Consider the following 230,686-nt stretch of genomic DNA (forward strand, 5'->3'; position numbering starts at 1 on the left):
CGGGTGGTGCGGGTGGTGCGGGTGCTGGTGGCGCTGCCGGTGCAGGTGACGCTGCCGGTGCTGCGGGTGCCGCGGGCGCAGCCGGTGCGGTGCGAGCGATGCCTGCTGCGGTGGCGGGTTCGGGTCGGATGGTTGTCGAGGTGGTGGTGTGCATGGCTGTCCCCCGGATGTGTGCTGGTGTGTCCCTGGTGTATCCCTGGTCCCCGTCTCCCCCGAATTCCCCTGGGGAAGCGTTGTCCGTCAGCGTACCGGCCCGGTGAATGTTTGTCCCGGAAAGTGACCGGCGGGTGCGGAACTGTGGATGAATTGTCCACAGCACCACCGGTGACCTGGGGCGACGCTGAATGACAAGAATTGCTGGACGCCGACCTGGACGCTGACCCGGACGCTGACCCGGACGTCGACCCGGACGCTGGGCCTGATGTCGCGGCGTCGCATCCCCACCACCTCGACGCCCCGCCGGCAGGCCACTTGTCCGCCCGGCAGGTCATCTGCTCGGTCGGCAGACCACTTGTCCGCTCGGCAGGTCACTTGTTCATCCGGCAGGCCAAAAGTACGGCAACACCGCGGGTGAACGTTGTTTATGCCTGCCACTCTGACAGATCCGCTGCCATGGCCCGGCGGTGGCCCGGCGGTGGCTCGGCGGTGGCTCGGCGGTGGCCCGGCGGTGGCCCGGTGACCTGGTGACCGGGGCGCTACAGGGCCGGGGCAGGCACCGCTGTCGGGTCCCCGGTGCCCCGGGTGTTTCCGGCGCCCGCGGAGTCCGGCATGCCCTGCGCACCCGTCTCCGGTGTCCCCGGTGTCTCCGGTGTCGCTGTCGTCGACGACTGCTGCGACACCACCGGCGCACCGTGCACGGTGATCTCCCCGACGGTCGCGGCGTCCGGCAGCGGCAGGCCGGTGATCCACAGCAGCACCCGGTCGCCCGGCTCGGAGAGCAGCCGCCGGCTCCCCTTCTCGCCGTCCGCGGGGGCGCTGCCGTCGGTCTTCCCGTCGGCGGTGAGCGACATGTGGTCCGAACCCGCGGTGCCGGTGGCGACCACCCGGGTCTGGTCCAGCGAGGTCACGTCCCCGCTGCCGATCCGCAGCTCGACCGTCGTCCCGGGCTTCATGCCCGTCAGGTCGACCACCGACAGTGCCGTCGCCTGAGGCAGAGAGACGAGCAGGCCGATGCCCGTCTTCACGGCGTCCGTCCCGGGACCGAACTGTGCCTGGTACTGCGAGGTCTCCCACACGGTGGCCGGGTCGCCGTCGATCGTCAGACCGGCGAGATCCGGGTTGTCGGGCGTGCCCCGGCCGTCGGCCGGCGCCCACTCGGTCACGTCGGTCGGCCGGGTCACGGCGATCTCGCCGAGGCCGTCGTTGCCGCGGATGGAGTCCGTCGTCAGCGGGGAATCCTTGCGGCCACCACCGAGAACGGCGATGACGGTGGCGATGACCGCCACGACGAGCAGCACGCCGACGATCGTGGCCACACCGCCGATGAAGGCCCGCGACCGCTTCTCCGGGGCGGCGCCGAAACCGGGGCGGGTGGCGGGATCGGGGGCGACGTCGGCATCGGCGGCGATGAGGGTGTCGGGGGCGGTGACCGCACGCAGCCGGCCCGCCAGCTCGGCGGCGGTGATGGACTCGGCGGACTTGGCAGCCCGGGTCAGCAGCCGCAGATTGTCGGGGATTTCCTCGTCCGGTACCCCGGACAGCAGCAGGGACAGGGACACACCCAGCGCGTGCACGTCCTGCTGCGGCGAGCCGCCGGGCAGGATGCCGGGGAACGCCAGGACGGCGTGGCCGTCGGTGCTGATCCGCAGCCGGTTCCGGTGGTCGATGCCCAGGCTGGTCCCCGCGTCCTCGGCGGTGGCGGCGGCCTCGGCCAACCCGACCATCGCATAGCCGGCGGCGGTCGGGTCCGGGGTGGATTCGGCGACCCGGGTGAGGGCCGCACCGTCGGTCCAGTCCGCGACGACGGCGACCATGGTGTGGGCGTCGCAGATCTCGTGGACTCGCGCGATCGCCGGGGAATGGACGTCGGCGAGGCGGGCGTTGGCCGAGGTGAGCTCCGCGGAGGTCACGCCCGCCAGCTGCGGGTCGAGGACGGTGACCGCGACGAGCTCGCCGGTCGAGTTGTCCCGGGCCTGCCACAGCCGGGCGGCCGGGGACCCGCCGTGGTCGGCGAGCAGCCGGAAGCGGCCCTGCAGGATCGGTGCGCCGGGGACCAGGCGCGGACCGCGGACGCGGCCGGCGGACAGCGGCGGCAGGGTGCCGACCATGCCCGTCGGGGAGAAGACCGCACCGACATCGCCGAGATCGACGGCGGTGATCTTCGTCGACGGCAGCTCGTCCTCCGGACGCTCGGCGACGGCACGGGCCGCACCCCGGAACAGTCCGCCGATCAGCGGCAGGCGCGCCAGGGTGGCACCGATCGTCATGACCTCGGCCAGCTTCGACCGCGACAGGATCAGGGCGGCGAGGATCACGAAGACCACGCCGGTGACGAGCAACCGGACGATGAAGCCGATCGAGGAGGTGCCGGGGAACACGAAACGGGTGAGCAGGGCGTCCACCCGCCAGGCGATGAGCGCGGCGATGACGGACGCCCCGAACGCCCACAGCGCGGTGTGCGCGACACTGCGCATCCCGAGGTGGCCCAGGGAGCGTTTCAGCAGCCGGTGGCCGATGATCGCACCGGCGACGAAGCCCATGCCGTTCGCCGCACCCAGCAGCACGACGACCAGCCGGGGTTCGCTGGCGATGTGCGGCGCCAGATAGGCCAGCACGAGCTTTGTGACGGTGATGCCGCCGATGATGAACGTCGGCGTCCACGCCTCCTCACGGGCGTAGAACACGCGCAGGTGCAGCAGCACCAGCGAGTACGGGATGAGGGTGAACGCGGAGAAGCTGATCGTCCAGCCCAGCACGTTCGCCGCGTCGAGCGAGTAGTCCTTGTAGGCGAACAGGGCCGGGGCGATGACGGTGCCGAAGGCCGTCATGTAGACGATGACCGGCACCATCACCAGCATCGTCAGCCGGCCGGCCATCGACAGGTCCTTGACGACCGCCCGGTCGTCGCCTTCGGCGGCGTTGCGCGACAGCCGTGGCATCACCGCGGTGAGCAGGGTGACGCCCACGATGCCGTAGGGCATCTGGAGCAGCTGCCAGGCCTGCGTGTAGATCGTCGGGGCGCCGTCGTCGGCGCCGGAGGCGATGCGGTTGTTGAGGATGAAGCCGACCTGGGAGATCGCCACGTAGACGACGATGGCCAGCGCCATCCCGCCCATCTGCTTGATGCGGTCGTCGAGGCCCCACAGCGGGCGCAGGTCGATACCGGCCTTCTTCAGGTACGGCACCATGATCAGCGCCTGGGCGACCACACCGGCGGTGGTGCCGAGACCCAGCAGCAGGATGTGCGGGTCGGTGATGGTCACCGAGTCGGTCGGCTGCAGCTTCGAGTCCTGCGGCAGCAGCATGTAGAAACTCAGGATCGCCAGCGTGACCACGTTGTTGACCACCGGCGCCCAGGCCCCGGGTTTGAACACGCCCTTGGTGTTGAGCACACCCATCATCACCGAGAACATCGCGTAGAAGACGATCTGCGGCAGCACGAGATAGGCGAAGGACGTGGACATGCCGACGTTGACCTTGCCGTGGGCGTCCAGTGACATGCGGGTGAGCAGTGGGGCGGCGAACACCGACAGCACCGTCACCGTCATCATCAGGGTGAAGGTCAGGGTGAACAGCCGGCGGATGAAGGCCGCACCCCGGTCGGGGTCCTCCTTCTCCGCGCGGACGAGCAGCGGCACCACCAGGCTGGTGAGCACCGCGCCCATGACCAGCTCGGTGATGAGGTTCGGCAGGGTGTTCGCGGTGTTGAACGCCGAGGCGACCCCCACACCGAGCGCCGAGCCGATGAAGACAGTGCGCAGGAAGCCGGTGATCCGGCTCAGCAGCGTGGCGATCGCCATCGTGCCGGAAGCCCGGACGACGTCGGTGTCCGAGGCGTGCTGGGCATCGTGCGGGGCACTGTCGGCACTGCCGGCCCTGTCGGTACCGGCGCCGGACGCGTTCTCGGCCGCCCTGGTCGCGTCGACCGCCCGTCGGCCGTCGGTGTCGGCACGACCGGCCCGGCCGGCACGCTCGGCCACGTCGGCGGGGTCCTGCCGGGTCCGGGACGGTGACGACGCCGCGCGGAACCGGCCGCGTTGGCCGGACGGGTCCTGCCGGTCGCTGTCGGCCCCGGCGTCCTTTCCGGAGTCCTCTGGTGAATCAGTCACGCGCCCCATCATCCTGCACCCGGGCCCCGCTTGGCGAACCGCCGGCGCCGCCAGACGACCGTCGCGACGCCCGCGAGGGCCACCACGACGGCCGCCGCAACGGCCAGGACGATCGCGTTGACACCGTGCGCGGAGGTGACCCGGACCGTCACAGCATCGGAAATCTGCACGTCATCGGGGGTGGATAGCTGCATCGTCAGATCGGTGACGTCGAGGTCGTCGGGAATGTCCGTGGTCATCTGCAGTGTCACGCTGCCCTGCGCCGGAATCTGCTGCACCCCGGGCGTGTTGAGGGCGACTCCGGGTGCCGACGAGTAGTCGACCCGGACCTTCACCGGCAGCGGAAGCCCGTTGCGCGCCACGACCAGCAGGGGTGAGGAATCGCTCGCGCGGGCGAAGACATTGCCCGGCGGCAGGAGGGAGACCGAGGTCCGCAGGTCATGGACGAGCTGACCCACCCGGTCCATCCGGCCGGCCTCCGCCGACCGGGTCGCCGCCGACTCGTCCGCCACCCGCCGACGGGTGTCCGCCAGGGCCCGCAGCAGGTCGTCGAAGATCGGCCGGGTATAGGTCGTCCTGGTCAGCGCGATATTCGGGTCGTCGCTCATGATGTCGGCGAGATCGGTGATGTGACCGGCGAGCTGCGCGGCGTAGCGGATCTCACCGGCGTCGACCGGGGCAGGATCCGCGCCGGGGGCGGTCGCCGTTCCCGGACGGGACGCCCCGGTGAGTGCGTCGCCGAACGACTGCGGCCGTGCCGAGCCGTCGGACAGGTGCCGGGTGACGGCGGCGAGCCAGGTGCGGGCGTCGGCGCCGTCGACGGTCCATTCCGCCGGCGGCACCGCGAGAACCGACCCGGCGCCGGAATCATCACCGGACCCGCCGCCGCCCTCCCGGCGGGCCCGGTCGATCTCGAGATCGAGGACGGCGACGGCCGCCGCCATCCGGCCCGCGGGCCCGTCGTCGGAGAGGTGGCGGCGCATCCACGGATCCGAGTAGGCGACCGTCGACGGCGCGGTCCCGGTCGCCGCCAGTGCACTGCCGAGCGCCGCCGGGTACCGCAGGGCCCGGGCACCGTCGGGCAGGTCGACGACCGGGGTGGTGGTGGCGTCCCCGCCGCTGTCGGCGGTGGTCGTCGCGTCGTTGACCACGGTCGTCTGGCCGGGCAGCACCACGCCGGAGACGTCGGGGTCGATGTAGCCGGAGCCGGGGACGACCACGCCGCGGGCGGCCTGCACCCCCAGGACCTCCTCGATGGTCTGTGTTCCCCGGGTCATCGTCTCCCCGGTCAGCCGGGGATCCCCGGTTGCGGCGACGGCACTCGGGTCCGCGCCACCCCAGGGCAGCGGGACGACGCACCGCGCTGTGTCGTTGCTGTCGTTGCTGCCGTTGCTGTCGTTGCTGCCGCCGCTGACGGCGTCGGAGAGATCGCTGAGCCAGGACGCCGCGGCGTCCTTCCCGGCCCCGTCGGTGACCGGCCCGTCGTCGTCGTGGTGGGACCAGCGGTCGCGCAGCCGGGTCGGCTCCTTGACGGGGCTCGGTGCCTGGGCCGCCACCCGGTAGCCCCTGGTCATCCGCTGCACGGTCTGGAGCAGGGCGGGATCCACGGCGAGGCAGGTCGCCTCGTCGACCCGGTGGTCGGCGACGGCATCCCGGTAGGTGTCGAGCAGGTCGCGCAGCCGGCCGCCCTCGCCGAGCTCCCCGGCGAGGGAGTCGTCGGCGAGGTAGAGCGTCGCGGGGTCCGGGGCGTCGCCGACCTGGGCCGGGGTGACGGTGGTCCGGGCGGCCAGCGGCCAGAGCAGGGTGAACGGCGCGGCGGCACCGTCGGCACCGTCGGCACCGTCGTCACTGTCGGCACCGTCGGCACCGTCGGCACTGTCGTCACGGACGGTGAGTGTCGTGCGCGCACCCGACAGATAGGAGGAACCGTCGCCGCCGAGATCGCCGTTCAGGTTCACCAGCAGCGGGTACACGCCGGCCGTGCCGATGCCGAGGTCGGCGACCGGCAGGGACAACGGCACCTCCACCGTGTCCCCCGGGGCGAGCCGCGTCCCGGCGACCGGCGAGAACTCCCCGGTCCACGGGTACTCCCCCTCGTTCGCCAGCAGCGAGACGCCGACCTCCGGGGCCGACCCCAGCGCCTCCTGCCGCTGCGGACGCAGCTGCAGGTCGGTGAGCGTACGGTCCGAGGAATTCGTCACCTGCACCGTCAACTGCAGGGTGTCCCGCAGCGTCAGCGACTCGGGTGACTGCGACACCACCTGCGCCCGGATCCCCCGGTCCGGCTCCGTCGACCGGGACTGCGGGTTCTCCCACACCGCAGCCGTCCCGGTGCCCTCCGCCGGCTCCGCCACGGCGTCCTGCGCGGTGAAGTCTGTGCCGGCCTGGCCGACCTGGCCGACCTGGCCGACCTGTGCAGCGGCATCGGGCACCCCGGGGACGGCGACGGCGGCCCCCACGGCGACCGCCGCGGCCACACCGAGACCGCGCACCACCGGACGCAGGAGACCTGTCCGCACACCCACTCGCACCGTCACCCGCCTACCGCGGCGTACGCCGACCCGCCTTCGCCTCCGCACGGGCGAGGTCGGGCAGCCGGTCGTGGGCCTGACGGGCAAGTTTCCGCTCGTCGGCGTAGGCGAGACGCTCCACCAGGTGGCTCACCGGCAGCCATGCCACCTCGGTCACCTCCGGATCCTCGTCGTTGAGATCGCCGTCGACGAACCGCAGCAGGTGGTGGTGCACCGTCTTGTGGATGCGGGTGCCCTCCGAGACGAACCAGTAGTCGATCGTCCCGAGGTCGGCGAAGACCTCCCCGGAGATCCCGGTCTCCTCCCACACCTCCCGCTCGGCGGTGGTGTGCGCCTCCTCGTTCGGCTCGACATGCCCCTTCGGGATGGACCACAGGAGACGGCCGCGCCGGTCGAGGCGTCCGATGAGAGCGACGTACATCTTCGACAGGTCGACCGACCCGTCGCCGCGGACCGCCTCCGCCATCCCGGACAGCACCAGACCCCCCGCACTGGTCTCGATGGAGGTCGGCAGTTCACTGTGGTCGCGCTGGTGCACCGGGCGCGCCGGGGAACGGCGGGGATCCGGGCTGGTGCGGCGACGCCTCTGACTCATGGTGGACCAGCGTAGTGCCTGTATCTGTGAAAAGGGAGTCAGCGCTAAGATAGCCGGGATGGAACGCACGAGACTGCTCACCGCCGCCTGGGACGCGGTGCGGCGACACGACAGGACACTGACCACGCTGGCGGCCGCCTTCACCGCCCGCGGCCACTCCCTCTACCTCGTCGGCGGCTCCGTCCGCGACGCGCTGCTCGGTCGCCTCTCCCACGACCTCGACTTCACCACGGACGCCCGGCCGGACGCCGTGACGGCGATCCTCGACGACGTCGCCTCCACCGTGTGGGACACCGGCATCGCCTTCGGCACCGTCTCCGCCCTGCTCGACGGCATGACCGTGGAGATCACCACGTTCCGCGCCGACCAGTACGACGGCGAATCCCGCAATCCCGAGGTCACCTTCGGATCCTCCCTGGACGAGGACCTCGTGCGCCGCGACTTCCGCTGCAACGCCATCGCCCTGGAACTCGACGCCGCCGGCGACCACCGGCTCCGCGACCCGCAGAACGGCATCGACGACCTCGTCGCCGGCGTGCTGGACACCCCCGCCGCCCCCGAGCAGTCCTTCCACGACGACCCGCTGCGCATGCTCCGGGCCTGCCGGTTCGCCTCCCAGCTCGGCTTCACCGTCGCCCCACGGGTGCTGCAGGCGATGACGGAGATGGCCGACCAGATCACCCGCATCACGGTCGAACGGGACGCCGCCGAACTCGACAAGCTCATGCTCGGCGACCAGCCGTGGACCGGCCTGGACCTCATGGTGGAGACCGGGCTGGCCGACCACGTGCTGCCCGAACTGCCCGCACTGAAACTCACCCAGGACGAGCACCACCAGCACAAGGACGTCTACGCCCACTCCCTGCAGGTACTGCGCCAGGCCGTCGAACTGGAGCGGGAACTGACCGGCACCGACCGGGAACTCGACGACCACCAGCGGCTCGTGCTGCGCTGGGCCGCGGTGCTGCACGACATCGGCAAGCCGGACACGCGCGCGTTCACCGACTCGGGGGCCGTCACCTTCCACCACCACGAGGTCGTCGGCGCCCGACTGGCGCGCCGCCGGCTGCGCACCCTGAAATTCCCGAAGAAGACCATCGGGGAGATCGGTCAGCTCGTCTTCCTCCACATGCGTTTCCACGGCTACGGCGACGGGGCGTGGACCGATTCCGCCGTCCGCCGCTACGTCACCGACGCCGGTGACCTGCTGCCCGAGCTGCAGATCCTGGTCCGCGCCGACTGCACCACCCGCAACCGGAAGAAGGCCGCCCGGCTGCGCCGCATCTGCGACGACCTGGACGCCCGGATCGTGGACCTGAAGGAGAAGGAGGACCTCGCTGCCGTGCGTCCGGAACTCGACGGCAACGAGATCATGCAGATCCTCGGCATCTCCCCGGGGCCCGAGGTGGGGAAGGCCTGGGCGTTCCTCAAGGAGCTGCGGCTGGACCGTGGCCCGATGGAGCACGACGAGGCCGTCGCCGAGCTGACGGCATGGTGGGCCCGGGAGCACGGGGAGGACCCCGCACAGTCATGACCGCCGACAGCAGCGACGCCGCTGGCGCCGCAGGCGGGGGCACCGTCGGGGACACCGCCACGGCCGGCGACGGCACACGCACGGAGTTCACCGCAGGTGTGCGGGACGCCTGGACCGTCGCGCTCGGCCTGCTGCCCATGGGGCTGGCCTTCGGTCTGCTGATGAGCCAGACCGGCTTCGCCTGGTGGTGGACGCCCGTGTTCAGCATCGTCATCTACGCCGGATCCATGGAATTCCTCGCCGTGTCCCTGGTCACCGGCGGTATCGCCCCGTTGTCGGCGATGCTCTACGGCTTCCTGGTGAACTTCCGGCACATCTTCTACGGGCTGAGCTACCCGGTGCAGGCGGTGCATTCCCCGCTGGCACGGGCCTACGGCGTCTACGCGCTCACCGACGAGACCTACGCCATCCTCTCGTCGAAGCGGGGTGTGGCCTGGACGCAGTCGCGGGTGCTGGCGGTGCAGATCTTCTGCCAGCTGTCCTGGGTGGTCCCCGGGATCCTCGGGGCACTGCTCGGGTCGGCGCTGCCGTTCGAGATCGAGGGGCTGGATTTCGCCCTGACCGCCCTGTTCGTCGTGCTGGCCATCGAGGCGATGGACGCCAAGCGTGACCTGCTGCTGCCCGTCGTCGCCGTCGCCGCCGGTGTGGTGGGACTGCTCGTCGGCGGGGACCAGATGCTGCTGGTCGGCCTGTCGATCTACTTCGTCTTCCTCGTGGTGCGGTTCCTCGTCGACCAGCGGCGCGCCGGGGACGGTCGTGCCGGTGCCGGTCATGGTGGGGAGGTGGTCCGGTGAGCCCGGTGGACCCCGTGCTTCTCGCATCCGCCGGCCTGCCCGAGGGCGTGGACCTGCGGAACACCCTCCTCATCCTCGGCGGCGTGTGCCTGGTGACGGTGCTGCTGCGCGCCCTGCCCTTCGCCGCGATGCGCTTCTTCCGGGATTCCGCCCTGGTCGGGTGGTTGGGCGTCGCCATGCCGACCGGGGTGATGATCGTGCTGGTCATGTACACGATGGCGGACACCACCGGCAGCCCCGGAGGTGTCGGCGCAGCGCTCATCGCCCTGGCGGTCACCGTGGTCGTCCACCTGTGGAAACGCTCGTCGACCTGGTCGATCCTGCTGGGTACCGCGTGCTATGTGGTGCTCGTGAACTGGGTCTTCTGACCGGTTGACCGCGTCAGGGTGGTTCCACGGCGCAGAACCACCCTGACGCGGTCAACCCGGTGTCGCCGGGGCCACGCCAGGTGTGCGTCGGGAGGTTGGTCGGAATGCCGGATACCACCCGGTCGACGTACACCTGGGTGAGGGCACACCCGGGGCGGGCGACGGATGGTCCGGGGTCTGCCGGGGACCTGCGCCTACTTCGTGGCGTCCTCGAGCTTCGGGGTGAGCAGGTCGAGGGCGTGCAGCATGGCGGCCGGCGTCCCCAGCGAGATGGCGTTCGACAGCTCCTTGTCGGTGACGATCGCGTGGCCGTCCTTCACCGCGGTGAGGGTCTTCCACTGCGCATCGTCGGCGATCGAACCCACGTCACCGATCGGGAAGCCGATGACGACATCGGAATCCGCCTTCGTCAGGTTCTCCGCGGACAGGGAGACGTAGAACTCGCCCGGCTTCACCAGCTTGCTGATCTCCGCGTTCGGCTTGAATCCCAGGGCGGAGACCAGGTCGGCGCGGGCATCGCCCTTCACGTAGGCGCCCCACTCGACGGAGGTCTTGGCCAGCACGGTGGCGGACTTGTCGGCCCACTGCGGGTGGGCGTCCTTGACCTCGGTGATCCTGTCGTTGACCTGCGAGACGAGCTTGTCGCCCTTCGCCTTCTCGCCGAGAGCGGTGGAGATCATCTCCACCTGCTTGTCCCACGTCGTGGTGAACCCGTCGGCGTCCTCCGGCACGGAGACCGTCGGGGCGATCTCGGACAGCCGCTTGTTCGTGTCCCCGTCGCCGCTGTCGCGGACATCGAGGATGAGATCCGGGTCGAGCTTCGCGATCTTCTCGTAGTCGACGGTCTGCGTGTCGAGGATCTCCGGGGCCTTGTCGTACGTCGCGGTGGCCCACGGGCTCAGACCTTCGCCACCGAAGCCGAGCCAGTCGGTCGCCCCCACCGGCTGCACGCCGAGTTCGGTGGCGATTTCGGCGTCTCCCCAGCCCAGGGCGACGACCTTGGTGGGCTGCTCCTTGATCTCGACGTCGCCGAACTTGGTGGGCACGGAGACGGGGAACGAGTCGGTGGCGGAACTGGACGCCGGGGAACTGCCGGAGTTGTCGGAGTCGTCGGAGGAACAGGCCGCCAGGGACACGGCGGTGGCGAGGGTCAGTGCCGCGGCCGCGGTCCGGCGGGCACTCTTACGCAGGGAAACGTTCATGAGGTGAGCCTACACACCACTCCTGCTGCCGGATAGTCCCGACGGCGGGGCGTTAGAATCGCCACCATGGGTACCCCGCAGTTCATCACCGACCTCCGCACGCATATCGGCCACGCCCCGCTGTGGGTCCCCGGCGTCACCGCGATCGTCGTCCGGGACGTCGCGCCGGACGCCCCGGCCTTCGCCACCCCCGAGGTCCTCCTCGTCCAGCGGGCCGACAACGAGCAGTGGACGCCGGTCACCGGCATCGTCGATCCCGGCGAGGAACCCCACCACGCCGCGGTCCGGGAGGTCGCCGAGGAGACCGGCCTCACCGTCGAGGTCGAGGCCCTGATCGGCACGGGCGCGGTCGGCCCGGTCACCTACCCCAACGGCGACGTGTGCAGTTTCGTGGACACCGCCTTCCGGTGCGTCGTCATCGGCGACAGAGAGGAGGACTGGGAGCCGCACGTCAACGACGAGGAGTCCGTGCAGGTCGGCTGGTACCAGGTCGCCGCACTCCCGCCGATGCAGCCCCGGTTCCGGCTCATCATCGCGGACGCCGTCGCCCAGCTGAAGCATCCCGCCGGTTTCCGCCCGCGGACCGGGTACACCAAGCGTGACCGCCCGGCATGGATCAGGTAGGGCCGCCGGAGCCGGTCCGGCGCGCGCTGCCGACCGTCGTCGCGGACGCCCTGGAGCGCATCTGGGACGGCGCCACCGCCGATGACCTCGAGTCCGCCGTCCTCGACTTCAAGGAGGACCCGGCGCACACCCCGACGAAGAATCCGGACGCCAAGACCACCCAGACCCTCGTCTCGGCAGCCACCTGTTTCGCCAACGGGTCGGCCGGCCGCGGCTTCATCGTCTTCGGCATCGCCGACCGCACCCCCGGGCCGGCCGCGTTCAACGGCACCGGCCTCGCCCCGACCGACGTCGAACACCGCATCTTCGCCCACACCCGGCCCCACCTCAGTGTCGATGCCTGGGTCGAGACCGTCCACGGCGCACGCCTCATCGTCATCCACGTGCCCGCCGGCCTCGCGGTCCACACCGGCATCGACGGGGTGGTGCGCCACCGGGTCGGGGATTCCTGTCTCCCGCTCGCCGGTCCGGAACTCGATGCACTGACCCGGCTGCGGGCGAATCCGGACCAGACGGCGCGGGCGTCCGACATCCCGGTCACGCAGTACGACGAGGAGGCGCTCAGCACCGCGGCCGATGCCCTGCAGGCCGAGACCCCCGACCTGACGGCCCTGCTCACCGCACTCAACGTGCTCACCGGCGACGGCTCCCCCACCGTCGCCGCAGAGATCCTCTTCCACCGGCGTCCGGCGGGGCGTCCGCTGGCCCGGCATGTGGCCCGCCCGGCGTCCGACGGGACCGGCGGTGAGGTCCGCACCACCGAATTCCACGCCCCGCTCGCGGTGACGACGGGCCTGCTGCGTGACCTGGTGCGCGACGGGGTGGGCAACAGTGTGCCGGTCGATGCGCAGGACGAGGCGCTGACCAATGCGCTGCTGCACCGGGACTGGACGGGCCCTGACCCGGTCGTCGTCTACCAGTCCCACGCCCTGACCCGGGTGAGCTCCCCGGGTGGTCTGGCACCCGGGGCGCGGGCGGACCGGCTGCTGTCGGGGCCGTCGCAGCCGCGCAACCCCTGCCTGATGTCCGCGATGCAGGCGCTCGGGCTGGTGGAGTGGTCCTCGCGGGGTTTCGACCGGATGTGGCTGGCGATGCTGGCCGCCGGTTTCGAGCCGCCGGTGGTGGACGCGCGTCCGGACTCGGTCGACGTCACCCTCTTCGACGGGGAGGCGGACCTCGGGTTCACCCGGGCCCTGTCGGCGGTGCGCACCGAGTTCGGCCGTGGCATCACGCGGGACGCCGCCACGCTGGCCACCCTGCGCTACCTGCTCTCCCATGCGGACCTGGACCTCGACGGTGCGGCCCGGCTGCAGCAGTCCACCGAGGAGGACGCCCGCACTCTCATGACCTGGCTGACCCAGCGTGGTCTGCTGCACCGGACGGCGAAGCGGCGGAACCGGTGGCGGCTGTCGGACCGGACGCTGGCGGTGATGGAGGCGGCGTGAGCGGTCGCGCTACCAGGTGTTCTCCGGCTGCTCGCGCTCGTACTTCGCGGCGCGGACCGAGCACATCATCAGCTGCACCTGGTGGAAGATCATCAGCGGCACGATGAGCAGGCCCGCGCCGCCGCTGAACATGACCGTCGCCATCGGCAGGCCGGAGGCCAGCGACTTCTTCGTCCCGCAGAACTGGATCGCCACCTGGTCGCCGTAGTCGAAGCCGAGCTTCCGGGCGGTCCAGGAGGTGACGGTCAGCATGATCCACACCAGTACCACCGAGCCGATGCAGATCCCGACGATCGCCACCCAGCTCACCGAGCTCCACACGCCCATGACGATGCCCTCGGAGAATGCGGAGTACACCACCAGGCCGATGGAGATCTTGTCGACGTAGCTCGTCGGCTTCGCCTTGGCGAAGGTCTGCACGGCCGGGATGACCGCCCGGGCGATCTGGCCGATGATGAACGGGGCGAGCAGCTGCAGGGCGATGTCGAGGAAGACCGACGTGTCGATGTGCAGGCCGCCGTCGCCGCCGCTCATCAGCAGCAGGACCAGAATCGGGGTGGCGAACACGCCGATGAGGTTGGACGCCGAGGCGCTGATGATCGCGCCGGGCACGTTGCCCTTGGCGATCGAGGTGAAGTTCACCGAGGACTGCACCGTCGACGGCACCAGACAGAGGAAGAGGATGCCCTGGTAGAGGTCATCGCCGATGGCGTTCTTCAGGGGCATCAGCGCCAGGCCGATGAGCGGGAAGAGCACGAAGGTGAAGGCGAGGATGAGCAGGTGCAGCCGCCAGTGCATGAGCCCGTTGAGGGCTTCCCGGGTCGACAGGCGTGCGCCGTAGAGGAAGAACAGGACGCCGATGACGATCTTGACGATCCAGTCCATGACGTCGGCGAAGGCCCCGTCGGCGGGGAAGAGCAGGGCGAGGACGACACCGGCGATGATGAGGACGATGAGCAGGTCCGGCCGGTATCCCAGGATGCGGTCAATGATGTTCCTCATAGTGGGAAACTCTACCTGGTCAGCCCTGTTCCGCCGCCAGCGCCCGTACCGCGCGTCCGGTCGCATAGGAGGACGCCGCCCCCTGCGACTCCACCGCCAGGGATCCCGCCGCGACAGCAAGCTTCGCGGCGTCCCGCAGGCCCTTCCCCTGCGCGAGCGCCGCGGCGAGGGTGCCGCAGAAGGCGTCTCCCGCGCCGGTGGTGTCCACGACCTGCGCCGGCGTCGGCGACGGCACCGTGGTCCGACACGAGCTGTCGCCGTCGTCGCTATCACCGCTGTCGCCGCCGATGACCAGCGCACCGTGGGCGCCGAGCGTGACGACGGCCGAGCGCGCCAGCCCCCGCTCCACCACCGCGGTGGCGAGCGCGTCCAGGACCTCGTCCAGGCCGATGTCCCGCGGCAGCCCCAGCACGTCCGCCGCCTCCGACTCGTTGACCACCAGCGGATCGGCCGCGGCGAGCAGCGCCGGGTCGCGGGTGGTCACCGGCGCGAGGTTGAGCACGAGCCGGGCCCCCAGTCCGTCGGCGAGCCGGGGCAGCGCCGCGGAATGCTCCGGAGTCAGCTCCCCCTGCGCCAGCAGTACCCGCGCCCCGTCGGTCCCCGGATGCCCGAGGGAGGCCGCCGGATCGGTGACGGTGTTCGCCCCCGAGGTCACGACGATGATGTTCTCCCCCGCCCCGTCGTTCATGATGAACGCCGAGCCGGTCGGCAGCTCATCGGTGCGGGCCACGCCGGTGACGTCGACCCCGGCGTCCCGCAGTGCGGCCAGTGCTCCGTCACCCGGGGCGTCCTCCCCCACCGTCGCCAGCAGCAGCACCCCGGCCGGACCGTCCGCCAGGAACCGTGCCGCGGCGACCGCCTGGTTCGCCCCCTTGCCGCCCAGCCCCGGCGAACCGAGGGGCTCGGCGATGACGGTCTCCCCCGCTGCCGGGAACTGCCGGACGCCCACGAAGGTGTCCACATTGACGGTGCCGCAGACGACCACGGCCGGTGAGGTGCTCATGGTCCTCACGGTACGCGGGGCGCATGCGGCGGGGCAGACCCGTGGCCGGGACGTCGGAACACGGCCCGGCACATGAGAAGGGGGTCGTCGGGAGGATGGCGGCACCATCCCCTCGACGACCCCTGTCCGGTGCCGGGACACGCCCCGGCACCCCTCAGCCGGGTGTCACTTCCCGTCGCGGGAGGCCATGGCGCGCCGGGCGGCGTCCAGGTCCAGGGCCGGGGTGCTCAGGGCGGCATCCCCGTCCGACCCGCAGCTGGAGCAGTCCCCGCCGCAGGAACCACCGCACGAGTCCGCCTCCGCGGACGCGTTGCCTGAATTGCCGGAGGAGCAGCAGCCCGCGGCGGCACGACGCTCCTCGGCCTCCTTCGCCTTGAGGTGGTCGAGCCGGGCGGCGGTCGAGGCGGCGAGCGCCGCACCCATCCCGATGAGGAACAGGCCACCGACGACCAGCAGCGCGGCGACGATCCACAGCCAGCCGCCCTTCAGGCCGGCCAGCCCCGCACCGAGGAACGCGACCCCGGCACCGGTCCACGGCACACCCGCGATCTTGTGTGCCGTCACCCACATCTCCCTGCTCTTACGGACCTCCGGGATACGCAGCCCCACCCACGAGTTGCCCGGCAGCGTCCCGGTCGCCGCGAGGATGCCCGTGACCAGCACAGCAGCGGCCACGATGAACAGCAGGACAGACAGAACGATCATGGATCCAGTCTATTACAATCAGTGGTCATGACTAATTCCAGCGAGTCCCCCTCCTACCGCTACACCCCGCAGCTCGCCGGCGAGATCGAGAACCGCTGGCAGAACTACTGGCGGGACAACGGCACCTTCAACGCGCCGAACCCCGTCGGGGACCTCGCTGACCCGGCCCGTCCGCTGCCGGACGACAAACTGTTCGTGCAGGACATGTTCCCCTACCCCTCCGGGGTGGGGCTGCACGTCGGCCACCCGCTCGGCTACATCGCGACCGACGTCTTCGCCCGCTACAACCGCATGCTGGGCCGCAACGTCCTGCACACCCTCGGCTACGACGCCTTCGGCCTGCCCGCCGAGCAGTACGCCGTGCAGACCGGCACCCACCCGCGCACCACCACCCAGGCCAACATCGAGAACATGGAGCGCCAGCTGGGGCGCCTCGGCCTGGGCCACGACCGGCGCCGCGTGTTCGCCACCACCGACGTCGACTTCTACCGCTGGACGCAGTGGATCTTCCTGCAGATCTACAACTCCTGGTTCGACCGGGAGGCCGGCAGGGCCCGCCCCATCGCCGAGCTGGAGGCGAAGTACGCCGCCGAGGGTGTCGACGGCCGTGACTGGTCCGACCTGACCCCCGCCGAGCAGCAGGAGGCACTGGACGCCCACCGGCTGGTCTACCGCTCGAACTCGACCGTGAACTGGTGCCCCGGCCTGGGCACCGTGCTGGCCAACGAGGAGGTCACCGTCGAGGGACGCTCCGAGCGCGGCAACTTCCCCGTCTTCCGCAAGCGCCTGTCGCAGTGGATGATGCGCATCACCGCCTACGCCGACCGCCTCATCGACGACCTCGACGACCTGGACTGGCCGGAGAAGGTCAAGACCATGCAGCGCAACTGGATCGGCCGGTCCCGCGGTGCCGAGGTCGACTTCACCACCGAACTCGCCGCGCCCAAGTCCGAGGCCCGGATCCGCGTGTTCACCACCCGGCCGGACACGCTGTTCGGGGCGTCCTACATGGTTCTCGCCCCGGAGCACGAGCTGGTGGACGCCCTGGTCACCGACAACCCCTACGCCGAAGGCACCAACCCGCTGTGGACCAACGGGGAGGCCACCCCGGCCGCCGCCGTGGCGTCCTACCGGCGTGCCATCGCCGCGAAGTCCGACCTGGAGCGGCAGGAGAACAAGGAGAAGACCGGCGTCTTCACCGGCGCGTACGCCACCAACCCGGTCAACGGTGAGCAGATCCCCGTCTTCATCGCCGACTACGTCCTCACCGGCTACGGCACCGGCGCGATCATGGCCGTGCCCGCCCACGACGAGCGCGACCACGAGTTCGCGACCGTCTTCGGCCTGCCGATCCGCGAGGTCGTCTCCGGTGGCGACGACGTGCAGGCCGCCGCGTACACCGGCGACGGCGTGCTGGTGAACTCCGCCAACGACCGTGGCCTGGACCTCAACGGGACGACCAAGGCCGAGGCCATCGAGGCGACCATCGCCTGGCTGGACGGCCGGGGCCTCGGCGAGGAGAAGATCCAGTACAAACTGCGTGACTGGCTGTTCGCCCGCCAGCGCTACTGGGGCGAGCCCTTCCCCGTCGTCTACGACGAGGACGGTGTGGCCCACGCGCTGCCCGAATCCATGCTGCCCGTCGAACTGCCCGAGGTCGAGGACTACCGGCCCGTCAGCTTCGACCCGGACGACGCGGACTCCGAGCCGCACCCGCCGCTGGCGAAGGCGAAGGACTGGGTCGAGGTGCGCCTCGACCTCGGTGAAGGTGAGAAGACCTACTGGCGGGACACGAACGTCATGCCGCAGTGGGCGGGTTCCTCCTGGTACCAGCTGCGCTACATCGACCCGACGAACCAGGAGAAGTTCGTCGACATCGACAACGAGCGCTACTGGACCGGCCCGCGCGAGGGCATGCCGTCCGGCGGCGTGGACCTCTACGTCGGCGGTGTGGAGCACGCCGTGCTGCACCTGCTCTACAGCCGCTTCTGGCACAAGGTGCTGTTCGACCTGGGGCATGTGTCGTCCTACGAGCCGTACCACCGGCTCTACAACCAGGGCTACATCCAGGCCTACGCCTACACCGACGCCCGTGGCGTGTACGTCCCGGCCGCCGAGGTCGAGGAGAAGGACGGGAAGTTCTACTACGACGGCGAGGAGGTCCACCAGGAGTACGGCAAGATGGGCAAGTCCCTGAAGAACGCCGTCTCCCCCGACGAGATCTGCGACAACTACGGCGCGGACACGCTGCGCGTCTACGAGATGTCGATGGGCCCGCTGGACACCTCCCGCCCCTGGGCGACGAAGGATGTCGTCGGTGCGCAGCGCTTCCTGCAGCGCGCCTGGCGGCTGGCCGTCGACGAGGAGACCGGGGACGCCGCGGTGGCGGACACGGCGCTGACCGACGATGACAACCGTGCCCTGCACCGTACTGTCGCCGGCGTGCGTGACGACTACGCCCACCTGCGCGACAACACCGCCGTCGCCAAGCTCATCGAGTACGTCAACTACCTCACCAAGACCTACGCCGGCCAGGGCGGGGCCACCGCTGCCGCGCCGCGGGACGCCGTCGAGCCGCTGGTGCTCATGCTCGCCCCGGTCGCCCCGCACCTCGCCGAGGAGATGTGGGCCCGCCTGGGTCACGAGGGGTCGCTGGCCCACGCCGACTTCCCGACCTTCGAGGACAAGTGGCTGGTCGATGACTCGGTCGAGCTGCCGGTCCAGGTCATGGGCAAGGTCCGTGGCCGGATCCAGGTCGCGGTGGACGCCGCCCGGGAGGACATCGAGGCCGCGGCCCTGGCGGAGCCGAACGTCGCCGCGCATGTCGAGGGGAAGACGGTCGCGAAGATCATCGTCGTGCCGGGCAAGATGGTGAACATCGTCGCCAAGTAGGGCGCGTCCGGCCAGGGGTCCGGAGGGCTCCGGCCAGGGCGTCCGGCCGCACCTCTCCCCCGCTGACCCTGGCCGCGCCACCTGGCTTGCCTGCCGCGTCCCATTGTTCTCAATGACTCCACCGGCCCCTTCTGCCCCAGGGGTCCCGCAGGGCGTTCCACGACCGGTGCCTGCCTTCACTTCAGGTCGCCCGCCTTCAGTTAGTGTCGCCGCCGACCCGGTCACGCGACACTAACTGAAGGCAGCCGACCCGAAGTGAAGGCATCTGAAGGGGTGGCCGGGAGAATGTGCGCGATCATCACCGGCAGGTCCGGCGCCGTGCCATACTGGGCCGCATGAGTATCGGGGGATACGGCGGGGGAACCGGCCGCGACAACCAGCACACGACAGACCGCACCGGGCACACTGCCGGCAGCACTGACGGCACTGACGGTGCTGCCGGCAGAGACCGGGCTGGCACAGACCGGGGCGGCACAGCAAGCGCGGCCGGCAGAGACCGGGCCGGCACAGCAGGCGCCGGCAGGATCCGCGACAATGTGGCGGCGGACCTGCTGCGCCCGCTCACTCCGGAGTGCGTCCCCACCGACTGGTACCTGGCCCGGGTCCGCCGGAGACACCGGCACAGCGATCACAGTCACCTGCTGAGCACCGCACCGATGACCCGCGCCGAACTGCGGAAAGCCGGGGTCACCCGGGCGCGGCTCCGGAAGTACTTCCGGCGGATCGAACGTGGCGTGCACGTCCACGTGGATGCACTGCTGCCGGCCAGGACGGCGTCCGGATGGCTCCGGGAGCGCCGTATCCCGGCGGTGACCCTGGTCAGGGCGCACCTCCTCACCCACCCGGACCGTATCGCCACCGGCTTCGCCGCCGGGGCGGTCTACGGCATGCGGTACTTCGTCGACGAGGAACGGCTGGAATTCCTCGTACCCAACGGCGGACACACCGATACGCCGCCCCCGCACCTGCGGCTGTCCCGGACCCGGGCTCTCGCAGACCACCGCCGCAGGGCACGCTCCCCCGACCCCCGGTTCCGGTCGCACCTGTGCACCGGGCCGGTGACGACGCTCGCGCGGATGATCCTGGCGGTCATGGAACAGGACGCCGCCCGGGACCGTCGGTGGCCGGTGCCCGACCTGACCCCGGTCCGGCCGCACCTCTCCCCCGGTTTCATCAGGTGTGTCCAGGTCAGTGACCATTTGCACCAGGTGTTCGGGGCGGAGGCGACGGGTCCGGTGGGACGCCTCGCCGAGGCGGGGGTTCCGGCCGATCTCGCGGCGGCGGTGCTGGGTGCGACGGATGTGGGGGCGGAATCACCGCCGGAGACGGTGCTGCGTCTGGCGGTGGCGGATCTGGCACCGGGCCTGCGCAGCCAGATCCCGGTGTTCCGGGAGAACGGGACGCTGCTGACCTCGGTCGATCTGGGGTGGGAGGACCGGCGGGTCCACCTGTTCTACGACGGTGGACACCATCTGGAGGACGGGCAGCGCGACCATGATTCCGAGGTCCTGGCCGTTCTCCAGCAGGACGGTGGCCGGGTGTTCCGGGTGACGGCGGGCATGATCCGGGACGTCGGTGAGGTGCGGAAACTCAGGGAACGTGTCGCGGCGGCGCTCGCCGCGTGACCCGTCGGCGCAGCGGGGGCTCAGTCGGGGCCCAGGCGGGGGCCCGTCCGGGGGCTCAGTCGAGGATGAACCTGGGCAGGAATGTCGTGGCGATGAGCAGGAACCACGGGATGAGCGCCCACACCGCCCCCATCAGCGGAGCCCAGGCGTGGAGCCGGCTCCACCGGCGGCTCGTGTTCACGCACACGCCGACGGCGCCGAGGAAGGCGATGACGATGGGGGCGATCGAGGTCACCGCGGCGTCCGGCGCGATGAGGTGGAGGATGAACCAGACGACCAACGTCGTCACCGGGACGCCGATTCCCCAGGACCAGGCGAGGCGTACCGCACGTCGCCGGTCCTCGTCTTCGAGGTGCTGGATGGGATCTGAACTGTTCACCGACATGGTGCCACCCAGTCTACCCGGTTCACAGGGGTGGGTACCCTCCCGTGAACTGCGGTCAGACGGCGCTGATCAGGACGGGAGCCGGGGAGGTCCGCAGGATCTGGTTGGTGGAGGGGCCGATGAACACCCGGTTGAAGGATCCGAGGACGGACGACCCGACGACGAGCAGGTCCCCCTTCTTCCAGTGCAGTGCGTCGACGGCGTCCTGCCAGGTTGTCCCGGTCCCGGTCTCCGCGGTGACGGTGAGCTCGGGATGCCGTTCGAGGGCGCGGTGCACGCCGCGGTCGAGCAGTGCCGCGGCCTCGGCGAGCCAGGCCCGTGAGGCGGCCCGGACGCCGGCTGTGTCGGTGGCGCCGGCTGTCCCGGCTGCGTCGGCGCCCGGCAGCGGCTCGGTCGCGGGGTACATGGTGGCGGCGGCCGGGGTGAGGGCGACCAGTCGCAGCGGCACCTCCCAGCGTGCGGCCCGGTCCGCGGCGTGGCGCAGTGCCTGCCGGGACTGTTCGGTGTCGACGTACGCACAGGTCACACGGGTCACGCCGCGGCGGGACAGGACCGGCTCGTTGGGGGCCGTGAGGACGGGCAGTGGCGAGCAGTGCAGCAGGGCGTCGGCGGTCGCGCCGGTGCGGAAGTGCCCGGCCGGGGCGTCCTCCCGTGACCCGATGAGGATGAGGTCGGCGCCGAAGTCCTGGGCGGCATCGGTGAGGGCGGTCGTCTCGGAATGGCTGACGACGGGGTCGGTGCTGTCGGGGACGTCGATCATGTCGTCGGGGACGCCCGCCTCCCGCAGGGCGGTCACCGCCGAGCGGCGGGCCGCGGCGGATTCGCGGACGGCCCAGTCGTCGAAGGCGCGGCGGCCGGCGGCACGGCCGGCGTCAGAGGCGGTGTCCGGGCCGGTCCCGCCGTCCTCCGGCCACAGGCGCGGGATGACGGTCACCGGTCGGACGAGGACCGGCTGACTGCGGGCGAGCCAGGCGGCGACGGCGGCGGTGCCGGAGACCGGATGGCCGACGGTGGGGCGCCAGGCCAGGAGAATGCGCTGAGGACGCACAGTGTCAGTTCTCGTCGCTCTTCTTCTCGTCGGACTTCGTTTCCGTGCCGGTCCCCTTGACGTGCGGACCGAAGGTCTCGAGGATGCGGTCGAACAGCGGGAGGGCGCCCTCGACGGTGCTGAGCTCCTCCTGGTTCAGGCCGGCGAGGAGGGTCTCGATCTGGGCGTCCCGCTCCTTGCCGATCGCGGCGAGCTGGGTGGTGCCCTCTTCGGTGAGGCGGACGCGGACGCCGCGGCGGTCGCTGACGTCGCGCACGCGGGAGACCAGGCCGAGCTGCTCGAGGTGGTTCACCGCGTTGGACGCGGTGGGCATGCGGATCGCCTCGAGGTCGGCGATCTGGCTGATGCGCAGCGGGCCGTTGTCGGCGAGGTTCATCATGATGGAGAGCTGGGCCATGCTGATGCTCGACGAGGCTGTCTGCCGGAAATAGAGGAGGTACAGCCGGGTGAGCACGGGGCGCAGCCGCTGGGCGACATCGTGGATGGAGACGGTCATGTGCTTAAACTTACCCGTTCTTCCCCCAATTGGTTCACTCGAGGGGAATGTTCTGCGAAGATAGCCGTCCGCCCGCGACGGCGTGGTCGCGGGCGGGGCGTGGTGGAGGAGAGACCGGCGCAGCGTCGGAGAGGGGTCGACGCCGGCCGGGACAGGGCCGGGAGGGCCTACTCGCCGGCGATGAAGGCCTCGAGGTCGAGGCGGCCCTGGTCGTCGTTGACCTGGTGGCGCGGGGACTTCATGAGGTAGGTGGAGGCCGGGTCGACGGAGCCGCCGATGCCGCGGTCGAGGGCGATCTTCGCGGCGCGCACCGCGTCGATGATGACGCCCGCGGAGTTCGGGGAGTCCCAGACCTCGAGCTTGTACTCGAGGTTCAGCGGCACGTCGCCGAAGGCGCGGCCCTCGAGGCGGATGAAGGCCCACTTGCGGTCGTCGAGCCACTCGACGTGGTCGGACGGGCCGATGTGGACGTTGCGGTCGGAGATCTTGCCGGCCAGTTCACCGTGCAGGTTGGAGGTGACGGCCTGGGTCTTGGAGACCTTCTTGGACTCCAGGCGCTCGCGCTCGAGCATGTTCTTGAAGTCCATGTTGCCGCCGACGTTGAGCTGGTAGGTCCGGTCGACGGTCACGCCGCGGTCCTCGAAGAGCTTCGCGAGGACGCGGTGGGTGATGGTGGCGCCGACCTGGCTCTTGATGTCGTCGCCGACGATCGGGACGCCGGCGTCGGCGAACTTCTTCTCCCACTCGGGGTCGGAGGCGATGAAGACCGGCAGGGCGTTGACGAAGGCGACGCCGGCGTCGAGGGCGCACTGGGCGTAGAACTTGTCGGCCTCCTCGGAACCCACCGGGAGGTAGCAGACCAGGACGTCGGTGCCGGCGTCCTTCAGGGTCTTGACGATGTCGTCGTGGGTCGGCTCGGGGGCCGTGGACTCCTCGATGGTCTCGCGGTAGTACTTGCCCAGGCCGTCGAGGGTGACGCCGCGCTGGACGGTGACACCGGTCTCCGGCACGTCGCAGATCTTGATGGTGCAGTTCTGGCCGGACTCGGTCGCCTCGGCGACGTCCTTGCCGACCTTGTCCGCGTCCACGTCGAACGCGGCGACGAGGTTGACGTCGTGGACGTGGTAGCCGCCGAACCGGACATGCATGAGGCCGGGGACGGTGGCGTCGTCCGGGGTGTCCTTGTAGTACTCGAGTCCCTGGATAAGGGAGGTGGCGCAGTTGCCGATGCCGACGATGGCGAGGTTGATCTTCGAATCACTCATGGCTCAGCACACTAGCCCCGGAAATCGGAAAAACCCCACGTCGAAGGCGTGTTTTCGGGTACTTTACCGGTTAACCGGAGGGCTTGACCGATTCAGGACCGGGGCGGGCCGGGGTTAGAATCGTGGGCGTGTGCGCCGACCTCCAGCCCCTGCCGCCCGTGCCTGAACCGACCCGGTCGATCTCCCGTGAGCTCGACCGGCGCCGGGTCCTGCGGGCGGTGAGGTCCGGGGAAATCCCCCGTTCCAGGGTGTGTGACGCGGACCGCGCCGTCACGGCCAGTGCGGAGGTCCTCGGGACGCCGACCGGCCGGGACTGCCCGGTCTGCGGGGCGTCCGCGGCGTCCGGGGCACTGCGGACCACACAGTGGATCCACGGCTCAGCAATAGGTGAAAAGTCAGGGACGGCGCGTAGTCTGTCGGAGATACGGCACATCCTGGCCAGTCTGTCCCCGGGTGACGACATCACAGTCCACGTCGTCGAAGTCTGCCTGCACTGCAGGTGGAACTGCCTCCTGCGGGAAGACCGGTACGAGAACCAAACGGAAGACCAGCTAGGTGACTAACCAGACGAACAACACTGACGAGGCCGCGGACAACGGCAAGCGCACGGTGCGCACGCGCCGGCGCAAGCCGGTGTGGAAGCGACTGATCACGACGGTGCTCTCTGTCATCGCCGTCCTCATCATCGTTCCGCTCGTGGCCTTCTTCGCCGCGTACGCCGTGACCAAGGTCCCGGAACCGGATGAACTGGTGACCAACCAGATCTCCAACATCTACGCCCAGGACGGGAGCACGGAGATCGCACGGATCGTGCCGCCGGAGGGCAACCGCACGAACGTCAGCATCGACCAGATCCCGGAGTCCGTGCGCAAGGCGGTCATCTCCGCCGAGGACCGTGACTTCGACTCGAACAGCGGGTTCTCGGTGACCGGCTTCGGCCGTGCCGCGCTCGGCCAGCTGACCGGCAACTCCTCGGCCGGCGGTGGCTCGACGATCACCCAGCAGTACGTGAAGAACGCGGTCGTCGGTGACGAGCGCAGCCTGGTCCGCAAGGGCAAGGAGCTGGTCGTCTCCGCCAAGATGACCCGGGAGTGGTCGAAGGACGAGATCCTCGAGGCCTACCTCAACACCATCTACTTCGGGCGGAACGCCTACGGCATCAGTGCCGCGGCGAAGGCCTACTTCAGCAAGGCCCCGGGGGATCTGACCCCCGAGGAGGGCGCGGTGCTCGCCGCGGCGATCCAGCGGCCCAGCCAGCTGGACCCGTGGACGAACCGCCAGGAGGCGGAGCAGCGCTGGAACTACGTCATGGACGGCATGGTCGGCCTCGGCGTGTTCGACAAGGCACAGCGGGACGCCGCGGCGTACCCGGAGGTCGTCGACCCCGCCACCACGCAGGAGACGTCGGTGGCCGAGGGCACCAACGGCCTGATCAAGACGCAGGTGCTCAACGAACTCGCCTCGCAGGGCATCACCGAGGAGACGGTGAACACCAGCGGTCTGAAGATCACCACGACGATCGACCCGGCCGCCCAGCAGGAGGCCGTGGATGCGGTGACCCACAAGCTGGACGCCGCCGACGACGACGTCCGCGGTGCGCTGGTGTCCGTCGACCCCCGCAACGGCGGGGTGAAGTCCTACTACGGCGGTGACGACCCGAACGGGCTCGACTGGGCGAACGCCGGTCTGCAGACCGGTTCGACCTTCAAGATCTTCACCCTCACGGCCGCGGTGGAACAGGGCATCCCGACCAGTACGCTGTACGACTCGTCCCCGGTCACCACCGGCGGCACGCTGGTGCAGAATGACTCCGGTGAAACCTGCGGCACCTGTTCGCTGGCACAGGCGCTGAAGATGTCGCTCAACACGACCTTCATCCGGCTGACCCGTGACCTCAACGGTGGCGCGGAGGCGGTCGCCGACATGGCGCACCAGATGGGTGTGGCCAAGGAGCTCCCCGGTATCGGTGAGACCCTGAAGGAGAACGGCGGTGCCCCCTTCGAGGGCATCACCCTGGGTCAGTACCAGACCCGGCCGCTGGACATGGCGTCCGGTCTGGCGACCCTGGCGAACCGCGGCAAGTACTTCCCCGCGCACTTCGTCCAGAAGGTCGAGTCCGCCGGCGGTGAGGTTCTCATGGACAACGGCGACATGGAGGGCACCCAGGTGATCAAGCCGGAGACCGCGGACGCCGTGGTCTCCGCGATGCAGCCGATCGCCGGGTACTCGAACAACCACGATCTCGCCGGCCGCGTCTCGGCCGCGAAGACCGGTACCGCCCAGCTGGGCGACACCGGACAGAACAAGGACGCCTGGATGATCGGTGCGACCCCCCAGCTCGCCACGGCGGTCTGGCTGGGCAATGTCGACGGCCAGCCGCTGTACGACATGACCCGCGGCGGCTCGATGTACGGCTCGATGTCGCCCGCCGACATCTGGAAGTCCTACATGGACGCCGCACTGGTCAACGAGCCGGCCGAGCAGTTCGGTGAGGGCGGCTCGGGCGCCGCCGCCTCGGGTGGATCGGGCTACAGTGCCGGGACCGGTGCCGGCGCGGGGACCGGGGCCGGCACCGGCGCCGGAACGGGTGCGGCGACCGGTCAGGGCACCGGCTCGACCGAGGAGGACGCCACGGGTGGTGCCGGTACGACCGGCGGAACCGGTGGCGGCGCCGGCCAGCAGCCTGCGCCGGGCGGCGGGGCACCCGCCGGTGGACAGCCGGGACGTGGCGGCGATCTGCCGGACGTCGGCCAGATGCTCGACAACCTCCTCAACGGAGGCCGGTGACGGTGGACACCGGAGTGCTGGTCACGATGGCCAGCGTCTTCATCGGATTTCTCCTGTTCGGCGGTGCCTACGCGAGCTACGAGCACAAGCGGCCGCCGCGGGTGATCTGGGGGTTGTTCGCGGTCGCGGTCGTGTTCATCACGCTGGTGCCGCTGGGGATCGCGGTGTTCTGGGCGAGCTGAGATCGTGGCGGGGACCGGGGTCGGGGAGTCCGGGGTCGGTGCTCCCCGGTCGGGGTACCCGGGACCGGCCGTAGGGGGCGGTGTCCGGGGTTTGGGGGTATGACCTGCGGCGTGTATGCTGAGAGGGTTGCTGACGCAACGACCCTCCTGCCGCTCCCGATCCCGGGTGCGGCCGAAAACACAAGACCACAGGAGGTGATGAGGTCCGTGCGTCAATACGAGATGATGATCATCATCGACCCGTCCCAGGACGAGCGCACCGTTGGCTCGTCGCTCGATAAGTTCCTCGAGACGGTGCGCAAGGAAAACGGTACGGTCGACAATGTCGACATCTGGGGCAAGCGTCGCCTGGAGTACCCGATCAACAAGCAGGCCGAGGGCATCTACGCCGTCGTCGACCTGCACTGCGAGTCGGCCACCGTCCAGGAGCTCGACCGTCTGCTCAACCTGAACGACACGATCATGCGCACCAAGGTGCTGCGCAAGGACGCCAAGTAGCCCACCGGCTCCTCGGCGAGATCAGAAACGGACAGAGGGAGATAGCACATGGCACAGGGAGATACCCCGATCACCGTCGTCGGCAACCTCGTTGCTGACCCGGAGCTCCGGTACACGCCCAGTGGCGCGGCCGTCGCGAACTTCCGCGTCGCCTCCACGCCCCGACGGTTCGACTCACAGTCGAACCAGTGGGTCGACGGTGAAGCTCTCTTCCTCACCTGCAACGTCTGGCGCCAGGCCGCCGAGAACGTCGCGAACTCCCTGAACAAGGGAGACCGCGTGATCGTCTCCGGCCGCCTGCGCCAGCGGTCCTACGAAACCCGCGAGGGTGAGAAGCGCACCGTGTTCGAGGTAGAGGTCGACGAGGTTGGCCCGTCTCTCCGGTACGCCACCGCGCAGGTCGCCAAGACCCCCCGTCAGGGTGGTCAGGGCGGTTTCCAGGGAAACCAGGGGGGCTTCAACGCCCCGCAGGGTAACCAGGGCGGTTTCGGCGGACAGAATGCGTCGCAGGGTAACGGCGGCAACCAGGGTGGGTTCACCCGGAACGCTCCGCAGCAGGGGCGTCCGCAGAACAACCCGGGGAACCAGGGTGGTTTCGGTGGCGGCGGTGCCGCGGCCGACGACGACCCGTGGAACTCCGCCCCGCAGTCCGGTTTCGGCGACGGCGACGAGCCGCCGTTCTGATCTCGTGCCCCGACAAATCCCCAGAACAACGAAAGGCAACGGATCATGAAGCTGATCCTCACCGCCGCCGTTGACAACCTCGGTGTCCCGGGCGACATCGTCGAGGTCAAGGCGGGCTACGGCCGTAACTACCTGCTCCCGCGCGGGCTGGCCATCGTGGCGACGAAGGGTGCCGAGGCGCAGGTGGAGAACATCCGCCGCGCCCAGGCCGACAAGGTCATCCGCGATCTGGACCACGCCAACGAGGTCAAGGCAGAGATCGATCACCTCCAGGGTGTGACGGTCACCGTGCGTACCTCCGAGAAGGGCAAGCTCTTCGGCTCCATCAGTGCCGCCGACATCGCTGCCGCGGTCAAGGCCGCCGGCGGCCACGAGCTCGACAAGCGCACCATCCTGCTGAACCAGGGCGACGTCAAGGCGACCGGTTCCTACAACGTCGACGTGAAGCTGCACCCGCAGGTCACGGCGTCCCTCAACTTCAAGGTGGTCGCTGCGTAGCAGCCGATCCCCGCGACGCCCCACCGTTCCGGCCCAGACACCCGGGACGTATCCACCGTCGGCCCAGACACCCGGCGCCGCCCGTCCGTGCAGTACGGGCAGTGGACAACGGGGGCGTCCCCATGCATTCCACTGGACAACAGCACATCACGGACCCGTCCCCGCGGACTTTCGCGGGGGTCGGGTCCGTGGTGTATCTGCGGTGTCTCCGGCCGACCCGGCCGGAGTTGTCCCGAGCTGACCCGATTCTGCGTTTCCCGTCCGACCGAACTGACCGATCCGGGTCAACTCGGGTCAACTCGGCGACATCGCGCCACGGCCCTGGTCTGTCCGGGGCGCGGGGGCCGACCCGGACTGAAGGCAGGCGACACGTAGTGACGGCAGGCCGGGAACGTGGACGCTGGCGTAGGTCCGGGCCGGGGCCCGTGGTGTTGTCCGGGGTGTGGACAACGCGAACTCCCCGTACGTATGGCAACTGCATAATATGCGTAAATGCTGACCTGCGACTATACAAGGACAACAATATTCATCTTTTGGCCACCTGCGGAAACGGGCCCGACGGTGCCACCTGTTTATACATTGTCCCGGCGAAATAGCGCTCTGACCTGGGGGTACGCCGTATTTTCCGGATCGGTGACGATGTTGTCCACAACTTGTCCACAACCCGACCTGGGGATTTCCGCGATATGCACACGGTGTCCACAAGTTGTCCACAACCACCTGTGGACAACTGCGGAATCGCGGGGACGCGGAGCTGTCCGGTGGGGCAGCTAAGGTGGGGGACATGAGTGCACAGGAGCAGAGGGTGTCGGGCGGCGACGTGGTCCCGGAGGTCCCGCTTCCGTCCGAGCCCGAGTGGGAGGACGCCCCGGCGCCGCAGCAGGGCGGCTTCGACGGGGGTCGTGGCACCTCCGGTGGGCGGGGTGGCAGAGGCCGGAACAACCGGGGAGGCGACAGTCTGGGCGAACCGCTGCGCCAGATGCCGCAGAACGTGGAGGCGGAGCAGGGCGTGCTCGGCGGCATGATGCTGAGCAAGGACGCGATCGCCGACGTCGTCGAGCGGCTCCGCCCCGACGACTTCTACCGGCCCGCCCACCGGACGATCTACGAGACCATGCTCGAGCTGTACGGCGAGGGCATGGAGGTCGACCCGGTGATCCTGGGTGGGCGGCTCGACAACAACGGTCTCATCGACGAGATCGGCGGACTGCCGTATCTCCACGAACTGTCGAGCAAGGTCCCGACCGCCGCCAACGCCGGCTACTACGCGGATCTCGTCGCGGAGAAGGCGGTGCTGCGTCGGCTCGTCTCCGCCGGGACCCGGATCGTCCAGTACGGCTACTCCGGTCTCGAGGGTGCGGAGCTGGAGAGCGTCGTCGACCGGGCGCAGCAGGAGATGTTCACCATCACCAACGAGTCGGCGAGTGAGGACTACCAGGTGCTCGCCGACCTGCTGGCGCCGACGATGGACGAGATCGACGACCTGCACTCCACCGGCGGGGGCGTGGCCGGCGTGCTGTCCGGGTTCGCCGACCTCGACGAACTCACCAACGGGTTCCGCGGCGGCCAGATGATCATCGTGGCCGCCCGACCGGGTGTCGGTAAGTCGACGCTGGCGCTGGACTTCATGCGCAACATCTCGGTGAAGCAGGGGAAGGCGACCGTCCTGTTCTCCCTGGAGATGAGCAAGTCCGAGGTGATGATGCGCATCTTCTCGGCGGAGGCCGAGGTGCCGCTGTCGGCGATGCGCGGCGGCAAGATGGACGACAACCAGTGGGAGAAACTGACCCGCCGGGTGGGGCAGATCGAGGGTGCGCCGATCTTCATCGACGATTCGCCCAACCTCACGATGACCGAGATCCGTGCGAAGGCCCGCCGTCTGGCGCAGAAGCACGACCTCGGCCTGATCGTCGTCGACTACCTGCAGCTCATGAGCTCGGGCAAGAAGGTCGAGTCCCGCCAGCAGGAGGTCTCGGAGTTCTCCCGTCAGCTCAAGCTGCTGGCCAAGGAGGTCGACGTCCCCCTCGTCGCCATCTCCCAGCTGAACCGTGGTGTGGAGGCCCGTGGCGACGATGCACTGCCGCGGGTGTCCGACCTGCGTGAGTCCGGTTCGCTGGAGCAGGACGCCGACATCGTCATCCTCATCAACCGGCCGGACTCGCAGAACCGCGACCACGAGCGCGCCGGCGAGGCGGACCTGATCCTCGCCAAGCACCGTGGTGGTCCGATCGGGACGGTGCGCGTGGCGCACCAGCTGCACTACTCGAAGTTCTCCGAGCTCAGTCCGGGGGTCTGAGCCGGCGGTCAGCGTCCCCCCGGGGGAGGGACGGTCAGTTCTGCGGGTCGGACGCCGGGTCCTTGAACTGGGCGTTGACGGTGTGCAGGATGTCGGCGAGCTGCTCCTGCTGTTCGTCGCTGAGCACGTCGAAGAGCATGGTGCGGACCGCCGCCACATGACCGGGGGCGGCGTCCCGGATGACCTCGAAGCCGTCGTCGGTCAGGACGATGAAGGCGCCGCGGCCGTCGGAGGAGCAGGTCTCCCGGTCGAGGAGACCGCGGTTACGCATCCGGGTGATCTGGTGGGACAGCCGGGAGCGGTCCCACTGCAGCCGGTCGGCGAGAGCGGCGACGCGCATCCGGTGGTCGGGGGCCTCGGAGAGGTTCACCAGGACCATGTAGTCGGCCATGGAGATGGCGTTGTCCTGCTGCATCTGACGGGCCAGGCCGGCGTCGATGGAATGTCCCGCGGTCAGCCAGTTGCGCCAGAGGCACTGTTCACGGTCGGAAAGCCACCGGGTGGATTCCTCCGTAGCATGGGAACGGGTTGTCATGTGTCTCAGTATGACACATCACCGACCTAGTTGACACATCAACTACATTCCTCTACAGTGGATCCCATCACGGCGGGTCGACCGCCGCAGGGAGATCCGTTCCGCGGACCGCCCCCACTGACACCAGACAAGAAAGGCTTCACCACCATGAGCTCCGTCAACGACTACGCCGGCAACTACACCATCGACCCCGTCCACTCCGAGATCGGCTTCACCGCCCGCCACGCGATGGTCACCAAGGTGCGCGGTACCTTCGACACCTTCACCGGCACCGCCACCTCCGGCAAGAACCTCGAGGGTGCGGCCATCTCCGTCGACATCGACGCGGCCTCGATCAACACCCGCAATGAGGGCCGCGACGGCCACGTGAAGTCCGCCGACTTCTTCGACGTCGAGAACTTCCCGAAGATCACCTTCAAGTCCACCGAGGTCAAGGCCAAGGGTGATGACGAGCTCGAGGTCACCGGCGACCTGACCATCAAGGACGTCACCAAGTCCGTCACCATCGACTTCGAGTTCGAGGGCGAGGTCGTGGACTCCTTCGGCGCCACCCGCGCAGGCTTCGAGGGCGAGCTCGAGATCAACCGCACCGACTTCGGCCTGACCTGGAACGCCCCGCTGAAGACCGACGGCGTCCTGGTCTCCGAGAAGATCAAGCTGAACTTCGACATCTCGGCCACCAAGGACGGCGAGTAGTCGCCTCCGTCCGCGGGTGACCGGTACCGGCACCCGCACCCTGACGCGGAACACCGCACCTGTCCGGGGCTGTCCATGATGAGGCATGGGCACCCCGTCCGGGTGGGGCGTTCCGCGTTCTGCGTTCCGGGGGCGGTGTGCCGCGGTTAGGCTCGCGGAGGAACACACCACCATCCGAGACAGAGGGGTTCACCATGACCTTCGAAGGAAAGTCCGCGCTCGTCACCGGTGCCGGGTCCGGCATCGGGGAAGCCGTCGCCGTCGAACTGGCGTCCCGCGGCGCGTCCGTCGTCGTCGCCGACATCAACCTGGACGCCGCCCAGCGCGTCACCGACCGCATCGCGGACGCCGGGGGGAGCGCCGTCGCCGTCAAGGCGGACTCGGCCGTCCCCGACGACAGTCGGGCCGCCGTCGACTACGCGGTCACCACCTACGGGAAACTCAATTACGCCGTGAACAACGCGGGCATCTCGGGGGCGTCCGCCGCGGTCGGCGACCTGGACACCGCCGACTGGGACCGGGTGATCGGGATCAACCTCAACGGCGTGCTCTACGGCATGCGTGCCGAGATCCCGGCGATGCTCGAGGCCGGCGCCGGGGAGTGCGCGATCGTCAACATGGCGTCCATCCATGGTGCGGTCGCCGCCCCGGGCAATGCGGCGTACACCGCCGCCAAGCACGGCGTGGTCGGTCTGACCAAGAATGCCGCCGTGGAGTACGGGCCGGCGGGACTGCGGGTCAACTCGGTCGGTCCCGGCTACATCGACACCCCGCTGCTCGCGGGCCTGCCCGACGAGCAGAAGGCCGCCCTGGTCGACAAGCACCCGCTGGGCCGGCTGGGGCGTCCGGAGGAGATCGCGAAGCTGGTCGCCTTCCTGCTGTCGGAGGACGCCTCCTTCATCACCGGCTCCTACCACCTCATCGACGGCGGCTACACCGCGCAGTAGCGGGTCACTTCTTCTTCGCCGAGACCCAGACGTCGATCTCGGCGTGGACGGGCTCGTTGCCCGCATCGTCGAGCAGCTGGATGTCGACGGTGACGAGTTGTCCACCGGTCTCCCGGGTGACCTGCGCGAAGTCGGGGAAGTCCGCCGTGGCGGTGACGGTCAGACCACCGGTCGATTTCGTCGGGTAGTCGGCACGCATGCCGCGGGGGATCCAGCGGTGGGTCGTCGGCACGGAGACCTCGCAGAGGATGCCCATCGCGGCCTCCGCACCGTTGAGGGCGGCGATGACGTGGTACGTGCCGATGTGGTTCCGGATGCCCCACCAGTTCCCGATCCGTACGACCGCCCGGCCGGGGACAGCCTCGCGGATGCGGGGCAGGACGGTGCGGAAGTACGGTGCCTTGATGCAGAAACCCGCGGAAAAGAGCCCGCGTTTCAGGGCTGATCCGCGGAACTTCTTCCACAGCTCGGCGGTGCCGTTGGGGGAGGGGTTGATCTGGGTGTCTCCGGGCGTGGTCATATCCGAGACGCTAATAGATTCATCACTGCCGCGCCGCATAACAGAGCTTTCCCGGTAGGCTGGTCGCTGAATGCGCGTCCCCGCCGGACGCGTGCGGTGCCCCGCGGGCGTCCCCGCCCCGGAATACCGGCTCGCGCGACGACGTTGTAACCGGAAGAACCCGACGAAAGGACCCCAGCATGGCAACCCAGACCATCACCACCGAGAACTTCCAGGACACCATCCAGAAGGACGGCATCGTCCTCCTCGACTTCTGGGCCGACTGGTGCCAGCCCTGCAAGCGTTTCAGCCCGGTCTACGAGAAGGCCTCCGAGGAGCACCCGGACCACACCTTCGGCAAGGTGGATACCGAGGCCAACCAGGAGATCGCCGCCGCACTGCAGATCCAGTCCATCCCGACGCTCATGATCTTCCGCGACGGCATCCTCGTCTACCGCGATGCCGGCGCCCTGCCGCCGAAGGCCCTCAACGACCTTCTCACGCAGGTCGAGGGTCTCGACATGGACGACGTCCGCAAGAAGGTCGCCGAGCAGGCCGGGGACGCGAAGAACGCGGGAGAGTAACCGGTCATGGCCAACCCGTTCTCCAAAGGCTGGAAGTACCTGATGGCCTCCCTGGACACGAAGATCGACGAGAACGCCGATCCGAAGGTCCAGATCCAGCAGGCCACCGAGGCGGCCAGGAAGCAGCACCGCGAGATCACCGAGGCCGCGGCCCGGGTGATCGGTAACCGCAACCAGCTCGAGATGCAGCTTGACCGGCTGGTGAAGGAGCGGGAGACCCTCGAGGGCAACGCCCGCACCGCCATCCAGCAGGCGGACGCCGCCACGACCGCCGGGGATTCGGCGAAGGCCGGCGAGTACTCCGACACCGCGGAGGTCTTCGCGACCCAGCTCGTCACCGTGGAACAGCAGATCGAGGAGACCAAGCAGCTCCACACCCAGGCGGCGCAGGCGGCCGACCAGGCCACGGCCCAGCAGAAGCAGTCCGAGGCCAGGCTCACCGAGCAGCTCTCCCAGATCGACCAGCTGCGCGCCCAGGTCGACCAGGCGAAGATGCAGGAGACCTCCAACCAGGCGCTTGACGCGATGCAGGGGATCCAGGCCGATGATTCCGTGCCGACGCTCGACGGTGTGCGGTCGAAAATCGAGGCCCGCTACGCCAATGCGCTCGGTGCCCAGGAGCTCGCGGAGGACAGTGTCTCCGGCCGGATGGCCGAGATCGAGGAGGCGGGCCAGGACTTCAGGGCGTCCGCCCGCCTGGACCAGATCCGTGCCGAGATGAAGGGTGAACTGCCGGCCGGTGGTGCCGGAGACGGTGCCGCCGACAGCGACGGTGCTGCCGAGGGTGCCGCCGACGGGACCCATAAGTCGGAGTAACCGACATCTGGCCCGGCGTGGCGTCACGGGGGAGGGTGGCATGGCGTCATGTGCAGGTGAACCATTGTTTACCTGCGAAAAGATGATTTTGCTGATCGGGGCAGCGGGGGTATAGTGGATGCTCGTGCGTTCGCGTCCTCCCTCCGGTCCGGGGGACGTGGACGGAAGCCGGGGAGCCCACCGGACGTGCCGGTAACGGCCGTCGGGGGCTCCCCGCGTGCTCCCCACCTGATATGCCGCAGACACACGGCATCCACGACCGAAACGTGAGAAAGAGACGTGACCCCTGTGGCTGAACCCCACACCACCTCCGGCCCTGCCGTGCCGGAAAACCAGAAACCGGTCCGTGCCGGCCTGCTGATCGGCATCATCGTGCTGGCGGCATTCGTGATGATCCTCAACGAGACGACGCTGTCCAACGCGCTGCCCGACCTGATGAAGGAATTCACGGTCGAGCCCGATGTCGCCCAGTGGCTCACGACCGCCTTCATGCTGACCATGGCCGTCGTCATCCCGATGACCGGCTACCTGATGGCCCGGATTCCCGGCCGGCTGCTGTACATCATCGCCGTGGCCCTGTTCGTCGTCGGCAGCATCATCGCCACCTTCGCCCCGGCCTTCTGGGTGCTGCTCATCGCCCGTATCGTGCAGGCCGCCGGCACCGCGCTCATCATGCCGATGCTCATGACCACCATCATGGTGCTCGTGCCCGCCGAGCGCCGTGGCGCGATGATGGGTCTCGTCGGCATCGTCATGGCCGTCGGCCCCGCCGTCGGCCCGACCTACGCCGGTGTGGTCCTGCAGGTCGCGTCCTGGCGCTGGATCTTCGGCACGATGATCATCCTCGGTGCGATCGCCCTGGTCGTCGGTGGCTGGCAGATGCGCAGCTTCCAGCCGACGACCCGCCCGCCGTTCGACGTGTTCTCCGCTATCCTCTCCGCGATCGGTTTCGCCGCGGCGATCTACGGCCTGTCGAAGCTCTCCGACCTGGCGGACGGTTTCCCGACCCAGTCGGTCATCTTCCTCATCATCGGTGTGATCGTCCTCGCGGTCTTCTTCAGCCGGCAGAACCGGCTGATGGCCCGCGAGCAGGCCGGCGAGGCGGCCGTCCCGCTGATGAACACCACCCCGCTGAAGACCCGCGAGTACGTGTGGTCGCTGGCTCTGATGCTGCTGAGCTTCTGCACCCTGTTCGGGTTCATCATCCTCATGCCGATCTTCGCGCAGAACGTCCTCGGCCTGTCCCCGCTGCAGACCGGTCTGGTCACCCTGCCCGGCGGCATCGTCATGGGTGCGCTCGGCCCGGTCGCCGGCCGTATCTACGACGGTCGCGGTACCCGCCCGATGATCTCGGTCGGTGCGCTGCTGCTGCTGGTCGCGATGCTGCTGATGATGACGCTCAACGAGGACAAGAACGTGTGGTTCCTCATCGGTGCCGCGCTGGTGCTGAACATCGGCCTGTCGTTCCTCATGACGCCGCTGATGTCCAACGCTCTCGCCGCTGTCCCGGTGCAGCTGTCCGCGCACGGTTCCTCGATCCTCAACACGCTGCAGCAGCTCGCCGGTGCCGCCGGTACCGCACTGTTCGTCGCGGTGATGGGTATCGAGGCCTCCCACTCGAACTCCGCCCCGCCGTTCGGCCCGATGATCGACGGTGTGCGTGTCGCATTCCTCATGGGTGCTGTCATCGCCGCGGTCGTGCTGGTGCTGTCCGTCCTCGTGAAGATCGACGTCCCGCGCGGTCCGCGTGAGGTCACCGAGAGCGAGGAGCAGGGCGCCACGGTCTAGGAACCGGTCCCGCCAGTCTCTCCGCCATGTGCCGGGGTACCCCCTGATACCGGGGTGCCCCGGCACAGGTGTCTCTGCCGCCCCGCCGGCCGGTCAATGCTGTTCACCGACTGTTCAGGTGTCGTCTCCGTGATGCCCGCCCAGTGCTCACCGTGGCGTCAGCAGAGTTTCGTACCGTCGTCTCCGAGCCCCGCCGCCGCCCCGGCGGCCCGGGGGCAGACACCATGACGTGACCAGAGAAAGAGCACTGTGACCAGCACCCGTATTTCCCGACCCGGCCGTGCCGTGCGCACGGCCCTCGCCGTCGTCGGCGCTTCCGCCCTCGTGACCGTCACCGCCTGCGGCAGTGACAGTTCCGGTGACGCGCCGAGCACGAACACCGCCCATGAGGCGGGCGCCCTCGCCGACCGTGCCGCCGACGGCGACATCACGGCGAACGGCGGGGCCACCCGCCTCGACGGCGACCAGACCGGTTACATCCGGGACGCCCTGCGCGACGCCGGGGCGAAGAACGTCATCCTCCTCATCGGCGACGGCATGGGCGATTCGGAGATCACCGCCGCCCGGAACTACGCGGAGGGCGCCGCCGGTCAGTTTGCCGGGCTCGACGCCCTGCCGGTCTCCGGCCAGTACACCCACTATTCCCTGGACAAGGACGGGAAGCCGGACTACGTCACGGATTCCGCCGCCTCGGGGACCGCCTGGGCGACCGGCACGAAGTCCTACAACGGTGCGATCGGCGTGGACATCCACGGTGCGTCGCAGCAGAACCTCACCGAGAAGGCGAAGGAGGCCGGCCTGGCCACCGGTAACGTCTCCACCGCGGAGATCCAGGACGCCACCCCCGCCGTCCAGGCCGCCCACGTCAACCAACGCAAATGCTACGGCCCGGAGGACACGGAGAAGTGCGGTGAGGACCTGCGGGAACGCGGCGGCCGCGGTTCCATCTCCGAACAGATCCTGGACACCCGGGCGGATGTCACGCTCGGCGGCGGCGCGGAGAGCTTCGGGCAGACGGCGAAGGCGGGTGACTGGAAGGGCAGGACGCTGGCCGAGCAGGCGTCCGACCGCGGGTACCAGCTGCCGACGAACGCCGCGGAGCTCGATGCGGTCACCGCGGCCGACCAGGACAGCCCGGTCCTCGGCCTGTTCAGCAAGGGGAACATGCCGGTGCGCTGGGAGGGCGACAAGGCGGAGAAGGAGGGCTACCTGAAACCGGCGCAGACCTGCCGGGACAACGCGGCGCGCACCGACGATGTCCCGCGCCTGGCCGACATGACCGGGAAAGCCATCGACCTGCTCAAGGAGAACCCGGACGGCAAGGACAACGGCTTCTTCCTGCAGGTCGAAGGCGCCTCCATCGACAAGGAGGACCACGCGGCGAACCCGTGCGGCCAGATCGGTGAGACCGTCGACCTGGACGAGGCGGTGCAGAAGGCCCTCGATTTCGCACAGCAGGACGGCGAGACCCTCGTCCTCGTCACCGCCGATCACGCGCACACCAGCCAGATCGTCGCTCCGATGAGTGAGGACGACATCACGGAGATGGCGGCGGACGCCGGGATCAGTGTCGCGGAGGCACGGGCCAGCGTGTACCCGGGCCTGTCGAGCAACCTGACCACGAAGGACGGCACGGAAATGACCCTCGCCTACGCCACCTCGGACAACCAGGACACGACGGACCAGGGCCACACCGGTACCCAGCTGCGCATCGCCGGCTACGGGCCGGGCGCGGCGAACGTCACCGGCCTGACGGACCAGACCGACCTGCACTTCACGGTCGCGGACGCCCTGGGTCTGTGATCTGGGTCTGTGATCAGGCGCCGACGGCGCGCAGGCAGAACCGGGCGACCTGGTCGACCAGCTCGTCGTCGGTCACCTCCGGGGCAGCGGGGGAGTGCTGTGCCAGCAGGGACTCGGTCACCGCACCGATGACGGCACGGGCGGTGATGCCGGCATACTGCGCGGGGAGCTCACCGGTGTGTATCCCGTCGCTGACGATGGTGCTGACCAGTGCGTGGTAGCGGCGGCGGAACGTCAGGCGTTCGTGGTCGACCCGGGCGCTGACCGGTTCGAAGAGCAGGGCCTGGCTGGTGTGCCGGCCGGCGAGGGCCCGGCGGGTGAAGACGTCGACCGCGGCGGTGAGCCGGTCGGCGGCGGCCGTCGGGTCGGCGGTGGCCTCCTGGACGGCGGCGAGCTCCCGGGCGGCCAGGTGCCGGTACAGCTCGGCCTGGAGCTGCCCGGTACTGCCCACCTCGGCGTGGACGGCGCCGGTGGCCAGTCCGGTGAGCCCGGCGATGTTGCGGGGGGATGCCGCGGTGAAGCCGCCGTCGGCGACGAGATCGGCGGCGGCCCGCAGGATCCGGTCGCGTTTGTCGAAGGCCGGGTGGTGGGCGGCGGTGGCGTGCCGGGTGCTGCGGGTCGTGCGGGCGGGCCTGGTGGTGGTGAACGGGGCGGTGGTGGCGCCGGTGCGCGGCGAGGTCTGCTGAACGGGGGGTGCGGTGGTCACGGGGTGTCCTTCCCGGGGTGGGGTCTGTGGTGCAGGTCACTGTCGTGACCTTCTGGGGCAGACACTACATGTTCAACGAAAGAAGGGTAGCCAAAACAAAGAGAATGTTCTGCGGCCGCCTCCGCGCACGGGACGCAACCGCGGATGCCGGGCGACCCTGTCCTGCGACAGGGACGCCCGGCGGGAGCGGTCGGGGAGGGGTCAGGCCTCGCCCTCGCCCTCGACCGGGTCAACCGGGTCAACCGGGTCAACCGGATCGACCGGGTCGACGGGGTCGCCGTTCCCACCCTGGTCGAAGATGTCCTTGATGAAGTCGGCGATGCCGTCGAAGAAGGACCTGACGCTGCCGAAGATGTCCTTGAAGAGGTCGACGATGAAGTCGAAGCTGCCCATGTCTGCTCCTGGGAGTCGGGGAAGGGAATCGGTGGAACGCGCGGGGATCCGGCGCCACAGGTGCAGAATATGTGAAAACTATGAGGATCTTCAACAGGGGAGTCCACTGTCGGGGAGGTCGGGGGGTGGGCGCGCCGTCGCGGGCAACTCTATCGCCATGAACAGCATAGATGCTGTTTTCCGTCGGCACGTCGGTCGTGGCTTCCGGAATGCCGGGGGGTTCCCGCAGGTGCCACGACGTTCAGGTTAATTAAGAAATACACATGTTGAGTGGTGGATCGTGACGGCCCGCAACGACGGCGGCGACCCCGGAGCCGCAGGCCTATGCCGGACGGCGGGGGTGGCCCGCCCGGCACCGGCCGTGCCGGACGTCGCTACGCCCGCCCGACCAGGTACCCCAGATCCACGCCGGCCGACAGCGTGCCGTACTCGATGCCGCGGGTGGCGGGATCGACCCGACCGGCCAGGAAGGCCTCGGCGACCGGGGTCGGGGCGTTCGTCAGCAGGATCTGTGCCTGCAGACTCAGCGCCAGATTCTCGATGAGCTGCCGTGCCAGGGTCGGGGCACCCGCCGGGTCGGCGGCCGCGGACTGCAGCAGGGCGGTGGTGCGGGCCAGCTGGGCATCGTAGCGCGGGTCGGCCCCCGCGCTCTTCTGCAGCTCCGCGGTGAACGCCGCGACCGAGGCGGGCTGCTTCGCCATCGCGCGTAGCACGTCGAGGGCGATGACGTTGCCCGAGCCCTCCCAGACGGCGTTCACCGGCGCCTCGCGCAGGCGGCGGGCCATCGGGAACAGCTCCGTGTAGCCGTTGCCGCCGAGGCACTCCAGGGACTCGTAGGCGTGGTGGGTGCCCCGCTTGCACACCCAGTACTTGGCCACCGCGGTGGCCAGCCGCCGGAAGTCGGCCTCGGTGCTGTCGTCCGGGGCATCGTGGGCATCGGCGAGCCGCAGCGCCGTCCACGTCGCCGCCTCCGCCTCGAGCTGCAGGTCGGCGATGACATTGGCCATCGCCGGCTGGTCGATGAGCGTGGCCCCGAAGGCGGCGCGGTGCCGGGCGTGCCAGGCGGCCTCCGCCACCCCCTGGCGCAGGCCGGCGGCCGACCCGTAGATGCAGTCCAGCCGGGTACGGTTCACCATCTCGATGATGGTGCGCACCCCGCGGCCGGGCTCGCCGACCAGCCAGCCGACGGTGCCGTCGAGCTCGATCTCGGAGGAGGCGTTCGACTTGTTGCCGAGCTTGTCCTTGAGCCGCTGGATGAAGAACGGGTTGCGCTCCCCGCCCGGCAGGATGCGGGGGATCAGGAAGCAGGACAGGGCGTCCCCTCCGTCGCGGCCGGTGCCGTCGGTCTGGGCGAGCATGAGGAAGGCGTCCGACTGCGGTGCGGAACAGAACCACTTGTGGCCGGTGAGCGTCCACGTCCCGTCGGCGTTCGGTACCGCCCGGGTGGTGTTCGCCCGGACGTCCGAGCCGCCCTGCTTCTCGGTCATGGACATGCCGAAGATCACGCCGTCCTTGGTGGCCGCGTCCCGCAGCTCCGGATCGTAGCTGGTGGACAGCAGTTTCGGCTCCCAGAAGTCCGCGAGGTCGGGGGAGAGGCGCAGGGCGGGCACCACCGCGTGCGCCATGGAGACCGGGCAGCCGTGGCCGGGTTCGATCTGGCTGACCAGCATGAACCCGGCGGCGCGTTCGGCGTTCGCGCCGGGGCCGGGGTGCGCCCACGCGGAGGTGTGCAGCCCGTTGTTCACCGAGTAGCCCATGATGCGGTGGTAGGCGGGGTGGAACTCGACCTCGTCGACCCGGTTGCCCCACCGGTCGTGGCTGCGGTGGACCGGGGTGTACGTGTTCGCCAGCTCCGCGTCGTGCTGGTAGGACGCGGTGCCGACCTCGGCGCCGATCGCGGTGAGCTTGTCCGTGTCCGCCTGCGGGGCGAAGGTCGCCAGCGCCTCGACGAGGGCGGGGTTCGAGGTGAACTCGTTGATGTCCACCCGCGGGGCGGACTGGTTGAACACGGTGTGGGTGGCGTGGCCGGTGTGGCTGTTCTGGCCGGTGGCGGGGACTGTGGCGGTCATTGTGGCGCTCCTAACGCTCGGAGACAGAAGGTGGTGACGGTTGCGATGAGGCGGTCGGGGTCCGCCGGTGGCGCGGTGGCCGTGCCCTGGCCCGGTGGACTGAGCCGGCCCATGAGGGCTTCGGCGTTCGCCCCGATGACGGCGCGGGCGGTGACCGGGGCGTCCTGCGCGGGGATCTCCCCGGCCCGGACACCGCCGTCGATGATCCGCACCACCAGGTCGTGGTAGCGGCGGCGGAAGATGAGGCGTTCGGCCTCGACCAGGGGGTTGACCGGCTCGAACAGCAGCGCATCGGCGGTGCGCGGGGCCCGCAGGGCGCGCCGGGAGAATGTGTCGAGCAGAGCGCTGAGCCGGTCTGTGACATGCGGTTCGGCGGCGTCGACCGCCTGCTCGACGGCCGTGTACTCGTGGTCGGCGAGGGTGCGGAAGATCTCGGCGAGAAGCTCCTCGCGGGTGCCGAAGTAGCGGTAGACGGTGCCGGTGGCGATGCCCGAGGCGTCCGCGATGGGGCGGACCGCGGCGGCGGCGAACCCGCCGTCGGCGATGAGCGAGGTCGCGGCGGCGAGGATGGCCGCGCGCCGGGTTTCGGCGTTGGCGCGGGTGTTCTCGGTCGGCCGGTAGGGCATGTCGGTGCTTTCTGCGTCGAAGGCTTCCATGAAGATGTGAACTGTGGTTCACTGTGAGGCAGATTACATCACCGTGGGAAAGGAAGCCACCTGTGAACCTCTACGACGTCCTCGAATCCACCGTCCGCCGCCGCCCCGACCACCCCGCCGTGGAATGGGACACCGGGTCGCTGACCTACACCGAACTCCGGGACGCCGCCTGCCGCGCCGCCACCGTGTTCACCGACGGTGGCGTCCTGCCCGGGGACCGGGTCATGGTCATGACCCTCAACGACCCCGGGTTCCTCGTCGCCATGTACGGCCTGTGGCGCTGCGGCGCCGTGCTCGTCCCGGTGAACCACAAGATGACCCCGCCGGAACTCGCCCAGATCGCCGCCAACTCCCGCGCCGTCCTCGGCGTGGTCAGCGACCGGTTGGCGGAGACCGCGCAGGAGGGCGCCCCGGACATCCCCTGGCTGACCACCGGCCGGGAACCCGGCACCTTCGAGGACGCCGTGGCGGCCGCCGCGCCGTACCGGGGCGACCTCGCCGACGAGACCGACTACGCCCAGGTGCTCTACACGTCCGGCTCCACCGGCAACCCCAAGGGCTGCGTGATGACGCACCGGGCGGTCAGCGCCATCGCACCGAACATGGTCTCCAACATGCCCTTCACCCCGGACGAACGCATGCTGATGAGCATGCCGGTCTGGCACGCCTCGCCCCTGAACAACTGGCTGCTGACCACCCTGTTCGTCGGCGGAACCGTGGTGCTCATGCGCGAGTACGACCCGGCGCAGTTCCTGGCCGTGCTCGAGGAGCGGCGGATCACCGCCGTCTTCGGCGCACCCGTCGCCTTCATCGCCCCGGTGCAGCTGGCGCGGGCCGGCGTCGGGGAGGGCGTCCGGCAGCCGTCCGACTACGACCTGTCCGCGGTGAACATGCTGATCTACGGTGCCGCGCCACTCGGCGAGGAGATGGCCCGGATGCTCATCGACGCCTACGGCACCGACCGCTTCTACCAGGTCTACGGCATGACCGAGACCGGGCCGTCGGGCACTGTCCTGCATCCGGCCGACCAGGTGCGCAAGGCCGGGTCCATCGGCCGCGGCGGCATGCTCGGCGTGGACCTCAAGGTCGTCGCCGAGGACGGGTCGGAGGTCGTGGCCGACGGGGAGGGCGAGATCTGGATGCGGTGCGACTCGATGATGAGCGTCTACCTCTCGAACCCCGAGGCCACCGCCGAGGTGTTCCTCGACGGCTGGTACGTCACCGGGGACGTCGCGAAGGTGGACGCCGACGGGTACATCTACATCGCCGACCGGAAGAAGGACGTCATCATCACCGGCGGGGAGAACGTCTACTCCTCCGAGGTCGAGGAGGCGATCCGCGACATGCCCGAGGTCCGGGACGTCGCCGTGGTCGGCCGCGTGCACCCCGAGTGGGGCGAGACCGTCGTCGCGGTCGTGGTGACCGACGAAGGGCAGCTGCTCGGGGTGGACGAGGTCCGGGCCCACCTGGCCGGCAAGCTGGCGAAGTACAAGATCCCGCGGGAGGTCGTCGTCGCCCGCGGCCTGCCCCGCAACCCGTCGGGCAAACTGCTCAAGCACGTCATCCGTGCGGAGGTGAACGCGTAGGGACGGTACCGGCGGTGGGGGCTCAGCGGGTGCGCAGCGGGGTGATCAGCGGGTGGTCGAGGAACCGTAGGTCGGGGGATTGGCCTTGTCGTACTCGTCCTGCCCGGCACCGACCAGCGCCCCACCGACGATGCCGAGCAGCACGGTGGCGGCACCGACCACCTTCCAGTGGCGGGGGACCGGGGTCGGCCGCGGTGCGGGGGCGAGGCCGGCGGCGATGGCGGCGTCCTCCTCGGTGAGCAGGGCCGACAGTTCCCGGTTGCGGCGGACGTCCTCCTCCCACGCGGTCAGGGCCTTCCTGTCGATGTGTCGGCGGGACAGCGGCCAGGCGCAGGCCAGGGTGACTGCCGCACTGATGCACAGGCCGCCGAGGGCGTACGGCACCGAATCGCCGAACTCGGTGAAGGTGCCGAGGAAGGCGAGGACCCCGCAGACCGCGCCGATCCACAGCAGCACGGTGGAGATCAGGCCCGGGCGGGTCGCATGGACCTCCTGCAGCGCGGCGACGGTGGTGTTCGCGACGCGGGACGCCGTGGACGCGGCGGGGGCCGCCGGCGCCTGTTGCGGCTGGTACTGCGGCTGCGGTGCCGCGTAGGGGTTCGACGGCCCGGGTTGCCGGTCCTGCGGGACCGCGTACGGGTTCACCGGGCGGTTCCGGGGATCGGGGGTGGTGTGGTCGGTCATCGTGATCTGGCTCTTTCTGGTGCAGCTGCGCCCGGCGGATGCGGGACAGTCCACAGCGTAACCGGCCGGTAGGACAGGATCGTTACCGTGCAGAACGGATGTTCGGGGCGGTGTGCCCGGGCCACCATGTGGGGGCTCCGGATTATGCGCCGACATATCCGGCATTCTGTGGCAGCGGTCGACGGAAAAGTCGGCGCATATGCCGGGCGCGTGTGCCGCCGGCGGCCCGGATGTGTGGATGCCGGCGGAATTCCCGGGCTGCCACCCCCTGGTTCCCGCGTACCCTCGGCGTCACAGCGTCCTGACCAGCAGGGCGTCCGGAACTGCACGAGAACGGAGACCTCCGATGAGGGACGTCGAACTCAACCCCCTGTTCGCCCGCGCCGGGGAGGCGACGAGCTTCCCGCGCCACCGCATCCCGGAGAACGGCAGCCTGCCGGAGACCGCCTACCAGCTCATCCACGACGAGGCGATGCTCGACGGCAACGCCCGGATGAACCTCGCCACCTTCGTCGGGACGTGGATGGACGACCACGCCGACCGGCTGTACCGCGAGGCCTTCGACAAGAACATGATCGACAAGGACGAGTACCCGGCCACCGCGGAGATCGAGAACCGGTGCTGGAAGATGATCGCCGCCCTGTGGAACGCACCCGACCCGGAGCACACCATCGGCAGTTCCACGGTCGGCTCCTCGGAAGCCTGCATGCTCGGCGGGCTCGCGCTGAAGCGGCGCTGGCAGCACCGGCGGCGGGCGGCGGGGGAATCCACCGCCACGCCGAACATCGTGCTGTCCTCGGCGGTGCAGGTGTGCTGGGAGAAGTTCTGCAACTACTTCGACGTCGAACCCCGCTACGTCCCCGTCACCGCGGAGCACCGGGTGCTCGACGGGCATGACCTGGACAGTTACGTCGACGAGAACACCATCGGCGTGGTCGCGATCATGGGGGTGACCTACACGGGCATGTACGAGCCGGTGAAGGAGATCGCCGCCGCGCTCGACGACATCGAGGCCCGCCGCGGCCTGGACATCCGGATCCACGTGGACGCCGCCTCCGGCGGCATGATCGCCCCGTTCCTGCAGCCCGACCTCGAATGGGACTTCCGCCTGCCGCGGGTGGCCTCGATCAACGTCTCCGGGCACAAGTACGGACTGGTGTACCCGGGACTCGGCTGGATCGTGTGGCGTACGGCGGAGGATCTGCCCGATGACCTGGTCTTCCGGGTGAGCTACCTCGGCGGCGACATGCCGACGCTCGCCCTGAACTTCTCCCGCCCCGGCGCTCAGGTCCTGCTGCAGTACTACCTGTTCCTGCAGCTCGGGATGGACGGCTACCGGCGGGTGCAGGGCAACACGATGGAGGTCGCCGAGTACCTCGCCGGCGAGATCGGCCGGATGCCGGACTTCGAACTGTGGAACGCTGACCTGGACATCCCCGTGTTCGCGTGGCGTCTCGCCGACCGGCAGGACGCCGCTGCCACGTCTGGACGGCAGCGCCGGTGGACGCAGTACGACCTGTCCGAACGGCTGCGGATGCGCGGCTGGCAGGTCCCGACCTACCCGATGCCGGACGCCCTCTCCGACGTGACCGTGCAGCGCATCGTGGTCCGCAACGGGATGAGCCATGACCTCGCGACGCTGCTGGTCCGCGACATCCGGGCCTGCGTGCACTACCTCGACGGGCTGGACGCCCCGCTGCCCTCCAGCGCGGACGGGAACCGCAGCGGGTTCCACCACTGAACCCCGGCGCTGCGCTCGCGACGGCCCGGTCGACGCCCCGGTGACGGGCGGTTGACTTCCCCGGGAACCCGGCTATGGTCGAGCATGACGACATCATTTGTTCTGCGAAAACAGAGGGAATGGAAAAATGAGTATGCCGAGGTCAGGCGCCCGGCTCCTCCGGGTGGCGGCCATAGCCGGTGCACTGGTGCTCATCGGCCTCATCCTCTGGATCGACGTCACCACCGCAGTCTGGCAGGAGGTGGTGATCCTCTCCGGGCTCGCCGCCGGACTCGTGACCTTCCTGCTCACCGTCCTCGTCCTCGACAAGGTCATCGCCCGGTCGACGGCCCGTCGGTGGGATCCGGTGAACCGGCTGGCGCTCACCGAATTTCTCCATGCCATCGCCGATGACGACCGCAGTGAGATCTCCCGGGGTCACATCGTCGCCCGCGCCCTGCCGGGCATCGACCGCACCGAGGCTCTGCACCCCCAGCTCGTCGACCTGCGGGAACGGATCCTGGAGGAACGCGCCCTGCTCTCCGACGTGCTGAGCCGCTGGACCGATTTCCTGGCGTCCAGCGGAGACAACGAGGAGGTCCTCCGGCACGTCGCCGGAGTTGCCCTGCACCTTGACCGGGCGCGGGACGCCGCCCTGGTCGCCGAGCTCGACGCCTCCCCGGAGAACCTGACGGCGCTCGAGAGGGAGATCACGGACTGCAACGGGTACTTCACCGCGCTCGAGGAGGAGTTGCGGAGCAGGCTGGAGGTTGACCGGTCGCCGCGGCTCCGGCGCCCCGGAAGCTCCGGAAGCTCCGGGACTTCCCAGCGCCCTGCCGTGGCGTGAGCGGTGGCGGACGGGTCGACCTGCCGTTGACCCGGCGGCTCTCTACACCGCCGCCTCGATCGCCGCGACGACCGCCGGATCGTCCGGTGTGGTCTGCGGCCGGAAGCGGGCGAGCACCGTGCCGTCGGAACCGACGAGGAATTTCTCGAAGTTCCACTGGATGTCGCCGGCCTCGCCGTCGGCGTCCGGAACCTGGGTGAGCGCCCGGTAGAGCGGGTGCCGGTGATCCCCGTTGACCTCGGTCTTCTCCAGCAGGGGGAAGGTGACGCCGTAGGTGGTGGAGCAGAACGTGTCGATCTCCTCGGCGGTGCCGGGCTCCTGGCCGGCGAACTGGTTGCACGGCACGCCGACGACGGTGAGGCCGGCCGGATGGTCGGGGCCGCCGTAGGTCTGCTGGAGTTTCTCGAGTGCCGTGTACTGCGGGGTCAGTCCGCACTTCGAGGCGACGTTGACGATGAGCAGCGGTCCGCCGAACGACGCGAGGTCGAGTTCGGAGCCGTCGAGGGCACGGACGGGGCTGTCGGGGATGGTGATGGTGTCGGTGGTGTCTGCCATGGGGCCAGGGTAGGCCAGGGGCGGTCGCCCACGCAGGCTCCGGTTACGGCCCCGGCTACAGCCGGTGGCGGCCGGCGCGGTGCCGGGAACCGGGCCGCTCTGTCCCGGACAGGTCAGCACCGGTGGGGGAGGGCGTGGACAGGTCGGCGCCGTAGTGCGCTTCCTCGCGCTGTCGCGGGGACTGGTAGGCCGCGGCGGGATACCCGGTGAGGAAATCGACCGGATCGGGTTCGGGCGGGGCGTCCACGACGGCGGCGCGGGTGCCCGGCTTCCACCGGGTCACGGCGGACTCGAGGTCCCCGTAGCTGTACTCGTTGGCCGCCGTGGTCAGCGCGAGCCGCAGGTCGGCGAGGCACTGCGGTCGGTGGTGGCCGGCGAGGTCGGAGATCCAGGGGAGCACGGCCGTTGCCGCGCTCGCGAAGTCGGGGGCGTCCTCCCGCGCAGACAGCAGCATGAGCATCAGCTCCATGCCGCCCGGTTCCGCATAGGAGGCCGCGTAAGACGCGTCGTCAGGGGTCGCATCGGACGCCTCGGCAGTCACCGGTTCCGCGACGGGCTCCGGTTCAGCGGGGGCTTCCACGATCGGCTCGATGACCGGCTCGGCGACCGGCTCGAAGACCGGTGTGCCCTCATCTGTCGGACGACGGTTCTCGAAGTACGTCGGGGCGGGATCGCCGATACCGCTCTCCGGTTCGATGGTCAGGACGACTTCGACCGCACTGTGGTCGGCGCCCCCGGAGCCGGCGGGCTGCCGGGCGTCCAGGTAATTGCGGACGGCGGCCGGGGCGTCGTCCAGGGTGCCGACACGAAGGGTGTGGCCGTTGTCGAGCGTCAGCGCCCAGCCGTCGGCGAGACTGTCGACATCCCAGAGGCGCCGGGCGCGGACGGACACGCCGTATCTGACTGCACTCACCGCTGCCGCCTTTCCCTGTTGTCCAGCGCTGTGACGCCCCTCCGGCATCCCCGTGCCGTGGTGCGTACTCTCCGAGGGATCGAACTGTTTCTGCAGCGCACGCTACCTGAGTTGACGCCCCTGTTGCCTCGGTTCCCCCCAAAAGTTCACAAAATTATACTTAACGGGTGCTACTCCCAGACCGGGGCAAGGAAGCTCTCGGTTTTCTCTGCGATCACGGCTAAGCGGCGTGCTTCTCGGCCTCGATGATGCGGGCGCCCTCCTCGGTGATGCTCGTCAGGAGGAGTTCGCCCCCGAAGGACCGGGCTCCGCGGAGCAGATCGTGGCTGCAGAGCCAGTCCGCCGCCCGGCGACCCGCGTCCGGGGTGAGGTCCGCCTCCGCGGCGAGCGTGGCGGGGACGAGTGTGGTGACGGTACTGCCGTTGGAGGAGACGTAGGCGGCGCGAAGGAGAGACCGGGCGGCAGTGGGGAGGTTCATGCCGTTCACTGTAGCCGCCACCCGGACAGGGAGCGAAAGAAAATAGAACATACTGATGGTCGACCACAGCGCGACACCCCTTTTCGTGGGCTGGTCGTGTGCCCGACCAGGAGTGTCGCGATCGTCGACATCATGATCGAAGATGTGTCGACGACCGGGGTCGATGCCCAGCGGCCGGTCACACCGCGGTGCGGGTGCAGGCGGGGCACTGCTGCCGGTTCGAGGGTGGGCGGGGGTTGCGGAAACCGGGCAGGTGGGTAGTGATCTACCTCCAAAGGTGAGTCCGAATGCAACTGACGTCACGTGTTCGGCTATTTTCAAGACAACGACGCATGGTCCGCTATCCTGATAACCAGGATAGTTATCATTTCAGATGTGGTCGGGCGTGAGGACTCGGCCCCGTCGGGAACCTGCGCACGGTTTTATGTACCTGACCAGCGCCAGTGACGAGCCACAACAGTAGGAGACGAGACGATGTCTGCTGATCCCCAGAGCCCCGGGCAGTCCGGGGAGCCGATCAAGATCACGCCGCCCGCAGCGGCTGCGCCCGGTGCCCCTGCGGCACCGTCCCAGCCTGCTGCACCGGCTCAGCCGGCTGCGCCCGCTGCGGAACCGGCCCAGCCGGCTGCGCCCGCTGCGGAGCCGGCCGAGCCGACCGCGCCCGCAGAGCCTGCAGCGCCCGCGAATGAGCCGGCCGCCCCGGCAGCTCCGAGCACTCCGGCCGCTCCGAGCGCACCGGCTGCTCCGAGCGCACCGGCTGCCCCTGCGGCGCCCGCCGCTCCCGCAGCACCGAGCGCTCCGGCAGCTCCGGCTACCCCCGCAGCTCCGGGGGCTCCCGCCGCGCCTGCCGCAGGCGCTCCGTCTGCTCCGGCCGCCCCCGGCGCCCCGGCCGCCCCTGGTGCTCCCGCAGCTCCCGGCGCCCCGGCTGCTCCTGCTGCCGGTGCTCCCTCAGCCCCTGCGGCTCCGGGTGCCCCGACCGCTCCTGGTGCTCCCTCGGCCCCGGGCGCTCCCGGTGCCCCCGCCGCCGGTGCTCCCTCAGCTCCCGCTGCACCCGGCGCCCCGGCTACACCGGGAGCCCCCGGCGTCCCGGGTGCGCCCGCAGCTGCTCCGACCGCCCCCGGCGTCCCCAGTGTCCCGGGCGCCCCTGCTGCTGCGCCGGGTGCGCCTGCAGCCGGCGCCCCGGGCGTCCCCGGCGCCCCCGCCGCTGCAGCGGCAACCGCCGGTGCCGGTGCCGCCGCAGCGACCGCGAAGGCCGCGACCAAGCCCAAGGCCAAGCCGAAGAAGAAGCGCGAGCCCGTCGAGATCGCCGGACACCCGCTCAACGAGATCCTCACGAAGGGCGGGCTGGCACTTGTCGGCCTGGTCATCCTCGCCGCGGTCGTCGTCCTGGTGTGCCGCTGGTTCACCCACCTGGACCCGATCGCCAGCTGGATCGAGGACTACCCGGGCGAGTACGAACCGGCCCACAAGCCAGCCGAGGGCTTCCCGATCTGGGCGCGGTGGCAGCACTACCTCAACTTCTTCTTCATGGCGCTGATCCTGCAGTCCGGTCTGCGCGTCCGGCAGCAGCAGAAGCCGCCGGCCGTCTGGCAGCCCAAGAAGGGCGGCAAGAAGATCAGCATCAACCTGTGGCTCCACACCTCGCTGGACCTGTTCTGGATGCTCAACGGCCTTATCTTCATCGTCCTGCTGTTCGTCTCCGGCCACTGGGCCCGGATCGTCCCGACGAGCTGGGAGGTCTTCCCGAACGCGGTCTCCGCGGCGCTGCAGTACGCCTCGCTGGAGTGGCCCGCCGAGAACGGCTGGACGAACTTCAACTCCATCCAGCAGATCATGTACTTCCTGGTGATCTTCATCGCCGCACCGCTGGCGATCATCTCCGGTCTGCGGATGAGTGAGTGGTGGCCGAAGGAGGCCAAGAAGCTCAACAAGCTCTACCCGGCCCCGGTCGCCCGCCAGATCCACTTCCCGACGATGATCTTCTTCGTCATCTTCGTGATCATCCACGTGTTCCTGGTCTTCGCGACCGGCATGCGGGAGAACCTCAACCACATGTTCGCCGGGAACGACTCCTCCAACTGGGGCGGCTTCATCTGGTTCGTCTGCGGCCTGCTCGTGGTCGTCGGCACGCTGTTCGCGACCCGGCCGCTGGTGCTGGCCCCGGTCGCCGGCAAGTTCGGTACCGTGAGCGCCCGCTAGACGGTAGCCGGTCGGCAACGTACGCAACGCGCGACGTGAGGACGGTGTCAGCTACGGCTGACCGACCTCACGTCGCGCGTTGCGTACCGGGGTGTGTGACGGGGCTTATCCGGTTTATCCGGTGCCGCCGACCCACCCGAAGGCCCGGATGCCGGCGTCCCGGTAGTTGGCCAGCGCCCGGAGGTAGTGCGGGTCAGAGGTGACGACGACCGCGGTGCCGCCGAGCTTCCGGATCATGGGGGCGGTGTACTCGACGTTCTGCAGCGTGTTCCACGCATTGTTCTCGAGCACGATCCGGTTGCGGACGCCGCGGTCGCGCAGCCCCTGTGTCATCGCCTCCGCCTCGGTGATGCTCGGGCACCGGTCGCTCCGGCCACCGGTGACGATGACGGGGTTCCGGGGGTGGGACGCCAGGAGACGTGTCGCGGCGTCCAACCTGTCCTGGAGTACCTCCGGGCGGGAGCAGTCCTCGTTGATCTGTGCGCCGAGCACCACGACCGGGGTGTCCGGGTTGAGGTCGAGGATGGCGTGGGCGAGGGGCCCGCGGACGAACTCGGAGTCCGTGACCGTGTGGATCTGCGTCCGCATCCGGTCGAGGAGGTCATCGAGTGCGCCCGAGCCGGTAGTTGAGCCTGGAGCGGACCCGGCGGAACTGCCGGAGCCGGCTGACGACGTCTCCGGCAGATCGACGGACCCGGCCCCGGCAGTCGGGGTGATCGCGATCCCCAGCGTCAGGGCGGTGGCGACCGCCGCAGCGGAGGTGGCGAGGGTGTGGCGTTGTGGCACAGACATTCTCTTCTCTGTCAGCCGAGGTTGGCGACAGCGTAGTCGGCTTCCTCCTGGGTGAACTTTCCGCCGTACTCACTGCTCAACTGGTCGCGGATGGCCTCGGGAGACATGGACATCGTCTCCTGGTAGTTCTTCGCGCTCTCCAACGCATTCGCGTTCCAGTCGGCGTCGATGTTGTCGACGGCGTACTGGGCGGCCTCCGGCGAGAACTTGTCCGCGTATTCGCTGGTCAGCTGGTCGTAGAGTCCGGCCTTCGACATGTGCATCATGTCGGAGTAGCGCTCTGCGCTGCGCAGCGCGGCCCGGAAATCCGAGGGGACATCGTCAGATTCGCCGGTGTCCTTCGATGCGGCGTCCGGCTGGTCGCCGACCGGGGCGGTGACGCTGCCGGAGGACGCCTTGTCGTCGCTGTCGCCGCCGCTGACTGCGGCGGCGATGATGCCGATGACGACGATGACCAGAACGATGATGAACCAGGCCCGCTTGTAGAACGGCTTCTTCTGCGGTGCCGGCGGCTGACCGTACGGCTGGGGCTGACCGGGCTGACCGTAGGGCTGCGGCTGGCCGGGGTAGCCGGGCTGCTGCGGCGCACCGTACTGGTTCGGCTGCTGCGGCTGGTTCTGCGGCTGTTGGTTCTGGGGCTGGTTACCGGACTGGTCGCCGGGGAACTGCTGGGTCATGATGCCCGTCTCTCTCTGGATGGTGGATGCGCCCTTCTCCTCGAGGACGCGGGATCAGATCATATAGGCACTTCCGGACAGGAACGTTCTCCGTTCGAACCAGTTGTTCGACCCGTTACCCCCGTCGGTTCACAGGAAACGGAGACAGCATCCCGCAGAACCGTTAAGGTCACCAAAAGTAACGTGAATCACAGCGACGTCAGATGCGGAGGACCGGAGCATGCAGGGGAAGCCGACGAAGAACAGGACCGGCCGGACAGGGACGACCTACCGGACGTTGGTGGCGACGGTCGCCGCGCTCGGCATCGGTGCCGCGACCTGGGCGCCCACCGCCGGCGCCGCGGCCAGCAGCAATGCCGTCCACGGCCAGGCCGGCCGGGTGGAGATCGAGAACCACGACCCGTTCTACGACACGGATGACCTCGCCGGCGCCCTGCCCGGTGCCGCGCCCGGACAGGTGCTGCGCACCGCCACCGCGCCCTACACCCCGAATCTCGCCGGACTGGACGCCGGCCTGCTCGCCGCCGCCCCGTCGACCGTCCAGAAGATCATGTACAACTCCGTCGACGAATGGGGGGAGAACACCCCGGTGAGCGGCTATGTCGTCGAGCCGAATGCGCCGTGGCGGGGGGCGGGGGAGCGGCCCACCGTCGTGATCGGACGCGGCACGGTCGGCCAGGGAGACCAGTGCGCCCCGTCCCGCAACTGGCCGCTGGACAACCAGCCCGACCCGATCTCCTCCGGTCGGGCGGTGGCCCTCGAGGGTCTCTACGACCTCATCTGGGCGTCCCAGGGAGTCCGCGTGGTGGTCACCGACTACGTCGGCATGGGGACCCCGGGCATGCACACCTACATGAACAAGCTCGACCAGGCGCACGCCGAACTGGACGCCGCCCGGGCCGCCCGCTCCATGGTGGAGGACGCCGGCGGCGCCTTCGGCAAGGTCGCCTTCTACGGTCACTCGCAGGGAGGTGGGGCGGCTGCGGCCTCGGCCGAGCAGGCGGCGTCCTATGCGCCGGATCTCGACGTCGCCGGGGTGTACGCCTCCGCCCCGCCCGCCGAACTCGGTGCGGTGCAGCGCAACATCGACGGCTCCGACCTGGTCGGCGCGATCGGCTACACCATCAACGGGCTGCGGGCCCGCTACCCGGAGCTGCAGCCGCTGCTCGACGAGAACCTCTCCGACCGGGGCCGGGAGACCCTCGACGCGATCAGCGGGCAGTGCACCGACGAGATCACCGACAACTTCGGCCACCAGACCACCTCGGAATGGACGAAGGACGGCCGGTCCCTCGACGCACTGCTGTCCGACATGCCGGAGGCGCAGCGGGCGATGGAGGACCAGCACATCGGCGCACCGGGGAACCCGCTGCCCACGGTGCCGGTGATGATCATCTCGGGACGCTACGACCAGAACGTGGAGTACAACCAGGCGAAGGATCTCGCCGAGCACTGGTCGCAGGAGGGGGTGCCGGTGACCTACCGCAACGACATCATGCCGCCGCTGGCCGACTACAACCACTTCGTCCAGGCGATCAGCGGCGGTCCGTTCGGCATCAGTTTCCTGCTCGACCGGTTCAACGGGGTGCCGTACGGCGAGGGGATCACCGACGGCTGGGCCTGAGTGTGATGGCGGACACCCTGAGAGAGGCATAGTCTGGGTCGGGTGACTGTCCCATCCTCCACCCGGACCCGGCCCGCCCGGGGCACCGCATCCCGTCCGACCGGGCGGTCGCTGGCCGCCGCCGCGTACATTTTCGCGGTCGTGATGATGGGCACGACGATGCCCACCCCGCTGTACCCGACACTGTCCGCCGCCTTCGGCTTCGGTTCGGCGGCGACGACGGTGCTCTTCGCGGTCTATGCGGTGGGTGTCGTCGCCGGGCTGGTGGTTTTCGGGAATCTCTCGGAGAAGATCGGACGCCGCCCGGTCCTCTTTCTGGCCGTGGCACTGTCCCTGGTGTCCACGGTGCTGTTCCTGGTGGCGGGCCTGCCGACATCCGGAGCCGGGGCCACCGCGACCGGGGGGACGACGACCGGCCTGGTGCTCATGTACTGCGGACGGGTGCTGTCCGGACTCGCGGCCGGGATCTTCACCGCGACGGGAACCGTCACGGTGATGGAGAACGCACCCGCCGGGCGGGCCACCTTCGCCGCCGCGGTCGCCACGGCGGCGAACATCGGCGGGCTCGGGCTCGGCATCCTGGTCGCCGGGGTGACCGCCGAAGTGGTGGATACTCCGCTGACCACGCCGTTCATCGTGCATGCGGTCATGCTCGCGGTCGCCGCACTGTTCCTTCCCGGGGTCCGGGACGCCGTGGACCGGGGCAGGGGTGTCCGGGCCCGACCCCGGTTGCCGGAGATCCCGGCGAAGGTCCGGGGCCTGTTCGTCGCCGCGGTCCCGGCCGTCATCGCCGGGTACACGGTGTGCGGTGTCTATTCCTCCCTCACGCCGAACTTCATGAGCCACGAACTCGGGGTCAGCTCGCCGGCAACGATCGCCGCGGTCACTGCCGCGCTCTTCATCGCCTCGGCGGCGGCGCAGATCGTGCTGCGCAATATCTCCGACCGGACGCTGATGGTGACGGGGCTGTCCCTGCTGATCGGCTGCGCGGTCCTGCTGGTCGTCGCGCTGCGGCTGGACAGTCTCGCGCTCCTGCTCATCGCCTCCGTCATCGGCGGCGCGGGGCAGGGGGTGAGCTTCATGACCGGGATGCGGGCGATGACCTCGCAGGTGGAGCCGGAGGAGCGGACGGCGGTGACGACCGCCTACTTCATTGTCGGCTATCTGGCGTTGGCCGTGCCGGCGATGCTGGCGGGCCTGCTGACGATCCCGCTCGGCCTGGTGGGCTCGACGACGGTCTTCGCGGTGCTGGTGATCGTCCTGTCCCTGGCCGGCATGACGACGGTGCGCCGGTACGGGCGGTACCGCTGAGGAAAACCGGCCGAAAACCCTGTGACCTGCGGAGTTGTGGGTTCGGTGGTCGGTGAGTACATTAGTGCAGGTCGCCGAGACCGGCCGGGGGTTGAAATCCTGGTCAGTGGTTGTCGGTGTGCGTAGGTTGTTTGAGAACTCAATAGCGTGATGAACCAAGTTTTTTGTTGCACGACAGTGTGCGCAGGACAACGGTTGGTCTGTGTCGGTGGTGCCGGCGAGCCCTGAATAGTCGGGGGTTCGTTAAATCATTGATATCTGATTGTTGCTGTTGCTGTGTCACTGTGGTGATTGGTCCGACCCTGGTCCCCCGACCGGGTCGGATTGTGATGATCTTTTGATTGTCAGCAGTTCAGTATTTTGTTTTATTTTTTGCCAGTGAGGGCTCTTTGTAGGGTTTTTGCTTTTATGGAGAGTTTGATCCTGGCTCAGGACGAACGCTGGCGGCGTGCTTAACACATGCAAGTCGAACGGAAAGGCCGGGTGCTTGCACCCGGTACTCGAGTGGCGAACGGGTGAGTAACACGTGGGTGATCTGCCCTGCACTTCGGGATAAGCCTGGGAAACTGGGTCTAATACCGGATAGGACTACCGGTTGGTACTGGTGGTGGAAAGTTTTTCGGTGCAGGATGAGCTCGCGGCCTATCAGCTTGTTGGTGGGGTAATGGCCTACCAAGGCGGCGACGGGTAGCCGGCCTGAGAGGGTGGACGGCCACATTGGGACTGAGACACGGCCCAGACTCCTACGGGAGGCAGCAGTGGGGAATATTGCACAATGGGCGCAAGCCTGATGCAGCGACGCCGCGTGGGGGATGACGGCCTTCGGGTTGTAAACTCCTTTCAACCATGACGAAGCTTTTGTGACGGTAGTGGTAGAAGAAGCACCGGCTAACTACGTGCCAGCAGCCGCGGTAATACGTAGGGTGCGAGCGTTGTCCGGAATTACTGGGCGTAAAGAGCTCGTAGGTGGTTTGTCGCGTCGTCTGTGAAATTCCGGGGCTCAACTCCGGGCGTGCAGGCGATACGGGCATAACTTGAGTGCTGTAGGGGAGACTGGAATTCCTGGTGTAGCGGTGAAATGCGCAGATATCAGGAGGAACACCGATGGCGAAGGCAGGTCTCTGGGCAGTAACTGACGCTGAGGAGCGAAAGCATGGGTAGCGAACAGGATTAGATACCCTGGTAGTCCATGCCGTAAACGGTGGGCGCTAGGTGTGGGGGTCTTCCACGACTTCTGTGCCGTAGCTAACGCATTAAGCGCCCCGCCTGGGGAGTACGGCCGCAAGGCTAAAACTCAAAGGAATTGACGGGGGCCCGCACAAGCGGCGGAGCATGTGGATTAATTCGATGCAACGCGAAGAACCTTACCTGGGCTTGACATGTACCGGATCGGCGCAGAGATGTGTCTTCCCTTGTGGTCGGTATACAGGTGGTGCATGGTTGTCGTCAGCTCGTGTCGTGAGATGTTGGGTTAAGTCCCGCAACGAGCGCAACCCTTGTCCTGTGTTGCCAGCACGTTGTGGTGGGGACTCACGGGAGACTGCCGGGGTTAACTCGGAGGAAGGTGGGGATGACGTCAAATCATCATGCCCCTTATGTCCAGGGCTTCACACATGCTACAATGGTCGGTACAGTGGGTTGCTACACCGTGAGGTGGTGCTAATCTCTTAAAGCCGGTCTCAGTTCGGATTGGAGTCTGCAACTCGACTCCATGAAGTCGGAGTCGCTAGTAATCGCAGATCAGCAATGCTGCGGTGAATACGTTCCCGGGCCTTGTACACACCGCCCGTCACGTCATGAAAGTTGGTAACACCCGAAGCCGGTGGCCTAAACTCGTTAGGGAGCCGTCGAAGGTGGGATCGGCGATTGGGACGAAGTCGTAACAAGGTAGCCGTACCGGAAGGTGCGGCTGGATCACCTCCTTTCTAAGGAGTTTTTTGTGCACCGCGTCAACACGGACGTCGGGTGCTTTTTTTAATCCGGGTGGATGCCACGAGCGTGATGTGGGTCGGCCGGTTGTTGTGCGCCTGTGGTGCAGCTTGTTGGTTCGTCATCGTTGTTGGGTGTCTGGAGTGTCCTACTCCTGATTCTGGGATTCCTGGTTGTCCGGTGGCCGTTGGTGGTTGTCGGTTCTCGGGGGTTCGTGTTGTTTGAGAACTGTATAGTGGACGCGAGTATCTTCTTTATTACTGCAAATTTTTTTGTTGTTCACCCGGGCTCTTTTGAGCCTGTTTGTGTTGTGTGTTAAGGGCACACGGTGGATGCCTTGGCATGATGAGCTGATGAAGGACGTGGGAGACTGCGAAATGCCTCGGGGAGTTGTCAACCAAGCGTTGATCCGAGGGTGTCCGAATGGGGAAACCCGGCCGTCGTTGTGGGCGGTCACCTGCCGGTGAATGTATAGTCGGTGTGGGAGTGACGCGGGGAAGTGAAACATCTCAGTACCCGCAGGAGAAGAAAACAATTGTGATTCCGTGGGTAGTGGCGAACGACAGCGGATGATGGCTAAACCGGTGCTGTGTGATACCTGTCAGGGGTTGCGGTGTCGGTGTTGTGGGGTCTTGCAGGACTGGTCTGACAGCTGGTCGCCTGTGGCATGCGTGTTAGCGGAAGTGGTCTGGGATGGCCTGCCGTAGACGGTGAGAGTCCGGTACGTGAAAGCATGTGTGTGCGGGTGTGTGAGTGTCCCCGAGTAGCAGCGGGCTCGTGGAATCTGCTGTGAATCTGCCGGGACCACCCGGTAAGCCTGAATACTCATTGTGACCGATAGCGGATAGTACCGTGAGGGAATGGTGAAAAGTACCCCGGGAGGGGAGTGAAATAGTACCTGAAACCGTGTGCTTACAATCCGTCAGAGCCTTTTGGGGTGATGGCGTGCCTTTTGAAGAATGAGCCTGCGAGTCAGCGGCACGTCGCGAGGTTAACCCGTGTGGGGTAGTCGTAGCGAAAGCGAATACTAACGAGTGTGTTTTTAGTGGCGTGTCCTGGACCCGAAGCGGGGTGATCTACCCATGGCCAGTGTGAAGCGATGGTAAGACGTCGTGGAGGCGCGAACCCACTTAGGTTGAAAACTGAGGGGATGAGTTGTGGGTAGGGGTGAAAGGCCAATCAAACTCCGTGATAGCTGGTTCTCCCCGAAATGCATTTAGGTGCAGCGTCGTGTGTTTCTTGCCGGAGGTAGAGCTACTGGTTGGTTGAGCGGGACTATCATCTTAGCGACGTCAGCCAAACTCCGAATGCCGGTAAGTGAGAGTGCGGCAGTGAGACTGCGGGGGATAAGCTTCGTGGTCGAGAGGGAAACAGCCCAGATCGCCGGCTAAGGCCCCTAAGGGTGTGCTAAGTGGAAAAGGATGTGCGGTCGCGAAGACAGCCAGGAGGTTGGCTTAGAAGCAGCCATCCTTGAGAGAGTGCGTAATAGCTCACTGGTCGAGTGGCCGTGCGCCGACAATGTAGTGGGGCTTAAGTACACCGCCGAAGCCGCGGAACTCACATCGTTTGGTGTGGGTTGGTAGGGGAGCGTCGTGTGGCCGGTGAAGGTGCGGGGTGACCCAGTGCTGGAGGCTATGCGAGTGAGAATGCAGGCATGAGTAGCGATTGATGAGTGAGAAACTCATCCGCCGAATGACTAAGGGTTCCTGGGTCAAGTTTGTCTTCCCAGGGTGAGTCGGGGCCTAAGGCGAGGCCGACAGGCGTAGTCGATGGTTAACGGGTTGATATTCCCGTACCCGAGCATGTGCGAAAGAAGATGAGGCGGTGAGACTAACCACCCTGAAGGACTGTCGGTGCATCTTTGGTGTGCTGGTGGTGTGGATGCGTGGGACCTGATCCGTAGTAGTCTAGTGATGGGGTGACGCAGTGAGGTAGCCGAGCCACTTATTGGATTGTGGTGTAAGCGTGTGGCCCGTGTCCCAGGTAAATCCGGGGCACATTGTGGGTGAGGCGTGATGCGTACCCTTTTGTGGGGATGTCGGTGATCCTGTGCTGTCGAGAAAAGCCTCTAGCGAGTGCGTGTTCGGCCCGTACCCTAAACCGACACAGGTGGTCTGGTAGAGTATACCGAGGCGTTCGGGTGAACTGTGGTTAAGGAATTCGGCAAAATGCCCCCGTAACTTCGGGAGAAGGGGGGCCCGTGCTGGTCGTGGTCTTTTGCGGACTGTTGGCTGGTGTGGGTCGCAGAGAATAGAGGGAAGCGACTGTTTACTAAAAACACAGGTCCGTGCGAAGACGGTAAGTCGATGTATACGGACTGACGCCTGCCCGGTGCTGGAAGGTTAAGAGGACCTGTTAGGGCTTTGGCCCGAAGCGGAGAATTTAAGCCCCAGTAAACGGCGGTGGTAACTATAACCATCCTAAGGTAGCGAAATTCCTTGTCGGGTAAGTTCCGACCTGCACGAATGGCGTAACGACTTCCCTGCTGTCTCAACCACAGGCCCGGCGAAATTGCAGTACGAGTAAAGATGCTCGTTACGCGCGGCAGGACGAAAAGACCCCGGGACCTTCACTATAGCTTGGTATTGGTGTTCGGTTCGGTTTGTGTAGGATAGGTGGGAGACTGTGAAGCGGCTACGCCAGTGGTTGTGGAGTCGTTGTTGAAATACCACTCTGATCGTATTGGATGTCTGAACCTCGGCCCGTGATCCGGGTCAGGGACAGTGCCTGGTGGGTAGTTTAACTGGGGCGGTTGCCTCCCAAAGTGTAACGGAGGCGCCCAAAGGTTCCCTCAGCCTGGTTGGTAATCAGGTGTTGAGTGTAAGTGCACAAGGGAGCTTGACTGTGAGACTGACAGGTCGAGCAGGGACGAAAGTCGGGACTAGTGATCCGGCACCGGCTTGTGGAAGCGGTGTCGCTCAACGGATAAAAGGTACCCCGGGGATAACAGGCTGATCTTCCCCAAGAGTCCATATCGACGGGATGGTTTGGCACCTCGATGTCGGCTCGTCGCATCCTGGGGCTGGAGTTGGTCCCAAGGGTTGGGCTGTTCGCCCATTAAAGCGGCACGCGAGCTGGGTTTAGAACGTCGTGAGACAGTTCGGTCTCTATCCGCCGTGCGCGTTGAAACTTGAGAAAGGCTGACCCTAGTACGAGAGGACCGGGTTGGACGTACCTCTGGTGGGCCAGTTGTCACGCCCGTGGCATGGCTGGTTGGCTACGTACGGGAGGGATAACCGCTGAAAGCATCTAAGCGGGAAGCCTGTTTCGAGATGAGGTTTCGTGTGAGGTTCCCTGTAGACGACGGGGTTGATAGGCCGGATCTGGAAGCCATGTGAGTGGTGGAGGTGACCGGTACTAATTGACCGAGCATTACACATTAAGCAGTCACGTTGGTGGTTGTTGGTGTGCGGCATGTGTTGCAGCGTAGGAGAGTTTTCGCGTCCATTGTGCAGTGTCTGGAACGGCACAGCATACTGTTCCCCGCCCGTGTGGTGGTGGTTTGGGTGTGTGTGTGGTTGTTTCGTTGATAGATTTGTCGGTGGTTTTGGCGGTGGGGTCACGCCCGGTCCCTTTCCGAACCCGGTAGCTAAGCCCACCTGCGCCGATGGTACTGCACCTGGGAGGGTGTGGGAGAGTAGGTCGCCGCCGGCATTAAACATGTGTGGGAGGTCCTGCCCCCTGCTCTGGTCGACTTGTGGTCGGTCGGGGTGGGGGCGGGGCCTCTTTCGTTTTGTGTGCGGTTGTTGTTGTGTGCGCGTACGCCCCCGGGCTGGTGTCTGCCGGTCGGGGGCGTGCGCGCCTTTTGTGTTTTCCGGGCGCGGGTGTGCGTCGGCAGGGTGGCCCGGTGGGGAGAATCCACCCTGCCGACGCACACCCGGGGGCCGGGCCCGTTGCTGCGCGCTTTTCTGCACTTGTGGGGCGGGTGCGGGTTCCGGCGGATGCCGGTTCCGGCGGAGGCGACCGGCGCCGGGTGCGGTGCGTGAAGTCGAGCAGGAAACCCGCCCGGGGGTGTCGTCGCGCTGATCGGTGCTCGACTTCACGGGCTCTTCGCGTTCTAGAGTGCGTTGATCCGGTCCTGCAGCTGACCTGAGTGGATCAGTGACCTCAGGATGTAGTGGTTCAGGTTTCTGAACCCCAGGGCGATGCCGCGCAGATGCTCCAGCCGTCCATTGATCGCCTCCACCGGCCCGTTGGTCGCGCCAAGGTCGAAGTACGCGAGGATGTCGGCCCGTCGGCGCCACAGGGTCCGTCCAAGCTGTGCCAACTCCTCCAGCCCCGCGGGTAGACCCTGACGCAGAGCGTCGATCACCCTGGACATCAACTTCTTGCCCCGTGACTTGTCCGGGTGGCCGTACGCGGCGATGACGTCCTGGTAGAACTCCCAGGTCACCTGCAACGCTACGTAGTCGTCGTCGGTGTCCCACAGCAGATCCAGACGTTGTTTCTGCCGGTCGGTGAGGAAGTTCGTCCTTGTCAGCAGCGCCCGGCGGTGCTTGTACAACGGATCGTCCTTCCTCCCCCGCCGCCCGGTGGTTTCGCGCTGCAGGCGTTGCCGACACCCCGTCAGCTTCTCGGCGGCCAGGTGGACGACATGGAACGGGTCCATGACCTTCCTCGCCGCTGGTAGATCGTGGTCGACGGCGGTGGCGTAACCGGCGAATCCGTCCATCGTCACGACCTGTACCCCGGCCCGGAACTGCGGGTCACGTTCACGAAGCCAGGTCCGCAGAACCTCTGCGCTGCGGCCCGGCCGCATGTCGATCAGACGGGCCGGACCCGCCCCGTCGACCAGTGGGGTCAGGTCCACCAGGACGGTGACCATTGAGGACGGCTCGCCGGGCCGGCGGGTGTGCTTCCAGACATGCTCATCGACTCCGAGGATCCGTACTCCGGCCAGGTGCGACGGGTCGGCGTAGACGAGGTTCCGGGTGGCGGTGACGGCGACCTTGTTGACCAATTCCCAGCCCACGCCGAGGGCCTTGGCGGTTGCCGCGACACTCATCCGGTCGATGGCAAGGCGCTGGAGGATCCAGCGGGTCACCCGACGGGTCAGCGTGGCTCCATCGTCGGCGCACGGCAGGGAGGTCTGGAAGATCTTCCTGCTGCACGTGGGGTTGGTGCAGGTGAAGCGCGGTACCCGGACGTGCAGGCGAGTGGGGAACCCGACGACCGGCAGGTCGACGAGTCGACGTCGGACGTGGTCCCGCTTCGCCCCAGGCATCGCGCAGTCCGGGCAGGAATCGGCGACTGCCAGCGGGGCAGCGTCGATGATGGTGAGTGTGCCGGCGTCGGCAGCACCGGTGATCGTCAGTCCGAGTTCCGCAGTGCGGCAGATGGTGTCGGCGACGAGGTTGCCAGTAGGGTGCACGATAGGGTCCTGGTTCGGTCAGATGAAGGTGTGGTAACTCTCATCTTGTACCGGCCAGGGCCTCTGTATGTTGTGCCACCCCGGGTCCTCGTCGACCCCGCCCGAACGTCAGCTACGCACTCTCAACCGCGAAGAGCCACTTCACGGAGGATCGTGCGATTCGCGGGCCCGGCCCACGATGGCGGTGAGGCGCCGCCGCGGGCGCGGGGGTGGGGACCGCAGGTACAAAGGGGGCATGAAACCCGACACCACTTCCCCTGATGCCACCACCGCAGACCTTCCGCTGGAGACGCGCGCCGCCCTCGGCTCGGGCAGAGACTTCTGGACCACCAAGGACGTCGCCGGCGTCCCGTCGATCACCCTGACCGACGGCCCGCACGGCATCCGTCTGCAGACCGGTGCGACCGACCACCTCGGCCTCGCCGGCAGCCTCCCCGCGACCTGTTTCCCGCCGGCAGCCGGACTGTCGCAGAGCTGGGATCCGGAGCTCGTCGAGCGCGTCGGCGCCGCCCTCGCCGAGGAGGCGCAGGCTGCGGACGTACAGGTACTGCTCGGCCCCGGGATCAACATCAAGCGGTCACCGCTGGGCGGCCGCAACTTCGAGTACTACTCGGAGGATCCCCACCTGGCCGGCACGTTGGGGGCCGCGTGGGTCTCCGGTCTGCAGGGCGGAGGCGTGGGAGCCTCGCTGAAACACTTCGCACTGAACAACCAGGAGGACGACCGCATGCGCGTCAGCGCGGATGTCGATCCCCGGCCGCTGCGGGAGCTCTACCTGCGTGCCTTCCGGCGGGTGGTGGAGGATGCGCAGCCGGCGACGGTGATGTGCTCCTACAACGCGGTCAACGGCGTCCCGGTCCGCCATAACCGGCATCTTCTCACCGACATCCTGCGCGGCGAGTGGGGATTCCGGGGCGCGGTGGTCTCCGACTGGGGCGCGGTCGGCGGCCGGGTCGAGGCCGTCCGGGCCGGGCTCGACCTGCAGATGCCCTCCGACGGCGGCGGATCGGACGCCGAGGTCGTGGCCGCCGTCCGGTCGGGGGAGCTCGACGAGACGGCGGTGACGACGGCCGCTGACCGTGTCGCCGCGCTGGCGCGGAACGCCCGGGCGGCGCGGCGGGAGGGGGCGTCCTTCGGCGACGACGTGCAGCAGGCCCACCATGAACTGGCCCGCGAGGCGGCGGCACGGTCGATCGTGCTGTTGAAGAACGATCCGGCCGACGGCCGCCACATCCTGCCCATCGCGGATTCGGGGGTGACCGGCTCGGTGGCTGTCATCGGCCCCTTCGCCGAAACACCCCGCTACCAGGGTGGCGGCAGCTCCCACGTCAACGCCACCGAGGTCGACAGTCCGCTGGAGCAGCTGCGGGAGCGGCTCGGCGCCCCGGTCACCTACGCCGCCGGGTTCACCACCGACGGTTCCGGCAGGAACGCGGCGCTGCTCGCTGAGGCGGTGGAGGACGCCGCGAATGCCGATATCGCCGTGGTGTTCCTCGGTCTAGCGGAGAACCAGGAATCGGAGGGTTTCGACCGGACGACCATCGAGCTGCCGGCCGAGCAGCTGTCGCTGCTGCGGGCTGTGCGGGCGGTGCAGGAGCGGGTCGTCGTGGTGCTCTCCCACGGTGGTGCGCTGGAACTCGGCCAGGTGAAGCGGTCGGCGCCGGCGATCCTCGACGGCAACCTGCTGGGGCAGGGCGGTGGCGCAGCACTGGCGGATGTCCTGACCGGCGTGGTGAACCCCTCCGGCAAACTGAGTGAGACCATGCCGGCCCGCCTCGCCGACAACCCGGCCTACCTGGACTTCCCCGGTGAGCACGGGCATGTCCGCTACGGCGAGGGGCTGTTCGTCGGCTACCGGTGGTACGACGCCCGGGAGCTGGGCGTCGCCTTCCCGTTCGGGCACGGCCTGTCGTACACGACGTTCGCCTATTCGGAGGCGTTCGCGCAGCCCGACGATGACGGTGACGGCATCACGGTGAGCCTGACGGTGACGAACACCGGGAAACGGGCCGGGCGGGAAGTTGTCCAGGCCTATGTCGCGGTGCCGGATTCCGCGCAGGTCCGGGTCCCGCGCGCTCTCGCGGGATTCGGGTCGGTGACGCTGGAGCCGGGGGAGTCCTCGGACCTGGAGATCCATCTGGACCGTCGTGACCTGGAGTACTGGGACATCCGGGCGGACCGGTTCGTCCTGGAACCCGGCAGGTACGTGGTGCATCTCGGCTCGTCGAGCCGGGACCTGCGGGCGGAGGTCGAGGTCGATCTGGAGGGTGAGGAGGTCGCGGTCCCGCTGACGCTGCAGTCCAGTCTGGGTGAGGCGATGGCACATCCGGCGGTGGCGCAGGCGCTCGGCCAGGCCATGGCGGCGTTCACCGGAGGTGACGGCGACGGTGACGGCGCAGCCACCGGTGAGGCACTCGGGGTGGACATGGCGAAGATGATGGCCTCGATCCCGCTGGACCGGATCGTCGGTTTCTCGAACGGTGCGGTCTCCGCCGAGCAGCTCCAGCAGCTGCTGGACGCGGCGAACCACCACTGACCGGCCCCGGTCCGGCCCGACCGCTCCGGGGGACCGGCACCGTACCATGACGGTGTGAGTGTCCACGGTTTCCTGCGGTCCGTGCATACCGTGCTGCGCACCGTCCGGCTGACGGTGCAGCGTGCCGCCGGTGTGGTGCTGTGCGGTCCGGTGCTGGTCATCGGGGTGCTCGCGGCGGATGCGGTCATCGTCCCCGACTCAGCCACCGTCGCCGCGGATTCCGCCGACGCCCGCGGCTTCTTCGGTCTGCCGGCGCCGGCGGTGCTGCAGGACGCCGCCCCGGGTGAGCCCCTGGCGACCCGGGAGGTGCCGGTCGCACTCGGTGCCCGGGCCGCCGGACCGGTGCTGACGCTGCCGTTGACGGCGACCCAGGTGCAGTACCGCACCACCGATGCGCAGGGGCGTCCGACCGCGGCGGTGACCACGGTGCTGCGTCCGCCGGGCGGCGGGAACGGGACCGCGGTGATGTACGCCAGCTACTACGATTCGTTGGATCCGGCGGACAGTCCGTCGCGGGCGATCGCGGGGATGCCCGTCGCGGACGCCTCCACGATCAGCGGTGAACTCGCGCTCGTCGCCCCGTTGCTCGCGTCGGGCACGACCGTCATCCTCCCGGACATCCAGGGGGAACGGGGCATCTTCGCCGTCGGCGAGGAGTACGGCCACATCACCCTCGATGCACTGCGCGCCACCGCGCGCACCAGCGGTTCCGGCTACACGGGGCAGACCCCGACTGTGCTGGCCGGGTATTCGGGCGGGGCCATCGCCGCGGCCTGGGCCGGGTCACTCGCCGCCGACTACGCTCCCGAGGTGGCGTCCTCGATCGTCGGTGTGGCGCAGGGCGGACTGATGGTGACCCCGGAGCACAACCTCGACTATGTCGCGGAGAGTCCCACATGGTCGGCGGTGGCGGGGATGGCGTTCCTCGGCATGGCGCGCGCCTACGGCGTGGACCTGGATCCGTACCTCACCGCGCACGGCCGGCAGGTGCTCGGCGGTCTCGACGGGGTGATCATCGGGGACGCCAAGCACCGCTTCGACCATCTGCGGTGGGACGAGCTGTTCCGGCCGGAGTTCCCGGGGCCCGACAGTGTGCCGGCGATCCGGCGGATCCTCGACGCCACGGACCTGTCGCGGCGTCCGGCGCCGGATTACCCCCAGTTGATCGTGCAGGGCACCGGCGGGGTCGAGGACGGGACGCCGGATTCGCCGACGCTCGGCGGCGGCGACGGGGTGATGCTCACCCGTGATGTGCGGGGTTGGGCGCGGCGGCTGTGCGGCGCGGGCGCACCGGTGGACTACCGGGAGGTCGGGGCGGCCCACGGCCCGGCGGGCGGGCAGTGGGCGCGGGAGGCGGCGACGTGGATCCGGGACGCCCTGTCCGGAGCGGCCGTATCAGACAACACCTGTGAAAACATATAGTAAAAGAAAAATATGGGGATACTGACAGTAGATTTCGGGACTGTCAGTGACGCGACTGTCATTCGTGTCTTCCCAGGTGGCGGGTATTCCGGAGGGTGCGGCGGTGAGATTTTTCCGCGGCATGTCCGAATGTCACCGCCGGAAAGTTGCGCCAGTCATAGTGTTCACTACATGAAAACACATGGAATCCTCCGGTCCGTATGCAGTGCTGCTGTGCTGGTTCCCGCGCTCGTCGCCGGGACGGCATTCGGCGGAGTGACCGCCGGGGCGGCGGCAGGCACTGCCACGGACACGGCGGCGGAGACCGTCGCCTCCGACGGTGACTTCTTCGCCCTGCCCGACCCCGCCATCCTCGCCGACCTCAGCCCCGGCACCCCGCTGAAACAGCGGCAGATCCCGCTGCACGTCAACGCATTCCCCACCCCGCTGACCGTCACCCAGGTCCAGTACCGCAGCACCGACACCCTCGGTCACCCCACCGCTGCCGTGACCAGCGTCCTGCAGCCGCCGCCCGGGATCACCCCGACCGGGAACACCGTCATGTACGGCAGCGTCTACGATTCCATGCGCCCGGAGGACGGCCCCTCCCGCGTCCTCTCCGGCACCGTCACCGAGGGTGGGGCCATGGTCACCACGGAGATGGCCTACGTCGCCCCGCTGCTCGCCGCCGGACACACCGTGGTGATGCCCGATATCCAGGGTGAGCGGGAGATCTTCGCCGCCGGCCCCGAATACGGCCGGATCATCCTCGACGGACTGCGTGCCGCCCGGCGCACCCCGGCCGCGGCGGTCGCCGACGGTTCCCCGACCGCCTTCCTCGGCTACTCCGGCGGTTCCATCGGCGCCGGCTGGGCGTCCATCCTCGCCGCCGACTACGCCCCGGACATCGCCCGCGACATCGTCGGCGTGGCACAGGGCGGCACGATGGTGCGTCCGGAGCACAATCTCTTCTACGCTGCGGAGGGTGCGGGCTGGTCCGGGGTCGTCGGCATGGCGATCGTCGGGATGACCCGTGCCTACGGGGTGGACCTGGATCCCTACCTCACCGACTACGGTCGCGAGGTGACCGCCGAACTCGACCGGGTGGCGATCGGGGACGCCTCGGACCGCTACGACCACCTGCGGTGGGAGGAGCTGGTACGCCCCGAGTACCCGGAGCCGGCGTCCATCCCCGAGGTGAAGGCACTGCTCGACGACACGAACATGGGACTGCGTGCCACGCCGGCGTTCCCGCAGCTGCTCGTGCAGGCCGGTGGGGGCGAGGCGGAGAAGACCCCGCCGCACCCCACCCTCGGCGACGGTGACGGGGTGATGCTGCTGGGCGACACCCGCGCGCTCGCCACGCAGTACTGTGCCGACGGCACGCCGGTCGACTACCGGGAGCAGGCCACCGGCGGGCACTCCCAGGGCTCCTTCGCGTGGTTCGGCGCCGCGCTGCCCTGGGTCAACGACCGTTTCGCCGGGGTTCCCGCCTCCTCCACCTGTGCTGATGTCCCGGCCGGGAACTCACTGACGGACTGAGCGGCGGCGAGCAGGCACAGACCGGCCCGAACCGGGCCCGGCCGGCGCGGATCAGACGGAAACCGTCCGGCGCTGTCCGGCCGCCGGTTAATATGTTCCGACATGGAAATAACATCACCGTGGCGACGGACGCTCGCCGCAGCCCTGCTGGTCCCCGCGCTCGTGGTGACGGGCACCGGGACCGCCGTCGCCGGGGCGCCCGCCGATCCGACCGTGCCGGCCGCGGAGGACGCGGCGGCCCCGGGGATCCCTGTCGTCGATGACGACGCCTCCTTCTTCGCACTGCCGGACGCCGCCACGTTGGCTGATCTCGCACCGGGCACCCCGCTGAAACAGCGGGACGTCGTCGCCCGGGTCTCCGGTCTGGAGACCCCCGCCACGATGACCCAGATCCAGTACCGCAGCACGACCGTCACCGGTGAACCCACCGTCGCCGTCACCAGCATGCTGCACCCGACCGGAGCGGCCGCACCGACCGGGGACACGGTCATGTACGCCAGTTTCTACGACTCGATGGATCCGGAGGACGGCCCCTCCCGGCTGCTCGCCCGCGGCACCCAGACCGAACTGCTGGACAAGGCCGAGGCGGGCTTCGTCGCCCCGGCGCTCATGGCCGGTCACTCCGTCGTCATGCCGGACATCCAGGGCGAACGGGGAATCTTCGCCGTCGGCAAGGAGTACGCCCACATCATCCTCGATTCGCTGCGGGCCGCCCACCGCACCCCGGCCGCGGCCGTCGACGAGACGTCCCCGACCGTGTTCGCCGGCTACTCCGGCGGCTCCATCGGCGCCGGCTGGTCGGCGATCACCGCGGACGACTACGCCCCGGAGATCGCCGAGCATGTCATCGGGGTGGCGCAGGGCGGCACGATGGTCCGGCCCGAGCACAACCTCGCCTACGCCGGCGAGGGGCCGAAGTGGTCCGGGGTCGTCGGCATGGCGCTCGCCGGGATGGCACGGGCCTACGGCGACGACCTCACCCCGTACCTCACCGATTTCGGGCGTGGGGTCGTCGACCACATGGCCGGGATCGCCATCGGGGACGCCGAGAATCTCTACCCTCACCTGCGGTGGGACGAGCTGTTCCGGCCCGATTACCCGACCCCCGATGACGTCCCCGCGATCCGTCGGGTCCTCGACGACACGAACATGGGTCTGGCGGCGTCCCCCTCCTATCCGCAGCTCATCGTCCAGGCCGGCGGTGGGGAGCAGCAGCAGAAGACCCCGCCGCACCCCACTCTCGGTGACGGTGACGGGGTGATGCTGCTCGGCGACACCCGTGCCCTGGCCGCAAAGTACTGCGGTGACGGTGTGCCGGTGCAGTACGTCGAACCCGGTCCGGTCGGGCACACCATCGGGGCGGTCGCCTGGTTCGGCATGGCCCTGCAGTGGGTCAACGACCGCTTCGCCGGCGCGGCTGCGCCCTCGACCTGCGGTGATGTCCCGCCGGGGAACTCGCTGACGGACTGAGTTCCGGGAGTACCCCGGGGGCACCCGGGAATAGCGCCCCGCCGCCACCGGTTCCCCGTGGCATGACCTCACTGTTCGCTCCGCTCACCGCCGGAGATCTGCACCTCGACAACCGCATCACCATGGCACCGCTGACCCGGCAGCGCGCCGGGGAGGACGGCATCCCGTCCGACCTGCACGTGGACTACTACAGCCAGCGCGCCTCGGCCGGGCTCGTCGTCACCGAGGGCACGTTCCCGGCGTTCTCCTGCCGCGCCTTCCCCGGCCAGGCCGGTATCGCCGACGAGGCGCAGGCCGCCGGCTGGGCGCGGGTCGCCGAGGCGGTGCACGCCGCCGGCGGAACGCTCGTCATGCAGATCATGCACGGCGGCCGCACCAGCCATCCTGACCTGCTGCGCGGCGGGGAGCCCGAGGCTCCCAGCGCGATCGGCACCGGTGGCCCGGTCCGCGGCTTCTCGGGCAAGCTCGACGGCGTGGTCCCCCGCGCGCTGGGCACCGAGGAGATCCCGCGCATCATCGACGAGTTCGTCGTCGCCGCCCGCCGCGCCGTCGATGCCGGGGTGGACGGCGTGGAGATCCACGGCGCAAACGGCTACCTGCTGCACGAGTTCACCGCCGCGTCCTCGAACCACCGCACCGACGGTTACGGCGGGTCGCCGGAGAACCGGGCGCGGCTGACCGTCGAGGTGGTGCGTGCCGTCGCCGCCGAGATCGGGGCCGGACGCACCGGTCTGCGGATCTCCCCGGAGCACGGGGTCCAGGGCGCGACCGAGGACGACCGGGCCGACGTGCTCGCGACCTACGGTGCGCTGCTCGACGGGATCGCCGGCATCGGTGGCACCGACGGCACGGGCATCGCCTACCTCTCGGTGCTGCACGCCGACATCGACGGCGACCTCGTCGCGGACCTGCGCTCCCGCTTCGGCGGCGCATTCCTGCTCAACAGCGGGTTCGGGCACGTCACCGATCTCGCCGAGGCCCGGCACATCGTCGAGGACGACCGGGCGGACGCCGCGGTGGTGGGCCGCGAGCTCATCGCCAACCCCGACCTGGTGCGCCGGTGGCGCGACGGACTGGAGCTCAACACGCCCGACCCGTCGACGTTCTACGTCGGCGGCGCGCACGGCTACACGGATTACGCTTTCGCGCGGTAGCCGGCTGCGCCCGGGGTGCCGTGCGCTCCGACCGTGATCGTGGTCAGGGTTGCGTGGCGGTCCCGGTGGCGATCTCGCCGGCGACCTGCTTCGCGTACATTCCCACCCCGGTGATCGTCGCCGCACCGGGGCCGACCAGGTCCCCGTAGCCCACCAGGTGCAGTCCCGGCTGCCGGGGGATCCCGTGGGAGAGCAGGCTCCGGAACGGGCCGAGGGCGGGGCGGAAACCGGTGCACCAGATGAGGTGGTCGGTGGCGATGTCGTCGAGGGAATCCACCATCGGTGTGGCGGTGAGCAGTCCGGCATCACGGGCGCGACGGACTGCGGGGACCATGACGATGTCGCCGAGGGAGGTGTCCGCCCCCGGATCCGGTTCACCGCGCGCCACGGTCAGGGCGCGGCTCCGGTTGCGGCGGAACAGTGCCCGCCCGTCGACGTCGTCCGGCATCCACCGGGGAGGATGCCTCGTGTACCAGGTCACGGGGTTGCCGCTGCCGGTTCCTCCGTCCCCGGACTCCGCCGCGGCGAGGGCCAGCTCGGCGGCGATCTGCGCCCCGGAGTTCGCGCCGCCGACGACGGCCACCGTCGATCCCCGGAACGCGGCTGGACCGGGGTAGGTCACCGTGTGCCACTGCCGGCCGCCGAAGGTGCCGGGCAGGGCGGGGACGAACGGGGCGGACCAGGTGCCCGTGGCGGCGACGACGTGCGGTGCGGTCCAGGTCCGGGGGCCGGTGTCTGTCATCCCGTGGACTGTGTAGCGTCCTGCCGACCAGGTCACCCCGGTGACGTGCACCGGACGCTCCACCGTGAATCCGTAGCGGGCCTCGTAGGAGGCGAGATAGTCGACGACATGCGTGGCCGGCGGGAAGCCGTCGTAGCGGGGCATCGGACGTCCGGGCAGGTTCGAGAATTCGGCGGTGGAGAACAACCGGAGCGACGGCCAGGCGTGCCGCCACGCCCCGCCCGGGCCCGGCTGATCGTCGAGGATGACGAACGGGACGCCCGCGCGACGCAGATAGAAGGCGGTGGCGAGCCCGGCCTGGCCGCCACCGACGATGACGGCGGTGGGCTGCTGTGTGTCTGGGGTGGTCACGGTCTCAGCCGATCTGCAGGACGCGACGGAGTGCGGTGAAAGGTTCCGGACGGACCCGGTGGAGGACGCGCCGACCGTCCCGGATGCGGTCCAGCAGGCCGACGTCGACGAGCTTCTTCAGGTGGTGGGAGACGGTCGGCTGGCTCAGCCCGACCGCCGTCGTCAGGTCACCGACAGTGACCGGAGCGCAGCCGCCGGCGGCGATCTCGGAGAGAATGCGCAGGCGGGCGGGGTCGGCGAGGGCGGTGAACAGTCCGGCGTACCGGGTCGCGTCGTCCGGGGACAGTGGTCCGGTACCGAGACTGCAGCAGTCGGCGTCCGGAGAGTTCGGAGGAATGGGCACGGGTCCAGAGTACCCGTGACATATTGACGGGTGTCAATGATTCGGCTACTGTCCGGTCCGTTACCTGTTCGGCCGGGGGGTGTCCCCCGGACAATCCGATGGAAGAAGGCCTGTCCCCGTGTCGCTCACCGACCGGCTCCTGCCGGTGTGGATCATCCTCGCCATGGCCACCGGCCTGCTGCTCAGCCGCACCGGACTGGCGGACGTGCTCGGGGCCTCCGAGATCGCCGGAGTCTCGCTGCCTGTCGCCGTCGGTCTGCTCGTCATGATGTACCCGCCACTGGCCAAGGTCCGCTACGACACGGCCGGGCGGATCGCCGCCGACCGGCGGCTGATGGCGGTATCCCTCACCCTCAACTGGCTCGTCGGGCCGGCAGTGATGTTCGCCCTCGCCTGGCTGTTCCTGCCCGACCAGCCGGAACTGCGCACCGGGCTCGTCATCGTCGGCCTGGCCCGCTGCATCGCCATGGTGCTCATCTGGTCCGAGCTCGCGTGCGGGGACCGGGAGACCACGGCCGTGCTGGTCGCGGTGAACTCGGTGTTCCAGGTCCTCATGTTCGGCGCCCTCGGCTGGTTCTACCTGCAGGTGCTGCCGTCGTGGCTGGGGCTGGACACGACCTCGGCGGAGTTCTCCTTCCTCGCGATCGCCGGCTCGGTGCTCGTCTTCCTCGGCATCCCGCTGCTCGCCGGTGCCGCCTCCCGGCTGCTCGGCGAGCGACTCCGTGGCCGCCGCTGGTACGAGGACGTGTTCCTGCCGCGTGTCTCCCCGCTCGCGCTGCTCGGGCTGCTGTACACCATCGTGGTCCTGTTCACCCTGCAGGGACGCCAGGTCGCCGACGACCCGTGGGCGGTCGTCCGTGTCGCCCTGCCGCTGGTGGTGTACTTCGCCGTCATGCCGGCACTCGCACTGGCACTGTCCCGCGCGGTCGGACTGGGGTACGCCCGGTCGACCTCGGTGGCCTTCACCGCGGCGGGCAACAACTTCGAACTCGCCATCGCCGTGGCGGTCGGCACGTTCGGTGCGGACTCCGGCCAGGCACTCGCCGGCACTGTCGGGCCACTCATCGAAGTACCGGTGCTGGTCGGGCTGGTCTACGTTGTCCGGCGTCTCGGCCCGGTGCTCTTCCCCGGCGACCCGACCCTGCCGTCGGGCCGCACGGCGTCCACCCCGTCCCCCGTTCCGACCACCACGGAGTAAGCGAAGCCATGGGCATCACTGACCACACCCCGTCTCACACCCCGTCGGTCCTCTTCGTCTGCGTGAGCAACGCCGGCAAGTCCCGGATGGCCGGCGCGCTGGCCGAGAACATCCTCGCCACCACGGGAGGACGCCTCGACGTGCACTCCGCCGGAACCCGACCCGGAACCACCGCGAACGCGGAATCCGTCGCCGCCCTCGCCGAGATCGGTGTCGCCGCACCTGCGACTCCGCCACAGCCGGTCGACCCCGACCTGCTGCGCACCGTGGACCGGGTCGTCCTGCTCGGCACCGGGGCACAGCTCAGCCTGCCCGAGGACGCCCACGGCACCCTGGAACGCTGGGTCACCGACGAGCCCTCGGCCCGGGGGATCAGTGGCATGGAACGGATGCGGCTGGTCCGCGACGACATCGCCGCCCGGGTCAGTGACCTGGTCAGGGATATGACCGGCGAGAGGGCCGGCGGCGATGACCGGCGGCGATGAGGTCGGCCGGTCCGCTGACGGTTCCCGGTCAGGCCTCGAAAAGTATTACCACCCCGACGGTCCCCGACGAGACATTTCCGCAGGTCACGAAAAGTGTTACCGAGCGGAACCGGTAACACTTCCGGATCCCCGTCACGGGGCCCGGCGGGGGATCCCCGCCGGATGGTCGGGCCGAACGGATCGACCCTGATCCGTTCGCCGGCGACGCGGCCAGGAACGGATCGACCCTTGTCCGTTCCTCACGGTGCCGGTCAGGAACGGACTGAGCGGAAACCGCGCAGCCGCAGCGAGTTGGAGACCACGAACACCGAGGAGAACGCCATCGCGATCCCGGCGAGCATCGGGTTGAGCAGCCCGAACGCCGCCACCGGGATGAGGGCCACGTTGTAGGCGAAGGCCCAGAACAGGTTGCCGTGGATGGTGCGCAGGGTCCTGCGGGACAGTCGGACGGCGTCCACCGCGGAGCGCAGGTCGTTGTTCATCAGGGTGATGTCACCGGCCTCGATGGCCACGTCGGTGCCGGAACCCATCGCCAGGCCCAGGTCGGCCTTCGCCAGGGCGGCGGCGTCATTGACGCCGTCGCCGACCATCGCGACATTCTTCCCGGCGTCCTGCAGGGCGCTGATCCGCTCGACCTTCTGCTCCGGGCGTACCCCGGCAATGACGTTGTCCGGGTCGATACCGACCTCGGCGGCGACGGCCTCCGCCGCACCCGCGTTGTCACCGGTGAGCAGCACCGGGGTCAGCCCGAGTCCCCGGAACTCGGCGACGGCCGCCGCGGAACCGGGCTTGACGGTGTCCCGCACGGTGACCACGCCGGCCGGCGTGCCGTCGACGGTGACGAGCACCGGGGTGGCGCCGTCGGCCTGCGCGCCGGTGAACGCCTCACGCAGCGGGGCCGGCAGGGCACCCGGCGAGTCCGGACGCCCCACCTCGACCGTGCGCCCCTCAACGGAACCTGTCACGCCGTGACCTGCGGTGGAGGAGAAATCGGTGACCTCGGGGACGCTGCCCTCCCCGCCCTCCTCTTCCGCGGCGGCGACGACCGCCGTCGCGATCGGGTGCTCGGAGCCGGCCTCCACCGCCGCGGCGAGCCGGAGGATGTCAGCGTCCGCCACGCGGTCACCGGTGACCCCGGTGACCGCCATGACACCGGTGGTGACCGTCCCGGTCTTGTCCATGACGACCGTGTCGACGCGCCGGGTGGACTCCAGCACCTCCGGCCCCTTGATCAGCAGCCCCAGCTGGGCGCCGCGGCCGGTGCCGACGAGCAGTGCGGTCGGTGTGGCCAGGCCCAGGGCACAAGGGCAGGCGATGATGAGGACAGCGACGGCGGCGGTGAAGGCGGCGGAGACCTCCGCCCCGCCGGCGAGGTGTGCGATCAACGTGATGACGGCGACGGCCATGACGACCGGCACGAAGACCTGTGAGATCCGGTCGACGAGCCGCTGGACCGGTGCCTTGGCGGCCTGGGCGTCGGCGACGAGTGCCGCCATCTGCGCGAGGGTGGAGTCCGCCCCGGTGCGGGTGACCTTCACGAGCAGTCGGCCGGAGGTGTTCACCGTCGCCCCGGTGACCGTGGAGCCGACGGTGACCTCCACCGGCACGGATTCGCCGGTGAGCATCGATTCGTCGACGGCGGAGGTGCCGTCGGTGACCTCACCGTCGGCGGCGATCTTCTCGCCGGGGCGCACGATGATCACGTCCCCGACCTGCACCCGGGCGACCGGGATGCGGACCTCGTGACCGTCGCGCAGCACGGCGGCGTCCTTCGCGCCCATGTCGAGCAGTGCGCGCAGCGCCTCGGAGGAGCGTCCCTTCGCCCGGTTCTCGAACCACCGGCCGAGCAGCAGGAAGACGATGACCACACCGACGGACTCGAGGTAGATCTCGTCCATGCCGTGGGTGTCGCCGGGGCGGAAGAGGTGCATCTCCATCGTCATGCCGGTCATCCCGGCGTTGCCGAGGAACAGGGCCCACAGGCTCCACAGGTAGGCGGCGGTGGTTCCGAGGGAGACCAGCGTGTCCATGGTGAATGCGCCGTGGCGCAGGTTGACCAGGGTGGCGCGGTGGAACGGGGCGCCGCCCCAGAAGTACACCGGGGAGATCATCGTCAGCGCGGCCCACTGCCAGTTGTCGAACTGCAGGGCGGGGATCATGCTGACCAGCACGACGGGGAACGCGAGGACCGCGGAGATGATCGCGCGTTTCTTCAGGTCACCAGCCTCGGCGTCCCGGGCGGCGTCCACCTTCGCCTGGCCGGTGGCCGCCGGCAGTCCGGACGCCGCCTCCCGGTCGTCAGAACTGTCGTCCTCACCGGCGTCGTCGGTGCTGTCGGCGAGTGTGAATGCGTCGTAGCCGGTCTTGCGGACGGTCGCGATGACGTCGTCCGGGGTGGTCTTCGCCGGATCGTAGCCGACCTGGGCGGATTCGGTGGCGAAGTTGACGGTGGCGTCCACCCCGTCCATCCGGTTGAGCTTGCGCTCGATGCGGGCGGAGCAGGAGGTGCAGGTCATCCCCGTGACGCCGAGGTCGAGCTGGACCAGATCGACGGGGTCGACGGCCGGTTCCGTCGGTTGGTCCGGTGCGGCGACCGCTGCCTGCTGTGTCATTGCTGGTCAGTCTTTCTGCGGGTGTTACTTGGCGAGGTCGTAGCCGGCTTCGTCGACGGCGGCGGCGACCTGCTCGTCGGTGAAGCCGTCACCGGTGACGACGACGGCCCCGGTGGCCGGGGTGGCCTCGACGGCGGTGACGCCCTCGATGGCGCCGACCTCCTCCTCGACGGCGGCCTTGCAGTGTCCGCAGCTCATGCCGGTGACGGTGTAGTTCTTCGTGGCCATGGTGGTCGTCCTTTCGGTCAGGGTGGGGCGGGGACAGTCCCGCGTCCCGTACCGTTCCGACGGTATACCCCCTAGGGGTATGTTTCAAGGACGGTGCGGGAGGTGGTGCACCGGCGCGGGGGTGCCGGGACCGGCCCTGCGACGTCATGATGTGGGGTGAGCGGGGCACCGTGCCCTGCGTCTGTCCGAAGAGAGGAACATCATGTACGGCGAACCTTCATGCACCGTTCGCACGACTCATCACGACCCGGAACATGCCAGGCGGCCCGGCCGCGCGCGGGGGCGGGTCATCGCCGCCACCGCCGCCACCCTGATCGCCGTCGGGGGCGGCGCCGCTGTCGCCCCGGCCGCTACGGCGCAGGGGCTTCCGGAGCCGGTCCAGACCTCCTACGATGCCCTGCCGCCGGACGTGCAGTCGATCGTCGGCAGCGTCGCACTCAGCGGGCCTCTCGGTCTCGCCGCGCTCTACTATTTCGTCTGGTGCCCGATCGTCAACGGGCCGTGGAACCCGACGCCGGACTCCTGCTCGTTCTGACCGGGCACTGCGGCTGAGGGTGTCGACATAACCCGAGGGGGTATACCCTCGGCGGCATGAAGTTCTCACGCACCCCGGTCCTGGCGTCCCTGATCCTGCTGCCCGCCCTCACCCTCGCCGCGTGCGGGGATGATTCCGACGGGGACGCCGGGGGCCACAGTGCCGCCGAGGCTCCGTCCACGTCGACCGGTCCCGGAAACACGGACGGTATGGGCGACATGGACATGCACGACCATGCGATGGACGGCGGCGACGCCCCCGCCGGTATCGTGGACGCCCCCGATCCCGCCTACCCGGTCGGCACCCGGGTCACCGTCACCGCCGACCACATGCCCGGCATGCAGGGGGCGGAAGGCACCGTGACCGGCGCCTACGCCACCACGGCCTATGCGGTGAGCTACACCCCGACCGACGGTGGCGCCCCGGTGACCGATCACCGGTGGGTGGTGCAGGAGGAGCTGGAGAATCCGGGCCCTGCCCCGCTCGCCGACGGCACTCCGGTGACGATCGGGGCCGACCACATGTCCGGGATGAAGGGGGCGGCGGGCACGGTGGATTCCTCGATGCAGGGGACCGTCTACATGGTGGACATCACCACGGCGGACGGCACGACCATGACGAACCACAAGTGGGTCACCGGGGACGAGCTCGCCCCGGCCGGGTAGTGCGCGTCCGTCCGGCGTCCGTCCCAGGGGGTACCGGTGGACTGCGGTGGAGAGCAGGGTGGGGTGGGTGGGGCACAGCATCCCGAACCAGCGTCCCGCACCAGTCCACCGAGAGGATCATCATGTACGGCGAACTTTCAGCTACCGTTCGCACGACGCATCACGAACCCGGTCACACCGTCCACCACCGCCGGCACCGTCGCCTGCGCGGACGGGTGGTCGCCGCCACCGCCGCCACCCTGATCGCCGTCGGGGGCGGCGCCGCTGTCGCCCCGTCCGCTGCAGCACAGGATCTGCCGGGATCCGTCCAGGGCTCCTACGAGTCGCTGCCTCCGGAGGCGCAGCAGGTCGTCGGGAGCGTCGTCGGCGTCGGAGCGGCTGCCGTCCTGCTGCCCTACTACTTCATCTGGTGTCCGATCGGCATCGCCGCCGGCTCGATCGACGCCACCACGGGTGCCTGCACGTTCTGACCGTGGAGCTCCGGGGAGAGGCGTCCGGTATATGCTGCCCTCTCCGGTCCGGATCAGATAGAGGTCTCCCGGCAGTCAGCTATTTTGTGCAGAGTCCGTTTTACAGCATTTGTCGGAGGATGTTGCTCCGGGGTGCACGTGAAAAGCCGGTCCGGTTCGGGGACGTCGATGCACTCGGCGTCCCCGAATCGGACCGGCTTTTCACCGCCCGGGACAGCGCTCCGTCACAGCCGCCTCCGGAGTGTGCCGGAGCCTAGATCGGCAGCTTCCGCACGATGAACTGCGGCAGGTTCTTCAGGATCAGCATCACCCAGCGGAACAGCGGGTGGACCCAGATGACCGTCTTCTTGTTGTCCACGCCGGCGGCGATGGCCTTCGCGGCGTCCTCCTTGTCGACGGTGAGCGGGGCATCGTCGAGGCCCTTGGTCATGTTCGTGCGGACCTGACCCGGGCGGACGGTGAGCACGCGCACGCCGGTGCCGCGCAGGGCCTCACCGAGCATGCGGTAGAAACCGTCAACGCCGGCCTTGGTGGAGCCGTAGACGAAGTTGGAGCGGCGGACCATCTCACCGGCGACCGAGGAGAAGACCACGATCTGGCCGTGGCCCTGCTTCTTCATCCGGTCGGCGAGCAGCACGCCCACCGAGACCGCACCGGTGTAGTTGACCTGCGCGGCGAGCACGGTCTGCTTCTGGTCGTGCCACTGGACCTCGTTGTCCCCGAGGACGCCGAAGGCGACGATGGCGAGGTCGATGTCGCCCTTCGCCCAGATCTCGTCGATGACGGCCTCGTGGGTGTCGAAGGCGGTCGCGTCGAAGTCGACGGTCTCCACCGAGGACGCCCCGGCGGCCTCGCACCGGGCGATCGGGGAGGACAGGTCGTCGCCGGCGCGGGCGGCGAGCACCACGCGCGCCGGGCCGCGGGAGAGGAACTCCTCGACGACGGCGAGCCCCATGTCGGAGGCGCCGCCGAGCAGCAGGATGGACTGGGGCTTACCCACAGCGTTGATCATTGAAAAGTCTCCTAGCAGGTAAGACGGTCTAGTGCAGCTCGAGGCGGCGGGACATGTCGGAGGCGAAGACACCGGTCGGGTCGATCCCGTGGCGGGTCTCCAGCCAGCCCTGGAGCCCCGGGTACATCCGGTGGAAGTTCTCCGCGGTGGTGCGGGACTCCTTGGCCAGGTAGAGGCGTCCGCCGAACTCCATGACCTGCTCGTCGAGCCGGTCGAGGAAGGCGCCCAGGCCCGGACGCACCGGGAAGTCCACGCAGACGTTCCAGCCGGGCATCGGGTAGCTCAGCGGGGCACGGTTGCCCGGGCCGAACAGCTTGAACACGTTGAGCGCCGAGTAGTGCCCGGAGCCCTGGATGTCCTTGATGATCTGCTTGAACGGCTCGACGGCCTCGGTCGGCACCACGAACTGGTACTGCAGGAAACCCTTGGAGCCGTAGCCGCGGTTCCACTCCCCGATGAGGTCGAGGGGCTGGTAGAACTGCGTGAGGTTCTCGGTCTGGTTCCGTGCCGGCTTGCCCATCGCGTAGTAGGCCAGGCCCACCGCCGACAGGGTCAGCTTGTTCATCGTGAAGGACGGGAAGATGTCCGGCACGGTCATCAGCTGCGGGGCGTTGAACTTCAGCGGATCCGCCGCCAGCTTCGGGGCGAACTCCTTGAGCTGGTCGAGGGTGGCCAGCGACCCCCGGGAGATCGTCGCCCGGCCGAGCTTGGGCTCCGGGGAGATGCAGTCGAACCACGCCGAGGAATAGGTGTAGTTGACCTCGGAACCGTCGGAGTGGGCGGCGATGGTCTCGTCGAGGTTCTCCGTGCGGTCGGTGTCGCAGATGAAGTAGGCGGTCTCCGTCTTCGTCATCTCGATGGTCGCACGCAGGATCACGCCGGTCAGCCCCATGCCGCCGACGGTGGCCCAGAACAGCGTCCCGGCCGGGTCGTCGGCGGAGCCCTCCGGCTCCAGGTGCAGCACACGACCGTCGGCCACCAGCAGTTCGATGCTGCGGACGTGGTTGCCGAAGGAACCGGCGGAGTGGTGGTTCTTGCCGTGGATGTCCGGGCTGATCGCACCGCCGATGGTCACCTGACGGGTGCCGGGCAGCACCGGGACCCACAGCCCGTAGGGCAGGGCGGCCTTCATGAGCTGGTCGAGCGTCACGCCGGCGTCCACGTCGACGATGGCCGTCTCCGGGTCGATGGAGTGGATCGTGTTCAGCGGCTGCATGTCGATGACCAGGCCGCCGCTGTTCATGGCGGGGTCGCCGTAGGAGCGGCCCATGCCGCGGGCGATCACGCCACGCCGGAGGTGGTCGGGCTTGTCCGCGTTGGCGTCGGCGACCTGCGCGACGGCGGCGGCGATGACGTCGACGTCCGGGGTGGACAGGACCTCTGCGGTGGTCGGGGCGGTGCGGCCCCAGCCGGTGAGGGTCCGGGTGTGCGTCTTCAGTTCCATGCGGACCACCCTACAGTCGCCGTCGGACAGTTCCGGTCATGACGAGCACAACAGTGACGTCTGTGACACCCGGTCACGGGACACGGGGTATGCCACTGTGCCATAGTAAGGGAATGGTTAGTTATGGTGGCCTCAGTGAGGACAGGGTAACGCGCTCGACCTGGCGCTGGGAGCGGCTCCGCGCGGCACATGACCGGGGTGCGGTCCCCGGGGGCGTGTACCTGCGCAGTCTGGCGGTCCTCTCGGACGAGCTCGCCGGACTCGAGGCCGGGTTGGCGTCCTGCCGCTGTACCCGGCAGGCGCGTCGCGCGCTGGAGCTGCGCCACCGTGTCGACCTCACCCGGCTCGGCCAGGTGTGCCGCACCGGGTCGGGCACCCCCGCCGAGCGGGCGGAGACCGTCTCGCTGCTGCCGGAACTGTGGCAGCGGCACGACCGGGACACCGCCCGTTTCCCCGCCCACCCGGACGCCGTCGGCGCGGCCGTCCCTCCGGTCGACGGTGACGGTGGTGACCTGCCCGACCTGCTGCTCGCCGGGTGGGAGGAGGCGGCGGCACTGCTCGCACCGGACGCCGCCACCGCCGAGGTGGACCGCCTCGCCGACCGGGCCGCGGCGGTGCTCCGCAGGCGCGGGGGAGGCTGTGCCGGCATGACCGGCATGACCGGCATGACCGGCACGACAGGGACAGCGGGCACAGCCGCCACCGTGGCCGTCGCCGAGGCGCGGGTCAGGGCCCTCGCCGCCACCGGACGCCACGCGCAGGCGGCGGAGATCATCGCCCTCCTCCCGGCTCCGACGGTGCCGCGCGACCCCGCACCACAGGACGTGCACCGTCATCACCGTGCCCTGGCGGCGCGGCTGAGGGTGGCGCTGGGCTCCGGTGACCTGGAACTCGCCGCCTCCACGGTCGCGCTGGTCGAGGACTCACCCGCACCCGCCGTCGGGGACCGGGACCTCGCCACGGCGGCGGTCGCGGAATCACTCGTCCCGCTGGCGCACGTGGTGGCCCCGGAGGTGACCGCGCGGCGGGTGCGGCGGGTCGTGACCCGCGCCGCAGGCCGGGCCGACCTCGTCCCGGCGATGGCACGGGTGGCGGACTATCTCGCGGCGGCGGGGGAACCGGCCGGTGCCGCCGCGGTCCGCGCGAACTGTGCCGCACTGCGCCCCGGCTGGCGGGCGGGCCGGGATGTGCCCGGCCCACCGGTGCCGCCGGCTGATCCCACGGTGCCCGCACTGCCCGGCATCGGTCCCGCGGTGCCGGAGGAGGAGATCCGGTGCACCGGCGCGGACCTGGACTGCGCCGGACCCGTCGACCTGGCCGCGCTCGACCTTTCCGACGTGGTGTGCGGCACCGTGTTCTGCACCCTGCTGGACTTCACCGGCGCCGCCACCGCGTTCGCGGGTCGGCTGGGCGAGCTGCTCGACCGGCCCGCCCACCCCGACGATCCCGCCGCCGAGGGGGAGCGGGCGGTGGCCGCGCACGTCCTCGCGCGTGTCACCGGAGACAGGGAGGACAGGGACAACAGGGACAACAGCGAAGGTGTCCCGGCACCGTCCGGCCATCCCCTGATCGCCGAGGTGGACCGGATGCTCACCCGCAGCTGCTGCGCGGGTACCTGCGGTGCGGACCCGGCCCGCGCCCGCGAGGTCACGGGCCTGTGGCAGGGGGCATCCCCGCTGGTGCGGCGGCTGATCGAACTCGATCTCCTGCTCGGTGGTGCGGTGCCGTCCCCGGCCACCGCCACACTCGCGCTCCGGGCCCTGCCACGGCTCGCCCGGACCATCCCCCGGGCGGTCCCGCTCGCCGGGGCCACCCTGCTCGAGGCTCTCTCCGGTGCAGGTGGGCAGCGGGCAGCGGACCTCCGGTCGGCCGCCCGGACGGTCGCGGCGGTGGCGCGGACCCTCCCGGCCCCGCCGGGTCCGGCTGCGGCGGTGCACACCGACGATCTGCTCGACCTCGCCGAGACGCTGCTCGATGTCGGGGCGTACCACGAGACGGCGGCACTGTGCACCGTGTTCCGTACCGCCCTGCACGGCGACGCCGGGGTCCCGCCGGCGGAGGTCCGCCCGGATGCCCCGGCACTGCTGCTGCGCTACCACGCCGAGGCCCTGGCGGGGCTCGGCAATCTCCGCGGCGCCGCCCTGTTCGCCGAGCGGGCCGCACGGTGCGCCGCCGTCTGCGGTGCCCCGGGGTCCGGCCGCCTCGCCGCGGACTGCCGGCTGGTCTCCGCCGCCGCAGGCATCGCCGCCGGTGAGGGCACCGATCTCGACCGGGCGCGGTGCACCCTCGACCTGCTGGACGCCGCCGACCGTGCCAATGACCCCGACGGCACCGCGGGCGACCCGGACCTGGTCCGTCGCCGCCGGGACCTGGCCGCGGTGCTGGACGGCGTCGCGTAGCCGGCCTTCCCGGGGAGGTCGTGGACGCTACCGGCGGTTTTCAGGACCGGGGGCCTACTGGCTCCTGCGGATGCGGGGTTGACGAGCCCAGGTGCTGTCCGGGGACGGGAAATCCGACCTGCCGGTTCGTTCCGTGGACATCGGGGTCAGTGGCGTGACCGGGTGCGTGACATAGTGAAGGCATGGCAGGGATCTCAGGTGGCCCAGGTGGCTCAGGTGGCCCGGGCGACGGCACCGGGGCCGCGGTCGCCCGGGCGGCCCGGCGGTGGGAGGAGCTGCGCGGCGCCGTCCGGCGGGGCGAGACCGGACCGGCCGGTCTGACCCGCGGTCTGCAGGAGATCTCCGGGACTGTCACGGACCTCGCCGCGGCCGGGGACCGGGCTGCCGCGCAGCTCGCCTACCGGGTCGACCTCCTGCGCTGCCGGCTGTGTGACCCGGCGGACGCCGCCTGGGCGCTCGACGCACTGCCGCGGCTGTGGCAGCTGCACCGGACCGACGCGGCGTCCTACCCCGCCCACCCCGACGCCGTCGGTGCCGCCGTCCCGCCCGTCGACGGTGACGGGGAACCGCTGCCCGAGGTGTGGCCGTCGGTGTGGCGGGATGTCGCGGTCACCGCCGCCGTCGACCCGGCGGTGTCCGTCGTCGACCTCGACGCGTTCGGTCGGCAGGCGCAGGAGGCGCTGACGGGCTACGGCGACGGTGCGGCGGAGAAGACCGCCGTCGACATCCTGCTGGTCACCGCCCGGGTCGACGAGGCGCAGCGGCTGCTCGACCGCATGCCGCCGCCCGGGATGCCCGGACTGTCGGATCCGCCGCAGTGGGAGGAGGTGGCCGGCGTGCAGCGCGACCTCGACCAGCGTGCGATGGTCGCCCTGCTCCGCGGGGACGCCACGGGTGCCGCCGGATACCTGGCGGACATGGAGGCACTGCCGGAGGCAGGCGGTCTGCCCACGCTCATGCAGGCCGAGGCGCTCATCCCGCTGGCGGCCACCGGTCCCGCGGCGGATACCGCCCGGCGGGCCGCCGCAGTCGCGCAGCGCTGCATCGGCCTGCCGTCGGCGGCGACGGCACTGCTGCAGGTCACCGGATACCTGGCCCGGGCGGGGGAGGCGCGGGCCGCCCTCGGGCTGCTGGAACGGAGCTGGCCGGTCCTGCAGCTGCGCCACCACCGGCCGGTCACCGAACCGCACGTCGTGGAGACCCTCGCCGGGATCTTCGCCGATGCCGACGCCGCGGGACTGGGCACCGCCCGCCTGCCGTGGGCCGGACTGTCACCGGTCACCGACTGGCTCGCCGACGAGGTCCGGCCGCTCGCCGCCGGTGCCGAACCGACCGTCGCGGAGCTGGCGGAGGCCACCGGACGGTTGAGCAGGCGGGCCGTCGCCGCGCTCGACGCCCGCAACACCGCCGCACCCGGGGCCGCCACCCGCGCGGAGACCGGCCGGCTGTGGGACGCAGAGGTGCCGCCGGCGGACCCGGACCTCACCGGACAACTGCCGTTCGCGGCCACCCCGCCACTGCACAGCGGCATCGTCGGCGGACTCCCGGACTGGGCGGACCCCGCCTGGTTCGAGCTGCCGGCCGAGGTCGGCCGCTGGACCGCCGACGCCGTCCCGGAGATCCCGCCGCTCGGCCCCGTCGACCTCACGACCCTGAGCGCCGCCGACCTGTTCACCGCCACGGTGCTGTACTCCCTGCTGGGTATGGCGGACGCCGTCGCGCTCGCCGCCCCACGCCTGGCGGACCTCGCCGGGGACCCGGTCCTCGGCCCCGCCTGCGCAGAACTCGCGGACCGCATCCGGCACAGCACCGGCGCGTCCGGGGGCGGGGAAGACACAGAGGACAGAGAGGACAGGGAGGACACAGCGGGCACAGCGGAGATCCCGGTCATCGCCGACCTCGACCGGATGCTCGAGGTCCGGGTCGGGGCCCAGGAGGACGCCCGCCGCGGCGCAGAACTCTCCGACGCCCCCGCCCGCGACATCCTCGCCGCCCGGGTGGCGGCAGTCCTCGAGATCCGCGACGGACTCCACCCGCTCATCCGGCACCTCGTCGATCTCGACGTCCTGCTCGGTGGGGTCCTGCCGGACATCACCGCGCTGCGTCCGGCCCTGGCGGCCCTGCCGACCGCGGTCCGGCTCATCCCCCGGGCGGTTCCCCAGCTCGGCGTCGGGCTGCTCACCGGATACAGCGACATCACCGACGGGGCAGTCGACGACCGCTCCTTCGATCTGCGGATCCATATCGCCGTCGGCCACCTCGTCACCGGTGTGGCGCTGTGCCTGCCACCGGAGCCGCCGGCGACGGCCGGACACCCGGACCGGGGCGGTGACCAGGTCAGTGACCTGCTGCTGCTCTCCCGCTGCCTCGGCGGGGGCGGCATGCTCCACGAAGCGCTCGCCCTGCTGGACCGGGGACTCGACCTGCTGGACGCCGGAGCTCCGGACCCGGGCTGTGACCAGGGCAGAGACCAGGGCGGTGACCAGGGCGGTGACAACGTCAGCGACCTGCTGCGCCTGCAGCTGATGACCGACCGGTTCCCGCTGCTCGCCGACCTGGGCAACGACCGTGCGGCGGCCGCGGCGGCCGGGATGACCGCCGAATCCGCGGCGCACCGGGGTGACCTGCGCACCGCGCTGTACTGCCGGACGATGCAGGTCGCGGCACTGCTCGACGACGGGGCCTTCCCCGCGGCCGCGGCCGTCCTCGCCCGGATCCACGACCACGGCCCCGATCCGGCCCGCTTCCCGCACGAGAACTATCTGCTCCGGGTCCAGGAGGCGTGCCTGTCGGCCGCCCTGACGGACACCTGGTTCGCCGACGAATGGCCCGACCGTCGTACCGGACTCGCCGAGGCGTGGGACGGCTACCGCGCCGCCGCACTCGTCGCCGACGGGGAGGAGCCCGGTACCGGTCCGGACGCCGGCACGGCTGCCGGGGCACTCGCCGGAGCCACCGCGGAGGCGGTCCGTGGCATCCTGCGGATCAACCACCGGCTCGTCCGCGCCGGGCGGATCGACGAGGCCCTCGACCTGGTCTCCTGGGGTGCGACAACCGTCACCCGGGGCGGTGTCCTCCAGCCGCACCTGGATATCCTCACCGAACAGGCACTGCTGCTGCACGTTGCCGGACGCGACGACGAGGCACTGCTCATCTTCGAGTCCGTCGTCCAGCAGGCCCGCCGCGCCGGGCTGGGCAGTGTGGTCGCCGCCGTCCTGCAGCGAGCGGAGGCGGCGTCCCGGCTCGCGGAGGATCCGGTGCTGCGCCGCCGCTACGCGGACTTCGTCGCCTCGGTCACCGGAACTGCCGACTGAGGGAATGAGGTACAGACGGCCCCGGCGGCCCGGCTACAGGTTCATGATCTCGCGGACCTCGTCGGGCAGCTCCGCCACGCACGTGATCTGCGGTTTCCCCGCCTCCTGGTGTTCCCGCAGCGCATGGTTGATGACCGAGCGGCTGCTCGAGTCGAGGATCGGCAGTTCCTGGGCGATGAGCCGGGTCATGAACTCGTTGAGCGGGGCCGTGGTGTGCTGGGCCGCCTCGTAGTGTGCCGCCGGGTCGGTCCCGCCGACGACCGCGGTCTGCGCCATCGAGCCACGCTCCCCGGCGGGTTTCCCGTCGTTGGCCTTGGCGATGTTGCGCCGCATCTGGTCCTTGAGCCGGTCTCTGCCCTTGTCGACCTTGCTGCCCTTGTCGCCTCTGCTGTCACCGGCGGCGTCCCCGCGGTTTCTCCTGCCGAACATGACCCCCATCCTACCCCGGTACTCCACTAGACTCGGGGCCGCACAAGCCCCACCGGCACCCGACCAGCAACGGAAGGTGTGAGTCATGCCGAACCCACCTGTCACCACCACCAACGTCCCCGGACCAGCAGAAATCGGCGGGGTGCCGACCGCGCCCCTCGCCGCCACGATCGTCGGCTACTACCTGGCCGCCGATCTCGTGACGGGGCCGTGGAAGCGGCGTGTGGTCCGGGCCCTCATCCTCGCCGCCGGGGCCGGTACGGCACTGGGACTGCAGAAGAGGACGGGGCAGACGTCGCAGCAGCAGGCCGCCACCGCGCCGGCGACCCCCGGCTGGCAGGGCGAGGAGGGGCGGGCCGGTGCGGCGGCCTCCCCCGATCCGGCGTCCGGCCATGTCGCCGGCACCGCCACCGGCCACGGTGAGGTCCACGGCCAGCGCGGCCAGTTCACCGGACAGAACGCCGGGATGGTGGTCCTCGGGGCGGCCGCCGTCATCGGAGGGACGTGGCTCAACGCCCGCATCGACCGCGCCGCCGCCGGGTTCATCTCCCGCGTCGGCGGGAAGCTGCCGGTGATCGGCCGGGTACTGCGCCGGTTCCCGAACGCCGCCTGGGGTGCGGCACAGGTCGGTATCGTCGCCGCCGGTCCGGCGCTGCAGGAACGGATCGAATCCGCCACCGCACCGACCGCCAACCCGCAGTTCCGGTGAGCGGCGGCATGACGGACACGACTGTGACGACAGAGACGACCGACGCGACCGATACTGCCGAGGACGCGACCGTCGCGGACGCCGCCGCCCTCGGCGGCACCCGCCCCCAGGACCCGCCGCTGCTCGTCGCCGCGACCGTCGGCGGGGTCACCGCCGTCTGGCAGGTCGAAGTGGACGCCCGCGTCCTGCTCGGCGACTTCAGCGGCGCCTGGCTCGTCGACGGCGACGGCATCCGCGGGTTCGCGGCCGACGCCGACTGGATCCCGCAGCGCGGCGACCGCGACGCGGTCCTGCGCACCCTCCTCGCCCACCCGGTGCTCCTCGCCGAGGGCGACGACCCGCTGCCCGTCGACGGGGTGGACGTCATCGACCTCGACGCGACCGTGGCGGGCATCCACGACCGGGTCCGGCGCAACCACGACGACTTCGCCGCCGCCCACCCCGGCAAACGTCAGCCCGCCTGGGGGGCGCCGGACGCCATCGGCTACCGCACCCAGGACGGCCCCGCCCCGCACGGCCTCGACGGGGACGCCGCCACCGCCGTCACCCGCTGCCTGGCCGCCGCACGGGGCCTGCGTGCCCTGGTCCGGGACTGGAACCGGGTGGAGAAGCTCCGCGCCCAGCGGCTCGGCGGGGACCTGCAGGCCCTGCCCGTCGAACTCGTCTGAGCCTCGTCAGAGTCCCGTCTGAGTTCCGTCAGAGCCCGGTCAGACCACTGCCGGGCCCCGGCGGGTGCACCCGCAGACCGACGGCACGCCTCCGGAACCGGCGCTACGCTGGGCGGTATGAGCGCACAGCAACTTCCGCGCGCGTCCCGGACGCGACCGCGGACCACGACCGGGGCCCGGGCACACCACGCCGGGTCGGGTCTGGCGGATGTGCTGAACCTCGCCGACCTGCCCGGCTTCGACCCGGAACTCGGTGATGTCCTCGACACGGCGCTGACCTCCGGTCCCGTCGACATCACGGCGTCTGCACCGTCTGCGTCGTCGGTGACATCGCCGGCGTCTGCGGCCTCTGCGGCCGCGACAACCGCACCGGTGGACACCACCCTCCTCGTCCTCGCCGAACACCACGTCGACGGCATCGGCTGGTTCACCCGCACCCTGGGCCTCAACGGGGCCCTCTCCGTCGCGGAGACGGTGCGGGCGGTCCTCATCGCCTTCAGCTGGCCCGGGGCGTCCGGCATGCTCGACGGCGGCCGCGACCGCACGGACGTGGTGGGCGGTTGGTCACTGCAGGCCCGCCGCGATGACCGGCTCCGCGTCTACAGCCCCACCGCCGGGCCGGTCGGGACCCGCCTCGACGAAGCCCTCGGCCGGGACGGCACCGGCACCATCGTCGCCGACGGCTACCCGATCAGCGTCACCACCGCGGGCACGATGCCGCGCGACGGCCACACACCGGACGCCGTCTGCCTCGCCGGCAGTTTCGCCCCCGACCCCGGAGCGGCGGCCGACCACCCCGCCGGGGTGCCGGGCGATGTCGACCTCGCGGCGGTGAACGTCGCCCTGGCCGGGGAAGAGACCGTCGACGAGGTTCTCGCCGAACTCGACCCCGAACTCGCCGACCTGATCCGCGCCGGGGCACTCTACGAGTTCATCCCGCTGCTGCAGGCGCTCGACCTGGAGCGTCCGGCACAGGTCCCGGACCGGACCCGGGCGGTTCTCGCCGGCCTGCCCGCCGAGACCACCGCCGCCGGCCGGGCCGCCGCCTGGGCACGCATCATCGCCCTGTCCACCCTGTCCACCCTGTCCGAGCGGGGTGCCGTCGACGCGATCGCCGCGACCCTGCTCGGCTCGCTCGGCATCACCGCACCCGACGGCGCCCCGCTCGACGAAGCGCAGGCCAGAGCGCTGTGCCGGGAGTCCGCGCACCGGCTCGCGACCTGCGGGGCGGACGCCTGGAGCAGTCTGCCGGGGGAGACGGTCGCCACGCCGCTCGTGCCGCGCTGCAGCCTGCTGGACCGGCTCGAAATGTACCGTTTTCTGCTGCAGCGCCGGGAGGTGGCGTCCGGCGGAGGGGCCTGACATGCGGCCCGACACGCCGGAGCAGGTTTCACCGATCGGGGTCTGACTGGGTAGCGTGGCAGTGTTCACCGCTGTATCCGCCGCCGCCGAGAGAAAAGGACCCGTGTCGTGACAGACGCCGTCGCAGAACGTGGCGGGGACAGTGCCGCCGGAGACGGCGACGCCGTCCCCGACGCGGCCACCCTCGCCCGACAGCGTCGCGACGCGGCGAAGGCGCGCAGCATGCGCATCCTCCGCCAGTTCATCAAGTTCGGCATGGTCGGCGCCTCCGGGTTCGTCGTCAACCAGGCCGTGATGGTGCTGGCGAACAAGCTCACCCAGTGGCTGTGGGGCTTCGACCAGTACTCGCCGTTCGTCAACCTCTTCGGGTCGGCGTTCCACGTGCGCTGGTACCACGTGTTCAGCATCCTGGCGTTCATCGTCGCCAACATCTGGAACTTCTTCCTCAACCGGCGCTACACGTTCCGCATGAAGCACGGCACCCCGTGGTTCCGGCCGATGCTGAGCTTCATGCTCGTCGGGGCTTTCGGCCTGCTCATCACCCTGCTGGTCTCCACCGCACTGGTCAACGACGATTCGCCGATCGCCCTGTCGCACAGCATCTGGGACGATTCGACGGGCCTGCGGACGCGCGCCTACTGGGGCAACTTCATCGGCGTGATCGTCGCCATCCCCGCGAACTTCCTGTTCAACAAGCTGTGGACGTTCCGGTCGCACGGCCACGGCGGGCATGGCGGGCACGGTAAGGGCGAGGTGCGGGTGACGCATGTCGGCTGAGGGCGTCATCGTGCGGGTGCCGTTGGCGACCCAGCTGTTCCGGTTCATCTGCACCGGTGTGGTGGGGGCCGTCGTCGACTTCGGGTCGACCTACCTGCTGTCGCTGGCGGGCCTGTCACACGGCGGATCGAAGACCGTCGGCTTCGTCCTGGGGACGCTGACCGCCTACCTCATCAACCGGCGGTGGACCTTCCAGGCCGCGCCGTCGACGAAGCGTTTCCTCGTCACCATGTGCTCCTACCTGCTGACATACCTGGTGCAGGTCAGCCTGTTCCTGGTGTGCATCCCGTGGCTGGAGGACCACGACTTCTCCGACTTCTGGACGCAGGCGATCAGTTTCGTCATCGCGCAGGGGACGGCGACGGTGCTGAACTTCGCCATCCAGCGGTGGGTCATCTTCCGGGTGCTGTAGGGGAACTCCGCCTTCCGGAGTGGGGATCTACGGAGTACCACCCGGGGCACAACCCGGGACCACCGGAAAGTATTACCAGTTCAGACCGGTAGAAAATTTTGCGACCTGGGGAAACGCCGGATCCGGGGTCCCGTAGCTGGTAACACTTTCCGGGTCCGGCGGGTCCGGCGGGGACAGCTCCGGGAACGGTCCAGGGAAGGACGCCGGGGGCCGGAACCTACGGCCGGTAGAACTTCTCCTGCTGCCCCTGCCGCAGCAGCCGCAGCCACTCCAGGAACCCCTTCGGGTCCTTCTGCTGCACCAGGAAGTACCAGCCGAAGCGGGCGTACTCCTGGGGCAGCAGCCGCCGCATCCCCGGCTGGTTCATGAGGAACCCCCGGTTGCGGTAGGTGAAGTAGCGCTTGAACGCGCTGTCGGGGTACTGGGTGTGCATCTTCCCGCCGAGGATCGGCCGGAACTCGTCGGAGCCGTCCGGGTGCAGGTAGGCGGTCGTCAGGCAGGTGCCGAACGGCAGGCCGGACCGCACCAGGCGACGGTGGTACTCCACCTCGTCGCCACGGATGAACAGCCGGTAGTCCGGCACACCGATGACCTCCATCGCCGCCGCGCTGATCAGCGCCCCGTTGAACAGGCTGGCGATGCCGGGCAGGAAGTCACCCTCCAGTTCCGACAGGTAGCGGTGCCACACCACACCCTGACGCAGCGGGAAGGCCAGCCGGCCGGGTTCGTCGATGTTGCAGACGACCGGGGAGACCTCGGCGAGCCCGTTCGCCTCAGCCACCCGGTACAGCGTCTCCAGCACCTGCTCATCGGCGGGGCGGCCGTCGTCGTCGGCGCACCACACGGCGTCCATCCCCAGGGACAGGGCGGTGAGGAAACCGAGGGCGAAGCCGCCCGCGCCACCGAGGTTGGTCTTCGACGGGACGTAGACGGCCCGGTCGCCGGCGGTCTGCTCGACGAGCTCGCGCACCGCGTCATCGGCACCGTTGTCGACCACGATCACCTTGTCCACCGGGTGGGTCTGGGAACAGACCACGCCGAGGGAGCCCTGCAGCAGCTCGACCCGGTTGTGGGTGACGATGACCGCGGCGGTGGTGCCGGTGCGGTCGAGGAGGGCGGTGCTGACTGGGCTGGCTGGGCTGGCGTCTGACATGGAACTCATTGTGCCACGGGCCCGGTCCGGCCCCGTCCGGCGCTGTCCCGGTGTGGGTCGGCGGCGGCGTCCGGCGGCAACGCCTATGCTCGGGTGGGAGACGGGACACACTCGACGCGCCACGCACGCCGACATCACACGGAGGAGAGCGAATGACCCAGAAGACCGCTGAACAGCAGGTTCTCTACCCAGCGGTGCCGACCGGGAGGTATGCGCGGGTGGCGGCCCGGGTCGCGGAGGGGATCGTCCGGCGGGCGGCACGGCTCACCGGGATCACGGTGGGGACCGCGGCGGACCGGCCGGACGCCGATCTCGTCCTCATCCGGCCACGGGACTTCTACACCCGGCTGGGCGTCGGCGGGCTCACCGGTTTCGGCGAATCCTATGTCGCCGGCGACTGGGAGTCCGCCGACCTCGCCGGCACGCTGACCGCCCTGTGCCGGAAGATGGCGTCGCTGGTCCCGGGATGGATGCAGACCTTCCGCGGGTTCTATAACGCGCGGCGTCCCGCATCACAGAAGAACACCGTCAGCGGGGCGAAGCGCAACATCAGCGCCCACTACGACCTGTCCAACGACTTCTTCGCGACGTTCCTCGACCCCGGGCTGAGCTACTCCTCGGCCCTGTTCGGCGGGCATCCGGAGCGCACCCTCGCCGAGGCGCAGGACGCCAAGGTCGAGCGCGCCCTCGACCGGGCGGGCGTGGGGGAGGGCAGCCGGGTCCTCGAGATCGGTACCGGCTGGGGCGAGCTCGCGCTGCACGCCGCCCGCCGGGGTGCGCAGGTCCGGTCGGTGACGTTGTCGACCGAGCAGGCGGACCTCGCCCGGCGGCGCATCGCCGACGAGGGGTTCTCCGACCTGGTCGACGTCGACCTCTGCGACTACCGGGAGACCACCGGGACCTATGACGCGGTGGTCTCCATCGAGATGATCGAGGCCGTCGGCGCGGAGTACTGGGACAGCTACATGCAGGTCGTGCACGACCGGCTGGCACCGGGCGGGCGGGCGGTGATCCAGGCGATCACCATGGACCACCAGCGCATGCTCGCCACTTCGGACGCCGCCACGTGGATCACCACCTATGTCTTCCCCGGCGGGGTGATCCCCTCGGTGACGGCGTTGAATGAGGCGGCGCAGCGGGCGGGGCTGCACCTGGGCATGCGGTTCAGCTTCGGGGAGGATTACGCGGAGACGCTGCGGCGCTGGGATGTCGCTTTCCGGGACGCCGCGGCGTCCGGTGCGGTGGAGGAGCTGCACGACGGGGCGACCGGGGCGGTGTTCGACCCGGCGTTCCAGCGGCTGTGGCACTTCTACCTGTGCTACTGCGAGGCCGGCTTCGCTGCGCACTACATCGACGTGGGGCAGCTGGAGTACGTGCGGTAGCGCGGCGGGGGAGTGGTGCTGCCCGGGGTGGTCAGACTGTCCGCCGCATCGCGACCCGCGGGGCGACGTCCAGCCCCGCCGCGCGCTCGGCATCCCGGATCCGGCGCAGGTCGGGGCCCAGCTCGTCGTCGGTCAGCTCGGAGAACCCGAGCCGCCGGTACAGCGGCGCATTCCACGGCACGGTACGGAACGTCGTGAGACCCACGCCAGGGCGTCCTGCGGCACGGGCGAGGTCCACGGCGTGTCCGATGAGGCCGGTGCCGAGGCGCCTGCCGCGGCAGGACGGGTCCACCGAGACCTGTTCGATGAGGAGGTCACCGTCGGCCTCCGACAGCCACAGCCAGGCGACCAGGTCGGGCTCTCCGGCGCCGGTGCCGTCGATGACGGTGATGCGGCCCCGGTCGACCGCCGCGACGAGATCGGCGACGGCGGGCGGTTCGTCGTCGGCGATGGTGGGCAGCCCGATCGCCCGGAACGGTTCACCGGCCCGGCGTTCCAGGTCGCGGACGGCCGGGATGTCGGCCGCGGTGGCGGTGCGCACCTGTGGGAACCCCTACAGCCGCCCCAGGTCGCGCAGCACGTGCCGCACGTGCTCCTTGGCGTCCGGGCCCTCGTAGTCGCCGACGATCTCGTCGACGGGGCCGCAGGACTTGATCTCGCCGTGGTTCACCCAGATCGCCGAGTCGCACAGCTGCGCCAGGAACTCGTTGGAGTGCGAGGCGAACACGAGGATGCCGGACTTGGCCACCAGGGCGGAGAGCCGCTCGCGGGCCTTCGCCATGAATGCGGCGTCCACCGCGCCGATCCCCTCGTCGAGCAGCAGGATCTCCGGCTCGATGGAGGTCACCACACCGAGGGCGAGGCGCACGCGCATACCGGAGGAGTAGGTGCGCAGCGGCATGGCGAGGTAGTCGCCGAGCTCACTGAACTCGGCGATGTCGTCCATCTTCTTCTGCATGGAGCGCTTGGACTCGCCGAGGAACAGGCCGCGGATGATGATGTTCTCGTAGCCGGAGATCTCCGGGTCCATGCCCACACCCAGGTCGAACACGGGGGCGACGCGGCCCTTGACCACGGCGGAACCGCGGGTCGGCTCGTAGATGCCGGAGAGCAGCCGCAGCAGGGTGGACTTGCCGGCGCCGTTGTGGCCGACCAGTCCGATGCGGTCGCCCTCCTCGAGGTGGATGTTGACGTCGCGGAGGGCCTCGACGACGACGGTGTTGTCCTCGTTGCGACCGATGGCGCCGCCGGCGGCGCCGAGGAAGGCCTTCTTCAGGGAGCGGGACTTCGCGTCGAAGATGGGGAAGTCCACGCAGGCGTTGTAGGTGTCGATCGAAACCAAGGGGACTCTCCTTAAACCCAGTAACTGACGCGGGCGCGCCACTGCCGCATGAAGATCATGGCGAACAGGGTGCCGAGCACGGTGAGGACCACGACGATGATCCAGGAGCGCAGGGCGACGGGTTCGTTGATCATGGGGCCGCGCACGACGGCCATGTAGTGGTACAGCGGGTTCAGCTCGGCGAGGTAGGCCTTGTTGCCGAGGTCGCCGACCCGGTCCTTCAGCGTGGAGTCCATCCACACGATCGGGGTCATGTAGAACAGCAGCTGCACCAGGGATTCGAGCAGTGGGGCGACGTCGCGGAACCGGGTCGCGATGATGCCGAAGAACATGGTCACCCACACGCCGTTGGCGACGAGCAGGGCCAGGCCCGGGACGGCGAGGATGACCTCCCAGCCGACGGGGATGCGGAAGATCGCCAGCAGGACCAGCCAGATCACCAGGTTGTGCAGCAGGAACAGGAACTGTTTCCACACCAGCCGGTAGACGTGGACGCTCAACGCACTGGGGAGCTGTTTGATCAGGCCCTCGTTGGCGATGAAGACCTGCGAGCCCTCGTTGATGCAGCCGGCGATGAATCCCCAGAGGATCAGGCCGACGGCGACGTGCGGCAGGAACGTCTTGATGTCGATGTTGAACAGCAGGGAGTACAGCAGGCCGAGGGCGGTGGCCATCACGCCGGTGGCGATGGTGATCCACAGCGGCCCCAGGACGGAGCGGCGGTAGCGCTGCTTGATGTCCTGCCAGCCGAGGGCGAGCCACAGTTCGCGCTGGGCGAAGCCCCGCTTGAGGTCGTCCCATGCGGCGCCGAAGGTCTGTGACGTCGACGGCGGGGGGACTGTCCCCTCCGGCGTCGTGACGAAACGTTCGAATTCCGGGGACAGGGCGATGCCGCCGGTCTCCGGGGCCGCCACCGGGTCGTTCTGGGGTTTCTCTGGTTCGGACACGTGACAACGGTACCTTGCCCGGCGGCGTCCGCGGCAAAACCCGGCAGACGGGGCGGGTACGGGGCAGGGACGGGGTAGGCGGCTGTTGCGCCCTTGCGGCGCTGTCCGGTGGGGGCGGTAGTATCGGGTCCGATCAACAGGAAGTGGAGCCAGGACGCAGGACCCTGGCCGATAAGTGGGCTGGAAGGTGCGTCTGGAGTGTTCGATGCTGCGAGGGCCCGGGGGCTCTACGTCTCATTGTCCGACGGGTGGACCTATCTGAATGCGGGGCACCGCGCCCAGGTGCCGGAGAAGGTGAGTTCCGCCGTCTCCCGCGCGTTCCGTGCCGCGCCGCTGCAGGCGAACGGGGTCGACGGGGACGAGGGGACCGCCGTCGGTCTGACCCGGGGGGACGACTATGTCGCCGCCGCCCGCCGCGCTGTCGCCGATCTCGTCGGCTCGCGGCCGGAGTGCGTGGTGCTCGGCCCCAACCGGGCGGCGCTGCTGAGCTCGCTGGCGACGGTCATGCCCGCGAAACTGCGGATGGGCCGGGAGGTCGTCCTGTCCCGCTCCGATGAGCCGGCGAACATCGACCCCTGGGTCCTGGCCGCCGACCTCTACGGGGCGACCGTCCGGTGGGCGGAGGCGGACCTCACCGCCGGGACGTTGCCGACGTGGCAGTACAGCGACCTCATCGGCTGGGAGACGTCGGTCGTCGCCGTCACCGCGGCGAATGCGCACCTCGGCACGGTCACCGACGTGCGCCGGATCGCCGACCAGCTGCACGCGAAATCGCGCGGTTGGCTCGTGGTGGACGCCACCGCGGTCGCCCCCTACCGGACGATCGACATGGCCGCCTGGGGTGCGGATGTCGTCGTGCTCGACTTCGCGCCGCTCGGCGGCCCGGAGGTCGGGGCGATGGTCGTGCGGGATCCCGCCATGCTCGGCGAACTCAAGCTCGTGGAGGCCCGGACGGGCCGGCACTCCACCCCGGATCCGGACGCCCTCGCCGCCCGCCGCCTCGCCGCCCTCGAACGCGGTGCGGTGAGCCCGGGACTGCTCGGTGCGGTGCCCGCCACCGTCGACCACCTCGCCTCCCTCGACGAGGCGGCGACGGGGACCCGCCGCGAGCGCCTCGCGGTCTCCCTGCCGGGTGCGGAGGACTACCTGCTGGGCCTGGCCCGGCACCTCGTCGACGGGCTGCAGGGTCTCGGTGGCGTGCACGTCATCGGCGCCGACGGGGAGGGCTACGGCTCGTCGTTCACCGGCTCCGACCGCGTGCCGCGCGTCAGTTTCCTCGTCCCCGGGCTGGACGCCGCGTTCGTCGGCGCCCGCCTGCTGGACAACGGTGTGGTCGCCCAGGTCGTGGGGCTGGAGGACAGCGCCCTGTTCGACCAGATGGGGGTCGCGGAGATGGGCGGCGCGGTGTGTGTCGCCCTGGCCCCGCACAACACCCGCTTCGATGTGGACCACCTGGTCCGCGTCATCGGCGGAATCGTGTAGCCGGGTTCCACCCGGCTCCCCGCCGGCCCGCCGTCACCCCTCGGTGACCTGCAGCACCGCCTTGCCGGTGATCTCCCCGGCGAGCAGTGACCGGTGCGCGGCGGCGGCGTCCTGCACGGGAAGCACCCGGTCGACGTGGTGGCGGACCTGCCCGGTGGCGAGCATCGGCCACACGTTCGCGACCGTCTCGGTGACGATCCGGGCCTTGTCATCGAGATCGCGGTAGCGCAGGCCCGTCGCCGAGATGTTCCCCCGCTTGTTGAGCAGCCGGCCGATGTTGAGCTCGCCCTTCACCCCGCCCTGCATGCCGATGATGACGAGATGCCCGTCCTTGGCCAGTGACTTCACGTTCCGGTCGAGGTACTTGGCGCCGATGATGTCGAGGATGACGTCCGCACCACCCTCCTCCTTCATGACCTCGGCGAAGTCCTCGTCGTGGTAGTTGATGAGGATGTCGGCACCGTAGCCGGCACAGACGTCGAGTTTCTCCTGGCTGCCGGCGGTGACCGCTACCCGGGCGCCCAGGGCGGTGGCCACCTGGACGGCGAAGAGGCCCACGCCGCCCCCGCCGCCGTGGATGAGGACCGTGTCGCCCTCGTCGATGTGGGCGGTCATCATGAGGTTCGACCAGACGGTGCAGGCGACCTCGATGACACTGGCGGTCTCCAGGAGGCTGTATCCCTCGGGGACCGGCAGCAGCTGGCCGACGGGGACGGTGACGAATTCCGCGTAGCCGCCGCCGGACAGCAGTGCCCCGACCTCGTCACCGGCCTGCCAGGGGGTGCCGTCGGGTCGGACGCAGCCGTTGGCGTCCTCGATGATGCCGGTGGCCTCCAGTCCGAGGATGTCGGTGACCCCCGCCGGCGGCGGGTAGTGGCCCTGGGCCTGGAGGGTGTCCGCCCGGTTGAGCCCGGCGGCGGTGACGCGCACCAGGACCTCGCCGGACGCCGGGGTCGGGGTGGGGGTGTCCTGCCAGGACAGGGCGGAGGGGTCGGTGGGGTCAGTCTGGATGATCGCCTTCATGGTGCCCAGCCTAACGGCGTCCCGCCCGCGGTGCGCTAGGATTGTCGGCGCTGCCGCGGCACGGTCGACCGTGCCGGTACCGGTGGCAGGGAGATGTGGCAGAGCGGCCGAATGCACCGGTCTTGAAAACCGGCGACGAGTGATCGTCCGCGGGTTCAAATCCCGCCGTCTCCGCAGGAACACCCGGACAGCACAGACCCCCGCACCCGTGACGGTGCGGGGGTCTGTGCCGTCCGGCGCATCCGGGCTCACCCGCTGTGCGGGGACGCCGGGTGTACGTCGACCGGGTGGTGCCGGGCCTTCCGGACCGCCCCCTCATCGCACACCTGGCGCGGGTCGGGACGCCCTGGGCGGGGCCGGATCCGGTCAGGCCACGACGTCGACGACGTCACCGGGCTGCAGCCAGTCGAAGAAGGCCACTGCGTCATCGTGCAGGAGATGGATGCAGCCGTTCGACAGGACGCCGGGGTCGCCCTCGTGGAAGGCGATGCCGATGTCACCGGGGTAGGTCGTGCCGGCGGAGAAGTACACCGAGTAGGGCATCGGCGCGTTGTAGGGCACCGACCATTCGTCGATCACCTTGCGGGTGACCTGGGTGGTCCCGACCGGGGTCTCGAAGCCGGGCTTGCCGGAGCTGATCGGCACCGGGCCGCGGACGATGTTCCCGGCGCCGTCCTGCAGCCAGGCGGTCTGGTTGGTGAGGTTGATGCACGCCTTCGCCTGGACCGCACACGGTGCCGGCGCGGGGGCGGGATCAGGTGCCGGAGCCGGGGCCGGTGCGGGAGCCGGCGCAGGCACCGGGTCAGGGGCAGGGGCCGGTGCCGGTGTGGCATTGTCACCGGGTGCCGGAGGTGCCGGCGGCGCCGGGAGATCCGGCAGGCCGGGCAGCTGCGGCACGCTGATCGGCGGCAACTGCGGAAGCTGCGGCAGTTCCGGCAGCGCCTGCGCGGCGGCGGTCGGGGCGAACGCGAGGGCGAGGACGGCGCCGACGGCTGCGGTCAGGTATTTCAGGAGCGATCTCATGCTTCCCACCTCCGGGGTTGTCAGTGGTTCCCAGGGTACGTCGCGCACACCACCCCCGCCGGTCACATTCCGGTTTCATTCCGGCCACACTCCGGCCGCACCCCGGCGTCACTCCAGCACGGTGATGCCCGTGACCTCCGGCAGTCGCAGCGTCCGCCCGTTCTGCAGTGCGACCACCAGCGGTTCCCCGATGTCACCGGCGATGAGCCGCGCCCAGGACAGCCGGTCGGTGCGGACGTCGCGGCGTCCGATGTCGTAGAGCCAGAGGGTGCGGTCGACGAGCACGGTGGTGCCCGCGAGCTCGTCGCCGTCGAGTTCGATGAGGTAGACGTGGCCGTCGAGGTCGCGTCGGCGCAGTCCGGTCAGGGAGACGGGCGCGGGGTCCGCGCTCCCGGCGGTCAGGTTCGCGACGAGGCCGAGGTGGTGGGGGATGTCGGCGGAATCCAGGACGACGAGCGGTTGGCCGACGGTGCACCGGCGGATCCCGTGGTGGGTCCAGACGACGGGCTGCGGCACCCGGCCGTGGCTGCCGGGCGCCGGGGCGCGGCGCACCGCGATCCGGGTCCCGTCGACGGTGATGCGCTGGTCGGGTTGCTCGGTGACGACGAGGACGCGGGTGGTCTCGGGCGCGCCGGGGATGTCGGCGAGCCGGCCGGGGTGGTCGGCGGTGAGGTCACCGAGGGCGGTGGTGACTTCGTCGTCGGTGGAGTTCCAGGCGATGCCGCGGGCCTCGAGCTGGCCGTAGAGCTGGGGGAGGGTGAGGTCGGGCTGTGCCTCCCAGGCGCGGCCGAGGGCGGCGAGGACGCCGGGAATGCGGAGCGGGTCTTTCACGGTGGTCCATCGTAGGCCACCGCCGGAATTCAACGCGAACGAAACCCTCAGGAAACACGCATGTTACAAAGCGTCCATATGATGGGAATCGAGCATCCGAAATATGAGATTAGCCTGATCATTACGTGTTTCGCTTGTCAGGCGCTACGATACAAATACACCATTGAGTACTGGCAGAGCACTGACGACAGCTCGCCCGGCGGCCCGCGACCGTGCCCACCACAGCACCGGTTCCCGGGTCGGTGACTGCACTGACTGCATCGGCGCCCACCGTGGCGACGACTACCGGCAGGGACACCGGACGAGGACGCACCATCGGCGTCCCTCCCCGTACCCCGTCCCCGCCCGATTCGGAGGCTGACGACCTATGTCCCACTATCCGGCCCCGCAGGGTCTGTACCACCCCTCCTACGAGCACGACGCCTGTGGCGTCGCGTTCGTCGCCGACATGCACGGCCGCCCCACCCACGACATCGTGGAGAAGGGTATCCAGGCACTGGTCAACCTGGAGCACCGCGGCGCCGCCGGCGCCGAGAAGAACACCGGCGACGGCGCCGGCATCCTCATCCAGGTCCCCGACCGGTTCTACCGGGAGATCCTCGCCGCCCAGGGCATCGACCTGCCCGCACCGGGCTGCTACGCCACCGGCATCGCCTTCCTCCCTGCCGCCCGCATGGCCGCGCTGGACGCCATGCGCGCCGTCGAGGCCATCATCGCCGAGGAGAACCTCGAGCTGCTGGGCTGGCGCGAGGTCCCGGTCGACGACACGAGCCTCGGCGCGATGGCCCGCGACGCCGAACCGATCTTCTACCAGCTCTTCCTCGCCGGGAAGGACGCCGAGGGCAACCAGCTCGGCGGCATCGAACTGGACCGCCGCGCCTGGTTCGTGCGCAAGCGCGCCGAGCGGGAACTCGGGTCGAAGGGCCCCGGCGAAGGACCCGGCGGCGACACGGTCTACTTCCCGTCCCTGTCCGCCCGCACCATCGTCTACAAGGGGATGCTCACCACCCCGCAGCTCCGGGAGTTCTACCTGGACCTGCAGGATGACCGGGTGGCCTCGGCCCTGGCGGTCGTCCACTCCCGGTTCTCGACGAACACCTTCCCGTCCTGGCCGCTGGCCCACCCGTACCGGATGGTCGCCCACAACGGTGAGATCAACACCGTCCGCGGCAACGAGAACTGGATGCGTGCCCGCGAGTCCCAGATCCGCAGCGAGACCCTCGGCGACATCGAGCGGGTCCTGCCGGTCTGCGACCCCGCGGGCTCGGACACCGGACGCTTCGACGAGGCCCTGGAGATGCTCCACCTCGCCGGCCGGTCGCTGCCGCACGCGGTGATGATGATGGTGCCGCAGGCCTGGGAGCGTAACCCCTCCATCGACCCGGCGATCCGGGCGTTCTACGAGTACCACTCCTGCCTCATGGAGGCGTGGGACGGCCCCGCCGCCCTCGTCTTCACCGACGGCACGGTGCTGGGTTCGGTCCTCGACCGCAACGGACTGCGTCCGGGCCGTATCTGGGTCACGAAGGACGGCCTGGTCATCGGCGGGTCCGAGACCGGCCTGCTGCCCGTCGACCCGGCGGACGTCGTCGAACGCCGCCGCATCGAGCCGGGCCGCATGTTCCTCGTGGACACCGCCCAGGGCCGCATCATCCCCGACGAGGAGATCAAGGCGAAGCTCGCCGACGGTCCCTACCGGCAGTGGGTCGACGACAACATCGTCCGCTTCGGCGACCTGCCCCAGGTCGACTACGAGCCGATGAGCCATGAGCGCGTCGTGCTGCGGCAGCGCGTCTTCGGCTACACCGAGGAGGAGGTCGAGTCCCTCATCCGGCCGATCGCGGTCACCGCCGGCGAGGCCATCGGCTCGATGGGCACCGACACGCCCATCGCCGCCCTGTCCGACCGGTCGCGGATGCTGTTCGACTTCTTCGCCCAGCGGTTCGCGCAGGTCACGAACCCGCCGCTGGACTCCATCCGGGAGAAGATGGTCACCAGCCTGTTCACCCAGCTCGGTGCCCAGGTCGACGTCACCACCGAGGTGCCGGAGGCCGCCCACCGCATCCAGCTCGAGACCCCGCTGCTGCTGAACTCGTCGCTGGCGACCCTGCGCGGCGCCGGCGGCCACGACGGCTTCGACGCCTTCCGCTCCACCGTCATCTCCGGGCTGTACCCGGTCGCCCACGGCGGCCGCGGCATGCGCCAGGCGATCGACCGGGTGCGCCGGGAGGTCTCCGCCGCCATCGAGGACGGCTGCTCGCTGATCATCCTGTCGGACCGGGAGTCCGACGAGCGCCTCGCCCCGATCCCGTCCCTGCTGCTCACCAGCGCCGTCCACCAGCACCTCGTCGCGGAGCGGACGCGCACGCGGGCGTCCCTCATCATCGAGACCGGCGACGCCCGCGAAGTCCACCACATGGCGATGCTGCTCACCTTCGGTGCGGACGCGATCAACCCCTACATGGTCATGGAGTCCATCGACGAACTCGGCAAGCAGGGCCGGCTCGGCGGTGTCGACGTCGAACAGGCCTGCCGCAACTTCATCGCGGGCGCCGCCGCCAGCGTGCAGAAGATCATGTCCAAGATGGGCATCGCCACCGTGGCGTCCTACCGCGGTGCACAGCTCGCCGACGTCACCGGCCTGTCCCAGGCGCTGCTCGACGAGTACTTCACCGGCTGCGTCAGCCCGATCTCGGGCATCGGCCTCGACGAGATCGCGGACGCCGTCGCCGTGCGCCACCGCTTCGCCTTCCTCCCCCGGCCGGAGGAGGCCGCCCACCGGGAGCTCGAGATCGGCGGCGAGTACAAGTGGCGCCGCGAAGGCGAGTACCACCTGTTCAACCCGGAGACGATCTTCAAGCTCCAGCACGCCACCCGGACCGGCACCTACCGGATCTTCAAGGAGTACACGGAGAAGGTCGACAACCAGTCGGCGCGGCTGGCCACGCTGCGCGGCATGATCGACCTGCACTCCGACCGCCGGCCGATCCCGGTCGAGGAGGTCGAACCGGTCAGCGAGATCGTCACGCGGTTCTCCACCGGCGCCATGAGCTACGGCTCCATCTCCGCCGAGGCGCACGAGACCCTCGCCATCGCCATGAACCGGCTGCACGGCAAGTCGAACTCCGGTGAGGGCGGCGAGGATTCCGCCCGCTTCGAACCGGACGCCAACGGCGACTGGCGCCGCTCGGCGATCAAGCAGGTGGCGTCCGGCCGCTTCGGCGTCACGAGCCACTACCTCAACAACTGCACCGACATCCAGATCAAGATGGCGCAGGGCGCGAAGCCCGGTGAGGGCGGCCAGCTGCCGCCGCACAAGGTGTACCCGTGGATCGCCGAGGTGCGTGTCACCACGCCAGGTGTGGGACTGATCTCCCCGCCGCCGCACCACGACATCTACTCGATCGAGGACCTCGCCCAGCTCATCCACGACCTGAAGTCGGCGAACCCCGACGCGCGCATCCACGTCAAGCTCGTCGCCGAGCAGGGCGTGGGCACCGTCGCCGCCGGTGTGTCGAAGGCGCACGCCGACGTGGTGCTCATCTCCGGGCACGACGGCGGCACCGGGGCGTCCCCCCTGAACTCCCTGAAGCACGCGGGCGGCCCGTGGGAGCTCGGCCTCGCCGAGACCCAGCAGACCCTGCTGATGAACGGTCTGCGTGACCGCATCACCGTGCAGTGCGACGGCCAGCTGAAGACCGGCCGGGACGTCATCGTCGCCGCACTCCTCGGCGCCGAGGAGTTCGGCTTCGCCACCGCCCCGCTGGTGGTCTCCGGCTGCATCATGATGCGCGTCTGCCACCTGGACACCTGCCCGGTCGGCGTGGCCACCCAGAACCCCGAGCTGCGGAAGAAGTACACCGGCCAGGCCGACCACGTCGTCAACTTCTTCACCTTCATCGCCCAGGAGGTGCGCGAGTACCTGGCGGAACTCGGCTTCCGGTCGATCGAGGAGGCCGTCGGCCACGCCGAATGCCTCCGCCAGCGCCAGGTCGACCCCTCCCACACCACCGCCTCGCAGCTCGACCTCTCGCCGATCTTCGCGATCCCCGACAGCCCCTTCATGCACCAGGACCGGCACCGGACGAAGGCGCAGGACCACTCGCTGGAGGAGTCGATCGACAACCGCATCCGGCGCGACGCGGAGGAGACCATCCGCCGCGCCGCCGCCGGGGAGGGCACCACCGTCGAGCTGGCCTACCCGATCAGCAACGTCGACCGCTCGGTCGGCACGATGACCGGGTCCCTCATCAGCCGGGTGGCGGGCCGCGACGGCCTGCCGGCGGACACGGTGGACATCACGTTCACCGGGTCGGCGGGCAACTCCTTCGGCGCCTTCGTGCCGAAGGGCATGACGATGACACTGGTCGGCGACGCCAACGACTACGTCGGCAAGGGCCTGTCGGGCGGCACCATCGCCATCCGGCCGGACGCCCGCGACGGGGCCCTCGGTCCGCACCAGACCATCGCCGGCAACGTGCTCGGCTTCGGCGGCGTGTCCGGTGAACTGTTCATCCGGGGCGCGGTCGGCGAGCGGTTCGGCGTCCGGAACTCCGGCGTCACCGCCGTCGTCGAAGGCGTGGGCAACCACGGCTGCGAGTACATGACCGGCGGACGCGTCATCGTCCTCGGCCCGGTCGGCGAGAACTTCGCCGCCGGCATGTCCGGCGGTATCGCCTACCTGCTCGACGACGGCACCGGGATCGAGGGCATGTCCGCCCACGTCAACCCCGGCCTCGTCGACGTCGAGGAGCTCGACCCGGTGACGGACGCCGACGAGATCGACTGGCTCGTCGCCACGATCGCCCGGCACCGCCAGCTCACCGGATCCACCGTGCCCGTCGACCCGCGGGCACTCATCAGGATCATGCCGCGCGACTACCGCCGCGTGACCCGCACCATCGAAACCGCCCGCGCCGCCGGGCTGGACGAGGACGGCATCGCCGCCGCGATCATGGAGGAAGTGAAGTAAATGGCTGACCCGCACGGATTCCAGAAGTTCCGCCGCGAAGAGGCGCACCACCGGCCCGTCCCGCTGCGCCTCATGGACTGGAAGGAGGTCTACGAGACCTTCCCCGACGGCAAGGTGCAGACCCAGGCGACCCGCTGCATGGACTGCGGCGTCCCGTTCTGCCACGACGGCTGCCCGCTGGGCAACATCATCCCGGAGTGGAATGACCTGGTGCGCCAGGGCCGGTGGCGCGAGGCCTACGACCGGCTGCACGCCACCAACAACTTCCCCGAGTTCACCGGGCGGCTCTGCCCCGCCCCGTGCGAGGGCGCCTGCGTCCTCGGCATCTCCGAGGACCCGGTGAGCATCAAGTCCGTCGAGCTCACCATCGTCGAGCACGCCTGGGCCCGGGGCTGGGTGAAGCCGGTGAAGGCCTCGTTCTCCACCGGACAGTCCGTCGCCGTCGTCGGCTCCGGCCCGGCCGGTCTCGCCGCTGCCCAGCAGCTCACCCGCGCCGGCCACGACGTCACCGTCTTCGAGCGGGCCGACCGCATCGGCGGCCTGATGCGCTACGGCGTGCCCGAGTACAAGATGCAGAAGGAGTGGATCGACCGCCGGCTGGCGCAGATGGAGGCCGAGGGCACGACCTTCCGCACCGGCGTCTCCCCGTCCGCCGCCGACCTCGCCGGCTTCGACGCGGTCGTCCTCGCCCTCGGCTCCACCATCGGCCGTGACCTGCGGGTCCCCGGCCGGGAGCTGGACGGCGTGCACCAGGCGATGGAGTACCTGCCGTGGGCCAACAAGGTCCAGGAAGGCGACCTCGCCGAGCCCGGTATCGATGCGTCCGGCAAGCACGTCGTCATCATCGGCGGCGGCGACACGGGCACCGACTGCTTCGGCACCGCCCTGCGCCAGGGTGCGGCCTCGATCCGCCAGTTCGACATCAACCCGGCGCCGCCGGCCGAGCGTGCCGACGACAACCCGTGGCCGACGTACCCCCGCATCTGGCGTACCGCCACCGCCCACGAGGAGGGCGAGTACCGGATCACCGGCAACGAGTCCGCCGACGAGATCGTCGCCCTCGGGCTGGCGTCCCGCACGGTGGGTGAGGAGCTCGGCGAGCGTGATTTCGGGGTGAACACCGTCGAGCTCACCGGCACCGACGGGCATGTCACCGGGCTGAAGGCGGCCCGCTGCGAGCGGTCCCCCGAGGGACTGGTGAACCTGCCGGGCACCGACATGGAGATGCCCGCCGACCTGGTGCTGCTGGCGATGGGCTTCGCCTCCGTCGACCAGGCCGGCATCGTCGGTGACCTCGACCTGGCCGTCGACGGCCGGGGCCGGCTGGTCCGCGACGGCGAGTTCCGCGCCCGGTGGGAGCCCACCGACGCGGTGGCGGACGCCGGCTTCGACGCCCCCGTCTTCGTCGCCGGGGACTCGGGCCGTGGCCAGTCGCTCATCGTGTGGGCGATCGCCGAGGGCCGCGCCTGCGCCGCCGAGGTCGACCGCAAGCTCATGGGCGAGTCCGCCCTGCCGCGGTCGATCGAGCCGACCGACGCGCCGATGCACGCGTAGGCGCCGGTACAATCCCACCGGTGACCACCGGCGCCCTCTTCAGCATCCTCGTGGCGTGGCTCCTCGCCATCGCCTCCCCCGGCCCCGATCTCGTGCAGTTGCTGCGCGTCGGGGCCGTGCGCCGGAACGGGGTGTGGTGCGCGGTGGGGATCATGAGCGGGAATCTGCTGTGGATCCTCGGCTCCATGGTGGGCCTCTCCGCCCTCGTGGAGGCCGTCCCCGGCATCCTCACCGCCCTGTTCCTGCTCGGCGGGTGCTTCCTGGCCTGGATGGGGCAGGGGGCGCTGCGGGGCGGCCTGGCGGCACGCCGGGAGCAGCGGGCGGGCGGCACCTCGTCGGTGCCCGCCGCGGCGACGGCCGGGATGACGGCGGCCCACGCCTGGCGCCTGGGGCTGGCGACGAACCTGTCGAACCCGAAGGCGCTCGTGTTCTTCGGGGCGGTCTTCGCCGGGTTCGTGCCGCCGGAGACGTCCTGGGCCGCGCGTGCGGTCGTGCTGCTCATGATGCTGGTGACGGGGGTCGCCTGGTTCGTCGCGGTGGCGTGGATGGTCTCCGTCCCCGCGTTGGGACGCCGCCTCCAGGCCGCCGGTTCCTGGATCGACATCGCGGCGGGGACGGTGTTCCTGCTGATCGCCGCGGTCCTGCTCGTTGAGGGCGTGACACGGCTGCTGTGACGGCCGCCGCGGCCACCCGGTGACCTGGTTAGTGAACCGGGCGGACCGGGCATAGGATAGGCCGCATGCTTATTCCCGATGTGCCGGTGGACGGAGAGATCCGCCTCGGGCAGTTCATCAAGCTGGCCAGTCTCGTGGAGACCGGCGGTGTGGCCAAGGAGCTCATCGCCGCTGGGCGGGTGTCCGTCAACGGCGAGGTCGACACCCGCCGTGGCCGCCACCTGCACGCCGGCGACGAGGTGACGGTCGCTGACGAGGCCGGCTCACTCCAGGTCGGGGCGCGGGTTGCGTCCCATCCCGCCGACGGTGATGATGACTACTTCGACGAAGCAACTGCTGACGATGACTTTGATCCCGACAAGTGGAGGAATCTCTGATGCCTGCCCTCGTGGCGGAACCCGGTATGCCGATCTGGATTGATCTGGCGACGACTGACCTGGCGACGGCGAAGAGCTTCTACGCCGACCTGTTGGGCTGGGAATTCGACGACCCGTGCGGCGGGTACGTCGTCGCGAAGAAACAGGGGATGCCGGTGGCCGGTCTCGGGGAGGTCCCCGAGGACAAGCCGTCGCTGTGGGGCCTCATGCTCTACACCCCCGACGTGGACGACGCCTACGCGAAGGCCGTCGAGGCGGGCGCCCACGGCGCCCTCTCCCCGCGGGACGTGGGACGCCGCGGCCGGATGGCCGTGCTGGTGGATCCCTCCGGGGCGACCATCGGGTTCAAGCAGCCGCGCGCGGAGGAACCCTTCTTCGCCGCCGGTGAACCCGGCACCCCGGTGTGGCACGAACTGCTCGTCGGCGAGAACTGGGACGAGACGCTCGCCTTCTACCACGAGCTCGCGGGCTGGGACATCCGGACGCAGACCGACTCGGACCGCTTCCGCTACGCCACCGGCGACTACGACGGTGCGCCGCTGTGCGGCCTGTGGGACACCAGTGAGCTCGACGAGAACCCGTCGATGTGGACCCTCTACCTGGGTTGTACCGACGTGGACGCCGCGGCCGAGGTCGCCCGCACCTCGGGCGGCCGGGTCGTCCGGGCGCCGTGGGACTCGGAGCTGGGCCGGCTGACGACGATCGTCGATCCGACGGGTGCGCTGGTGAACCTGTGCCAGATCGAGGAGCCGGAGCCGGAGTCGATGGAGGACGTTCACGAGCCGGATCTGCTCGCCCCGGAGAACCACCCCGACAACCACTGAGGCGATTGCCGGGCTGCCCGCGGCGCGGGTGTCCGGCTTACTGTGCCGGGGCGGCGGCCGGTGCAGTCGGTGCCGCGGCGGCCGGAGCGGCGTCCTGCGGGGCAGTGGTGCCCTGCGGCGCGGGGGATCCGGCAGGGGCGGTGCCGGTCTCGGCGGCCAGCGCGGCGCTGTCGAGGGTGCCCGCGGTGATCTGCGTCTTGTAGTCCTGGGCACCGAAGGCCTTGAGCAGGTCGAGGATGCTGCCGAGGTCGACCTCGCCGCCGGTCAGCGCAGTGGTGACGAGCGACTGGATCTGGTCCTGTGGCAGAGTCACGTCCGCCTTCGCGGCCTCGGCACCGGCGGCGGTGAGGGCCTGGGAGGTGGCCGTGTCGAGGAGTCCGGTACCGGACAGCGTGGTGAAGAACTCGGTGGGGCTCACCTCGCCGGCGACGAGACCGAGCAGGGAGACGAGGACGTCGGTGCTCAGCGGGATGTCGAGGGCGGGCAGACCGGCGGCGGCGAGTCCGTGCTCGATGGTGTTGGCGATGCCCGCCTCGCCGGTGCCGGCGTCGGTGATCGGCTTGAGGGCGTCCGCCACGTCGCCGGCGCTGGTGCCGGAGTGGGGGCGGCCGGCCAACGACTGCAGCTGGGCGTCGCTGCCGTAGTAGGTGTTCATGTCGACGTTGGTGTACACGCCGTCGACGGCACCCTCGCCGGAGTACTGCCAGAACGTCGCCTCGGACCAGCCGCCGGGCAGCGGGTCGGGGAGACTGTCGCCGTAGTAGGCGAGCCACAGCGGGAGGTCGGCGAAGTCGGTGGTGTTCGCCATGTCCTGGAGCCAGAAGCTGTAGTAGGTGTAGATGATCGGGTCCCGGCCGGTGAGGGTGGTGATCTCGTCGACCCAGTCGTGCACCCAGTCGATCAACTGGTCGGCGGACAGACCGCCGTTCTCTTCGAGGTCGAGGGTCGGGGGCAGTGACGGCTGCGCGCCGGTGGCCAGCGTGGAGGCGTAGTAGCGGGCCTGGCTGCGGGCGTCCCCGTTCCCGGGCTTGGCGTAGTGGTAGCTGCCGGGCAGGACGCCGGCGGCGGAGGCCTTGGCGGAGTCCGACGAGAAGTACGGGTTGACGTACCCGGTGCCCTCGGTGGCCTTGATGAAGGCGAAGGACTGTCCGGACGCCGCGACGGTCTGCCAGTCGATCGCGGCACCGCCGCTGTGCTGGTGGCTGGCGACGTCGATGCCGTCGAGGTCCGCCCAGGAGGGGACGGCGATGACATCGGTGGCGACCAGTCCGGCGACGGTCGCGGCGGAGCCGAAGAGGGCGACGGCGGTGACTCGGGCGGGCATGGTACGCACAGAACGGCGTCGGGGGAAGAAACGCATGGGCATCACCCTACACACAATTCCCGCTAGTCACACCTGTAACACGCGCCACGTGGGGCACAAGTCACATTTGCCGTCGAAATGACACTGTTGTGAGTCAGTGCAGGTCAGCGCCGTCAGTGCCGTCAGTGCCGTCCGTGCCGTCAGCGCCCTCGGTGCCCCCAGCATCCCCCACATCTCCGTGCTCCCCGACATTCCCGGTGCCCTCAGCCCCCTCAGCCCCCTCAGCTCCCTCAGCATCCCCGGGCTCCCCGACATCGTCACCGATTCCGGACGCCACGGGCCGGCGCAGGGGAATTCGGTGACGATCTCGGGGATATCGGTGAGCAGCCGGTCCTGACCGTATGTCCCGGGGCGGTCGTGAACACCGCCGCCCGGCCGGTCGGGTTCACGAACCGAGAGGTCGGTCGTGCCCCGGGGCGGTCGAGTTCACGAACCGAGGTGATGCCTGAGGACACGAAAAACCACCTGCTTGGGTTCCAGTGGTCGTTGCAACACCCCTGACATGTTCAGGAGTGAACAGTGCCCACACCGAACCCCTCGCACCGGCCCACCGCCGGACCGCGATCCACCCCCGCGCAGAGACTCCTCGCCTTCACCGCCTTCACCCCCGCCGAGCGCGAGTTGATGATCACCGAGCACGCCGCCGGCTCCACCGTCCGACAGATATCCACGGCACTGGGCCGCCCGGCTACCACGGTCAACGACTGGTTGACCCGGCACGGGCTCCACACCCCACGGCGCCGCCCCAACCACCTTGTCCGGCAACTCGCACTGATCCTGGTCAGCGCGGGTATGACCCAGGCTGACGTCGCCGCACTGATCAACGTGACCCGTCAGACCGTCTGCGGTTGGGTCAACCGGTTCCCGACCCCCGCCCGGCCGGAGGATGCCTACGACGAGGCGACCATCAGTTTCTACCGGGCACTGCTGTCCGGGGCGACCCCGGCGACAGCGGCGGCCAGTACCGGCAGGCCACTGTCGCAACTGGATCCCGACGGGGTGTACTCATCAGATGTGAACACCGCCGTGGCCGACCAGATCACCGTCGACACCCCGAAACGGGTTCGGCGCCAACACGCCGCTGATCAGCGTCAGCGTGATGCCGGACGGGCCGGCCGCAGACAGCTCCGGCGTAAACCCGGCGCCGCACTGCGCCCGGTCGCACCGAGTCCCGCACCGAGTCCCGCGCCGGTTGCTGCACCGGCAGTCCGGGCCCGGAAGAACCCGCCTGCCGGCGGCCCCGTGGAGTCTGAGGCGGCATCGGCGACACCGGCGGCACCGGTGCGTCGACCATCTGCCCGCAGGGACCGCAAACTGGGCCGCGCCACCGACACCACCGACACCACCGACGCCACCGACGCCACCGACGCCACCGACGCCGTGGACCGGAAAGCCGGGTTCACCGCCGACAGTGCCGATCGTGGTGCCCACCGGGGGAACCGTGCCCGGCACAGTCCCACGGCCAAACCCACCCGCCGACGTGGTCGGCACAGTGGCCGGCACAGTATCCCCGCCCCGATGGTCTTTGACACCCCGGCACCCGATCCCCGGATGCCACCGGCCGCCCCGGTCCACCACCGTGACCCTGACCGGGTGATATCCGACCGGTACCTGACCGCGGCAGAACGGGACACCATCGCGGTGATGCTGCGTGAGGGAGCGACGAAGGCGGCGATCGCCCGGAAGCTGGGCAGGCACCGGTCCACGATCAGCCGGGAACTCGCCCGCAACAGTGATCCTGCTGATCCTGCTGATCCTGCTGATCCTGCCGATCCCGGCGACACCGGCAGTACCGGCGGGGCCGGTGACCTGGTGTACAACCCGTTCACCGCGACCCGGCATGCCGCAGCCCGCCGGGCCCGACCGAGGTTGTCGAAGGTGTACGCCGACCCGATGCTGCGGGCGCTGATCACCCAACGACTGGAGCACTGGTCACCCGAGCAGATCGCCCACCGGTTACGGTTGGACTTCCCCGAGCATCCGGAGTGGCATGTGTGTACTGAGACGATTTACCAGGCGTTGTACGTCTACCCGAAGGGCAGCCTGCGCAGTGAGGTGAAAAAGGCCCTGCGTACCGGTCGGACAACCCGTAAACCCAGGGAGTCAGCGGTGAGGATCCCCCGCGACCATGACCGGGTCAGCATCGCCGAGCGGCCCGCTGAGATCGAGGACCGGGCGGTACCCGGTGACTGGGAAGGGGATCTGATCTGTGGGGCGTACAACAAGTCCGCGATCGGCACGCTGGTCGACCGTAAGACCCGGTACGTGATGCTGCTGCACCTGCCCGGTGCCCATGATGCACTCAGTGTCCGCGACGCGATGATCGAACGGTTCACCGGCATGCCCGCCCAGATGGGGTTGTCGGTGACCTGGGACCAGGGGTCGGAGATGTCGTTGCACAGGGAGATCAGTGTGGCCGCGGATCTGGACGTGTACTTCTGTGATCCGCATTCCCCGTGGCAGCGGGGCACCAACGAGAACACCAACGGGTTGCTGCGGCAGTACTTCCCGAAGTCCACGGACCTGTCGGTCCATGGGCGTGACCGGTTGCGGGAGGTGGAGATGCTGATGAACAACCGGCCGCGGAAGGCACTGAACTGGGCTACCCCCGCTGAGGCGATGTGGGCGGAACTGGACGGTATCCTCGGTGAGGCTTAAGCAGATCCGCTACCCGTGAGGGTGTTGCGTCGATCGCTAGAATCCGCCCTGTCGGTTCGTTCCGCGGACATCGGGGTCGTCACACATCATCCCGGTGGCCGTGTCCACGAGTGTCCACGGGTGTCGACGCGTGTCCATGGCGTCCCCGGGACGTACCCCTAGCCGCCTGCCGGACCCGGCGGGAACCCCTGCCGGGGGCCCTGCCAGGGGCCGGGCCGCAGCCATGGCGCCGGCTGTACCGGTTGTACCGGAGGCACCGGCGGCGCCACCGGGACCTTCCGGTAGACCGTGACCGCCGGGTAGAGTCCCCGGCCCGCGAGTGCCCGCGCCTCCCGCCTGCACCGCACGACCGACCACACCAGCAGGGCCGCGCCGCTGCCCCACGCCAGGACCATCTGGACCACATCGGTGGTGCTCACCGCCCCGGCCCCGCCACCGGTGTCGAGGTTCCACAGGGCGTGCACGGCGAACGCCGCGAGCCAGCAGCCGCCGGCCCAGGCGATCCGTCGGCCGCGACCGAGTCCCGCCGCATAGACCGCGACGCCGACCCCCAGTCCGGCGATGCCGGTGCAGATCAGGTGCAGCAGCGGGCCGGCCACCAGGCGGGACACCCACATCTCCAGTACTCCGGAGATGTCGGACTCCGCGTGCATCGGGGCGAACGTCACCGCGTACAGCGAGGACTCGAAGAACTCGAACCCGGTGCCGATGAGCATGCCCGCCACCAGTCCGTGCCACGGCCGGTTCCACCAGGTGCGGCCGATGTGCAGCAGCAGCCACACCCCCAGCACCTTCGCGGTCTCCTCCGGCCACGCGCCGGCGAGCGACCAGGACAGTTCGGGCACGTTCCAGGTGTAGGCGAGCTGCTCGAGGTGTCCGGACGAGGTGAAGCCGCCGAGGAGGACGGCAGCGGTGCCGCCCCACAGGACGGCGGCACCGGCGAGGAGCAGGGGAGTTCCGCGGTAGATCAGTAGCCGGGACAGGACCGCCCACACCACGACGGTGCACAGGATGCCGATCGCGCCAGACAGCAGGGCCGGTCCGGGGCCGGTGACCAGCATCCCGCCGATGACCATGACGGCGGCGAAGCCGAGGCCGATGACGGTGAGGACCAGCCAGGTCCAGAAGAAGACGTCGACGGCGGGACGCAGGCGCGGGCGCTGGTACGGCGGGAAGGACTCGTGGTAGGCGCGGGGCACGCGGGTGACCTGCCACCGCCACGCCGGGGCGACCGGACGCGCAGGACGCACCGGGTACATCGGCGGGACCGGCGGTACCGGCTGCTGCGGCTGCTGCGGCTGCGCCGGCTGAGGTGACCGGTGCGGCTGAGGTGGGAAGGTCATGCCCGGTCACCGTCCTCGTCACTGCCGAGCCCGGTGAGGCTGTGGTCCAGTGCCAGGGCACTTTCCCGGGCGGTCCGGGAGGAGACCATCACGGTGTAGAGGTCGCCGTCGCGTACCAGCGCGGCGGTGGTCACCCAGGTCTCGTCGGACGCCGCGACGGTGCCGTAGTGCACGGGCCGGTACCCGCTGCCCGGACTATTGCCGGAGCCGCTGCCCGGGCTGCCGGGACGGCCGGGGCCACCGGGACCACTGTCGAGACCGCCGCCGGGGGAGTCCCCGAATCCGGTGTCGGTGTCCTCGGTGAAGCCGACCGGTTCACCGACCCACACGGCGTCCGCCCCGGTGGCCCGCGCCACCCCGGAGCTCTCCGGGGGCAGCTGACGGAACCGCACGTCGTCGAGATGGTCGGTGCCGGTGCCCCACAGTGCCCGGATCGCCCGGCGGGCCGAATGGACCGGGTCGGAGACCCCCTCCATCGCGATGATGTCGAGGTCGTACCGGCCGCAGTCGGCGGTCAGCCCACCGGTGCCCGGCTGCGGGTCGGGGGCGTCGCACGAGGCGTCGAGCCCGGCGAAGGTCAGCTGCCAGTCCCCGGGTGCGGGGAGAGCGTCCGCCGCGGCCTCCGCGAGGGACGGGTAGCTCCGTGCGGTGTCGTGGGTGGGGAAGGCGAACGGCACGACGAGCGCGAGCAGCGCCGCGCCGGTGACGGTCGCCCAGACCGCGGTGCGGCGTCCGGCCAGCGGGGCATCCCGGAAGGCTCCGGCCGGGTCCGGATCGGGTGGGGCGGGGACGGCCGGTGGTCCACCCGGCCCGACGGAGACGATCGGCATGTGGGGGAAACTACCAGATGGTGACGCGGTCCCCGGGAGCCAGCCACATGCCGTCACCCTCGGAGACGCCGAAGGCCTCGTAGAACTCGGCGACGTTCTGCGCCACGACATTGCAGCGGAACTCGCCGGGGGAGTGCGGGTCGATGGCGAGGTACTGGGCGGACATCTGCGGCCGGATGGCGGTCTGCCAGACCTGTGCCCACCGCAGGAAGAAGCGCTGCAGCACGGTGAACTCGCCGTCGAGTCCGGCCACCGGGGCGGTCGGCGCGGTCTCGACGGTGAGCCCCTGTTCGGCGAGCCACCGCTTCAGGGCGACCACGGCGATCCCGAGTCCGCCGAGGTCACCGATGTTCTCGCCGAGGGTCAGCTTCCCGTTGACCGTGTGGTCGGTCTGCCCGCGCTCGGCGAGGCCGGTCGGGACGAGCCCGTCGTACTGGCCGACGAGCCGGTCGGTGAGGTCGGTGAAGGCCTTCCGGTCCTCCTCGGTCCACCAGTCGTGGAGGTTTCCGGCACCGTCGTACTTGGAGCCCTGGTCGTCGAAGCCGTGGCCGATCTCGTGGCCGATGACGGCGCCGATGCCGCCGAAGTTGCCGGCCATGTCGGCGGTCGACGGGTCGGCGTCGAAGAACGGCGGCCGCAGGATCGCCGCGGGGAAGGTGATGTCGTTGCGGACCGGGTTGTAGAAGGCGTTGACGGTCTGCGGGGTGGTGAACCAGATATCGGGGTCGGTCGGCTTCCCGAGCTTGCCGACCTCGAACTCGTGGTTCATGTCGGAGGCGGCCCGGTAGTTCGCCAGCAGGGACGCCCCGTCGGGCCGGAAGCTCAGGTCACCGTAGTCGCGCCACACCTCCGGATAACCGATGCGGGCGCGGAAGGCCTCGAGCTTCACGAGGGCCTTCTCCCGGGTGGCGGGGGTCATCCAGGCCAGGTCGCTGATCCGCTCCCGGTAGGCGGCGAGCAGGTGGTCGACCAGGTCCAGCATCTTCTCCTTGTACTCGGGCGGGAAGTGCCGGGCGACGAACTCCTTGCCGACGTCCTCGCCGACGGTCCCCTCGATGAGCCCGAGGGCGCGCTTCCAGCGGTCCCGCTGTTCGGTGGAGCCGGAGAGCGTCCGACCGTAGAAGTCGAAGTTGGCCTCGCTGATCGCGCGCGGCAGTTTGCCGGCCCGGGCGGTGAGCACCCGCCAGTAGGCCCAGAGCTTCCACTCGTCGAGGTCGTGGGTGTCGACGAGGGTGCCGACGTGGTCGAGGTAGCTGGGCTGGGAGACGATGACGTGCGGTGCGTTGTCCGGGGTGATGCCCACGCCCGCGAGCCAGGCTGCGAAGGGGAAGCCGGTCGGCAGGTCGGCGATGGCGGTGGGGTTGAAGGTCTTCTCGGCGTCGCGGGAGTCCACGGCGGTCCAGTGGCCCTTGGCGAGATCGGTCTCGAAGGCGACGAGCGCGTCCGCCGCGGATGCGGTGTCCGCGCCGGCGAAACGGCCGGGCAGCGGCTGGTCGGCGGCGGCGAGGCTGAGCAGGGTGCCGACGAACTCCCGGTAGGCGGCGCGCACCTCGGCGTGCTGGTCCTCCCGGTAGTAGGCCTCGTCGGGCAGGCCGAGGCCGGTCTGGGTGAGGTAGGCGACCTCGGCTCCGGCATCCCCGTCGTCCCCGGTGCCGCCGGCGTCCTTCTCGGTCCAGAACCCGATCACACCGCCGACGCCCCACCGGTCCAGCCGGGCGAGTGCGGCGACGAACTCGTCGAAGGTGCCGGCGTCCCGGACCGGGTCGAGGTCGGGGTCCAGGACGGCGAGTCCGGCCTGCTCGATGCCGTGGCCGCTGTCGTCGCCGTCCTCGTCCATGAAGGAGTTGTACAGCGCGCCGATGCGGGAGTCCGGACGGTTCCGGGCGGCGTCCTCGACGATCTCCCGGACCTCGGCCTCCGCGCGGTCGCGGAGCTGGTGGAAGGTGCCGTCGACGGCACGGTCGGCGGGGATCTCGTGGGTCGCCAGCCACTCGCCGTTGACGTGCCGGTAGAGGTCGTCGGCGGCGGTGGGGACCGGCCGGGCGGCCTCGGTGATGTTGTCGGGGATGTCGGGAGTGGACTCGGCGGTGGACGCTGTCTCAGGGTGGGTCATGCGCCCCACTCTAACGCCCACCGGCGGGTCGGCCGGCTAACTCTCGTTGTGCTTCATCGGTCCGGGCGTCCACAGACCCGACCGGCGGACGTTCTCGGTGTCGAGCTCGACCTGCTTGGGCTCACTGCCGTCGGCCGCGGGGAACGGGGTGAGCTTCGACAGCACACCCCAGTCGCGGCCCCAGTCGTCCTGCAGGTAGGTCGGCAGCTCCTCGGCGGTGGTGGTCATCGCCACCAGGTCACCGGCGCCGCCGCCGTAGTAGTCCTGCACCGGGGCGTGGGCCTTCTTGGCGTCGTGGTCGCCGGACATCTGGAACTGCGCGACCTCGGCCACACCGGCCCAGTGGTCGTAGGGACGCTGGCAGGGGAACTGCAGCGGGGTGGCCCAGTCGAGCAGCGACGGGGCGTCGCCCACGAGGTCGTTCATGGTGCCGAGCGTGGGCACACGCGGCGGGGTGAACGCCAGCCACTGGTCGGCGGTGACGTTCTTGTCCTCGGCGCGGATCCGGACCGCGGTGGCGTCCGACGGGATCTGGTCCATCGGGAACCGCAGGTTGCGCCACTGCGGGGCGGTGCCGATGTCCATCGGCATGAGGGTGCCCATCGGCTCGAAGCCTTTGTCGCCGGAGTTGCCGGCACCGTCGGTCTTCCGGCCGTATTCGAGGGTGAGCGCCTGCCCGTACTGGAACACCCCGTTCATGTCGTAGTGGGCGACCGGGCCGGCGGCGGAGACGATGAGCAGCGGGGCGTCGTCGCTGCGCTCGGGCAGGGAGAACCAGCTGGTCGTCGTCGCGGCGGGCAGCTGGATGCCGTCCGTGTAGGAGCCGGTCACCGGGACGCGGTTCCGGTCGAGGCCGAAGGGCAGGTCGGCGAAGGAGCCGTTCACACCGGCCTGGGCGATGAGTCCGCCCGAGGTGCCGCCGTCGCTCTTGTCGCCGGAGTCGGCGCTGCCGAAGGTGCCGGAGGAGGTGGCGGAGGTCGCCGGGGCGGTCCCCGTCTCGTCGCTCTCGCCGCTCTCGGGGATCCGGTCCGGGATGTTGTTCGCGTCGAAGCCGTGGGAGTCCTCGCCCGTGAGCGAGTCCTTCATCGCCGTGCCGTCGGCGGTGGGGAGGACGGAGTCGTTCGTGTTCGTCTCCACCCGGACGTCGGAGGCCAGGTTGCAGGTGTCGCCGGTCAGTGACTCGAGGTTCCCCTTGCCCACGGAGTACGCCGGCCACTGGGAGATGAAGCCCTTGCCGAGGGATGCGAGGTTGAAGACCACGACGATCGCGGTGATCACCGCGATCGGGGCGGAGGTCAGGCCGGTGAGGCGACGGGCCTGGGCCCGGTCCTTCTCGTCGACCTCGGCGAGCTCCGTCGCCGTGGTGGCCTTCGCCTCCCGGATGTCGGAGAGCACGCCGACGAGCACGCCGAAGATCATCACCAGCACCGACAGCACCATCATGACGGTCGAGACCTCGATCCCGCCGACCTGGATGGACTTGTCGTACCACGGGACGCCGAAGCTGGAGATGTACCACCAGCCGTTCGTCCCCGACAGGGTGAAGGCGAAGAGCAGGAGGCAGCCGCCGAGGAAGATGATCCGGTTACGGGCCGACTTCAGCGCCATCGTGGACGCCGCGACGGCGGCCAGCGCGGCGAGGCCCGCGGCGATACCGGCGTAGACGCCGAAGTGGTGGGTCCACTTCGTCGGCGTGAACGTCATGAAGAACATGGTGCCGAGGACGACGAGCACCAGCCGCAGGGCCGGGCCGTGGGCGGAGCCGGGGACCCGCCGGTTGCGCAGCATCGAGGCGATGACCACCGCGAGGCACAGCAGCATCATGAGCACGCTGAAGCGGCGCGGGAAGGATCCGTCGACGGTCTGCTTGAGCAGCTCGGTGTAGCGGGTCGGCTCGTCGTACCAGGACAGGGCCGGTCCCACGTCGCCGCGGACCTTGATCGCCTCGAGGACGCCGGCGAAGGTCTGGTCACCGAAGACACAGATGAGGACCGCGGTGCCGGCCGCGAGGAACGGCGCGATCTGGGCGAGTATGCCCCAGGTGACGGCCCCCTTCCCCGAGCCCTTCGGGACGCCGAGCAGCGGCAGCCGCCGGATGGCGATTCGGATGAGTCCGGTGAGTGCGACGAGGATCGAGGCGACGGCCATGAGGCCGGTCGGGCCGGCGGCGAGCGACAGGGCGGCGACGACCACACCCAGGGCGGCGGGCAGGAGCCGGCCGGTGGCGATGGCGCGCTCCATGCACACCCAGGTCAGCAGGGCGCCGAGGGCGATGACCGGCTCCGGACGGGTGCCGTTGTTGAAGGTCATCCAGAACACCAGGAACACGGCGGCGGCGGTCCAGTGGGCCACCTGCCGCTGGCTGATCCGGGCGCCGAGGCGGGGCAGCACCTCCCGGGAGAGCAGCATCCAGGTGGCGATGCCGGCGAGCAGCCCGGGCAGCCGCATCCACGTGGAGGCGGTCGAGACGTGCGTCATCACCCCCATGAGGTCGTAGTACGGTGCACCGAACGGCGACTCGGGGACCCCGAACCACCGGTAGTAGTTGGCCATGTAGCCGGATTCGTGGCTGGCCCGGGCCATCGTCAGCAGGTAGCCGTCGTCGGAGGTGTTGGCGCCGATGAAGTACCAGATCACCAGGACCGCGCCGACGATGCCGTCGAGCCAGCGGGGACGCCACCAGCCGGCCGGCAGGAAGCGGCGGCGCTTCCGGGTGCGACCGTCGAGGACGTCCATGCGGTGCAGCGCGACGAGGGCGACGACGGTGAGCACCACGCCGAGGATCTCGGCGGCGTACTTCACCGCGGTGGGGGAGGAGGTGAAACGGGAGTCGACGGTGACGTCGGCCTTCAGCCCGGCAGCGGTGGCAGCCGCGGTGCTGTCCGGGGTGTCAGTCATCTCCGAGTAGATGCCGGTGACCATCGGACGCATGTCCTCGGTCAGCGGCGTGCCGGTGAGGTCCCCGCCGTCCGGGCCGCCGTCGGGGATCCACGCCGCCGTGGCGTCCGCGTCGGAGGTGATCCGCAGGACCGCGTCCGCCGGGAGGGCGTCGATCGTCTTCGTGTCCGCCTGGAAGATGACGGAGTTGCGCACCACCACGTCGATGCCGTCGGGGGTGGAGCGGACGAACATGCCGCGCAGGGTGGCGTCCTCGGAGTCCTCCGGGACGGTGGACAGGACGGTCGTCTGCCCCGGGTTGAGGTCACGGGCCTCGTCGACGGGGACGGTGATGTCCATGTCCTGCGCCTGGTACGACATCAGCGGCGCGGTGACGCTGCGGAGGTCGTCGTCCTGCGGCCAGGAGAAACTGGACTGGGTCTGCGTCACCGGCAGGAAGGGCGTGAGCACGAACATCAGCAGCCCCAGCAGGCCGGCGGCGACGGCGACCAGTTTCAGTCGTCGGACACCCCCACCTGCCGGATTGCTGGTGGGGGTGGCTGGTTCTGCGGGGGCGGCAGTGCCTTCGGAGGCTGCATCGTCGACACGTGACATGGGACCACATGTTACGTGAGTGACTTGTGCACGCCTAACGTTCCCGGATTGCCACGACAAACGGACCGACCTGGACGAGGTCCCAGCCCCGGTCGAAGGCGGCGGCCGGGAAGTCGACACTGCGGAACCGCACGTTCGGGTCGTTGGGGTAGATGTCGTCGGACATCCGGTAGCTCAGCGGACCGTCCGGCAGGCCGGAGTCGGTGAGCTGTCCACGCAGGACGAGGGCGTCCGGCGCCTGCCAGCCGTGGTCGGCGGCGGCCGCGTCCATCGCGTCGGTGAGGCCCGTCGGATCGTCGATCTTCGTCCACTCCTCGATCTCGGCGTTGCGCGCCTCGTACTGCCCCAGCGGGTTGGCGTAGTGCGCCGTCATCGCCTGGTAGGCGTGGTACGGGTAATAGGAGAGGAAGTTCTTCTCGTCGGTGAGCACCACGCTCGCCGCCGGATCATCGCCCAGCCGGTCACGCAGCGCCGCGTCGATGTCGGCGTAGTAGACGGTCGAGTCCGCCGGCATCTTGTCGCCCCGGTCGGCGTCCCCGTCAGTGTCCGTGTACGCCAGGTCGATGTGGTCACGGAGGTGCTGCGGCACACTGATGACGTACACGGCCGTCGCCGCGGTGAGCAGGACCGCGAACACCGCGGTCACCTTCGGCGCGGCCTCACGCGTGATGAACTGCGGGTAGGCACGTGCCACGCCGTGCCGGCGCAGGTCGTCGAGTGCGAGCATGCCGCCGGTGACGAGGATCAGCGCGACCGGCAGTTCCAGCCGGAACCCCAGCAGCGTCGACCCGCCCAGCGGCGCGACCATCGACAGCAGCACCCACGCGTAGCAGACGATGAGGCCCACGGCGAGGCTGCGGACGATCCGGCGCCGCCAGCGGAACACCATCCACACGATGCACAGCAGGCCGAGCACCCCGACGATGCTCGCCTGGAAGAAGGGGGTCGGCAGCTCGGTGCCGCTCTCCGGCAGATAGTGCTGCGCCCGCCCGGTGGAGCCGTGCTCCGAGGTCAGCAGGTCCTTCAGGTACGGGCCCCAGCCGATCAGGGCGATGATCCCGGACCCCACCCCGGTGACGATGAGCCGCCGGACCGGCGACCAGCTGCGCTGCTGGACGGCCACGGCGACGGCGATCACCACCACCGCCAGTGCCGCGACACCGGTGAAGAGCGTGTACATGTTCGCCGACAGGCCGAGGAAGACGATGAGCCCGAGGATCGCGGGCCGGGACCCGCGGACCGCCCGGCCGGTGAGCACCAGGGCGGCGGGCATACCGAGCGCGACGACCGCGGAGTACGGCTCCTCCGGCGCGGTGTACAGCAGGACGGCCGTCGTCGCCGTCGCGATCACCGCACCCAGCGGCAGTGACCCGGTCAGCCGGTGCCAGACCGGCACCAGCGCCGAACAGGACGCCGCCAGCGTGACCAGCGCCCACGGCTGGAACGCCGCCCAGCCCGACAATCCGACGACCTTCGCGAAGATGCCGCCGGTGAGGAACCACAGTCGCGGATAGAAGCTCGGCATGTCCGCATAGGCCATGTCGCCGAACCCCGGGGAATCCGTCATCCGGGTGAGGAACTGCGTGCGGAACGCCTGGTCGACACTGATGCCGTCGAGGTAGAGGCGGGTCGCCGACAGCGGGATCCCCAGCGCCGCGATGACGAGCCCGGCGGGGGCGAGCCAGCACAGGACGACCGCGACGGTGTGGCGCCACCCGGTGCCGGTGGTGGTGCTACGGCCACGCGGGTGGAGCAGCCGGAACACGACGGCGGCGAGCACCGCGAGGACGACGATGCCGGCGGCGCTCGCCAGCGCCTTCGTGACATTCGAGCTGGAGAACGCGGGGAGGTTGACGTGCCGCAGCACGAACCAGGCGGCGAGGGTGACGACGCCGCCCAGTGCTCCCGCGGCCACGATCTGCCAGAACAGCGACCACAGTCGGCCGCGGCCGCCGGCGGCGACCGGGGCGGTGTCCGCGGTGTCCACCGGGTCCACCGGGTTCACAGGGTCCACGGTGGAGGCAGCGGTGCCGGCGGGCGTGCCGCCGGTGTCGGCGGAGGCGGGTGGGGTGTTCTCGGCGGGCTCGGTCATGACCGTGATTGTCGCACATCTGCGGACCGGACCGGCCCGGGAACTACACCTACCGGTCCTCCGGATTCGACAGCAGCACACCCCGGATCCCGGAGTGGAAGCCGTCGCGCAGGTGGACGCGCTGGTACTCGGTGAGCGTGTACTCGTGGAGTGTCTCGCAGGCGAACTGCAGCAGCGGCCGGTTGATCTCCTGGGGAAGCAGCCCGCCGGTGAGCGTGTGCGCCTCCTCCTTCTGGTCCGTGGACGCCGCATGGTGGAACCACCACACCGCGTACTGCTCGCCGATGTCGAAGGGACTCTGCCGGTCACCGGAGTGCCACACTTCATCGGGTAGCGGGACGTACCGGCTGCGCAGCCGGCGCCGGGGCGCCATCATCGACGGATTCGGTCGCCCACCTGGCAGCGGGCCCGGCTTCGGTGCCGGGGTGGTCGATTCCGGGAGGTCATCGGAGCAGGCGGGCTCGTCACCCGGCAGGGCGGGAACTGCGGGATCCTGCTCCGTCCTGCCCCTGGCCTTCTCCTTCCCGTTCGCTGTCTCTGCCGGGGCCGCCGCGTCCGCTGTACCGGTTGTATCTGAGGTACCTGCTGCGCCTGCCGGGGCTGTCGCGTCTTCCGTGGATTCGGCGTCCGCGGCATTCGCGGCGTCCCCGGTGCTGCGGTGGGTGCGGTAGTCCGGCACCGGCTGGACGCCGGCGAGGTCCTCGACGGGTTCGGCGTCCCCGATCGGCTTGTAGCGGGCACGCTCCTCGGGCTTCTCGTCGCGGTCGTGCTCGGCATGCCCGTCGTGCCCGGCGTGCCCGGTGTGCCCGGTGTGCCCGGTGGCACTGTCACCGTGGTGGTCGGCATGACCGTGGCCACCGGCCTCGGGCGGCAGCGGGCCTTCGAGGACCTCGAGGCGCATGCAGTCACGGAAGTCCTCGCGGGGGTCGAGGATCGTGGTCGAGTCGCACGCGAAACGGAGGTTCGAGGACATCGAGTCCCAGCCGAAGCCGTACAGGTGCACCCGGATTCCGGCGTCGACGGCCTCATGTACGCCGGGCAGCATGTCGGCGTCCCCGGAGACGAGGATGAAGTCGCTGAACTGCTGCTTCTGTGCGGCGACGACCATGTCGGCGACGAGTCGGGTGTCGACGGCCTTCTGGGTACGCCGGTCGCCCCATTCGATGAGCTGGCCCGCACGCAGCTGGACGCCCGGCTCGGACCGCAGCGACCGCTGGTAGCGGTGCGGGCCGGAATCCGGGATGCCGTCGTACCAGTTCTGCCGGTGGACCGGTTGGTCGAGCTGGTTGACGGCCATCGTCGTCAGTAGTCGCACCACTTCCGGCAGGTCCACCTCGAGTTGGGAGCGGGCGCCGGTCTCCCAGGAGTTGTAGAAGCTGGCGAGCAGGTAGGAGGTGTCGACGAAGATGAGAGTGCGCTCGAGCATGGTGGGTGGACCTTCCGGGTGTTTTTCGGGTGTTTCCGGCTCCAGTCTGCCCCATTGCCGGGGCTGATGTGGCAGGGGCGGATCCTTGCGGCCGGGCGTGGCGTCCTGTATTGGTTAGTTACACGAGTAACTAACCAACTGACTGAAAACCCGGAACCGGAACGAGGTGCACCGGCATGGACGAGACCACGGCCCCGCTCTTCCGCCAGATCGCCGATCTGGTGGAGGACGCCGTCGTCGACCGCTCCCTGCCCGAGGGGGCACGCGCCCCGTCCACCACCGAGCTCGCCGCCTTCCACAGCATCAACCCGGCCACCGCCCGCAAAGGACTGCAACTGCTGGTCGACCGCGGTGTGCTGGCCAAACGGCGCGGCATCGGCATGTTCGTCGAACCCGGTGCGCGGGAGCGGGTCCTGGACCGGCGGCGAGACAGCTTCGCCGCCGACTACCTCGCCCCGCTCGTCGACGAGGCGATCGCCCTCGGCCTCGACCGCGCCGGGCTCCACGAGCTCGTCGACCGGGTCGCCGACAGCAGAGGACTGGAATCATGATCGCCCTCACCGACACTGAACTCCGCTACCCCGGAGCACCGGACACCACGCCGCCGGTGCTCGGCCCGCTGACCCTGGACATCCCCGCGGCGTCCGACGGCCCGACCGTCGTCGGCCTCGCCGGACGCAACGGCGCCGGCAAGTCCACCCTGCTCGGCCTTATCGCCGGGCAACTGCGCCCCACCGCCGGATCAGTGCAGGTCGGGGGCCGTGAAGCTTTCGACGATCCCGACGTGCTCCGCACTGTCAGCCTCACCGGGGTCGACGTCGACTACCCGGCGGCGTGGCCGGTCAGTACGGTGCTGCTCACCGCCGCCCGCCGCTTCCCGCAGTGGGACGCCGCCACCGCCACCCGACTGCGCGAGGCCTTCGGCGTGGCGCCGGCCACCGCCTACGGGGAGCTGTCCCGTGGGCAGCGGTCAGCCGTGGGCATCATCGTCGGCCTGGCGTCCCGGACGCCGGTCACCCTCCTCGACGAACCCTATGTCGGTCTGGACGCCCAGGGGCGGCGCCTGCTCTCCCGTGAACTGCTCGGACTCGAGGAACCGCGCACCGTCATCCTCGCCACCCACCAGCTCGCGGATCTGGAACGCACCGTCTCCCGCCTGCTCGTCCTCGACCGGGGCCAGCTCACGCACGATCTCGATCCCGCGGAGCTCGGTGAACGCTTCATCCGCGTCACCCGCTCCGTACAGAGAAAGGCCCTGGCATGAACCCCGACACCGCCGCCCCGGCAACCGCCGCCTTCCACCTCCGCGGCGTGACGAAGAAGTTCGGCCGCACCACCGCGCTCGACAACATCACCTGCGACATCCCGCTCGGTCACGTCCACGGTCTGATCGGCCGCAACGGAGCCGGCAAGACCACCCTGTTGCGCGCCCTGGCAGGGCAGGTGCCCGTGTCCGGTGAGATCATCCTCGATGACGGGGCGGCGTCCGGACCGGTGCAGGACAATCCGCGCGCCCTCGACCGCATCGTCCTCGCCGGCGCGGATGTTCCGTACCCGCCGCTGATGTCGGTGCGCACCCTCATGGACATCGCGCGGGCACGCTGGGCGGGCTGGGACGAGTCCTTCGCCGCCGACCTGCTCGACCGGTCCGGACTGAACCCGCGGGCGGAGTTCGGCGGCCTGTCACGGGGGCAGAAGACCCTCGCGAGCCTGGTCGTGGGGCTCGGCGCACGCACGGAGATCATCCTGCTCGACGAGCCGTACCTGGGGCTGGACGTGCAGAATCGTGAGCTGCTGTACCGGGTGCTGCTCGACGAGCTCACCGCGGACCCGGACCGCACCGTCATCCTCTCCACCCACCACCTCGACGATGCCGCCCTGCTGCTCGATTCCGTCATCCTGCTGGACGGAGGACAGGTCCGTGCCTGTACCGGTACCGAGGATCTGACCCGTGGCACCGCCGTCGCCGAGGGGTCGACGACCGCGGTCGGCGCGCTGCTCGGCCGCGTGCCGGCGCACGTGCTGCGGGAGGACGCCGCCGCCGGACGCCGCCGCGTCACCCTCGACGCCTCGCTCGACGACGACCGGCTGGTCGCCGCGGCAACGGAGCTCTGGGTGCAGCTCAGTGAGCCGGATCTCGGTCATGCCGCCCTCGCCCGGGGCGGGGCCGACGGCGGGGTCGACGGCGGGGCCCGGGCGGATGCCCGGGGAGGTGCCCGATGACGGCCCCGGCGAGGATGCGGCCCGCGTCCGCTGCCCCGACGACGTTGCCGTGGCGCCCTCATCTGCGGATCTGCCTGCTGGCCCTGCGCTCCGGCTGGTGGGGTCGACTGTGCGGTCTGGCGTTCCCGCTGATGCTTCTGCTGCTCACCGATGATCCGTCGGGTCTGAAGAGGGTGCTGTGCATCATCGTCCTGGTCTCGGCGACGGCGTGGACGCGGACGACGCTGTCCACCCGGGAACTCCGGGTGTTCGGCCTCGGTGCAGGCGAGGAACGGCGACATGTCCTCGTCGCTGGCGCCCTCAGCCTGGTGCTCTCCGAGCTGACGGTCGGGCTGATCGCCCTGGTCATCGCCCTGACGCAGGGTGGTCGTGGGGTGGACATCGGCATCGCCGCCGGTCTCGTCGCGCTCGTGACCGTCGGGGACACGGTCGTCCGGCTGCGCGGATCAGCGCGTCCGGGCGTCGCTGAACAGGCGCGGATCGACCGCCGTGACCGGGAGAGCGGACGCCCTGCGGACGCCGCGGCACCAGACGGACACCGCCTGGTCCTGCGGAACCTGGTCCGTCGCGCCTGGTGGGCCCTGGCCGCGGCCGGGCTGGCCGTTGTCCCGGTACAACTCGTGGCCCGGGGTCTGCTTCCCGATCGGACCGCCCGGGCCGTCATCCTGCTGGCCGGGGTGGCCGTCAGCCAGATCGTCGTGGTCGCCGTCGCCGCGAACCTTGCCGACGGGCTGACCGGGTGGCTGGTCTTCGGCGGCCGACGTCATGACTGGGCGACCGCGGTCCTGCGCGGCGCGGTGGTTGTGCCGGTCGCCGGAGTGGTGGGTGCGCTGACGGCGGTCCTGCTGGAGCTCCTGGTCGCGGGTCGATGGGGCCTGATGGACGAAGCGGCTCTGCTGCATCCGAAGGATGTGGCGGGGACAGTGCAGCTCGGCCTCGCCGGTCTCGCCACGGGCATGGTGCTCGTCGGTGGGACGGTGCTGGCGGCACTGGTTGTCCAGGTGGCGCCGGGAGCGGTCCAGGTGGCCGTCTGGTTCCTGGGCGGCTTTCTGGTGGCGGGTCTGGTGGTCTGGGCATGGAGCCCCGGCCTGGCGGGCTGGCCGGACCATGACCTGACGTGGCTGACGGTGGGGCCGGTCGCTGTGGTGGTCGTGGTTGTCGCCGTGACGTCCGGGGCCTGCCGGGTGCTGCTCGGCCGGACCGCCGTGGCCGAGGGCGGCGGCTTCCGGGAGTGGTTCGGTCTCGCTCCGGACGATGATCAGAAGTGAAACATGCTCTGACCTGGGGATGTGTGTTTCCTGGGGTGGGTGTGTAGATTATGTCGGGTCAGCGCGGCGGTCGCCGCGGGTTATGACGAACAGACACCGGGTCCTGCACCCTGGTAGGCGGTGTCGCTTCCGGTTTGCGATTGTGTGAACGGGGGGTTACAGTTCAGGGAGTCGCTTCGAGCAGCCGCCTGTGGGTGGTTGGTTGTGGTGTGCGTAGGTTGTTTGAGAACTCAATAGCGTGATGAACCAAGTTTTTTGTTGCACGACAGTGTGCGCATGACAACAGGTTGGTCTGTGTCGGTGGTGCCGGCGAGCCCTGAATAGTCGGGGGTTCGTTAAATCATTGATATCTGATTGTTGCTGTTGCTGTGTCACTGTGGTGATTGGTCCGACCTTGGTCCCCCGACCGGGTCGGATTGTGATGATCTTTTGATTGTCAGCAGTTCAGTATTTTGTTTTTTGTTTGCCAGTGAGGGCTCTTTGTAGGGTTTTTGCTTTTATGGAGAGTTTGATCCTGGCTCAGGACGAACGCTGGCGGCGTGCTTAACACATGCAAGTCGAACGGAAAGGCCGGGTGCTTGCACCCGGTACTCGAGTGGCGAACGGGTGAGTAACACGTGGGTGATCTGCCCTGCACTTCGGGATAAGCCTGGGAAACTGGGTCTAATACCGGATAGGACCATTGGTTGGTACTGGTGGTGGAAAGTTTTTCGGTGCAGGATGAGCTCGCGGCCTATCAGCTTGTTGGTGGGGTAATGGCCTACCAAGGCGGCGACGGGTAGCCGGCCTGAGAGGGTGGACGGCCACATTGGGACTGAGACACGGCCCAGACTCCTACGGGAGGCAGCAGTGGGGAATATTGCACAATGGGCGCAAGCCTGATGCAGCGACGCCGCGTGGGGGATGACGGCCTTCGGGTTGTAAACTCCTTTCAACCATGACGAAGCTTTTGTGACGGTAGTGGTAGAAGAAGCACCGGCTAACTACGTGCCAGCAGCCGCGGTAATACGTAGGGTGCGAGCGTTGTCCGGAATTACTGGGCGTAAAGAGCTCGTAGGTGGTTTGTCGCGTCGTCTGTGAAATTCCGGGGCTCAACTCCGGGCGTGCAGGCGATACGGGCATAACTTGAGTGCTGTAGGGGAGACTGGAATTCCTGGTGTAGCGGTGAAATGCGCAGATATCAGGAGGAACACCGATGGCGAAGGCAGGTCTCTGGGCAGTAACTGACGCTGAGGAGCGAAAGCATGGGTAGCGAACAGGATTAGATACCCTGGTAGTCCATGCCGTAAACGGTGGGCGCTAGGTGTGGGGGTCTTCCACGACTTCTGTGCCGTAGCTAACGCATTAAGCGCCCCGCCTGGGGAGTACGGCCGCAAGGCTAAAACTCAAAGGAATTGACGGGGGCCCGCACAAGCGGCGGAGCATGTGGATTAATTCGATGCAACGCGAAGAACCTTACCTGGGCTTGACATGTACCGGATCGGCGCAGAGATGTGTCTTCCCTTGTGGTCGGTATACAGGTGGTGCATGGTTGTCGTCAGCTCGTGTCGTGAGATGTTGGGTTAAGTCCCGCAACGAGCGCAACCCTTGTCCTGTGTTGCCAGCACGTTGTGGTGGGGACTCACGGGAGACTGCCGGGGTTAACTCGGAGGAAGGTGGGGATGACGTCAAATCATCATGCCCCTTATGTCCAGGGCTTCACACATGCTACAATGGTCGGTACAGTGGGTTGCTACACCGTGAGGTGGTGCTAATCTCTTAAAGCCGGTCTCAGTTCGGATTGGAGTCTGCAACTCGACTCCATGAAGTCGGAGTCGCTAGTAATCGCAGATCAGCAATGCTGCGGTGAATACGTTCCCGGGCCTTGTACACACCGCCCGTCACGTCATGAAAGTTGGTAACACCCGAAGCCGGTGGCCCAAACTCGTTAGGGAGCCGTCGAAGGTGGGATCGGCGATTGGGACGAAGTCGTAACAAGGTAGCCGTACCGGAAGGTGCGGCTGGATCACCTCCTTTCTAAGGAGTTTTTTGTGCACCGCGTCAACACGGACGTTTGGGTGCTTTTTTGTTAATCCGGGTGGATGCCACGAGCGTGATGTGGGTCGGCCGGTTGTTGTGCGCTGTGGTGCAGCAAGTTTGGTTCGTCATCGTTGTTGGGTGTCTGGAGTGTCCTACTCCTGATTCTGGGATTCCTGGTTGTCCGGTGGCCGTTGGTGGTTGTCGGTTCTCGGGGGTTCGTGTTGTTTGAGAACTGTATAGTGGACGCGAGTATCTTCTTTATTACTGCAAATTTTTTTGTTGTTCACCCGGGCTCTTTTTGAGTCTGTTTGTGTTGTGTGTGAAGGGCACACGGTGGATGCCTTGGCATGATGAGCTGATGAAGGACGTGGGAGACTGCGAAATGCCTCGGGGAGTTGTCAACCAAGCGTTGATCCGAGGGTGTCCGAATGGGGAAACCCGGCCGTCGTTGTGGGCGGTCACCTGCCGGTGAATGTATAGTCGGTGTGGGAGTGACGCGGGGAAGTGAAACATCTCAGTACCCGCAGGAGAAGAAAACAATTGTGATTCCGTGGGTAGTGGCGAACGACAGCGGATGATGGCTAAACCGGTGCTGTGTGATACCTGTCAGGGGTTGCGGTGTCGGTGTTGTGGGGTCTTGCAGGACTGGTCTGACAGCTGGTCGCCTGTGGCATGCGTGTTAGCGGAAGTGGTCTGGGATGGCCTGCCGTAGACGGTGAGAGTCCGGTACGTGAAAGCATGTGTGTGCGGGTGTGTGAGTGTCCCCGAGTAGCAGCGGGCTCGTGGAATCTGCTGTGAATCTGCCGGGACCACCCGGTAAGCCTGAATACTCATTGTGACCGATAGCGGATAGTACCGTGAGGGAATGGTGAAAAGTACCCCGGGAGGGGAGTGAAATAGTACCTGAAACCGTGTGCTTACAATCCGTCAGAGCCTTTTGGGGTGATGGCGTGCCTTTTGAAGAATGAGCCTGCGAGTCAGCGGCACGTCGCGAGGTTAACCCGTGTGGGGTAGTCGTAGCGAAAGCGAATACTAACGAGTGTGTTTTTAGTGGCGTGTCCTGGACCCGAAGCGGGGTGATCTACCCATGGCCAGTGTGAAGCGATGGTAAGACGTCGTGGAGGCGCGAACCCACTTAGGTTGAAAACTGAGGGGATGAGTTGTGGGTAGGGGTGAAAGGCCAATCAAACTCCGTGATAGCTGGTTCTCCCCGAAATGCATTTAGGTGCAGCGTCGTGTGTTTCTTGCCGGAGGTAGAGCTACTGGTTGGTTGAGCGGGACTATCATCTTAGCGACGTCAGCCAAACTCCGAATGCCGGTAAGTGAGAGTGCGGCAGTGAGACTGCGGGGGATAAGCTTCGTGGTCGAGAGGGAAACAGCCCAGATCGCCGGCTAAGGCCCCTAAGGGTGTGCTAAGTGGAAAAGGATGTGCGGTCGCGAAGACAGCCAGGAGGTTGGCTTAGAAGCAGCCATCCTTGAGAGAGTGCGTAATAGCTCACTGGTCGAGTGGCCGTGCGCCGACAATGTAGTGGGGCTTAAGTACACCGCCGAAGCCGCGGAACTGCACACTTGGTGTGTGGTTGGTAGGGGAGCGTCGTGTGGCCGGTGAAGGTGCGGGGTGACCCAGTGCTGGAGGCTATGCGAGTGAGAATGCAGGCATGAGTAGCGATTGATGAGTGAGAAACTCATCCGCCGAATGACTAAGGGTTCCTGGGTCAAGTTTGTCTTCCCAGGGTGAGTCGGGGCCTAAGGCGAGGCCGACAGGCGTAGTCGATGGTTAACGGGTTGATATTCCCGTACCCGAGCATGTGCGAAAGAAGATGAGGCGGTGAGACTAACCACCCTGAAGGACTGTCGGTGCATCTTTGGTGTGCTGGTGGTGTGGATGCGTGGGACCTGATCCGTAGTAGTCTAGTGATGGGGTGACGCAGTGAGGTAGCCGAGCCACTTATTGGATTGTGGTGTAAGCGTGTGGCCCGTGTCCCAGGTAAATCCGGGGCACATTGTGGGTGAGGCGTGATGCGTACCCTTTTGTGGGGATGTCGGTGATCCTGTGCTGTCGAGAAAAGCCTCTAGCGAGTGCGTGTTCGGCCCGTACCCTAAACCGACACAGGTGGTCTGGTAGAGTATACCGAGGCGTTCGGGTGAACTGTGGTTAAGGAATTCGGCAAAATGCCCCCGTAACTTCGGGAGAAGGGGGGCCCGTGCTGGTCGTGGTCTTTTGCGGACTGTTGGCTGGTGTGGGTCGCAGAGAATAGAGGGAAGCGACTGTTTACTAAAAACACAGGTCCGTGCGAAGACGGTAAGTCGATGTATACGGACTGACGCCTGCCCGGTGCTGGAAGGTTAAGAGGACCTGTTAGGGCTTTGGCCCGAAGCGGAGAATTTAAGCCCCAGTAAACGGCGGTGGTAACTATAACCATCCTAAGGTAGCGAAATTCCTTGTCGGGTAAGTTCCGACCTGCACGAATGGCGTAACGACTTCCCTGCTGTCTCAACCACAGGCCCGGCGAAATTGCAGTACGAGTAAAGATGCTCGTTACGCGCGGCAGGACGAAAAGACCCCGGGACCTTCACTATAGCTTGGTATTGGTGTTCGGTTCGGTTTGTGTAGGATAGGTGGGAGACTGTGAAGCGGCTACGCCAGTGGTTGTGGAGTCGTTGTTGAAATACCACTCTGATCGTATTGGATGTCTGAACCTCGGCCCGTGATCCGGGTCAGGGACAGTGCCTGGTGGGTAGTTTAACTGGGGCGGTTGCCTCCCAAAGTGTAACGGAGGCGCCCAAAGGTTCCCTCAGCCTGGTTGGTAATCAGGTGTTGAGTGTAAGTGCACAAGGGAGCTTGACTGTGAGACTGACAGGTCGAGCAGGGACGAAAGTCGGGACTAGTGATCCGGCACCGGCTTGTGGAAGCGGTGTCGCTCAACGGATAAAAGGTACCCCGGGGATAACAGGCTGATCTTCCCCAAGAGTCCATATCGACGGGATGGTTTGGCACCTCGATGTCGGCTCGTCGCATCCTGGGGCTGGAGTTGGTCCCAAGGGTTGGGCTGTTCGCCCATTAAAGCGGCACGCGAGCTGGGTTTAGAACGTCGTGAGACAGTTCGGTCTCTATCCGCCGTGCGCGTTGAAACTTGAGAAAGGCTGACCCTAGTACGAGAGGACCGGGTTGGACGTACCTCTGGTGGGCCAGTTGTCACGCCCGTGGCATGGCTGGTTGGCTACGTACGGGAGGGATAACCGCTGAAAGCATCTAAGCGGGAAGCCTGTTTCGAGATGAGGTTTCGTGTGAGGTTCCCTGTAGACGACGGGGTTGATAGGCCGGATCTGGAAGCCATGTGAGTGGTGGAGGTGACCGGTACTAATTGACCGAGCATTACACATTAAGCAGTCACGTTGGTGGTTGTTGGTGTGCGGCATGTGTTGCAGCGTAGGAGAGTTTTCGCGTCCATTGTGCAGTGTCTGGAACGGCACAGCATACTGTTCCCCGCCCGTGTGGTGGTGGTTTGGGTGTGTGTGGTTGTTTCGTTGATAGATTTGTCGGTGGTTTTGGCGGTGGGGTCACGCCCGGTCCCTTTCCGAACCCGGTAGCTAAGCCCACCTGCGCCGATGGTACTGCACCCGGGAGGGTGTGGGAGAGTAGGTCGCCGCCGGCATTAAACGTGTGTGGGAGGTCCTGCCCCCTGCTCTGGTCGACTTCTGGTCGGTCGGGGTGGGGGCGGGGCCTCCTTCTTTTTGTGCGTGCGCGCAGTTTTCGGGTCCGTGGTCGGACGGTATGTCTTGTGCCGGGGTGTCACCGGCCGGCCCGGCGGTGCCGGGTGCGCGTCGGCAGGGTGGCCCGGCGGGGGAGAATCCACCCTGCCGACGCACACCCGGACGCCGGGCCCGTTGCTGCGCGCTTTTCCGCACTTCCGGGGCAGGTGCCGGTTCCGGCGTGGGCGACCGGCGGTGGGTGTGGTGCGTGACGTCGAGCAGGAAACCGGGCCGGGGGCGTCGTCGCGCTGCTCCGTGCTCGACTTCACGGACGACCGCATTGTGCAGGGTGGTGGGAGCCGGGGTCGCTGCGTCCGGGCGCCGACCGGGCGGGATCGACGGGGCGTCGTCTTGGCGGGGCCGGGTGTGCGTCGGCAGGGTGGTCCAGCGGGGAGAATCCACCCTGCCGACGCACACCCGGGGACTGAGAGCGGGTCTACCCCGGTGCCGGGGCCGGAAGTCGGGGTCGGCGGAACCCGGGGGCTGACCGGCTCAGACGGGTCAGAGCCGGGGAACCGGGGAGATGGGGAGCGGACTGCCGCCCGGGCCCTACCGGAATGACGAGGTGAAGAGCCGGGGCTGCCCACTGATCGGGTCTGTGAAGGACAGTGACCGGGCGGTCAGCCCCATCGGGCGGGAGAAGTCCTCCTCGTCGACGGAGGGAACGTAGGGCATCGGGGCGTCCTCGTTCCAGAGCGCCTCGTCGGACAGCACCGAGTACAGCGGATCGTTGAGGATGGGGAGCCCGAACAGGCGGAGATTGAGACGCAGCTGGTGTGTCCGTCCCGAGTGCGGCTCAAGGCGCCACTCGAGGAGCGGTTGATCCGGAATCCCGAGCTCGAGGGCGGCGTCCGGCCGGTCAACGAGGTTGAGCCCGGTCACCGACGTGGAACTGTTGGGTTCGCCGTCCTCGAGGAACGTCGCCATCCGGCCGCGGTACTTGATCATCCGGTGGCGCAGCTGCCACGGCCGGTCGGCGGTGGGGAGCGGCAGCGACGTCGCAGTACTGCCGGTGTGGAGTGCGCCGGCCGGCACGGGCAGAAGTGCCTCGCCCTGTCCGGCCAGGGCGTCCCGCCACCCCTCGGGGACGGCGGTCAGCGCGCTGTAGACCTTCTGTGCGGCCCGGCGCTCGAAGAGCTGCTGATAGCGGCCCCGGACCTCGGGGCGGACCGTGAACAGCAGCACGCCCCGGGTGAGGCGGTCCAGGCGGTGCGCCGGCGACAGCGTCCCCAGGCCGAACTGCCGACGGGCCCGGACCACGGCGGTCTCGGTGATGTGCTGGCCACGGGGGAGCGTGGACATGAAAGGCGGCTTGTCGACCACCAGCAGATCCTCATCGCGGTAGAGAAGCCGGAGCTCCCCGGGGACGTGTCGCTCCGGCGCCGGCCGGCGGTAGAACCAGATGAACTGGCCCCGGTCGACCACGGACGCGGGCGACAACCGGGTACCGTCATCGAGCCGTACGCCGCCCTCGGCGAAGCGGGCCCGCAGGGCCGTCGCATCATCGGTGGGGTCATGGTGCTGCTGGGTGTCGATGAGCCGGCGGACGGCACGCCAGGCGGTCGTCGTCTGCTCCAGCCGGACCCGGGACGGGTTCAGACCCTCGCGGATTGGGAGAGGTGGGTTCTTCAGGCTAATCTCCTTGTCATGGATATCAACGCGATTCTCGCCCCTGTCATGGACTTCCTGGCCACCGATTTCGGCCGGGTCATCGTCGGTGCGTTCCAGAACATCTTCAACTTCCTGTTCCCCGCCAACGCCGAGCCGGCGCCGGGTCCCACGAACTGATGTTGTTTTGACACTGAGAGGTCACTCCGGGGGAGAGTCACCCCTGTGAGTGTACCGTCGGACAGTCGGGGCGCTGCTGCAGTGCTCCCCCTTCGGACGCGCTGAACTGCGGTTTTCTGCTGCTGTTGTCCGGAACCCGGGTAGGCGGTGTCCGGAACTCCCCGCATGCGGGGGTGGGGTAGGGCGAGATGTCCGGAGAGGGGGATAATGGGGGTGAAAGGTTCCCCCGCCGTACAGCGGCGGTACATGAGAAAGAGCGAGGAAAAGATGTCGGACAAGAAGGTCACCGCTGACAACGCCATCGTCGTTGCCGTCGACGGCTCCGAGGCGAGCGTCTCCGCTGTCGCCTGGGCCGCCAACGCCGCCGTGAAGCGTGGTACCGCGCTGAAGCTGGCCACGGCCTACACGATGCCCCAGTTCATGTACGCCGACGGCATGGTGCCGCCGCAGGAGCTCTACGACGAGCTCGAGAACGAGGCGCTGGACAAGATCAACAACGCCCGCGAACAGGTCGCGCAGTTCAGCAAGGACATCCCCGTCAGCCACGTCATCGCGGAGGGCACCCCGATCGACCTGCTGCTCGAGCTGTCCGAGACCGCCGACATGATCGTCATGGGTTCCCGCGGACTCGGCGGGCTGTCCGGCCTGGTCCTCGGTTCGGTGTCCTCCGCCGTCGTCGCCCACTCCCACTGCCCGGTGGTCGTGGTCCGTAAGGACAGCGACGTCACCAACGACACCAAGTACGGCCCCGTCGTCGTCGGTGTCGACGGTTCGGAGATCTCCCGCAAGGCGATGGAGTACGCCTTCCGTGAGGCGGACGCCCGCAAGGCCACCCTCCGCGCGGTCCACAGCTGGGCGGACGCCCAGGTGCAGTCCACCCTGGTCGGCCTCAGTGCCGTGCAGTCCCAGCTGGACGCCCTCGCCGACCAGGAACGCAAGATGCTCGAGGACGAGCTCGCACCGTTCCGTGAGAAGTACCCGGACGTCGAGATCGAGGAGGTCGTCGACCGCGACCGTCCGATCCAGACCCTGAAGGAGAACTCCGAGGACGCGCAGCTGCTGGTCCTGGGTTCCCACGGCCGCGGCGGCTTCAAGGGCATGCTGCTCGGCTCCACCTCGCGGGCGCTGCTGCAGTACGCGCCGTGCCCGATGATGGTGGTCCGGCCGGACGCCCGCTAGGGCATTCGGGCCGTCGACGACGGCGAACAGGCAGACAGCCCGGTCCGTTCACGGACCGGGCTGTCGTGTAGGATTTTCTGCGTACAGCACAGGAGAACAGGAGGGTCGGCATGTCCGGTACTGGCTCATCTGCGTCCGGTCGGGCCGCGAAGACGACGAAGAGCACGAAGTCGACGTCCCGCCGGCGCAACCGGCCGGGGCCACGCGACCGGCTGCTGGCCAGTGCGACCCACCTGTTCACCACCGAAGGGATCCGCGTCATCGGTATCGACCGCATCCTGCGGGACGCCGACGTGGCCAAGGCCAGTCTCTATTCCCTGTTCGGGTCCAAGGACAACCTCGTCGTCGCCTATATCCAGGAACTCGACCGGAAATGGCGGGAGGACTGGGAGGCACTGTGCGCCGACCGGCCCAAGCCGGAGGACCGGATCCTCGCCTTCTTCGACAAGTGCATCGCGGACCAGCCCAAGGAGAACTTCCGCGGGTCCCACTTCCAGAACGCGGCGAGCGAGTACCCGCGTCCGGAGTCGGAAAGTGAGGACAACATCCGCGAGGCCGCCCTGGCGCACCGCCACTGGTGTCGCGACACGATGGCGGATCTCCTCACCGAGAAGTTCGGGTACGCCTCCCGGACTCTCGCCGACCAGCTCATGGTCTTTCTCGACGGCGGCATCGCGGGGGCGAAGATGAGCCGTACCGTCAGCCCGCTGGAGACGGCGCGGGAGCTGGCGAAGCAGATGCTCTACACCGCGCCGATGATGTACACCATCTGAGACTCCGTCGCCGGACGACGGTCAGTCGTCCGTGAGTCGGTGGCGTCCGGAGGGGTCCACATCCCCGGACGGCTCGTCAGTACCGGCATCCCCGGCTTTCCGGGCATCCCCCGCATCCTCAGCCGGACTGTCGGCCGGCGCGCCAGCCGACTCCCCGGAGGGTTCCCGGGTCGCCGCCTGGGCCTGCTGCCTCTGCTGCCGTGCCTCGAGGTATGCCCGCCGCGTCTTCTCCTTCTTCTCCTGTTTGGCGATCTTCTCCCGGTTCACCACGGCGTCCGTGTGCGCCCGGTCCTGCGCCGCCTCCTTCTCCAGCTCCGCCAGAGCGTCCGCGAGCTCCTGCGGGGACAGGGAGGCGGCGTCCCCGGTGCGCTGGTCGAGGGCACGCCGGCGGCCGGCGCGGTCCTTCTCCCGGGCGGCGAAGCCGGCCTTCGCGTCCCTGATTTCCTGCCTGCGTTCCCGACGCCGGTCCCGTGTGGCGTTCCGGTGGGCGAAGAATTCGTCGGAGTAGGGGATCTTCCGGTCGAGGTACGTGTGGAAGCTGATGTTCTGGACGGCGGTCCACAGGTTGTTCATCACCCAGTAGCACATGATCGCGACCGGGGCGGGACCTGCGAGACCGAAGGCCAGCGGGAAGATCATGACGAAGACGAGGATGCCGAACATCATCCTGAACATCGACCGGGCGAGACCGCTGTTGACGTCCAGGGTCATCCAGTTCCGGCGGATGGAGTAGGAGGTGTTCACCGTGGTGAACACGGCGGCGGCGATGCACAGCGGCAGCGCGATCCGGAACACCGCGTCGGCGCTGGTGCCGAGGAAGTTGAACTGCTCGTCGGTCATCACCGAGTAGGCGGGCAGCGGAATGTCGAAGATCCTGGCCTGCAGGAACGTGTCGACATCGTCACTGTTGAGGGCACCGCGGCCGGGGTGGGTGGTGGCTTCCAGGTCATCGGGGCGTGAGACGAGGAGCAGGATGCGGTACAGGCCGATGAAGAACGGGATCTGGATGAGGGCCGGCAGGCAGCCGTCGCGCATCCGGTAGCCGCCGTCCCGTTGGATCTGCTTCCGCCGCTGCTGTTTCTCCCGGACATCCGCGGGACCGAGACGGTCAGCGTACTCGTCATCGAGGGCGTTCAGCGCCGGACGCAGATTCACCAGACGCCGGGTGGCCGCCATCGCCCGGTAGGCGAAGGGGAGGAGGAACGACCGGACCGTCACCACGAGAAGCGGCACCGTGAACACCCATGCGGTGACCTCGTCCACCCCGAGAGCGGTGAGCAGCAGATGCCACAGCTTCATGACGGCGGAGGCCGGATACTCGAAAATCTGCACAGGTCGAGGATACAGAGGCCACCGGACGCCCCGGCCGCCGCCGGGGGAAGATGATACATATTCGGGAAGGAATGCTGCCCCGGCAGCGCGGGGTGGCGGATGTGAGATCATGGGCCGGTGAACAGCGTCCTCGTCCGTAGTGCCGTCGCCGGGCTCCTGGGCGTGCTGCTGGCGGTGACCGTGCTGGTCGCCGCGGACCGGCACGGCACGCCCCCGACGGTCCTCGTCGTCACCGCGGTGCTCTTCGCGCTGGCCGCCGCGGTGGGGCTGACGCGGCCCTTCCCGGTCCGGACGGGCCGCAGGGTCGCCTGGCTGGCGCTGCTGACCGTCCTGTGGCTGGTGCTCGCACTGCAGGAGGCCACGGCCGCGTACCTGGTGCTCGCCCTGTTCGTGCTGTATCTCCTGCTGCTCCCCGCGCCGTGGGGTGCGGTGACGACCGGGGTGGTGACGATGCTCGCGGTGGCGGTCTCGGTGTCGGTCGCCGGGCCGAGCACCGGGGCGGTCCTCGGCCCGGTGCTCTCCGGGGCGGCCGCGATCGCCATCGCCGTGGTCGTGGAGAGCATCACGGCGGTCTCGGAGGACCGGCGCCGGCTCATCGACGAACTGGTCCGCACCCGGGGGCTGCTGGCCGAGTCCGAGCGGCAGGCCGGGGTCGTCGCGGAGCGCCAGCGGCTCGCCCACGAGATCCATGACACGGTGGCGCAGGGGCTCTCGGGGATCCAGCTGCTGCTGCACGCGGCCGAGCGGGGCGTCCCGGAGGACTCACCGGCGGTGGCGCAGCTGCGGCTCGCCCGTGAGGTCGCGGCGGACAATCTGCGGGAGACCCGCGCGATGATCGCGGCGCTGCAGCCCGCCGACCTCCAGGAAGGCTCGTTGGTGGACGCCCTGCGGCGCCTGGCGGCGGGCCCGGGCGGCACCGCAGGGGCCGGTGCCGCTGACGGCGGTGCTGCTGACGCCGGTACCGCTGACGGTGCCGACGGAAGTGTGACGGTGAGCGTGGACGTGGAGGGCGACGCCGCCGACCTCGGCCTGTCGGTCACACAGGAGGCCGCGCTGCTGCGTATCGCCCAGTCCGCGGTGGCGAACATCCGGCTCCACGCCCACGCCGAACAGGCGCGCATCACCCTCACCGTGGAGGCGGACGCCGTGCGCCTGGACATCGTCGACAACGGCCGGGGCTTCGATGTCGCGGCCGCGGCCGCGGCAGCGGAGGGTCGGGCGGACGAGGGGCACATCGGCCTGGCGGGGATGCGGCGGCGTGCGCTCGGGGCCGGCGGGACCTTCGACGTCGAGTCGTTCCCGGCGGGCGGTACCGCGGTCGTGGTCAGCATGCCCCGGCACAGTGACCGTGCACAGTGACCCGGCACAGCAACTGAGGGTAACCTGACCGGTGTGGTGAAAGGAGAACGGATGATCCGGGTGCTGCTCGCGGATGACCATCACATCGTCCGCCTGGGACTGCGGGCCGTCCTCGCCGTCGCCGACGACATCGAGATCGTCGGCGAAGCGGAGACCGCGGATGATGCGGTCCGGCGGGTGCGGGAGGGCGGTGTGGACGTCGTCCTCATGGACCTGCGGTTCGGTGCCGGTCAGGCGGGGCAGGACCGGGAGAGCGGGGCACAGGCCACCGCACGGATCCGGGAAATCCCGGGACATCCGGAAGTTCTCGTGGTGACGAATTATGATACCGACGTCGATATTCTCGGCGCGGTCGATGCGGGCGCGGTCGGTTATCTGCTCAAGGATGCGCCACCGGAGGAACTCATTGCCGGGGTCCGTGCCGCGGCGAAAGGGGAAACCGTGATGTCCGGTGCGGTCGCGACCCGGTTGCAGCACCGTGAGGAAGAACGCGAATCTGCACTGTCCCCCCGGGAACTCGATGTTCTCCAGCTCGTGGCCGGTGGTCGGTCGAACCGGGAAATCGGTACCGTCCTGTTTCTTTCCGAGGCAACCGTGAAATCTCATCTCGCGCATATCTACGCGAAACTCGGTGTGCGTTCCCGGACCTCGGCGGTGGCGGCGGCCCGGGCGGCCGGCATACTGTGACCGGCGACAACAACGACGTCACTGCCCCGACGGCCGATTGACCGTCGCCCCGCCCCGTCACCTGCCCTCTACGCGCCCGCTTGCGCCCCCCTGAGGCGACTGCTGCCCGGCTGCTACTTGTCCTCGGGGTGGGCGAGTTCGTACTCGGCGATGATCTCGTGCGAGATCTGGCCACGGCTGGAGACGGTGTGGCCGTTGTCCCGGGCCCAGTCGCGGATACGCTTGTTGCGCTTCGGGTCCGACTTCGGGGCGTTGGAGGAGGCGGCCCGGGTGGTGGACCGGCTCTTGGCGACCTTGGTGGCCTTGCTGAGATACGGCTCCAATGCCTCGGCGAAAGCGAGTGCATTCTCGTCGGAGAGGTCGAGGACGTAATCGGAACCCTTGTAGGAGAACTCGACGGTGTTCACGGTGTCCGCCTCGAGCGGAGTGTCGTCGATATCGTCGAAGAACTGGGTGATCTGACGGCGGGCCATGGGATGGTCCTTTCTGTCGTTGTTTCCTTTGTTGTCGCGATTGTAGACCACTGTCATAACCTCCGTCACGTCAATTCGGATGTGAATTCCCGAACATTGCCGGCGCAAAGAAAAACCACCGTCGATATTGACGGTGGTATCAGTCCGGCCGCTGCCGGCCTACCCGGCCCATTCAGCGCAGCGCCGCATCAAGTTCCCGGTCGAGGGAGTCGAGTTCGGCGGCGGCGGAGGACCGCAGCGTCGACGGCACCTCACCGGAACCGGCCGTCGCCCGGTCGAGGGAGTCCGCCACCTTCCCCAGGCGCGCCGTGGCGTCCGCCCGGAACTTCTCGGGCACGCCACCGCCGGTCAGCCGGTTGCGCAGGTCGGCGATCCGCGCCCGCAGGACGGCGTCCTCCCCGGTGAAGGCGGCGCCGGCATCCGTCCGGAACAGGCCCTGGCCGGCGGGCACCCGGTTGAGCTGGTTGAGGCCGCGGTAGATCAACGGGAGTGCGACGGGGACCAGGACCCGTGCCATACCGAGCGCACCGAGGGCCTTCTTGGCCGATGGTCCCCTGTTCTTCGCCTGGGCGACGAGCGCCTCGGCGAGCTTGCCGTCCTGCTTGCGCTGCGCCTTCGCATCCTTGAGCTCCGCCTTGCGGATCTTCCCGGTCGTCTTACGCAGGTACTTCTCGGCGTTCCTGTCGAGCTTCGCCTGGGCCTTGGCCGTCGCTTTCGCCCGGACCTTCGCCGCCTTGTACGCCGCCTTCTTTTCGTAGCGGCGGCGCCGCAGCGTGCTGAAAACTCCCATGGTGCTGTGCTCTCCTGTGTCTCGCGGCCCTGTCACTGCCGACCGGTGTCGGCTCACTGCCTGACCACTCTAGCCAATAGGATAGGGGCATTGTGACCGTACTCCCTTCCCCTGCACCGGTGACCCCGTCGGAACTCTCGGGCTGCCGGTGGCGCAGCGTCCTGCGGCGCGCCGCCCCGGCCGGACTGGTGCACCCCGAGGTCACGGTGGAGCAGCTGGCCGACCGGGTCGCTCACCGGCACCGGTCCGCACTGCGCCGTCAGGCGGTGTGGGACGCCCTGCCGACCGGCCCGCGCATCGGCGACCGGCTGCTCCCCACCCGCGCCGATATTCCGGCCGCGACCGCATCGGACGCCGACCTCGCCGCCGAGCGGACCCTCGAGGCGATGGCGGCGGGAACCCGGCTCATCACCGGCGCTGTCCTCGCCGATGGTGCGCTGGCCTGCGGGATCGACCTGCTGGTCCGGACCGACCACGGGACCGGCGCCGGCACCGGGCTCAGCTACATGCCGGTCGCGGTGACCGCCCACTCGGTGGCGAAACGGCTGCCTGCCGGGCGCACCGGCGACGGCTCCGTGCAGATCGTGGACGTCGCCGCCCTCGGGCTGGCCGACCCGGTCCCGGCACCGTTGAAACACCGCAGCACACCGGTCGATTCGCAGCGGGTCGCGGTCGCCCACACCCTGCTCGAGCGGTACGGGGTGGCGTCCGGCGTCGTCGGCGTCATCGGCTCGGGGTACACCCGGTGTCTCGTCATCCCGGCCTCCCGGGTGGTGCCCGGGCTGGAGCGGGCACTGGCGGTGCCCGTCCCCGACGGGCCGCGGCGGGTCCGGGAGTGCACCGACTGCGAATTCCACAACCACTGCCGGTCCGTCCTGCTGTCCCGCGGCGACCTCAGCCTCATGCTGCCGGGGGACCGTGGCGAAGGCTGGCGGGAACGCGGGATCGGCACCCTGCCCGCCCTCGCCGCCCTGGCGGATGATCCGGCGGCCCGCACCGCACTCACCGGGGCCGACGCCCCCGACCTCCATTCCGTCGACCCGGAGACCCCGGCACTCGCCGCCGCGTGGCTGGCCGGGATCGGGTACCTCCGGCGCCCGCTGCGACGCTGGATCACCCGCCCCGACCTGTGGTGCGGCCACCCGTTCCGGATGCCGGACCGGCTCTCCGACGGGGAGATGCCGATGGCCGCCGAACTGGCGGACGCCGTGGAGATCGACGTCGACATGGAGGCCCACCCCGGCCGCGGCACCTTCCTGTGGGGCACCTTCGACGGGTCCGAGTACCGGGCCTTCACCGACTTCGGGGACCTGCCCGACGAGGGCGCCCACGTCGCCCGGTTCTGGTCGTGGCTCATGGCGCGCCGGGCCGCCGCCCTCGCCGACGGCCGGGTGTTCCGCGCCTACTGCTATTCGCGGCAGGGGGAGAACCACTGGCTGCGGCACTACGCCGGGCGCTTCGGCGGCCGGGAGTACCTGGTCACCACCCGGGACGACGACGGGACGCCGGGACCGTCGGGCACCGTGACGATGCCGACGCTGACGGAGGTCAACGCCTTCCTCGGCTCGGCGGAGTGGGTGGACGTCTTCGCCCTGGTGCGCACCGCCCTGGCGGCCAATGACTCGCTCGGGCTGAAGAACGTCGCTCCGCTGGCCGGATTCACGTTCAGCCAGAAGGACGTCGACGGCCGTGCGGCGATCGACCTGTTCGAGGTCGCCGTCGGCGCGGACCGGGATGCGGCGTCCGCTGCCCGGCGTACCCTGGAGCGGTACAACGCCGATGACTGCTACTCGCCGGCCGCGATCCGGCGGTGGCTGCGGCTCGGCGCTCCCGGCGTGCCGCAGCTGGAGTACTGACGGAGTACCGGCGCCGGGTTACCGAAGGAGGACACCCGTGGATTTCCTGGAACGTCTCATGGCCCTGAACTCGTCAGGCCCGGTCCGGACGCAGCGTCCGACCGCGGAGACCGCACTGAAGGGCGGCAGCGCCCCCGTGCTGCCCGACCCGGCCCCGCACACCGTGCTCGGGACGCCGATCACCGGGCCGTGGAAGCCCGGCCAGGAACACATCGTGCTCGGCCTGGGCTGTTTCTGGGGTGCGGAGAAGCTGTTCTGGCAGCTCGACGGGGTGGAGTCCACCTCGGTCGGCTACGCCGGCGGCTACACCGCCAACCCCACCTACCGTGAGGTGTGCACCGGCCGGACCGGCCATGCGGAGGTCGTCGACGTGGTGTGGGATCCGGCGGTCATCTCACTGGAGACGATCCTCAAGGTCGCGATGGAGAACCATGACCCGACGCAGGGGGACCGGCAGGGCAACGACGTCGGCGCGCAGTACCGGTCGGTGATCTACCCGGTCGGCACTCCGGAGCAGGTCGCGGAGCAGACCGCGGTGGCGCGGAAGGTGGTCGCGTCCTATGCCGAGCGGCTCAAGGAGGCCGGCTACGGGGACGTGACCACGGAGATCATCCCCCTGGTGGAGACTCCGGCGGGGCAGTACTACCTCGCCGAGGACGAGCACCAGCAGTACCTGGACAAGAACCCGGACGGGTACTGCCCCGTCCACGCCACCGGCGTGACCTGCGGGTAAGAGCCCGACGGCGGCACAGACGGCACAGACTGCGCAGACTCTGCCGCCGGAGCTGCGGGGCTCAGCGGTGGAGGTCGGCCCGGCTGACCGGGGCGACCGTGGCGTCCAGCGCCGTGACGAGATCGGCCGGGGCGAGTTCGACGTCGAGACCCCGGCGTCCGCCGGAGACGAGGATGACGGGTTCGGACGCCGCCGCGGCGTCCAGCACGGTGGGCAGCCGCTTCTTCTGGCCGAGCGGGCTGATGCCGCCGACGACATAGCCGGTGGACCGTTCGGCCGCCGCCGGGTCGGCCATGGCCGCCTTCTTCGCCCCGAAGGCGGCGGCCACCCCCTTGAGGTCGAGCATCATCGTCACCGGGACCACGGTGACTCCCATGCGTCCGTCGTGCGGGCCGCCGTCGAGGTCGACGAGGAGGGTCTTGCAGATCTGCTGCGCCGGCATGTCGAGTGCGGCGGCGGCCTCGTCACCGTAGTTCTCGACCTCGGGGTCGTGCTCGAAGGTGCGGACGGTGTACTGCACCCCGGCCTTCTCCAGGGCGAGGACCGCGGGGGTCGCGCCGTGCTGCTGTTTCTTCGCCTTCTTGCTCACGGCCGCCAGCCTAGCGTGTGGCCCGGTGGATGCGGTCCCGGGTGGCGCCGGGCGGCACCGGGCGCCCCGCGTGGGGCAGGGCGTGCCCCACGCGTGCCCCAGGCGTGCCCCGGGTGTGCGTCGACAGGGTGGCGCAGCCCCGGGAAAGCACCCTGTCGACGTACACCTGCAGGGGCAGGTGTCCCGGAGCGCCCCGGAGACGACGACGGGCGCCCCGGGGCGGTTCCCGATGAGGGGAACCGCCCCGGGACGCCCGGGTCAGCATCGCGCAGACGGTGCGCGGGTGGAGCTACTTCGCCTTGGCGGCGGCGTAGCGCTCGGCGACGTCGTCCCAGTTGAAGACGTTCCAGACGGCCTTGACGTAGTCGGCCTTCACGTTCTTGTACTGGAGGTAGAAGGCGTGCTCCCACATGTCGAGCATGAGCAGCGGGGTCAGGTTGATGGAGGTGTTGCCCTGCTGGTCGGTCAGCTCCTGGACGACCAGGCGGTCGGCGATGTGGTCGTAGCCCAGGACGGCCCAGCCGGAGCCCTGCAGGCCCAGCGCGGCACCGGTGAAGTTCGCCTTGAAGCCCTCGAAGGAGCCGAAGTCGCGGTTGATGGCCTCGGCCAGCTCGCCGGTCGGCTCACCGCCACCGTTCGGGGAGAGGTTCTTCCAGAAGATGGAGTGGTTGGTGTGGCCACCGAGGTTGAAGGCGAGGTTCTTCGACAGTGCGCGGATGGTGTCCGGGTTGCCGCCGTCCTCGCGGGCCTTCTCCAGGGCCTCGAGAGCGGCGTTGGCGCCGGCGACGTAGGTCGCGTGGTGCTTGTCGTGGTGGAGCTGCATGATCTCGGCGGAGATGTGCGGCTCAAGCGCATCGTAGGCGTAGGGGAGGTCGGGGAGTTCGTAGACGGCCATGGATGACGTCCTTTCGGTCGGTTCTGCTTTCGTCGTTACAGCTCTCCAGTGTGGCCCGGTTTCGCCGCCCCCGCAATGATTATGTTATGGAAGATTGGAGTTCAATAGATTGAACTTTTCCGGGCTGCGCTGCCGGTCCGCCCCCGGCGAAGTTCCGGTCCGGCAACTACCCTGGCGGGCACGCGCGACAGCGCCGGAAAGAGCCCGGAAAGAGTACGGACACAGCGGGCCAACAGCAACGGAAAGGACACGGTCATGGTCACGGCACACGGACCGGTCGGAACGAAAATTGTCCTCGTCGGCGCCGGGGACGTCGGCGTCGCCTACGCATACGCACTGGTCAACCAGGGACTGTGCGATCATCTTGTCCTCGTCGACATCGACGAGAAGAAGACCTGGGGGCAGGTGCAGGACCTCAACCACGCCGTCCCGTGGTCCGGGCACCGCACCGCGGTCACCCAGGGGACCTACGACGACTGCCGGGACGCCGCCCTCGTCTGCATCTGCGCCGGCGCCGCGCAGAAACCGGGGGAGACCCGCCTCGACCTCGTCGGGAAGAACGTCGCCATCTTCCGCGGCATCGTCGGCAGCATCCGTGACTCCGGCTTCGACGGCATCTACCTCATCGCCTCGAACCCGGTCGACATCCTCAGCTACGTGACCTGGAAACTCTCCGGCGCCCCGGCGGGCCGGGTCATCGGTTCCGGCACCATCCTCGACACGGCCCGGCTGCGCGCCGCCCTCGGTGAGCACGTCGACGTGTCGCCCACCTCGGTGCACGCCTACGTCATCGGGGAGCACGGGGACACGGAGCTGCCGGTCTTCTCCGCCGGATCCGTGGCCGGCGTCCGGCTGTCCACCCGGCTGCGGGAGACCGACGGCGGGATGGACGCCGCCGACCGCATCTTCCGGGAGACCCGGGACGCCGCCTACGAGATCATCGACGCCAAGGGCTCGACCAGTTTCGGCATCGGGATGGGACTGGCCCGGATCACCCGCGCCGTCCTGGAGAACGAGGATGTCGTCCTGCCGGTCTCGGTCCTCGTCGAGGACATCTACGGCCGGTCCGGCCACCAGCCCGTGTACATCGGGACGCCGGCGGTCATCAACCGGTCCGGCGTCCGGGAACCGGTCGAACTCGAACTCGACGACGCGGAGCAGGCGCAGTTCACGCACTCCGCGGAGACCCTCGAACAGGTGATGCGGGACGCGGGCGTCTTCGACCTGTGACCGGGGCCGCCGGATACTCCGACGGGATTCCCCGTCAGCTACCCGCTCAGACCCCCAGGAAGCGCCGGATCCGCGGCATCTCCTCGCGGGCCTGGCGCAGCCCCGCCTCATAGGTCTCGGTGAGCACCTTGAGACTGCGGGTGCCGTTGCCCAGCGGCATCCGGTGCGGCGCGAAAATGTACGCCCGGCCGAGCCGTTCCTGCTCGAAGATCCAGTCCCGGGTCCGGTTGTAGCGGACATGCCGGTCCGCCATCGACCTGATGAGCTCCGGGTACTGCGGGAACATCTTCTTGACCGCCCAGAGGAAACGCGTCGGCCCCTTACGGTACGACCGGGTGCGCGTCATGATGACGACAAAGCGGTCGAAGTGCTCCATCTCGATCGCCGAATCGATCGGGATGCCGCCGGTCGGGCCGAAGGCACCGTCGAAGTAGACGTCCTTGCCCAGCCGCGCCGGCGGCATGACGACCGGCAGCGCGGCGGAGGCGCGGGCGTGCCGCATGAAGTCGTCCGCCCCGTTCATGTCCTCGCGTGACCAGTGCACCGTCTCCCCGGTCTTCGCGTTGAACCCGGAGATCCGGAAGTCGCCCGGACTGCGCAGGATCGCGGGCCAGTCGGGCGCCATCCGGCGGTCCTCGACCCGGGCGTCCGGCCCGAAGATGTACTTGGCGTTGAAGAATCCGTCGCCGCGCAGGAACGGGCGGATCCCCCCGAACAGCGGGTCACCGGGGAAGACGGTGAAGTAGTCGCGCGCCAGCTCCGGTTCCTTCGAGAGGTACGTCGCCGCGTGCACCGCGGAGGCGGAGTTGGCGTAGGTCCAGGCGAACTGCACCCCGGATTCGACCAGGGCCTGCACCATCGCCGAGGAGAACGCAGACCGCATCGCCCCGCCCTCGAAGACGAGGGCGGTGTCTGTGACGACGGGTAGTTCTGACACGTCTCCTGAGCGTACAGCACCGGCCGGGTGCACAATGGGTCCCGTGAAGATCATCGCGCACCGGGGCGCCAGCGGCTACCACCCGGAACAGACCCGGGACGCCTACGAGACCGCCGTCGACCAGGGGGCCGACGGAGTGGAGTGCGATATCCGGCTCACCGCCGACGGACAGCTGGTCTGCATCCACGATGCGACCGTCGACCGCGTCACCGACGGCACCGGCCAGGTCAACCGCATGACACTGGCACAGCTCCGCGAGTTCGACGCCGGCCGCCCGGGGCGTCCGCAGTCCCTGCTGTCGCTGCCCGAACTGCTCACCCTGATCGGGGACGCCCAGACCGCCGACCACCGGCCGGAACTGTTCATCGAGACCAAGCGGCTGGCGACCCGCGGCGAACGCGACGGCCGGCTGGAGGCCGCCCTCGACCGGGACCTCACCGCCGCCGGCATCGACCGGAACCTCGTCCACCTCATCTCCTTCGACGCCGGCTCGCTGTACCGCTTCCGCCGCATCGACCCCGCGCTGCACCGTGTCTGGCTGCGCAAGGAGTACCCGCTGTGGCGCCGGCTCCGTCACGTCGAGCCCGCCGGCGTCGCCCAGTCGCCCGGGTTCGCCGTCACCCGGGCGCGCACCCTGCCGGACGCCGTCACCGGGGACGCCGCGAACACGTACCTCTACACCCTCAACCGCGACGGCGACCTGCGGTGGGCGGCGCGGCACGGTTTCGGCTGGGCCGCCACCGACTACCCCGACCGGGCGCGCCGGATCGTCGGGGAGTCCGTCACCTACCGCTAGACTGAGCGCCGTGGCCAAGAAGAACAAGAAGAACGACGAGACCCTGCCCGAAGGAATGAGCCGCCGCCAGGCGAAGCTCGCCCGCCGCGCCGCCGAGCGCGCCGCCCTCGAACGCGACCCCCGCCCCTACGACGGGTTCGCCGCCGAGGCCGACCTCATCGCCCTGCAGGAGTTCGTCCCCGCGGCGTACTTCGACGCGGACCTCGTAGCCGACGCCGGCTTCACCCGCCCGGTGCGCATCGTCACCGTGCTGCCGGGTGCCGTCGCCGCACTCGTCCGCGCCGAGGAGGAGGGCGGCCAGGCCCTCGTCGCCCTGCAGACCGCACAGCGCGGCAACAACCCGAACCGCGACCTAGCCTTCGCCCTGAACTGGGCGAAGGACGCCGCTCCGGGCACCAGCCTCGAGGTCGGCATCGCCGACGGCACCGAACCCGCCCTCGACAGCCTGCTCGTCAAGGACCGGGTGCCGGAGATCGTCGTCGCCGACGACTTCAACTGGTGGCTCACCGAGTCCCAGCAGGCCGACCCGACCGTGCAGCAGTCGCTGCAGCAGGCCAATGACAGCGTCCTGCCGTCGGAGAAGGTCGACGCCGACATCACCGGGTCCGCCTGGTGGATCGACCCGGGCGAGAAGGCGCACATCCGCTGGATCCGGCCCGAGACCGAGGAGGTGCTGCTGCCGGCGCTGGCCCGGCTGCACGCCGCCGGTGAGCTGAACCTCGGTGAGGACACCCGCTTCGCCGGTGTGTTCCGCACCCACGGTCTGCTCGTCCCGGTCTTCGACCTCGACAACACGGTCACCGCCGCCGAGTTCGCCGCCCCGCTGCAGGAGCTGGACGCGAAGATCGCCGCCGCCCTCACCGATCTCGCCGGATCCGGGGACGCCGCGCAGCTCAGCGCCGCGGAGCAGAAGTCGAAGCAGACGATCATCGCCCGCGAGGTCACGATCCGCTAGGTGCGGCTGACCCGGGGCGACGTTCCGTGTGTGACATCCCGGGCGTGACATCCCCCCGGGAAGGTCGTCGACTCCGCTGCCGGGTTTACGAACCGAGGGGTCGGTCGTTCCCCCGGGGCGTCAGGTTCACGAACCGAGGGGTCGGTCGTGCCCGGGGCGTCGGTTTCACGAACCCAGGTGCGGTCTGAAGACAGGAAAATCGACCTGTCGGTTCGTTCCGTCGTCACCGGTTGCCGGAGCCCTGCTGCCAGCCCGTCCCGGTGGCCGTGTCCATGATGTCCCCGGGGAAGGACAGTGGCGTCCAGGATATTCCCGGGAAGACAGCTGGACGACGCACCGGGGCGCCCCGGGGACTGCCCTGGCGACGACCCCGCGGCCGGACACCGTGTAGAAACGGGGGCATGGCTGATACCGCATTCTCCGGAACCCCCGCCCACACCGTCGGTGACCTCCCCGCCGTCGGCGACCCGGCACCCGCCTTCACCACCGTCGACGTCGACCTCAACGATGTCTCGTTGGCCGACTTCGCCGGTAAGCGGGTCGTCCTCAACATCTTCCCGTCGGTCGACACCGGCGTGTGCGCCGCCTCCGAGCGCGAGTTCAACAAGCGTGCCGCCGGCCTCGACAACACGGTCGTCGTCTCGGTCTCCAAGGACCTCCCCTTCGCCCTCGGCCGGTTCTGCGCCGCGGAGGGTATTGCGAACGTGACCGCGACCTCGGCGTTCCGCTCCTCGTTCAGCGAGGACTACGGGGTGCGCCTGCTCGATTCCCCGCTGGCCGGGGTGCTGGCCCGTGCCGTCGTCGTCATCGACACCGACGGCACCGTCCTGTACTCCCAGCTCGTCCCCGAGATCACCACCGAGCCGGACTACGATGCCGCGCTCGCGGCGCTGTAGACCGGGCTGCAGACAGGCCCTGTAGATCTGCCCCGTAGACGGGCGCCGTAGCCCGGACCTGCAGTCGGGCGCCGTAGACGGGCGCCGGACCGTTACCGCATCTTCCGGAACAGGTCCTCGGCGCCCTGCTCGTCCCACAGGATGACATTGCCGGCGTCCGTGTCCTCGTAGCCGCCGACCGGCACCGTCTGCTGGTCGGCGCCGCGCACCAGGCCGAGCGCCAGCGAACCCAGGTGCCACACCCGGTCGTGCCGGTCGACGGTGATGGCGTCCGTGAAGGCGCCCATCAGGGGGAAGGCCTTGAACGGGTTGACGATCGTCCCGAACGAACCGACCTTCTTCACCACTGCGGTGAGGAACTCGCGCTGCCGCTCCACCCGGTCCAGGTCACCGTTGGCGGAGGTGTAGCGGGTACGCACGTACCCCAGCGCGGTGGGGCCGTCCATCTTCTGGCAGCCGGCGGGGATGTTGATGCCCGCCATCGGGTCGTCGATCGGCTCCTTGGGGCACAGTGTCACACCGCCGACGGCGTCCACGATGCTGCCGAAGCCGCCGAACCCGATCTCCATGTAGTGGTCGATGCGCATGCCGGTGTTCTGCTCGATGGTCTGCTGCAGCAGCTGCGGGCCACCGTAGGAGAAGGACGCGTTGATCTTGTCCATCCCGTAGCCGGGGACGTCGACGTAGGAGTCGCGCGGGATGGAGACCATCGTCGGCTTCGCCCCGGGGCCGGGGACGTGGACGACGATGATCGAGTCCGTGCGGCTGCCGCCCTCGGACAGGTCGCCGGCACTGTAGCGTTCGCCCTCCTCCTCCGACATGCCCTCGCGGGAGTCCGAGCCGACGAGGAGCCAGTTCGTGCCCTTCGTGTTGCCGGGGCGGCCGTCGTAGTTCGCCAGTGCATCGACCCGCTGCAGTTTCGAGTCGACCCACCAGGCCGATCCGGCGGCGACGAGCAGGATGACGACGATGAGGGCGCCGAGCACCCGCATCGGGCGGAACCGCCGACGACGCGGCGGGCGGGGCGGTCGGCGCGGCCGGCCGTTGCCGGGGCGCGACGGGTTCTGCGGCGGCCCGGCCGGCGGACCCTGCGGACGCTGCTGCGCCGGGTACCGCTGCTCCTGGTACGGCTGGCCGGGTTGCTGCCCGGCACGCCGGTACTGCGGCGGCTGGGGCTGGCCGGCGCCGTTGGCCCTGCCGTCTCTGCCGCCTCTGTCACCCCTGTCGCCGTACATCCGGGTCCGGTCCTGTGAGTTCTGCTGCGGGGCCGGGGGTGACTGCCGGGAACCGCGGCTCGGGACAAGGCGTCCGTACCGGTCGAGGATCGGACGCCCCTCGTGGTCGCGGGCGAAGTTGTCGGGGCCGTCAGGGGTCTGTGGCATGGGGGACAGCATAGCGGGCCGACCTGCCGGGGCAGATCATCCTGCGGGATGACATGGGCGATACGCTGGAGCTATGAGCGATGAGACAACCGGCCTGATCGCCGGACTTCTGGCGGTCGTGGCCGCACTGATCGTGTACTCGATGATCCGCGCCGCGGCCCGTGGACAGCTGACGAAGGAGAGCGGTTTCGGCATCGTCTCCTCCCCGGTGAAGAAGACGGACGCCACCTGGGCCGCCGGTCATGAGGCCGCCCTGCCGGTGGCGCGCAAGACCATCGTCGCCACCGCCGTGGTGTGGGTGATCGTGCTGGTCATCGGCCTGATCATCGGGGAGGACTGGGCCGGCTACCTCGGGATCGTGCCGTATGCGGTGATCATCGTCGGTTTCGTGCCGATGGTGCAGGCGGCGAATGCCGCGGCGCGCGAGGCGGCGAAGAAGTCCCCGAAGAAGAAGCGGAAGAAGAAGTAGCGTCCGACGTCAGCGCACGTGCCGTGTGCGCATCGCGCGACGTGGGGATGGTGACGACCCGCCGGAACCGTCCTCTCGTCGCGCGATGCGGATAGACCGGGGCGGCGGTGCTCTGATATGTTTGCCGGATGACAGACAAGGCGACCCTGCCCGGCATCGGTGACCTGCACGAAGGCGAGTTCAACCTGGAGACCGGGCCGCTGAGCGTCGGCATCCTCGACAGCGACGTCAGCTTCGGGCTCGAGGGCTGGACCCCCGTCGATGCGGACCCCGCGGAGGTCGACGCCGTCGTCACGACGGTCACCAACTTCCGTGCGGCCACCCAGGAGGTGCTGGACGCCGCCTCGGTCGCTCTCTTCGCCTACTACACGGACACGGTGAAGTCCCTGGCGGACGAGGACCCCGGATATCTCGAGGACATCGCGGAGATCGGTTCCGCCGACGAGGTCTGGAACCACGTCACGCTCGGGGAGATGCCGGTTGTCGCGGAGGAGGACGGTACCTGGTACGTCTCGTTGGAGTCCGAGTGCGGGTGGGCGGAGGAGGACGGCCTGCAGATCGTCTTCCGCAACGGCAACGAGATCACGAAGGTCGGCCCGTTCGACGACATGCTCACCTGGAGTGACGATGAGGAGGACGCCTCCGGCGACGGCATCTACCGCACGTTCTGACCCTGTGCCACCGTCGGACGGTCGCCCCGGAACAGTGACCGGGACCGGGCGCATGTGCCGTGTGCGCATCGCGCGACGAGGGGATGGTGACGACCCGCCGCGACCGTCCTCTCGTCGCGCGATGCTGACATGCCGATGGTTGTACGGGGGAGAGGGGCCACGGCATCCCCGAGGCGGGGCGCGCCGCCGGATGCCGCCGGTCCGCTACAGCCCCGGTACCCCGCCGAGCGCCTGGTAGCCGACGAAGGCGACCGTGTCGATCACCCCGTGGGCGATGACCAGCGGCCACACCCGCCGGGTCCGGGAGAAGAACCAGACGAACACCAGACCCATGACGATGTTGCCGAGCCCCGCCGAATAGCCCTGGTACAGGTGGTAGCTGCCGCGCAGCACCGACGACCCGACGAACACCCACACCCACGGCACCTCCAGCTGCCGTAGCCGGGTGACCAGCCATGCGACGACGATGAGCTCCTCGGCGACGCCGTTCGCCCAGGCATTCACCACGAGCAGGACCAGATCCCCGACCGAGGTGTCCAGACCGGACGCCATCACCTGTTTCGACAGGTTGAGCTGCACCGCCGCGACATAGAAGGCGAGGCCGGGCAGGCCGATGAGGGCGGCGAGCCCCACCCCGGGCAGGATGTCGCGCCGGGTCGGGCGCAGCACCGGACCCAGCACCGGGCCAGGCGCCGGACCCAGCACCGGACGCAGTACCCGACCCGGACCCGCTGCCGGACGCACCGGACCCGCCGCCGCCAACCGGGGCGGCACGTGCCGGAGCAGCAGGAACACCGCCAGCCCGCCCCACGCGACGAGCACGCCGGAACTGATGAGCTGGAACAGCGGGTCGAGCCACGCCAGCGTCGACTGCCGGCCGTTGAGGGTGGTCGACTGGTCCTTCAGATCCTCGGGGGCCGTCGCCGCCTCGAGCAGCCGCAGCGCCGCCCGGACGCCCGCAGTGCCGAAGGTGACGGCCAGGACGAGGACGATCTCCCACCGCAGTGCCCGACGGTCGGACGCCGGCAGCGGCCGTTGCAGATCAGTGGACATGACCTGCGTCCTGACCGTCACAGTGCCCATCACTGTGACCGTGCCCGTGGTCATGACCGTGGTCGTGCGTATGCGAGTGTGGCTGCCCGCTGACGACCGGCCGGTAGCGCAGCGACTCGATGTCCCCGGGCGTGCCGATGCTGAGTGCATCTGCGGCGTCCGGATCCCGGGCGATGAGCCCGGCCACGGTGTTGCGCAGGTGGGCGCCCAGAGCGAGCAGCTGGGCGGCGTCCACCCGGTCGCCGACCGCCCCGAGATGCACGGAGACCGGCCACCGTCCCGGTGCCGGATCGGTGAGCGGCACCGACAGTCCCGCCCAGCCGGTGAGATTCCACAGGGTCGCCCAGGGCGTCCACGCGGTCTGGGCGAGGAAGTCCAGCCGGTGACTGCCGGCCACCGACAGCGCGGAGAACGCCCCGACCGGCGGCGGGGCGCAGGCCAGCGTCGGGGTGACGATGACGTCGAAGTCCGACCAGGCGCGGCTGACCTCCTCGGGCAGGCCACGGACGGTGCGGGCGGCGTCCGCCACATCGTCGGCGTCGAGCGCGCGGCCGCGGGCCTTCAGCCACCCCGGCATCGGCCCGAGCGGATCGGGCAGGTCGCGGCAGCGGGCGGCCATGACGCGGGAGAAGACCGCGAACCGTTCCGCCGGATAGGGCGCGGGCGCCGGCCCCACCCCCGCGACCCCGGGGTGGGTGACCAGCAGGGCGGACGCCGCGGTGGTCGCCGCGGCGATGACCGGGTCGACCCCGGTCGGACCGGCCTGGCCGGGGTCGCCGTGGAACGGGACGGTCGTCATACCGAGCCGCAGGCCCTGTCCCTGCTGCCCCTGCTGCCGGACGCCCACGGCGTCCCGCCAGCCCGCCCCCAGCCCGGAGGCCCGCGCGGTGAGCGCCAGATCCGCGGCGATGACCCCCTGCGCCGCCGGATCCGGCAACGCCCCGGGGCCCGCCGACGGACCGAACACCGCATGGGCGGGCTTGAGACCCGGCAGCCCCACCGCCGCGGCCGGCACCCGGATCGACCCGCCGCCGTCGTTGGCGTGGGCGAGCGGGACGATACCGCGGGCCACCGCCACCGCCGACCCGGCCGAGGAGCCGCCGGTCGTCATCCGCGCGTCGACGGGGTTGACCGGCCCCGGACCCCCGCCGACCAGCCCGGGTTCGGTGTAGACCGTCGCCCCGAATTCGGCGGAGACCGCCGCGCCGACCAGCACCGCCCCGGTGGCCAGCAGTCGGGCGACGGTGCTGTCGTCATGGCCGGCGACGGTCGCGTGCCCCGGGTGGCCGAAGGTCACCGTCTCCCCGGCGACCCGCTGCAGGTCCTTGACCAGGACGGGGACGCCCTCGAGTGTGCCGGTGGTCTCCGCGCACCCGCTGGTGTGCGGGGTGGCGTACAGCCGGGCGACACCGAGTTCGGCCGCGCTCAGACCGGTGCGGGCCATGGCGTCCGCGAGGCGTGCGGCGGTGTCCGGTGATCCCATGGTGCTTCAGGGTAGCCGTCGGCCGGTAGGTTGGAGACCATGAGCGTCACCGTCGCCTACCTGGGCCCCCGTGGAACCTTCACCGAGCAGGCCGTCCTCGACTTCACCGCCGCCGGCCACCTGCCGGACGACGTGGAGCACCGCACCGTCGCCTCACCCGCCGCCGCCCTCGAGCTGGTGCGTACCGGGGACGTCGACGTCGCCTGTGTCGCCCTGGAATCGAGCGTCGACGGTCCGGTCACCCAGACCTTCGACGCGTTCACCGTCGGCCGGAACATCCAGATCATCCGGGAGCACGACGTCCCCGTCGCTTTCACCCTGCTGGTCCGCCCCGGCACCGCCCTGGCGGACATCCGGACGCTGACCTGCCACCCGGTCGCCTTCAACCAGACCGCGGACTGGCGTGCGGCGACCCTGCCGGATGTCACGTTCGTCGCGGCGTCCTCCAACGGGGCCGGGGCGGCGGCGGTCGCCGCCGGGGAGGTGGACGCCGCCCTTGCCCCCGCCCGCGCCGGGGAACTCAACGACCTGGTGACCCTGGCGGAGGGCATCAACGACCTGCCGGACGCACGCACCCGGTTCGTCCTCGTCACCCTGCCGCAGACCCCGCCGGCCCGCACCGGCAATGACCGCACCGCCATGGTGCTGCGGGTGCCGAACGAGCCGGCGTCCCTGGTCATGGCGCTGATGGAACTGGCGACGCGCCGGGTGGACATGTCCCGGATCGAGTCCCGGCCGACCCGGGAGAAGGCCGGCACCTACAACTTCCACGTGGAGATCGCCGGGCATCTCGACGATCCGGCGGTCGCCGAGGCACTGGCGGGCCTGTACCGCTACTGCGAGAAGTTCCGGTATCTCGGCTCGTGGCCGCAGGAGGGCTGGGTCGGCGGGGTGCACGGCCCGGCGGGGTCGATGCCCCCGGACTACGCGGGGTCGCGACAGTGGATCGACGCGCTGCGACGCGGGGAGCAGCGCCCGTGAGCCGTCTGCTGCTGATCCGTCACGGTCAGACCTACTCGAATCTCAGCCATTCCCTGGACACGCAGCTGCCGGGGGCGTCGTTGACGGACCTGGGCTGGCACCAGGCGCATGCCGCGGGGCAGCGGCTCGCCGGTGAGGCGGGAGAGGCCGGCGCCGGGGTGTCCGGGCTCTACCTCGTGTCCTCGCAGGCACTGCGGGCGCGGCAGACGGCGGCGGGGATCGCGACCGGCGGGGCGGCGTCCGGCCTGGTACTGGGGGAGACCGGCCCGTCGAGCGATTTCGCCGGTGCGCTGGCACAGCTCGCGGGGCTGGACGTCACCGGTGGGCTGGAGCACGGCGAGGTGGCGGGGCCGGCGGCCTCGACCACCGCGGAGGCGCCGGCCGCGCTCGGCGGTCGGTCGGGACAGGACGCCCCGGTGGCCGGGGTCCCGGCTCCCACGCTGCCCCTGGTGATGCCGGGTGCGGTGCCGGGAATCTCGGAGATTCCGGCGGGGACCTGGGAGATGCGCAGTGACGATGAGGCGCAGGAGAACTACCACCGGGTGTTCGGGCAGTGGCTCGGCGGGGCGCTGGATCTGACGGTGCCGGGCGCGTTGGCGGGGCGGGACGTCGTCGACCGGTACCTCACGGCGCTGCTGCCGATGCTGGGGGTGGCGCAGCGGACCGGGTCGGATCTGGCGGTGGTGAGCCACGGCGCGGTGATCCGGCTGATCGCCGGGTTCCTCGGGCGGGTGGACCCGGACTACGCGGTGCGCACGCTGCTGCCGAACACCTCCCGGGTGGAGCTGGAGGTCCCGGAGCTGGAGGTTCCTGAGCTGGCGACCCTGCCGACACTGCCGACGTCGGACACCCCGACGGTGGACACGGCGGCGGTGCTCGAGGGGTGGCAGGTCACGGACTGGGCGGGCCACGGTGAACCGCCACGCCGATCATGAAAATAAAATGAGAAAAATGGGGGATGAATTCTCTTTTACCCCCTTCCTGTACGGTTTACCCACATCCGTCCAACGGAAGGAGACATTGTGTCTGACAATGGAACCCCCTCAACGCTGGTCCGGGAACGTGATATCCACGTCGTGGACCAGAAGAAGATGAAGAAGGCGCTGCGCGCCACCCTGCTCGGGAACTTCATGGAGTGGTACGACATCGGAGTCTTCTCCTATGTGATGACGTACATCACCCTCCACTTCTTCCCGCTGCCCGCCCCCTGGGACGGCCTGGCGTCCTTCGCCACCCTCGCCGTGACCTTCCTGGTCCGGCCCCTCGGCGGCCTCATCCTCGGTCCGATCGGCGACCGCATCGGCCGGAAGAAGATCCTCGCCTTCACGATCATCATGATGTCGTTGGGCACCTTCCTCATCGGCTGCCTGCCGACCTACCAGCAGATCGGCGTGCTCGCGCCGATCCTGCTGATCCTGCTGAAGTTCGTGCAGGGCTTCTCCACCGGCGGGGAGTACGCCGGTGCGGCGACCTTCATCGCCGAGTACTCGTCCGACAAGCGCCGCGGGTTCTGGGGGTCGTTCCTCGACCTAGGTTCCTACCTCGGCTTCGCGGCGTCCGCCGGCCTGGTCACCATCCTGGAGATCGCCACGTCGGACGCCCAGATGGAGTCCTGGGGCTGGCGCGTGGCCTTCTGGGTGGCGCTGCCGCTCGGCCTGATCGGGCTGTACATGCGCTCGAACATCGACGAGTCCCACGCCTTCGAGGTCGTGCAGGAGAGCCGGGAGACGAAGTCCGGTGCCGCCGTGGCCCGTGGCGAGGCGCCGACCGCGGCCGCCGACACCAGCATGAAGACGCAGGTCTCCTACCTGTTCCGTCATTTCTGGCCGCAGATCCTCATGGGGTCTGCGCTGGTCATGTGCGCGCAGGTCGTCGGCTACGCGCTGACGACGTTCATGCCGACCTACCTCACGGACACGCTGGACTACGACACGACCCACGGCAACGCCCTGCTGGTGCCCGTGCTGATCATCGTGTCGATCGGGCTGCCGATCTTCGGCAGCATCTCCGACCGCATCGGACGCCGCCCGGTGATGATCACCGGGTGCATCGTCGGTGTGGTGCTGGCGATTCCGGCGTTCTCCCTGATGATGATGGGCAGCACCTGGTCCACCCTCGCCGGCCTGATGATCATCGGCGTGATCATGATGTTCCAGGTCTCGATCCAGGCTTCGGCGCTGCCGTCGCTGTTCCCGACCGCCAGCCGCTACACGGCGATGGGCCTGATGTTCAACATCGCCGTCGGCCTGTTCGGTGGTACGACCGGTTTCGTCATCACCGCGCTGCAGAGCATCCTCGGAACCGACTACGCCGGTGCGTACTACATCATGTTCGCCTGCGTGGTCGGTGGTATCGGCGTGTTCTGCATGAAGGAGTCCGCGGGCCGCAACCTGCTGGGTTCCATGCCCGTCGTCGACGAGAAGCATGAGGTCAAGGAGGTTATCGCGACCCTCGAGGAGAACGAGAAGTACGACCTGTCCACCATGCCCATCGAGGACTACGCCGACTCCGGTGACCGGGACGACGATGAGGACACCGAGGGGACCGGCGACCGGTCCGGGAAAGAGTCCGTGTAACCCGTGACGCAGGTGGCGCCCCCGGCGCCGCCGGCGTCCGGTGCCCTGGTGTCCGGGGTGCCCCTCAGCCCCAGCCGAGCTCGTGGAGGCGGGCGTCGTCGATACCGAAGTGGTGCCCGATCTCGTGCACCACGGTGACGGCGACCTCCTCGACGAGCTCGTCGTGCGTCCGGCACATGGCGCACAGGGCGTCCTTGTAGATGGAGATCTTGTCCGGCAGGAATGTCGGCCACTCCACCGAGCGCTCGGTGAGTGCGACACCGTGGTAGAGCCCGAGCAGGCTCGGGTCCTCGTCATTGTGGTCCTCGACCACGATGGCGACGTTGTCGAGTGAGTCCAGGAACTTGCGGGGGATCAGGGCGAGTCCGCGGTCCACGAGCTGCTCGAACTCCTCGTCGGTGACCTCGACCATGGGGTGTCCTTCCGGGGCGGGTGGGGGGTGTGCGGGGATGCGCGGGTACGTGGGGCCGAGTCTATCGGGGGATCCGGAGCCAGGTTATGCCGGGAAAATCACACGATAATCTTTGGCGTCTGTTACCGTGCGTATCGGTAACTTTCTGTAGCTTACGTTCCAGAAAGTCCGTGACGTATACCCGACCCCGGCTACCGGGGCCGCAGAGAAAAGGAGAATGCCATGTCAGATTCCTCATCCCGCACGACCGGACGCCGCCTCGTGACCCGCGGCCTGGTCGCCGCCGCCGGCCTGGGCATCGCCGCAGGAGCCCTCGCCCCTGCCGCCTCAGCAGCCCCGGCCGGCGTCTCAAACAAGGCGGTCGTCTGCAGCTGGGTCGATGAGTACCGGGTCGGACCGGTGTTCGGCGGACGCACCGAAGGAAACTGCGGCGCTCACCCCGGCCAGGAATTCCGGAACACGACCACCGGCGGGACCATTGTCGCCGTCGGCCAGGCCATCCTGCCCGGCGTCTTCAACTACTCCGCCTGGGTCGACAAGTTCTGGTGATGCGGAACCGGTAGGTGGGCCCGGGCACGGCCGTCTCAGCCGGCCCAGCCGGCACCGCCACCACGGCGGTCGCTACGACCGAGCCGTGGGCCGGTCGATTCTGCGCCGACATTCCTGACATTCCGTGCCACGGATCGGCCGGAATGTCGGCGCATAATCCGATCGAGCGCGGCGTGAGCGTCATGAGCGTTGTCCGCCCAGCCCGTACCGCGGCCGCTACTTCTTCGGGTTGCGGGGCGGCTGCTCGGCCGGCGGGTTGCCGTCGATGGTGAACCCGCTGCGCACATCCCCGGCGAGATCGGCGAATCCGCCGCCGTCGTCCCCGGGCCGGCTCTTGGTCAGCGCACAGTTGACGGTCCGGGAGCCGGCGTCCCAGGACTCCTGCTGCAGCGTCGTCCAGAACGGCGTGAGCGTCGACCGGTAGAGCCCGTCGTCGTCGCCGTCGGATCCGTCGCCCTTGCCGCCCAGGTACCTGACCGCGGCACTGGTGCACAGGTCATTGAGGTACTTGTTCTGGTCGTCGATGCTCGGCCAGGCGTCCGGGAAGTTCTCCCCGAGATTGACCACCGAGGTGACCTGCCAGGAGTGCGGCTGGTCGCAGGGGACATCGGAGACCGTGTCGCCGGTGGCGCGCTGGCAGGTGTCCGGCGCGGCGGCACGGGACTGGTCGGAGCCGGCGACCCGGCCGGTGGTCTCCTGGGCCGCCCCGTCGGCGTCCGGCGACAGGACCCCGCACAGCATGGTGCGGTCGCCCTTCGCCCACGCGGCGGCCGGCGGCAGGATCGGTGCGATCGTGTACCGGCCCTGCGGATCGAGGCGTCCCTGCAGGTAGTCCATGGTCGGCCCGGTGCACAGTTCGGCGGTGAGCTGCTCCTGCCGGTCGAGGTCCGGCGGAGTGGAGTTCTCACCGAACTCGCTGGTGGGGTAGCGGGCGAGATCCTCGTGGGTGGAGACCTCGAACCGGTGCGGCGCCGCACAGTCCACCGTCTCGAAACCGGTGGCGACATCACCCTGACTGGTCCACGTCACGCAGTCGCCGGGACTGGCGGTGCTGAAGGCGACCGGTTCGGCTTTCCGGTCCTTCTGCGCCCCGCGCTGCGCGACCGGACTGCTGTCCTGCGGCGCGACAAACGCGTACGTGGCCGCGCCCACCCCACCGATGAGGGCACCTGTGAGCACCACGGACAGGGTGCGGCTGCGGGTGCGGTGGGTGCGGTGGTCAGGCACGGTACGGGACATGGGGGACATTCTCTCACGTGGAGCTGGGTGGGGCCGGTAACCGGACCGGCACGCGACCGGCCGGTTCGCCACCACTATAGCTAAGCTGGGGGGCATGATTGATCTGAAATTCCTCCGGGAGAATCCCGAGACCGTCCGCGAGTCCCAGCGCACCCGCGGCGAAGATCCGGAACTCGTCGACCGTCTCCTGGAGGCGGATCAGCGCCGCCGCGACGCAATCTCCGCCGCCACCACCGCCCGCACCGAGGCCAAAGCCTTCTCCAAGTCCATGGGCAGGAAGATGAAGGACGCCTCGCCCGAGGAGCGCGACGAGCTCAAGGCGCACGGCCAGGAACTGGCCGCCGCCACGAAGGTGGAGGAGCAGAAGGAGCAGCAGGCCGAGCAGGACGTCCACGACCTGCAGTTCCAGATCTCCAACATCGTCACCGGCGCACCCGCCGGCGGGGAGGACGATTTCGTCGTCCTCGAGCACGTCGGCACCCCCACCGAGTTCGACTTCGAGCCGAAGGACCACCTCGAGCTCGGCGAGTCCCTCGGCCTGATCGACATGGAGCGCGGCGCGAAGGTCTCCGGCGCCCGCTTCTACTTCCTCACCGGCGACGGCGCCCTGCTGCAGCTCGCCATGCTGCAGCTCGCCGCCCGCAAGGCCATCGAGCACGGCTTCCAGCTGATGATCCCGCCGGTGCTGGTGCGCCCCGAGATCATGGCCGGCACCGGCTTCCTCGGCCAGCACGCCGACGAGATCTACCACCTGGACACCGACGACCTCTTCCTCGTCGGCACCTCCGAGGTCGCCCTGGCCGGCTACCACGCCGACGAGATCATCGACCTCTCCGACGGCCCGGTGAAGTACGCCGGCTGGTCCTCCTGCTTCCGCCGCGAGGCCGGCTCCTACGGCAAGGACACCCGCGGCATCCTGCGCGTCCACCAGTTCGACAAGGTCGAGATGTTCGTCTATGCCAGGCCGGAGGAGGCCGAGGACATCCACCAGCAGCTGCTGGCCATGGAGAAGGACATGCTCGCCGCCGTCGAGGTGCCCTACCGCGTCATCGACGTCGCCGGCGGGGACCTCGGCTCCTCCGCCGCCCGCAAGTTCGACACCGAGGCCTGGGTTCCGACCCAGAACACCTACCGCGAGCTGACCTCCACCTCGAACTGCACCACTTTCCAGGCGCGGCGCCTCAAGACCCGCTACCGTGACGACAACGGCAAGGCACAGACCTGTGCCACGCTCAACGGCACGCTGGCCACCACCCGGTGGCTCGTCGCCATCCTCGAGAACAACCAGCAGGCCGACGGCTCCGTCGTCGTCCCCGAGGCACTGCGTCCCTTCGTCGGCAAGGACGTGCTGACCCCGAAGTCCGCGAAGTAGCCGACGACCAGGTAGGAGAAACCACCCCGATGCACATCAAGCTGCCTCGCGACCACTTCTGGCTCCCGAAGGGATTCACCGTCACCCCGGCACTGCCGGACACCCCGCCGCACGCGGAATCCCGGGAACCGTTCTACGGACGGATCATCATCCCCTTCGCGAAGCTGTGGATGCGACGGATGCAGCACCTCACCGTGGAGATCCAGCACCCCGAGCGCATCCCGGCGTCCGGCGGGGCGGTCATCGCGGTGAACCACACCGGCTACTGGGACTTCGTCTTCGGCGGCATCCCCGCCGCCTACCAGGGCGGCCGCCTCGTCCGCTTCATGGCGAAGAAGGAGATCTGGGACGCCCCCGTCGCCGGCCCGGTCATGACCTGGATGCACCACATCCCCGTCGACCGTGCCGACGGCATGGCCTCGGTCCGTGAGGCGGAGGACCGGGCGCGCAAGGGCCAGCTGATCGGCATCTTCCCGGAGGCGACGATCTCCCGCTCCTTCGAGATCAAGGAGTTCAAGGACGGGGCCGCCCGCATCGCCCATGAGGCCGGCGTCCCGCTGGTCCCCGTGGTGATCTGGGGGTCGCAGCGGATCTGGACGAAGGGGCGCAAGCCGATCTGGCGGCCGAAGAAGGCCTCCCTCATCCTCTCCGTCGGGGAGCCGGTCGAGGTCACCGACGACGCGAAGGAGACGACCGCCCGCCTGCACGATGCGATGGTCGCCCAGCTCGACGAGGTCCGCGCCCGCTACGACGAGCTCTACGGCCCCTTCCCCGCCGGCGAGTACTGGATGCCCGCCTCGCTCGGCGGCTCCGCACCGTCGCTGGAGGACGCCACGGCCAAGGACCGCGCGGATGCGCAGCAGCGCCGTGAGGAGCGTGCCGCCCGTGAGGCGGAGAAGGCCGCGAACCCCGCGGCCGCCCCGGAGAAAAAGAAGCCGCTGTGGAAGAAACTGCTGAAGCGCTGACCACCCCCGTCGCCGGACCCGCCCCGACCCTCGTCGTCAGCGACCTCGACGGCACCCTGGTCAGCTCCGCCGACCGTGTGTCCGACCGCACCCTGGAGGTCATCCACCGGATGCGCCGGGCCGGGGTGCGGTTCGTCCCGGCGTCCGGACGCCCCGCACGCTGGATGCTGCCGGTCGTCGAACAACTCGGCTTCGCCCCGGTGTGCGTCTGCGCCAACGGCGCCGTGGTCTACGACGCCGCCACCGACCGCATCACCTACGCCGCCGAACTCGCACCGGTGGTGCTGAAGCGGGTCGCCGGCGCGATCGTCGAGGCGACGAACCCGGTGCTCGCCCGCCGCGACCTCGGCCCGGTCAGCTTCGCGGTGGAACGCGCCGGGGCCAGCGCCTTCGACCGCGCCGAGGAACTTTTCGCCGTCGAACCGGCGTTCCCGCACGCCTGGGAATCCGACGAGCACAGCGTGGAACCGCGGGACGCCCTGCTGGGCACCCCCGCGGTGAAGCTGCTGGTCCGGCACGAGGGAGTGACCTCGGAGGAACTGTTCGACCTGGTCGACCCGGTCGTCGACCCGGTGGATGCGCACGTGACCTGGTCCTTCACCGGCGGACTGCTGGAGATCAACTGCCCCGGGGTCTCGAAACTGTCGGGGCTCGCCCATGCCCTCGGCGACGCCTCAGGTTCGGATGCCGGTGCCGAGGCGGTGCCCGCCGTCGATCCGGCACAGGTCGTCGCCTTCGGTGACATGCCCAATGACCTGGCGATGCTGGAATGGGCCGGGCTGGGGGTCGCCATGGGCAACGCGCAGGACGCCGTCGCCGAGGCCGCGGACTACCGGACCGCCAGCAATGACGACGACGGGGTGGCCGAGGTCCTCGAGCGCTGGTTCTAGGGTCGTTCCGGGGTCAGGCCTGTGCCGCGAGGGCGGCCGCCATGTCCCGGTGCGCCTGCCGTATCCGGTCCGGCAGCCCCGGGAACCCCGCGAGCAGTTCCGCCCGCGACCGCATCTCCGTCTCCCACCGTGCCGTGTCCACACTGAGCAGCGCGGCCAGGTCGGCGTCCGGAAGGCCGAGACCGGAGAGGTCGAGCTCGTCGGCGGTGGGGAGGGTGCCGACCGGGCTCGGGGTACCGGTCACCGCCCCGTCGCGGTAGGCCAGCAGCCACAGCAGGACGCGCAGGTTCTCCCGGAACCCGGGCCACCGGTAGTGCCCGTCCTCCGGATCCCGCTGGAACCAGTTGACGTGCGCGAATGTCGGGGGTTCGGTGAGGCGTCCGAGGATGTCGAGCCAGTGCTGCGCGTACCGCCCCTCCGGATAGGAGAGGAACGGGCGCATGGACATCGGGTCGTAGCGCAGCTGACCGTCGAGACCCTCGGCGGCGAAGGTGGCCTCCGCACCGAGGGTGAGTCCGTCGTACACGCCGGCGGCGTCCCCGTGGACCACCCGCGCCAGCGGCTCCCGGTCCCGGGTACGGCCGCCGAAGATGACCAGGTCGACGGGCACCCCGGTGGGGTCCCCGGCATCGGGGGCGAGCGTGGTGACATTGGACAGGGCGGTGGTGAAGCGGCTGTTGGGGTGCGCCCAGGGGGCGTCCTGCGCGTCGGCGGGGCGGTCGGCGATGAGTGCGCCGGTCCAGTCCCGCCAGCCGGTGAGGTCGGCGGGCGGGGCGGGGGTGAGGCCTTCCCACCAGACGTCCTGCGTGACCTCGTTGTAGGCGACGTTGGTGAAGATCGTGCCCGTGCCGGGGCGGATCGCCTCCATCGCGGCCGGATTGGTGCGGCTGTTGGTGTCCCGGGCGACACCGAAGGCCCCGTTCTCCGGGTTCATCGCGTAGAGGCGTCTGTCGGCGCCGGGCCACATCCAGGCGATGTCGTCGCCGTAGAAGGTGACGCGGTAGCGGTCGCCGAGGGCGTCCGGCGGGAGCGTCATCGCCAGGTTCGTCTTTCCGGACGCACTGGGGAAGCCGCCGGCGACATGCCAGGTCTTCCCCGTGGCGGTGTCCTCGATGCCCAGCAGCATGAACTGTTCGGCGAGGAAGTCGCCGGTGCGCTGTCCGTCGTAGGAGGCCAGGCGCAGAGCGTGGGCGATCTTGCCGAGCAGGGCGTTGCCGCCGTAGGCGGAGCCGTAGTGGATGATGGTGCGTTCATCGGCGAGGGTGGCGAACAGGCGCCGGTCATCGTCGGTGCCCTGCCCGAGACTGTCGAGGTCGCCGGTGACGTGGACGCCCCGGACGAAGTAGGACGGATCCCCGGACAGACCGAGGTTGTCGAGGAGGTCCCGGCTGACCCGTGCCATCCGGATCATCTGCAGGACCACCGTGCGGTCGTCGGTGAGCTCCACGCCGACGGCGTGCCTGGTCAGCGGACCGTCGGGGACGGCCATGAGATACGGGACGACATACATCGTCTTCCCGCGGGACGCCCCGGCGAGCCGGGGGAGGAGTTCGGCCTTCACCTCGTCGGCGGGGCGCCAGTTGTTGTAGCGGCCGGCGTCCGCCGGGTCGGCGGTGGCGACGACGGTGCGGTCCTCGGAGCGTGCGGTGTCCGCGGGATGGGACCGGGCGTAGTAGCGACCCTCGCCGGCGGGGAGGAGTTCGCCGGCGGCGAGTGCCTCGGCGAGCAGTCGCCCGTCATCGGCGGCGTCGATGATCTCGATGCGGTCGGGGCGGGTGATGCCCGCCCAGTACCGGATGAAACCGCGGACGTGGACGTCCGGGATGCCGGTGACGTCGGTGACGACGCCGGAGGCGGTGGAGGTGTTGGAGGTGTTGGAGGAGGTGAGTGCCTGTGTCATGATGTCCTGCCTTCTGGTCGGTGGTGGGGGAGAGAGGTGATGGAAGTGATGGGTGCGAGGGACGGGGTGCGTGAGGGTGGGGCGGGATCCTTGTCCGTGAACTCGAGCACCGAGGGTGCCGGGCGATGCTCTCCGCGGCAGCCGTGCTCGAGTTCACGGATCAGCAGCGCACAACCGACTCCGGCCGGGGCGCTACAGCATGCAGGACACGCACCCCTCAACCTCGGTCCCGGCCAACGCCGTCTGCCGCAGGCGGATGTAGTACAGCGTCTTGATCCCCTTACGCCACGCATAGATCTGCGCCTTGTTGATGTCCCTCGTCGTCACATCCCCGGGGAAGAACAACGTCAACGACAACCCCTGATCCACATACCTCGTCGCCACCGCATACGTGTCGATGATCTTCTCGTACCCGATCTCATAGGCATCCTGGAAGTACTCCAGATTGTCGTTGTCCATGTGCGGCGCCGGGTAGTACACCCGGCCGATCTTGCCTTCCTTACGGATCTCGATCTTCGACGCGATCGGGTGGATCGACGACGTCGAATTGTTGATGTACGAAATCGACCCCGTCGGCGGCACCGCCTGCAGATTCCGGTTGTACAACCCGAACTCCATCACATCAGCGCGCAACCCCGCCCAGTCCGCGGCGGTCGGCACGTGGATCGTCGAGTTGTCGATGATCTGCCGCACCCGCGGCGTCGTCGGCGCGAAATCCGCCGGATCGTACCGGTCGAAGAACTCCCCCGACGCGTAGTCCGAGGACTCGAACCCGCCGAACCGGATCCCCCGCTCCCGCGCGATCGCATTCGACGCCTTCAACGCCTCATACAGCACCGCGGCGAAGTACACGTTCGTGAAATCCAGGGCCTCCTGGCTGCCGTAGAAGATGTGCTCCCGGCCCAGGAACCCGTGCAGGTTCATCTGACCCAGCCCGATCGCATGCGAGGCATCGTTACCCTCCCGGATCGACGGCACCGAATCAATCTCCGTCTGATCCGACACGGCGGTCAACCCACGGATCGCGGTCTCGATCGTCATCGGGAAATCCGGGGAATCCACCGCCGCCGCAATATTCAACGACCCCAGGTTGCAGGAGATGTCGTGGCCGACCTCCCGGTACGACAGATCATCGTTGAACGTGCTCGGCGTGGACACCTGCAGAATCTCACTGCACAGATTCGAGTGGGTGATCCGACCGGCGATCGGGTTGTCCCGGTTCACCGTGTCCTCGTACATGATGTACGGGTACCCGGACTCGAACTGGATCTCCGCGAGCGTCTGGAAGAACTGGCGGGCATTGATCTTCGACTTGCGGATCCGCGGATCCTCGACCATCTCGTCATAGTGCTCGGTGACCGACACGTCGGCGAACGGCTTGCCGTAGATCCGCTCGACATCGTAGGGACTGAACAGGTACATGTCGTCGTTGCGCTTGGCCAGCTCGAAGGTGATGTCCGGGATCACCACACCCAGCGACAGGGTCTTGATGCGGATCTTCTCGTCGGCGTTCTCCCGCTTGGTGTCCAGGAACCGCAGGATGTCCGGATGGTGGGCGTGCAGGTACACCGCACCCGCACCCTGCCGGGCACCGAGCTGGTTGGCGTACGAGAACGAGTCCTCCAGCAGCTTCATCACCGGGATCACCCCCGACGACTGGTTCTCGATGTGCTTGATCGGCGCACCGACCTCACGGATATTCGACAGCAGCAGGGCGACCCCACCGCCGCGCTTACTCAGCTGCAGGGCGGAGTTGATCGACCGGCCGATGGACTCCATGTTGTCCTCGATACGCAGCAGGAAACAGCTCACGGGCTCACCGCGCTGGGCCTTGCCGATGTTCAAAAACGTCGGGGTGGCCGGCTGGAACCGGCCGCCGATGATCTCGTCGACCAGCCGCGACGCGATCTTCTCGTCGCCGTCGGCCAGACCGAGGGCGACCATGCACACCCGGTCCTCGTAGCGTTCGAGGTAGCGGCGTCCGTCGAAGGTTTTCAGGGTGTAGGAGGTGTAGTACTTGAACGCGCCGAGGAACGTCTTGAACCGGAACTTGTGGGCGTAGGCCTGCTTGAACAGGGCCTTGATGAACTCGAAGTCGTACTTGTCGAGCACGGCTTTGTCGTAGTACTCGTTGTCGACGAGGTAGCCGATCTTCTCTTCGAGGTCGTGGAAGTAGACCGTGTTCTGGTTGACGTGCTGCAGGAAGTACTGGTTGGCCGCTTCACGGTCCTTGTCGAACTGGATGTTGCCGTCGGCGTCGTACAGGTTCAGCATCGCATTGAGCGCATGGTAGTCCCTGGCGGACTCAGTCGTCATCGTGTCCCCTCGGTGGAAATTGGACGGGCGTGCTGTCGGCCGTCCGGGTGAATGTCCTGTTGCGGTAGACCACCGGCTCCGGCGGGGCTTCCGGCAGCCAGGTGGCGTCCACCGTGCAGATGAACAGGGCGCTCGCGGAGACAGGGAGGATGCGGCGGACCCGGAGGTCCAGCCGACCGTAGGCGTCGTCGATGACGGGCAGTCCGGTTGCCCCGGGGAGGTTCTCGTCCGCCGGGAACCGGTCGGTACCGGACGCCGCGAAATGCCGGGCGGCGTCCGCACCGTCCACGGTGACGCCGTGGGCGAGGATGCGGGACGTCTCGGCGAAGACCGGCAGTACCGAGGCGGTGTTCTGCAGGGCGAAGGCCACCGTCGGGGGATCGGCGGAGACCGAGGTCAGGGATGAGACGGTGATGCCGGCCGGGGTGCCGTGACTGTCCCGGGTGGTGAGGATCCACACGGCCTGCGGGGTCTGCCGGAACAGGGTGCGGAAGCCTTCGGCGGTCGCTGTCACGCACGACCTCCGTTCGTGGCGTCGCTGTCGTCGGCACTGTCGGCGGCGCTGTCGTCCACGACGGTGCCGGCCTTCGCACCGGAGGCCAGGGAGTAGATGACGTCGAGGTGGATGAGGACGGCACGCTTCGGTTCCTTCATGCCGTTGTGCGCGGCGAAGTCGAGGCAGTTGTCCCAGGCGTGGCCGGCGGTGAGGACCTCGGCGTGGCCGAGGAAACGGTAGCCGTCGAGTGCGGCCCGGTCGATGACGGCGACGGCGACCCGGGAGCCGTTCTCGATGTTGGTCAGGTGCTGACCGCCGGTGTTCTCGTTGTAGATGAGGGTGTGGTCGTCGTAGACCCGCAGGGAGCGCTTCGGTCCGATGTTCGGGGTGGTGGGGTCCGTGACGGTCGCGAGGATCGGCAGCTGGGTGTCGAGCATGGCCTTCATCTCGGCGGTGATACCGGACATGGTGTTCTCCTTCGGTCGTGGGTTTTTCTGGTTCAGGGCCGGCGGAACGCCGGATACGGCAGTGAGCGTAGCACGAACTTCAGTCGGTGGTACATTAAAGTTCATGACGTTGAACTCTGGGGGACGGAGCAGTCCCTTTCTCGTGTACTTCTCGTCGGTCTCGGAGAACACCCACCGCTTCATCGGGGCCGTCGGCATCCCCGCCGCCCGCATACCGCTGCGTCCCAAAGACCCGCCGCTGCACGTTGACCGGCCGTATGTCCTGGTCACCCCCACCTACGGTGGCGGGGACCTGCGCCGCGCGGTGCCCCGGCAGGTCATCCGCTTCCTCAACGACCCGGCCAACCGACAGTGGATCCGCGGCGTGATCACCAGCGGGAACATCAACTTCGGCGAGGCCTACTGCGCCGCAGGACGCACCATCGCCGGCAAATGCGGCGTCCCCGAGCTCTACCGGTTCGAACTGCTCGGCACCCGGCGGGACGTCACCGCGGTCCGCGACGGGCTGGAACAGTTCTGGGCCACCACCGTCAGCACCGACAGCACTGACAGCACCGTCAACACCGACAACATCAGCACCAAGGAGACAGCATGACCAGCTACACCGACCGGTCGCAGACACCCCCGCAGTGGCGTCCCGGATCGACGACCCCGCTGCGTCCGGTGAACTGGAACCGGATCACCGACCCGAAGGACCTCGAGGTCTGGCAGCGACTCACCAGCAACTTCTGGTTGCCGGAGAAAGTGCCGCTGTCCAACGACCTGCCCGACTGGCGGGCACTCGGCGACGAGGACCGCACCCTCACCACCCGGGTCTTCACCGGACTGACGCTGCTGGACACGGTCCAGGCCACCGTCGGCGAGATCAGCCAGATCCCGGACGCCCGCACCGAGCACGAACAGGCCGTCTACGCCAACATCGCCTTCATGCAGGCCGTCCACGCCCGCAGCTACAGCTCCGTGTTCAGCACCATGTGCAGTTCCGCGGAGATCGAGGACGCCTACACCTGGGCCGTCGACAATCCCCGACTGCAGGTCCGGGCCACCGCGGTGATGGAGCACTACGCCGGGGACGACCCGCTCAAACGCAAGGTGGCCTCCACCCTGCTGTCGTCGCTGCTGCTCTACGCCGGTTTCTACCTGCCGCTGTGGTACTCCAGCCGTGGGGTGATGATGAACACCGCCGACATGATCCGGCTGATCCTGCGGGACAAGGCCGTCCACGGCTACTACTCCGGCTACAAGTACCAGCGTGGCCTGGAGGCGCACCCGGAGCGCACCGCGGAGATGGAGGACTTCACCTACCGCTTCACCGACCGACTGCTGGACCTGGAGAACGACTACTCGCGGGACCTGTACGCCACGGGGTCCCGCAACTATGAGGGGGTGGACGCATTCGTGCACTACAACGCGGACAAGGCCCTGATGAACCTCGGTTACCGACCGCAGTACGAGGAGCGGGCGGCGGCGGTGGAACCCGAGATCATCGCCGCGCTCACCCCGGATTCCTCCGAGACCCACGACTTCTTCAGCGGTTCCGGCTCCAGCTACGTCATCGGACGCACCGAAGCCACCGACGAGGACGACTGGGACTTCTGAGCCGGGCGGCTCCCGCTACACCCGCACCACGATCTTGCCGGTGACATGCCCGGCCTCCAGATCACGGTGCGCCGCCACCAGCGACTCCGCATTCAGCCCGACCAGCGTCTCCCCGGTGGTGGGCACCATCCGGCCCGCATCCACCAGATCCGCCACCCGGTCGAGGATCCTCCCCTGGGTGGCCGGATCCGCCGCCGGATCACCCGTGGCGTCCCCGAAGATGATCTTCGTGAACATCGACTCCCAGTGCACCGCCTGCGACTTCCGCTTGAACGCGGAGAGCTCGAACGGGTCCGGATCGTCGATGAGGCACAGGTCCCCGGCCGGCGCGAGCAGCGCGGCGAGTTCGACGGCCCGCCCCGAGGACTGCGAGGTGAACACGTGCCGCACCGGCGGGACGCCCCGCTGCTGCAGTTCCGCGACCTGCTCCGCCAGGTCCCGGTGGTGGTCGATGACATGGTGGGCGCCCAGCCGGGTCAGCCATGTGCGGGACTCCTCCCGGCCGGCGGTCCCGATCACCGTCAGCCCGGTCAGGGCGCGCGCCAGCTGCACCATCGCACTCGGCACACCCCCGGACCCGCCGAGGACCAGCAGGGAACCGGGGGCCCCGGTCCCGGCGTCCAGCCCGATGCCGAGCCGCTCGAACAGCGCCTCCCACGCCGTCAGCGAGGTCAACGGCAGGGATGCCGCCTCCACCAGGGAGACCGAGGTCGGCGCGTGGCCGACGATCCGCTCGTCGACGGCATGGAACCGGGCGTCCGTGCCCGGTCGGGTCTGGTCACCGGCATAGAAGACGGCGTCCCCCACCGCAAAGCGGGTGACGTCGGCACCGACGGCGACGACGGTCCCGGCGGCGTCGTACCCGAGCACCGGCTGCCCGCCGGAGGCCACCTGCTCCGCCGCGCGCAGCCGCATTTTCGTGTCGATCGGATTGACCGAGACCGCGGTGACCTCGACGAGGAGGTCGCGGGGACCGGGGGTGGGGACATCGACGACGACATCGTCGAGACAGCGCGGATCGGAGACGGGGAAGGCGCCCGTCACAGCGACGGCGGGCATCGTGGCAGGCAGGGCAGGCAGGTCAGTCATGCCGCCCAGGGTAGGCGACCTGTATCGTGGACGGCCATGAGTGAATATGACCTGATCGTCGTCGGCAGCGGATTCTTCGGTCTCACCGTCGCCGAGCGCGCCGCCAGCCAGCTGGGTAAGAAGGTGCTCGTCGTCGAGCGCCGCAGCCACATCGGCGGCAACGCCTACTCCGAGGCCGAGCCGACCACCGGCATCGAGATCCACAAGTACGGCGCCCACCTGTTCCACACCTCCAACAAGAAGGTCTGGGACTACGTCAACCAGTTCACCGATTTCACGGACTACCAGCACCGCGTGTTCGCGATGCACGACGGCACCGCCTACCAGTTCCCGATGGGCCTGGGCCTGATCAACCAGTTCTTCGGCCGGTACTACACCCCCGACGAGGCGCGCGAACTGATCAAGGAGCAGACCGACGGGCTCAACCCGGAGGACGCACAGAACCTCGAGGAGAAGGGCATCTCCCTGATCGGACGCCCCCTCTACGAGGCCTTCGTCCGCGACTACACCGCCAAGCAGTGGCAGACCGACCCGAAGGAGCTGCCCGCGGCGAACATCTCCCGCCTGCCGGTCCGCTACACCTTCAACAACCGCTACTTCAACGACACCTACGAGGGCCTGCCCGTCGAGGGCTACACCGCGTGGCTGGAGAACATGGCGAAGAGCGACCTCATCGAGGTCCGGCTGGACACCGACTGGTTCGACGTGCGCGACGAGCTGCGGGAGCAGAACCCGGACGCCCCGGTGGTCTACACCGGCCCGCTGGACCTCTACTTCGACTACCAGGAGGGTCACCTGGGCTGGCGGACGCTCGACTTCGAGACCGAGGTGCTGGACACCGGTGACTTCCAGGGCACCCCGGTGATGAACTACAACGACGCGGACGTGCCCTACACCCGCATCCACGAGTTCCGTCACTTCCACCCGGAGCGCAGGAACTACCCGGATGACAAGACCGTCATCATGAAGGAGTTCAGCCGCTTCGCCGAGGGTGACGACGAGCCGTACTACCCGATCAACACCCCTGAGGACCGCGAGAAGCTGCTGCGCTACCGCGAGCTGGCGGAGGCCGAGACCGAGAAGAACAAGGTCTTCTTCGGCGGACGCCTGGGCACCTACCAGTACCTCGACATGCACATGGCGATCGGCGCGGCGCTGTCGACGTTCGACAACAAGATCGCCCCGCTGCTGGGGTAGGTCCCCGGCCGGCCCTACCTGCCCCGCCCCGTCGGGGGATCCGGATCACCGGACGCCTGGGGACGCTGACGCGAACTGACCCGATTCTGCACCGCCGGACCGACGGCACGTGCGGAACCGGGTCATCTCGCGTCCGGGGGGACGCCTCGACCACTCCGTCGGGCTGTCGCGCGGGTGCTTGTGAGAGTCGACCGCCTCGCCGCCGGAGATCCGGGAGATGTCAGGCCAGTCGGGAGCGGAGTGTCCGAACTGCGTATCCCCTATGGGCCCGGTTACCGGGTGTATTACCTGCAGGACGGACCGCGGCTGATACTTCTACTGTGCGGTGGTGACAAGTCAAGTCAGAGCGATGACATAGGACAGGCGCAACGCATCGCTGAACAATGGAGGAACAATGAACGACGCACGTGAACCGTTCAGCGCCTTCGACAGTGCTGATTACCTCGACAACCTCGACGACGCCGCCGCATACCTGGAGGCCTCCCTGGAAGACGGTGATGCGTCCGGCGTCCCGAAGGCGCTCGGTGCCATTGCCTGTTCCGGTAACCTCAGCGAACTTGCCCGCCGGGTAGGCATGAGCCGGGAAGGGCTCTACAAGGCACTGTCCGCTGACGGGAATCCCAGTTTCGACACGATCGTGAAGGTGTCCCATGCACTGGGGCTCAGGATTCGCTTCGAGGCGGTCGCCTGACGGCGCGGGAGGGCGCAGCTCCGTCCCCGAGACCACCGGCGCTCACGCCGTGACGCCAAGCCTCACGGTGTTACCGGGCGGGACGCCAAGCCTCACGATGTTACCGGGCGGGACGCCAGGAAAGTGTTACCGGGCGGGACCGGTAACATTTTTCGTGACCTGGGGAAATGTCGGATTATGGCGCGTGCTGACGCTGCCGGGTGGTAATACTTCCGGGGACCGGCGCCAGAGGGCCGTGTCGGGGGACCGGCGTCAGTCGTCGTCAGTCGGCGCCCCGGCGGGGCCGCCGTCGCCGGCGACGTTCACCATCCAGCTCACGCCGAACCGGTCGCGGAGCTGGCCGAACCGGTCGCCCCACATCTGCGTCTCCAGGGGCAGGAACACGGTCCCGCCCTCGGCCAGGGCGGCGAACCAGCCGGCGACCTTGTCGTACTCCTCAGCTTCCCCGCCGATGCACAGGTAGGCGGAGGGGGCGGCGACATCGCGCGGGTTGTTCTCCGCCGTGTCGCAGGCCATGAAGGTCCAGCCGTCGGCGGTCTTCAGGTGACCGTGCATGATGAGGTCCGCCACAGCGGGGTCTTCGGCCGCACCCGCTGCACCGAAGGTCAGCGTCTGCAGCTCGCCGCCGAAAACCGACTGGTAGAAGGTCAGTGCATCGGCGGCGCTGTCGCGGAATTTCAGGTAGGGGTTCAGCCACGTGTTCATGCTCCGAGGGTACGGCCGTCCCCGCGGGGTCGCACCACCCCCGGCGTAACCTGAACAACCATGAGTGAGAACACGGCGTCCACCCCGAACTCCCCGACGACCCCCTCCACGACCCCCTCCACGACCTGGAAAGACCGGACCTGGCTGGATTTCTACCCGGACTGGGTCCGCCCCGAGCTGGACTACGACGCGGAGCACGAGCGCACCCTCGCCGAGATCTTCGACCATGCGGTGAAGACCTGGCCGAGGCGTCCCGCCATGACGTTCTTCGGCACCACCGTCACCTACGCCGAGTACGGCCGCCAGGTGCGGATGTGCGCCGCGATGCTGCACAACCGCGGCGTCCGCAAGGGCGACAGGGTCGCGATCGCCCTGCCGAACTGCCCGCAGGCGCTCATCACCTTCTACGCCGTCATCTCCCTCGGCGCGACCGCCACCCTGCACAACCCGCTGTACACCGCCCGTGAGCTCACCGTCGCCTTCCAGGACCACGGGGCGAAGGTCGGCATCTTCTGGGACAAGGCCGTGGACGTCGCCCGGGAGCTGCGCACCGTCACGCCGCTGGAGCAGATCATCCCGGTGACCATCACCCGGGCGATGCCGTGGTACCTCCAGTTCGCCCTGAAGCTGCCGGTGCCGCAGGTCCGCGCGCTGAAGAACGAGCTCGCCGGATCCACCGAGGGGCTCACCGAGTGGGCCGACCTCGTGGCGGACGCCTCGGAGTCCGAGGGCCGCGCCCTCATCGAGACCGCGGCCGTCGAGCCGACCGACATCGCGCTGGTGCTCTACACCTCGGGCACCACCGGCACCCCGAAGGGCGCCGCCCTGTCCCACGCGAACCTGTGCGCCGTCATCATCGAGGGCCGCGAATGGGTGCCCGGTCTGGGCGAGGACGAGGAGCCGGAGCGGATGCTCGCGGCGCTGCCGATCTTCCACGCCTACGGGCTGACCATGAACATCACCCTGGGGCCGCTGATCGGCGGCACGGTGATTCTGCTGCCGGCCCCGAAGCCGCCGCTGCTGGCGTCCGCGATGAAGAAGCAGAAGCCGACGTGGATCCCGGGTGTGCCGGCGCTCTACCAGACGATCATGGACCTGGCGGAGGAGAAGCACATCGACATCTCCGGGGTGAAGGCCTCGTTCTCCGGGGCCTCGAGCCTGCCGGTGGAGGTCGTGCAGCGCTGGGAGAACATGACCGGCGGCCTGCTCGTCGAGGGCTACGGGCTCACCGAGACCTCGCCGATCGTGTTGGGCAACCCGATGAGCACGGACCGGCGTCCGGGCTACGTCGGCATCCCGTTCCCGGACACGCAGGTGCGGGTCGTCTCCCAGGAGGATCCGACGGTCGTGCTGCCCGACGGTGAGGCCGGCGAGTTGATCGTGCGTGGTCCGCAGGTCTTCGGCGGCTACCTCAACCGGCCGGACGCCAATGAGCGGGCTTTCGTCACCGGGGAGGACGGTCTGGGCGACTGGTTCCGGACCGGTGACATGGCGGTGATGGAGCGCGACGGTTTCGTGAAGATCGTCTCGCGGATCAAGGAGATGATCGTCACCGGCGGGTTCAACGTGTACCCGCAGGAGGTTGAGGAGGTGCTGTCCGAGCACCCGTCGATCGCGCAGGCCAGCGTGATCGGGCTGCCGCGCTCCGACGGGTCGGAGACCGTCGCCGCCGGTGTGGTGCTCGCGCCCGGCGCCCGGCTGGACGAGGAGGTCCTCAAGGACCACTGCCGGGAGGGGCTGGCCCGCTACAAGGTGCCGCGCGTGTTCAAGGTCTTCGATGAGCTGCCCGCCGACCAGCTGGGGAAGGTGCGCCGGGTCGAGGTGCGCGAGCAGATGCTGGGGGAGTAGCGCCCGCGGTCCCGCATCAGCCGCATCGCGTTGGCGATGACCACCAGCACCGAGACCTCGTGGACCAGCATGCCCAGGGACATCGTCACCCCGCCGGCGAAGACACCCGCCAGGAGCAGGATCACCGTGGCCAGGGCGATGATGATGTTCTGGCGCATCACCCGCCCGGTCCGCCGGGCCAGACCGATGGCCTCCGGCAGCTTCAGCAGGTTGTCCTCCATCAGGGCGATGTCGGCGGTCTCCATGGCCACGTCCGACCCCGCCGCGCCCATCGCCACACCGATGTCCGCGGTGGCCAGCGCCGGGGCGTCGTTGACCCCGTCGCCGACCATGGCCACGACCTCACCGGAGCGCTGCATCTCCTGGACGGCGGCGAGCTTGTCCTCGGGCAGGAGGGACGCCCGGACCCGGTCGACACCGGTGGCCCCGGCGACGGCCTCTGCCACCAGCCTGGTGTCGCCGGTCAGCATGACGACGGTCTGCACCCCCGCCTCATGCAGGCGGGCGACCATCTCCGGGGCATCCTCACGGATCCGGTCGGCGACCGCGATGATTCCGACGACGGTGCCGGCCACGCCCACGATCATCGGGGTCTGCCCGGCCCCGGCCAGGGTTGCGGCTTCCCGGGACGCGTCGTCGATCTGTGCGGACGGCAGGGCGTACTGCTCCAGCAGTGCCCGGTTGCCGACCAGGACGGTACTGCCGTCCACCTCGGTGACGATGCCCTTGCCGGTGACCGGGGTGGTGACATCGGGGACGCCTGCCGGCGGCACCCCGGCGTCCTCGGCCGCGTCGATGATGGCGCGGGCCAGGGGGTGCTCGGAGCCGGCCTCGGCGGCCGCGGCCCAGCGCAGGACATCGTCCCGGTCGCTGCCCGGATCGAGGACGATGACGTCGGTGAGCTCGGGACGCCCCTCGGTGAGCGTGCCGGTCTTGTCGACCGCCACCGTCGAGATCTTCGCGGAGGTCTCCAGGTATTCGCCGCCCTTGATGAGGATGCCGTTGCGTGCCGCGCGTCCGATGCCGGCGACAATGGCGACGGGGATGGAGATGACCAGCGCACCGGGGCAACCGATGACCAGCAGGGTCAGGGCCAGAACGATGTCCCGGGAGAGGAGCCCGGCGACGACGGCCAGCACGATGACCCCCGGGGTGTACCACCGGGAGAAGCGGTCGATGAACGCCTGGGTCCTGGCCTTGGCGTCCTGCGCCTCCTCCACCCGGTGGATGATGCGGGCCAGGGTGGTGTCGGATCCGGCGCCGGTGGTCTCGACCTGCAGGAATCCGCCCCGGGAGATGGTGCCGGCGAACACCCGGTCGCCGGGGGACTTGTCCACCGGTATCGATTCGCCGGTGATCGAGGCCTCGTCGACGGCCCCGGCACCGGACAGGACGCGTCCGTCCACCGGAACTTTCGCACCGCTCTTGACCAGGACGGTCTCGCCCACCAGGACGCCCCCGGCGGGGACGACCTGCTGTTCACCGTCGCGCAGGACGGTCGCGGTCTCCGGGGCGACGGCGATCAGTTCGGCCAGTGCCGACCGGGTGCGGTTGAGGGTGGCGGCCTCCAGGGCGTGGCCGACGGCGAAGAGGAAGGTGACCGCCGCAGCCTCCCAGAAATTGCCGGTCGCCACCGCGCCGAGGGCGGCCACGGACACCAGCAGATCAATGCCGATGTCCCGTGCGGCCAGTCCGCGCACCGCCTTGACCAGGATCGGCGTCCCTGCCACGAGCGCGGCGGCGAGCATGGCGATGTCGCCGAGCCGGAAGGCACCACCGTCGTGCGTGGCGTGCGCCCCCGCATCGAGCCACCACTGTGAACTCACGGTGATGTCGAGTGCGCCGGAGGCGATCCAGCGCAGTGCGAAGGCGACGACGATCAGCGCCCCGGACAGGACCGGGACGGCCCAGTGCCCCCGGGCCCACGCCCGGAGCCGGGTGACGGTGTTCGCGGTGTTCATGGCGGTTCAGCGACCTTTCCGGTGACTTTCCAGTGCCTTTTCCTGTGACCTGTCCGGGGCGTGTGCCCGGTCAGAACGCCGACGGCACGGCGGTGTAGCCGGCCTTGGCGACGGCGGCGACCAGGTCGTCCACCGAGACGACGGCGGGGTTGTGGACGATCTCGATACGGGCGGAGGCGAAGTGGACCTTCACGCTCTCGACACCGTCGAGGCGTCCGACCTTCTTCTCGATCTTGGACACGCACGACGGGCAGGAGAAGCCTTCCGCCCGGAGGACCGTGCGGGTGGTGTCGGTGGTGGTTGAGGTGCTCATGGTGGGTTCCTTTCCCGGTGGGCTCTGTAACTGACACTTCTGAAGGTAGGACTGCGCGCCACGGGGTTCCTTGACGCGGATCAAGATCGGGGGAGGACGGCGTGAACGTATTCTGAGAGCCATGACGGACCATGAACTCTGTGTGACCCGAGTGCCGATCTTCCAGGGGCTCACCGATGAGGACCAGAGACACGTCGCCGGGTTCATACGGCCGCTGCACGTGCGTCGGGGCGACGTGGTGCAGTCGCCGGGGCAGCCGTCGCCCCGGCTGCTGGTGGTGCACAGTGGCGCGCTGAAGGTCAGCAGGATCGGCCCCAACGGTCAGGAGCAGATCCTGCGCACCGTGACGGACGGGGACGTGGTCGGGGAGCAGGCCGTGCTGACCGGGCAGGGGCCGGAGGACCTCGTGGTCGCACTCGAGGACAGCCGGATGTGCACCCTGAGGTACGCGGACCTCACGGATCTGCTGCGCCGCTTCCCGGATGTGGGGATGCGGATGCTGCGGACCGTCTCGGACCGGTTGGCCTCCACGGAGCGGCTGCTGGCGGCGGTGACCTCCAGCGACGTCGGCGCCCGGGTGGCCGCCTACCTGCTGGACCAGCCCGGTCGGATCCGTGACGGGGAGGTCACGGTGCACCTGCCCATGGCGAAGCACGATGTGGCGGCCTACCTGGGGACCACACCGGAGACGTTGAGCCGGCGCCTGGCGGCGCTGGTCTCCGCGGGCATCATCGAACTGCGGGGGCGGCGGGACGTGGTCGTGCGTGACCCGGACGCCCTGGAGCGTGCGGCGGTGGAGGACCCTGCACTGCCCCGCACCACAGAAGGTGAACAGAAGTAATTAAGTGAAGGGGTAACGAAACTGCTGCAGTCATGATTCAGTGGACGGCATGACGTTCCCCATGACACAGCTCACAGCCCCCGGAACACGTCCGGTCACCCTCCTGAAGCGCGCCGCCGCGCTCACCGCGGCCGCCGGTCTCGCCGCCGGCCTCGCGGCCTGCAGCAGTGACGACGACGGGGGAGCCGGCTCATCCGGCGGCGCGGACTTCTCCGGCTTCACCGCCACCGCCGAGGCCGCCGGCTACAGCTGCACCGAACTCAAGGACGCCGAGGACCCGACCACCGGCCTGAAGAACGGGCTGAGCTGTATGCCGCCCGCCGACAGGATCGGGACCGATCCGGTGTTCACCCTGTTCGGAACCTCGGACGTGGCGTCCGGAAAAGAGGCTGCCCAAAAGGCGGTCGAGAAGGCGGGTGGGGCGGGAGGAACCGCCGAAGGCCTCGATGACGCGGTGCAGCGCAACATGTTCGCCGCGGTCGACGGTGACGGCCTCGTCGGCGTCTGCATCGACCAGGACGACAGCTGCGCCCGGGTGCTGCCGGGCATGAAACTCACCGTCACCAAGCTCGACGGTGCGATGGGGGTCGAGGAGAACAGCCGGAAGAAGCAGGAGGAGGCGCAGCGCGAGGCGGACGAGAAGCAGCGTGCCTCCGAAGAGGCCGAGGCGAAGGCCACCGAGGAGGCGCAGAAGTACACCGGGTGGAAGAACGCCGACGAAGCGGTCAGGCAGATGGAGGTCTGGGACATCTACTGCGGCGAGCCGGAGGAGGACCAGGGCTTCACCGGGACCGGCTGCGGCACCGGCGACAATATCCTCGTCTTCGGTGACCACGACAAGCTGGTCGACAAGCTGAAGGAGATGTCGGGTATCGAGGACAAGGACGCCGCGCAGCTCACCCACGTCTCCGACGGTGACTGGACGATGCTGTGCTACCCGGACACCCCCCAGGACTGTGAGACGGTCGCCGACCGTACCGGGAAGAAGGTCGAGCCCGGCCTGTGACGGCCGGAGACGGCCTGCGACGGGCTGCGACGGCCGGAGACGGGCTGCGACGGGCTGCGACGGGCTCTGACAGGTGATTCTCAGCACCCGGCTGCGCGCCGGACTACGCCTGCAGGCCGTCCATGAGGAATAATCGTCGGCGAACAACTGTCTACCGGAAGCCGGCGTAGAACTTTTATGAGCGCAACCAGTGAGATGAGCGAGACCTTCGACCCGCGGCGACTCGCCCGGGTGATCCTGCCGAAGCGGGGTGAGCCGCGGGACGTCCGTTCCCTCTACATCGTGGAGAACGAGGCGGCACCGGGCCGGGTCACCGCGCTGAGCCGGACGGAGGCCCGCATTCCCGCCGGTACCGAGGTCAGCTTCGAGACCTACTTCAACGGATTCCCGGCGTCCTACTGGCGCCGGTGGAGCCAGCTGAGCGAGGTCCAGCTGCGGATCGAACTGACCGGTGACGTGCGCGTCGACATCTACCGGTCGAAGATCGACGGCTCCCGCATCGCCGTCGACGGCGGCAGCGTCGCCGAGGAGGACAAGGACGCCGACGGCCGCGGCACCATCGAGTTCACCGTCTCCCTCGCCCCGTTCGAGGACGGCGGCTGGATCTGGTTCGACCTCACCTGCGAGACCGAGACCACGGTCCACGCCGCCGGCTGGTACGCCACCGTCGACGCGGGCCCCCAGCAGCTCGTCTCCGACACGGTCGTCGTCGACCAGGCGACCGGGGAGAAGACCACGCTGCATGCCGGCGACTCCCTGCCGGCCCGCGAGCCGCGCGTGACCATCGGCATCCCCACCTTCAACCGCCCGGCGGACGCCGTCGCCGCACTCGAGGCCCTCTCCTCCGACCCGGTCGTGGACTCGGTCGTCGACGCGCTCATCATGCCCGACCAGGGCACGCAGCACCCGAACGACGAGCCGGGCTTCGCCGCGGTCGAGGAGTTCTACGGTGACCGGCTGCGCATGCCGGTGCAGGGCAACCTCGGCGGCTCCGGCGGCTACTCGCGCATCATGTACGAGGCCCGCCACCCGGAGCGCGGCACCGACAGCCCGTTCATCCTCTACATGGACGACGACATCGCCATCGAGCCGGACAGTGTGCTGCGCGCCCTGGCCGCCGCCCGGTACGCGGAGTCCCCGATGCTCGTCGGCGGGCAGATGCTGAACCTGCAGGAGCGCTCCCACCTGCACACCATGGGTGAGATCATCGACCGCGGCAGCTTCATGTGGACCGCCGCGCCGCACACCCACTACGACCACGACTTCTACAACCACCCGCTGCGCGACCGCGGTGAGTACGGCAAGACCGCCTCGGGCGAGTACGTGGACTCCAAGGACCTGCACCGCCGCATCGACGCCGACTACAACGGCTGGTGGATGTGCATGATCCCGCGCGTCGTCGCCGACACGGTCGGCCAGCCGCTCCCGCTGTTCATCAAGTGGGACGACGGCGAGTTCGGGCTGCGGTCCCGTGACCACGGTTTCCCGACCGCCTCCTGGCCGGGCATCGCGATCTGGCACATGGCCTGGTCCGACAAGGACGACGCGATCGACTGGCAGGCCTACTTCCACCTGCGCAACCGGCTCATCGTCGCCGCACTGCAGCACGAGGGCAGCCCCAGCGGGCTCATCGCCTCGATGGCCAAGGCCACCGCGAAGCACCTCATGTGCCTCGAGTACTCCACCGTCGCGGTGCAGAACGAGGCCATGAAGGACTTCCTCGCCGGCCCGGAGCAGCTCTTCGACATCCTGGGTACCGCACTGCCGCGCATCAACGCGCTGCGCAAGACCTTCCCGGACGCCGTCGTCGTCCCCTCGGCCTCCGAGCTGCCGCCGGCGGACGGTGGTCCGGCGAACCTGACGAAGATCCCGCTGTCCCTGGTGGCCAAGGTGGGCACCCTGGCGAAGGTCGTGGCGAACAACCTGCGTACCGCCGACCCGCACCACCACGAGGTGCCGCAGGTCAACCTTCCGCCGATCGAGGCCCGCTGGTTCTCCCTCGGCCGGGTCGACGGTGCCACCGTCACCACGGCCGACGGTCGGGGTGTGGTCTACCGCAAGCGCGACCGGGACAAGGCGAAGGAGCTGGCGACCGAGTCGGCCCGCCTCCAGAAGGAGGTCTACAACCGCTTCGACGAGATGCGTCAGCGTTACCGCGTCGCCCACCCGGAGCTGACCAGCTTCGACGCCTGGGGCAGGATCTTCGAGCCTGCACCGGAGGCGTCCAGCGGGTCCAGCGGGTCCGGTGAGTCCGGTGAGTAGAGCCGAGGCGGACGTCCTCGTCGCCCTGCAGAGTGCCGTGGCCGACATCCCCGGCGTCCTGCCCACCGCCCGCAGCCTCAGCCACTTCGGCGAACACTCGCTGGGTTGGCTCGGCCTCGCGGCGGCAGGTACGGTGCTGCACCGGAACGACCGCAGTGCCCGCACCGGACGGGACGCCTGGCTCGCCCTCGGGGCGTCCGCGTTCACCGCCCACGCGGCCTCCGTGGTCATCAAGCGGGTGGTGCGCCGGAAGCGGCCGCACGATCCGCGGATCCGGGTGGGCGTCGGGACGCCGAGCAGCCTCAGCTTCCCGTCCTCGCACGTCACCTCGACGACGGCGGCGCTGATCGCGCTGTCGCGGATCACCGGCTCACCGGTCCCGCTCGCGGGCATTCCGGTGATGATGGCCTCCCGGCTCGTGCTCGGCGTCCACTATCCGACGGACGTGTGCGCAGGGGTGGCGATCGGCGCCGCGGTGGAGCAGGCTGTCCACCGGTACGCAACAGACGACAGGAAGGCACGGACGCGATGAGCGAAGAGAACCGGGACCGGGACAGGGAGAGCCTGTACCTGGGGTCGGAGCCGCACACCTCTGGTCTGGACGACCCGGACGACGTCGCGGCATGGGACGAGCGCAACACCGCCACCTCCACCGACGGTGAGGGGAAGACGCTCGCGCCGCCGAAGAACCTGCTCGACGCGATGACCAAGGCGCTGCGTCCCAAGCAGTGGGTGAAGAACGTCCTCGTCGTCGCCGCCCCGGCGGCCGCCGGCGGTGACCAGCTGTTCCACGGCGGGACGATCCTCGACATCGTCATCGCCTTCGTCGTGTTCTGCCTCGGAGCCTCCTCGATCTACCTCATCAACGACGCCCGTGACGTCGAGGCGGACCGGGCGCACCCCACCAAGCGGTTCCGGCCGATCGCGGCCGGCATGCTGCCGGTGGGGCTCGCCTACGCGATGGCGGTGGTGCTCATCATCGCCGCGGTGGGGCTGAGTTTCCTGTCGACCTCCGGCTACGGGCTGGCCATCGTCATCGCGGTGTACATCGCCCTGCAGCTGGGCTACTGCTTCGGCTGGAAGCACCAGCCGGTGATCGACATCGCGCTGGTCTCGTCCGGGTTCATGCTGCGCACCATGGCCGGCGGCGTGGCGGCGGACATCGACCTGTCCCAGTGGTTCCTGCTGGTCGCGGCCTTCGGCTCGCTGTTCATGGCGGCCGGCAAGCGCTACGCGGAACTGAAGCTGTCGATGCGGTCGGGTGCGAAGATCCGCAAGTCGCTGGAGAGCTACACGCCGACCTACCTGCGCTTCGTGTGGACGATGGCGGCGACCGCCGTGGTCCTGTCCTATGCGCTGTGGGGCTTCGAGATGGGGGAGAAGAACCCGGACGCCTCGGTCTGGTACGAGGTCTCGATGGTGCCCTTCACCGTCGCCATCCTGCGGTACGCCGCCGACGTGGACCGCGGTGAGGGCGGTGCGCCGGACGAGATCGCGCTGAAGGACCGGGTGCTGCAGCTCCTGGCGCTGGCGTGGGTGATCGTCATCGCGGTGGCGGTCTACGCCTTCGCCTGAGTGCCTGTTCCTCTGAGCGCCTGAGCAGTTGAGCTCCGGCCGCGGGGATCTGCATCCGGTGTAACGCCGGAAGTAGTTTCCCCGTTGGGTTAGGGGACAACATCACTTTTTGGTAACGTTCCAGAGGTTGATGGACCCGGCGGCGGGAGAGGCCGTCGGGACGAGAGACAGGGCACCTGCTCACCGGTGCCCTGATCTGGACGATAGAGAGAGATATGACTACAGCTACTGGGAAGCACCGCTCCCGTACCGGAACGCTCGGTCGGAAGGTCGCCGCGTTCCTCACCGCTGCCGCAGCCGCGGTCGGCATCGCGACCGTCGCCACCTCGTCGGCCTCCGCCGACGACCGGGACGTTCTCGGGCCGAAATGCAGCTGGAGCGATTATGGCAACTTCGTTCAGAACTGCTGGTTCCACTCGGACGCCATGGGTCAGGACATCCAGGTCCAGATCAAGCGCTCCAACAGTGATGCCGCCGTCTACATGCTCGACGGTCTGCGTGCCCGCCAGGACTGGAACGGCTGGACCTGGCAGGGGGACATCGGCTCCGTCTTCACCAATGACGACGTCAACGTCGTCATGCCGGTCGGCGGCCCGTCGCAGTTCTACACCGACTGGGTCGGTCAGTACCACGGCTCCCAGGGGCCGTTCAACCCCCGCTGGGAGACCTTCCTGACCAGTGAGCTGCCCGCGCAGCTGGCCGCCGGGTACGGCATCTCGCAGAACAACAACGCGGTCGTCGGCCTGTCCATGGGCGGTACCGCCGCCCTGAACCTCGCGGCGAACCACCGCGACCAGTTCAAGCAGGTCACCTCGCTGTCCGGTTACCTGAACACCACGGCGCCGGGCATGTACCTCGCCCTGCAGTACGCCATGGGTGAGGGCAACCCGGGCGCGAATATCTGGGACATGTGGGGCCTGCCGCTGGACCCGGCCCGGTTCCGCAATGACCCGCTGCTCAACGTCCCGAAGCTCAACGGTCTGCCCGTCTGGCTCTCCGCGGGTACCGGTATCGCCGGCCCGAACGACGACTTCTTCGCCGACCCGATGGGTGGCATGGCCGGCTTCGGTCTCGAGCTCATGGCCCGCACCGAGACCGCCCCCTTCGAGCTGGCCGCCCGCGCCGCCGGCGCGAACGTCCAGGTCAGCTACCCGATGCAGGGTATCCACAACTGGACGCTGTGGAACCCCGAGCTGAAGAACGCCCGCCCGGCGATTCTCGACGCGCTCGGCGTGCAGTTCCGCGCTGAAGGCCCCGCCTGGTGATCCACCGACCGTGACCGGCCCGCACCGGTCACCGTCACCTCTCCCCACGGCCCCGCCCCGGTTTCTTCCGGGCGGGGCCGTTGCCGTCCCTGTCCGCGCCCCGGCGGGCGCGCCTGATAGTTTCGTGCCATGACGTGGTTGCTCATCTTCGCCGTGCTGGTCATCGCCCTGGTCGCCGGTGCGGTGCTGCCCCGCCGTGCCGCCTACATCGCCGGTGTGGACAGCGCCGCCGGTTTCCCGTGGTTCTGGCTCATCTTCCCCGCCACCGCCGTGGTCGTGGCCCTCGCCATCGGCGCCTGGCTGCCGGGGGACGGGGTCACGGCCGGCGGCGGGAACTTCGGCTGGACGATGTACATGCCGTTGGGGGACGCGGACGAGCCGTCGGACTGGGACAGGTTCCGGGGTGACTACCTCTCCGACGACCAGGCCTGGCGACTGCTGCTGCCCGGGGAGTGGGCCCGTGTCATCTATCCGCTCGCCGCGCTCCTCGGCCTGGGACTGACGGCGTGGGCCTGGCGCAGGAGGCGGATATGACGCTGGTCTTCCTCATCGCCGTCGTCGTGACGGCCGTGGCCGGGGTGGTCCTGCTGCGCACCGCGCGGCGTCCGGCGTCCCGCACCGCCGACCGGACGCCCCGCTTCCCCTGGTTCTGGGTGTCGTTCCCCCTGACGGTCCTGGCACTGGTCAGTGCCGTCGGTGCCCTGCTCGCCCGGTTCGCCGGCACCGAGGAGGTCCGGACGCCTCCGGTGCCGTGGGCGTTGACCTACCCGGATCCGCCCCGCAGCGGTCTCGACTTCCTGTCGGGTGAGCAGCTCCGGCAGCTCCAGGGGCCGTTGCCGCCGGAGGTGTACGTGTGGTTCTGGCCGGTCGCCGCACTCGTCGGCCTGGGGTGGTCGGTGTGGGCCTGGCGGACCGGCCGTCGGTGACCGACCCGCCGCCCCCCGGACAGGGCTGCTGTGCTGCTGTCCCACCGTAGACTCGGGGCCATGGCACATACCTCACCCCACCCGGCGGACGCCGCCCACGGGTCCCACGGCCCGCACCGGAACACCGGGCGGCGGCGTCCTGTCGACCGGGGCCCCCGGCCCGCCCTGCGCGGGCGGCTCCACGAGAATGCCGCCTGGTACTTCGCGGGCACCGGCACCGCACTGACCGTGGCCGCGGCGGTGCTCCACGGTGTGAGCGCGCTGACCTGGGTGACGGCGCTGTACACGCTGTGCCTCATCGGCCTGTTCACCGTCTCGGCGCTGTACCACCGTGCCCCGTGGCGCAGTGAGGCGACGGTGCAGGCGTGGCGCCGGGCTGACCACTCGATGATCGCAGTGTTCATCGCCGGTACCTACGGGCCGGTGACGGTCTACTCCTTCGACAGCTGGTCGGGCGGACTGTGGATTCTGCCGGTGTGCTGGGCCGCGGCCGTGGCGGCAGTGGCGTTGAACGTCTTCTGGATCGGCCATCCGCGGTGGGTGGACGTCATCGTGTACCTGGTGCTGGGCTGGGTGGCGGTGCTGAAGCTCGGTGGGTTCGTGACGGCTCTCCCGGTGGTGCCGGGGGTGCTGATCGTCGTCGGCGGGCTGATCTATTCGGCGGGGGCGGTGGTGTACGGACGGAAGCGTCCGAATCCGTCGGAGCGGTGGTTCGGCTTCCACGAGGTGTTCCATGCGGCGACGATTGTGGCGGCTGCGCTGCACCATGTGGCCGTCTGGCTGTTGATTCTGGGGTAACCTTCAACTAGAACTTGAGGTATTGGCGTGTCGGCGCCGGCGGACTGCGGTGCATTGACATAATGACCGTTGTCTCACCACATACCCCGACACCTGACCAGACCACGACGGACCGTGGCGCCACCGCCGGATTGACGAGAAGAAAGAGCGACACATGAAGCGCATCGCCGCGAAGAAGTCCCCCCGTTCCCACGCCACGCGGCGGATGAGTGCCTCGGTGCTGGCGCTCCCGCTGGCCGCGGCCCTGGCACTGCCCCTGGCACCCTCGGCCGCCGCCCAGGACGACCAGCCCGCCCCGAACCCGAACTCGATCGGTAACTACCTCGATCCGCAGAGCATTCCGGAGCGCGTGCCGCAGTCCGTGGAGAACCAGAACCTGCCGGGACTGCCCGACGGCGTCTCCGTCGACCGCGTCGAGTGGCTCACCGACCGGATGGTCAACGTCTTCATCAACTCCAAGGCCATGCCGGAGCACCCGGTCAAGGTGCAGATCCTGCTCGCCCGGGACTGGTACAGCCAGCCAGATAAGACCTTCCCGTCAGTGTGGGCCCTCGACGGCCTGCGCGCCCGTGATGACGAGAGCGGCTGGATGCTGTCGACGAACATCGCGCAGTTCTACGCCGACAAGAACGTCAACGTCGTCATGCCGATCGGCGGCAACTCCTCCTTCTACACCGACTGGGACCAGCAGCCGGAGCCCGGCGTGACCTACAACTGGGAGAGCTTCCTCACCAAGGAACTGCCCGCGGTGCTCCGCGAGGGCTGGCGCACCAACGAGCAGCGCGCCCTGACCGGCCTGTCGATGTCCGGCACCGCCGCGGTCAACCTGGCCGCCCACAACCCCGGCATGTTCCAGTTCGTCGGTTCCTTCTCCGGCTACCTCGACATCACCTCGCCCGGCATGCCCTTCGCCATCGGCTACGCCGTCAAGGACGGCTCCGGCTACGACGCGCAGAAGATGTGGGGCCCCTACGGCTCGCAGCGCTGGAAGGACAACGACCCGAAGCTGAACGTCGGCAAGCTCAAGGATACGACCGTCTACGTCTCCGCGGGCAACGGCAACGCCGGCGCCTACGACCGCCAGGGCCCGGTCCCCGGCTACCCGGAGAACCCGGCGGCGTTCGGCCTGGAGGCCCTGTCGCGCATGACGGCGGACTCCTTCGTCAACGCGGCGAACCAGGCCGGCGTCCAGACCATCACGAAGTTCCGCCCTTCGGGCACCCACGACTGGCCCTACTGGCAGTACGAGATGACGCAGGCCTGGCCCTACATGGCCAAGACCTTCGGCCTCGGCGACGACGAGACCGGCACGACCTGCGCGCCGAAGGGTGACATCGCCAAGAAGGCCGACGAGGTCTCCGCGGAGCTGGGCACCTGCCTGTCCGACGAGTACGACGCGAAGGACGGCGGCAAGGTCCAGGACTTCCGCAACGGCCGCGTCTGGTGGAAGCCGGGCACCGGCGCCCACGCCACCTGGGGCCGGATCAGCGCCCGCTACTCCGAGATGGGCGGCGCGGACTCCTGGCTCGGCTACCCGACCTCCGAGGAGCACACCATCGCCGGCGGTCGCGGCCGCTTCGTCTCCTTCGAGCACGGCAACATCTACTGGACCCCGGAGACCGGTGCCGTCGCCGTGAAGAGCGACATCATCGACAGCTGGGGTCAGACCGGCTGGGAGAACGGCCCGCTGGGCTTCCCCATCGAGCCCGAGACCGACATCGACGGCGGCCAGTGGCAGAAGTTCGAGAACGGCGTGATCCTGCGCAAGGACGGCAAGGTCAACTACGTCCAGGGTGCGATCGCCGCGAAGTACGTCGGCGACGGCGGCCCGTCGAAGTCCGGTCTCGGCTTCCCGACCACCGGTGAGATCAGCGTCAACGGCGGCAAGTTCACCGAGTTCGAGCACGGCAACATCTACTGGTCCGGCGACACCGGCGCCCACAGCCTCTCCCGCGGCGACATCTTCAAGGCCTGGGGCGAGGAGGACTACGAGCAGGGACGCTACGGCTTCCCGGTCGAGGACGAGTCCGACATCCCCGGCGGCGGCCGCGTGGTGAAGTTCCAGCACGGTGAGATCCGCCAGATCAACGGAAAGATCGAGAAGAACTGATGAAGAACCGCATCCTCACACTCGCCTGCGCCGTGGCCCTCGGCGGCGGCCTGCTGGTCGCCTGCGGGGACGACGGCTCGACGGTCGACAGCAGCGACGTCAGCTCGACGCCCAGCGTGGCACCGGGCGGGACCCGCAGTTCCGGATCGGCGTCCGCCACGTCCCCGGTGGAGACCACCACACCGTCGCCGCACTCCGGTAACGGGGAGGACGCCGCCGCCGGGATCACGGAGGTCACCGAGCTGCCCCCCGAGTCCGCCGTGCGCAACGACAAGGACCACAAGTTCCTCGACGAGCTCAAGAGCAACGGCCTGGAGATCAAGGACCAGATCGTCCAGGACCAGGTCATCGCCGTGGCGAACGACTACTGCCGCAGCCAGTCCTCCGGGGAGGACACGGGCTTCATCCTCGCCGTCGCCGGCCAGCTGCAGGGGCAGGGCGTGACCGACAAGGACCCGGAGCAGGTGGCCTCCGTCATCCGGGACGCCGCCTCCTCGACCTACTGCGGCGCCTAGGGACAGTTTCCGGTCCCTGCCGGAGCGGGGTCGTGAGCGTCGTCCCCGGTGTCGGGTTCACGAACCGAGGTGTCGGTCGGGTCCCGGGGCGGTCGGGTTCACGAGCCGAGGTGCTGCTCAGAGGCAGGAAAATCCGCCTGCCGGTTCGTTCCGCGGACATCGGGGTTCGTGTCGGGGTCAGGGGCACGTCGCGGGTGGGGCACCCCCGGGAGCAGTTTCCGGTCCCCACCGCGGCGGCTGCAGGAGTGTTGTACTCTTTCTGACTGAGTTTCAGGAGAACAATTCCGGCGGTGCTCATGGCCGCCGCCCTCACTGTCCACCCTGCCCTCGCCGCCGCCGATGATCTGCCGACGGACTCAGGAAATGCCGGGAGCGCCGGTAGCGCAGGAAGCTCCGGCGGGGATGCGTCCCTGTCCGACCAGATCGCCGGATCGAGCATCCACCCGGATCAGTCGAGCGTCCCGCAGGACCCGCCCGCCGTGCCTGACGGGGTGCGCATCACCCGGGTCGACGATCTCGACGGGGATCCTCAGGGACGCGTCAAGAGCGTCCACATCACGTCCCCCGCCATGAAGTTCGACGACATGGTCGTCGAGATGATCCTCGCGAAGGACTGGTACACCCACCCCGACGAGAGCTTCCCCTCCCTGTGGGGGCTCAACGGACTCTACGGCAGTGAGGAGCACAGTGCCTGGCTGCCGAAGGACCGCGGCGATGCCCTGACCCACTACGCCGACAAGAACATCAACGTGGTCCTGCCGGTCGGCGGCTACGCCTCCTTCTACACCGACTGGGAGAAGCCCGACCTGGGCGCCCAGCTGAACTGGGAGACCTTCCTGACCAAGGAACTGCCCGGCCTGCTCGCCCGGGACATGCGGTCCAACAACCACCGCGGCATCATGGGCGTGTCCATGGGGGCCACGGCCTCCATGCTGCTCGCCGAACGGCACCCGGACCTGTTCCAGTTCGCCGGGTCGATGTCCGGTTTCCTGGACACCACCTCGCCCGGCATGCCCGAGGCCATCGGCACGGAGATGCAGACCTACGGCCGGACCGCGACGAACATGTGGGGACCGTACTACTCGCAGGGCTGGCGTGACCACGATCCGAAGCTGATGATCGGCAACCTGCGCAACACCGCCGTCTTCGTCTCCGCCGGCACCGGGGTGCCCTACCCGGGGGAGGGCTACGGTGACCCGTCGATCGACCAGATCAACCAGGCGACGGAGGCGGTCGCCCGGCTCAACGCGCAGACCTTCCTCACCCAGGCGGCGTTCGCCGGGGTGAAGGTGCAGTCCAACCTGCGGCCGGCGGGCTCGCACAACTGGATGTCGTGGCAGAAGGACCTGGAGACGGCGTGGCCGCTCATCGCCTCCTCGCTGGGGATCGAGGAGTAAGTCCTCCTCCTCCCGTTTCCCGCCGTCCACGGCACCCGTCTACGGCATCCGTCGGCCCCGTCCACCCCGCCCCGCCGGTTTTCACACCTGGCTGGCCGGCCGGACGCCGCGGGAAACACTCTGACCTGCACGTCTCTCATCGTGAGATGCGGTGGAGGTGTGAAAAACCGGTGAGGCGGGGGAATAGAGCGAACAGGAGGGGTCACACCGGGCAGTGGGCTGAGTTTCCGGCCACTTCCGTGCAGGTCAGGATGGACATGTGAGCGCAATCGGTCTACCTTTATGACGTTAAACTGTCGTCACTCCAGTCACAGGAGTAACAGATGGTTAATTTGACGGCTCACCACATGAGGGAAATGACCATGCGTCCCATAAGGACCCGCTCCGACCACTACTCTGCCCGCCGACGATCCTGGGTCGGGGTGCTGGCGCCTGTCACTGCTGTCGCGCTCGTGCTCCCGATGGTGGCCCCGGCCTCGGCCGAACCTGCTGATCCGTCGGTGACTGCCACCGTGGACGCGGATACCCGGGCTGATGATGCCCAGGGGACTACGCCGCGCGCGGAGACCGGCAACATCGCACCGCCTGCCGGCTCCCGTGACGCGGATCTTGATCCGGGCCCGGCTCCGGAACGTCAGGTTCTGGCAGAAGAGATCAACCCCGATGTCCCGGGACTTCCGGACGGGGTCGAGGTCACCAGGATCGAATGGATGGAGAGCCGGTGGGCGAGGGTCTCGATCACGTCGCCGGCGATGAACGGCGAGGTGCAGAAGGTACAGATCCATCTTGCCCGTGACTGGTACTCCAGTCCGGACCGGACATTTCCGTCGATCTGGATGCTCGGCGGTATGTGGGGAAGCGATAAGGAGAACGGCTGGTCCTACAAGACCGATGCCGTGGACTTCTTCGCGGACAAGAACGTCAACCTCGTGCTTCCGGTCGGCGGCTCCGGGTCCTTCTACTCTGACTGGGAACAGCCCGACAACGGTAAGTACTACCGGTGGGAGACTTTCCTGACAGAGGAGCTTCCCCCTGTCCTGGCACAGTGGCGTACCGAGGAAGACCACCGTGCGATTGTCGGGCTCTCCATGGGCGGCACCAGTGCCTTCAATCTCGCAGCACGGCACCCCGACATGTTTGATTCCGTCGGGTCGTTCTCGGGTTATCTCGACACGACCAGCCCGGGCATGCCTCTGGTCCTGGGAAACACGATGAAGGGTGCGGGCTTTGACGCCACCAGGATGTGGGGTCCGTACTACTCGAAGAACTGGCGGGAGCACGATCCGAAGCTCAGTGTCCGGAAGCTGAAAGGAAAACTCCTCTACGTCTCGTCGGGAACCGGTTTCCCGGGGAACAACGACAAGCCCGACGCGCTGCCGAATGAGAAGGAGATGGTGGCCCGGATGAGTTCCCAGACTTTCGCGAACGCGGCGGCACTGTCGGGCGTCGATGTTCACACGGTATGGCGTCCGGACGGGACGCACAGCTGGCCCTACTGGGAATACGAGATCAAGCAGATGTGGCCCCTCATCGCCGAGAAGTGGGGAATACCGACCGAGGACACGGCTGCGGACTGCGTCGTGGAAGGGAAGTTCAAGGAGGCGGTCGACCGGGATCGTCGACGTGATCTCGGTGACTGCATCACCAACGTGTACGACGGGCCCCGCGGCGGCAAAATCCAGGATTTCCGGGACGGGCGGATCTTCCTCGCACCGGGGCAGGATACGGCCTATGCGCAGTGGGGCCGGACCGGTGCCCTCTATTCGTCGATGGGTGGTCCGGATTCCTGGCTCGGCTATCCGCTGCGTGAGGAAGGCCGCCTCGAGAACGGAGCATGGGTGAGGTATGAGGGTGGCCGTATCCACCACACCTCGACCTACGGAACGTTCGCGGTGAAGAGCGACGTTGTCTCTGCCTGGGGACGCAAGGACTATGAGCACGGGCTGGGTTACCCGACCTCCGCGGAGACGGAGGTTCCCGGCGGCGGTGCCAGGCAGAACTTCGAGAACGGTGTGATCTTCCGTTCCTCGGACGGCACGGTCGCCAGTGTCGAGGGTGAGATCGGTGAGCGCTACCTGACTGAGCTCGGAGGCCCCGAAGGCTCACTCGGCTATCCCACCAATGACCAGCGATCGGACCTCGCTGACGGTGGCTCGTTCAGCCGGTTCGACCGTGGTCTGATCTACAACAGCCCGTCTACCGGAGTCCACCTGATGTACCGGGGACCGCTCTACGAGGCCTGGCGTAGTGAGGGATTCGAGCACCCGGAGGGTCTCGGCTACCCGGTCACGGATGAGGTGATGCTCTCCGACGGCGCCCGGGAAGCCACCTTCCAGCGTGGAACCATCCGCGTCGACCGATTCGGAAAGGCCACGGTAACGCGGACGGCACGGTGACGATCACCGCGGCGTAACAACCCGCCGCCGGTCTCTCAGCCCGCTGCCAGTCAGACCGGGTAGCGTAACCAGGCATGAAGAAGCTCCTGACCGTGCTCGCGGCCATCATCCTCGTCGTCATCCTCATCATCGGATTCGGCACGTGGTTGGGCGACCGCGGACGCGACGACCACGGTGGCAACGCCGGTGGCCCGACACCCACGGAGACCCCCGAACAGCCGGCGAGCTGCCCGGCCTACGAGGTGGCCGCCGCGCCGGGCACGTGGGAGTCCAACGCCGACGACGACCCGTTCAACCCGACGGCCAACCCGAACTCCCTGCTGCTCAACGTCACCCGCCCGCTGCAGGAGAAGTACGGGTCGGTCGACGGCCCCAGCGACGGCGCGAACGGCGGGGTGAAGGTCTGGACGCTGCCCTACGCAGCCCAGTTCCGCAACATCGGCGCGCTCGGCGAGATGAGCTACGACGATTCCCGTACCGAGGGCCAGAACCGCCTGTCCGCCGAGCTGTCGGCGACCCACGGCGAGTGCCCGGGGACCCGTTTCATCCTCGTCGGCTTCAGCCAGGGTGCCGTACTCACCGGCGACCTCGCCACCGACATCGGCAACGGTAACGGCCCGGTGCCCGCGGAGAACATCGCGGGCGTCTCGCTTATCGCGGACGGACGCCGCGAAGACGGCAAGGGCGACCTGGTCGGTAGCAAGGAGGCCGGCGGGATCGGCGCGGAGATCGCACTGAGTTCGGTGGGTGCGCTGGTGCAGCCGATCGTGCCGGGGGCCTCGATGCGCGGCCCGCGGCCGCAGGACTTCGGCGCCCTGCAGGACCGCACCAAGCAGTTCTGTGCCCCGGCCGACCTGGTGTGCAGTGCCCCCCGCGATGTCGGCAACGCGATCCAGCGGGCCAATGACCTGGTGGCGGCGAACAAGGTGCACGCCGAGTACGCCACGAACGGTGGCGTCGTCCCGGACGAGACGGTGCCGGCATGGATCGTCGGTTGGGCGGAGGACCTCGTCGACAGCGGCAGGTGACACGCCGTCGTCACTTCCGTAACATCACCGTGTCTGAACCGTTATGGTTCTAGGAGAAAACCACCCCCACGATCAGGAGCGCACATGGAACTCAGCGATGCGATGAGCCAGTTCTACGACGACAAGGGCAGCATCGTGATCCCCGACCAGGTCACCCTGCCCACCATGAACGAGATGCTGTTCGCCATGGCGCAGATGGAGGGGGCGACGGACGCACCGCTGCTCAGCTTCCACGACTACTCCCAGTCCCGCGAGGGCGAGGTCGTCACCTGGTCCCGCGCCGAGGTCAACACCCGGATCAAGGCGGTGTGCGTCCGCCTGCAGCAGGTGACCACCCGCGGCGACCGGGTCGCCATCCTCGCGAACAACAGCCCGGAGTACCTCTTCGGCTTCCTCGGTGCGATGTACGCCGGCACGGTCCCCGTGCCGCTCTACGATCCGACCGAGCCGGGCCACGGCGCCCACCTCACCGCCGTCCTCGGCGCGGCCGCCCCGACGGTGGTGCTGACGAACCGGCACGCCGCCTCCGCGGTGCGCGGGTTCTTCGCCGACACCCCCGCCAAGGAGCGCCCCCGCATCCTCACGGTGGACGCCCTGCCCGACTCGCTCGCCGACGACTGGGTCAACCCGATGGTCGCCGCGATGTCGAACCCGGAGCTTGCCTCGGCGAACCTCGCGGACACGACCGCCTTCCTCCAGTTCACCTCCGGCTCGACCCGTACCCCCGCCGGCGTGGTGCTGACCCACCGCAACATCGTCTCGAACGTGCTGCAGGTCTTCCAGGCCGGCCAGCTCCAGTTCCCGATGCGGCTGGTGAACTGGCTGCCGCTGCACCACGACATGGGTATCATCCTCGCCTCGTTCTGCCTGATCCTCGGCATCCGCCAGGATCTCATGAGCCCGCGCGACTTCATCCAGGACCCGGCCCGCTGGATCCGCCAGCTCGCCGACGACGGCACCGGCGACAACGTCTACTCGGGCGTGCCGAACTTCGCCCTGGAACTGTCCTCCCGCTACGCCGACCCGTCGCAGCGCGCCGATCTCGCCGATGTCGACCTCAGTCACGTCGAGGGCATCATCAACGGTGCCGAGGCCGTCAGCCTGCAGTCCGTCGACCGCTTCGACGAGGTCTTCGGCCCCTACGGTTTCCGCCGCGTCGCCATGCGCCCGTCCTACGGCCTGGCCGAGGCGACGGTGCTGGTCACCACCCCGCAGACCGCCGACCGGCCCCGCCCGGGCATCTTCGACCGCGAGAAGCTCGCCGAGGGCACCGCCACCACCGTCGAGGCGGACGCCGCCACGGCCCTGCCCATCATGTCCGTCGGCGAGCCCGGCCCCTCCGAGGTCATCGTGCTCGTCGACCCGGCCACCGGGCAGGAACTGCCGGAGGGCACCGTCGGCGAACTGTGGATCCACGGCCCGAACGTCGCCGCCGGCTACCTCGACCGCGAGGACGAGACCGAGGAGACCTTCCGCAACAGCCTGCCCGCCGCGTCCCGGCTGGCCGAGGGCTCGCGCGCCGGGGACGCCCCCGAGGACAACTGGCTGCGTACCGGTGACCTCGCCACCATCGTCGACGGCCAGCTCTACATCACCGGCCGGATCAAGGATCTCGTCGTCATCGCGGGCCGCAACCACTACCCGCAGGACATCGAGGGCACCGCGCAGGACGCCACCGACCAGATCGCCACGGGTGTCCTCGCCGCCTTCTCCGTCGCCCCGGGTGCCGGTGCCACGGACGGGTCGGATGTCGAGGAGCTCGTCATCATCGCCGAGCGCGATCCGGAGGCCGACCCGTCCGGCGACGCGGACGCCGTGGCGGCCGTGACGACCGCGGTGACCGCGGCCCACGGCGTCCAGCCGAGCGAGGTGCGCATCGTCGCGCCGAACTCGATTCCGCGGTCGTCGGCGAACAAGATCGCCCGCCGGGTGGCGGCGAAGGTGTGGGCGGAGGGCGCGTTCGCCTGACATCGGAGCGGCGCCGGGTAAACTGGTGCCGCGCTTCCCGCCGGTGTGCTGACCGGCGGAATGTAGCGGTCCGGCGGTCACTGTCGTTTTATCCATGACGGTGACCGCTTCTCACCGTTGTCCCTGCCGCATCTTCCTGGAAGGCGAATATCCGCGACTATGTCGACCACGCCCGCTAGTGCCCCCACCACCGTCCCCGAGCTGCGCGCGTGGCTGCGTGACTGGGTGGTGGCCACCACCGGAGCGGAGGCCTCGCAGATCACCGATGACGGCCTGCTCGAGGAGTTCGGCCTGTCCAGCCGCGATGTCGTCGTGCTCTCCGGCGACCTGGAACGGCTCACCGGCGTGACGCTGGACGCCACGGTGGCCTACGAGCACAACACCATCGCCTCCCTCGCCTCCTATGTCATGACACAGGTCAACGGGGCCGGTACCCCCGGGGCGGGCACCACCCCCGTCACCGTCGCCGCGGGGGAGGGGCTGACCCCGGAGGACCGGCAGATCGCCGTCATCGGCACGGCCGCCCGCTTCCCGGGCGCCGAATCCGTCGCCGCCATGTGGACCCTGTTCGAGCAGGGCCGCAGCGGCGTCGGCGAGCTGCCGGAGGGCCGCTGGAGCGAGTACGCCGGCGACCCGGAGATGACCCGCCGCATGGCGGAAGCCCAGCTCACCGGCGGCTACCTCGCCGACATCGCCGCCTTCGACGCGGAATTCTTCGGCCTGTCCCCGGTGGAGGCCGCCAACATGGACCCGCAGCAGCGGATCCTGCTGCAGCTGGCGTGGGAGGCCCTGGAGGACGCCCACATCCCCGCCAACACCCTGCGCGGCAGCCGCACCGGCGTGTTCATGGGCACCACGAACAACGACTACGGCATGCTCATCAGCGCGGACCCCACCGCCGCGCACCCCTACGCGCTGACCGGCAACTCCAGCGCCGTCATCGCCAACCGGCTGTCCTACGCCCTCGACCTGCGCGGCCCCTCGGTCGCCATGGACACGGCCTGCTCCTCCTCACTCGTGGCGGTGCACCAGGCGGTGCGCTCCCTGCGGGAGGGCGAGTCCTCCGTCGCCCTGGCCGGCGGCGTGAACATCCTCGCCAACCCCTTCGGCACCGTCGCCTTCTCCGAGCTGGGCGTGCTCAGCCCCACCGGCGGTATCCGCGCCTTCTCGGAGGACGCCGACGGCATCGTCCGCTCCGACGGGGCGGGCGTGCTCGTGCTCAAGCGGTTGTCGGACGCCCGCCGCGACGGTGACGACATCCGCGCCGTCATCGCCGGCTCCGCGGTGAATCAGGACGGCCGCTCCAACGGACTCACCGCCCCGAACCCGGAGGCACAGGTCGCGGTCCTGCAGGACGCCTACGCCGACGCCCGCCTCAACCCCGCCGAGGTCGACTACGTCGAGGCCCACGGCACCGGCACCATCCTCGGCGACCCGATCGAGGCCGGTGCACTCGGCCGGGTGCTCGGTAAAGGCCGCGACAATGCGTCCCCGCTGCTGCTCGGCTCCGCGAAGACGAACTTCGGTCACAGCGAGGCCGCCGCGGGCGTCGCCGGGATCATCAAGGTCGTCGAGGCCATGCGCCACGGGGTGCTGCCGCAGTCGCTGAACTTCACCGGCCCGAACCCCTACATCGACTTCGACCGTGACCACCTGGAGGTCATCGAGGACCCGCGCGAGTGGCCCGAGTACTCCGGCTTCCCGGTCGCCGGGGTCTCCGGCTTCGGCTTCGGCGGCACCAACGCCCACGTCGTCCTCGTCGCCCCGGAGGGTGCGGCACCGGCCTCCGCCACCCCGGGCGAGGACGCCGCCCCGCGGCCCGCCCTGTTCGACCGCACCGCGGTCCAGGACAACGGCACGGAACTGCCACACCTGCTGCCGGTCTCCGGCCTGCTGCCGTCACGCCGCCGCACCGCCGCCGCCGACCTCGCCGCCTGGCTGGAGGAGAAGGGCACGACGGTGGACCTCGCCGCCACCGCCCGCGGCCTCGCCGGCCACAACCACGGCCGCTCCCGCGGCATCGTCGTCGCCCGCGATGCCGAGGCCGCCACCGCCGGCATGACCCGGCTCGCCGACGGGAAGAAGGGCGCCGGCATCTCCGTCGCCGACAGTCCCGACCGCGAGGGCCCGGTGTGGGTCTACTCCGGGTTCGGCTCCCAGCACCGCAAGATGGGCAAGGAGCTCTACACCCTCTCGCCGCTGTTCGCCGCCCGGATCCGTGAGATCGACGAGGTCGTGCGCTTCGAGGCCGGCTGGTCGCTCACCGACCTCATCCTCGACGACGCACGGACCTTCGACCTGGAATCCGCCCAGGTGGGCATCACCGCCATCCAGATCGCCCTGACCGACCTGCTGCACGCCGCGGGGCTGCGTCCGGCCGCCGTCGTCGGCCAGTCCATGGGCGAGATCGCCGCCGCCTACGCCGCGGGCGGACTGACCATGGCGGACGCCCTGCGCGTCGCCTGCCACCGCGCCCGCCTCATGGGCGAGGGCGAGCACCTGCTGCCCGAGGACAAGCTCGGTGCGATGGCCGTCGTCGAACTCGGCGTGGACCAGCTCGAGGAGTTCAAGGTCGAGCACCCCGAATTCGCCGCCGTGGAGCCGGCGGTCTACGCCGCGCCGGGCATGACCACTGTCGGCGGGCCGGACAAGCCGGTCAGCGACCTGGTGGAGTACCTCGACGGGGAGGGCAAGTTCGCCCGCAAGATGAACGTCAAGGGTGCCGGGCACACCAGCATGCTCGACCCGATCCTCGGCGAACTGCAGGCTGAGATCTGCGACATCGTCCCGCGCCCGCTGCACACCCCCGTGTACAGCACCGTCGACCGCGGCGTGGTCTACCGGCCCGGCGATGTGGTGCATGACGCGGACTACTTCCTGCGCTGCACCCGGCAGGCCGTCTGGTTCTCGGACGCCACCGGTGCGCTGTTCGACGAGGGGCACCGCACCTTCGTCGAGATCTCGCCGAACCCGGTCGCGCTGATGCCGATGATGAACACGGCCTTCGCCCACGACGCCGGGGAATCCAGCCTGATGTACCTGCTCAAGCGCAAGGAGCCCAGCGGGGACACGCTGCTGGCCACCCTCGCCGAGCTGTACGCCCGGGGCGGGGATGCCGATCTCGCCGCCCTCGAGGATCCGGGCGCGTACGCCGACGTGCCGGGGGTGCACTGGAACCTGCAGCACTTCTGGACCGAGGCCCGGCCCACCGGTGGCGCCGGGGCCGCGGGACTGCCCGGGGCACGGGTCGCCCTGCCCGACGGGCGGACCGCCTTCTCCTGCCCGGTCGGCGAGGTGCCGAGTATCGCCGCCGCCGCCGAGGCCGCGGCGGAGGCCGTCATCCCCGGGGCGCAGGTCGCCGCGGTGGAGACCTACGCCGGCCTGCCCGGTGCCGGTGACGCCGGTGACGACGGTGGTGCCGGTGGGGTCACCACGCTGGTGACCCGCTCGCTCGGCGGCCTGTCGGTACACGTCCACGTCGTGGCCGCGGACGGGACCTCCACGCTGGTGGGGGAGGCTTTCGCGCCGACCCTGCCGGCCGGCGGTGCTGCGACGTCCGCGGGCCCGGCCGGGGCGGTGGCCGCTGCGGCTCCGGCGGCCACGACCGACCACGCCACCGGTCACAGCGCCGGCCACACTGCCGGCAACGCCCTGCCGACGGTCGACGAGGGCGGGGCACGCTGGGATCCGGCGTCCGGCCAGAGCGTCGCCGACCGGCTGCGGGACATCGTCTCCGAGTCGATGGGCTATGACGCGGACGACCTGCCCGGTGAACTGCCGCTGATCGACCTCGGCCTGGACTCGCTGATGGGTATGCGCATCAAGAACCGGGTGGAGTACGACTTCGACCTGCCGCCGCTCAACGTCCAGGAGCTGCGCGACGGCTCCGTCGACGATGTCATCGCCTCGGTCGAGCGCATGGTCGCGGCGAAGGACGGTGCGGCCGATGATGCCGTCGCTGACACTGTCGCTGACGCGTCCGACGGGACGGTGTCCACGGCTGCGCCGGAGACCGCCGGGTCGCCCGCGGCGTCCGGTAACGACGGCGAGGCCGAGCACCAGGGCGTGGGCGTGGCCCCGCGCGACGCCTCCGAGCGCATGGTCTTCGGCACGTGGTCCGGGCTCACCGGCGCCGCACCCGCCGGTGTGACCAGCCCGCTGCCCACCATCGACGAGGCCACCGCCACCGCCATCGCCGGGCGGCTCGCCGAACGCTCCGGTGCGGACATCACCGCCGAGCAGGTGCTCGCCGCGGAGACCCTCGAACCGCTGTCGGACGCCGTCCGTGAGGTCTTCGAGACCGAGGTCGAGGGCAACATCCGCGTGCTGCGCGCCCGGCCGGAGGGCTCCACCCGGCCCTCGGTGTTCATGTTCCACCCGGCCGGCGGGTCGAGCGTGGTCTACGAACCGCTGACCCGCCGCCTGCCCGCCGACGTGCCGGTCTACGGTGTGGAACGGCTGGAGAGCAGCCTCGACGAGCGCGCCGCCGCCTATGCCGCGGACGTGAAGAAGCTCGCGGCGGGGCGTCCGGTCGTGCTCGGCGGATGGAGCTTCGGCGGGGCGCTGGCCTTCGAGGTCGCCGCCGTGCTGGAGAACGACCCCGAGGTGACCGTCGGCCACCTGGAACTGCTCGACCTCGTCAAGCCGGCGCACCCGGCACCGGACACGGTCGAGGAGACGCACGCCCGCTGGGACCGCTACGCCGCCTTCGCGAAGAAGACCTACGGCATCGACCTGCCGGTCCCGCACGATCTCATCGACGCGCAGGGTGAGGAGGCGCTCATCGGCCTGATGACCGGGTTCCTCGCGAACACGGACGCCTCCTCGCACGGCCTCGCCGCCGGCGTGCTCGAGCACCAGCGCGCCAGCTTCGTGGACACCCGCATCCTCGACACCCTCGACTTCGCCCGCTGGGCGGACGTCACCGCACCGGTGACGCTCTACAAGTCGCAGGGCATGCACGAGGGCGCGATCGAACTGGAGCCGGCCTTCGCGGAGATCGCCGAGGACGGCGGCTGGTCCGGCATCGTCGACGACCTGGAGATCGTGCAGCTGCCCGGCGACCACCTGGGTGTGCCGGACGAGCCGGCGATCGGGATCGTCGGGGCGCACATCGTCGAGCACCTTGACAGCCTCAGCTAGCGTGGAGGACGTGAGCACCATGAGCCGGAAGACCACCGGAACCCCCGACAACCCCGTCTTCGGCGACGAGGCGGCCCTCGCCGACCGCTACGCCCCCGGGACCGGCCGCTCGGTCGCGGAGAAGCTCGCGGACCTCAACGCCCGGCTGGAGGAGGCGCAGGACCCCGGCAGCGAGCGGGCGCGGGCCAAACGCGACGCCGCCGGCCACACCACCCCGCGCCAGCGCATCGACGAACTGCTCGACGAGGGCACGTTCACCGAGATCGGTGCGCTGGGCCGCACCCCGGGTGACCCGTCGGCGCCGTACGGCGACGGTGTGGTCACCGGCTACGGCAAGGTCAACGGCCGGCCGGTCGCCGTCTACGCCCACGACAAGACCGTCTACGGCGGTTCGGTGGGCGAGACGTTCGGCAACAAGGTGTGCGAGGTCATGGACATGGCCACCCGCATCGGCTGCCCGGTCATCGGCATCAACGATTCCGGCGGCGCGCGGATCCAGGACGCGGTGATGAGCCTGGCGATGTATTCGGAGATCTCGCGGCGTCAGCTGCCGCTGTCGGGGCAGTCGCCGCAGATCTCGATCCTGCTGGGCAACTGTGCCGGCGGAGCGGTCTACGCCCCGGCCACGACCGACTTCATCATCGGCGTGGAGGAGCAGACGACCATGTTCGTCACCGGCCCGGCGATCATCGAGTCCGTCACCGGCGAGAAGGTCGACATGCAGGAGCTCGGCGGCGCCCGCGCACAGGCCGCCAACGGCAACCTCAGCTACGTCGCCTCCGACGAGGACGACGCCTTCGAGTACGCCAAGGACCTGCTCGACCACCTGCCCTCCAGCGCGTTCGAGCCCACCCCGGCGTTCTACTTCCCCTCCGATGAGCCGGAGGACCGGGATTCGGAGCTCGTCGACATCGTGCCGGACGACCCGAACGTCGGCTACGACATGATCGAGGTCCTCGGCCGGCTCTTCGACGACGAGCAGTTCCTCGAGGTGCAGGGCGACTACGGGCAGAACATCATCACCGGCTTCGCCCGGATCGACGGCCGGTCGGTCGGCGTGGTGGCCAACCAGCCGATGGTCCTCGCCGGCTGCATCGACGCGGACGCCGCGGACAAGGCAACCCGGTTCATCCGCATCTGCGACGCCTACAACGTGCCGCTCGTCTTCGTCGTGGACACGCCCGGCTACCTGCCCGGCACCGACCAGGAGAAGGTCGGGCTGATCCACCGTGGGGCGTCGCTGGGCTTCGCGATGGTGGAATCCACCGTGCCGAAGATGACGGTCATCATCCGCAAGGCCTTCGGTGGTGCGTACGCCGTGATGGGGTCGAAGAACCTCGGCGCGGACATCAACCTGGCGTGGCCGACCGCGCAGATCGCCGTGATGGGTGCCGAGGGTGCCGCGGTGATGATGCAGGGCCGGCAGCTCGCGGCGATGCCGGAGGAGCAGCGGCCGGCGGCGAAGAAGATGTTCATGGACTTCTACAACGCCAACATGACCAGCCCCTACGTCGCCGCGGAGCGCGGCTACATTGACGCGATCGTGGACCCGGCGGAGACCCGGGTGAAGCTGCGCCGGGCGCTGCGCCTGCTGCGCGACAAGCACGTGCCGGAGCAGCCGAAGAAGCACACGATCATGCCGATGTAGGTGTTGGTGGGGCCGGGTGCGCTGTCTGTGCTGGCTGGCTTGCGCTGCCTGCGCTGTCCGCATCTCGACGCGGCACTGTGGCGGAGCCAGCGGCTGTGGCCCGTGAAAAACCGGTCCGATTCGGGGACGCCGGTGCACTCGGACTCCCCGAATCGGACCGGCTTTTCACGTCATGCCGTGCCGGGGGTTTACCTGTGGGTCCGGACTGCGCCTGGAAGCTCCGGCGTCTCCGGCGAAGTGGCCCGGGAGGACGGTGTATCCGGCGAAGTAGTGCGCGGCCTGCGCTTCACTTCTCCTAGTTTCCCTTAAAGTTTCCATCGGGTAAGTTTGTCCCCGATGGCTTCCGATCAAGGCTGTCCATCACCCATGAGGTGACCTTTCAGTAGGTGAGGCGCCCCGCCTGTGCAGGTGGGGCGCCTTTCTCGTCCTGTCGGTAGGGGTGGTACCAGGGGGGAAGCAGTTGTGCTAACTGACATTAAGTTTTCAGGATTGGTAGTGTTCCACAGCGAGGCACGAACCTGTGCCACATCAACTTTCCTGAAAGGAATCTCCAATGATCGACTCCATCTCCACCTTCCTGTCCTCCGTCGTCGAGCTGCTGCAGACCGGCATCAACGGCCTCGTCGACGCCATCGCCCAGGTCTTCAACGGCGAGAAGTAGTCATCACCGACTACCGGAGCTCGACGGCCCGCGTGACCGTCTGAGACTCCCGCACTGTCCCGGACAGTGCTCCTCCAGACCCCTGTCGCCCCATCCGGCAGCAGGGGTCTGTTGTGTCTGTGAGGGGTGCCCCTGCCCCGCCCGGGGGAGTGGAGGAGCGATGGCATGGAGGAACGCGATCCGTTGTGCTTTCCTGCATGCATGGAAAATAATGCTCAGGACGGTCTGAGCCTTGACGTCTTCTGGGCGAAGTTCGGGAACGGGGAGAACGGGGCGCTCTCCCTGCGTCAGCATCTGACCGATGTCAGTGGTGTGATCGTCCCGGTCTCCCGGGTTCTTCTGTCGGAGTCCCGGCGGACGGAGCTGGGGGAGCGGTGTGGCGCCACCGATCTCGATACGGTCCTCAGATTTGCGGGCTGGGCACATGACGTCGGCAAGGCGTCCCCGTTCTTCCAGGCGAAAGTGCCGTCGCTCCACGAGCATGTCCTGCAGCACGGCTACTCCGCGATGACGGTCAGCAATACGGACATGCGGGCATTGCCGCATTCACTGATCAGCGCATACACGGTGCAGGAGTGGCTGAAGACCCGGTGTACACGGCGTCCTGCGCTTAGTGCGCTGAACGGCTGGTTCGAGGTTCTCGGCGGTCATCACGGCATCTTCCCGCCGGTGTGGCAGAAGCCCGACGGACTCGTTTCGGAGATCAGCGAGCACCCTGAGTGGCTGGATGCCCGGCTGCGCCTGCTGGACGCCGGGGCAGAGCATCTCGGAATTACGGCAGCGGACATCGACGGACTCGGGCGCCTCACCTGGTCAGTCCCGGAACAGGCCGTGGTCACCGGCCTGCTCATCGCCGCCGACTGGGTCGGATCGAACGAGAACAACTTTCCCTATGACTGTGATGCGACCACCGACCAGGAACAACGTGCCGCCGACGGGCGTGCGGCGATGGACCTGGGGGGACGGTGGATCCCCTCTCCGGTTGATCCGGCAGGTTTCGCCGCCCGGTTCGGACTGCCCACCGGTGCAGTCATGCGGCCGGTCCAACGTGCCGTCGTGGAGACCGCCCGGAGTATCGACGGGCCGGGTCTGATCCTGGTTGAGGACGCCACCGGCGGCGGAAAGACCGAGGCCGCGCTCATGGCGGCCGATGTCTGGGCGGACCGCCTCGGGCTCGACGGCATCTACTTCGGTCAGCCCACCCGGGTCACCTCGGACGCGATGTTCTCCCGCGTCATGACCTGGTTGAAAGGCGAAGTATCGGGCGGCGAGGTCTCGACCGTTCTCGCCCACGGCAAAGCCGAGTTCAACGACGACTACCGGTCCCTGTTCTGGAACTCCGCCCCGGCCAACGTGTACGACACCGGGAACGTGGACGTCGACCGCGGCCCCTCCCCGGAAGCCAACGCCTGGTTCCGCGGGCGTAAGACCGGCATGCTTGCCTCGGTCGTTGTCGGAACCATCGATCAGCTGCTGTTCGCAGCCCTGCGTTCCCGACATGTCGTGCTGCGTCACCTCGGCCTGGTCGGCAAAGTCGTCATCCTCGACGAGGTTCACGCCGCCGACGACTTCATGTCGGTCTATCTCGTCCGGATCCTCGAGTGGCTCGGCATGTACGGCGTACCGGTGATCGCTCTCTCTGCGACTCTTCCGCCGGAGCGAAAGTCCGCACTGCTCTCCGCCTACGCCCGTGGGGCGACCGATTACGGGACCGAGGAGGTCGAGCTCGAGGAGACCGACGATTACCCGCGTATCACCTGGACCGACGGTGCGGCGTCCGGAACGGTCACCCCGGATCCCGGTGACCGGTCCCGGAGTACACACGTCGAGTTCCTGCCGGGTGATCTCGAGGAGACCGCGGCGGCCATCATCGATGCTGCTGAGACGGGCGGCTGTATCGCCGCCATCTGCAACACAGTGACCCGTGCCCAACGCCTGTTCGAGCTGCTCGACGGCCGGGTCGAGGGCCTGACTCTGCTGCACTCCCGCTTCCTTGCCGACCATCGGGCCTCGTTGGAGACCGAGCTGGTCGACGTCCTGGGCAGAAACGGTGAGGGGGCCCGTGGCCGTGGCCGTGTGGTGGTCTCGACCCAGATCATCGAGCAGGGACTCGATCTGGACTTCGACCTCATGTACAGCGATATCGCCCCGGTCGACCTGCTGATCCAGCGGATGGGCAGGCTCCACCGGCATGATTTCGCGCCGGGTGTCCGGCCGGCGGATAAAGCAGAAGCCCGCTTCGTGATCACCGGGTGCAACGAATTCGACAGCACGACGGCTCCCGAGTTTCCCCGCGGGATCGAGGCGGTCTACCGCCGGTCGCGACTGCTCCGGGCCGTCTGGACACTGCGCGGGCATCTGGGTACGCACGGCGGAACGGTCGAATCCCCGAAGGACGTGGCGGCCCTGGTGTCGGCCGCCTACGACGAAGCGATGGACCATCCCGCGGCATGGGAAACGGTGTGGCAGGACGCCGAGGCCGGGGAACGGAAGTACCGGACCCGCCAGCAGGAAGAGGCCGGCAGATTCTGTCTTCCCGATCCGGAGAGTGGCAGTCTCAGTGACTGGACCACGGTGGTGACCTCGGATACCGAGGTCAGGGGGCTGGCGCAGGTCCGTGACGCCGATGAGAGTGTGGAGGTGATCGTCGTGCAGCGTCGCGGTGACACGATCTACGCTCTGCCGCACGTCCGGGAACTGGCGGGAAAGCCGCTCGACGGAATGTTGGAGCTGGACCCCGGGGATGCGAGGCGACTGGCCCAGTGTTCGGTGCGGCTCCCTGCCTGGGTGGCTGCATCTGAGGCGCAGCTTCTGGAGCTGGAAAAGGACGGACAGGAATCCTGGCAGGCCTCGCCGTGGCTGAAAGGGGTACTCCCGCTCGTCTTGGATGAGTCGTTCCAGCGACGGCTCGGAGACTGGCACATCACGTACGAACGGCAGCGTGGGCTGCTCTGCGAGCGGGTGAAGCGGTGACAGGGACAGCAGTGTCGCGCTACCGGCGTTCGAACGTCTGATGGGTGGTGTCCGGCGGGCGTGCTATCACTGGCGACACCGTATGGGGGTAAAAACCTTCGGAATCGGTGAAGCTCGACTGCGGGCTATAGAATTAAAATTTCTTATGAAAATGCAAATCGATATAAAGAAAGGAGAGGTACTGATGGACAGTTATAACCTGCTGGATCGGTCCTGGATTCCGGTTGTCGACCACGAGGGGCACGAGACCAGTGTCGGCATCCGGGAACTGCTCGCCCGGCCAGCAGATTTCCGTGGTCTGGCAGCCCCGCTCGGTACGGTGAGCTTCGCCATCATGCGCGTTCTGCTGGCGGTTCTGTACCGGTCATGGGACTCGAAGAAGTGGCGGCGGAGCGAGAGAGCCGTGGAGCACTGGCTGGAGAAGTGGGACCAGGAAAGTCTGCTGGACCCTGAGGTGGAGGACTACCTGTCGACCTGGGAGAACAGGTTCGACCTCCGGGACAAGGAACATCCGTTCTTCCAGGTCGCGGGACTGCATACGGCGAAGGGTGAGTGGAAGCCGCTGGAGATCATCTTCCCGGATGTCGGTGATGAGGGCGACCTCTTCTCGATGCGGGACAGGCTGGCATCGGTGGATGCCGCGGAAGCGGCCCAGGCAGTGGTCCACTGCATGGCCTTCGACTTCTCCGGGATCAAGCCTGGCGCTGACGGGGACAAACGGGTCAAAGGTGGAAAAGGCTATCCGATCGGCATCGGCTGGTGCGGATGGTTGGGTGGGACGGTCATCGAAGGGAAAAACCTCCGCGAAACCCTGCTGCTGAACTACATCCCCCTCCGTCCGGGTGCGGGCACCGAAGACCGCCCGCTCTGGGAGATGGAGGACATCGGGCCGGCAGCGAGGGACGGTCTCACCGCGCCGGGGCCTGTCGAACTGCTGACCTGGCCGCAGCGCAGGATTCTCCTGCACTGGGACGGCGACCGGGTCACTGGTGTACTGGTCACGAACGGTGACGCGGTCGACTACACCACCCAGAACAGTGTGGAGACCATGTCCCCGTGGCGGTTCAGCGAACCGCAGACGAAGAAAGCGAAGGCGATCCGGTACATGCCGCAGTCGCTGTCAGTGGGAAAGACCATGTGGCGTTCGCTCGGCGGGCTCTTCCCCAACAGTGCCCCGGAGATGACCGCGCTGAAACTGTCCGGAGAAAAACTCTCCCTGCCGAAGACCGAACCGGCGAAGAACATCGACTGGGTGAGCACTCTGATCGGACAGGGCGCGCTGGATTCCGACCGCGGGCTCCGGGTCCACATGGTCTCCATGGAGTACGGAGCACAGAATTCCAGCTTTGCCGGAGTAGCAGAGGATGCCTTGACCGTGCGGTCAGCGTTCCTCGACGCCGGCAGTGATGCCCTGCGCGCCGTCGCCCGTCAGGCGGTCCAGCGGGCGGATGACGTGGCCCGGTTGCTGTGGATCTTCGCGCGCAATACCGCGTTCGCCGTCAGCGGGAATGCGGATGAGGCAGATACCGAGGGAATCCAGGCCGCCTTCTACCAGCAGGTGGACCACCGGTTCCGGGGCTGGCTGCGGGAACTCGGTCCGGACAGCCGTCGTGATGATGTGTTGGCTGACTGGTCGGTGGTTCTGCGGACAACAGCTACCGGACTGGCGAAGGACCTGTTGTCCGCGCAGGGGCCGGATGTATGGGCCGGTCGGTGGGACGGCACCTACCGCATCACCGGGGCCGTCGCCGTTGAACGCCTACGACGCGGGCTGAGGGACTGCCTCGGTACGGATCCACGGTCCACAACCTCGGAGAACGGAGAGAGTAAATGACCGGTACAACTCGGCCAGGAAAAGCGGGACAACTGGCGTGCTTCGTCGTCGGAAAGATTGAACGGCTGCAGGCGGGCCTTCTCGACCAGCAGAGTTCTGCGGCGAGAGCGACAGCGGCCCGGTTGCGTCGTGCACTGGGGAAACCGGCCGGTTCGGTTCCCGAAGTCTGGGAAGTCACGCTCGGCGGGTTCCCGGAAGATCTCGTCGGTAAGACCGATGAGCCCAGCGCTGCAGAGGAGGCGGCGCACACGGCGCTGTGCCTCTATGCGCTGCACCAGCAGTCCCAGGTGAAAAGGATGCACTGTAGCGGCTGGGGTCTCGGCCGTGCACTACGCGAGCTGCACCACGAACTCGGCGGCGAGGACCTGGAGAGCGGTCCGCTGATCCGCCGGTTCAATGCACTGAGCACCGCGGATTCTGTTGATGAGATGCTGTGGCACCTCCGCAGTCTGGTGACCCAGCTACGGGGTAAGGCGATCCCCCTCGACTACGGGCGGTTGGCCCGTGACTTCTACCGCTTCTCCCGTCCGGACTTCAGGGACAGCGTCCGACTGTCCTGGGGGCGGGACTTCTACACCTACCGGCGTCCGGCAGATGCGGAGCCGGACCAGAACACAGCTGAAACCACTGTCGAACAGTAAGGAAAAACGATGACCACCTACATTGACCTGCACATTCTCCAGCTTGTGCCGCCGTCGTGCATCAACCGCGACGATACCGGATCACCCAAGTCCGCCCGTTTCGGGGGAGTGGAGCGCCACCGAGTCTCCAGCCAGGCGTGGAAGCGCGCGGCACGACGGGACTTCGAGCAGTACCTGGACAGCGAGCAACTCGGCGAGCGGACGAAGTACGGGGCGCTGCGTGTCGCAGAACGGCTCCGTGACCTGCGCCCGGACATCACCGAGGAAGATGCGCTGAAGTACGCTGGCGAGGTGCTGAAATCCGCCGACATCAGCATGGACAAGAAGAACAAGGAAGAGACGGCGTATCTGGTCTTCCTGTCCCGGCAGGAAATCCAGCGTTTTGCCGAGCTGGCTGCCAGCATCGCAGACGGTGGGGAGAAACTCTCCAAGAAGGACGCCCGCGCCGCTCTCGCCGGGACAACTGCTGTCGACATCGCCCTGTTCGGCCGCATGTTGGCAGACGCTCCCGAACTCAATGTCGACGCGGCCTGTCAGGTCGAGCACGCCCTGTCCGTGCATAAGGCGACGAATGAATTCGACTACTTCACCGCTGTCGACGACAACGCCCCGGAAGACAATGCCGGTGCCGGCATGATCGGCACCGTCGAATTCGTGTCCTCCACGCTCTACCGCTATGCGACGATCAATGTCGACAAGCTGGTGGAAAACCTGGGTGACACGACGGCTGCCGCTCAGGCTACCGAGGCCTTCATCAAGGCGTTCAGTCTTTCCATGCCCACCGGCAAGCAGAACACCTTCGCCAACCGGACCCGCCCGGACTTCATTGCCGCAGAGGTACGGACCGACCAGCCGGTGACTCTCGTCAACGCTTTTGAAAGCCCGGTCACGAACGACGGTTCCGCGCTGTCCTCGGCAGCGGTGGCTCTGGCCCGGTACGCGGTCAGCGGCGACGAGATGTTCGGCACCGAGCCGGCGACCTCGCTGTACCTGGTCAACGAGCGGGCGGACAGTCCCGAACTGCAGGCCGCACTGGAAGGACGGTCGACCCGGACCTCCTTCACCGACCTGGTCGCTGCTGTCGGTGAGGCAGTCCGCTCCGCCGACGTGAAGCAGTAGGCGGTCGCCATGCCGACACTTGTCCTGGCCCTTGACGGGCCATTGCAGTCCTGGGGAGTTTCCGGGAGGTTCGTAACGCGGTCCACCGAGACGGTACCGACGAAAAGCGGTGTGCTCGGGATGCTGGCTGCCGCGCAGGGACGGTACCGGACCGACTCGGTTGCCGACCTCCTGGACCTCACCTTCGCGGTCCGCACCGATCAGCAGGGGAGTCTGTTGCGGGACTTCCAGACTGAAATTGACTGGCGGCCGAAGAAGCCGGAGTCGAAGCCGTTGACCAACCGTTGGTATCTCCAGGATTTCAAGTTCACAGTCGCCATCAGTGGAGATCCGCGTGTGCTGGACGGGATCGACAAGGCTCTGCGGAACCCTGAATTCCCGTTGTACCTCGGTCGACGGTCATGTCCGCCGGCGTCGCGGGTGTCCCGCGGCATCGTCGACGAGGATCCGGCAGAAGCGTTGGAAGGCGCCCCGTGGCTTGCCGCGGACTGGTACCGGCGGAAGCAGCCCACCTTGCTCGCTCTCCCGGTCAGCCGGGATGCGCGCACCGGGGAGACCCCCGACGAGCAGATCCGTGATGTCCCGGTGAGTTTTGATCCGCGGGACCGCCGCTACTCCCTCCGGGGCGTGGTCCATGACTGGATCCAGGTGGAGAACCCGGAGGGCTATGACCCCGCGCAACACGATCCGTTTACCCTCCTGGGAGGAATCTGACCATGTACCTGTCCAGGATGTACCTCAATCCGCAGCGGCGACACTGCCGTGCATTGCTCGCGAACCCGGAGATGCTCCACGCCGCCGTGCTGTCCGGTTTCCCGCCGGATGCCGGGGAACAGAGCGACCGAGGACGGGTCCTCTGGCGGATCGACCGTGACGGTGAAAAGACCGTGCTCTGGATCGTGAGCCCTGACGTCCCCTCCCTCGAACACCTGCAGGAGCAGGCGGGATGGTCGGAGAAAAAGACGTGGGAGACCAGGGACTACACCACGCTGACCGGCCGTCTGATGAAAGGCCAGCAGTACGGTTTCCGACTTGTCGCCAACCCGGTCCACACCGTAACGGAAGGAGGTGTGAAAAAGAGGCGTGCCCATCAGACGGCCGAGTACCAGCTGCAGTGGCTGCTGGACCGGCAGGAATCGATGGGGATCAGGTTCCTCTCCGAGGGAGAATCACCCGCTGCCGAGGTGTCCGGTTCTGAGCGCCTCGTGTTCAACAGGAAAGGTCGTAAGGTCACGATCGTGCGCGCAGGTTTTCAGGGGCTCCTGGAGGTCGTCGACCGCGACCGGTTGGAAGCGACACTCATCAGCGGGATCGGGAAAGCCAAAGGCTACGGGTGTGGGCTGCTGACGCTGGCAAAGGCGAGGATCTGATGAACGGTGGCCTTCCGCCGTCGACGCCGCGCCAGCTCGCGCGTGTCACTGACCGAGTCAGCTTTCTCTACCTTGAGCACTGCACGCTCGGTCGTGACGGAGGCGCACTCACCGCGACGGACGAGAGTGGGGTGATCCACGTTCCGGTCGCGGCTCTCAGCGTCCTGATGCTGGGGCCGGGAACCCGGTTGACGCATCAGGCGGTGGCCGTTGTGGCTGACGCCGGATGTTCCCTGGTCTGGGTGGGGGAGGAAGGCGTGCGTTACTACGCGCACGGTCGGTCCATCGCCCGTTCGACCAGACTGCTTGAGGCGCAGGCGAAGAAAGTCTCGAACACGCGGAGCCGTTTGGCCGTGGCGCGTGAGATGTACGCGATGAGGTTCTCCGATGACACGACCGGACTGACCATGCAGCAGCTCCGGGGCAAGGAGGGAGCCAGAGTCCGGCAAATCTACCGGAAATGCTCCGAGTCCACCGGGGTCGCATGGAAACGGCGGACCTATGACCCGAATAATTTCAGTGGCGGGGATCCGATCAACCAGGCTCTCTCTGCAGCTCACTCGGCACTGTACGGGCTCTCTCATGCCGTCATTACGGCGCTGGGATGCAGTCCAGGTCTGGGGTTCGTCCACACCGGGCATGACCGTAGCTTCGTGTATGACGTAGCTGACCTTTACAAGGCAGAATGCACAATTCCGATCGCGTTCAACGTAGTCAAGAAGATTCAGGACGACGGCACCGCTGACTTCGCCGATATCGCCGGGATCACCCGGCGCGCTGTCCGGGACCGTATCAAGGAGCTACGGCTGCCGGAACAGATGGCTCACGATCTTGCGGTACTTCTCGTCGGGGACAGGGAGCAGCCGGATGACGGGGAGTTCTGGGCCGACGTCGTCCAACTCTGGGATGAGAAGGACCACAGTGTGGTCGGAGGGATGAACTACAGCGACGATGCTGCTGACCACGCGGTGGAAAGCCCGGATAGGCCATGATGACGCTGGTCCTTTCCGCATCGCCGGCTCAGCTGCGTGGGCAACTCACCCGATGGTTGATGGAGGTGAGCCCCGGTGTGTACGTCGGCAGAGTCAGCGCTCGCGTCCGTGAGGAACTATGGCTCCTGGTGACCAGCAACATGGATTCGGGCCGCGCGGTGATGACCTATCCGACGAACAAGAATGAGCAGGGTTTCGTCGTGGAAGTGCATCGCGGTCAATGGACTCCAGTGGACATTGAGGGGATGACGTTGATGAAGCACCCGTTGACAACAGAGAAGGGCGCGATGAAGGCGGGGTGGTCGCGTGCTTCGCGGTTGAGGAAGGCTGCGCGACGGAGACGAAACTAAGGTAAATTCGGCCGCTGGGATCGATGATGTACTGGTCAACAAGGGTGCTCCCCGCGTGAGCGGGGATGATCCGGTCTGGTAACGATGGCGTACCCCGGCTACCTGGTGCTCCCCGCGTGAGCGGGGATGATCCCGCAGACCCGACACACAGCAGGCCGATGCCGATGTGCTCCCCGCGTGAGCGGGGATGATCCACTGTTCCCGTGAGAGTGCGTCAAATTTGCGTAAGTGCTCCCCGCGTGAGCGGGGATGATCCTCCTGTGCAATCCCATCCGCGTTCAGCTCCGCGGTGCTCCCCGCGTGAGCGGGGATGATCCCGACGGGGCAATGGACCTGGCAGACAGTGAAGCGTGCTCCCCGCGTGAGCGGGGATGATCCGGCTGCGATGGCTGACGCTGCGGTGAAGATCGTGGTGCTCCCCGCGTGAGCGGGGATGATCCCAAGCAGACGAACCAGTGGGAGGACGGCGAGGCGTGCTCCCCGCGTGAGCGGGGATGATCCCATCGCGGCGCAGTGGGACCGCGTGCGCGAGGCGTGCTCCCCGCGTGAGCGGGGATGATCCCGTGAGCTTCCCGCAGGGTGTGAACATCGTCCAGTGCTCCCCGCGTGAGCGGGGATGATCCGGCCGAGGAGGACGGCACTCTCGAGCAGGCGCGGTGCTCCCCGCGTGAGCGGGGATGATCCCAACCCGTCCGGGCCGGTCGTCGCACACCTGGGGTGCTCCCCGCGTGAGCGGGGATGATCCGGAAGTCCGGGTCGACACCGGGCGGCCTTGTGCGTGCTCCCCGCGTGAGCGGGGATGATCCCGACGCCGACAATGCGCCTGCGGGTGGCCTGTCGTGCTCCCCGCGTGAGCGGGGATGATCCACGACAACCAGCGCATGGCGCGCAACGGTGACTTGTGCTCCCCGCGTGAGCGGGGATGATCCCGATCTGATCGAAGCGGGCTATGTGGAGCGGGTGTGCTCCCCGCGTGAGCGGGGATGATCCGCATGAGTGATCTGGTTCAGGAAGTCCGAACGCGTGCTCCCCGCGTGAGCGGGGATGATCCGCAGCAGACGCTGAAGCAGACGACGCAGCAGCAGTGCTCCCCGCGTGAGCGGGGATGATCCCGAAGTGCAGATGTGGATCAACGAACAAACCCAGTGCTCCCCGCGTGAGCGGGGATGATCCCCGGTCGGGGGCGAGGGCTTTGCCGCGGGCGAGGTGCTCCCCGCGTGAGCGGGGATGATCCTCCGAAGGCTGTGCCCTTGACGGACGCCATCGCGTGCTCCCCGCGTGAGCGGGGATGATCCCGCCCTCGGCGGACCGTGGGGTGTCGTCATCGGGTGCTCCCCGCGTGAGCGGGGATGATCCCTCCTCGGATGGAAGGAACCATGACCCGCACCCGTGCTCCCCGCGTGAGCGGGGATGATCCCTCGTCCAGGTCCTCGTTGCCGCCGGCCTCATCGTGCTCCCCGCGTGAGCGGGGATGATCCCAACGCAAAAAAGACCCCCTAGCGCCAAAGCGCGTGCTCCCCGCGTGAGCGGGGATGATCCGTGCTCGGCTTCCCCGCGTCGGCAGCGCAGGCGGTGCTCCCCGCGTGAGCGGGGATGATCCCCTCGACATTATCGAGGACTATCTCATGACCGCGTGCTCCCCGCGTGAGCGGGGATGATCCCGTCGAGGATCACAAGTTGCGCCATCCGGTCGCGTGCTCCCCGCGTGAGCGGGGATGATCCACGGGTCCACCTCCAGCGCCTGGTCGATCCCGTCGTGCTCCCCGCGTGAGCGGGGATGATCCCTCCGTGGCAGGAGGCACTCCCTGACTCACTTCGTGCTCCCCGCGTGAGCGGGGATGATCCCTCGCGCTGTTCCCCGTCCACGGTGACCTGCCAGTGCTCCCCGCGTGAGCGGGGATGATCCCTGACACCGAGGCGCCGGCACGCGTCCGGTACAGTGCTCCCCGCGTGAGCGGGGATGATCCCGGCGAATTCCACGGCTTCGACACCGAGGCCGAGTGCTCCCCGCGTGAGCGGGGATGATCCCTGCTGCACAACAAGTGCCTGGTTGTGAACGAGGTGCTCCCCGCGTGAGCGGGGATGATCCGCCCGCGCCGAGGTGGAACGCCTCACCGCCGAGGTGCTCCCCGCGTGAGCGGGGATGATCCCGGAGGCCACCTGTATGTGAGACTAAATAGGCCGTGCTCCCCGCGTGAGCGGGGATGATCCCCCCGTCACACGCGCCATATCAGCGACCGTCAGGGTGCTCCCCGCGTGAGCGGGGATGATCCCGAGACCTCAGGCTGCTAAGGGCATTGCGGCGCGTGCTCCCCGCGTGAGCGGGGATGATCCCACCGACGCTGTGGCCGCCGACCTCCTGGTCGCGTGCTCCCCGCGTGAGCGGGGATGATCCACTGGGCTGCGGCGTTTTCTCCGAGGGCTTCCCAGTGCTCCCCGCGTGAGCGGGGATGATCCGCAGTAGGTATCCACGCTTTGTGGGCGGCGAGCGTGCTCCCCGCGTGAGCGGGGATGATCCTGAGCCGAATGATCGGATGTTCACCCCTTACTCGGTGCTCCCCGCGTGAGCGGGGATGATCCGCAACCTGACGATCAACCATCTCCGCCAACGGAGTGCTCCCCGCGTGAGCGGGGATGATCCGGAGAAGCACAACCCGCCGAGGAAGTTCCGCAATGTGCTCCCCGCGTGAGCGGGGATGATCCCAATCTCTTCCCGGATTACGTCCAGAATCCGTGGTGCTCCCCGCGTGAGCGGGGATGATCCCGTTCACTGGGTAGACCTCTCTCGTAGTCACGTGTGCTCCCCGCGTGAGCGGGGATGATCCCCACGATCCGTGAGACGACACGTTCGCCAGCATGTGCTCCCCGCGTGAGCGGGGATGATCCCCCGTGCCCGTCATGCCACAAGGTAACCGTCTCGTGCTCCCCGCGTGAGCGGGGATGATCCCAGGGTCAGTCACCAGTTACCCTATTCATCTCGGTGCTCCCCGCGTGAGCGGGGATGATCCCGGGGGACGCACCGACCCCGACCTCCTGGAATAGTGCTCCCCGCGTGAGCGGGGATGATCCGGGCATTGACCGGTTCCGCGAGAAGCACGGCGCGTGCTCCCCGCGTGAGCGGGGATGATCCCCGGAACCACCGTCCACGCAGTGGCGCTAAAAAGTGCTCCCCGCGTGAGCGGGGATGATCCCGGGATCGGGATCTGCCACGACTGCCACGATTACGTGCTCCCCGCGTGAGCGGGGATGATCCCAGGCACTCCGATGCGCCGGTGACCGCGAGCTGGTGCTCCCCGCGTGAGCGGGGATGATCCCTCCGACGAAGACCGAATCTCGCCCGCATCCACGTGCTCCCCGCGTGAGCGGGGATGATCCCTGGCAGCACTGCGCACGCATGGTGTTCTGCGGGTGCTCCCCGCGTGAGCGGGGATGATCCCGTCACGTCGTTCATGACGGCGGTGATTGCCTCGTGCTCCCCGCGTGAGCGGGGATGATCCGCACATAGAGCCTGTTGCCGCCCCACTGAGAATGTGCTCCCCGCGTGAGCGGGGATGATCCCAGTGCGGGGCGGGCATTCATCGCCGTGGTTGCGTGCTCCCCGCGTGAGCGGGGATGATCCCCGGCCGGACTCGGTGACGTAAGCGCCGGTCGGGTGCTCCCCGCGTGAGCGGGGATGATCCCGGTGACGGGGATGATGCCCCATCCGGATGCCTGTGCTCCCCGCGTGAGCGGGGATGATCCGTCTCGAGCAACTGGCATCGTGACCATGTGTGCGTGCTCCCCGCGTGAGCGGGGATGATCCGCATCCACCATCACCCCGATGTACCTCACCCGAGTGCTCCCCGCGTGAGCGGGGATGATCCGTCCCTGTACTACATCGGCGCTGCGGTCGTCGCGTGCTCCCCGCGTGAGCGGGGATGATCCGCCCGCGCAACCGCCCGCCGCAACGCGGAACGGGTGCTCCCCGCGTGAGCGGGGATGATCCCAGCAGCAGGCCCAGCAGCAGATGGCCCAGATGGTGCTCCCCGCGTGAGCGGGGATGATCCCCCGCTCGTCGTCCCTGACGGGTGGAACTACCGGTGCTCCCCGCGTGAGCGGGGATGATCCGCACGACCTGGATGCCATGCTCGGCGGTGGTGCCGTGCTCCCCGCGTGAGCGGGGATGATCCGTTCAGGTCGACGCCGCAGCCTCTAGCCCGTGTGTGCTCGCCGCGTGAGCGGGGATGATCCCACGGGTCAGGGTGCGCAGGTCCGGGTCGGACCGTGCTCCCCGCGTGAGCGGGGATGATCCGTACCTCTGGCGGGCCGGGCGGAAGGGCGAACCGTGCTCCCCGCGTGAGCGGGGATGATCCCACGTCCCACGCCGACACACCCAGAGCGGCCGTGTGCTCCCCGCGTGAGCGGGGATGATCCCACGCTCGCAGCAGTATCCGACGCCATGACCTCGTGCTCCCCGCGTGAGCTGGGATGATCCGGCCGCCCAGGCGCACGAGGACGCCGCCAAAGCGTGCTCCCCGCGTGAGCGGGGATGATCCCGCGTCCGGCACGCCGGCGATGATCGTGGTGGCGTGCTCCCCGCGTGAGCGGGGATGATCCTCCGATTCGGCGTCGCCTGATAGGTCGCCTGCGGTGCTCCCCGCGTGAGCGGGGATGATTCCATAGCCTCGGCGACTGCCGGAATCCTCCTGCCGCACTTCGTGCGTAAGCAGACGCGCACCGCCTCTGCCGCTGCCCACCCGCCACGCGGCAGCCCCGCCCGCACACAGCAAAACCCCCGCAGTCCAGACGATGGCTGCGGGGGTTTTCCGTCCGGGCGGCAGCCCGGAGGGGTCCGTCAGTTAGACGAACAGGCCGGCGACGGCGTCGACGAGGCCGGTGATGCCGTCCTGGAGCAGGCCGACGACGGTGGTCAGGAAGGTGGAGATGGTGTCGATCATGATGGATCCCTTTCAGTGGATTCATGGTGAAAGGCGCAAGGTTTCACGCCGCTGATCAGACAAACGGGGTGCCGGCGGGATTGTTACGCTCCTTGCGGCAACTACCCCCGTCATTCACCCCTGACCCGGCGACTGTGCAGGTCACAGACGGAAAACCGGCCCCGGACGCGAGGTCCGGGGCCGGGCTGCAGGGGGAGACTGTTACACGAACAGGCCCGCGACGGCGTCCACGAAGCCGGTGATGCCGCTCTGCAGGAGCTCGACGACGGTGGACAGGAAGGTGGCGATGGTGTCAATCATGACAGAACCTTTCATCACTTCACGCCCACAGGCGGTCTGGGGCGCTTCAGTAATGCAACCGATGTGGTACAGCAGTCCGTTACGTCGTCAAAAAGAAAATTGTGACCCCGAGGCGCCGGCGCCGGAAACGACAGTGCGCACCCCGTGCCCTTGCGGGCGCGGGATGCGCACTGACCTGAAAGGAAGCACCCTCATGGTGCGGAGCACCGGGCACTTGGCGCATCCGTCATCTCCAAATTCCGGCTGCGTTACCGGTCACGATAATCGGCAGGAGCCTATATCGCTAGATATTTCCGCCGGAGCGTTACACGGGGGTGGCCATCGGGGACGAAATGGCCCTGCACGACGAAACCCCCGTCGCTCGCGGAGAGCGCGGGGGTCGGGTGTGGACCTGTCGGTCCGTCGCCGGTCTGCTTAGTTGAAGACGCCGGCGATGGCGTCGACCAGGCCGGTGATGCCGGTCTGCAGGAGCTCGACGACGGTGGACAGGAAGGTGGAGATGGTATCGATCATGGGAGATTCCTTTCAGGTCAAACATGTTCAGCCGGGAGGTGATTTCCAGCCGGAATCCAACGTACGACAGGTTTTGGCTAAGGTCAAAAACTAATGACGTTCCACCTGTAGATGTGGGGCGCTCTGCGAACACTGCAGGTCAGGACGTTGCAAGTTAGTGCTGCGATGCGCACTTTTCTGCAGACATAGTGATACCTGCGCAGGAGCCTGGCGCCGCAGCTTTTCTGCTGTAGCCTGTGGGCGGGCGTACCGTCCGGTACGCCGGAACGTCCTGACTCCTCACGGAAAGGAACTCTCCATGTCCCTCACCTCCTCCCGTCTCTCCCGCCGCCTCGGCGTCTCCCTCGTCGCCACGGCCGCTGCCGTCGGCCTCGCCGTCCCGGCCGCCACCGCCGCCAATCTCCCGGACTCCGACAACTCCACGGCGTCCGCCGCCGACAGCTCGTCGCAGGACGCCGATAACGACGGCAACGGCAACGACAACGGCACCGGTGACGACGATGCCCCGGTCTCCGGCGCTGCGGCACTCTCCAGCCAGATCCAGTCCTCGCTCGACGGCGACGTCGACCTGCAGCAGACCGTCTCCTCGCTGACCGGAACCGACTGGGGCAAGCTGATCACGACGACCGTCCAGCTCTCCAGTGGCACGGTCACCCCGGAGACCGTCGTCAACATCATCGAGCTGGTCAGTGGCGAGGACGTCACCGTCTCCAGCGCGGTGGACGCGGTCGCCGGCAGCATCGCCTCCGGCAGCTCCGACGATACCGGCAACACCGACGAGCCGGCCGGCGCCACCGCCCCGACGAAGTAGAGCGGCCCCGCCGCGGTCGTGACAGTGGCTCAAGGCCGCGACGCACGACGGCGGCTCACGACAGAGACAAGGGTGGCCGGGACGTACATCGTGTACGTCCCGGCCACCCTTGTCTCTGCTGTTGCCGTCCCCTGGACGGCGACCGGTCGAGGTACCTACCGGCAGTGCCCGGAGGCCGCGGTGTTCACCGTGGTCACGGGTTTTACCAGGGGCCGATCTCGTTGGTCGGGGCCTCCAGCTTGTCGGCGGAGACCAGGTAGGTGTCCATCGAGGCGTTGAGCACCGCGGTCTTGCCCGACAGGAGGTCAGGCAGACCCACGCCGAGCTTGCTCAGCTCCTTGGCGATGTCGTCCGGGGCCCAGTCCGCGTCGATGGTGATCGGCACGGCGGTGTTGATGCCCGCCATCTCCAGCGTCATGGTGAGCTTCTTCACCACGATGTGGAAGTTGCCGGACAGGATGGTCGTCGCACCCTGCGTGTCCTGCCGCATCGACTGGCCACCGTTCGGCGCGAGGAACTGCGTCTGCAGGTTCTTCAGTACGGTGCGGTCCGAGTCGATCCGCAGTGCCTTCTTCGGGCCCTGCTGGGTGTCGACGGTGACGTAGGACATCTTCATGTTCGGCGTCATCTCGGTACGGTCCGCGGTGATGGTGAAGGTGTTGCCGGTGATCGGCAGGCCCTCGATCGGCGGCGGCGGGGCGACGTTGAGGCCCGGGATCTGCACGCCGAGGGCGTCCAGTCCACCGTCGAGCTGGTTCTGCAGGTCGTTGCCGTCCGGCAGCGTCAGCGGCGGCAGCTCCGGCTTGGGGAGCTCGGGCAGCTTCGGCAGCTCAGGCAGGCCGGGTACGCCGGGTGCGCCGGGGTTGTCGGCCGGCGGGGTCGCGCCGTCCTGACCGTCACCGGTGCCCTGGTCGCCGTCCTGCGCCGGCGGGGTGATCCCCGGGATCTGGAGATCCGGCAGCTGCGGCAGCTGGGCCTGCGCCTGCGGGGTGTGCAGTGCCACGCCGACGCCCACGGCGCCGACGACGGCCAGCACGGCCTCCGCCGCCTCGCCCCGCTTCGCGGCCTTCTTCGCGGCCTTGGCGTCCTTCTTGTCCTTCTTGGCGGCCTTGGCCTCCACCTTGGACTCGGGGGACCACGCCAGTGCCAGCGCACCACCGACCAGGGCCAGCAGGGTGCCGATGATGAAACCGCCGAAGTTGGACTGCGGCAGCGCGACGATACCGAGGATCATCGCGGCGACACCGGTGAGGATGCGGCCCTCGCCACGGAACCAGGTCATCAGACCGCAGACGATCAGCAGGATGCCGATGACCAGGGTGGACACGCCACCGAGGGTCGAGATCTGGATCTGGATGTTCGAGACCCGGAGGCTGAGGTAGGTGGGTACCAGGATGACCACACCGGACAGGATCATCAGCAGGCCGGCGGCGAAGGCGCGCTGCCGGCGCCACCGGGTGAAGCGGCGGTTACCCTTCTCCAGCTTCTCGCTGCGGGTCTCCTGGACCGGGGTAGTCTCAGCCGTGGTCGCCGCATCCTGAGGCGCCGCCGGGGACGTGCCGGCGCCCCCGGTCGCGTTCTCGGGAATGGAGCTGTCGGTCATCAGCAGTCAGCCTTGCTGGCGTCGACGACGGAGACCTGGCTGCCGGCGGCCGTGAGCTTGTCCGCGGAAATCGAGGTGGCCTTGATCTTCTGGTCGAAGGCGTGGATCTGGTCGGCCGAGATGCCCCACTGGCCGGCCTGGGCGCCGCCGTCGAGCTGCGAGGCGTCGACACCGATCTGCGGCTTGATCAGGGTCATGCCACCGTTGAGGCCCGGGGCGCCGATGACGAGGTTGTCGGCCGAGAAGTTCTGGCCCGGGACCTTCATCTGGAACTTCTTGTCGCCCAGGCCCGGCAGCTTGACCGGCGCGGCCATGCACAGGTCGGTGACCTGGGCCTTCTTGAACTTCAGTTTCGAGACGGCGACGTCGCTATCGCGCAACTTGTCGGTGCCGACGAAGATGGCGACGCCCTCGCCGTCGAGACCGGAGACCTCCTGGGAGAAGATCGTGTTGGACAGTGCCAGGTTGGCGGAGATGCCGCCCTGCGCCATGGCGACGCCGGTGCCGGCGGTTGCAAGGAGGCCGACGGCGAGAATGCCGGCGAAACGCTTGCCCTTGATGTGACCCATTGTTGTTCCTCCGTCGGCGCCGCTCGAGGCGCCCGTCAGTGATGTGCGAGCTGGTACTCCCGCATATCGTATCTGCTGCGTAAGTGTTTCGACCAAAATTCTGGATATTTTTGCCACTTGTTGCAGTTACGGCGTCCTGATGCAGGTCAACGGGGCGCGGCAGACCGGTCGGCGTGTCCCGGCGTGTTCCGGGACGCTGCCACGCACAGCAGAAGTGCTATCACCTCCACGACGATCAGCGCCAGGATGAGCGCCGTCCACCCCAGCGCGAAGACATGCCCGGCCGCCCACCCCAGGATCGAGGACCCGAGGTAGTAGTTCATGACATAGGTGGAGGACGCCTCCGCCCGGTCGCGCGTCGCGATCGCACCCACCAGCGTCGAGGCGGTCGAGTGCACCGCGAAGAAACTCGCCGTGAAGATGAGGACCCCCACGATCGTCGCCCACAGGGTGGGGATGAGGGCCAGCAGCAGTCCCACCACCATGAGCAGCGTCGACAGGGTCAGCACCCGGGCCGGACCGAAGCGGGCGGTCAACGCCCCGGCACGGGCCGAGGACCACGTCCCCGAGAGATAGAGGAGGAAGACCATTCCGGCCAGCAGCTCACTGAGCCCGAACTGCTCGGTGAGGTGGAAACCCAGGTAGTTGTACAGCGAGACGAACGAGCCCATGAGCAGGAACGGCAGGATGAACAGGGCGACGAGCCGCGGATTGCGCCAGTGGCTGCGGAACGCCGCGAACTCATGGGCGAGGGTGATCCGCTTCGGCGTGAAGTTCCGCTGCGCCGGCAGGGCCCACGCGCAGACCACACCGAGGATGAAGGCCACCACCGCGCCGGCGAGCGAGGCGCCGCGCCAGCCGGTCACCTCCAGGAACCCCGACGGGATGAGCCGGCCCAGCAGGCCGCCGAGCGAGGTGCCCGAGATATAGAAGCCCATCACCTTGCCGAGATGGGAGGGGTGGATCTCCTCGGCGAGGAAGGTCATCGTCACCGCGGGCACGCCCGCCACCGCGATGCCCTGCAGGGCGCGCAGCCCGATCAGCGTGCCGATGCCGGGGGCGAGACAGAGCAGCAGGCTCAGCACGGTGGCGGCGAGGACCGAGATCTGCAGGACGCGCCGGCGTCCCACCCGCTCGGACAGGATGCTCACCGGCATCACGCTGACGGCGAGCAGGCCGGTCGTCGCGGAGACGGTCAGCGCCGCGGTCGTCGGGGAGACGCCCAGGTCCTCGTGGATCGCGGGGAGGAGCGCCTGCGTGAGGTACATGGCGTTGAAGGACGCCAACCCGGCGGTCGCGGCGGCGATGAGGACGCGCCGGTAGCCGGGGTCCCCGGGGCGAGTCCGGCCTGGTGACCCTGCTGGCCCTGCTGTTCCGGGTGATCCTGTTGTTCCGGCTGTTGCGCTGTCGCTGCCATGTGTCCATGGTGCGCTCCGCCGATCATCGTGCAAAATGCAACGGTGAAGATGTAACGTCCCGGTATGCGCATTGATGATCTGGCCTGGTTCACCGACCTCGCCGAGACCCGCAACATGGTCGACACGGCCCTGTCCACCGGCATCAGCCAGTCCGCCCTGTCGCGCCGCCTCGCCGGCCTCGAGGAGGAGATCGGCACCCCGCTGTTCGACCGGCTGGGACGCAGCCTCCGGCTCAACCGTCAGGGACAGATCATCGCGGACGCCGCCCGGGACGTCCGCGGCCGCTGGCTGGACGCCGTGGAACAGGCCCGCCGCGACGTCGACCCCGAACGCGGCACCGTCCGCCTCGCCTTCATGCACTCGCTGGGGACCTGGCTCGTCCCGGAACTGCTGCGGAGCTACCGGGCCGAGCATCCCGGCGTGCACTTCGAACTGGTCCAGGGCGCCGCCCGCGATCTCGTCGACCGGGTGACGTCGGGGCAGTCGGACCTCGCACTCGTCGGCCCCGAACCCACCGCCGAGATCCGCGCGGGGGAGGTGCGGTGGGCCGAACTTGCCCAGCAGAGTCTCGGCCTCGCCGTCCCTGACAGTCACCGCTGGTCCGGACGCCCCGACATCGACCTGGCGGAAGCGCACGATGAACCGTTCGTCGCGATGCTCGACGGCTTCGGGACACGGATCCTGCTCGACCAGCTCAGTGCCGATGCGGGCTTCCGGCCGCGGCTGGTCTTCGAGTCCATGGAGCTCACCACGGTCGCGGGCCTGGTCTCCGCCGGGCTGGGGGTGGCGCTGCTGCCGCTCGAGGACCCGAACCTGCGGTTGCCGGGGATGGCGGTCATCCCGTTGCGGACGCAGCGTCGCCGTGAACTCGGCATCGTCTGGACCGCCGGTGGCGCCGACGTCGCAGGAGCCGCTCTACCGCCCCCGGTGCAGGGCTTCCTCGACTTCGTCATCGCCTCGCGTCAGTAATCCCACTGACCCCACAGTGACCCCACTGATCCCGCTGGCCAAACCAGCCCCACTGTGATCCCACGTCGGCCGGTGCTCCGCCCGTTGTGGGCCATCGGCCCCGCATCTTGGGACGGGAGGACGTTTTACCCCCGCAAACATGACCTGCCGTCCCAAGGTGTGGGTCTTCGGCACCTGGGTTCGTTCGGCCGACGTGCGAGGTCGGCCGCCGAGGCCCGGTGGGGCGGATGCGGGGTCGGGAGGTGGACCGGGAAACCGGTCAGTCGAGGGCGGCGTCCTGCGGGAGCAGGCGGCTGGCCAGTGCCCGCCACCCGATGCACAGCACCCCGAGCACGATGAGCGACACGATGTACATGAAGATCTCGAACTGCGTGTTCGCGATACTCCACACGACGATGCCGGCGAACCAGGTCACCAGCCAGATGAGCACCCCGGTGCCGCGGGCGCGGTGGACCTGCGGGGTGAAGGTCAGGCCCCACGCGATCGCGAGGCCGACGGCGAACGGCCAGCACGCATGGAACCAGGTGCCGATCGTCAGCGGGGAATGCGCCAGACGTGCGAGGACGGCGAAGAGGATCACCGCGACCACATCGAGGATCACCGCGTTGCGGGTGCCGAGTCTGGCGGTCGCGGAAAGCGGGCCGGAGGGTTCGCCGGGGACGGGGCCGTCGATGACGTCGCTGGTGTCTGCATGTGCCATGGCCGCCATCGTAGTCGTCGACCGGTGGTTGCAGGTCCGTCACACACCCGGACCCACCCGGCAGGTCAGGGTTCCGGTTCGTCGACCGGACGGGGGCGGGCCGTGTCCTCCGGGGATTCTGCGCCGGGCTCACCCGACTCTTCGGGATCACCGGACGCCGCAGCGTCGCCGCCCCCGTCGGTGTCCGCCGGGGAATCGGCCCCGGACCGGGCGGCGTCCCCACCGACGATCTGCCGCAATGTCGGGCCCTCACCGTGCGGGCGCGAGTCCAGCACGAACGTCCACACGAACACGAGCCAGCCGACGATCGCCAGACCGACGAAGCTGATCATGCGGAACACGATCACCGCAGCGAAGGCCTTGCCGGACCCCATCTGTGCCACACCGACGAGCATGCCGGTGAGGGCGGCGTCCACCGGGCCCAGGCCGCCCGGGGTGACCTGCGCCTGGCCGACCAGTTTCGCGGTGATGAAGGCGAGCACCACACCGGCGACGGGGGCCTCACCACCGACGGCGAGGACGCAGAACAGCAGGCAGAAGATCTCCGCCACCCAGTTGAGCAGTGACAGGACGACCGACCAGCCGAGTTTGGCGGGCCGGAGTTCCACGGCGCCGAGCTGGTCGGCGAAGCCGGAGACCTTGTCGCTCCACCGGTCCTCCGGGGCGTTGCGCCACCGGTTGAACGCGGCGAGCACCTTCTGCAGCCACCGCTCGACACGGTCGGGGTGCCGGGCGACCCAGTTCGCGCCGAACGCCAGGAGGATGAGCACGACGATCGTCGTGGCCATCGAGTACGGGTGGAGGTCGGCGGTGACGAAGAACATCGAGCCGAAGCCGAGGATCGCCATGCCCGCGCCCGACAGCACGCCGGAGATCACCATGTACCAGCTGGCGATGACCGGGGTGGCGCCCCATTTCAGCTGTTCGCGGAAGATCATCGCGGCGGAGATCGCGGGGCCGCCGGGGAAGGTGGCGGACCAGGCGTTGGCCGCGAAGCCGAGGGCGTTGGCGGAGGTGCGTTTCACCGCGACGCCGGCGGAGCGCAGCAGAACGACCATGACCTCGGCCTGGAAGAGCATGGCGAGGGCCATGGCGACGACGGCGACGGTGATGTACCAGTTGTTCGCCGCCTTGATGGCGTCCCACCCGTCCTGGAACAGGTGGTAGTGGCCGCGCAGGGCGAAGGCGACGATACCGATGACGAGCAGGGTGAGCAGGGCGCGGACCCGCGGGTCCTTGAGCCACAGGATGATGCGCCGTCGTCGGCTGTGCGGGCCGACTTTCACCCGTTCGTCGTCGGTCATCGGTGACCACCGTCCCGGTGCTGTTCGGCGTCGAGCCGTTCCTTCAGGGCGGAGAAGGGGATCGCGCCGGACGCCGCTTCGCCGGGGTCGGCGTCCGGAACGCCCCCGGCAGGAGTCACGGCAGATGCCCCGTCAGTTGCCGGGGCACTACCGGCACCGTCGGACGCCGTGGCGAGCCGCTCGTTGTGGCCGACCTTCTCCGACAGCCGGGTGATCCAGCGCGGCGCCCACCAGCAGTCCTCCTTGAGCAGGGACATGACGGCGGGGACGAGCAGCATGCGGATGACGGTCGCGTCGATGAGCAGCGCGGCGATCATGCCGAAGGCGATGTACTTCATCATGACGATCGAGGAGAAGCCGAACGCACCGCACACCACGATCATGATGAGGGCGGCGGCGGTGATGATGCCGCCGGTCGTCGCCGTGCCGAACCGGATCGCCGCGTTGGTGGAGGCGCCGTGCGCGCGGGCCTCCACCATCCGGGAGACGAGGAAGACCTCGTAGTCGGTCGACAGGCCGTAGACGATGGCGATGATGAGCACCAGGACGGGGCTCATCAGCGGTCCGGCGGTGAAGTTCAGCAGGTCGGCGCCGAGACCGTCGACGAAGATCCAGGTGAGGATGCCGAGGGTGGCGCCGGTGCCCAGCAGGTTCATGATGACCGCCTTGGCGGGCAGGATGACCGAGCCGAAGACGACGGACAGCAGGATGAAGGAGGCCGCGATGATGTAGAGCAGCATCCACGGCAGCTTGCTGAACAGGGCGTCCAGCGATTCGACCTCCATCGCGGGGGTGCCGGCGACGAGGACGTCGGCACCGGGGACGTTGATGTCGCGCAGGGCGTCGACGATGTCGCCGTTGTCGTCGCGGTCGGCGATGCCGGCGGAGAGCACCGTCACCCCGTCGCGGGTCGGCTGGCTGACCTGGAAGGGGGCGGTGAGCCCGTCGACGGCGTTGGCCTGCTGGTAGACCTGCCCGAGGGCGGCGTTGTCGCCGGTGACGACGAGCTTCACCGGGTCGGTGCGCAGCTCGGGGAAGTCGGCGTCGAAGTGGTTCTGGGCGACACGGGTGGGTTCGTCCGGCGGCAGGAAGGTCTCGTTGATGCCGCCGAACTTCACGCCGCCGAGCGGGACGGTCAGGGCGAGCAGCACGCCGACGAGTCCGACGGTGATGATCTTCGCGTGCCGCATCGCGAAGGACGAGATCCGGCCCCAGGCCGAATCGACGGTCTCGGCGCGGGTCTTGCCGCGGTGGAACAGCGTCCACTTGTCGATGTTGCGCCCCAGCAGGGAGAACACGCTGGGCAGCACCATCACCGACAGCAGGGCGGCGAGCAGGACCGCGGAGATCGCCCCGTAGGCCACCGACTTGAGGAAGGCCTGCGGGAACAGCAGCAGCCCGGACAGTGCCACGGCCACCATCAGCGCGGAGAAGACCACGGTCTTGCCGGCGCTGGCGGTGGTGTTGCGGACCGAGGTGGGGACGTCGTTGCCTTCGGCGAGTTCCTCCCGGAACCGGGAGACCATGAACAGGCCGTAGTCGATCGCCAGGCCGAGGCCGAGCAGGGTGACGACGGACTGGGCGAAGGTGTTGACGGTGGTCACGCCGGCGAGCAGGGACAGGATGCCCATGGAGCCGAGGATCGACAGGATGCCGACCAGCAGCGGCATGCACGCGGCGACGACGGAGCCGAAGACGAGGATGAGCAGCACGGCGACGGCGGGCAGGCCGATGATCTCGGCGCGGGAGATGTCGTCGCTCATGCCGGTGTCCAGTGCCCCGGAGACGGCGGTCGCGCCGCTGATCTCCACGGTGGCGCCGTCCAGGTGCAGGCCGTGGAGGTCGTCCTCGATCGCGCGGTAGTTCTTCAGCACCTCGTCGGCGGTGCCCTGCAGGGCGACGGAGGCGAAGGCGGCGGAGTGGTCGCCGGTGATCATCTGCGCCTGGTTGCTGTCGAAATAGCTGGTGACCTGGCGGATGTTCTCCGAGTGGCTGAGGGCCAGGGTGTTGATCTGGCGTGACATGTCGGCCTTGACGGCCGGGGAGGTCAGGTCGGCGCCGCCGCCGGGGGCGTCCGCGTCGCGGGTGACGAGGATGATGACGTCACCGGAGGCGTCCCGTCCGAACGTCTCCTCCTCGATCTGTGCGGCGCGGGTGGACTCACTGTGCGGGTCGTCCCAGCCCTCCGAACTCATACGGTCGCCGAGCTGTGTGCCGATGCCGAGGTACAGCAGGGCGATGACAGCGATCACCACCGCCGGAATCAGCCGACGGTGGCGGTAGGCGACGTTGCCCCACTTCGTGAACACTGTTCTCCTCTAGCGACGTTTCCACAGGTATTCGCGGATGATGTGTTCCTTCTCGAGTCCCTTGCCCTCGAACTTGGTGGTGATCTGCCGGTCGGTGAGCACCGGCACGGTGGTCTCCCGGACGGCCGGGTCCGTCGGCCAGCCCAGGTATTCCAGGTCCGGCTCCGCCTCGACGAGTTCGTCGATCCACTCGGCGTAGTCCGCGTGGTCGGTGGCGACGTGGAGGATGCCGCCGGGCTTCAGGCGGGACGCCATGAGGTGGAGTGTGCCGGTCTGGATGATGCGCCGCTTGTGGTGGCGGGCCTTGGGCCACGGGTCCGGGAAGAACACCCGGATCCCGTCGAGGCTGTCGGGGGCGAACATGCGCTGCAGGACCTCCACCCCGTCGCCGCGGATCAGCCGCACGTTGGTGAGACCGCCGCGGACGACCGCGCCGAGCAGTTTGGCGAGCCCGGGCCGGTAGATCTCCACGGCGACGATGTTGTGGTCGGTCTCCAGCGGCGCCATGGCGGCGGTGGATGTGCCGGTGCCCGAGCCGATCTCCACGATGGTGGGGTGGCCGGTGCGGCCGAACCAGTCGTCGAGGTCGACGACGGTGTCCGGGTTGTCGTCGAGGTCCTTGCCGAGGGTCGGCCAGTTCTCCTGCCAGGTCTTCTCCTGGTTGTCCGTCAGGGTGCCGCGGCGGAAACTGAAGTTACCCAGTCGCGGATAGTCACGACCGTCGTTAAACTCGGTCTGCAACGGACGACCACGCCCGCTGGGGGCTGGTGACGGGGGAAGATCTGAAGTAGACATCCCGGTCATTCTTGCAGAGCCGGGGCAGGGAGGGAAAGCATGGACACGACTGTATCCGTGATCGGTCCGGACGAGACGACGGCGCGGGAGGTGGCCGCGGCCTTGCGGGGGTCCGGTGGGGGCTCCGGCGGGCGGCCCGGTGGGGGTTCGGGCGGGCCACTGCGCCACCGCATCGTCGTCGGTGCGGGGCCGGAGTCGACGGTACCGCACCCGGGCAGGTCCTTCGGGGTGGTGGCGGTGGTGCCCGCACCGTGCACGGCGTCGGACGCCCGGGTGGTGCGTGCCGTCGTCGCCTCGGTCGGCGGCTGCGTGCTCTACGCGGAATCCGACACTGCCGACCCAGCCGACACCGCCGACCCCGCCGACCCCGCCGACCCTGCCGAACTGGCCGCCCTGGTCGCGGAACCCGGGGTGGTGACCGT

Annotated in this window: 183 protein-coding genes, 1 tRNA gene, 6 rRNA genes and 1 CRISPR repeat array (2 of these 191 cut by a window edge); of the genes, 117 read left to right on the forward strand and 73 right to left on the reverse strand. The window is 68.9% G+C overall.

The features are described from left to right. From FSW06_RS09795 to FSW06_RS09815, 4 genes are all read right to left on the reverse strand, one after another. Positions 1-154: the start of an RNA polymerase sigma factor gene (locus FSW06_RS09795; RefSeq protein ID WP_083827133.1), read on the reverse strand. The gene continues 587 nt to the left of window position 1, outside the view; 154 of the gene's 741 nt are visible here — the first part of the coding sequence; the start codon lies at positions 152-154; the stop codon falls past the left edge of the window. 541 nt (positions 155-695) lie between these two features. Next, positions 696-4,268, reverse strand: a complete 3,573-nt coding sequence (gene murJ / locus FSW06_RS09800) for a murein biosynthesis integral membrane protein MurJ (RefSeq protein WP_010122532.1) — start codon at positions 4,266-4,268, stop codon at positions 696-698. Positions 4,269-4,276: 8 nt separating this feature from the next. Then, positions 4,277-6,787, reverse strand: a complete 2,511-nt coding sequence (locus FSW06_RS09805; protein WP_158005231.1) for a hypothetical protein — start codon at positions 6,785-6,787, stop codon at positions 4,277-4,279. 22 nt (positions 6,788-6,809) lie between these two features. Further along, a complete protein-coding gene (locus tag FSW06_RS09815) occupies positions 6,810-7,394 on the reverse strand; it encodes an NUDIX hydrolase (RefSeq protein ID WP_414121223.1) in 585 nt (194 codons plus the stop codon). 58 nt (positions 7,395-7,452) lie between these two features. Here FSW06_RS09815 and FSW06_RS09820 point away from each other — a divergent pair, with 58 nt between their 5' ends. From FSW06_RS09820 to FSW06_RS09830, 3 genes are read left to right on the forward strand one after another with little or no spacing between them, the layout of a single operon-like run. Beyond that, positions 7,453-8,928 (forward strand): CCA tRNA nucleotidyltransferase, encoded by a 1,476-nt coding sequence (locus FSW06_RS09820; RefSeq protein WP_010122529.1) that lies wholly within the window; start codon positions 7,453-7,455, stop codon positions 8,926-8,928. Next, positions 8,925-9,722 (forward strand): AzlC family ABC transporter permease, encoded by a 798-nt coding sequence (locus FSW06_RS09825; protein WP_010122527.1) that lies wholly within the window; start codon positions 8,925-8,927, stop codon positions 9,720-9,722. Before FSW06_RS09820 ends, FSW06_RS09825 begins: the two co-directional genes overlap by 4 nt. 14 nt (positions 9,723-9,736) lie before the next feature. Further along, positions 9,737-10,090: a branched-chain amino acid transporter permease gene (locus FSW06_RS09830; protein ID WP_050802068.1), complete on the forward strand. Its 354-nt coding sequence runs from the start codon at positions 9,737-9,739 to the stop codon at positions 10,088-10,090. 194 nt (positions 10,091-10,284) lie between these two features. Here FSW06_RS09830 and FSW06_RS09835 read toward each other — a convergent pair whose 3' ends face one another. Next, positions 10,285-11,292, reverse strand: coding sequence for an iron-siderophore ABC transporter substrate-binding protein (locus FSW06_RS09835; protein ID WP_010122522.1), 1,008 nt, complete (start codon positions 11,290-11,292; stop codon positions 10,285-10,287). 66 nt (positions 11,293-11,358) lie between these two features. Between FSW06_RS09835 and FSW06_RS09840 the strand changes: the two genes are divergently transcribed. Next, positions 11,359-11,916, forward strand: coding sequence for an NUDIX hydrolase (locus tag FSW06_RS09840; protein WP_010122520.1), 558 nt, complete (start codon positions 11,359-11,361; stop codon positions 11,914-11,916). Next, on the forward strand, positions 11,904-13,361 hold the full coding sequence (locus FSW06_RS09845; protein ID WP_010122517.1) for an ATP-binding protein: 1,458 nt from the start codon (positions 11,904-11,906) through the stop codon (positions 13,359-13,361). Before FSW06_RS09840 ends, FSW06_RS09845 begins: the two co-directional genes overlap by 13 nt. Positions 13,362-13,370: 9 nt before the next feature. On the opposite strand, the gene FSW06_RS09850 is transcribed toward FSW06_RS09845, so the two are convergent. From FSW06_RS09850 to FSW06_RS09860, 3 genes are all read right to left on the reverse strand, one after another. Next, complete coding sequence (locus tag FSW06_RS09850) at positions 13,371-14,363, reverse strand: bile acid:sodium symporter family protein (RefSeq protein ID WP_010122515.1); 993 nt, start codon at positions 14,361-14,363, stop codon at positions 13,371-13,373. Between the two features lie 19 nt (positions 14,364-14,382). After that, the gene (locus FSW06_RS09855; RefSeq protein ID WP_029450293.1) at positions 14,383-15,366 is read right to left on the reverse strand and encodes a ribokinase; all 984 of its coding nucleotides are present in this window, start codon (positions 15,364-15,366) and stop codon (positions 14,383-14,385) included. A 165-nt stretch (positions 15,367-15,531) separates the two neighbouring features. After that, a complete protein-coding gene (locus FSW06_RS09860) occupies positions 15,532-16,071 on the reverse strand; it encodes an SdpI family protein (RefSeq protein ID WP_010122513.1) in 540 nt (179 codons plus the stop codon). A 27-nt stretch (positions 16,072-16,098) separates the two neighbouring features. Here FSW06_RS09860 and leuS point away from each other — a divergent pair, with 27 nt between their 5' ends. Both leuS and FSW06_RS09870 read left to right on the forward strand, forming a co-directional pair. Next, positions 16,099-18,963 (forward strand): leucine--tRNA ligase, encoded by a 2,865-nt coding sequence (gene leuS, locus FSW06_RS09865; RefSeq protein ID WP_010122511.1) that lies wholly within the window; start codon positions 16,099-16,101, stop codon positions 18,961-18,963. A gap of 335 nt (positions 18,964-19,298) precedes the next feature. Continuing rightward, a complete protein-coding gene (locus FSW06_RS09870; RefSeq protein ID WP_139024598.1) occupies positions 19,299-20,588 on the forward strand; it encodes a hypothetical protein in 1,290 nt (429 codons plus the stop codon). Positions 20,589-20,643: 55 nt separating this feature from the next. Here FSW06_RS09870 and FSW06_RS09875 read toward each other — a convergent pair whose 3' ends face one another. The 4 genes from FSW06_RS09875 to FSW06_RS09890 all read right to left on the reverse strand — a co-directional run bounded on the left by FSW06_RS09875 (position 20,644) and on the right by FSW06_RS09890 (position 23,782). Next, a complete protein-coding gene (locus FSW06_RS09875) occupies positions 20,644-20,973 on the reverse strand; it encodes a hypothetical protein (protein ID WP_010122508.1) in 330 nt (109 codons plus the stop codon). Between the two features lie 55 nt (positions 20,974-21,028). Next, entirely contained in the window at positions 21,029-22,021 is a 993-nt protein-coding gene (locus FSW06_RS09880) for a universal stress protein (protein ID WP_010122507.1), read from the reverse strand. A 4-nt stretch (positions 22,022-22,025) separates the two neighbouring features. Next, the gene (locus FSW06_RS09885) at positions 22,026-22,517 is read right to left on the reverse strand and encodes a MarR family winged helix-turn-helix transcriptional regulator (RefSeq protein ID WP_010122506.1); all 492 of its coding nucleotides are present in this window, start codon (positions 22,515-22,517) and stop codon (positions 22,026-22,028) included. 167 nt (positions 22,518-22,684) lie between these two features. Then, a complete protein-coding gene (locus FSW06_RS09890; protein WP_010122505.1) occupies positions 22,685-23,782 on the reverse strand; it encodes an inositol-3-phosphate synthase in 1,098 nt (365 codons plus the stop codon). A gap of 248 nt (positions 23,783-24,030) precedes the next feature. Here FSW06_RS09890 and FSW06_RS09895 point away from each other — a divergent pair, with 248 nt between their 5' ends. The 7 genes from FSW06_RS09895 (at position 24,031) to dnaB (ending at position 30,727) form a co-directional block, all read left to right on the forward strand. Then, the gene (locus FSW06_RS09895) at positions 24,031-24,345 is read left to right on the forward strand and encodes a DUF5318 family protein (RefSeq protein WP_238526018.1); all 315 of its coding nucleotides are present in this window, start codon (positions 24,031-24,033) and stop codon (positions 24,343-24,345) included. Further along, positions 24,338-26,569 (forward strand): transglycosylase domain-containing protein, encoded by a 2,232-nt coding sequence (locus tag FSW06_RS09900; protein WP_010122503.1) that lies wholly within the window; start codon positions 24,338-24,340, stop codon positions 26,567-26,569. The genes FSW06_RS09895 and FSW06_RS09900 overlap by 8 nt, the downstream gene beginning before the upstream one ends. 2 nt (positions 26,570-26,571) lie before the next feature. Continuing rightward, positions 26,572-26,751, forward strand: a complete 180-nt coding sequence (locus tag FSW06_RS09905; protein WP_139024597.1) for a hypothetical protein — start codon at positions 26,572-26,574, stop codon at positions 26,749-26,751. A 198-nt stretch (positions 26,752-26,949) separates the two neighbouring features. Further along, the gene (gene rpsF / locus FSW06_RS09910; protein ID WP_193345965.1) at positions 26,950-27,249 is read left to right on the forward strand and encodes a 30S ribosomal protein S6; all 300 of its coding nucleotides are present in this window, start codon (positions 26,950-26,952) and stop codon (positions 27,247-27,249) included. A 48-nt stretch (positions 27,250-27,297) separates the two neighbouring features. Next, positions 27,298-27,933, forward strand: a complete 636-nt coding sequence (locus FSW06_RS09915) for a single-stranded DNA-binding protein (RefSeq protein WP_010122498.1) — start codon at positions 27,298-27,300, stop codon at positions 27,931-27,933. Between the two features lie 45 nt (positions 27,934-27,978). Then, positions 27,979-28,431 (forward strand): 50S ribosomal protein L9, encoded by a 453-nt coding sequence (gene rplI, locus FSW06_RS09920; RefSeq protein ID WP_010122497.1) that lies wholly within the window; start codon positions 27,979-27,981, stop codon positions 28,429-28,431. Positions 28,432-29,215: 784 nt separating this feature from the next. After that, complete coding sequence (gene dnaB / locus FSW06_RS09925; protein ID WP_010122496.1) at positions 29,216-30,727, forward strand: replicative DNA helicase; 1,512 nt, start codon at positions 29,216-29,218, stop codon at positions 30,725-30,727. A 34-nt stretch (positions 30,728-30,761) separates the two neighbouring features. On the opposite strand, the gene FSW06_RS09930 is transcribed toward dnaB, so the two are convergent. Further along, the gene (locus FSW06_RS09930) at positions 30,762-31,262 is read right to left on the reverse strand and encodes a MarR family winged helix-turn-helix transcriptional regulator (RefSeq protein ID WP_010122494.1); all 501 of its coding nucleotides are present in this window, start codon (positions 31,260-31,262) and stop codon (positions 30,762-30,764) included. Positions 31,263-31,409: 147 nt separating this feature from the next. Here FSW06_RS09930 and FSW06_RS09935 point away from each other — a divergent pair, with 147 nt between their 5' ends. Both FSW06_RS09935 and FSW06_RS09940 read left to right on the forward strand, forming a co-directional pair. Next, positions 31,410-31,958 (forward strand): YceI family protein, encoded by a 549-nt coding sequence (locus tag FSW06_RS09935; protein ID WP_010122492.1) that lies wholly within the window; start codon positions 31,410-31,412, stop codon positions 31,956-31,958. Between the two features lie 194 nt (positions 31,959-32,152). Then, on the forward strand, positions 32,153-32,905 hold the full coding sequence (locus FSW06_RS09940) for an SDR family NAD(P)-dependent oxidoreductase (RefSeq protein ID WP_010122491.1): 753 nt from the start codon (positions 32,153-32,155) through the stop codon (positions 32,903-32,905). A gap of 4 nt (positions 32,906-32,909) precedes the next feature. Here FSW06_RS09940 and FSW06_RS09945 read toward each other — a convergent pair whose 3' ends face one another. After that, on the reverse strand, positions 32,910-33,425 hold the full coding sequence (locus FSW06_RS09945) for a hotdog fold domain-containing protein (RefSeq protein WP_010122490.1): 516 nt from the start codon (positions 33,423-33,425) through the stop codon (positions 32,910-32,912). Between the two features lie 179 nt (positions 33,426-33,604). Between FSW06_RS09945 and trxA the strand changes: the two genes are divergently transcribed. The 4 genes from trxA to phoA all read left to right on the forward strand — a co-directional run bounded on the left by trxA (position 33,605) and on the right by phoA (position 38,395). Next, a complete protein-coding gene (trxA, locus tag FSW06_RS09950) occupies positions 33,605-33,988 on the forward strand; it encodes a thioredoxin (RefSeq protein WP_010122489.1) in 384 nt (127 codons plus the stop codon). Positions 33,989-33,994: 6 nt separating this feature from the next. Further along, positions 33,995-34,804, forward strand: coding sequence for a PspA/IM30 family protein (locus FSW06_RS09955; RefSeq protein ID WP_010122487.1), 810 nt, complete (start codon positions 33,995-33,997; stop codon positions 34,802-34,804). A gap of 288 nt (positions 34,805-35,092) precedes the next feature. Further along, positions 35,093-36,592 (forward strand): DHA2 family efflux MFS transporter permease subunit, encoded by a 1,500-nt coding sequence (locus tag FSW06_RS09960; protein WP_010122486.1) that lies wholly within the window; start codon positions 35,093-35,095, stop codon positions 36,590-36,592. Positions 36,593-36,841: 249 nt separating this feature from the next. Beyond that, positions 36,842-38,395: an alkaline phosphatase gene (phoA, locus tag FSW06_RS09965; RefSeq protein WP_010122485.1), complete on the forward strand. Its 1,554-nt coding sequence runs from the start codon at positions 36,842-36,844 to the stop codon at positions 38,393-38,395. A gap of 13 nt (positions 38,396-38,408) precedes the next feature. Here the strand turns inward: phoA and FSW06_RS09970 are convergent, their stop codons facing one another. The 4 genes from FSW06_RS09970 to FSW06_RS09985 all read right to left on the reverse strand — a co-directional run bounded on the left by FSW06_RS09970 (position 38,409) and on the right by FSW06_RS09985 (position 42,219). Continuing rightward, complete coding sequence (locus tag FSW06_RS09970) at positions 38,409-39,101, reverse strand: TetR/AcrR family transcriptional regulator (RefSeq protein WP_010122484.1); 693 nt, start codon at positions 39,099-39,101, stop codon at positions 38,409-38,411. Between the two features lie 201 nt (positions 39,102-39,302). Next, positions 39,303-39,494 carry a hypothetical protein gene (locus FSW06_RS09975; protein ID WP_010122483.1) on the reverse strand — a complete coding sequence of 64 codons (192 nt, stop codon included), beginning with the start codon at positions 39,492-39,494 and terminating at the stop codon, positions 39,303-39,305. Positions 39,495-39,868: 374 nt separating this feature from the next. Next, a complete protein-coding gene (locus FSW06_RS09980) occupies positions 39,869-41,563 on the reverse strand; it encodes an acyl-CoA dehydrogenase family protein (RefSeq protein WP_010122481.1) in 1,695 nt (564 codons plus the stop codon). Beyond that, entirely contained in the window at positions 41,560-42,219 is a 660-nt protein-coding gene (locus FSW06_RS09985) for a TetR/AcrR family transcriptional regulator (RefSeq protein ID WP_010122480.1), read from the reverse strand. Before FSW06_RS09985 ends, FSW06_RS09980 begins: the two co-directional genes overlap by 4 nt. Positions 42,220-42,281: 62 nt before the next feature. Between FSW06_RS09985 and FSW06_RS09990 the strand changes: the two genes are divergently transcribed. After that, complete coding sequence (locus tag FSW06_RS09990) at positions 42,282-43,805, forward strand: class I adenylate-forming enzyme family protein (RefSeq protein WP_010122478.1); 1,524 nt, start codon at positions 42,282-42,284, stop codon at positions 43,803-43,805. Positions 43,806-43,850: 45 nt separating this feature from the next. Here FSW06_RS09990 and FSW06_RS09995 read toward each other — a convergent pair whose 3' ends face one another. Then, a complete protein-coding gene (locus FSW06_RS09995) occupies positions 43,851-44,489 on the reverse strand; it encodes a hypothetical protein (RefSeq protein WP_010122477.1) in 639 nt (212 codons plus the stop codon). 346 nt (positions 44,490-44,835) lie between these two features. Between FSW06_RS09995 and gad the strand changes: the two genes are divergently transcribed. Together gad and FSW06_RS10005 are read left to right on the forward strand one after the other, a co-directional pair. After that, complete coding sequence (gad, locus tag FSW06_RS10000) at positions 44,836-46,230, forward strand: glutamate decarboxylase (protein ID WP_010122476.1); 1,395 nt, start codon at positions 44,836-44,838, stop codon at positions 46,228-46,230. A gap of 133 nt (positions 46,231-46,363) precedes the next feature. Then, a complete protein-coding gene (locus FSW06_RS10005) occupies positions 46,364-47,056 on the forward strand; it encodes a hypothetical protein (RefSeq protein WP_040430975.1) in 693 nt (230 codons plus the stop codon). 42 nt (positions 47,057-47,098) lie between these two features. Here FSW06_RS10005 and FSW06_RS10010 read toward each other — a convergent pair whose 3' ends face one another. The 3 genes from FSW06_RS10010 to FSW06_RS10020 form a co-directional block, all read right to left on the reverse strand. Next, the gene (locus tag FSW06_RS10010; RefSeq protein ID WP_010122474.1) at positions 47,099-47,611 is read right to left on the reverse strand and encodes a glutathione peroxidase; all 513 of its coding nucleotides are present in this window, start codon (positions 47,609-47,611) and stop codon (positions 47,099-47,101) included. A 55-nt stretch (positions 47,612-47,666) separates the two neighbouring features. Next, positions 47,667-48,524, reverse strand: a complete 858-nt coding sequence (locus tag FSW06_RS10015) for a hypothetical protein (RefSeq protein ID WP_139024596.1) — start codon at positions 48,522-48,524, stop codon at positions 47,667-47,669. A 220-nt stretch (positions 48,525-48,744) separates the two neighbouring features. Continuing rightward, positions 48,745-49,002, reverse strand: a complete 258-nt coding sequence (locus FSW06_RS10020; RefSeq protein ID WP_029450280.1) for a hypothetical protein — start codon at positions 49,000-49,002, stop codon at positions 48,745-48,747. 474 nt (positions 49,003-49,476) lie between these two features. On the opposite strand from FSW06_RS10020, the gene FSW06_RS10025 reads away from it, so the two are divergent. Continuing rightward, entirely contained in the window at positions 49,477-51,201 is a 1,725-nt protein-coding gene (locus FSW06_RS10025; protein WP_146881342.1) for a cytochrome b/b6 domain-containing protein, read from the forward strand. A gap of 114 nt (positions 51,202-51,315) precedes the next feature. Here the strand turns inward: FSW06_RS10025 and FSW06_RS10030 are convergent, their stop codons facing one another. Next, positions 51,316-51,993: a YdcF family protein gene (locus tag FSW06_RS10030; protein ID WP_083827132.1), complete on the reverse strand. Its 678-nt coding sequence runs from the start codon at positions 51,991-51,993 to the stop codon at positions 51,316-51,318. A gap of 11 nt (positions 51,994-52,004) precedes the next feature. Then, positions 52,005-52,670 carry an Ltp family lipoprotein gene (locus tag FSW06_RS10035; protein ID WP_010122462.1) on the reverse strand — a complete coding sequence of 222 codons (666 nt, stop codon included), beginning with the start codon at positions 52,668-52,670 and terminating at the stop codon, positions 52,005-52,007. A gap of 220 nt (positions 52,671-52,890) precedes the next feature. Here FSW06_RS10035 and FSW06_RS10040 point away from each other — a divergent pair, with 220 nt between their 5' ends. From FSW06_RS10040 to rrf (FSW06_RS10060), 5 genes are all read left to right on the forward strand, one after another. After that, on the forward strand, positions 52,891-54,294 hold the full coding sequence (locus FSW06_RS10040; RefSeq protein ID WP_010122460.1) for a lipase family protein: 1,404 nt from the start codon (positions 52,891-52,893) through the stop codon (positions 54,292-54,294). A gap of 42 nt (positions 54,295-54,336) precedes the next feature. Beyond that, positions 54,337-55,605 carry an MFS transporter gene (locus FSW06_RS10045; RefSeq protein ID WP_010122458.1) on the forward strand — a complete coding sequence of 423 codons (1,269 nt, stop codon included), beginning with the start codon at positions 54,337-54,339 and terminating at the stop codon, positions 55,603-55,605. A 405-nt stretch (positions 55,606-56,010) separates the two neighbouring features. Beyond that, positions 56,011-57,530, forward strand: a 16S ribosomal RNA gene (locus FSW06_RS10050). A gap of 309 nt (positions 57,531-57,839) precedes the next feature. After that, positions 57,840-60,914: ribosomal RNA gene (locus FSW06_RS10055) — 23S ribosomal RNA — on the forward strand. Between the two features lie 157 nt (positions 60,915-61,071). Next, a 5S ribosomal RNA gene (rrf, locus tag FSW06_RS10060) occupies positions 61,072-61,188 on the forward strand. Together the 16S, 23S and 5S rRNA genes form the textbook arrangement of a ribosomal RNA operon. Before the next feature lie 403 nt (positions 61,189-61,591). Here the strand turns inward: rrf (FSW06_RS10060) and FSW06_RS10065 are convergent. Next, positions 61,592-62,905 carry an ISL3 family transposase gene (locus tag FSW06_RS10065; protein WP_010122905.1) on the reverse strand — a complete coding sequence of 438 codons (1,314 nt, stop codon included), beginning with the start codon at positions 62,903-62,905 and terminating at the stop codon, positions 61,592-61,594. 235 nt (positions 62,906-63,140) lie between these two features. Between FSW06_RS10065 and FSW06_RS10070 the strand changes: the two genes are divergently transcribed. The 5 genes from FSW06_RS10070 (at position 63,141) to FSW06_RS10090 (ending at position 71,008) form a co-directional block, all read left to right on the forward strand. Next, positions 63,141-65,441 (forward strand): glycoside hydrolase family 3 C-terminal domain-containing protein, encoded by a 2,301-nt coding sequence (locus tag FSW06_RS10070; RefSeq protein ID WP_010122843.1) that lies wholly within the window; start codon positions 63,141-63,143, stop codon positions 65,439-65,441. 54 nt (positions 65,442-65,495) lie between these two features. After that, positions 65,496-66,863, forward strand: coding sequence for a lipase family protein (locus FSW06_RS10075; protein WP_010122842.1), 1,368 nt, complete (start codon positions 65,496-65,498; stop codon positions 66,861-66,863). A gap of 213 nt (positions 66,864-67,076) precedes the next feature. Beyond that, the gene (locus tag FSW06_RS10080) at positions 67,077-68,384 is read left to right on the forward strand and encodes a lipase family protein (RefSeq protein ID WP_010122841.1); all 1,308 of its coding nucleotides are present in this window, start codon (positions 67,077-67,079) and stop codon (positions 68,382-68,384) included. 102 nt (positions 68,385-68,486) lie between these two features. After that, a complete protein-coding gene (locus FSW06_RS10085; protein WP_083827141.1) occupies positions 68,487-69,854 on the forward strand; it encodes a lipase family protein in 1,368 nt (455 codons plus the stop codon). Between the two features lie 62 nt (positions 69,855-69,916). Then, positions 69,917-71,008: an alkene reductase gene (locus FSW06_RS10090; RefSeq protein ID WP_010122838.1), complete on the forward strand. Its 1,092-nt coding sequence runs from the start codon at positions 69,917-69,919 to the stop codon at positions 71,006-71,008. 43 nt (positions 71,009-71,051) lie between these two features. On the opposite strand, the gene FSW06_RS10095 is transcribed toward FSW06_RS10090, so the two are convergent. Together FSW06_RS10095 and FSW06_RS10100 are read right to left on the reverse strand one after the other, a co-directional pair. After that, positions 71,052-72,101, reverse strand: coding sequence for an NAD(P)-binding domain-containing protein (locus tag FSW06_RS10095; RefSeq protein ID WP_010122836.1), 1,050 nt, complete (start codon positions 72,099-72,101; stop codon positions 71,052-71,054). 4 nt (positions 72,102-72,105) lie between these two features. Beyond that, the gene (locus FSW06_RS10100) at positions 72,106-72,444 is read right to left on the reverse strand and encodes an ArsR/SmtB family transcription factor (protein WP_010122835.1); all 339 of its coding nucleotides are present in this window, start codon (positions 72,442-72,444) and stop codon (positions 72,106-72,108) included. A 163-nt stretch (positions 72,445-72,607) separates the two neighbouring features. On the opposite strand from FSW06_RS10100, the gene arsB reads away from it, so the two are divergent. Next, positions 72,608-73,642 carry an ACR3 family arsenite efflux transporter gene (gene arsB, locus FSW06_RS10105; RefSeq protein ID WP_238526027.1) on the forward strand — a complete coding sequence of 345 codons (1,035 nt, stop codon included), beginning with the start codon at positions 72,608-72,610 and terminating at the stop codon, positions 73,640-73,642. 8 nt (positions 73,643-73,650) lie between these two features. Then, positions 73,651-74,127, forward strand: coding sequence for an arsenate-mycothiol transferase ArsC (locus FSW06_RS10110; protein WP_010122833.1), 477 nt, complete (start codon positions 73,651-73,653; stop codon positions 74,125-74,127). Positions 74,128-74,378: 251 nt separating this feature from the next. Here FSW06_RS10110 and FSW06_RS10115 read toward each other — a convergent pair whose 3' ends face one another. Continuing rightward, complete coding sequence (locus FSW06_RS10115) at positions 74,379-76,739, reverse strand: heavy metal translocating P-type ATPase (RefSeq protein ID WP_010122832.1); 2,361 nt, start codon at positions 76,737-76,739, stop codon at positions 74,379-74,381. A 24-nt stretch (positions 76,740-76,763) separates the two neighbouring features. Continuing rightward, a complete protein-coding gene (locus FSW06_RS10120) occupies positions 76,764-76,967 on the reverse strand; it encodes a heavy-metal-associated domain-containing protein (RefSeq protein ID WP_010122831.1) in 204 nt (67 codons plus the stop codon). 202 nt (positions 76,968-77,169) lie between these two features. On the opposite strand from FSW06_RS10120, the gene FSW06_RS10125 reads away from it, so the two are divergent. The 3 genes from FSW06_RS10125 (at position 77,170) to FSW06_RS10135 (ending at position 78,637) form a co-directional block, all read left to right on the forward strand. After that, the gene (locus FSW06_RS10125) at positions 77,170-77,502 is read left to right on the forward strand and encodes a hypothetical protein (RefSeq protein ID WP_010122830.1); all 333 of its coding nucleotides are present in this window, start codon (positions 77,170-77,172) and stop codon (positions 77,500-77,502) included. 56 nt (positions 77,503-77,558) lie between these two features. After that, on the forward strand, positions 77,559-78,167 hold the full coding sequence (locus FSW06_RS10130; RefSeq protein ID WP_010122828.1) for a YdhK family protein: 609 nt from the start codon (positions 77,559-77,561) through the stop codon (positions 78,165-78,167). 215 nt (positions 78,168-78,382) lie between these two features. Continuing rightward, on the forward strand, positions 78,383-78,637 hold the full coding sequence (locus tag FSW06_RS10135) for a hypothetical protein (RefSeq protein WP_010122827.1): 255 nt from the start codon (positions 78,383-78,385) through the stop codon (positions 78,635-78,637). A 253-nt stretch (positions 78,638-78,890) separates the two neighbouring features. Here FSW06_RS10135 and FSW06_RS10140 read toward each other — a convergent pair whose 3' ends face one another. Both FSW06_RS10140 and FSW06_RS10145 read right to left on the reverse strand, forming a co-directional pair. Beyond that, complete coding sequence (locus tag FSW06_RS10140; protein WP_010122826.1) at positions 78,891-79,649, reverse strand: decaprenylphospho-beta-D-erythro-pentofuranosid-2-ulose 2-reductase; 759 nt, start codon at positions 79,647-79,649, stop codon at positions 78,891-78,893. A 28-nt stretch (positions 79,650-79,677) separates the two neighbouring features. Beyond that, positions 79,678-81,093 carry a decaprenylphosphoryl-beta-D-ribose oxidase gene (locus tag FSW06_RS10145; protein ID WP_010122824.1) on the reverse strand — a complete coding sequence of 472 codons (1,416 nt, stop codon included), beginning with the start codon at positions 81,091-81,093 and terminating at the stop codon, positions 79,678-79,680. A gap of 113 nt (positions 81,094-81,206) precedes the next feature. On the opposite strand from FSW06_RS10145, the gene FSW06_RS10150 reads away from it, so the two are divergent. Together FSW06_RS10150 and FSW06_RS10155 are read left to right on the forward strand one after the other, a co-directional pair. Further along, positions 81,207-83,492 (forward strand): hypothetical protein, encoded by a 2,286-nt coding sequence (locus tag FSW06_RS10150; protein WP_139024614.1) that lies wholly within the window; start codon positions 81,207-81,209, stop codon positions 83,490-83,492. 182 nt (positions 83,493-83,674) lie between these two features. Further along, the gene (locus FSW06_RS10155) at positions 83,675-86,806 is read left to right on the forward strand and encodes a hypothetical protein (protein WP_146881343.1); all 3,132 of its coding nucleotides are present in this window, start codon (positions 83,675-83,677) and stop codon (positions 86,804-86,806) included. 33 nt (positions 86,807-86,839) lie between these two features. On the opposite strand, the gene FSW06_RS10160 is transcribed toward FSW06_RS10155, so the two are convergent. Then, entirely contained in the window at positions 86,840-87,235 is a 396-nt protein-coding gene (locus tag FSW06_RS10160; protein ID WP_010122820.1) for a hypothetical protein, read from the reverse strand. 85 nt (positions 87,236-87,320) lie between these two features. Between FSW06_RS10160 and FSW06_RS10165 the strand changes: the two genes are divergently transcribed. The 5 genes from FSW06_RS10165 to FSW06_RS10185 all read left to right on the forward strand — a co-directional run bounded on the left by FSW06_RS10165 (position 87,321) and on the right by FSW06_RS10185 (position 91,163). After that, on the forward strand, positions 87,321-87,944 hold the full coding sequence (locus tag FSW06_RS10165; protein ID WP_029450357.1) for a hypothetical protein: 624 nt from the start codon (positions 87,321-87,323) through the stop codon (positions 87,942-87,944). 8 nt (positions 87,945-87,952) lie between these two features. Continuing rightward, on the forward strand, positions 87,953-88,612 hold the full coding sequence (locus FSW06_RS10170) for a hypothetical protein (RefSeq protein ID WP_010122818.1): 660 nt from the start codon (positions 87,953-87,955) through the stop codon (positions 88,610-88,612). Positions 88,613-88,729: 117 nt separating this feature from the next. Then, positions 88,730-89,974 carry a hypothetical protein gene (locus tag FSW06_RS10175; RefSeq protein ID WP_238526026.1) on the forward strand — a complete coding sequence of 415 codons (1,245 nt, stop codon included), beginning with the start codon at positions 88,730-88,732 and terminating at the stop codon, positions 89,972-89,974. Positions 89,975-90,196: 222 nt separating this feature from the next. Further along, positions 90,197-90,751 carry a GtrA family protein gene (locus FSW06_RS10180; RefSeq protein ID WP_139024617.1) on the forward strand — a complete coding sequence of 185 codons (555 nt, stop codon included), beginning with the start codon at positions 90,197-90,199 and terminating at the stop codon, positions 90,749-90,751. Next, positions 90,741-91,163, forward strand: coding sequence for a GtrA family protein (locus FSW06_RS10185; protein WP_010122815.1), 423 nt, complete (start codon positions 90,741-90,743; stop codon positions 91,161-91,163). Before FSW06_RS10180 ends, FSW06_RS10185 begins: the two co-directional genes overlap by 11 nt. A 217-nt stretch (positions 91,164-91,380) precedes the next feature. On the opposite strand, the gene glfT1 is transcribed toward FSW06_RS10185, so the two are convergent. Continuing rightward, positions 91,381-92,316: a galactofuranosyltransferase GlfT1 gene (gene glfT1 / locus FSW06_RS10190; protein WP_010122813.1), complete on the reverse strand. Its 936-nt coding sequence runs from the start codon at positions 92,314-92,316 to the stop codon at positions 91,381-91,383. Between the two features lie 152 nt (positions 92,317-92,468). Between glfT1 and FSW06_RS10195 the strand changes: the two genes are divergently transcribed. Then, positions 92,469-93,698 carry an SAM-dependent methyltransferase gene (locus FSW06_RS10195; protein ID WP_010122811.1) on the forward strand — a complete coding sequence of 410 codons (1,230 nt, stop codon included), beginning with the start codon at positions 92,469-92,471 and terminating at the stop codon, positions 93,696-93,698. A gap of 31 nt (positions 93,699-93,729) precedes the next feature. Here FSW06_RS10195 and FSW06_RS10200 read toward each other — a convergent pair whose 3' ends face one another. Genes FSW06_RS10200 through wzm form a run of 3 tightly spaced genes read right to left on the reverse strand, consistent with a single transcriptional unit; the run spans position 93,730 to position 95,930 of the window. Then, positions 93,730-94,239 (reverse strand): GNAT family N-acetyltransferase, encoded by a 510-nt coding sequence (locus FSW06_RS10200; RefSeq protein ID WP_010122809.1) that lies wholly within the window; start codon positions 94,237-94,239, stop codon positions 93,730-93,732. Between the two features lie 12 nt (positions 94,240-94,251). After that, a complete protein-coding gene (gene wzt / locus FSW06_RS10205; RefSeq protein ID WP_476580426.1) occupies positions 94,252-95,082 on the reverse strand; it encodes a galactan export ABC transporter ATP-binding subunit Wzt/RfbE in 831 nt (276 codons plus the stop codon). Beyond that, on the reverse strand, positions 95,052-95,930 hold the full coding sequence (gene wzm, locus FSW06_RS10210; RefSeq protein ID WP_050802073.1) for a galactan export ABC transporter permease subunit Wzm/RfbD: 879 nt from the start codon (positions 95,928-95,930) through the stop codon (positions 95,052-95,054). The genes wzt and wzm overlap by 31 nt, the downstream gene beginning before the upstream one ends. Positions 95,931-96,185: 255 nt before the next feature. Between wzm and FSW06_RS10215 the strand changes: the two genes are divergently transcribed. Beyond that, positions 96,186-97,469 carry an aminotransferase class V-fold PLP-dependent enzyme gene (locus FSW06_RS10215; protein WP_010122699.1) on the forward strand — a complete coding sequence of 428 codons (1,284 nt, stop codon included), beginning with the start codon at positions 96,186-96,188 and terminating at the stop codon, positions 97,467-97,469. A 33-nt stretch (positions 97,470-97,502) separates the two neighbouring features. On the opposite strand, the gene FSW06_RS10220 is transcribed toward FSW06_RS10215, so the two are convergent. Further along, on the reverse strand, positions 97,503-98,492 hold the full coding sequence (locus FSW06_RS10220) for an NAD(P)H-quinone oxidoreductase (protein ID WP_010122698.1): 990 nt from the start codon (positions 98,490-98,492) through the stop codon (positions 97,503-97,505). A gap of 89 nt (positions 98,493-98,581) precedes the next feature. On the opposite strand from FSW06_RS10220, the gene FSW06_RS10225 reads away from it, so the two are divergent. Continuing rightward, a tRNA-Ser gene (locus FSW06_RS10225) sits at positions 98,582-98,666 on the forward strand. A gap of 192 nt (positions 98,667-98,858) precedes the next feature. On the opposite strand, the gene FSW06_RS10230 is transcribed toward FSW06_RS10225, so the two are convergent. Further along, positions 98,859-99,515 carry a L,D-transpeptidase gene (locus FSW06_RS10230; protein WP_010122697.1) on the reverse strand — a complete coding sequence of 219 codons (657 nt, stop codon included), beginning with the start codon at positions 99,513-99,515 and terminating at the stop codon, positions 98,859-98,861. A gap of 108 nt (positions 99,516-99,623) precedes the next feature. Further along, positions 99,624-100,346: a hypothetical protein gene (locus FSW06_RS10235; protein WP_010122696.1), complete on the reverse strand. Its 723-nt coding sequence runs from the start codon at positions 100,344-100,346 to the stop codon at positions 99,624-99,626. 367 nt (positions 100,347-100,713) lie between these two features. Here FSW06_RS10235 and gltB point away from each other — a divergent pair, with 367 nt between their 5' ends. The 5 genes from gltB (at position 100,714) to FSW06_RS10260 (ending at position 108,747) form a co-directional block, all read left to right on the forward strand. After that, positions 100,714-105,318, forward strand: a complete 4,605-nt coding sequence (gltB, locus tag FSW06_RS10240; protein ID WP_010122695.1) for a glutamate synthase large subunit — start codon at positions 100,714-100,716, stop codon at positions 105,316-105,318. After that, positions 105,319-106,872 (forward strand): glutamate synthase subunit beta, encoded by a 1,554-nt coding sequence (locus FSW06_RS10245; protein ID WP_010122692.1) that lies wholly within the window; start codon positions 105,319-105,321, stop codon positions 106,870-106,872. Positions 106,873-106,892: 20 nt separating this feature from the next. Further along, the gene (locus FSW06_RS10250; protein ID WP_010122690.1) at positions 106,893-107,546 is read left to right on the forward strand and encodes a LysE family translocator; all 654 of its coding nucleotides are present in this window, start codon (positions 106,893-106,895) and stop codon (positions 107,544-107,546) included. Positions 107,547-107,611: 65 nt separating this feature from the next. Next, the gene (locus FSW06_RS10255) at positions 107,612-107,923 is read left to right on the forward strand and encodes an RNA-binding S4 domain-containing protein (protein ID WP_029450348.1); all 312 of its coding nucleotides are present in this window, start codon (positions 107,612-107,614) and stop codon (positions 107,921-107,923) included. Further along, complete coding sequence (locus FSW06_RS10260) at positions 107,923-108,747, forward strand: VOC family protein (RefSeq protein ID WP_010122688.1); 825 nt, start codon at positions 107,923-107,925, stop codon at positions 108,745-108,747. The genes FSW06_RS10255 and FSW06_RS10260 overlap by 1 nt, the downstream gene beginning before the upstream one ends. A gap of 37 nt (positions 108,748-108,784) precedes the next feature. Here FSW06_RS10260 and FSW06_RS14965 read toward each other — a convergent pair whose 3' ends face one another. After that, complete coding sequence (locus tag FSW06_RS14965; protein WP_010122686.1) at positions 108,785-110,071, reverse strand: glycoside hydrolase family 25 protein; 1,287 nt, start codon at positions 110,069-110,071, stop codon at positions 108,785-108,787. 136 nt (positions 110,072-110,207) lie between these two features. Here FSW06_RS14965 and FSW06_RS10270 point away from each other — a divergent pair, with 136 nt between their 5' ends. Together FSW06_RS10270 and FSW06_RS15070 are read left to right on the forward strand one after the other, a co-directional pair. After that, the gene (locus FSW06_RS10270; RefSeq protein ID WP_010122685.1) at positions 110,208-110,447 is read left to right on the forward strand and encodes a hypothetical protein; all 240 of its coding nucleotides are present in this window, start codon (positions 110,208-110,210) and stop codon (positions 110,445-110,447) included. Positions 110,448-110,629: 182 nt separating this feature from the next. Continuing rightward, complete coding sequence (locus FSW06_RS15070; RefSeq protein WP_146881284.1) at positions 110,630-112,768, forward strand: IS30 family transposase; 2,139 nt, start codon at positions 110,630-110,632, stop codon at positions 112,766-112,768. A 158-nt stretch (positions 112,769-112,926) separates the two neighbouring features. Here the strand turns inward: FSW06_RS15070 and FSW06_RS10280 are convergent, their stop codons facing one another. From FSW06_RS10280 to FSW06_RS10305, 6 genes are read right to left on the reverse strand one after another with little or no spacing between them, the layout of a single operon-like run. Then, positions 112,927-114,111 (reverse strand): PrsW family intramembrane metalloprotease, encoded by a 1,185-nt coding sequence (locus tag FSW06_RS10280; RefSeq protein WP_139024611.1) that lies wholly within the window; start codon positions 114,109-114,111, stop codon positions 112,927-112,929. After that, positions 114,108-114,941, reverse strand: a complete 834-nt coding sequence (locus FSW06_RS10285) for a hypothetical protein (RefSeq protein ID WP_010122682.1) — start codon at positions 114,939-114,941, stop codon at positions 114,108-114,110. The genes FSW06_RS10280 and FSW06_RS10285 overlap by 4 nt, the downstream gene beginning before the upstream one ends. A gap of 10 nt (positions 114,942-114,951) precedes the next feature. Beyond that, positions 114,952-117,054 carry a M13 family metallopeptidase gene (locus FSW06_RS10290; RefSeq protein WP_010122681.1) on the reverse strand — a complete coding sequence of 701 codons (2,103 nt, stop codon included), beginning with the start codon at positions 117,052-117,054 and terminating at the stop codon, positions 114,952-114,954. Positions 117,055-117,090: 36 nt separating this feature from the next. Continuing rightward, positions 117,091-120,546: an arabinosyltransferase domain-containing protein gene (locus FSW06_RS10295; RefSeq protein WP_010122680.1), complete on the reverse strand. Its 3,456-nt coding sequence runs from the start codon at positions 120,544-120,546 to the stop codon at positions 117,091-117,093. A gap of 34 nt (positions 120,547-120,580) precedes the next feature. After that, on the reverse strand, positions 120,581-122,638 hold the full coding sequence (locus tag FSW06_RS10300; protein WP_010122679.1) for a galactan 5-O-arabinofuranosyltransferase: 2,058 nt from the start codon (positions 122,636-122,638) through the stop codon (positions 120,581-120,583). Positions 122,639-122,687: 49 nt separating this feature from the next. Further along, positions 122,688-124,064 carry an NYN domain-containing protein gene (locus FSW06_RS10305; RefSeq protein ID WP_010122677.1) on the reverse strand — a complete coding sequence of 459 codons (1,377 nt, stop codon included), beginning with the start codon at positions 124,062-124,064 and terminating at the stop codon, positions 122,688-122,690. A 176-nt stretch (positions 124,065-124,240) separates the two neighbouring features. Between FSW06_RS10305 and FSW06_RS10310 the strand changes: the two genes are divergently transcribed. From FSW06_RS10310 to rrf (FSW06_RS10340), 7 genes are all read left to right on the forward strand, one after another. Further along, a complete protein-coding gene (locus FSW06_RS10310) occupies positions 124,241-124,615 on the forward strand; it encodes a GntR family transcriptional regulator (RefSeq protein WP_010122675.1) in 375 nt (124 codons plus the stop codon). Then, positions 124,612-125,328 (forward strand): ATP-binding cassette domain-containing protein, encoded by a 717-nt coding sequence (locus FSW06_RS10315; protein WP_010122674.1) that lies wholly within the window; start codon positions 124,612-124,614, stop codon positions 125,326-125,328. Before FSW06_RS10310 ends, FSW06_RS10315 begins: the two co-directional genes overlap by 4 nt. Further along, positions 125,325-126,287 (forward strand): ATP-binding cassette domain-containing protein, encoded by a 963-nt coding sequence (locus FSW06_RS10320; RefSeq protein ID WP_010122673.1) that lies wholly within the window; start codon positions 125,325-125,327, stop codon positions 126,285-126,287. The genes FSW06_RS10315 and FSW06_RS10320 overlap by 4 nt, the downstream gene beginning before the upstream one ends. Then, positions 126,284-127,555, forward strand: coding sequence for a hypothetical protein (locus FSW06_RS10325; protein ID WP_139024610.1), 1,272 nt, complete (start codon positions 126,284-126,286; stop codon positions 127,553-127,555). Before FSW06_RS10320 ends, FSW06_RS10325 begins: the two co-directional genes overlap by 4 nt. A gap of 496 nt (positions 127,556-128,051) precedes the next feature. Next, a 16S ribosomal RNA gene (locus tag FSW06_RS10330) occupies positions 128,052-129,571 on the forward strand. 313 nt (positions 129,572-129,884) lie between these two features. After that, positions 129,885-132,958: ribosomal RNA gene (locus FSW06_RS10335) — 23S ribosomal RNA — on the forward strand. A 155-nt stretch (positions 132,959-133,113) separates the two neighbouring features. Next, positions 133,114-133,230, forward strand: a 5S ribosomal RNA gene (gene rrf, locus FSW06_RS10340). A gap of 646 nt (positions 133,231-133,876) precedes the next feature. On the opposite strand, the gene FSW06_RS10345 is transcribed toward rrf (FSW06_RS10340), so the two are convergent. Next, positions 133,877-134,767, reverse strand: coding sequence for a pseudouridine synthase (locus FSW06_RS10345; protein ID WP_238525960.1), 891 nt, complete (start codon positions 134,765-134,767; stop codon positions 133,877-133,879). Positions 134,768-134,974: 207 nt separating this feature from the next. Between FSW06_RS10345 and FSW06_RS14550 the strand changes: the two genes are divergently transcribed. The 3 genes from FSW06_RS14550 (at position 134,975) to FSW06_RS10355 (ending at position 137,067) form a co-directional block, all read left to right on the forward strand. Next, positions 134,975-135,115, forward strand: coding sequence for a hypothetical protein (locus FSW06_RS14550; RefSeq protein WP_010120735.1), 141 nt, complete (start codon positions 134,975-134,977; stop codon positions 135,113-135,115). Between the two features lie 267 nt (positions 135,116-135,382). Next, positions 135,383-136,294, forward strand: coding sequence for a universal stress protein (locus tag FSW06_RS10350; RefSeq protein WP_010120734.1), 912 nt, complete (start codon positions 135,383-135,385; stop codon positions 136,292-136,294). 110 nt (positions 136,295-136,404) lie between these two features. Further along, a complete protein-coding gene (locus tag FSW06_RS10355) occupies positions 136,405-137,067 on the forward strand; it encodes a TetR/AcrR family transcriptional regulator (RefSeq protein WP_010120733.1) in 663 nt (220 codons plus the stop codon). A gap of 21 nt (positions 137,068-137,088) precedes the next feature. On the opposite strand, the gene yidC is transcribed toward FSW06_RS10355, so the two are convergent. After that, entirely contained in the window at positions 137,089-138,399 is a 1,311-nt protein-coding gene (gene yidC / locus FSW06_RS10360) for a membrane protein insertase YidC (RefSeq protein ID WP_010120732.1), read from the reverse strand. A gap of 117 nt (positions 138,400-138,516) precedes the next feature. On the opposite strand from yidC, the gene FSW06_RS10365 reads away from it, so the two are divergent. Then, entirely contained in the window at positions 138,517-139,758 is a 1,242-nt protein-coding gene (locus FSW06_RS10365) for a sensor histidine kinase (RefSeq protein WP_010120730.1), read from the forward strand. 51 nt (positions 139,759-139,809) lie between these two features. Then, positions 139,810-140,445 carry a response regulator transcription factor gene (locus tag FSW06_RS10370; RefSeq protein WP_010120729.1) on the forward strand — a complete coding sequence of 212 codons (636 nt, stop codon included), beginning with the start codon at positions 139,810-139,812 and terminating at the stop codon, positions 140,443-140,445. A 113-nt stretch (positions 140,446-140,558) separates the two neighbouring features. Here the strand turns inward: FSW06_RS10370 and FSW06_RS10375 are convergent, their stop codons facing one another. Both FSW06_RS10375 and FSW06_RS10380 read right to left on the reverse strand, forming a co-directional pair. After that, positions 140,559-140,918 (reverse strand): histone-like nucleoid-structuring protein Lsr2, encoded by a 360-nt coding sequence (locus tag FSW06_RS10375; RefSeq protein WP_010120728.1) that lies wholly within the window; start codon positions 140,916-140,918, stop codon positions 140,559-140,561. 172 nt (positions 140,919-141,090) lie between these two features. After that, positions 141,091-141,708, reverse strand: coding sequence for a DUF6474 family protein (locus FSW06_RS10380; protein WP_010120727.1), 618 nt, complete (start codon positions 141,706-141,708; stop codon positions 141,091-141,093). Positions 141,709-141,800: 92 nt separating this feature from the next. Here FSW06_RS10380 and FSW06_RS10385 point away from each other — a divergent pair, with 92 nt between their 5' ends. Next, on the forward strand, positions 141,801-143,564 hold the full coding sequence (locus FSW06_RS10385; RefSeq protein ID WP_010120726.1) for a ribonuclease H-like domain-containing protein: 1,764 nt from the start codon (positions 141,801-141,803) through the stop codon (positions 143,562-143,564). Between the two features lie 37 nt (positions 143,565-143,601). Continuing rightward, positions 143,602-144,297, forward strand: coding sequence for a peptide-methionine (S)-S-oxide reductase MsrA (gene msrA / locus FSW06_RS10390; RefSeq protein WP_010120725.1), 696 nt, complete (start codon positions 143,602-143,604; stop codon positions 144,295-144,297). Between the two features lie 61 nt (positions 144,298-144,358). Here msrA and ybaK read toward each other — a convergent pair whose 3' ends face one another. Together ybaK and FSW06_RS10400 are read right to left on the reverse strand one after the other, a co-directional pair. After that, entirely contained in the window at positions 144,359-144,886 is a 528-nt protein-coding gene (ybaK, locus tag FSW06_RS10395; RefSeq protein ID WP_010120723.1) for a Cys-tRNA(Pro) deacylase, read from the reverse strand. Between the two features lie 289 nt (positions 144,887-145,175). Beyond that, positions 145,176-145,781, reverse strand: coding sequence for a superoxide dismutase (locus FSW06_RS10400; protein ID WP_010120722.1), 606 nt, complete (start codon positions 145,779-145,781; stop codon positions 145,176-145,178). Positions 145,782-146,036: 255 nt separating this feature from the next. Here FSW06_RS10400 and FSW06_RS10405 point away from each other — a divergent pair, with 255 nt between their 5' ends. Further along, entirely contained in the window at positions 146,037-147,011 is a 975-nt protein-coding gene (locus FSW06_RS10405) for an L-lactate dehydrogenase (protein ID WP_010120720.1), read from the forward strand. 46 nt (positions 147,012-147,057) lie between these two features. Here the strand turns inward: FSW06_RS10405 and FSW06_RS10410 are convergent, their stop codons facing one another. After that, a complete protein-coding gene (locus FSW06_RS10410; protein WP_010120718.1) occupies positions 147,058-147,948 on the reverse strand; it encodes a patatin-like phospholipase family protein in 891 nt (296 codons plus the stop codon). 34 nt (positions 147,949-147,982) lie between these two features. Between FSW06_RS10410 and FSW06_RS10415 the strand changes: the two genes are divergently transcribed. The 3 genes from FSW06_RS10415 to tpx all read left to right on the forward strand — a co-directional run bounded on the left by FSW06_RS10415 (position 147,983) and on the right by tpx (position 150,595). After that, positions 147,983-148,744 (forward strand): glycerophosphodiester phosphodiesterase, encoded by a 762-nt coding sequence (locus tag FSW06_RS10415; protein ID WP_010120716.1) that lies wholly within the window; start codon positions 147,983-147,985, stop codon positions 148,742-148,744. Positions 148,745-148,754: 10 nt separating this feature from the next. Then, complete coding sequence (locus tag FSW06_RS10420) at positions 148,755-149,699, forward strand: DUF5926 family protein (protein WP_010120714.1); 945 nt, start codon at positions 148,755-148,757, stop codon at positions 149,697-149,699. 401 nt (positions 149,700-150,100) lie between these two features. After that, positions 150,101-150,595: a thiol peroxidase gene (gene tpx / locus FSW06_RS10425; protein WP_010120712.1), complete on the forward strand. Its 495-nt coding sequence runs from the start codon at positions 150,101-150,103 to the stop codon at positions 150,593-150,595. Positions 150,596-150,687: 92 nt separating this feature from the next. On the opposite strand, the gene FSW06_RS10430 is transcribed toward tpx, so the two are convergent. Continuing rightward, entirely contained in the window at positions 150,688-151,977 is a 1,290-nt protein-coding gene (locus tag FSW06_RS10430; protein ID WP_337998972.1) for an LCP family protein, read from the reverse strand. 73 nt (positions 151,978-152,050) lie between these two features. On the opposite strand from FSW06_RS10430, the gene FSW06_RS10435 reads away from it, so the two are divergent. Together FSW06_RS10435 and FSW06_RS10440 are read left to right on the forward strand one after the other, a co-directional pair. Next, positions 152,051-152,446 (forward strand): hypothetical protein, encoded by a 396-nt coding sequence (locus FSW06_RS10435; RefSeq protein ID WP_010120708.1) that lies wholly within the window; start codon positions 152,051-152,053, stop codon positions 152,444-152,446. A 128-nt stretch (positions 152,447-152,574) separates the two neighbouring features. Further along, on the forward strand, positions 152,575-153,117 hold the full coding sequence (locus tag FSW06_RS10440; protein WP_010120707.1) for a DUF6985 domain-containing protein: 543 nt from the start codon (positions 152,575-152,577) through the stop codon (positions 153,115-153,117). A 204-nt stretch (positions 153,118-153,321) separates the two neighbouring features. On the opposite strand, the gene FSW06_RS10445 is transcribed toward FSW06_RS10440, so the two are convergent. After that, the gene (locus FSW06_RS10445) at positions 153,322-154,170 is read right to left on the reverse strand and encodes a CPBP family intramembrane glutamic endopeptidase (RefSeq protein ID WP_010120706.1); all 849 of its coding nucleotides are present in this window, start codon (positions 154,168-154,170) and stop codon (positions 153,322-153,324) included. Next, positions 154,160-155,653 (reverse strand): amidase family protein, encoded by a 1,494-nt coding sequence (locus tag FSW06_RS10450; RefSeq protein ID WP_010120705.1) that lies wholly within the window; start codon positions 155,651-155,653, stop codon positions 154,160-154,162. Before FSW06_RS10450 ends, FSW06_RS10445 begins: the two co-directional genes overlap by 11 nt. A gap of 39 nt (positions 155,654-155,692) precedes the next feature. Here FSW06_RS10450 and pheA point away from each other — a divergent pair, with 39 nt between their 5' ends. The 3 genes from pheA to FSW06_RS10470 all read left to right on the forward strand — a co-directional run bounded on the left by pheA (position 155,693) and on the right by FSW06_RS10470 (position 159,210). Continuing rightward, positions 155,693-156,634 carry a prephenate dehydratase gene (gene pheA, locus FSW06_RS10455; RefSeq protein WP_010120700.1) on the forward strand — a complete coding sequence of 314 codons (942 nt, stop codon included), beginning with the start codon at positions 155,693-155,695 and terminating at the stop codon, positions 156,632-156,634. Beyond that, positions 156,631-157,569: a histidine phosphatase family protein gene (locus tag FSW06_RS14970; protein WP_010120698.1), complete on the forward strand. Its 939-nt coding sequence runs from the start codon at positions 156,631-156,633 to the stop codon at positions 157,567-157,569. Before pheA ends, FSW06_RS14970 begins: the two co-directional genes overlap by 4 nt. Positions 157,570-157,656: 87 nt before the next feature. Continuing rightward, complete coding sequence (locus FSW06_RS10470) at positions 157,657-159,210, forward strand: MFS transporter (RefSeq protein WP_010120697.1); 1,554 nt, start codon at positions 157,657-157,659, stop codon at positions 159,208-159,210. A gap of 64 nt (positions 159,211-159,274) precedes the next feature. On the opposite strand, the gene FSW06_RS10475 is transcribed toward FSW06_RS10470, so the two are convergent. Beyond that, a complete protein-coding gene (locus FSW06_RS10475) occupies positions 159,275-159,622 on the reverse strand; it encodes a metallopeptidase family protein (RefSeq protein ID WP_010120696.1) in 348 nt (115 codons plus the stop codon). A 222-nt stretch (positions 159,623-159,844) separates the two neighbouring features. On the opposite strand from FSW06_RS10475, the gene FSW06_RS10480 reads away from it, so the two are divergent. Beyond that, entirely contained in the window at positions 159,845-160,171 is a 327-nt protein-coding gene (locus FSW06_RS10480) for a hypothetical protein (RefSeq protein WP_010120695.1), read from the forward strand. 216 nt (positions 160,172-160,387) lie between these two features. On the opposite strand, the gene FSW06_RS10485 is transcribed toward FSW06_RS10480, so the two are convergent. Beyond that, the gene (locus FSW06_RS10485) at positions 160,388-161,410 is read right to left on the reverse strand and encodes a septum formation family protein (protein WP_010120694.1); all 1,023 of its coding nucleotides are present in this window, start codon (positions 161,408-161,410) and stop codon (positions 160,388-160,390) included. Positions 161,411-161,504: 94 nt separating this feature from the next. Here FSW06_RS10485 and serS point away from each other — a divergent pair, with 94 nt between their 5' ends. From serS to FSW06_RS10500, 3 genes are read left to right on the forward strand one after another with little or no spacing between them, the layout of a single operon-like run. Next, complete coding sequence (gene serS / locus FSW06_RS10490) at positions 161,505-162,782, forward strand: serine--tRNA ligase (protein ID WP_010120693.1); 1,278 nt, start codon at positions 161,505-161,507, stop codon at positions 162,780-162,782. A 29-nt stretch (positions 162,783-162,811) separates the two neighbouring features. Continuing rightward, positions 162,812-163,747 carry a lysophospholipid acyltransferase family protein gene (locus tag FSW06_RS10495; protein WP_010120692.1) on the forward strand — a complete coding sequence of 312 codons (936 nt, stop codon included), beginning with the start codon at positions 162,812-162,814 and terminating at the stop codon, positions 163,745-163,747. Next, positions 163,723-164,637 carry an HAD family hydrolase gene (locus FSW06_RS10500; protein WP_010120691.1) on the forward strand — a complete coding sequence of 305 codons (915 nt, stop codon included), beginning with the start codon at positions 163,723-163,725 and terminating at the stop codon, positions 164,635-164,637. The genes FSW06_RS10495 and FSW06_RS10500 overlap by 25 nt, the downstream gene beginning before the upstream one ends. 13 nt (positions 164,638-164,650) lie before the next feature. Here FSW06_RS10500 and FSW06_RS10505 read toward each other — a convergent pair whose 3' ends face one another. The 4 genes from FSW06_RS10505 to FSW06_RS10520 form a co-directional block, all read right to left on the reverse strand. After that, the gene (locus FSW06_RS10505) at positions 164,651-166,537 is read right to left on the reverse strand and encodes a phosphoenolpyruvate carboxykinase (GTP) (RefSeq protein WP_010120690.1); all 1,887 of its coding nucleotides are present in this window, start codon (positions 166,535-166,537) and stop codon (positions 164,651-164,653) included. Between the two features lie 192 nt (positions 166,538-166,729). Next, complete coding sequence (gene nrdE, locus FSW06_RS10510) at positions 166,730-168,853, reverse strand: class 1b ribonucleoside-diphosphate reductase subunit alpha (RefSeq protein ID WP_146881344.1); 2,124 nt, start codon at positions 168,851-168,853, stop codon at positions 166,730-166,732. Continuing rightward, positions 168,843-169,367, reverse strand: a complete 525-nt coding sequence (locus tag FSW06_RS10515; RefSeq protein WP_010120688.1) for a flavin reductase family protein — start codon at positions 169,365-169,367, stop codon at positions 168,843-168,845. The genes nrdE and FSW06_RS10515 overlap by 11 nt, the downstream gene beginning before the upstream one ends. Beyond that, on the reverse strand, positions 169,364-169,816 hold the full coding sequence (locus FSW06_RS10520) for a pyridoxamine 5'-phosphate oxidase family protein (RefSeq protein WP_010120687.1): 453 nt from the start codon (positions 169,814-169,816) through the stop codon (positions 169,364-169,366). The genes FSW06_RS10515 and FSW06_RS10520 overlap by 4 nt, the downstream gene beginning before the upstream one ends. 103 nt (positions 169,817-169,919) lie before the next feature. On the opposite strand from FSW06_RS10520, the gene nrdI reads away from it, so the two are divergent. Both nrdI and nrdF read left to right on the forward strand, forming a co-directional pair. Then, entirely contained in the window at positions 169,920-170,411 is a 492-nt protein-coding gene (nrdI, locus tag FSW06_RS10525; RefSeq protein WP_050801975.1) for a class Ib ribonucleoside-diphosphate reductase assembly flavoprotein NrdI, read from the forward strand. Next, a complete protein-coding gene (gene nrdF / locus FSW06_RS10530) occupies positions 170,408-171,415 on the forward strand; it encodes a class 1b ribonucleoside-diphosphate reductase subunit beta (RefSeq protein ID WP_010120685.1) in 1,008 nt (335 codons plus the stop codon). The genes nrdI and nrdF overlap by 4 nt, the downstream gene beginning before the upstream one ends. Before the next feature lie 15 nt (positions 171,416-171,430). Here nrdF and FSW06_RS10535 read toward each other — a convergent pair whose 3' ends face one another. After that, entirely contained in the window at positions 171,431-172,504 is a 1,074-nt protein-coding gene (locus FSW06_RS10535; protein ID WP_010120684.1) for a zinc-binding alcohol dehydrogenase family protein, read from the reverse strand. 36 nt (positions 172,505-172,540) lie between these two features. Between FSW06_RS10535 and glf the strand changes: the two genes are divergently transcribed. The 3 genes from glf (at position 172,541) to FSW06_RS10550 (ending at position 174,392) form a co-directional block, all read left to right on the forward strand. Continuing rightward, the gene (glf, locus tag FSW06_RS10540) at positions 172,541-173,701 is read left to right on the forward strand and encodes a UDP-galactopyranose mutase (protein ID WP_010120683.1); all 1,161 of its coding nucleotides are present in this window, start codon (positions 172,541-172,543) and stop codon (positions 173,699-173,701) included. Positions 173,702-173,881: 180 nt separating this feature from the next. Further along, positions 173,882-174,112 carry a type II toxin-antitoxin system RelE/ParE family toxin gene (locus FSW06_RS10545; RefSeq protein WP_010120682.1) on the forward strand — a complete coding sequence of 77 codons (231 nt, stop codon included), beginning with the start codon at positions 173,882-173,884 and terminating at the stop codon, positions 174,110-174,112. Further along, on the forward strand, positions 174,096-174,392 hold the full coding sequence (locus FSW06_RS10550; protein ID WP_010120681.1) for an addiction module antidote protein: 297 nt from the start codon (positions 174,096-174,098) through the stop codon (positions 174,390-174,392). Before FSW06_RS10545 ends, FSW06_RS10550 begins: the two co-directional genes overlap by 17 nt. A gap of 252 nt (positions 174,393-174,644) precedes the next feature. Here FSW06_RS10550 and FSW06_RS10555 read toward each other — a convergent pair whose 3' ends face one another. Next, a complete protein-coding gene (locus FSW06_RS10555) occupies positions 174,645-175,097 on the reverse strand; it encodes a VOC family protein (protein WP_010120680.1) in 453 nt (150 codons plus the stop codon). Positions 175,098-175,157: 60 nt separating this feature from the next. Here FSW06_RS10555 and FSW06_RS10560 point away from each other — a divergent pair, with 60 nt between their 5' ends. After that, complete coding sequence (locus FSW06_RS10560; protein ID WP_083827053.1) at positions 175,158-176,945, forward strand: long-chain-fatty-acid--CoA ligase; 1,788 nt, start codon at positions 175,158-175,160, stop codon at positions 176,943-176,945. On the opposite strand, the gene FSW06_RS10565 is transcribed toward FSW06_RS10560, so the two are convergent. After that, positions 176,843-178,906, reverse strand: coding sequence for a heavy metal translocating P-type ATPase (locus FSW06_RS10565; protein WP_010120677.1), 2,064 nt, complete (start codon positions 178,904-178,906; stop codon positions 176,843-176,845). The two genes, FSW06_RS10560 and FSW06_RS10565, sit on opposite strands and share 103 nt — an antisense overlap. Before the next feature lie 70 nt (positions 178,907-178,976). Then, positions 178,977-179,219 carry a heavy-metal-associated domain-containing protein gene (locus FSW06_RS10570; RefSeq protein WP_010120676.1) on the reverse strand — a complete coding sequence of 81 codons (243 nt, stop codon included), beginning with the start codon at positions 179,217-179,219 and terminating at the stop codon, positions 178,977-178,979. Positions 179,220-179,340: 121 nt separating this feature from the next. Between FSW06_RS10570 and FSW06_RS10575 the strand changes: the two genes are divergently transcribed. From FSW06_RS10575 to FSW06_RS10700, 26 genes are all read left to right on the forward strand, one after another. Beyond that, the gene (locus tag FSW06_RS10575; protein WP_010120675.1) at positions 179,341-180,060 is read left to right on the forward strand and encodes a Crp/Fnr family transcriptional regulator; all 720 of its coding nucleotides are present in this window, start codon (positions 179,341-179,343) and stop codon (positions 180,058-180,060) included. A 61-nt stretch (positions 180,061-180,121) separates the two neighbouring features. Next, on the forward strand, positions 180,122-181,066 hold the full coding sequence (locus FSW06_RS10580) for a hypothetical protein (RefSeq protein ID WP_029449558.1): 945 nt from the start codon (positions 180,122-180,124) through the stop codon (positions 181,064-181,066). A 177-nt stretch (positions 181,067-181,243) separates the two neighbouring features. Beyond that, positions 181,244-183,328 carry a glycosyltransferase gene (locus tag FSW06_RS10585; protein ID WP_040430233.1) on the forward strand — a complete coding sequence of 695 codons (2,085 nt, stop codon included), beginning with the start codon at positions 181,244-181,246 and terminating at the stop codon, positions 183,326-183,328. Beyond that, a complete protein-coding gene (locus FSW06_RS10590) occupies positions 183,321-183,860 on the forward strand; it encodes a phosphatase PAP2 family protein (RefSeq protein ID WP_010120672.1) in 540 nt (179 codons plus the stop codon). The genes FSW06_RS10585 and FSW06_RS10590 overlap by 8 nt, the downstream gene beginning before the upstream one ends. Further along, entirely contained in the window at positions 183,857-184,903 is a 1,047-nt protein-coding gene (locus tag FSW06_RS10595; protein WP_010120671.1) for a decaprenyl-phosphate phosphoribosyltransferase, read from the forward strand. Before FSW06_RS10590 ends, FSW06_RS10595 begins: the two co-directional genes overlap by 4 nt. Positions 184,904-185,118: 215 nt before the next feature. After that, positions 185,119-186,168 (forward strand): alpha/beta hydrolase, encoded by a 1,050-nt coding sequence (locus FSW06_RS10600; protein ID WP_010120670.1) that lies wholly within the window; start codon positions 185,119-185,121, stop codon positions 186,166-186,168. A 129-nt stretch (positions 186,169-186,297) separates the two neighbouring features. After that, entirely contained in the window at positions 186,298-186,702 is a 405-nt protein-coding gene (locus FSW06_RS10605) for a hypothetical protein (RefSeq protein ID WP_010120669.1), read from the forward strand. Further along, on the forward strand, positions 186,699-187,094 hold the full coding sequence (locus FSW06_RS10610; protein ID WP_010120668.1) for a hypothetical protein: 396 nt from the start codon (positions 186,699-186,701) through the stop codon (positions 187,092-187,094). The genes FSW06_RS10605 and FSW06_RS10610 overlap by 4 nt, the downstream gene beginning before the upstream one ends. 60 nt (positions 187,095-187,154) lie before the next feature. Further along, positions 187,155-187,892, forward strand: coding sequence for a PAQR family membrane homeostasis protein TrhA (gene trhA, locus FSW06_RS10615; protein ID WP_010120667.1), 738 nt, complete (start codon positions 187,155-187,157; stop codon positions 187,890-187,892). Between the two features lie 154 nt (positions 187,893-188,046). Continuing rightward, positions 188,047-190,002, forward strand: a complete 1,956-nt coding sequence (locus FSW06_RS10620; protein ID WP_010120666.1) for an alpha/beta hydrolase-fold protein — start codon at positions 188,047-188,049, stop codon at positions 190,000-190,002. Then, entirely contained in the window at positions 190,002-190,517 is a 516-nt protein-coding gene (locus tag FSW06_RS10625) for a DUF732 domain-containing protein (RefSeq protein WP_010120664.1), read from the forward strand. The genes FSW06_RS10620 and FSW06_RS10625 overlap by 1 nt, the downstream gene beginning before the upstream one ends. 296 nt (positions 190,518-190,813) lie before the next feature. Beyond that, complete coding sequence (locus tag FSW06_RS10630; RefSeq protein WP_010120662.1) at positions 190,814-191,914, forward strand: alpha/beta hydrolase; 1,101 nt, start codon at positions 190,814-190,816, stop codon at positions 191,912-191,914. 422 nt (positions 191,915-192,336) lie between these two features. Continuing rightward, complete coding sequence (locus FSW06_RS10635) at positions 192,337-194,310, forward strand: alpha/beta hydrolase-fold protein (protein WP_211354169.1); 1,974 nt, start codon at positions 192,337-192,339, stop codon at positions 194,308-194,310. 74 nt (positions 194,311-194,384) lie between these two features. Further along, positions 194,385-195,338, forward strand: a complete 954-nt coding sequence (locus FSW06_RS10640) for a cutinase family protein (protein WP_010120659.1) — start codon at positions 194,385-194,387, stop codon at positions 195,336-195,338. An 84-nt stretch (positions 195,339-195,422) separates the two neighbouring features. Further along, a complete protein-coding gene (locus FSW06_RS10645) occupies positions 195,423-197,306 on the forward strand; it encodes a FadD32-like long-chain-fatty-acid--AMP ligase (RefSeq protein ID WP_010120657.1) in 1,884 nt (627 codons plus the stop codon). A 159-nt stretch (positions 197,307-197,465) separates the two neighbouring features. Continuing rightward, entirely contained in the window at positions 197,466-202,448 is a 4,983-nt protein-coding gene (pks13, locus tag FSW06_RS10650; protein WP_010120655.1) for a polyketide synthase Pks13, read from the forward strand. A 19-nt stretch (positions 202,449-202,467) separates the two neighbouring features. After that, complete coding sequence (locus FSW06_RS10655; protein ID WP_010120654.1) at positions 202,468-204,096, forward strand: acyl-CoA carboxylase subunit beta; 1,629 nt, start codon at positions 202,468-202,470, stop codon at positions 204,094-204,096. A gap of 862 nt (positions 204,097-204,958) precedes the next feature. Continuing rightward, positions 204,959-207,730, forward strand: coding sequence for a CRISPR-associated helicase/endonuclease Cas3 (locus FSW06_RS10660; protein WP_010120652.1), 2,772 nt, complete (start codon positions 204,959-204,961; stop codon positions 207,728-207,730). Positions 207,731-207,812: 82 nt separating this feature from the next. Next, positions 207,813-209,564: a type I-E CRISPR-associated protein Cse1/CasA gene (gene casA / locus FSW06_RS10665; protein ID WP_238525959.1), complete on the forward strand. Its 1,752-nt coding sequence runs from the start codon at positions 207,813-207,815 to the stop codon at positions 209,562-209,564. Continuing rightward, positions 209,561-210,205, forward strand: coding sequence for a type I-E CRISPR-associated protein Cse2/CasB (gene casB, locus FSW06_RS10670; RefSeq protein WP_083827052.1), 645 nt, complete (start codon positions 209,561-209,563; stop codon positions 210,203-210,205). The genes casA and casB overlap by 4 nt, the downstream gene beginning before the upstream one ends. A gap of 9 nt (positions 210,206-210,214) precedes the next feature. Continuing rightward, positions 210,215-211,324 (forward strand): type I-E CRISPR-associated protein Cas7/Cse4/CasC, encoded by a 1,110-nt coding sequence (cas7e, locus tag FSW06_RS10675; RefSeq protein WP_010120649.1) that lies wholly within the window; start codon positions 210,215-210,217, stop codon positions 211,322-211,324. Positions 211,325-211,333: 9 nt separating this feature from the next. Continuing rightward, positions 211,334-212,038 carry a type I-E CRISPR-associated protein Cas5/CasD gene (cas5e, locus tag FSW06_RS10680; RefSeq protein WP_029449544.1) on the forward strand — a complete coding sequence of 235 codons (705 nt, stop codon included), beginning with the start codon at positions 211,334-211,336 and terminating at the stop codon, positions 212,036-212,038. Between the two features lie 2 nt (positions 212,039-212,040). Further along, positions 212,041-212,694: a type I-E CRISPR-associated protein Cas6/Cse3/CasE gene (gene cas6e / locus FSW06_RS10685; protein ID WP_010120647.1), complete on the forward strand. Its 654-nt coding sequence runs from the start codon at positions 212,041-212,043 to the stop codon at positions 212,692-212,694. Beyond that, on the forward strand, positions 212,694-213,686 hold the full coding sequence (gene cas1e, locus FSW06_RS10690) for a type I-E CRISPR-associated endonuclease Cas1e (RefSeq protein WP_010120646.1): 993 nt from the start codon (positions 212,694-212,696) through the stop codon (positions 213,684-213,686). Before cas6e ends, cas1e begins: the two co-directional genes overlap by 1 nt. Then, positions 213,686-214,036 carry a type I-E CRISPR-associated endoribonuclease Cas2e gene (gene cas2e, locus FSW06_RS10695; protein ID WP_010120645.1) on the forward strand — a complete coding sequence of 117 codons (351 nt, stop codon included), beginning with the start codon at positions 213,686-213,688 and terminating at the stop codon, positions 214,034-214,036. The genes cas1e and cas2e overlap by 1 nt, the downstream gene beginning before the upstream one ends. Positions 214,037-214,080: 44 nt before the next feature. Further along, a CRISPR array of direct repeats spans positions 214,081-218,693; the repeat unit is 28 nt; unit sequence GTGCTCCCCGCGTGAGCGGGGATGATCC. Between the two features lie 1,391 nt (positions 218,694-220,084). Beyond that, entirely contained in the window at positions 220,085-220,597 is a 513-nt protein-coding gene (locus FSW06_RS10700) for a hypothetical protein (protein ID WP_010120644.1), read from the forward strand. 202 nt (positions 220,598-220,799) lie between these two features. Here FSW06_RS10700 and FSW06_RS10705 read toward each other — a convergent pair whose 3' ends face one another. From FSW06_RS10705 to FSW06_RS10715, 3 genes are all read right to left on the reverse strand, one after another. Further along, positions 220,800-222,200 carry a DUF6114 domain-containing protein gene (locus FSW06_RS10705; protein ID WP_010120643.1) on the reverse strand — a complete coding sequence of 467 codons (1,401 nt, stop codon included), beginning with the start codon at positions 222,198-222,200 and terminating at the stop codon, positions 220,800-220,802. Next, positions 222,200-222,769, reverse strand: a complete 570-nt coding sequence (locus FSW06_RS10710; RefSeq protein ID WP_010120642.1) for a DUF6230 family protein — start codon at positions 222,767-222,769, stop codon at positions 222,200-222,202. Before FSW06_RS10710 ends, FSW06_RS10705 begins: the two co-directional genes overlap by 1 nt. A 146-nt stretch (positions 222,770-222,915) precedes the next feature. Continuing rightward, positions 222,916-224,037 (reverse strand): MFS transporter, encoded by a 1,122-nt coding sequence (locus FSW06_RS10715; protein ID WP_244946809.1) that lies wholly within the window; start codon positions 224,035-224,037, stop codon positions 222,916-222,918. A gap of 213 nt (positions 224,038-224,250) precedes the next feature. Here FSW06_RS10715 and FSW06_RS10720 point away from each other — a divergent pair, with 213 nt between their 5' ends. Continuing rightward, positions 224,251-225,156 (forward strand): LysR family transcriptional regulator, encoded by a 906-nt coding sequence (locus FSW06_RS10720; RefSeq protein WP_010120640.1) that lies wholly within the window; start codon positions 224,251-224,253, stop codon positions 225,154-225,156. A gap of 259 nt (positions 225,157-225,415) precedes the next feature. Here the strand turns inward: FSW06_RS10720 and FSW06_RS10725 are convergent, their stop codons facing one another. From FSW06_RS10725 to trmB, 4 genes are all read right to left on the reverse strand, one after another. After that, a complete protein-coding gene (locus tag FSW06_RS10725) occupies positions 225,416-225,856 on the reverse strand; it encodes a DUF3054 domain-containing protein (protein ID WP_010120639.1) in 441 nt (146 codons plus the stop codon). A gap of 65 nt (positions 225,857-225,921) precedes the next feature. Beyond that, positions 225,922-227,160, reverse strand: coding sequence for a lysylphosphatidylglycerol synthase transmembrane domain-containing protein (locus tag FSW06_RS10730; RefSeq protein ID WP_010120637.1), 1,239 nt, complete (start codon positions 227,158-227,160; stop codon positions 225,922-225,924). Beyond that, positions 227,157-229,469: an MMPL family transporter gene (locus FSW06_RS10735; RefSeq protein WP_010120635.1), complete on the reverse strand. Its 2,313-nt coding sequence runs from the start codon at positions 229,467-229,469 to the stop codon at positions 227,157-227,159. The genes FSW06_RS10730 and FSW06_RS10735 overlap by 4 nt, the downstream gene beginning before the upstream one ends. Before the next feature lie 9 nt (positions 229,470-229,478). Further along, positions 229,479-230,273, reverse strand: coding sequence for a tRNA (guanosine(46)-N7)-methyltransferase TrmB (gene trmB, locus FSW06_RS10740; protein WP_029449535.1), 795 nt, complete (start codon positions 230,271-230,273; stop codon positions 229,479-229,481). Between the two features lie 30 nt (positions 230,274-230,303). Here trmB and FSW06_RS10745 point away from each other — a divergent pair, with 30 nt between their 5' ends. Then, positions 230,304-230,686: the 5' portion of a hypothetical protein gene (locus tag FSW06_RS10745; protein ID WP_010120631.1), read on the forward strand. It continues 721 nt past the right edge of the window; only the first 383 of its 1,104 coding nucleotides appear in the window; the start codon lies at positions 230,304-230,306; its stop codon lies beyond the right edge, outside the window.

The organism is Corynebacterium nuruki S6-4 (assembly GCF_007970465.1).
Taxonomy (GTDB): domain Bacteria; phylum Actinomycetota; class Actinomycetes; order Mycobacteriales; family Mycobacteriaceae; genus Corynebacterium; species Corynebacterium nuruki.

What these genes read in the sequence shown, in the direction of transcription:
- glfT1 (WP_010122813.1), bottom strand. Translation starts at nt 92,316, where the DNA reads ATGTCAGACGCCAGCCCAGCCAGCCCAGTCAGCACCGCCCTCCTCGAC.
- FSW06_RS10725 (WP_010120639.1), bottom strand. Translation starts at nt 225,856, where the DNA reads ATGGCACATGCAGACACCAGCGACGTCATCGACGGCCCCGTCCCCGGC.
- FSW06_RS10475 (WP_010120696.1), bottom strand. Translation starts at nt 159,622, where the DNA reads ATGGTCGAGGTCACCGACGAGGAGTTCGAGCAGCTCGTGGACCGCGGA.
- FSW06_RS10710 (WP_010120642.1), bottom strand. Translation starts at nt 222,769, where the DNA reads ATGGGTCACATCAAGGGCAAGCGTTTCGCCGGCATTCTCGCCGTCGGC.
- FSW06_RS10070 (WP_010122843.1), top strand. Translation starts at nt 63,141, where the DNA reads ATGAAACCCGACACCACTTCCCCTGATGCCACCACCGCAGACCTTCCG.
- FSW06_RS09885 (WP_010122506.1), bottom strand. Translation starts at nt 22,517, where the DNA reads ATGACCGTCTCCATCCACGATGTCGCCCAGCGGCTGCGCCCCGTGCTC.
- FSW06_RS10010 (WP_010122474.1), bottom strand. Translation starts at nt 47,611, where the DNA reads ATGGCAGACACCACCGACACCATCACCATCCCCGACAGCCCCGTCCGT.
- FSW06_RS10160 (WP_010122820.1), bottom strand. Translation starts at nt 87,235, where the DNA reads ATGTTCGGCAGGAGAAACCGCGGGGACGCCGCCGGTGACAGCAGAGGC.
- FSW06_RS09985 (WP_010122480.1), bottom strand. Translation starts at nt 42,219, where the DNA reads ATGGAAGCCTTCGACGCAGAAAGCACCGACATGCCCTACCGGCCGACC.
- FSW06_RS09930 (WP_010122494.1), bottom strand. Translation starts at nt 31,262, where the DNA reads ATGACAACCCGTTCCCATGCTACGGAGGAATCCACCCGGTGGCTTTCC.
- FSW06_RS10430 (WP_337998972.1), bottom strand. Translation starts at nt 151,977, where the DNA reads ATGCCACAGACCCCTGACGGCCCCGACAACTTCGCCCGCGACCACGAG.
- FSW06_RS10255 (WP_029450348.1), top strand. Translation starts at nt 107,612, where the DNA reads ATGCTTATTCCCGATGTGCCGGTGGACGGAGAGATCCGCCTCGGGCAG.
- FSW06_RS10440 (WP_010120707.1), top strand. Translation starts at nt 152,575, where the DNA reads ATGACAGACAAGGCGACCCTGCCCGGCATCGGTGACCTGCACGAAGGC.
- casA (WP_238525959.1), top strand. Translation starts at nt 207,813, where the DNA reads ATGGGGGTAAAAACCTTCGGAATCGGTGAAGCTCGACTGCGGGCTATA.
- FSW06_RS10125 (WP_010122830.1), top strand. Translation starts at nt 77,170, where the DNA reads ATGTACGGCGAACCTTCATGCACCGTTCGCACGACTCATCACGACCCG.
- FSW06_RS10085 (WP_083827141.1), top strand. Translation starts at nt 68,487, where the DNA reads ATGGAAATAACATCACCGTGGCGACGGACGCTCGCCGCAGCCCTGCTG.
- FSW06_RS10185 (WP_010122815.1), top strand. Translation starts at nt 90,741, where the DNA reads ATGTCGGCTGAGGGCGTCATCGTGCGGGTGCCGTTGGCGACCCAGCTG.
- FSW06_RS10600 (WP_010120670.1), top strand. Translation starts at nt 185,119, where the DNA reads ATGACTACAGCTACTGGGAAGCACCGCTCCCGTACCGGAACGCTCGGT.
- FSW06_RS10405 (WP_010120720.1), top strand. Translation starts at nt 146,037, where the DNA reads ATGGTCACGGCACACGGACCGGTCGGAACGAAAATTGTCCTCGTCGGC.
- FSW06_RS10180 (WP_139024617.1), top strand. Translation starts at nt 90,197, where the DNA reads ATGCGCATCCTCCGCCAGTTCATCAAGTTCGGCATGGTCGGCGCCTCC.
- FSW06_RS09945 (WP_010122490.1), bottom strand. Translation starts at nt 33,425, where the DNA reads ATGACCACGCCCGGAGACACCCAGATCAACCCCTCCCCCAACGGCACC.
- FSW06_RS10450 (WP_010120705.1), bottom strand. Translation starts at nt 155,653, where the DNA reads ATGGGATCACCGGACACCGCCGCACGCCTCGCGGACGCCATGGCCCGC.
- FSW06_RS10520 (WP_010120687.1), bottom strand. Translation starts at nt 169,816, where the DNA reads ATGTCCGGTATCACCGCCGAGATGAAGGCCATGCTCGACACCCAGCTG.
- FSW06_RS10155 (WP_146881343.1), top strand. Translation starts at nt 83,675, where the DNA reads ATGGCAGGGATCTCAGGTGGCCCAGGTGGCTCAGGTGGCCCGGGCGAC.
- arsB (WP_238526027.1), top strand. Translation starts at nt 72,608, where the DNA reads ATGGCCACCGGCCTGCTGCTCAGCCGCACCGGACTGGCGGACGTGCTC.
- FSW06_RS10310 (WP_010122675.1), top strand. Translation starts at nt 124,241, where the DNA reads ATGGACGAGACCACGGCCCCGCTCTTCCGCCAGATCGCCGATCTGGTG.
- FSW06_RS09845 (WP_010122517.1), top strand. Translation starts at nt 11,904, where the DNA reads ATGGATCAGGTAGGGCCGCCGGAGCCGGTCCGGCGCGCGCTGCCGACC.
- FSW06_RS10280 (WP_139024611.1), bottom strand. Translation starts at nt 114,111, where the DNA reads ATGACCTTCCCACCTCAGCCGCACCGGTCACCTCAGCCGGCGCAGCCG.
- FSW06_RS10370 (WP_010120729.1), top strand. Translation starts at nt 139,810, where the DNA reads ATGATCCGGGTGCTGCTCGCGGATGACCATCACATCGTCCGCCTGGGA.
- casB (WP_083827052.1), top strand. Translation starts at nt 209,561, where the DNA reads ATGACCGGTACAACTCGGCCAGGAAAAGCGGGACAACTGGCGTGCTTC.
- FSW06_RS10375 (WP_010120728.1), bottom strand. Translation starts at nt 140,918, where the DNA reads ATGGCCCGCCGTCAGATCACCCAGTTCTTCGACGATATCGACGACACT.
- FSW06_RS10640 (WP_010120659.1), top strand. Translation starts at nt 194,385, where the DNA reads ATGAAGAAGCTCCTGACCGTGCTCGCGGCCATCATCCTCGTCGTCATC.
- FSW06_RS10480 (WP_010120695.1), top strand. Translation starts at nt 159,845, where the DNA reads ATGTCAGATTCCTCATCCCGCACGACCGGACGCCGCCTCGTGACCCGC.
- FSW06_RS14965 (WP_010122686.1), bottom strand. Translation starts at nt 110,071, where the DNA reads ATGCCCGCCCGAGTCACCGCCGTCGCCCTCTTCGGCTCCGCCGCGACC.
- FSW06_RS09855 (WP_029450293.1), bottom strand. Translation starts at nt 15,366, where the DNA reads ATGAGCACCTCACCGGCCGTGGTCGTCTGCGGCACCGTCAATGTGGAC.
- pheA (WP_010120700.1), top strand. Translation starts at nt 155,693, where the DNA reads ATGAGCGTCACCGTCGCCTACCTGGGCCCCCGTGGAACCTTCACCGAG.
- nrdE (WP_146881344.1), bottom strand. Translation starts at nt 168,853, where the DNA reads ATGACGACTGAGTCCGCCAGGGACTACCATGCGCTCAATGCGATGCTG.
- FSW06_RS10645 (WP_010120657.1), top strand. Translation starts at nt 195,423, where the DNA reads ATGGAACTCAGCGATGCGATGAGCCAGTTCTACGACGACAAGGGCAGC.
- FSW06_RS10620 (WP_010120666.1), top strand. Translation starts at nt 188,047, where the DNA reads ATGAAGCGCATCGCCGCGAAGAAGTCCCCCCGTTCCCACGCCACGCGG.
- FSW06_RS10030 (WP_083827132.1), bottom strand. Translation starts at nt 51,993, where the DNA reads ATGTCTGTGCCACAACGCCACACCCTCGCCACCTCCGCTGCGGCGGTC.
- FSW06_RS09870 (WP_139024598.1), top strand. Translation starts at nt 19,299, where the DNA reads ATGAGTATCGGGGGATACGGCGGGGGAACCGGCCGCGACAACCAGCAC.
- rpsF (WP_193345965.1), top strand. Translation starts at nt 26,950, where the DNA reads ATGAGGTCCGTGCGTCAATACGAGATGATGATCATCATCGACCCGTCC.
- FSW06_RS10715 (WP_244946809.1), bottom strand. Translation starts at nt 224,037, where the DNA reads ATGTACCTCACGCAGGCGCTCCTCCCCGCGATCCACGAGGACCTGGGC.
- FSW06_RS10720 (WP_010120640.1), top strand. Translation starts at nt 224,251, where the DNA reads ATGCGCATTGATGATCTGGCCTGGTTCACCGACCTCGCCGAGACCCGC.
- FSW06_RS09980 (WP_010122481.1), bottom strand. Translation starts at nt 41,563, where the DNA reads ATGACCGCCACAGTCCCCGCCACCGGCCAGAACAGCCACACCGGCCAC.
- leuS (WP_010122511.1), top strand. Translation starts at nt 16,099, where the DNA reads ATGACTAATTCCAGCGAGTCCCCCTCCTACCGCTACACCCCGCAGCTC.
- trmB (WP_029449535.1), bottom strand. Translation starts at nt 230,273, where the DNA reads ATGACCGGGATGTCTACTTCAGATCTTCCCCCGTCACCAGCCCCCAGC.
- cas1e (WP_010120646.1), top strand. Translation starts at nt 212,694, where the DNA reads ATGAACGGTGGCCTTCCGCCGTCGACGCCGCGCCAGCTCGCGCGTGTC.
- FSW06_RS09820 (WP_010122529.1), top strand. Translation starts at nt 7,453, where the DNA reads ATGGAACGCACGAGACTGCTCACCGCCGCCTGGGACGCGGTGCGGCGA.
- FSW06_RS10595 (WP_010120671.1), top strand. Translation starts at nt 183,857, where the DNA reads ATGAGCGAAGAGAACCGGGACCGGGACAGGGAGAGCCTGTACCTGGGG.
- FSW06_RS09835 (WP_010122522.1), bottom strand. Translation starts at nt 11,292, where the DNA reads ATGAACGTTTCCCTGCGTAAGAGTGCCCGCCGGACCGCGGCCGCGGCA.
- FSW06_RS09815 (WP_414121223.1), bottom strand. Translation starts at nt 7,394, where the DNA reads ATGAGTCAGAGGCGTCGCCGCACCAGCCCGGATCCCCGCCGTTCCCCG.
- FSW06_RS10570 (WP_010120676.1), bottom strand. Translation starts at nt 179,219, where the DNA reads ATGAGCACCTCAACCACCACCGACACCACCCGCACGGTCCTCCGGGCG.
- tpx (WP_010120712.1), top strand. Translation starts at nt 150,101, where the DNA reads ATGGCTGATACCGCATTCTCCGGAACCCCCGCCCACACCGTCGGTGAC.
- trxA (WP_010122489.1), top strand. Translation starts at nt 33,605, where the DNA reads ATGGCAACCCAGACCATCACCACCGAGAACTTCCAGGACACCATCCAG.
- FSW06_RS09935 (WP_010122492.1), top strand. Translation starts at nt 31,410, where the DNA reads ATGAGCTCCGTCAACGACTACGCCGGCAACTACACCATCGACCCCGTC.
- FSW06_RS10090 (WP_010122838.1), top strand. Translation starts at nt 69,917, where the DNA reads ATGACCTCACTGTTCGCTCCGCTCACCGCCGGAGATCTGCACCTCGAC.
- FSW06_RS10110 (WP_010122833.1), top strand. Translation starts at nt 73,651, where the DNA reads ATGGGCATCACTGACCACACCCCGTCTCACACCCCGTCGGTCCTCTTC.
- gltB (WP_010122695.1), top strand. Translation starts at nt 100,714, where the DNA reads ATGTCCCACTATCCGGCCCCGCAGGGTCTGTACCACCCCTCCTACGAG.
- FSW06_RS10175 (WP_238526026.1), top strand. Translation starts at nt 88,730, where the DNA reads ATGAGCGCACAGCAACTTCCGCGCGCGTCCCGGACGCGACCGCGGACC.
- FSW06_RS10220 (WP_010122698.1), bottom strand. Translation starts at nt 98,492, where the DNA reads ATGAAGGCGATCATCCAGACTGACCCCACCGACCCCTCCGCCCTGTCC.
- FSW06_RS10115 (WP_010122832.1), bottom strand. Translation starts at nt 76,739, where the DNA reads ATGACACAGCAGGCAGCGGTCGCCGCACCGGACCAACCGACGGAACCG.
- FSW06_RS10380 (WP_010120727.1), bottom strand. Translation starts at nt 141,708, where the DNA reads ATGGGAGTTTTCAGCACGCTGCGGCGCCGCCGCTACGAAAAGAAGGCG.
- FSW06_RS10025 (WP_146881342.1), top strand. Translation starts at nt 49,477, where the DNA reads ATGTCTGCTGATCCCCAGAGCCCCGGGCAGTCCGGGGAGCCGATCAAG.
- cas2e (WP_010120645.1), top strand. Translation starts at nt 213,686, where the DNA reads ATGACGCTGGTCCTTTCCGCATCGCCGGCTCAGCTGCGTGGGCAACTC.
- FSW06_RS10035 (WP_010122462.1), bottom strand. Translation starts at nt 52,670, where the DNA reads ATGACCCAGCAGTTCCCCGGCGACCAGTCCGGTAACCAGCCCCAGAAC.
- FSW06_RS10700 (WP_010120644.1), top strand. Translation starts at nt 220,085, where the DNA reads ATGTCCCTCACCTCCTCCCGTCTCTCCCGCCGCCTCGGCGTCTCCCTC.
- FSW06_RS10145 (WP_010122824.1), bottom strand. Translation starts at nt 81,093, where the DNA reads ATGGAACTGAAGACGCACACCCGGACCCTCACCGGCTGGGGCCGCACC.
- dnaB (WP_010122496.1), top strand. Translation starts at nt 29,216, where the DNA reads ATGAGTGCACAGGAGCAGAGGGTGTCGGGCGGCGACGTGGTCCCGGAG.
- FSW06_RS10300 (WP_010122679.1), bottom strand. Translation starts at nt 122,638, where the DNA reads ATGACCGAGCCCGCCGAGAACACCCCACCCGCCTCCGCCGACACCGGC.
- FSW06_RS10575 (WP_010120675.1), top strand. Translation starts at nt 179,341, where the DNA reads ATGACGGACCATGAACTCTGTGTGACCCGAGTGCCGATCTTCCAGGGG.
- FSW06_RS10435 (WP_010120708.1), top strand. Translation starts at nt 152,051, where the DNA reads ATGAGCGATGAGACAACCGGCCTGATCGCCGGACTTCTGGCGGTCGTG.
- trhA (WP_010120667.1), top strand. Translation starts at nt 187,155, where the DNA reads ATGGCACATACCTCACCCCACCCGGCGGACGCCGCCCACGGGTCCCAC.
- FSW06_RS10585 (WP_040430233.1), top strand. Translation starts at nt 181,244, where the DNA reads ATGAGCGCAACCAGTGAGATGAGCGAGACCTTCGACCCGCGGCGACTC.
- FSW06_RS10610 (WP_010120668.1), top strand. Translation starts at nt 186,699, where the DNA reads ATGACGCTGGTCTTCCTCATCGCCGTCGTCGTGACGGCCGTGGCCGGG.
- pks13 (WP_010120655.1), top strand. Translation starts at nt 197,466, where the DNA reads ATGTCGACCACGCCCGCTAGTGCCCCCACCACCGTCCCCGAGCTGCGC.
- FSW06_RS09860 (WP_010122513.1), bottom strand. Translation starts at nt 16,071, where the DNA reads ATGATCGTTCTGTCTGTCCTGCTGTTCATCGTGGCCGCTGCTGTGCTG.
- FSW06_RS10290 (WP_010122681.1), bottom strand. Translation starts at nt 117,054, where the DNA reads ATGACCCACCCTGAGACAGCGTCCACCGCCGAGTCCACTCCCGACATC.
- cas6e (WP_010120647.1), top strand. Translation starts at nt 212,041, where the DNA reads ATGTACCTGTCCAGGATGTACCTCAATCCGCAGCGGCGACACTGCCGT.
- FSW06_RS09995 (WP_010122477.1), bottom strand. Translation starts at nt 44,489, where the DNA reads ATGACCGACCACACCACCCCCGATCCCCGGAACCGCCCGGTGAACCCG.
- FSW06_RS10560 (WP_083827053.1), top strand. Translation starts at nt 175,158, where the DNA reads ATGAGTGAGAACACGGCGTCCACCCCGAACTCCCCGACGACCCCCTCC.
- FSW06_RS10705 (WP_010120643.1), bottom strand. Translation starts at nt 222,200, where the DNA reads ATGACCGACAGCTCCATTCCCGAGAACGCGACCGGGGGCGCCGGCACG.
- FSW06_RS09975 (WP_010122483.1), bottom strand. Translation starts at nt 39,494, where the DNA reads ATGGGCAGCTTCGACTTCATCGTCGACCTCTTCAAGGACATCTTCGGC.
- rplI (WP_010122497.1), top strand. Translation starts at nt 27,979, where the DNA reads ATGAAGCTGATCCTCACCGCCGCCGTTGACAACCTCGGTGTCCCGGGC.
- FSW06_RS10555 (WP_010120680.1), bottom strand. Translation starts at nt 175,097, where the DNA reads ATGAACACGTGGCTGAACCCCTACCTGAAATTCCGCGACAGCGCCGCC.
- FSW06_RS10245 (WP_010122692.1), top strand. Translation starts at nt 105,319, where the DNA reads ATGGCTGACCCGCACGGATTCCAGAAGTTCCGCCGCGAAGAGGCGCAC.
- cas7e (WP_010120649.1), top strand. Translation starts at nt 210,215, where the DNA reads ATGACCACCTACATTGACCTGCACATTCTCCAGCTTGTGCCGCCGTCG.
- FSW06_RS10325 (WP_139024610.1), top strand. Translation starts at nt 126,284, where the DNA reads ATGACGGCCCCGGCGAGGATGCGGCCCGCGTCCGCTGCCCCGACGACG.
- nrdF (WP_010120685.1), top strand. Translation starts at nt 170,408, where the DNA reads ATGACCAGCTACACCGACCGGTCGCAGACACCCCCGCAGTGGCGTCCC.
- FSW06_RS09955 (WP_010122487.1), top strand. Translation starts at nt 33,995, where the DNA reads ATGGCCAACCCGTTCTCCAAAGGCTGGAAGTACCTGATGGCCTCCCTG.
- FSW06_RS10020 (WP_029450280.1), bottom strand. Translation starts at nt 49,002, where the DNA reads ATGAACCTCCCCACTGCCGCCCGGTCTCTCCTTCGCGCCGCCTACGTC.
- FSW06_RS09875 (WP_010122508.1), bottom strand. Translation starts at nt 20,973, where the DNA reads ATGTCGGTGAACAGTTCAGATCCCATCCAGCACCTCGAAGACGAGGAC.
- FSW06_RS10355 (WP_010120733.1), top strand. Translation starts at nt 136,405, where the DNA reads ATGTCCGGTACTGGCTCATCTGCGTCCGGTCGGGCCGCGAAGACGACG.
- FSW06_RS10140 (WP_010122826.1), bottom strand. Translation starts at nt 79,649, where the DNA reads ATGATCAACGCTGTGGGTAAGCCCCAGTCCATCCTGCTGCTCGGCGGC.
- FSW06_RS09825 (WP_010122527.1), top strand. Translation starts at nt 8,925, where the DNA reads ATGACCGCCGACAGCAGCGACGCCGCTGGCGCCGCAGGCGGGGGCACC.
- FSW06_RS10120 (WP_010122831.1), bottom strand. Translation starts at nt 76,967, where the DNA reads ATGGCCACGAAGAACTACACCGTCACCGGCATGAGCTGCGGACACTGC.
- FSW06_RS10285 (WP_010122682.1), bottom strand. Translation starts at nt 114,941, where the DNA reads ATGCCGATCGTCTCCGTCGGGCCGGGTGGACCACCGGCCGTCCCCGCC.
- FSW06_RS10445 (WP_010120706.1), bottom strand. Translation starts at nt 154,170, where the DNA reads ATGTCCACTGATCTGCAACGGCCGCTGCCGGCGTCCGACCGTCGGGCA.
- serS (WP_010120693.1), top strand. Translation starts at nt 161,505, where the DNA reads ATGATTGATCTGAAATTCCTCCGGGAGAATCCCGAGACCGTCCGCGAG.
- FSW06_RS09940 (WP_010122491.1), top strand. Translation starts at nt 32,153, where the DNA reads ATGACCTTCGAAGGAAAGTCCGCGCTCGTCACCGGTGCCGGGTCCGGC.
- FSW06_RS10730 (WP_010120637.1), bottom strand. Translation starts at nt 227,160, where the DNA reads ATGACCGACGACGAACGGGTGAAAGTCGGCCCGCACAGCCGACGACGG.
- FSW06_RS10005 (WP_040430975.1), top strand. Translation starts at nt 46,364, where the DNA reads ATGCCGAGGTCAGGCGCCCGGCTCCTCCGGGTGGCGGCCATAGCCGGT.
- FSW06_RS09840 (WP_010122520.1), top strand. Translation starts at nt 11,359, where the DNA reads ATGGGTACCCCGCAGTTCATCACCGACCTCCGCACGCATATCGGCCAC.
- FSW06_RS10400 (WP_010120722.1), bottom strand. Translation starts at nt 145,781, where the DNA reads ATGGCCGTCTACGAACTCCCCGACCTCCCCTACGCCTACGATGCGCTT.
- FSW06_RS10580 (WP_029449558.1), top strand. Translation starts at nt 180,122, where the DNA reads ATGACACAGCTCACAGCCCCCGGAACACGTCCGGTCACCCTCCTGAAG.
- FSW06_RS10565 (WP_010120677.1), bottom strand. Translation starts at nt 178,906, where the DNA reads ATGAACACCGCGAACACCGTCACCCGGCTCCGGGCGTGGGCCCGGGGG.
- FSW06_RS10495 (WP_010120692.1), top strand. Translation starts at nt 162,812, where the DNA reads ATGCACATCAAGCTGCCTCGCGACCACTTCTGGCTCCCGAAGGGATTC.
- FSW06_RS10660 (WP_010120652.1), top strand. Translation starts at nt 204,959, where the DNA reads ATGGAAAATAATGCTCAGGACGGTCTGAGCCTTGACGTCTTCTGGGCG.
- FSW06_RS09890 (WP_010122505.1), bottom strand. Translation starts at nt 23,782, where the DNA reads ATGAGTGATTCGAAGATCAACCTCGCCATCGTCGGCATCGGCAACTGC.
- FSW06_RS10320 (WP_010122673.1), top strand. Translation starts at nt 125,325, where the DNA reads ATGAACCCCGACACCGCCGCCCCGGCAACCGCCGCCTTCCACCTCCGC.
- FSW06_RS10415 (WP_010120716.1), top strand. Translation starts at nt 147,983, where the DNA reads ATGGGTCCCGTGAAGATCATCGCGCACCGGGGCGCCAGCGGCTACCAC.
- FSW06_RS10195 (WP_010122811.1), top strand. Translation starts at nt 92,469, where the DNA reads ATGACCCAGAAGACCGCTGAACAGCAGGTTCTCTACCCAGCGGTGCCG.
- FSW06_RS10630 (WP_010120662.1), top strand. Translation starts at nt 190,814, where the DNA reads ATGGCCGCCGCCCTCACTGTCCACCCTGCCCTCGCCGCCGCCGATGAT.
- FSW06_RS10165 (WP_029450357.1), top strand. Translation starts at nt 87,321, where the DNA reads ATGCCGAACCCACCTGTCACCACCACCAACGTCCCCGGACCAGCAGAA.
- FSW06_RS10230 (WP_010122697.1), bottom strand. Translation starts at nt 99,515, where the DNA reads ATGAGATCGCTCCTGAAATACCTGACCGCAGCCGTCGGCGCCGTCCTC.
- FSW06_RS14550 (WP_010120735.1), top strand. Translation starts at nt 134,975, where the DNA reads ATGGATATCAACGCGATTCTCGCCCCTGTCATGGACTTCCTGGCCACC.
- FSW06_RS10605 (WP_010120669.1), top strand. Translation starts at nt 186,298, where the DNA reads ATGACGTGGTTGCTCATCTTCGCCGTGCTGGTCATCGCCCTGGTCGCC.
- FSW06_RS10350 (WP_010120734.1), top strand. Translation starts at nt 135,383, where the DNA reads ATGTCGGACAAGAAGGTCACCGCTGACAACGCCATCGTCGTTGCCGTC.
- FSW06_RS10150 (WP_139024614.1), top strand. Translation starts at nt 81,207, where the DNA reads ATGGTTAGTTATGGTGGCCTCAGTGAGGACAGGGTAACGCGCTCGACC.
- FSW06_RS10485 (WP_010120694.1), bottom strand. Translation starts at nt 161,410, where the DNA reads ATGTCCCGTACCGTGCCTGACCACCGCACCCACCGCACCCGCAGCCGC.
- FSW06_RS09915 (WP_010122498.1), top strand. Translation starts at nt 27,298, where the DNA reads ATGGCACAGGGAGATACCCCGATCACCGTCGTCGGCAACCTCGTTGCT.
- FSW06_RS10295 (WP_010122680.1), bottom strand. Translation starts at nt 120,546, where the DNA reads ATGTCACGTGTCGACGATGCAGCCTCCGAAGGCACTGCCGCCCCCGCA.
- FSW06_RS10305 (WP_010122677.1), bottom strand. Translation starts at nt 124,064, where the DNA reads ATGCTCGAGCGCACTCTCATCTTCGTCGACACCTCCTACCTGCTCGCC.
- FSW06_RS10655 (WP_010120654.1), top strand. Translation starts at nt 202,468, where the DNA reads ATGAGCCGGAAGACCACCGGAACCCCCGACAACCCCGTCTTCGGCGAC.
- FSW06_RS10130 (WP_010122828.1), top strand. Translation starts at nt 77,559, where the DNA reads ATGAAGTTCTCACGCACCCCGGTCCTGGCGTCCCTGATCCTGCTGCCC.
- FSW06_RS10550 (WP_010120681.1), top strand. Translation starts at nt 174,096, where the DNA reads ATGAACGACGCACGTGAACCGTTCAGCGCCTTCGACAGTGCTGATTAC.
- nrdI (WP_050801975.1), top strand. Translation starts at nt 169,920, where the DNA reads ATGACGTTGAACTCTGGGGGACGGAGCAGTCCCTTTCTCGTGTACTTC.
- cas5e (WP_029449544.1), top strand. Translation starts at nt 211,334, where the DNA reads ATGCCGACACTTGTCCTGGCCCTTGACGGGCCATTGCAGTCCTGGGGA.
- FSW06_RS10040 (WP_010122460.1), top strand. Translation starts at nt 52,891, where the DNA reads ATGCAGGGGAAGCCGACGAAGAACAGGACCGGCCGGACAGGGACGACC.
- FSW06_RS10315 (WP_010122674.1), top strand. Translation starts at nt 124,612, where the DNA reads ATGATCGCCCTCACCGACACTGAACTCCGCTACCCCGGAGCACCGGAC.
- glf (WP_010120683.1), top strand. Translation starts at nt 172,541, where the DNA reads ATGAGTGAATATGACCTGATCGTCGTCGGCAGCGGATTCTTCGGTCTC.
- FSW06_RS10625 (WP_010120664.1), top strand. Translation starts at nt 190,002, where the DNA reads ATGAAGAACCGCATCCTCACACTCGCCTGCGCCGTGGCCCTCGGCGGC.
- FSW06_RS10505 (WP_010120690.1), bottom strand. Translation starts at nt 166,537, where the DNA reads ATGACACAGGCACTCACCTCCTCCAACACCTCCAACACCTCCACCGCC.
- FSW06_RS10170 (WP_010122818.1), top strand. Translation starts at nt 87,953, where the DNA reads ATGACGGACACGACTGTGACGACAGAGACGACCGACGCGACCGATACT.
- FSW06_RS09850 (WP_010122515.1), bottom strand. Translation starts at nt 14,363, where the DNA reads ATGAGGAACATCATTGACCGCATCCTGGGATACCGGCCGGACCTGCTC.
- gad (WP_010122476.1), top strand. Translation starts at nt 44,836, where the DNA reads ATGAGGGACGTCGAACTCAACCCCCTGTTCGCCCGCGCCGGGGAGGCG.
- FSW06_RS10535 (WP_010120684.1), bottom strand. Translation starts at nt 172,504, where the DNA reads ATGACTGACCTGCCTGCCCTGCCTGCCACGATGCCCGCCGTCGCTGTG.
- FSW06_RS10260 (WP_010122688.1), top strand. Translation starts at nt 107,923, where the DNA reads ATGCCTGCCCTCGTGGCGGAACCCGGTATGCCGATCTGGATTGATCTG.